At 65.4% G+C, this 225,084-nt stretch carries 212 protein-coding genes, 5 tRNA genes and 1 pseudogene; 153 read left to right on the top strand and 65 right to left on the bottom strand.

Going from position 1 to position 225,084, the window contains the following annotated elements; translation table 11 throughout:
- Nucleotides 1-135 precede the first annotated feature (135 nt).
- Together TZ00_RS14570 and TZ00_RS14575 are read left to right on the top strand one after the other, a co-directional pair.
- Complete coding sequence (locus TZ00_RS14570) at nucleotides 136-441, top strand: hypothetical protein (RefSeq protein ID WP_044442810.1); 306 nt, start codon at nucleotides 136-138, stop codon at nucleotides 439-441.
- Nucleotides 442-452: 11 nt separating this feature from the next.
- Nucleotides 453-1,163: an alpha/beta hydrolase gene (locus TZ00_RS14575; protein ID WP_044443055.1), complete on the top strand. Its 711-nt coding sequence runs from the start codon at nucleotides 453-455 to the stop codon at nucleotides 1,161-1,163.
- A 7-nt stretch (nucleotides 1,164-1,170) separates the two neighbouring features.
- Here TZ00_RS14575 and TZ00_RS14580 read toward each other — a convergent pair whose 3' ends face one another.
- Nucleotides 1,171-2,223 (bottom strand): AI-2E family transporter, encoded by a 1,053-nt coding sequence (locus TZ00_RS14580; RefSeq protein ID WP_044442813.1) that lies wholly within the window; start codon nucleotides 2,221-2,223, stop codon nucleotides 1,171-1,173.
- 148 nt (nucleotides 2,224-2,371) lie between these two features.
- Here TZ00_RS14580 and TZ00_RS14585 point away from each other — a divergent pair, with 148 nt between their 5' ends.
- The 3 genes from TZ00_RS14585 to TZ00_RS14595 all read left to right on the top strand — a co-directional run bounded on the left by TZ00_RS14585 (nucleotide 2,372) and on the right by TZ00_RS14595 (nucleotide 7,228).
- Entirely contained in the window at nucleotides 2,372-4,336 is a 1,965-nt protein-coding gene (locus TZ00_RS14585) for an ArnT family glycosyltransferase (protein WP_044442815.1), read from the top strand.
- A gap of 88 nt (nucleotides 4,337-4,424) precedes the next feature.
- The gene (locus TZ00_RS14590; RefSeq protein ID WP_044442817.1) at nucleotides 4,425-6,269 is read left to right on the top strand and encodes a DUF8094 domain-containing protein; all 1,845 of its coding nucleotides are present in this window, start codon (nucleotides 4,425-4,427) and stop codon (nucleotides 6,267-6,269) included.
- Nucleotides 6,266-7,228, top strand: a complete 963-nt coding sequence (locus tag TZ00_RS14595) for a tetratricopeptide repeat protein (RefSeq protein WP_044442819.1) — start codon at nucleotides 6,266-6,268, stop codon at nucleotides 7,226-7,228. The genes TZ00_RS14590 and TZ00_RS14595 overlap by 4 nt, the downstream gene beginning before the upstream one ends.
- Nucleotides 7,229-7,284: 56 nt before the next feature.
- On the opposite strand, the gene glgB is transcribed toward TZ00_RS14595, so the two are convergent.
- Nucleotides 7,285-9,498 carry a 1,4-alpha-glucan branching protein GlgB gene (glgB, locus tag TZ00_RS14600; protein ID WP_044442821.1) on the bottom strand — a complete coding sequence of 738 codons (2,214 nt, stop codon included), beginning with the start codon at nucleotides 9,496-9,498 and terminating at the stop codon, nucleotides 7,285-7,287.
- Nucleotides 9,498-11,579 (bottom strand): maltotransferase domain-containing protein, encoded by a 2,082-nt coding sequence (locus TZ00_RS14605; RefSeq protein WP_084606170.1) that lies wholly within the window; start codon nucleotides 11,577-11,579, stop codon nucleotides 9,498-9,500. The genes glgB and TZ00_RS14605 overlap by 1 nt, the downstream gene beginning before the upstream one ends.
- Before the next feature lie 171 nt (nucleotides 11,580-11,750).
- Between TZ00_RS14605 and glgP the strand changes: the two genes are divergently transcribed.
- From glgP to TZ00_RS14620, 3 genes are all read left to right on the top strand, one after another.
- Complete coding sequence (gene glgP, locus TZ00_RS14610; protein WP_044442823.1) at nucleotides 11,751-14,318, top strand: alpha-glucan family phosphorylase; 2,568 nt, start codon at nucleotides 11,751-11,753, stop codon at nucleotides 14,316-14,318.
- A gap of 61 nt (nucleotides 14,319-14,379) precedes the next feature.
- Nucleotides 14,380-14,655: a type II toxin-antitoxin system TacA family antitoxin gene (locus tag TZ00_RS14615; RefSeq protein ID WP_044442825.1), complete on the top strand. Its 276-nt coding sequence runs from the start codon at nucleotides 14,380-14,382 to the stop codon at nucleotides 14,653-14,655.
- A gap of 83 nt (nucleotides 14,656-14,738) precedes the next feature.
- Nucleotides 14,739-15,167 (top strand): GNAT family N-acetyltransferase, encoded by a 429-nt coding sequence (locus TZ00_RS14620; RefSeq protein ID WP_338010795.1) that lies wholly within the window; start codon nucleotides 14,739-14,741, stop codon nucleotides 15,165-15,167.
- Nucleotides 15,168-15,183: 16 nt separating this feature from the next.
- On the opposite strand, the gene glgX (TZ00_RS14625) is transcribed toward TZ00_RS14620, so the two are convergent.
- The gene (gene glgX / locus TZ00_RS14625) at nucleotides 15,184-17,232 is read right to left on the bottom strand and encodes a glycogen debranching protein GlgX (protein ID WP_044442828.1); all 2,049 of its coding nucleotides are present in this window, start codon (nucleotides 17,230-17,232) and stop codon (nucleotides 15,184-15,186) included.
- A gap of 53 nt (nucleotides 17,233-17,285) precedes the next feature.
- Between glgX (TZ00_RS14625) and TZ00_RS14630 the strand changes: the two genes are divergently transcribed.
- Complete coding sequence (locus TZ00_RS14630) at nucleotides 17,286-18,482, top strand: cysteine desulfurase family protein (RefSeq protein ID WP_084606172.1); 1,197 nt, start codon at nucleotides 17,286-17,288, stop codon at nucleotides 18,480-18,482.
- Between the two features lie 7 nt (nucleotides 18,483-18,489).
- On the opposite strand, the gene TZ00_RS14635 is transcribed toward TZ00_RS14630, so the two are convergent.
- Nucleotides 18,490-19,467, bottom strand: coding sequence for an endonuclease/exonuclease/phosphatase family protein (locus TZ00_RS14635; protein ID WP_052521616.1), 978 nt, complete (start codon nucleotides 19,465-19,467; stop codon nucleotides 18,490-18,492).
- Nucleotides 19,468-19,594: 127 nt separating this feature from the next.
- On the opposite strand from TZ00_RS14635, the gene TZ00_RS14640 reads away from it, so the two are divergent.
- The 9 genes from TZ00_RS14640 (at nucleotide 19,595) to gatB (ending at nucleotide 29,572) form a co-directional block, all read left to right on the top strand.
- On the top strand, nucleotides 19,595-20,029 hold the full coding sequence (locus TZ00_RS14640) for a Fur family transcriptional regulator (RefSeq protein ID WP_044442830.1): 435 nt from the start codon (nucleotides 19,595-19,597) through the stop codon (nucleotides 20,027-20,029).
- 53 nt (nucleotides 20,030-20,082) lie between these two features.
- Nucleotides 20,083-21,582, top strand: a complete 1,500-nt coding sequence (locus TZ00_RS14645; protein ID WP_044442832.1) for a catalase — start codon at nucleotides 20,083-20,085, stop codon at nucleotides 21,580-21,582.
- Nucleotides 21,583-21,714: 132 nt separating this feature from the next.
- Nucleotides 21,715-22,095: a thioredoxin gene (gene trxA, locus TZ00_RS14650; RefSeq protein ID WP_044442833.1), complete on the top strand. Its 381-nt coding sequence runs from the start codon at nucleotides 21,715-21,717 to the stop codon at nucleotides 22,093-22,095.
- 21 nt (nucleotides 22,096-22,116) lie between these two features.
- Nucleotides 22,117-22,536 carry a hypothetical protein gene (locus TZ00_RS14655; protein ID WP_052521617.1) on the top strand — a complete coding sequence of 140 codons (420 nt, stop codon included), beginning with the start codon at nucleotides 22,117-22,119 and terminating at the stop codon, nucleotides 22,534-22,536.
- Nucleotides 22,537-22,630: 94 nt separating this feature from the next.
- Nucleotides 22,631-23,800 (top strand): tRNA 2-thiouridine(34) synthase MnmA, encoded by a 1,170-nt coding sequence (mnmA, locus tag TZ00_RS14660; protein WP_044442835.1) that lies wholly within the window; start codon nucleotides 22,631-22,633, stop codon nucleotides 23,798-23,800.
- A complete protein-coding gene (ligA, locus tag TZ00_RS14665; RefSeq protein ID WP_084606174.1) occupies nucleotides 23,800-26,160 on the top strand; it encodes an NAD-dependent DNA ligase LigA in 2,361 nt (786 codons plus the stop codon). The genes mnmA and ligA overlap by 1 nt, the downstream gene beginning before the upstream one ends.
- A gap of 60 nt (nucleotides 26,161-26,220) precedes the next feature.
- Nucleotides 26,221-26,520 (top strand): Asp-tRNA(Asn)/Glu-tRNA(Gln) amidotransferase subunit GatC, encoded by a 300-nt coding sequence (gene gatC, locus TZ00_RS14670; protein WP_044442836.1) that lies wholly within the window; start codon nucleotides 26,221-26,223, stop codon nucleotides 26,518-26,520.
- A complete protein-coding gene (gatA, locus tag TZ00_RS14675) occupies nucleotides 26,520-28,055 on the top strand; it encodes an Asp-tRNA(Asn)/Glu-tRNA(Gln) amidotransferase subunit GatA (protein WP_044442838.1) in 1,536 nt (511 codons plus the stop codon). Before gatC ends, gatA begins: the two co-directional genes overlap by 1 nt.
- On the top strand, nucleotides 28,055-29,572 hold the full coding sequence (gene gatB / locus TZ00_RS14680; protein ID WP_044442839.1) for an Asp-tRNA(Asn)/Glu-tRNA(Gln) amidotransferase subunit GatB: 1,518 nt from the start codon (nucleotides 28,055-28,057) through the stop codon (nucleotides 29,570-29,572). Before gatA ends, gatB begins: the two co-directional genes overlap by 1 nt.
- A gap of 18 nt (nucleotides 29,573-29,590) precedes the next feature.
- Here the strand turns inward: gatB and TZ00_RS14685 are convergent, their stop codons facing one another.
- Nucleotides 29,591-30,520, bottom strand: a complete 930-nt coding sequence (locus tag TZ00_RS14685; RefSeq protein ID WP_044442840.1) for an SDR family oxidoreductase — start codon at nucleotides 30,518-30,520, stop codon at nucleotides 29,591-29,593.
- Nucleotides 30,521-30,607: 87 nt separating this feature from the next.
- Nucleotides 30,608-31,180, bottom strand: coding sequence for a TIGR03086 family metal-binding protein (locus tag TZ00_RS14690; protein ID WP_238579707.1), 573 nt, complete (start codon nucleotides 31,178-31,180; stop codon nucleotides 30,608-30,610).
- 96 nt (nucleotides 31,181-31,276) lie between these two features.
- Between TZ00_RS14690 and TZ00_RS14695 the strand changes: the two genes are divergently transcribed.
- On the top strand, nucleotides 31,277-31,807 hold the full coding sequence (locus tag TZ00_RS14695) for a GNAT family N-acetyltransferase (protein WP_044442848.1): 531 nt from the start codon (nucleotides 31,277-31,279) through the stop codon (nucleotides 31,805-31,807).
- Nucleotides 31,808-31,816: 9 nt separating this feature from the next.
- Here TZ00_RS14695 and TZ00_RS14700 read toward each other — a convergent pair whose 3' ends face one another.
- On the bottom strand, nucleotides 31,817-33,508 hold the full coding sequence (locus TZ00_RS14700; RefSeq protein ID WP_044442850.1) for a long-chain-fatty-acid--CoA ligase: 1,692 nt from the start codon (nucleotides 33,506-33,508) through the stop codon (nucleotides 31,817-31,819).
- A gap of 98 nt (nucleotides 33,509-33,606) precedes the next feature.
- Between TZ00_RS14700 and TZ00_RS14705 the strand changes: the two genes are divergently transcribed.
- The 6 genes from TZ00_RS14705 to TZ00_RS14730 all read left to right on the top strand — a co-directional run bounded on the left by TZ00_RS14705 (nucleotide 33,607) and on the right by TZ00_RS14730 (nucleotide 38,180).
- Entirely contained in the window at nucleotides 33,607-34,686 is a 1,080-nt protein-coding gene (locus tag TZ00_RS14705) for a type III polyketide synthase (protein ID WP_044442851.1), read from the top strand.
- Nucleotides 34,683-35,231 (top strand): isoprenylcysteine carboxyl methyltransferase family protein, encoded by a 549-nt coding sequence (locus tag TZ00_RS14710; protein WP_044442852.1) that lies wholly within the window; start codon nucleotides 34,683-34,685, stop codon nucleotides 35,229-35,231. Before TZ00_RS14705 ends, TZ00_RS14710 begins: the two co-directional genes overlap by 4 nt.
- Nucleotides 35,228-36,274 carry an NAD(P)/FAD-dependent oxidoreductase gene (locus tag TZ00_RS14715; protein ID WP_044442854.1) on the top strand — a complete coding sequence of 349 codons (1,047 nt, stop codon included), beginning with the start codon at nucleotides 35,228-35,230 and terminating at the stop codon, nucleotides 36,272-36,274. Before TZ00_RS14710 ends, TZ00_RS14715 begins: the two co-directional genes overlap by 4 nt.
- A gap of 46 nt (nucleotides 36,275-36,320) precedes the next feature.
- Entirely contained in the window at nucleotides 36,321-36,776 is a 456-nt protein-coding gene (locus TZ00_RS14720; protein ID WP_044442856.1) for a helix-turn-helix transcriptional regulator, read from the top strand.
- A gap of 10 nt (nucleotides 36,777-36,786) precedes the next feature.
- Nucleotides 36,787-37,188, top strand: a complete 402-nt coding sequence (locus TZ00_RS14725; protein ID WP_044443068.1) for a VOC family protein — start codon at nucleotides 36,787-36,789, stop codon at nucleotides 37,186-37,188.
- Between the two features lie 62 nt (nucleotides 37,189-37,250).
- Nucleotides 37,251-38,180 carry an oxygenase MpaB family protein gene (locus tag TZ00_RS14730; RefSeq protein WP_052521618.1) on the top strand — a complete coding sequence of 310 codons (930 nt, stop codon included), beginning with the start codon at nucleotides 37,251-37,253 and terminating at the stop codon, nucleotides 38,178-38,180.
- Nucleotides 38,181-38,204: 24 nt separating this feature from the next.
- Here the strand turns inward: TZ00_RS14730 and TZ00_RS14735 are convergent, their stop codons facing one another.
- Nucleotides 38,205-39,209 (bottom strand): aldo/keto reductase family protein, encoded by a 1,005-nt coding sequence (locus tag TZ00_RS14735; protein ID WP_044442857.1) that lies wholly within the window; start codon nucleotides 39,207-39,209, stop codon nucleotides 38,205-38,207.
- 73 nt (nucleotides 39,210-39,282) lie between these two features.
- Here TZ00_RS14735 and TZ00_RS14740 point away from each other — a divergent pair, with 73 nt between their 5' ends.
- The 4 genes from TZ00_RS14740 (at nucleotide 39,283) to dinB (ending at nucleotide 42,207) form a co-directional block, all read left to right on the top strand.
- On the top strand, nucleotides 39,283-39,579 hold the full coding sequence (locus TZ00_RS14740) for a DUF6412 domain-containing protein (RefSeq protein WP_044442858.1): 297 nt from the start codon (nucleotides 39,283-39,285) through the stop codon (nucleotides 39,577-39,579).
- 66 nt (nucleotides 39,580-39,645) lie between these two features.
- A complete protein-coding gene (locus tag TZ00_RS14745; protein ID WP_044442860.1) occupies nucleotides 39,646-40,410 on the top strand; it encodes a YidC/Oxa1 family membrane protein insertase in 765 nt (254 codons plus the stop codon).
- A gap of 19 nt (nucleotides 40,411-40,429) precedes the next feature.
- On the top strand, nucleotides 40,430-40,981 hold the full coding sequence (locus TZ00_RS14750) for a DUF1697 domain-containing protein (RefSeq protein ID WP_044442862.1): 552 nt from the start codon (nucleotides 40,430-40,432) through the stop codon (nucleotides 40,979-40,981).
- The gene (gene dinB, locus TZ00_RS14755; RefSeq protein WP_044442864.1) at nucleotides 40,978-42,207 is read left to right on the top strand and encodes a DNA polymerase IV; all 1,230 of its coding nucleotides are present in this window, start codon (nucleotides 40,978-40,980) and stop codon (nucleotides 42,205-42,207) included. Before TZ00_RS14750 ends, dinB begins: the two co-directional genes overlap by 4 nt.
- Nucleotides 42,208-42,316: 109 nt before the next feature.
- On the opposite strand, the gene treZ is transcribed toward dinB, so the two are convergent.
- The 4 genes from treZ to TZ00_RS14775 are packed head-to-tail and all read right to left on the bottom strand — an operon-like array spanning nucleotide 42,317 to nucleotide 49,624.
- Nucleotides 42,317-44,080 carry a malto-oligosyltrehalose trehalohydrolase gene (gene treZ / locus TZ00_RS14760; protein ID WP_044442865.1) on the bottom strand — a complete coding sequence of 588 codons (1,764 nt, stop codon included), beginning with the start codon at nucleotides 44,078-44,080 and terminating at the stop codon, nucleotides 42,317-42,319.
- Nucleotides 44,077-46,425 carry a malto-oligosyltrehalose synthase gene (gene treY / locus TZ00_RS14765; RefSeq protein ID WP_044442866.1) on the bottom strand — a complete coding sequence of 783 codons (2,349 nt, stop codon included), beginning with the start codon at nucleotides 46,423-46,425 and terminating at the stop codon, nucleotides 44,077-44,079. Before treY ends, treZ begins: the two co-directional genes overlap by 4 nt.
- 9 nt (nucleotides 46,426-46,434) lie before the next feature.
- Nucleotides 46,435-48,636 carry a glycogen debranching protein GlgX gene (glgX, locus tag TZ00_RS14770; protein WP_044442867.1) on the bottom strand — a complete coding sequence of 734 codons (2,202 nt, stop codon included), beginning with the start codon at nucleotides 48,634-48,636 and terminating at the stop codon, nucleotides 46,435-46,437.
- A 58-nt stretch (nucleotides 48,637-48,694) separates the two neighbouring features.
- Nucleotides 48,695-49,624: an LLM class F420-dependent oxidoreductase gene (locus TZ00_RS14775; RefSeq protein WP_044442870.1), complete on the bottom strand. Its 930-nt coding sequence runs from the start codon at nucleotides 49,622-49,624 to the stop codon at nucleotides 48,695-48,697.
- Between the two features lie 65 nt (nucleotides 49,625-49,689).
- Between TZ00_RS14775 and TZ00_RS14780 the strand changes: the two genes are divergently transcribed.
- The 6 genes from TZ00_RS14780 to TZ00_RS14805 all read left to right on the top strand — a co-directional run bounded on the left by TZ00_RS14780 (nucleotide 49,690) and on the right by TZ00_RS14805 (nucleotide 53,903).
- The gene (locus tag TZ00_RS14780) at nucleotides 49,690-50,022 is read left to right on the top strand and encodes a hypothetical protein (RefSeq protein ID WP_044442872.1); all 333 of its coding nucleotides are present in this window, start codon (nucleotides 49,690-49,692) and stop codon (nucleotides 50,020-50,022) included.
- 194 nt (nucleotides 50,023-50,216) lie between these two features.
- Nucleotides 50,217-50,858 carry an ECF transporter S component gene (locus TZ00_RS14785; RefSeq protein ID WP_139368786.1) on the top strand — a complete coding sequence of 214 codons (642 nt, stop codon included), beginning with the start codon at nucleotides 50,217-50,219 and terminating at the stop codon, nucleotides 50,856-50,858.
- Between the two features lie 20 nt (nucleotides 50,859-50,878).
- Complete coding sequence (locus tag TZ00_RS14790) at nucleotides 50,879-52,333, top strand: ABC transporter ATP-binding protein (protein WP_084606176.1); 1,455 nt, start codon at nucleotides 50,879-50,881, stop codon at nucleotides 52,331-52,333.
- Complete coding sequence (locus TZ00_RS14795) at nucleotides 52,330-53,112, top strand: energy-coupling factor transporter transmembrane component T family protein (RefSeq protein ID WP_044442874.1); 783 nt, start codon at nucleotides 52,330-52,332, stop codon at nucleotides 53,110-53,112. Before TZ00_RS14790 ends, TZ00_RS14795 begins: the two co-directional genes overlap by 4 nt.
- Nucleotides 53,109-53,609, top strand: coding sequence for a nucleoside/nucleotide kinase family protein (locus tag TZ00_RS14800; protein ID WP_044442875.1), 501 nt, complete (start codon nucleotides 53,109-53,111; stop codon nucleotides 53,607-53,609). The genes TZ00_RS14795 and TZ00_RS14800 overlap by 4 nt, the downstream gene beginning before the upstream one ends.
- Before the next feature lie 39 nt (nucleotides 53,610-53,648).
- Nucleotides 53,649-53,903, top strand: a complete 255-nt coding sequence (locus TZ00_RS14805; protein WP_044442876.1) for a hypothetical protein — start codon at nucleotides 53,649-53,651, stop codon at nucleotides 53,901-53,903.
- A 9-nt stretch (nucleotides 53,904-53,912) separates the two neighbouring features.
- On the opposite strand, the gene TZ00_RS14810 is transcribed toward TZ00_RS14805, so the two are convergent.
- The 4 genes from TZ00_RS14810 to orn form a co-directional block, all read right to left on the bottom strand.
- Nucleotides 53,913-55,163: a D-alanyl-D-alanine carboxypeptidase family protein gene (locus TZ00_RS14810; protein ID WP_052521619.1), complete on the bottom strand. Its 1,251-nt coding sequence runs from the start codon at nucleotides 55,161-55,163 to the stop codon at nucleotides 53,913-53,915.
- A gap of 35 nt (nucleotides 55,164-55,198) precedes the next feature.
- Nucleotides 55,199-55,549 carry a metallopeptidase family protein gene (locus tag TZ00_RS14815; RefSeq protein ID WP_044442882.1) on the bottom strand — a complete coding sequence of 117 codons (351 nt, stop codon included), beginning with the start codon at nucleotides 55,547-55,549 and terminating at the stop codon, nucleotides 55,199-55,201.
- 76 nt (nucleotides 55,550-55,625) lie between these two features.
- Nucleotides 55,626-55,701: transfer RNA gene (locus TZ00_RS14820), tRNA-His, on the bottom strand.
- Nucleotides 55,702-55,749: 48 nt separating this feature from the next.
- Nucleotides 55,750-56,370 carry an oligoribonuclease gene (orn, locus tag TZ00_RS14825; protein WP_044442885.1) on the bottom strand — a complete coding sequence of 207 codons (621 nt, stop codon included), beginning with the start codon at nucleotides 56,368-56,370 and terminating at the stop codon, nucleotides 55,750-55,752.
- Nucleotides 56,371-56,413: 43 nt separating this feature from the next.
- On the opposite strand from orn, the gene TZ00_RS14830 reads away from it, so the two are divergent.
- The 5 genes from TZ00_RS14830 to TZ00_RS14850 all read left to right on the top strand — a co-directional run bounded on the left by TZ00_RS14830 (nucleotide 56,414) and on the right by TZ00_RS14850 (nucleotide 59,737).
- Nucleotides 56,414-56,632: an SCO4848 family membrane protein gene (locus TZ00_RS14830; RefSeq protein ID WP_044443077.1), complete on the top strand. Its 219-nt coding sequence runs from the start codon at nucleotides 56,414-56,416 to the stop codon at nucleotides 56,630-56,632.
- A gap of 40 nt (nucleotides 56,633-56,672) precedes the next feature.
- A tRNA-Arg gene (locus TZ00_RS14835) sits at nucleotides 56,673-56,745 on the top strand.
- Between the two features lie 166 nt (nucleotides 56,746-56,911).
- Nucleotides 56,912-57,385, top strand: a complete 474-nt coding sequence (locus TZ00_RS14840) for an FMN-binding protein (protein WP_044442887.1) — start codon at nucleotides 56,912-56,914, stop codon at nucleotides 57,383-57,385.
- A complete protein-coding gene (locus TZ00_RS14845; RefSeq protein WP_044442889.1) occupies nucleotides 57,372-58,232 on the top strand; it encodes an FAD:protein FMN transferase in 861 nt (286 codons plus the stop codon). The genes TZ00_RS14840 and TZ00_RS14845 overlap by 14 nt, the downstream gene beginning before the upstream one ends.
- The gene (locus TZ00_RS14850) at nucleotides 58,232-59,737 is read left to right on the top strand and encodes an FAD-dependent oxidoreductase (protein WP_044442891.1); all 1,506 of its coding nucleotides are present in this window, start codon (nucleotides 58,232-58,234) and stop codon (nucleotides 59,735-59,737) included. Before TZ00_RS14845 ends, TZ00_RS14850 begins: the two co-directional genes overlap by 1 nt.
- Here TZ00_RS14850 and TZ00_RS14855 read toward each other — a convergent pair whose 3' ends face one another.
- The 3 genes from TZ00_RS14855 to mgrA all read right to left on the bottom strand — a co-directional run bounded on the left by TZ00_RS14855 (nucleotide 59,738) and on the right by mgrA (nucleotide 61,909).
- Nucleotides 59,738-60,526 carry a hypothetical protein gene (locus TZ00_RS14855; protein ID WP_044442892.1) on the bottom strand — a complete coding sequence of 263 codons (789 nt, stop codon included), beginning with the start codon at nucleotides 60,524-60,526 and terminating at the stop codon, nucleotides 59,738-59,740.
- Between the two features lie 76 nt (nucleotides 60,527-60,602).
- Entirely contained in the window at nucleotides 60,603-60,824 is a 222-nt protein-coding gene (locus TZ00_RS14860) for a hypothetical protein (protein ID WP_044442893.1), read from the bottom strand.
- Nucleotides 60,825-60,901: 77 nt separating this feature from the next.
- The gene (mgrA, locus tag TZ00_RS14865) at nucleotides 60,902-61,909 is read right to left on the bottom strand and encodes an L-glyceraldehyde 3-phosphate reductase (RefSeq protein ID WP_044443080.1); all 1,008 of its coding nucleotides are present in this window, start codon (nucleotides 61,907-61,909) and stop codon (nucleotides 60,902-60,904) included.
- A gap of 206 nt (nucleotides 61,910-62,115) precedes the next feature.
- Between mgrA and TZ00_RS19055 the strand changes: the two genes are divergently transcribed.
- The 4 genes from TZ00_RS19055 (at nucleotide 62,116) to TZ00_RS14885 (ending at nucleotide 65,506) form a co-directional block, all read left to right on the top strand.
- A complete protein-coding gene (locus tag TZ00_RS19055) occupies nucleotides 62,116-62,670 on the top strand; it encodes a single-stranded DNA-binding protein (protein ID WP_161793785.1) in 555 nt (184 codons plus the stop codon).
- A gap of 104 nt (nucleotides 62,671-62,774) precedes the next feature.
- Entirely contained in the window at nucleotides 62,775-63,287 is a 513-nt protein-coding gene (locus tag TZ00_RS14875) for a DUF6993 domain-containing protein (protein WP_238579708.1), read from the top strand.
- Between the two features lie 39 nt (nucleotides 63,288-63,326).
- Nucleotides 63,327-65,009, top strand: coding sequence for an energy-dependent translational throttle protein EttA (gene ettA / locus TZ00_RS14880; protein WP_044442898.1), 1,683 nt, complete (start codon nucleotides 63,327-63,329; stop codon nucleotides 65,007-65,009).
- A gap of 11 nt (nucleotides 65,010-65,020) precedes the next feature.
- The gene (locus tag TZ00_RS14885; RefSeq protein ID WP_044442899.1) at nucleotides 65,021-65,506 is read left to right on the top strand and encodes an acyl-CoA thioesterase; all 486 of its coding nucleotides are present in this window, start codon (nucleotides 65,021-65,023) and stop codon (nucleotides 65,504-65,506) included.
- On the opposite strand, the gene TZ00_RS14890 is transcribed toward TZ00_RS14885, so the two are convergent.
- The gene (locus TZ00_RS14890; RefSeq protein ID WP_044443084.1) at nucleotides 65,487-66,383 is read right to left on the bottom strand and encodes an acyl-CoA thioesterase; all 897 of its coding nucleotides are present in this window, start codon (nucleotides 66,381-66,383) and stop codon (nucleotides 65,487-65,489) included. The two genes, TZ00_RS14885 and TZ00_RS14890, sit on opposite strands and share 20 nt — an antisense overlap.
- Before the next feature lie 47 nt (nucleotides 66,384-66,430).
- Here TZ00_RS14890 and TZ00_RS14895 point away from each other — a divergent pair, with 47 nt between their 5' ends.
- Nucleotides 66,431-67,087: a DUF8185 domain-containing protein gene (locus TZ00_RS14895; RefSeq protein ID WP_044442900.1), complete on the top strand. Its 657-nt coding sequence runs from the start codon at nucleotides 66,431-66,433 to the stop codon at nucleotides 67,085-67,087.
- A gap of 25 nt (nucleotides 67,088-67,112) precedes the next feature.
- On the opposite strand, the gene TZ00_RS14900 is transcribed toward TZ00_RS14895, so the two are convergent.
- Genes TZ00_RS14900 through pepN form a run of 4 tightly spaced genes read right to left on the bottom strand, consistent with a single transcriptional unit; the run spans nucleotide 67,113 to nucleotide 72,905 of the window.
- Complete coding sequence (locus TZ00_RS14900) at nucleotides 67,113-68,768, bottom strand: FAD-binding dehydrogenase (protein ID WP_044442901.1); 1,656 nt, start codon at nucleotides 68,766-68,768, stop codon at nucleotides 67,113-67,115.
- Nucleotides 68,769-68,816: 48 nt separating this feature from the next.
- Complete coding sequence (locus tag TZ00_RS14905; protein WP_078715253.1) at nucleotides 68,817-69,260, bottom strand: globin; 444 nt, start codon at nucleotides 69,258-69,260, stop codon at nucleotides 68,817-68,819.
- Nucleotide 69,261: 1 nt separating this feature from the next.
- The gene (locus TZ00_RS14910; RefSeq protein ID WP_152631229.1) at nucleotides 69,262-70,299 is read right to left on the bottom strand and encodes a mechanosensitive ion channel family protein; all 1,038 of its coding nucleotides are present in this window, start codon (nucleotides 70,297-70,299) and stop codon (nucleotides 69,262-69,264) included.
- 56 nt (nucleotides 70,300-70,355) lie between these two features.
- Nucleotides 70,356-72,905, bottom strand: coding sequence for an aminopeptidase N (pepN, locus tag TZ00_RS14915; protein WP_044442902.1), 2,550 nt, complete (start codon nucleotides 72,903-72,905; stop codon nucleotides 70,356-70,358).
- A gap of 111 nt (nucleotides 72,906-73,016) precedes the next feature.
- Here pepN and TZ00_RS14920 point away from each other — a divergent pair, with 111 nt between their 5' ends.
- The 4 genes from TZ00_RS14920 to TZ00_RS14935 are packed head-to-tail and all read left to right on the top strand — an operon-like array spanning nucleotide 73,017 to nucleotide 76,629.
- A complete protein-coding gene (locus tag TZ00_RS14920; RefSeq protein ID WP_044442904.1) occupies nucleotides 73,017-73,508 on the top strand; it encodes a ribose-5-phosphate isomerase in 492 nt (163 codons plus the stop codon).
- A 3-nt stretch (nucleotides 73,509-73,511) separates the two neighbouring features.
- Nucleotides 73,512-74,498, top strand: coding sequence for an Fpg/Nei family DNA glycosylase (locus tag TZ00_RS14925; protein ID WP_044442905.1), 987 nt, complete (start codon nucleotides 73,512-73,514; stop codon nucleotides 74,496-74,498).
- 17 nt (nucleotides 74,499-74,515) lie between these two features.
- On the top strand, nucleotides 74,516-75,142 hold the full coding sequence (locus tag TZ00_RS14930; RefSeq protein ID WP_044442906.1) for an FMN-binding negative transcriptional regulator: 627 nt from the start codon (nucleotides 74,516-74,518) through the stop codon (nucleotides 75,140-75,142).
- Nucleotides 75,139-76,629 carry an amidohydrolase gene (locus TZ00_RS14935; protein WP_044442907.1) on the top strand — a complete coding sequence of 497 codons (1,491 nt, stop codon included), beginning with the start codon at nucleotides 75,139-75,141 and terminating at the stop codon, nucleotides 76,627-76,629. The genes TZ00_RS14930 and TZ00_RS14935 overlap by 4 nt, the downstream gene beginning before the upstream one ends.
- A 248-nt stretch (nucleotides 76,630-76,877) precedes the next feature.
- Here the strand turns inward: TZ00_RS14935 and TZ00_RS19060 are convergent, their stop codons facing one another.
- The 4 genes from TZ00_RS19060 to TZ00_RS14955 all read right to left on the bottom strand — a co-directional run bounded on the left by TZ00_RS19060 (nucleotide 76,878) and on the right by TZ00_RS14955 (nucleotide 80,247).
- Entirely contained in the window at nucleotides 76,878-78,194 is a 1,317-nt protein-coding gene (locus tag TZ00_RS19060; protein WP_052521621.1) for an HNH endonuclease signature motif containing protein, read from the bottom strand.
- A 229-nt stretch (nucleotides 78,195-78,423) separates the two neighbouring features.
- Nucleotides 78,424-78,705, bottom strand: a complete 282-nt coding sequence (locus TZ00_RS14945; RefSeq protein WP_044442908.1) for a hypothetical protein — start codon at nucleotides 78,703-78,705, stop codon at nucleotides 78,424-78,426.
- A gap of 9 nt (nucleotides 78,706-78,714) precedes the next feature.
- Entirely contained in the window at nucleotides 78,715-79,638 is a 924-nt protein-coding gene (gene ppk2, locus TZ00_RS14950; protein WP_044442910.1) for a polyphosphate kinase 2, read from the bottom strand.
- Between the two features lie 120 nt (nucleotides 79,639-79,758).
- Nucleotides 79,759-80,247, bottom strand: a complete 489-nt coding sequence (locus TZ00_RS14955) for a Dps family protein (RefSeq protein WP_044442912.1) — start codon at nucleotides 80,245-80,247, stop codon at nucleotides 79,759-79,761.
- Between the two features lie 198 nt (nucleotides 80,248-80,445).
- Between TZ00_RS14955 and TZ00_RS14960 the strand changes: the two genes are divergently transcribed.
- Both TZ00_RS14960 and TZ00_RS14965 read left to right on the top strand, forming a co-directional pair.
- Nucleotides 80,446-81,831: a sensor histidine kinase gene (locus TZ00_RS14960; protein ID WP_238579709.1), complete on the top strand. Its 1,386-nt coding sequence runs from the start codon at nucleotides 80,446-80,448 to the stop codon at nucleotides 81,829-81,831.
- Between the two features lie 4 nt (nucleotides 81,832-81,835).
- The gene (locus TZ00_RS14965; RefSeq protein ID WP_238579710.1) at nucleotides 81,836-82,516 is read left to right on the top strand and encodes a response regulator transcription factor; all 681 of its coding nucleotides are present in this window, start codon (nucleotides 81,836-81,838) and stop codon (nucleotides 82,514-82,516) included.
- A 26-nt stretch (nucleotides 82,517-82,542) separates the two neighbouring features.
- Here the strand turns inward: TZ00_RS14965 and TZ00_RS14970 are convergent, their stop codons facing one another.
- Together TZ00_RS14970 and TZ00_RS14975 are read right to left on the bottom strand one after the other, a co-directional pair.
- Nucleotides 82,543-86,343, bottom strand: coding sequence for an SCO7613 C-terminal domain-containing membrane protein (locus TZ00_RS14970; RefSeq protein ID WP_152631230.1), 3,801 nt, complete (start codon nucleotides 86,341-86,343; stop codon nucleotides 82,543-82,545).
- A 101-nt stretch (nucleotides 86,344-86,444) separates the two neighbouring features.
- Nucleotides 86,445-86,515, bottom strand: a tRNA-Gly gene (locus TZ00_RS14975).
- 203 nt (nucleotides 86,516-86,718) lie between these two features.
- Between TZ00_RS14975 and TZ00_RS14980 the strand changes: the two genes are divergently transcribed.
- From TZ00_RS14980 to TZ00_RS14990, 3 genes are all read left to right on the top strand, one after another.
- Nucleotides 86,719-86,796: transfer RNA gene (locus TZ00_RS14980), tRNA-Pro, on the top strand.
- A 76-nt stretch (nucleotides 86,797-86,872) separates the two neighbouring features.
- Nucleotides 86,873-88,219, top strand: a complete 1,347-nt coding sequence (gene tig / locus TZ00_RS14985; RefSeq protein ID WP_044442914.1) for a trigger factor — start codon at nucleotides 86,873-86,875, stop codon at nucleotides 88,217-88,219.
- A 69-nt stretch (nucleotides 88,220-88,288) separates the two neighbouring features.
- Nucleotides 88,289-89,044: an aminoglycoside 3'-phosphotransferase gene (locus TZ00_RS14990; RefSeq protein WP_044442916.1), complete on the top strand. Its 756-nt coding sequence runs from the start codon at nucleotides 88,289-88,291 to the stop codon at nucleotides 89,042-89,044.
- Nucleotides 89,045-89,209: 165 nt separating this feature from the next.
- Here TZ00_RS14990 and TZ00_RS20005 read toward each other — a convergent pair whose 3' ends face one another.
- Nucleotides 89,210-89,554, bottom strand: coding sequence for a hypothetical protein (locus TZ00_RS20005; RefSeq protein WP_161793786.1), 345 nt, complete (start codon nucleotides 89,552-89,554; stop codon nucleotides 89,210-89,212).
- Between the two features lie 9 nt (nucleotides 89,555-89,563).
- Here TZ00_RS20005 and TZ00_RS14995 point away from each other — a divergent pair, with 9 nt between their 5' ends.
- On the top strand, nucleotides 89,564-90,208 hold the full coding sequence (locus tag TZ00_RS14995; protein ID WP_161793787.1) for a hypothetical protein: 645 nt from the start codon (nucleotides 89,564-89,566) through the stop codon (nucleotides 90,206-90,208).
- Between the two features lie 57 nt (nucleotides 90,209-90,265).
- Here TZ00_RS14995 and TZ00_RS15000 read toward each other — a convergent pair whose 3' ends face one another.
- Nucleotides 90,266-91,558, bottom strand: a complete 1,293-nt coding sequence (locus tag TZ00_RS15000) for a DUF445 domain-containing protein (RefSeq protein ID WP_052521623.1) — start codon at nucleotides 91,556-91,558, stop codon at nucleotides 90,266-90,268.
- 161 nt (nucleotides 91,559-91,719) lie between these two features.
- On the opposite strand from TZ00_RS15000, the gene TZ00_RS15005 reads away from it, so the two are divergent.
- The 4 genes from TZ00_RS15005 to TZ00_RS15020 all read left to right on the top strand — a co-directional run bounded on the left by TZ00_RS15005 (nucleotide 91,720) and on the right by TZ00_RS15020 (nucleotide 95,698).
- On the top strand, nucleotides 91,720-92,331 hold the full coding sequence (locus TZ00_RS15005) for an ATP-dependent Clp protease proteolytic subunit (protein WP_044442921.1): 612 nt from the start codon (nucleotides 91,720-91,722) through the stop codon (nucleotides 92,329-92,331).
- A 33-nt stretch (nucleotides 92,332-92,364) separates the two neighbouring features.
- On the top strand, nucleotides 92,365-93,045 hold the full coding sequence (locus TZ00_RS15010; protein WP_044442923.1) for an ATP-dependent Clp protease proteolytic subunit: 681 nt from the start codon (nucleotides 92,365-92,367) through the stop codon (nucleotides 93,043-93,045).
- A gap of 168 nt (nucleotides 93,046-93,213) precedes the next feature.
- Nucleotides 93,214-94,491: an ATP-dependent Clp protease ATP-binding subunit ClpX gene (gene clpX, locus TZ00_RS15015; protein ID WP_044442926.1), complete on the top strand. Its 1,278-nt coding sequence runs from the start codon at nucleotides 93,214-93,216 to the stop codon at nucleotides 94,489-94,491.
- The gene (locus TZ00_RS15020; protein WP_044442928.1) at nucleotides 94,472-95,698 is read left to right on the top strand and encodes a benzoate/H(+) symporter BenE family transporter; all 1,227 of its coding nucleotides are present in this window, start codon (nucleotides 94,472-94,474) and stop codon (nucleotides 95,696-95,698) included. Before clpX ends, TZ00_RS15020 begins: the two co-directional genes overlap by 20 nt.
- Here TZ00_RS15020 and TZ00_RS15025 read toward each other — a convergent pair.
- From TZ00_RS15025 to TZ00_RS15050, 6 genes are all read right to left on the bottom strand, one after another.
- On the bottom strand, nucleotides 95,661-96,596 hold the full coding sequence (locus TZ00_RS15025; protein ID WP_084606180.1) for a siderophore-interacting protein: 936 nt from the start codon (nucleotides 96,594-96,596) through the stop codon (nucleotides 95,661-95,663). The genes TZ00_RS15020 and TZ00_RS15025 overlap by 38 nt on opposite strands.
- Entirely contained in the window at nucleotides 96,593-96,841 is a 249-nt protein-coding gene (locus tag TZ00_RS15030; protein WP_238579711.1) for a hypothetical protein, read from the bottom strand. The genes TZ00_RS15025 and TZ00_RS15030 overlap by 4 nt, the downstream gene beginning before the upstream one ends.
- Nucleotides 96,838-97,446: a hypothetical protein gene (locus TZ00_RS15035; RefSeq protein WP_044442930.1), complete on the bottom strand. Its 609-nt coding sequence runs from the start codon at nucleotides 97,444-97,446 to the stop codon at nucleotides 96,838-96,840. Before TZ00_RS15035 ends, TZ00_RS15030 begins: the two co-directional genes overlap by 4 nt.
- A 28-nt stretch (nucleotides 97,447-97,474) precedes the next feature.
- Nucleotides 97,475-97,924, bottom strand: coding sequence for a GNAT family N-acetyltransferase (locus TZ00_RS15040; RefSeq protein ID WP_044442931.1), 450 nt, complete (start codon nucleotides 97,922-97,924; stop codon nucleotides 97,475-97,477).
- A 31-nt stretch (nucleotides 97,925-97,955) separates the two neighbouring features.
- Nucleotides 97,956-100,568: a valine--tRNA ligase gene (valS, locus tag TZ00_RS15045; RefSeq protein ID WP_044442932.1), complete on the bottom strand. Its 2,613-nt coding sequence runs from the start codon at nucleotides 100,566-100,568 to the stop codon at nucleotides 97,956-97,958.
- A gap of 88 nt (nucleotides 100,569-100,656) precedes the next feature.
- Complete coding sequence (locus tag TZ00_RS15050; RefSeq protein WP_044442933.1) at nucleotides 100,657-102,498, bottom strand: phosphoenolpyruvate carboxykinase (GTP); 1,842 nt, start codon at nucleotides 102,496-102,498, stop codon at nucleotides 100,657-100,659.
- A gap of 142 nt (nucleotides 102,499-102,640) precedes the next feature.
- Here TZ00_RS15050 and TZ00_RS15055 point away from each other — a divergent pair, with 142 nt between their 5' ends.
- A complete protein-coding gene (locus TZ00_RS15055; protein ID WP_044442934.1) occupies nucleotides 102,641-104,080 on the top strand; it encodes a helix-turn-helix domain-containing protein in 1,440 nt (479 codons plus the stop codon).
- A gap of 8 nt (nucleotides 104,081-104,088) precedes the next feature.
- Here TZ00_RS15055 and TZ00_RS15060 read toward each other — a convergent pair whose 3' ends face one another.
- Nucleotides 104,089-104,688 (bottom strand): TetR/AcrR family transcriptional regulator, encoded by a 600-nt coding sequence (locus tag TZ00_RS15060; RefSeq protein WP_044442935.1) that lies wholly within the window; start codon nucleotides 104,686-104,688, stop codon nucleotides 104,089-104,091.
- A gap of 107 nt (nucleotides 104,689-104,795) precedes the next feature.
- On the opposite strand from TZ00_RS15060, the gene TZ00_RS15065 reads away from it, so the two are divergent.
- The 6 genes from TZ00_RS15065 (at nucleotide 104,796) to TZ00_RS15090 (ending at nucleotide 111,010) form a co-directional block, all read left to right on the top strand.
- Nucleotides 104,796-106,427, top strand: a complete 1,632-nt coding sequence (locus TZ00_RS15065; protein WP_044442936.1) for an ABC transporter substrate-binding protein — start codon at nucleotides 104,796-104,798, stop codon at nucleotides 106,425-106,427.
- Nucleotides 106,428-106,453: 26 nt separating this feature from the next.
- On the top strand, nucleotides 106,454-107,398 hold the full coding sequence (locus TZ00_RS15070; protein ID WP_044442937.1) for an ABC transporter permease: 945 nt from the start codon (nucleotides 106,454-106,456) through the stop codon (nucleotides 107,396-107,398).
- On the top strand, nucleotides 107,395-108,213 hold the full coding sequence (locus tag TZ00_RS15075) for an ABC transporter permease (protein ID WP_044442938.1): 819 nt from the start codon (nucleotides 107,395-107,397) through the stop codon (nucleotides 108,211-108,213). Before TZ00_RS15070 ends, TZ00_RS15075 begins: the two co-directional genes overlap by 4 nt.
- On the top strand, nucleotides 108,210-109,859 hold the full coding sequence (locus TZ00_RS15080; protein ID WP_202965866.1) for a dipeptide ABC transporter ATP-binding protein: 1,650 nt from the start codon (nucleotides 108,210-108,212) through the stop codon (nucleotides 109,857-109,859). Before TZ00_RS15075 ends, TZ00_RS15080 begins: the two co-directional genes overlap by 4 nt.
- A 63-nt stretch (nucleotides 109,860-109,922) precedes the next feature.
- Nucleotides 109,923-110,261, top strand: a complete 339-nt coding sequence (locus tag TZ00_RS15085; protein WP_044442939.1) for a metalloregulator ArsR/SmtB family transcription factor — start codon at nucleotides 109,923-109,925, stop codon at nucleotides 110,259-110,261.
- On the top strand, nucleotides 110,258-111,010 hold the full coding sequence (locus tag TZ00_RS15090; protein WP_078715267.1) for a DUF2071 domain-containing protein: 753 nt from the start codon (nucleotides 110,258-110,260) through the stop codon (nucleotides 111,008-111,010). The genes TZ00_RS15085 and TZ00_RS15090 overlap by 4 nt, the downstream gene beginning before the upstream one ends.
- Here TZ00_RS15090 and TZ00_RS15095 read toward each other — a convergent pair.
- Nucleotides 110,967-112,712: a BCCT family transporter gene (locus tag TZ00_RS15095; protein WP_078715268.1), complete on the bottom strand. Its 1,746-nt coding sequence runs from the start codon at nucleotides 112,710-112,712 to the stop codon at nucleotides 110,967-110,969. The two genes, TZ00_RS15090 and TZ00_RS15095, sit on opposite strands and share 44 nt — an antisense overlap.
- 283 nt (nucleotides 112,713-112,995) lie before the next feature.
- Between TZ00_RS15095 and ileS the strand changes: the two genes are divergently transcribed.
- The 4 genes from ileS (at nucleotide 112,996) to ndk (ending at nucleotide 118,674) form a co-directional block, all read left to right on the top strand.
- The gene (ileS, locus tag TZ00_RS15100; protein WP_084606184.1) at nucleotides 112,996-116,382 is read left to right on the top strand and encodes an isoleucine--tRNA ligase; all 3,387 of its coding nucleotides are present in this window, start codon (nucleotides 112,996-112,998) and stop codon (nucleotides 116,380-116,382) included.
- Entirely contained in the window at nucleotides 116,375-117,790 is a 1,416-nt protein-coding gene (locus tag TZ00_RS15105; protein WP_084606186.1) for a bifunctional folylpolyglutamate synthase/dihydrofolate synthase, read from the top strand. The genes ileS and TZ00_RS15105 overlap by 8 nt, the downstream gene beginning before the upstream one ends.
- A complete protein-coding gene (locus tag TZ00_RS15110; RefSeq protein ID WP_238579712.1) occupies nucleotides 117,787-118,188 on the top strand; it encodes a DUF4233 domain-containing protein in 402 nt (133 codons plus the stop codon). The genes TZ00_RS15105 and TZ00_RS15110 overlap by 4 nt, the downstream gene beginning before the upstream one ends.
- Before the next feature lie 69 nt (nucleotides 118,189-118,257).
- Nucleotides 118,258-118,674 carry a nucleoside-diphosphate kinase gene (gene ndk, locus TZ00_RS15115; RefSeq protein WP_044443109.1) on the top strand — a complete coding sequence of 139 codons (417 nt, stop codon included), beginning with the start codon at nucleotides 118,258-118,260 and terminating at the stop codon, nucleotides 118,672-118,674.
- A 1-nt stretch (nucleotide 118,675) separates the two neighbouring features.
- Here ndk and TZ00_RS15120 read toward each other — a convergent pair whose 3' ends face one another.
- Nucleotides 118,676-119,290 carry a vitamin K epoxide reductase family protein gene (locus TZ00_RS15120; RefSeq protein WP_338010798.1) on the bottom strand — a complete coding sequence of 205 codons (615 nt, stop codon included), beginning with the start codon at nucleotides 119,288-119,290 and terminating at the stop codon, nucleotides 118,676-118,678.
- A 314-nt stretch (nucleotides 119,291-119,604) separates the two neighbouring features.
- On the opposite strand from TZ00_RS15120, the gene TZ00_RS15125 reads away from it, so the two are divergent.
- Nucleotides 119,605-122,202 (top strand): Rne/Rng family ribonuclease, encoded by a 2,598-nt coding sequence (locus tag TZ00_RS15125; RefSeq protein ID WP_044442943.1) that lies wholly within the window; start codon nucleotides 119,605-119,607, stop codon nucleotides 122,200-122,202.
- A 30-nt stretch (nucleotides 122,203-122,232) separates the two neighbouring features.
- Here the strand turns inward: TZ00_RS15125 and TZ00_RS15130 are convergent, their stop codons facing one another.
- Nucleotides 122,233-122,511, bottom strand: coding sequence for a DUF4031 domain-containing protein (locus tag TZ00_RS15130; RefSeq protein WP_044442945.1), 279 nt, complete (start codon nucleotides 122,509-122,511; stop codon nucleotides 122,233-122,235).
- Nucleotides 122,512-122,779: 268 nt separating this feature from the next.
- Here TZ00_RS15130 and rplU point away from each other — a divergent pair, with 268 nt between their 5' ends.
- The 14 genes and pseudogenes from rplU to TZ00_RS15200 all read left to right on the top strand — a co-directional run bounded on the left by rplU (nucleotide 122,780) and on the right by TZ00_RS15200 (nucleotide 133,831).
- The gene (gene rplU / locus TZ00_RS15135) at nucleotides 122,780-123,088 is read left to right on the top strand and encodes a 50S ribosomal protein L21 (protein ID WP_044442947.1); all 309 of its coding nucleotides are present in this window, start codon (nucleotides 122,780-122,782) and stop codon (nucleotides 123,086-123,088) included.
- 14 nt (nucleotides 123,089-123,102) lie between these two features.
- Nucleotides 123,103-123,357: a 50S ribosomal protein L27 gene (gene rpmA / locus TZ00_RS15140; protein ID WP_044442950.1), complete on the top strand. Its 255-nt coding sequence runs from the start codon at nucleotides 123,103-123,105 to the stop codon at nucleotides 123,355-123,357.
- A gap of 92 nt (nucleotides 123,358-123,449) precedes the next feature.
- Nucleotides 123,450-124,964 carry a GTPase ObgE gene (obgE, locus tag TZ00_RS15145; RefSeq protein ID WP_044442952.1) on the top strand — a complete coding sequence of 505 codons (1,515 nt, stop codon included), beginning with the start codon at nucleotides 123,450-123,452 and terminating at the stop codon, nucleotides 124,962-124,964.
- Between the two features lie 11 nt (nucleotides 124,965-124,975).
- Nucleotides 124,976-125,749, top strand: coding sequence for a glutamate 5-kinase (proB, locus tag TZ00_RS15150; protein ID WP_174436083.1), 774 nt, complete (start codon nucleotides 124,976-124,978; stop codon nucleotides 125,747-125,749).
- A 16-nt stretch (nucleotides 125,750-125,765) separates the two neighbouring features.
- Nucleotides 125,766-127,034 (top strand): glutamate-5-semialdehyde dehydrogenase, encoded by a 1,269-nt coding sequence (locus tag TZ00_RS15155; RefSeq protein WP_044442956.1) that lies wholly within the window; start codon nucleotides 125,766-125,768, stop codon nucleotides 127,032-127,034.
- Nucleotides 127,035-127,091: 57 nt separating this feature from the next.
- A complete protein-coding gene (locus TZ00_RS15160) occupies nucleotides 127,092-127,313 on the top strand; it encodes a hypothetical protein (protein WP_044442958.1) in 222 nt (73 codons plus the stop codon).
- 12 nt (nucleotides 127,314-127,325) lie between these two features.
- Nucleotides 127,326-127,928 carry a nicotinate-nucleotide adenylyltransferase gene (gene nadD / locus TZ00_RS15165; RefSeq protein ID WP_078715275.1) on the top strand — a complete coding sequence of 201 codons (603 nt, stop codon included), beginning with the start codon at nucleotides 127,326-127,328 and terminating at the stop codon, nucleotides 127,926-127,928.
- On the top strand, nucleotides 127,925-128,923 hold the full coding sequence (locus TZ00_RS15170; protein WP_044442961.1) for a hypothetical protein: 999 nt from the start codon (nucleotides 127,925-127,927) through the stop codon (nucleotides 128,921-128,923). The genes nadD and TZ00_RS15170 overlap by 4 nt, the downstream gene beginning before the upstream one ends.
- A gap of 6 nt (nucleotides 128,924-128,929) precedes the next feature.
- Nucleotides 128,930-129,307 carry a ribosome silencing factor gene (gene rsfS / locus TZ00_RS15175; RefSeq protein WP_044442963.1) on the top strand — a complete coding sequence of 126 codons (378 nt, stop codon included), beginning with the start codon at nucleotides 128,930-128,932 and terminating at the stop codon, nucleotides 129,305-129,307.
- Nucleotides 129,308-129,415: 108 nt separating this feature from the next.
- Nucleotides 129,416-129,491, top strand: a tRNA-Ala gene (locus TZ00_RS15180).
- A 292-nt stretch (nucleotides 129,492-129,783) separates the two neighbouring features.
- A complete protein-coding gene (locus tag TZ00_RS15185; RefSeq protein WP_238579713.1) occupies nucleotides 129,784-131,181 on the top strand; it encodes a glycosyltransferase family 39 protein in 1,398 nt (465 codons plus the stop codon).
- Nucleotides 131,182-131,312: 131 nt separating this feature from the next.
- Nucleotides 131,313-131,399 (top strand): annotated as a pseudogene (locus TZ00_RS20645) (hypothetical protein); the annotation flags it as partial.
- Between the two features lie 138 nt (nucleotides 131,400-131,537).
- Nucleotides 131,538-132,170 carry a TetR/AcrR family transcriptional regulator gene (locus TZ00_RS15195; RefSeq protein WP_044442966.1) on the top strand — a complete coding sequence of 211 codons (633 nt, stop codon included), beginning with the start codon at nucleotides 131,538-131,540 and terminating at the stop codon, nucleotides 132,168-132,170.
- Between the two features lie 26 nt (nucleotides 132,171-132,196).
- A complete protein-coding gene (locus TZ00_RS15200; RefSeq protein ID WP_044442967.1) occupies nucleotides 132,197-133,831 on the top strand; it encodes an MDR family MFS transporter in 1,635 nt (544 codons plus the stop codon).
- Here the strand turns inward: TZ00_RS15200 and TZ00_RS15205 are convergent.
- Nucleotides 133,808-134,848: an FUSC family protein gene (locus TZ00_RS15205; protein ID WP_044442968.1), complete on the bottom strand. Its 1,041-nt coding sequence runs from the start codon at nucleotides 134,846-134,848 to the stop codon at nucleotides 133,808-133,810. The genes TZ00_RS15200 and TZ00_RS15205 overlap by 24 nt on opposite strands.
- Nucleotides 134,849-134,888: 40 nt before the next feature.
- Between TZ00_RS15205 and TZ00_RS15210 the strand changes: the two genes are divergently transcribed.
- Together TZ00_RS15210 and TZ00_RS15215 are read left to right on the top strand one after the other, a co-directional pair.
- Nucleotides 134,889-135,404: a MarR family winged helix-turn-helix transcriptional regulator gene (locus TZ00_RS15210; protein WP_044442969.1), complete on the top strand. Its 516-nt coding sequence runs from the start codon at nucleotides 134,889-134,891 to the stop codon at nucleotides 135,402-135,404.
- Nucleotides 135,405-135,450: 46 nt separating this feature from the next.
- Nucleotides 135,451-136,275, top strand: a complete 825-nt coding sequence (locus TZ00_RS15215; protein ID WP_238579714.1) for a UbiA family prenyltransferase — start codon at nucleotides 135,451-135,453, stop codon at nucleotides 136,273-136,275.
- 14 nt (nucleotides 136,276-136,289) lie between these two features.
- Here TZ00_RS15215 and TZ00_RS15220 read toward each other — a convergent pair whose 3' ends face one another.
- Both TZ00_RS15220 and TZ00_RS15225 read right to left on the bottom strand, forming a co-directional pair.
- Complete coding sequence (locus TZ00_RS15220; protein ID WP_052521625.1) at nucleotides 136,290-137,471, bottom strand: coiled-coil domain-containing protein; 1,182 nt, start codon at nucleotides 137,469-137,471, stop codon at nucleotides 136,290-136,292.
- 49 nt (nucleotides 137,472-137,520) lie between these two features.
- A complete protein-coding gene (locus TZ00_RS15225; RefSeq protein ID WP_044442971.1) occupies nucleotides 137,521-138,150 on the bottom strand; it encodes a mycothiol-dependent nitroreductase Rv2466c family protein in 630 nt (209 codons plus the stop codon).
- 164 nt (nucleotides 138,151-138,314) lie between these two features.
- Here TZ00_RS15225 and TZ00_RS15230 point away from each other — a divergent pair, with 164 nt between their 5' ends.
- Entirely contained in the window at nucleotides 138,315-138,869 is a 555-nt protein-coding gene (locus tag TZ00_RS15230; RefSeq protein WP_044442972.1) for a YceI family protein, read from the top strand.
- A 45-nt stretch (nucleotides 138,870-138,914) separates the two neighbouring features.
- Here the strand turns inward: TZ00_RS15230 and TZ00_RS15235 are convergent, their stop codons facing one another.
- The 5 genes from TZ00_RS15235 to TZ00_RS15255 form a co-directional block, all read right to left on the bottom strand.
- Complete coding sequence (locus TZ00_RS15235) at nucleotides 138,915-139,898, bottom strand: alpha/beta fold hydrolase (protein ID WP_044443114.1); 984 nt, start codon at nucleotides 139,896-139,898, stop codon at nucleotides 138,915-138,917.
- 49 nt (nucleotides 139,899-139,947) lie between these two features.
- Entirely contained in the window at nucleotides 139,948-141,045 is a 1,098-nt protein-coding gene (locus TZ00_RS15240) for a winged helix DNA-binding domain-containing protein (protein ID WP_152631235.1), read from the bottom strand.
- A 41-nt stretch (nucleotides 141,046-141,086) separates the two neighbouring features.
- On the bottom strand, nucleotides 141,087-143,990 hold the full coding sequence (locus tag TZ00_RS15245) for a PHP domain-containing protein (RefSeq protein ID WP_044442973.1): 2,904 nt from the start codon (nucleotides 143,988-143,990) through the stop codon (nucleotides 141,087-141,089).
- A gap of 172 nt (nucleotides 143,991-144,162) precedes the next feature.
- On the bottom strand, nucleotides 144,163-145,230 hold the full coding sequence (locus TZ00_RS15250) for an App1 family protein (protein ID WP_044442974.1): 1,068 nt from the start codon (nucleotides 145,228-145,230) through the stop codon (nucleotides 144,163-144,165).
- 35 nt (nucleotides 145,231-145,265) lie between these two features.
- Complete coding sequence (locus TZ00_RS15255; RefSeq protein ID WP_044442975.1) at nucleotides 145,266-146,003, bottom strand: SOS response-associated peptidase; 738 nt, start codon at nucleotides 146,001-146,003, stop codon at nucleotides 145,266-145,268.
- A 67-nt stretch (nucleotides 146,004-146,070) separates the two neighbouring features.
- On the opposite strand from TZ00_RS15255, the gene TZ00_RS15260 reads away from it, so the two are divergent.
- The 5 genes from TZ00_RS15260 (at nucleotide 146,071) to TZ00_RS15280 (ending at nucleotide 150,061) form a co-directional block, all read left to right on the top strand.
- Complete coding sequence (locus TZ00_RS15260) at nucleotides 146,071-146,733, top strand: TetR/AcrR family transcriptional regulator (protein ID WP_044442976.1); 663 nt, start codon at nucleotides 146,071-146,073, stop codon at nucleotides 146,731-146,733.
- A gap of 136 nt (nucleotides 146,734-146,869) precedes the next feature.
- Complete coding sequence (locus TZ00_RS15265) at nucleotides 146,870-147,715, top strand: ABC transporter ATP-binding protein (protein WP_044442977.1); 846 nt, start codon at nucleotides 146,870-146,872, stop codon at nucleotides 147,713-147,715.
- Nucleotides 147,712-148,398: an ABC transporter permease gene (locus tag TZ00_RS15270; protein WP_044442978.1), complete on the top strand. Its 687-nt coding sequence runs from the start codon at nucleotides 147,712-147,714 to the stop codon at nucleotides 148,396-148,398. The genes TZ00_RS15265 and TZ00_RS15270 overlap by 4 nt, the downstream gene beginning before the upstream one ends.
- A complete protein-coding gene (locus TZ00_RS15275) occupies nucleotides 148,395-149,132 on the top strand; it encodes an ABC transporter permease (RefSeq protein ID WP_044442979.1) in 738 nt (245 codons plus the stop codon). The genes TZ00_RS15270 and TZ00_RS15275 overlap by 4 nt, the downstream gene beginning before the upstream one ends.
- Nucleotides 149,133-149,134: 2 nt before the next feature.
- Nucleotides 149,135-150,061, top strand: coding sequence for a glycine betaine ABC transporter substrate-binding protein (locus TZ00_RS15280; RefSeq protein WP_044442980.1), 927 nt, complete (start codon nucleotides 149,135-149,137; stop codon nucleotides 150,059-150,061).
- A gap of 90 nt (nucleotides 150,062-150,151) precedes the next feature.
- On the opposite strand, the gene TZ00_RS15285 is transcribed toward TZ00_RS15280, so the two are convergent.
- Genes TZ00_RS15285 through TZ00_RS15295 form a run of 3 tightly spaced genes read right to left on the bottom strand, consistent with a single transcriptional unit; the run spans nucleotide 150,152 to nucleotide 152,212 of the window.
- Nucleotides 150,152-150,835 (bottom strand): DedA family protein, encoded by a 684-nt coding sequence (locus TZ00_RS15285; RefSeq protein ID WP_044442982.1) that lies wholly within the window; start codon nucleotides 150,833-150,835, stop codon nucleotides 150,152-150,154.
- 49 nt (nucleotides 150,836-150,884) lie between these two features.
- On the bottom strand, nucleotides 150,885-151,829 hold the full coding sequence (locus TZ00_RS15290; RefSeq protein WP_044442984.1) for a M56 family metallopeptidase: 945 nt from the start codon (nucleotides 151,827-151,829) through the stop codon (nucleotides 150,885-150,887).
- 2 nt (nucleotides 151,830-151,831) lie between these two features.
- Nucleotides 151,832-152,212, bottom strand: a complete 381-nt coding sequence (locus TZ00_RS15295) for a BlaI/MecI/CopY family transcriptional regulator (RefSeq protein WP_044442985.1) — start codon at nucleotides 152,210-152,212, stop codon at nucleotides 151,832-151,834.
- A gap of 96 nt (nucleotides 152,213-152,308) precedes the next feature.
- Between TZ00_RS15295 and TZ00_RS15300 the strand changes: the two genes are divergently transcribed.
- Genes TZ00_RS15300 through cydC form a run of 4 tightly spaced genes read left to right on the top strand, consistent with a single transcriptional unit; the run spans nucleotide 152,309 to nucleotide 158,088 of the window.
- Nucleotides 152,309-153,745 (top strand): cytochrome ubiquinol oxidase subunit I, encoded by a 1,437-nt coding sequence (locus TZ00_RS15300; RefSeq protein WP_044442987.1) that lies wholly within the window; start codon nucleotides 152,309-152,311, stop codon nucleotides 153,743-153,745.
- Nucleotides 153,746-153,747: 2 nt separating this feature from the next.
- Complete coding sequence (cydB, locus tag TZ00_RS15305) at nucleotides 153,748-154,758, top strand: cytochrome d ubiquinol oxidase subunit II (protein ID WP_044442988.1); 1,011 nt, start codon at nucleotides 153,748-153,750, stop codon at nucleotides 154,756-154,758.
- Between the two features lie 4 nt (nucleotides 154,759-154,762).
- The gene (cydD, locus tag TZ00_RS15310) at nucleotides 154,763-156,433 is read left to right on the top strand and encodes a thiol reductant ABC exporter subunit CydD (protein ID WP_044442989.1); all 1,671 of its coding nucleotides are present in this window, start codon (nucleotides 154,763-154,765) and stop codon (nucleotides 156,431-156,433) included.
- Nucleotides 156,433-158,088, top strand: a complete 1,656-nt coding sequence (cydC, locus tag TZ00_RS15315) for a thiol reductant ABC exporter subunit CydC (RefSeq protein WP_044442991.1) — start codon at nucleotides 156,433-156,435, stop codon at nucleotides 158,086-158,088. The genes cydD and cydC overlap by 1 nt, the downstream gene beginning before the upstream one ends.
- Nucleotides 158,089-158,093: 5 nt before the next feature.
- On the opposite strand, the gene TZ00_RS15320 is transcribed toward cydC, so the two are convergent.
- Nucleotides 158,094-158,879 (bottom strand): aminotransferase class IV, encoded by a 786-nt coding sequence (locus tag TZ00_RS15320; protein WP_052521629.1) that lies wholly within the window; start codon nucleotides 158,877-158,879, stop codon nucleotides 158,094-158,096.
- A gap of 18 nt (nucleotides 158,880-158,897) precedes the next feature.
- On the opposite strand from TZ00_RS15320, the gene TZ00_RS15325 reads away from it, so the two are divergent.
- Nucleotides 158,898-160,256 (top strand): anthranilate synthase component I family protein, encoded by a 1,359-nt coding sequence (locus tag TZ00_RS15325; RefSeq protein WP_044442992.1) that lies wholly within the window; start codon nucleotides 158,898-158,900, stop codon nucleotides 160,254-160,256.
- A gap of 12 nt (nucleotides 160,257-160,268) precedes the next feature.
- On the opposite strand, the gene TZ00_RS15330 is transcribed toward TZ00_RS15325, so the two are convergent.
- Nucleotides 160,269-160,868, bottom strand: coding sequence for a DNA-3-methyladenine glycosylase I (locus tag TZ00_RS15330; RefSeq protein ID WP_202965867.1), 600 nt, complete (start codon nucleotides 160,866-160,868; stop codon nucleotides 160,269-160,271).
- Between the two features lie 251 nt (nucleotides 160,869-161,119).
- Between TZ00_RS15330 and leuS the strand changes: the two genes are divergently transcribed.
- From leuS to holA, 5 genes are all read left to right on the top strand, one after another.
- Entirely contained in the window at nucleotides 161,120-163,600 is a 2,481-nt protein-coding gene (gene leuS / locus TZ00_RS15335; protein ID WP_420796238.1) for a leucine--tRNA ligase, read from the top strand.
- A gap of 14 nt (nucleotides 163,601-163,614) precedes the next feature.
- Complete coding sequence (locus TZ00_RS15340; protein ID WP_044442995.1) at nucleotides 163,615-163,815, top strand: hypothetical protein; 201 nt, start codon at nucleotides 163,615-163,617, stop codon at nucleotides 163,813-163,815.
- A 99-nt stretch (nucleotides 163,816-163,914) separates the two neighbouring features.
- Nucleotides 163,915-164,571, top strand: coding sequence for a ComEA family DNA-binding protein (locus TZ00_RS15345; protein ID WP_044442996.1), 657 nt, complete (start codon nucleotides 163,915-163,917; stop codon nucleotides 164,569-164,571).
- Nucleotides 164,568-167,177 (top strand): ComEC/Rec2 family competence protein, encoded by a 2,610-nt coding sequence (locus tag TZ00_RS19445; protein ID WP_084606196.1) that lies wholly within the window; start codon nucleotides 164,568-164,570, stop codon nucleotides 167,175-167,177. Before TZ00_RS15345 ends, TZ00_RS19445 begins: the two co-directional genes overlap by 4 nt.
- Nucleotides 167,077-168,063 carry a DNA polymerase III subunit delta gene (gene holA / locus TZ00_RS20435; protein ID WP_238579719.1) on the top strand — a complete coding sequence of 329 codons (987 nt, stop codon included), beginning with the start codon at nucleotides 167,077-167,079 and terminating at the stop codon, nucleotides 168,061-168,063. Before TZ00_RS19445 ends, holA begins: the two co-directional genes overlap by 101 nt.
- Before the next feature lie 57 nt (nucleotides 168,064-168,120).
- Here holA and rpsT read toward each other — a convergent pair whose 3' ends face one another.
- A complete protein-coding gene (gene rpsT, locus TZ00_RS15360; protein WP_044442998.1) occupies nucleotides 168,121-168,381 on the bottom strand; it encodes a 30S ribosomal protein S20 in 261 nt (86 codons plus the stop codon).
- 212 nt (nucleotides 168,382-168,593) lie between these two features.
- Here rpsT and TZ00_RS15365 point away from each other — a divergent pair, with 212 nt between their 5' ends.
- A complete protein-coding gene (locus TZ00_RS15365) occupies nucleotides 168,594-170,252 on the top strand; it encodes an aminotransferase class I/II-fold pyridoxal phosphate-dependent enzyme (RefSeq protein ID WP_161793789.1) in 1,659 nt (552 codons plus the stop codon).
- Nucleotides 170,253-170,268: 16 nt separating this feature from the next.
- Here TZ00_RS15365 and TZ00_RS15370 read toward each other — a convergent pair whose 3' ends face one another.
- Complete coding sequence (locus TZ00_RS15370; RefSeq protein WP_044443125.1) at nucleotides 170,269-171,162, bottom strand: NAD-dependent epimerase/dehydratase family protein; 894 nt, start codon at nucleotides 171,160-171,162, stop codon at nucleotides 170,269-170,271.
- Nucleotides 171,163-171,278: 116 nt separating this feature from the next.
- Between TZ00_RS15370 and lepA the strand changes: the two genes are divergently transcribed.
- From lepA to hemW, 3 genes are read left to right on the top strand one after another with little or no spacing between them, the layout of a single operon-like run.
- On the top strand, nucleotides 171,279-173,132 hold the full coding sequence (gene lepA, locus TZ00_RS15375) for a translation elongation factor 4 (protein WP_044442999.1): 1,854 nt from the start codon (nucleotides 171,279-171,281) through the stop codon (nucleotides 173,130-173,132).
- 4 nt (nucleotides 173,133-173,136) lie between these two features.
- A complete protein-coding gene (locus tag TZ00_RS15380; RefSeq protein WP_238579716.1) occupies nucleotides 173,137-173,790 on the top strand; it encodes a DUF1990 family protein in 654 nt (217 codons plus the stop codon).
- Between the two features lie 28 nt (nucleotides 173,791-173,818).
- Nucleotides 173,819-175,042, top strand: a complete 1,224-nt coding sequence (hemW, locus tag TZ00_RS15385) for a radical SAM family heme chaperone HemW (RefSeq protein ID WP_044443000.1) — start codon at nucleotides 173,819-173,821, stop codon at nucleotides 175,040-175,042.
- 6 nt (nucleotides 175,043-175,048) lie between these two features.
- Here the strand turns inward: hemW and TZ00_RS15390 are convergent, their stop codons facing one another.
- Nucleotides 175,049-175,429 carry a DUF4870 domain-containing protein gene (locus TZ00_RS15390; RefSeq protein WP_044443129.1) on the bottom strand — a complete coding sequence of 127 codons (381 nt, stop codon included), beginning with the start codon at nucleotides 175,427-175,429 and terminating at the stop codon, nucleotides 175,049-175,051.
- A gap of 67 nt (nucleotides 175,430-175,496) precedes the next feature.
- On the bottom strand, nucleotides 175,497-176,051 hold the full coding sequence (locus TZ00_RS15395; RefSeq protein WP_044443001.1) for a DUF4870 domain-containing protein: 555 nt from the start codon (nucleotides 176,049-176,051) through the stop codon (nucleotides 175,497-175,499).
- Nucleotides 176,052-176,233: 182 nt separating this feature from the next.
- On the opposite strand from TZ00_RS15395, the gene hrcA reads away from it, so the two are divergent.
- From hrcA to dapF, 20 genes are all read left to right on the top strand, one after another.
- Complete coding sequence (gene hrcA / locus TZ00_RS15400; protein ID WP_044443002.1) at nucleotides 176,234-177,256, top strand: heat-inducible transcriptional repressor HrcA; 1,023 nt, start codon at nucleotides 176,234-176,236, stop codon at nucleotides 177,254-177,256.
- Nucleotides 177,257-177,352: 96 nt separating this feature from the next.
- Nucleotides 177,353-178,459: a molecular chaperone DnaJ gene (gene dnaJ, locus TZ00_RS15405; RefSeq protein WP_044443003.1), complete on the top strand. Its 1,107-nt coding sequence runs from the start codon at nucleotides 177,353-177,355 to the stop codon at nucleotides 178,457-178,459.
- A gap of 2 nt (nucleotides 178,460-178,461) precedes the next feature.
- Entirely contained in the window at nucleotides 178,462-179,202 is a 741-nt protein-coding gene (locus TZ00_RS15410) for a 16S rRNA (uracil(1498)-N(3))-methyltransferase (protein WP_044443004.1), read from the top strand.
- Between the two features lie 85 nt (nucleotides 179,203-179,287).
- Complete coding sequence (locus TZ00_RS15415; RefSeq protein ID WP_044443005.1) at nucleotides 179,288-179,650, top strand: histidine triad nucleotide-binding protein; 363 nt, start codon at nucleotides 179,288-179,290, stop codon at nucleotides 179,648-179,650.
- 46 nt (nucleotides 179,651-179,696) lie between these two features.
- Nucleotides 179,697-180,677 carry a PhoH family protein gene (locus TZ00_RS15420; RefSeq protein ID WP_238579721.1) on the top strand — a complete coding sequence of 327 codons (981 nt, stop codon included), beginning with the start codon at nucleotides 179,697-179,699 and terminating at the stop codon, nucleotides 180,675-180,677.
- Complete coding sequence (gene ybeY / locus TZ00_RS15425) at nucleotides 180,674-181,141, top strand: rRNA maturation RNase YbeY (protein ID WP_044443007.1); 468 nt, start codon at nucleotides 180,674-180,676, stop codon at nucleotides 181,139-181,141. The genes TZ00_RS15420 and ybeY overlap by 4 nt, the downstream gene beginning before the upstream one ends.
- Nucleotides 181,138-182,427 (top strand): hemolysin family protein, encoded by a 1,290-nt coding sequence (locus TZ00_RS15430; protein WP_044443008.1) that lies wholly within the window; start codon nucleotides 181,138-181,140, stop codon nucleotides 182,425-182,427. The genes ybeY and TZ00_RS15430 overlap by 4 nt, the downstream gene beginning before the upstream one ends.
- Nucleotides 182,424-183,338 carry a GTPase Era gene (era, locus tag TZ00_RS15435; RefSeq protein ID WP_044443009.1) on the top strand — a complete coding sequence of 305 codons (915 nt, stop codon included), beginning with the start codon at nucleotides 182,424-182,426 and terminating at the stop codon, nucleotides 183,336-183,338. Before TZ00_RS15430 ends, era begins: the two co-directional genes overlap by 4 nt.
- Before the next feature lie 48 nt (nucleotides 183,339-183,386).
- Entirely contained in the window at nucleotides 183,387-184,364 is a 978-nt protein-coding gene (gene dapA / locus TZ00_RS15440) for a 4-hydroxy-tetrahydrodipicolinate synthase (protein WP_044443010.1), read from the top strand.
- Nucleotides 184,365-184,404: 40 nt separating this feature from the next.
- On the top strand, nucleotides 184,405-186,081 hold the full coding sequence (locus TZ00_RS15445; RefSeq protein ID WP_044443011.1) for a ribonuclease J: 1,677 nt from the start codon (nucleotides 184,405-184,407) through the stop codon (nucleotides 186,079-186,081).
- A 138-nt stretch (nucleotides 186,082-186,219) separates the two neighbouring features.
- Entirely contained in the window at nucleotides 186,220-189,081 is a 2,862-nt protein-coding gene (locus TZ00_RS15450) for an FtsK/SpoIIIE family DNA translocase (protein WP_044443012.1), read from the top strand.
- 6 nt (nucleotides 189,082-189,087) lie between these two features.
- Nucleotides 189,088-189,678: a CDP-diacylglycerol--glycerol-3-phosphate 3-phosphatidyltransferase gene (gene pgsA / locus TZ00_RS15455; RefSeq protein WP_044443013.1), complete on the top strand. Its 591-nt coding sequence runs from the start codon at nucleotides 189,088-189,090 to the stop codon at nucleotides 189,676-189,678.
- A complete protein-coding gene (locus TZ00_RS15460; RefSeq protein WP_052521630.1) occupies nucleotides 189,675-190,178 on the top strand; it encodes a CinA family protein in 504 nt (167 codons plus the stop codon). The genes pgsA and TZ00_RS15460 overlap by 4 nt, the downstream gene beginning before the upstream one ends.
- A 244-nt stretch (nucleotides 190,179-190,422) precedes the next feature.
- Nucleotides 190,423-190,731, top strand: a complete 309-nt coding sequence (locus tag TZ00_RS15465; RefSeq protein WP_044443014.1) for a helix-turn-helix domain-containing protein — start codon at nucleotides 190,423-190,425, stop codon at nucleotides 190,729-190,731.
- A 102-nt stretch (nucleotides 190,732-190,833) separates the two neighbouring features.
- The gene (locus TZ00_RS19450; RefSeq protein WP_084606198.1) at nucleotides 190,834-191,058 is read left to right on the top strand and encodes a DUF3046 domain-containing protein; all 225 of its coding nucleotides are present in this window, start codon (nucleotides 190,834-190,836) and stop codon (nucleotides 191,056-191,058) included.
- A 260-nt stretch (nucleotides 191,059-191,318) separates the two neighbouring features.
- On the top strand, nucleotides 191,319-192,386 hold the full coding sequence (recA, locus tag TZ00_RS15470; RefSeq protein WP_044443015.1) for a recombinase RecA: 1,068 nt from the start codon (nucleotides 191,319-191,321) through the stop codon (nucleotides 192,384-192,386).
- Between the two features lie 38 nt (nucleotides 192,387-192,424).
- The gene (locus TZ00_RS19065; protein WP_052521631.1) at nucleotides 192,425-193,105 is read left to right on the top strand and encodes a regulatory protein RecX; all 681 of its coding nucleotides are present in this window, start codon (nucleotides 192,425-192,427) and stop codon (nucleotides 193,103-193,105) included.
- A 47-nt stretch (nucleotides 193,106-193,152) separates the two neighbouring features.
- Nucleotides 193,153-194,697 carry a tRNA (N6-isopentenyl adenosine(37)-C2)-methylthiotransferase MiaB gene (gene miaB / locus TZ00_RS15480; protein ID WP_044443016.1) on the top strand — a complete coding sequence of 515 codons (1,545 nt, stop codon included), beginning with the start codon at nucleotides 193,153-193,155 and terminating at the stop codon, nucleotides 194,695-194,697.
- On the top strand, nucleotides 194,687-195,652 hold the full coding sequence (gene miaA, locus TZ00_RS15485; RefSeq protein WP_044443017.1) for a tRNA (adenosine(37)-N6)-dimethylallyltransferase MiaA: 966 nt from the start codon (nucleotides 194,687-194,689) through the stop codon (nucleotides 195,650-195,652). Before miaB ends, miaA begins: the two co-directional genes overlap by 11 nt.
- A complete protein-coding gene (gene dapF / locus TZ00_RS15490; RefSeq protein WP_044443018.1) occupies nucleotides 195,642-196,523 on the top strand; it encodes a diaminopimelate epimerase in 882 nt (293 codons plus the stop codon). Before miaA ends, dapF begins: the two co-directional genes overlap by 11 nt.
- A 12-nt stretch (nucleotides 196,524-196,535) precedes the next feature.
- On the opposite strand, the gene TZ00_RS15495 is transcribed toward dapF, so the two are convergent.
- Entirely contained in the window at nucleotides 196,536-197,147 is a 612-nt protein-coding gene (locus TZ00_RS15495) for a class I SAM-dependent methyltransferase (protein ID WP_044443019.1), read from the bottom strand.
- Between the two features lie 42 nt (nucleotides 197,148-197,189).
- On the opposite strand from TZ00_RS15495, the gene hflX reads away from it, so the two are divergent.
- The gene (gene hflX, locus TZ00_RS15500; RefSeq protein ID WP_044443020.1) at nucleotides 197,190-198,722 is read left to right on the top strand and encodes a GTPase HflX; all 1,533 of its coding nucleotides are present in this window, start codon (nucleotides 197,190-197,192) and stop codon (nucleotides 198,720-198,722) included.
- Nucleotides 198,723-198,855: 133 nt separating this feature from the next.
- Here the strand turns inward: hflX and lexA are convergent, their stop codons facing one another.
- Entirely contained in the window at nucleotides 198,856-199,536 is a 681-nt protein-coding gene (gene lexA / locus TZ00_RS15505) for a transcriptional repressor LexA (protein ID WP_044443021.1), read from the bottom strand.
- 282 nt (nucleotides 199,537-199,818) lie between these two features.
- Between lexA and TZ00_RS15510 the strand changes: the two genes are divergently transcribed.
- From TZ00_RS15510 to TZ00_RS15535, 6 genes are all read left to right on the top strand, one after another.
- Nucleotides 199,819-200,166, top strand: a complete 348-nt coding sequence (locus tag TZ00_RS15510) for a LysM peptidoglycan-binding domain-containing protein (RefSeq protein ID WP_044443022.1) — start codon at nucleotides 199,819-199,821, stop codon at nucleotides 200,164-200,166.
- A gap of 40 nt (nucleotides 200,167-200,206) precedes the next feature.
- On the top strand, nucleotides 200,207-201,280 hold the full coding sequence (locus tag TZ00_RS15515) for a histidinol-phosphate transaminase (RefSeq protein WP_044443023.1): 1,074 nt from the start codon (nucleotides 200,207-200,209) through the stop codon (nucleotides 201,278-201,280).
- A gap of 62 nt (nucleotides 201,281-201,342) precedes the next feature.
- Nucleotides 201,343-201,951, top strand: a complete 609-nt coding sequence (gene hisB / locus TZ00_RS15520; RefSeq protein ID WP_044443024.1) for an imidazoleglycerol-phosphate dehydratase HisB — start codon at nucleotides 201,343-201,345, stop codon at nucleotides 201,949-201,951.
- A complete protein-coding gene (hisH, locus tag TZ00_RS15525) occupies nucleotides 201,948-202,580 on the top strand; it encodes an imidazole glycerol phosphate synthase subunit HisH (protein WP_044443025.1) in 633 nt (210 codons plus the stop codon). The genes hisB and hisH overlap by 4 nt, the downstream gene beginning before the upstream one ends.
- A gap of 88 nt (nucleotides 202,581-202,668) precedes the next feature.
- The gene (priA, locus tag TZ00_RS15530) at nucleotides 202,669-203,418 is read left to right on the top strand and encodes a bifunctional 1-(5-phosphoribosyl)-5-((5-phosphoribosylamino)methylideneamino)imidazole-4-carboxamide isomerase/phosphoribosylanthranilate isomerase PriA (RefSeq protein WP_044443026.1); all 750 of its coding nucleotides are present in this window, start codon (nucleotides 202,669-202,671) and stop codon (nucleotides 203,416-203,418) included.
- A complete protein-coding gene (locus tag TZ00_RS15535; RefSeq protein WP_338010799.1) occupies nucleotides 203,318-204,202 on the top strand; it encodes an SseB family protein in 885 nt (294 codons plus the stop codon). Before priA ends, TZ00_RS15535 begins: the two co-directional genes overlap by 101 nt.
- A 9-nt stretch (nucleotides 204,203-204,211) precedes the next feature.
- Here TZ00_RS15535 and TZ00_RS15540 read toward each other — a convergent pair whose 3' ends face one another.
- A complete protein-coding gene (locus tag TZ00_RS15540; RefSeq protein WP_044443027.1) occupies nucleotides 204,212-204,559 on the bottom strand; it encodes a DUF1844 domain-containing protein in 348 nt (115 codons plus the stop codon).
- Nucleotides 204,560-204,952: 393 nt separating this feature from the next.
- On the opposite strand from TZ00_RS15540, the gene infC reads away from it, so the two are divergent.
- From infC to TZ00_RS15625, 18 genes are all read left to right on the top strand, one after another.
- A complete protein-coding gene (gene infC / locus TZ00_RS15545; RefSeq protein WP_420796236.1) occupies nucleotides 204,953-205,555 on the top strand; it encodes a translation initiation factor IF-3 in 603 nt (200 codons plus the stop codon).
- A gap of 36 nt (nucleotides 205,556-205,591) precedes the next feature.
- On the top strand, nucleotides 205,592-205,786 hold the full coding sequence (rpmI, locus tag TZ00_RS15550; protein ID WP_044443028.1) for a 50S ribosomal protein L35: 195 nt from the start codon (nucleotides 205,592-205,594) through the stop codon (nucleotides 205,784-205,786).
- A gap of 32 nt (nucleotides 205,787-205,818) precedes the next feature.
- Entirely contained in the window at nucleotides 205,819-206,205 is a 387-nt protein-coding gene (rplT, locus tag TZ00_RS15555; protein ID WP_044443029.1) for a 50S ribosomal protein L20, read from the top strand.
- A 46-nt stretch (nucleotides 206,206-206,251) separates the two neighbouring features.
- Nucleotides 206,252-207,061, top strand: a complete 810-nt coding sequence (locus tag TZ00_RS15560; protein ID WP_044443030.1) for a TrmH family RNA methyltransferase — start codon at nucleotides 206,252-206,254, stop codon at nucleotides 207,059-207,061.
- Between the two features lie 99 nt (nucleotides 207,062-207,160).
- On the top strand, nucleotides 207,161-207,976 hold the full coding sequence (locus TZ00_RS15565; RefSeq protein ID WP_078715323.1) for an amino acid ABC transporter ATP-binding protein: 816 nt from the start codon (nucleotides 207,161-207,163) through the stop codon (nucleotides 207,974-207,976).
- A gap of 78 nt (nucleotides 207,977-208,054) precedes the next feature.
- A complete protein-coding gene (locus tag TZ00_RS15570) occupies nucleotides 208,055-208,891 on the top strand; it encodes a glutamate ABC transporter substrate-binding protein (RefSeq protein ID WP_420796237.1) in 837 nt (278 codons plus the stop codon).
- A gap of 99 nt (nucleotides 208,892-208,990) precedes the next feature.
- Nucleotides 208,991-209,638, top strand: a complete 648-nt coding sequence (locus tag TZ00_RS15575; protein ID WP_044443033.1) for an amino acid ABC transporter permease — start codon at nucleotides 208,991-208,993, stop codon at nucleotides 209,636-209,638.
- A complete protein-coding gene (locus TZ00_RS15580) occupies nucleotides 209,635-210,543 on the top strand; it encodes an amino acid ABC transporter permease (protein ID WP_084606201.1) in 909 nt (302 codons plus the stop codon). Before TZ00_RS15575 ends, TZ00_RS15580 begins: the two co-directional genes overlap by 4 nt.
- A gap of 29 nt (nucleotides 210,544-210,572) precedes the next feature.
- Nucleotides 210,573-211,616 (top strand): phenylalanine--tRNA ligase subunit alpha, encoded by a 1,044-nt coding sequence (gene pheS / locus TZ00_RS15585; RefSeq protein WP_044443136.1) that lies wholly within the window; start codon nucleotides 210,573-210,575, stop codon nucleotides 211,614-211,616.
- Nucleotides 211,617-211,619: 3 nt separating this feature from the next.
- Nucleotides 211,620-214,151, top strand: a complete 2,532-nt coding sequence (gene pheT, locus TZ00_RS15590) for a phenylalanine--tRNA ligase subunit beta (protein ID WP_044443035.1) — start codon at nucleotides 211,620-211,622, stop codon at nucleotides 214,149-214,151.
- Nucleotides 214,152-214,173: 22 nt separating this feature from the next.
- A complete protein-coding gene (gene argC / locus TZ00_RS15595) occupies nucleotides 214,174-215,220 on the top strand; it encodes an N-acetyl-gamma-glutamyl-phosphate reductase (RefSeq protein ID WP_044443037.1) in 1,047 nt (348 codons plus the stop codon).
- Nucleotides 215,217-216,377 carry a bifunctional glutamate N-acetyltransferase/amino-acid acetyltransferase ArgJ gene (gene argJ / locus TZ00_RS15600; RefSeq protein ID WP_044443039.1) on the top strand — a complete coding sequence of 387 codons (1,161 nt, stop codon included), beginning with the start codon at nucleotides 215,217-215,219 and terminating at the stop codon, nucleotides 216,375-216,377. The genes argC and argJ overlap by 4 nt, the downstream gene beginning before the upstream one ends.
- The gene (argB, locus tag TZ00_RS15605) at nucleotides 216,377-217,279 is read left to right on the top strand and encodes an acetylglutamate kinase (RefSeq protein ID WP_044443041.1); all 903 of its coding nucleotides are present in this window, start codon (nucleotides 216,377-216,379) and stop codon (nucleotides 217,277-217,279) included. Before argJ ends, argB begins: the two co-directional genes overlap by 1 nt.
- Complete coding sequence (locus TZ00_RS15610) at nucleotides 217,276-218,472, top strand: acetylornithine transaminase (protein ID WP_084606203.1); 1,197 nt, start codon at nucleotides 217,276-217,278, stop codon at nucleotides 218,470-218,472. Before argB ends, TZ00_RS15610 begins: the two co-directional genes overlap by 4 nt.
- A 57-nt stretch (nucleotides 218,473-218,529) precedes the next feature.
- Nucleotides 218,530-219,471, top strand: coding sequence for an ornithine carbamoyltransferase (gene argF, locus TZ00_RS15615; RefSeq protein WP_044443043.1), 942 nt, complete (start codon nucleotides 218,530-218,532; stop codon nucleotides 219,469-219,471).
- Nucleotides 219,472-219,476: 5 nt separating this feature from the next.
- Nucleotides 219,477-220,928 carry an argininosuccinate lyase gene (gene argH, locus TZ00_RS15620; RefSeq protein ID WP_044443045.1) on the top strand — a complete coding sequence of 484 codons (1,452 nt, stop codon included), beginning with the start codon at nucleotides 219,477-219,479 and terminating at the stop codon, nucleotides 220,926-220,928.
- Nucleotides 220,925-221,071 carry a hypothetical protein gene (locus TZ00_RS20010; protein ID WP_161793790.1) on the top strand — a complete coding sequence of 49 codons (147 nt, stop codon included), beginning with the start codon at nucleotides 220,925-220,927 and terminating at the stop codon, nucleotides 221,069-221,071. Before argH ends, TZ00_RS20010 begins: the two co-directional genes overlap by 4 nt.
- Nucleotides 221,072-221,075: 4 nt before the next feature.
- A complete protein-coding gene (locus TZ00_RS15625; RefSeq protein ID WP_044443047.1) occupies nucleotides 221,076-221,699 on the top strand; it encodes a DNA-3-methyladenine glycosylase in 624 nt (207 codons plus the stop codon).
- A gap of 31 nt (nucleotides 221,700-221,730) precedes the next feature.
- Here the strand turns inward: TZ00_RS15625 and TZ00_RS20445 are convergent, their stop codons facing one another.
- Together TZ00_RS20445 and TZ00_RS15635 are read right to left on the bottom strand one after the other, a co-directional pair.
- Complete coding sequence (locus TZ00_RS20445) at nucleotides 221,731-222,462, bottom strand: hypothetical protein (RefSeq protein ID WP_084606205.1); 732 nt, start codon at nucleotides 222,460-222,462, stop codon at nucleotides 221,731-221,733.
- Entirely contained in the window at nucleotides 222,459-223,085 is a 627-nt protein-coding gene (locus TZ00_RS15635; RefSeq protein ID WP_044443049.1) for a hypothetical protein, read from the bottom strand. The genes TZ00_RS20445 and TZ00_RS15635 overlap by 4 nt, the downstream gene beginning before the upstream one ends.
- Nucleotides 223,086-223,220: 135 nt before the next feature.
- Between TZ00_RS15635 and tyrS the strand changes: the two genes are divergently transcribed.
- The gene (gene tyrS / locus TZ00_RS15640) at nucleotides 223,221-224,528 is read left to right on the top strand and encodes a tyrosine--tRNA ligase (protein WP_044443052.1); all 1,308 of its coding nucleotides are present in this window, start codon (nucleotides 223,221-223,223) and stop codon (nucleotides 224,526-224,528) included.
- Nucleotides 224,529-225,084 lie beyond the last annotated feature (556 nt).

Here is a 225,084-nt window from a genome sequence, read left to right on the forward strand (position 1 = left end):
ATCGAGATGGACGTAAAGTGTGGTCAGGAGGGTGTTGAGGTCTGTTTTCACACACTGGGCTTAACACCCTCCGCCTGCGATTAACAGCATCCACGCCGCCCGAACCAATCGGACTCACTCATCTAGGATTGAGACATGCCCCGCAGCAACCGACCTCGTCGACGCGGGGCCGGCGACGACGACGACGACACCGAGCTCGACCTCAGCCGCATCCTCACTGGTGGTCGCCGTATCGAACATCGCCGCAGTGGTTCCTGGAACGTGCAGTCCGTGTCGCCCGCTCAGGCGGTCAAAGAGTATGTGTGCCCCGGATGCTCATTGCCGGTTCTTGCGGGAACGGCCCACATCGTCGCGTGGCGCGCTGATGGCCTGATGGGCGAGGCGAGCGACCTCGCCGGCCGCCGCCACTGGCACAGCCACTGCTGGAAGATCGGAAACTGACCGTGAGCACCATAGACATCCGCAGCACGACCGTGCTTCCTGCCATTCGCGAAGACATCGTGCTGCACACCGACGACGGGTTCGGTCTCGTCGGAGAACTGGCTCTCCCCGAATCGGCAGATCCGGTCGCCACTCTCGTGACGCTTCATCCACTGCCTACGGGTGGTGGATTCATGGACTCGCACATTTTGCGCAAGGCCGCCAACCGGCTCCCCGCCCTCGCAGACCTTGCGGTGTTGCGCTTCAACACCCGCGGTACGTCGTCGCCTCGGGGCACAAGCGAGGGCGCCTTCGACCATGGCGTGGCGGAGCGCTGGGATGTGAAGGCCGCGATGGCCTTCGTCGCCGAGCGCTCGCTCCCTCATCCGTGGCTTGTCGGGTGGTCGTTCGGAACTGAACTGGCACTCAAGTACGGCATCGAGCACACCGTCGACGGAGTCATCCTGCTGTCGCCGCCACTGCACCGCACCTCCGAAGAGGAGTTGGCGGCGTGGAACGACGTCGACGTGCCGGTCGTCGCGCTCATCCCCGAGCTCGACGACTACCTGCGCCCTCCCGAGGCGACGGCCCGGTTCGCGGCGGCGCCGAACATCGAGCTGGTTGCTGTGGAGGGCGGCAAGCATCTCTGGGTCGGCGAATCGCAGACGCGCAGAGTTCTCAGCGAGATCGTGGCCCGGGTGAACCCGGCCGTGCTTCCGCTGCCCGACACATACGAGGTCTGAGCGGCGGTTACCGTTCGTTTTGAATGGGAATGACCACCTGTTTGATGATCAGGAGCAGTGAAGCTGCGACCGGGATTGCGACGAGTGCACCCAGAATGCCGAGCAGAGTGCCGCCGGCCAGGGCCGCAATCACCACGACCGCGCCGGGAACGGAGACGGCGCGGTTCATGATGTTCGGGCTCAGCAGGTAGGCCTCCACCTGCATGTAGATCAGATAGTAGATGGCGGCCGCGATGAAGGTCGGCAGCGACCCGAGCCCGGGGATAAGGCAGACCAGCGCAATGATTATCGAGCCCGAGAGCGTTCCGACGAGCGGGATCAACGACAGCATGCCGGCCAGGAACGCCAAAACCGCGGGGAACGGCGCCTGGATGATCGACAGGTACACATAGCTGAGCACGAAGTTGATGGCGCCGAGCGAGAGCTGGCCGACAACGTAGCGACCCACGGCGTCGGTGATCTGCTCGCTGAGATCGGCGAAGCGTTCGCGTCGGGAGGCCGGGACGAGTCGGTACAGCGCACGCTTGATCGAGTTGAGTGATGCCGTGAAATACAGGGTGAGAATCAGCACGACGATGGTGCCGAACACGCCGTTCGCAATGCTGGCGCCGACCGCCAGGGCGCCGCTCGCGATGATCGAGTAGTTGCCGACGTCGGTGAGGTACTTGGTCGCCTGATCGATCACGGCCTGTACATCGAAGCCGCCGAGCTGATTCGATAGATCCGATACCCACGTACCCTGTTGTGCTCTGCCGACCAGCACGGGCACGATATCGAACAGCTGGCCGAGCTGGTCGACGATGATGGGCACGACGGCGAAGACGAGTCCGGCGATGATGCCCGCGACCGCGACGAAGACCACGATGATGGCCAGCCAGCGGGGCAGCTTCTTCTTCTCGAGCCACGAGATCACCGGATCGAGGCCGAGGGCGATGAAGATGGCCGCGCCGATGTAGGTCAGGATCGTGGCGAGCGACTCGATCGACGTGAGAATCAGGATGCCGACACCGACGCCGAGCGTGCCGACGAGTCCCAGGGTGAATGCGTTGTGGATCTTCACGAAACCTGCCTGCTCAAAGCTGTCGGATGTCGCCGGTGGAGTGTCCCGAATTCTATCGAGTGAGACGTGCTCGGGGCTGGCACCTCGCTCAGCCGCGCCACAGCCAGTCTCGAGCCTGCGCTCATGGGCCGGCCCCACCCTATAGCTCGTGCGCTCCTCAAATACTGACAGCCTGCCTCGATGGTGGGGCCAGCCGTGGCGGTTCCGAACCGGACTCGTCGTCGTCCTGGTCGTATCTGCTTCTCTTATGGTGTGGAACCTGGCGAAGGGCGGAGACGCATCGTTCTACGAGGCGTCGGCGCGCTCGATGTCCGAGTCGTGGCACGCGATGCTCTTCGGTGCTTTCGACCCCGCGAGCACCGTCACCCTCGACAAGCTCAGCGGTTTCGCGGTGCCGCAAGCGTTGAGCATCCGGCTGTTCGGGATGTCGACCTCGGCGCTCGCTTTGCCGCAGGTGCTCGAGGGGCTGGTTACCGTGTGGTGCTGCTCTGTGATCGGCCTCAGGTGGGCGGGTCCCGGCGCGGGGCTCATAGCCGCAGCCGCTGCGGCAACCACACCGATCTTCGTGTCGATGTTCGCTCATCCGATGGAAGACGGCCTCGTCACCATGGCTCTCACGGTGGCGCTGTTGTTCTTTCAGCGTGCACTGTTGACCGCGCGATGGTGGCCGCTACTCGTCGCCGCGCTGTTCGTCGGCGTAGGGTTTCAAGCCAAGATGATGCAGGCTTGGTTCATCCTGCCTGCTTTCGTCATCGGCTGCCTGCTGTGGATGCAGGGTGGTTGGCTGCGTCGCCTCTGGCGGTCCGCGGTCGTATCGGCGACAGCCGTGGCCGCGTCGCTCGTGTGGGTGATCGTACTTCAACTCACGCCCGCCGACGACCGCCCCTATATCGACGGCTCCACGAACAACAACGCCTTCGCCATGGTCTTCGGCTACAACGGTGTCGACCGGCTACTGCCGCACGCCGTGCCGGGGGCCGTAGGCGGTTCCGGCGCACACGCGCTGGCAGCCCCCGTTCTCTTCGCGTCGCCCTCGGACCTCTCTGCGGCGGGAGCCTCTCTGACGAAGCTGATCGATCCGCTGTACGTCACGCAGGTGGGTTGGCTGTACCCCATAGCGATTGCCGCGATCGTGTTCGGGCTGATCTATTGGTGGCCGAGACGCGCCGCCACGCCGTCGGCTTCGTTCGCCATGCTCGGCGTCGTGGCCGTCTGGCTGATCACCGCCACGGCTGTTCTCTCGGTGGCCCATACCCCGCACACGGCCTATGTCGCAGCCATCGGCACTCAGCTCGCGATGCTGGCTGCCGTGGGATGGAAACAGGCCGTTCGACTACTACGCGCACCCAGCCGTCGAACGCGCCTCGCGGTCTGCGCCGTTCTGCTCGTGCAAGGCGTCTGGTCGGTGTTCCTCGCGATCGAGGGCGCGCTGCCTCCGGTCCTCGCCGTGCCCATGGCGGCTGTCTGCGGCGCGTGTTGTGTCGCGCTCGCGGCAACCGGATGGCGCAGTCGTTCGCGCCCCTCCATCGCGGCGCCGCGTCACGAACGCGTCAGGGCGACGGCTGTTCCTCTTCTCGCCGCTGCGCTGATTCTGAGCGGGCCGACAGCATTCTCGTTGCAGGTCGTCGATCCGGCCCGAAGCGGCAGTGGGGGCGACGCGTACGTGGGCATCAAACCGACCGGCACCGAAACGAATCCGCCTTCGTTCCGCCCATCCTTGCCCCAACTGTGGGGAGGCTCGGCCACCCTCTCGCCGCAGGTGGCCGATCTCGTCAAGGCAGCGCGCGAGGCGGGTGGAGGGGTGAACGGTGCACCGGATTTTGTCACAGACTCGTGGGCGCTTGCCGCGCAGGTGATCGATGCGACTGGCGACAGTGTGCTGACCGATGGTGGCTACTCGGGAACCGTCCCCGTGTTCACAGAGCCGCAGCTCGAGCAGATGATCGCCTCGGGTGCCGCTCACGTCTTGGCGGTGAAGCAGCATGCGCCGACCACCGACCCGGTCGAAGAGATCGTCCAGAATTCCACATGCACCCGGCTCGGTACTTTTACGACCGGCATCGCCGTGGCCGGGCCGAAATCTGGCTCTGTCGTGCTCTGGGACTGCGGCTGAAAGCGAGGTCGAGCGTGCACTGGGCGTACCCTGAGTGCAGCGCCAGGGTTGATCGGCTATCTTTTAATGTCTTTGTCTGGAGTAATCTGTGCGCTTTGTATTCGCGATCATCGCCTTCGTCGTTGCGACGGCCCTCATCGGTGTAGGTGTTGCCCAACGCACCTTCCTCCTGCCTCCGGGAAGTGTGAGCGTGGCGACCGCGGGTGCGACCGACCAGCCCTATGTGCTGCTCGACTCCGACACGCTTCGGGCGAATCCCGGTTCTCAGACCGTTTCGCTCAGTGGTGACTCCACCGTCTTCGTCGCCTACGGCCGCGACGCCGACGTCAAGGCCTGGCTGAGCGGCTCGAGCTACTCCCAGCTCGCCGTGGATGACGAATCCAAGAAGCTGACCGAGGCGGTCGTTCCGGCCGATCCGGCCGGCGCAAAAAACGTTGCCAGCGGGTCCGCCGATCCGGCCGGCAGCGACCTCTGGCTTGAGCAGTACACGGGCGACAAGTCGCTCACGCGCACCATCAATGTGCCCGCCGGCTACTCGGCGATCATCGCGTCGAACGGCACCGATCCGGCGCCCGCCGACATCACCGTCGCATGGCCGATCGACAATTCGACCCCCTGGGCCGTGCCGCTTCTGCTGGCGGGCGCCTCCGTGCTCCTTGTCGGCCTGGCCCTTCTGCTCTGGGGTCTGTGGCACATGAGACGTCAGCAGGGGCCTCGACGCAAGCCGCCCACAGGAACACCTCGACGCCGGTTCTCGCCGGCCCGAACCAACGCGATCGAATCGGGAATGTCGAAACGACGCAAGGCCATCACCCGCTCGATGACCGCGGTGCTGCCCACGCTGCTTATTGCAGCGCTGGGCGCGGGGGCACCTCTCGCCGCATCGGCGAGCACGGTCACACCGACACCGCGACCCAGCTCCACCGTCGGATCGGATACGGGCTCGACGAGCGAACCGTCGAACACGCAGACCGACACCCCCACGCCTACTCCGACTCCCACGAGCACGGCTCCCGCGGCGGAGACCGTCCTCCCAGCCGTCACGGAGCAGCAGGCACAGACGATCATCGAGCGCGTCATCGCGGTCGAGAGCGCGGCCAACGCAACATTCGACAGCAACGCTCTCGACGCCCGATTCACCGGTCCGGCGCTCGAACTTCGCAAGGCCGCGTACGCCATTCACGCGGCGCTCCCGGACTATGCGCTGCCCGCCGCCGTTCCGTCGGGAACCGCCGAGGTCGTCCTTCCTCAGGCGACCACAGTGTGGCCGAAGACGGTCTTTACGATCATCGAGAACGAAGACAAAACCGTCGCCCCGCTCGCCGTCACGCTGGTGCAGGAGTCGGCGCGCGCCAACTACAAGGTCGAGTACGCGATCTCGCTCGAACCCGACACCACGCTCCCGCCGGTCTCTGCAGCAAGCGTCGGTGCGTCGCGCCTCGCTCCAGACTCGAAGCTCCTGTCGATGACACCCGACGCCGTCGAGGCGGCCTACGCCGACATCCTCGCTCAAGGCTCCGCAAGCCCGTCGTTCGGCCAGATCGACACTGACGGAGACACACTTCTCACGAGCGTCGGCTCCGATTACAAGGCCACCAAGAAGGCGAAGATCGAGGAGACCGGTACGGCCACGATCGAGTTCGCGAAGGTTCCGGCCATCTCCGATGGAATCGCGCTCGCGACGAACGACTCGGGTGCGATCCTGTCGTTCAACCTTCGTGAGTCCGAGGTGGTCAAGCCCACCCAGACGGGAGCGACCATCACGCCGGAGGGTGCCGTCAAGGCGCTGTCGGGGCTCTCGGCCACAGGCAAGGGCGTCGAGTCGACCTACGACTACCAGCTGCTGTTCTACATCCCGTCCGCGGGTGATGCGGGCAAACCGACGCTGCTCGGATTCACCCAGGGCCTCGTACAAGCCAAGGAGCTTCCATGAGTTCGGTTCCCCCTTCCGCTGCCAGCCTTCGGGGTGCTGTCGATCTGTCGTCGCTGGTCAACCGACCCGCGCCCGGAGCCGCGGCCGCTCAGGCCGGTGCTGCTCCAACAGCAGCGGGTGCACCCGTGCCGCTGCCCAGCCTCGTGATCGAGGGAACCGACGCGGCCTTCAGTGCCTTCATCGAACTGTCGAACACGGTTCCCGTCGTGGTCGTGGTCGGTGCGTCATACAACGAGCCGAGCGGCCAGCTCGACACCATCCTGCGCGGCCTGACCGCGGAGTATGCGGGTCGCTTCGTTCTCGTCACGGTCGAGGCCGATGCCAATCCGCAGTTGGCTCAGGCTTTCCAGGCCCAGACGCTTCCCACGGTCGCCGCTGTCGTCGGCGGTCGGCCCATCGGGCTCTTCGCCGGTGTCCACCCGGTCGAGCAGGTGCGCGACGTGATCGAGCAGGTGCTCGAGCTCGCCGCGCAGCAGGGCGTCACAGGAACCGCGGTCGTCGACGGTGCGCCTGAAGGCGAGCAGTCGGAGCCCGTGGAGGCACCGCTGCCCCCTCACCACGCCGAGGCTTACGATGCGATCGCACGCGGAGACTTCGACGAGGCCATTCGCGAATACGAGCTGGCCATCAAGCAAGACCCCCGCGACAGCCTCGCGGTCGCAGGCCTCGCCCAGGTGAGCCTGCTGGCGCGGCTGAAAGACAAGACACAGGCCGAGATTCGCAACAACGCCGCAGCGCGGCCGACAGAGCTTGAGCCCCAGCTGCTGGTCGCCGACCTCGATCTGTCGGGCGGACACGTCGAAGACGCTTTCGACCGGCTGTTGACGCTCTTCCCGACGCTCGACCAAGACGGCAAGAACACTGTTCGGGCGCGTCTGATCGAGCTCTTCGAGGTCGCCGGAATCGACGACCCTCGCGTAGTCAAGGCCCGCGCCCGCCTCACGGGGCTTCTCTACTAGATCGTTCCCTGGGCCTGTCGAAGGGCTTCTTCGACAGGCCTAGGGAACGACGCGTTCTACTTACGCGGCTTGAGGTACAGCGCCGCCAGGGGAGGCAGGGTCAGCTCGACCGACGCCTGCCGTCCCGACCACGGCACGTCCTCGGCCTCGACGGAGCCGAAGTTGCCCACTCCCGATCCGCCGTACTCCACGGCGTCGGTGTTGATCAGCTCATCCCAGGTGCCTGCGGAGGGCAGACCGACCCGGTAGGGCCCCACGGGCGCGCCCGAGAAGTTCATCAGCACGGCGATCGGGTTGCCATCGTTATCCCAGCGCAGGAACGACACGAGGTTCTGATTCGACGATCCTCCGTCGATGAACTCGAAGCCCGAGGAGTCGTGATCGCGCTGCCAGAGCGCAGGGTTGTCGGCGTAGACCCGGTTGAGCTGAGCCACCAGCCCCAGCAGAGCCCGGTGAACGGGCTGGTCGAGAATCCACCAGTCGAGTCCACGTTCCTCAGACCATTCCGACGGCTGCCCGAATTCCTGGCCCATGAAGAGCAGCTGCTTGCCGGGGTGGGCCCACATAAACGCGAGGTAGGCGCGCAGGTTCGCGAGCTTCTGCCAATGGTCGCCGGGCATCTTGTGCAGTAGCGATCCCTTGCCGTGCACGACCTCGTCGTGGCTTATAGGGAGGATGAAGTTCTCGCTGAACGCGTAGACGAACGAGAACGTGATCTCGCCGTGGTGGTACGAGCGGTAAAGGGGATCGGTCTCCATGTACTGCAGTGAGTCATGCATCCAGCCCATGTTCCATTTGAGCCCGAAACCGAGCCCGCCCTGGTTCGTGGCGTGTGTGACTCCGGGCCAGCTGGTCGACTCCTCGGCGATCATGATGACGCCGGGGTAGAGCTTGTAGGCCGTCGCCGTCGCCTCCTGCAGGAAGCTGATGGCTTCGAGGTTCTCGCGCCCGCCGTACTGGTTGGGCAGCCACTCGCCCTCCTTGCGGGAGTAGTCGAGATAGAGCATGCTCGCCACGGCGTCGACCCTCAGGCCATCGACGTGGAACTGCTCGAGCCAGTAGAGCGCATTCGCAACGAGAAAGTTGCGCACCTGCGAGTCGCCGAAGTTGAACACGAGCGTGCCCCAGTCGGGCTGCTCGCCCCGGCGCGGGTCGGGGTGCTCGTACAGGGGCTGGCCGTCGAAGTTGGCCAGCGCGAACTCGTCTTTGGGGAAGTGCCCGGGAACCCAGTCGACGAGCACGCCGATGCCGGCCTGGTGCAGGCGGTCGATGAGGTAGCGCAGGTCGTCAGGATGCCCGAATCGCGACGTCGGTGCGTAGTACGACGTGACCTGGTATCCCCAGGACCCGCCGAACGGGTGCTCGGCGAGCGGCATGAACTCCACATGCGTGAAGCCGAGCTCCTTCATGTAGTCGATCAGCTGGTCGGCGAGCTCGCGATAGGAGAGTCCGGGGCGCCAGGATCCGATATGCATTTCGTAGACGCTCATGGGGCCGGAATGCGGATCGGTCGACGCGCGCCGTGACATCCATTCGTCGTCGCCCCAGGCGTGGGCCGACTGGCCGATGACCGACGCGGTGAGCGGCGGAATCTCGGTGTAGCGGGCCATCGGGTCTGCGCGCCTGACCCAGTGGCCGGACTGCGAGAGGATCTCGAACTTGTAGTTGCTGCCCGGCTCGAGGCCGGGCACGAACAGCTCCCAGACCCCCGAACTGCCGAGGCTGCGCAGCGAGTGCTTCAGGCCGTCCCACGAGTTGAAGTCGCCGATGACGCGCACCGCCTGGGCGTGCGGTGCCCAGACCGCGAACGAGGTGCCCGCGACCTCTTCGTCGACGCCGTGCCATGAACGGTAGTGGGCGCCCAGCACATCCCACAGGCGCTCGTGCCGACCTTCGCCGATGAGGTGGATATCGACATCGCCGAGGGTGGGGGAGAAGCGGTAGGAGTCGTCGCTGGCCCACACGGTGCCGTCGTCGTAGCGTGCCTCGATCGTGTAGTCGCTGAGGCCGGTGAGCGTGTAGCCCTGCCAGATGCCACCGTGCAGATGCGTGAGCTCGGTGCGCGCGCCGGATGCCAGCACCGCGACCACGGATTTGGCCAGGGGCCGCAGGGTGCGGATAACGGTGACCCCGTCTGCGCCCGCGCCCTCGATGGGGTGCTGGCCGAGCACTCCGTGGGGGTTGTAGTAGGAGCCCGCCGCGACCTTGTCGAGCACGTCGCTGGGAACGTCGGGAATGGAGAGCACGGATGCTCCGTCGAGAGTGGACATCAGTGAGCCGCCTTGTCTGCACCGTTCGGGTGCGTTTCGGGCCAGGTCCCATCGACCGGCTCCACGTGAAGAATGTGCACGGGCTCGGTGAATGCGTCGAGCCGCACGAAGTTGTGGCTCACACCCCAGATCCACGATGCCCCGGTGATGAGGTCGGTGACCCGGAACTGCTCGACGCCGGGCAGGCCAAACTTCGACACATCGAAGTGCACGCTGGTCTCGCGCACGGAGTGCGGATCGACATTGGCCACGATGAGAATGGCGTCGGGCGTGCCCGTGCTGCTGAATTCGGCGGCGATGTACTTCGAATACACGAGGATCGCGTCGTCATCGCTCCAGTGCAGTTCGAGGTTGCGCAGTTGCCGCAGCGCGGGGTGCTCACGCCGGATCTCGTTGAGCCTCGTGATGTACGGCGCGATCGACTGGCCGGTCTGCTCTGCCAGGGCGAAGTCGCGGGGGCGGTACTCGTACTTCTCGTTGTCGAGGTTCTCCTCCGCACCGGGGCGGGCGACGTTCTCGATCAGCTCGTAGCCCGAGTACATGGCCCACGTGGGCGCGGCTGTCGCGGCGATCGCGGCCCGGATCTTGTAGGCCGCCCGCCCGCCGAACTGCAGGTACTGCGTGAGGATGTCGGGGGTGTTGACCCAGAGGTTCGGCCGGAAGAATGCGTCGGTCTCGTGCGACAAGCCGGTGAGGAACTCCTCGAGCTCCTCTTTCGTGTTGCGCCAGGTGAAGTAGGTGTACGACTGCTGGTAGCCGACCTTCGCCAGGCCCTGCATGATCGCGGGGCGTGTGAAGGCTTCGGCCAGGAACACGACCTCGGGGAACTCCGCGTTGATCGTGTGGATCACGTACTCCCAGAAGTCGAGCGGCTTGGTGTGCGGGTTGTCGACACGGAAGATGCGCACCCCGAGCTTGATCCAGTAACGCAGCAGTCGCAGCGTCTCACGCCGGATGCCCTTCGGGTCGTTGTCGAAGTTGATCGGATAGATGTCTTGATATTTCTTCGGCGGGTTCTCCGCGTAGGCGATCGATCCGTCGGGCAGCGTGGTGAACCACTCGGGATGCTCGGTGACCCACGGGTGGTCGGGCGAGGCCTGGAGGGCGAAGTCGAGCGCGACCTCGAGTCCGGCCTTCGCCGCCTGCTTCAAGAAATAGGTGAAATCGGCGACCGTTCCGAGGTCGGGGTGGATGGCGTCGTGTCCGCCTGCCGCACCGCCGATGGCCCAGGGCGACCCGGGGTCGTGCGGGCCGGCATCCAGCGAGTTGTTGGGGCCCTTGCGGAACGACCGGCCGATCGGGTGGATGGGCGGCATGTAGAGCACGTCGAACCCCATGGCCGCAACCGCGGGCAGGCGCTTGGCGGCGGTGCGGAACGTGCCGCTCGTCCAGCTTCCGTCTGCGTTCTTCTTTGCTCCGATAGAACGGGGGAAGAACTCGTACCAGGACCCCGATCCGGCGCGCTCGCGCTCGACAGTGATCTCGCGCCACTCGGAGAAGGTCGTGAGACTCTCGAACGGGCGGTCGGCGAGGGCGTCGAGCACGGCGGCGCTCGTCGCCACGGCCAGACGCTCGACCGGGTCGATCGACGAGTCGCCCAATGTATTGGCCACCTTGCCGAAGAGCACACGCTGCGCATCGGGGCGCGTCGCATCCACCCTGCCTGCCTCGAACAGCTCGCGGCCGATGGCCAGGGTCACATCGACGTCGAGGCCCGCGGGCAGCTTGATCGACGCCGTGTGCTGCCAGGTCGCGAAGTCGTCGGAGTAGGCGCGGATGCGGAACCGCCACAGGCCCTCCTCGCCGAGCTGCTCCAGTGCGCCGTAGCGGTCGGTGCCCGGTTCGAGAGGAAAGAGCAGTCTTTCGCTGCGCTGACCCGACGGACCGGCCACCTCGACCCGTGCTCCGACGGCGTCGTGGCCCTCGCGGAACACCACGGCGCCGAACGGCACAACCTCGCCGGCGAAGGCCTTGGGAAGCCATCGTTGGCCGGGAACGCTGGGAAAGATGTCGAGGATCGGGATGCGCCCGAGTCCGGAGTCGGAGAGGGTCGGCTGCTTGGGTGCTTGCGTCTTTGCCACGGTTCGACCGTACCAAGAAAGGTCAAACGTTCGCGGGGGATTATGGAAACGGTTCCCGGTCGTTTATGCGCGCAAAGCGGCGCTGTCCTAGGCTGGGCGAAGCCTGGCCCACGGCGTCCGCCGCGGTGCGCGAGATGAGTGGCGGTGGCGCGCCGATGTGGAGAATTTTTCGTGAAGGCGATCAGGAGATTCACCGTTCGATCCGTGCTGCCGGAACGTCTGGGAGCGGTCGGTGAACTGGCATCCAATCTTCGTTGGTCGTGGCATGAGCCCACCCGCCAGTTGTTCTCCCGTATCTCGCCCGACGACTGGCAGCAGACCGGATGCGACCCGATCGCGCTCCTCGGAGCCGTCAGCCCCGAGCGACTCGAGGAGCTCTCGCACGACGAAGGTTTTGTCGCCTGGGCGAACAGCCTGCGCGACGACTTGAACCGTTATCTCGCCGAGCCCCGCTGGTACCAGCAGCTCGAGGGCGAGAAGCCGAACAGCATCGCCTATTTCTCGGCCGAGTTCGGCATCGCGGCCGCTCTCCCGCAATACTCCGGCGGACTCGGAATCCTTGCCGGAGACCACCTGAAGGCCGCGAGCGACCTGGGCGTGCCCCTGACGGGCGTCGGACTCTTCTATCGCGCCGGATACTTCAGCCAGGCCATCTCGCGTGACGGCTGGCAGCAGGAGAGCTACCCCGTGCTCGACCCCGACGGCCTGCCCCTCACCGTGCTCAGGCTCGCCGACGGGTCGGCGGCCCACATCGCTCTCGCCCTTCCCGACGGTCGCGCCCTCTTTGCCCGCATCTGGCAGGCCCAGGTAGGTCGCGTGCGCCTGCTGCTGCTCGACACCGACATTCCCGAGAACGCCGAAGACCTGCGCGGCATCACCGATCGCCTCTACGGCGGCGGCGGCGAGCACCGCCTGCTGCAGGAGCTGCTGCTCGGCATCGGGGGAGTGCGGGCGCTCAAGCTGGCAGCCGAGCTTCGGGATGTGCCGGAGCCCGAGGTCTTCCACGCCAACGAGGGGCATGCCGGCTTCCAGGGGCTCGAGCGCATCTCGCGCCTCATCGGAGACGGACTCACCTTCGACGCCGCATTGCAGGTCGTGCGCGCCGGCACGGTCTTTACAACGCATACCCCCGTTCCCGCGGGCATCGACAGGTTCGAGCGCACGCTCATCGAGCGGTACTTCGGAGGAGACCTTCTGCCCGGCCTCACTGTCGACGACATCCTGCACCTGGGAGCCGAGGACTACGACGGCGGATCGCCCGACGTCTTCAACATGGCCGTTATGGGCCTGCGCCTCGCGCAGCGGGCGAACGGGGTCTCCGAGTTGCACGGCGCGGTGAGCCGCGGCATGTTCCAGGGGCTCTGGAAGGGCTTCGACGTCGACGACGTTCCGATCACCTCCGTGACGAACGGCGTGCATGCCGCGACCTGGACCGATCCGCTGCTGCAGGAGCTGGCGAGTTCGAAGCTCGGCACCTCCGACACCACCCACGCCGACTGGAACAGCGCCGACGTCAGCGACAGCGACCTCTGGGCCGTGCGCGGCGACATGCGTCGCCAGCTCGTGCACGACGCGCGTCGCCGCGTGACCGAGGCGTTCGAGCAGCAGAACCCGGGCTCGATCGCGCCGGCCTGGTACCAGACCCTGCTCGATCCCGCCGTGCTCACCATTGGATTCGCGAGGCGGGTGCCCACCTACAAGCGCCTCACGCTGATGCTGCACGACCCCGCGCGGCTCAAGTCGATCCTGCTCAACCCGCAGCGCCCCATCCAGCTGGTCATCGCGGGCAAGTCGCATCCGGCCGACGAAGAGGGCAAGCGGCTCATCCAGAGGCTCGTGCAGTTCGCTTCGGACCCCGAGGTGCGTCACCGCATCGTCTTCCTGCCGAACTACGACATCGGCATGGCGCAGCTGCTCTACCCGGGCACCGACGTGTGGCTGAACAACCCGCTGCGCCCGCTCGAGGCGTGCGGAACATCCGGAATGAAGGCCGCGCTCAACGGCGGACTCAATCTGTCGATTCTCGACGGATGGTGGAACGAGTACTACGACGGCGAGAACGGCTGGGCGATTCCCACTGCCGACGGTGCGAGCACGCCGGAGGAACGCGACGCCATTGAGGCCGGCGCCCTCTATGACCTGATGGAGCACCAGGTCGCGACCCGTTTCTACGACCGCAACGCCGACGGCATCCCCGAGCGGTGGATGGCCTCGGTGCGGCACACGCTGTCGACCCTGTCACCCAGCCTGTCGGCCGAGCGGATGGTGCGCGAATACACCGAGCGCCTCTACACGAAGGCCGCGGCTGCCGAGAGGACCATGTCGGCGAGGGACCACGAGGCGGCGCGCGAGCTGTCGGCGTTCAAAGAGCGGATGACCGCGCACTGGCCAAAGGTACAGGTCGTGCATGTGGAATCGGGTGGGCTCGACGACACCCCGCAGGTCGGCGACTCACTGCACCTGCGCGCGCAGGTGCAGCTAGACGGGATCAGCGCCGACGACGTGGCCGTCGAGGTCGTATACGGCCAGGCGGGAACGAGCGATGAGCTGCGTGACGTTGCCACGTTCGCGCTGTCGCCGTCGACCGCGTCAGGGGCGGATGCGACGGGCGTGGTTCTCTTCGAGGGAACCCTGGCTCTGTCGAGAGCCGGCGCGTTCGGCTATACCGTGCGTGTGGTGCCGAAGCACGCCCACCTGGCCTCACCGGCCGAACTGGGCCTCATCGCGACGGCCCACTGACGCTGCTTCCGGCGCCAATTCCACCCTAGAAATGTACGGAATATTGCCGTACATTGATCCAATGGCTACTACTACCAAAAGCGAACGTCTTGAGCTGCGCCTCACCGCTGACCAGAAGCAAAACATCGAGCAGGCTGCGGCAATTTCTGGCCGTTCCGTGACGGAATTTTCCGTGCCACTTCTGGTCGAGGAGGCCGGGGAAGTCATCCGTCAGGAGAGGCAACTGCGGATGTCCAAGCAGGCTTGGGACTCTTTCAACGCAATATTGGATGAGCCCGCCAAATCTGTGGCCGGACTCGCTGACCTTCTCCGCCGTCCAGCCGTCTTCAGCGAGTGACTTCACTCTTACGGCCTCGGCCTATTAGCGCAGGGGACGACTGCTCATCATTCACATGTGGAGAAAATCCGCTGGATGAGTGGGTGCGGTCGCGGGCGCTCAAGAATGACCTGACGGGCGCATCCCGCACTTTTGTGAGCGTGGACTCCGATACTGGACTGGTCGCGGGCTATTACTGCCTGTCTGCCAGTTCGCTCGCCCGGGAGGAGGCGACGTCGAATCTGCGTCGCAACATGCCAGACCCGATTCCGGTGATCCTCATAGGGCGGCTGGCTGTCGACGAGCGGTTCCAGGGGCTTGGCCTGGGGTTCTCCCTGCTACAGGAGGCGCTGCGCAAAGGGTACGAGGTTTCGCGCGTGATCGGTGCCAGAGCGTTTGTGGTGCATGCGATCAGTGAAAGCGCAGAAAAGTTCTATCTCAAGTTCGGATTTACCCTCGTGCCCGAAAGTGCGCGCGTGATGTACATCACCATGGCCGACGCCGAGGCGACGATCTCCGAACTCGCCTCGTAGAACAGACTGACGGCAGTCAGTTCGCTCTGAAGAGGCGAAGTGACGAGGGTGACATCTCTATCTCGGTGCCGGGTTCGTAGGTGGGTCCCTCCTCGGGATTCGGGGCGTCGTCGCCCGAATTCCAGAGTTCGGTGTACGAGACCACACCCAGATGCACGGGCAGGGTCACGGTGACGGGCGCCTCGACGCCGTGGATCACGAGCAGGATGCGGTTGAACTCCTCGTGCTCGGGCGTCGACGCCGCCATGTACTGCAGGGTACGGTTCTCCGCCGAGTTCCAGTCGTAGACCGACATCGACCTGCCGTCCGCGTCGTACCAGTCCATCTGGCTGGCGCTCGGGGTCGTCTCGCCGAAGATCCCGAATCTGACAGGGCGCAGTGCCGGGTTCTCGCGCCTCAGCTTCAACAGGTGCTGGGTCGTCTTCCAATGATCCTTCTGCCAACGGCGCCTGTCCCAGCTCAGCCACGTCAGTTCGCTGTCGTGGCAGTACGCGTTGTTGTTGCCCTTTTGGCTGCGACCGAACTCGTCGCCGGCCGTGATGAGGGGGACTCCGGCCGATAACAGGAGAGTGCCCATGAGATTGCGCATCGCCTGGCGGCGCGAGGCCTCGATCGGTCGTGACGACGTGGGCCCCTCTATGCCGTGGTTGAACGACATGTTGTTGTCGGTGCCGTCGCGGTTCGACTCGCCATTGCCCACGTTGTGCTTCGAGTCGTACGCGGTGAGATCCGCCATCGTGAAACCGTCGTGCGCGGTGATGAAGTTGATCGACGCCAGCGGACCGCGGTGCTGCGCGAACGTGTTCGACGATCCCGCAAGGCGGGTTGCGAGCATTCCCACCCCGTCGCCCGGGTTGCCGTGCTCGCGGATCGAGCGGATGTCGCGCAACCAGAACTTGCGCATCCGGTCGCGATAACGGTCGTTCCACTCCGACCAGCCGTCGGGAAAGTTGCCGGTCTGCCATCCGCCCATACCGACATCCCACGGCTCGGCGATCATCTTCACGTTCTGCAACAGAGGATCGGAGACGATCTGGGTGAGCAGCGGATGCTGCGGGTCGTAATAGTGGTCGGCGTTGCGGCCCAGGGTTGCGGCGAGATCGAAGCGGAACCCGTCGACCTGAACCTCGTTTGCCCAGAACCGCAGGGAGTCGAGGATCATGCGCGAGACGGCCGGGGTGGCGGTGTTGATGCTGTTGCCGCATCCGGTGACGTCGATGTAGGTGCCGGCGGATGTCTGCCGGTAGTAGCCGGCGTTGTCTATGCCTCGGAAGCTTGTGGTCGGACCTTCGGGCCCCTCCTCTGCCGTGTGGTTGTACACGACATCCATCAGCACCTCGATGCCGGCCTCGTGCAGAAGCTTGACCATGCCCTTGAACTCGCGCAGGTTCGCACTCGGTCCCTGTGCCTGTGCCGCTTTCGAGGCGTACAGCGCGTGCGGGCTGAAGAATCCGAGGGTGTTGTACCCCCAGTAGTTGCGCAGGCCTTGCTTGATGAGCCGCTGTTCCGAGACGAAGGACTGCACGGGAAGAAGTTGCACGGCCGTGACACCGAGATTCTTCAGGTAGCCGATGGTTGTCTCGTGGGCGAGGCCGGCGTAGGTTCCGCGCAGCTCCTCGGGAATGCGCGGGTTGAGTTCGGACAGACCCTTGAGGTGCGCCTCGTAGATGACCGAGTGGTCGAGCGGTGTATTCGGCTTCGTGACGCCGGCCCAGTCGAACGACTCGTCGACAACAACGGAGCGCTGCGACCCCGAGCTGAGCCGCTGGATGCCCTTGCCGTACGGATCGAGCAGGAGTCTCGTGGGGTCGAAGCGGTGGGTCGGCCCCTGGGGGCCCGCGACGCGCAGGTTGTAGCGGCGACCGGGAACGAGTTCCCGGGTGCGGCCGAACCACACCCCGTGCCGGTCGCGGGTGAGGTCGACGGTTTTGTAGATCCAGTTCGCGTCCTTGTCGTCGAAGAGGCACAGTTCGACCTTCTCGGCATGCTCCGACCAGACGCGGATCTCGCCTCCGTGGGCGGTGAGGCGAACGCCCATGTTGGCGAGGGGATCAGCGGCAGTCATGCGTCTTAGAGTAGTGATTCAAACGTTTCGAACAGATCACGGAAGGGTTCGTCGTGCCTGTCTACCTCGACCATGCGGCCACCACACCGATGCTCCCCGATGCGCGAGACGCGTACATCGAGGCGCTCAGCGTCGTCGGCAACCCCGCGTCGATCCACAGTCAGGGGCAACAAGCCAGGCGGATGCTCGAGGAAGCCCGCGAGAATGTCGCCGCCAGCGTGTCGGCCGACCCGGTCGAGGTCGTCTTCACCTCGGGCGGCACGGAGTCGGTGAACCTTGGAATCAAGGGCCTGTTCTGGAAGCGCCAGGAGGAGACGCCGCGACGTCGCATCCTGGTTCCCGGAGGCGAGCACCACGCGACGATCGACGCCGTCGAGTGGCTCGCCGCGCACGACGGCGCCGAGATCGAGTGGCTGCCGATCGACTCGCTCGGCCGGCTGCATCCGCACACCCTGCGCGAGGCGATCGAGCGCGATCCTGAGTCTGTCGCCCTGCTCTCCGTTCTCTGGGCCAACAACGAGGTCGGCACGATTCAACCCGTGGCGCAGCTTGTGGCAGTTGCCGCGGAGTTCGACATTCCGACGCACGTCGACGCCATCTCGGCGTTCGGATATCTGTCGCTCGACTTCCACGCCGCGGGCGCCGCCGCCATGAGTATCTCGGCGCACAAGATCGGCGGGCCGGTCGGCGTGGGCGCGCTCCTTCTCTCACGCTCCGCCGAGGTCGTTCCTCTCTTCCACGGCGGCAGCCAGCAGCGAGGACGCAGCGGAACGCAGGATGTCGCCGGCGCCGTATCGTTCGGCGTCGCCGCGCGCCGCGCCTCCGCCGAGGTCGTCGCACACGCCACTGAGCTTCGCGTTCTTCGAGACCGGCTCGTCGAGAACCTGCGGCTGGCCGTGCCCGAGGCCGTGCTGCAAGGTGATCCGGATGCCGCGGGCCGGCTCCCCGGCAACGCCCACTTCACCTTCCCCGGCTGCGAGGGCGACTCGCTTCTCTTCCTGCTCGATGTGGCGGGGCTGTCGGTCTCCACGGGATCCGCGTGCCAGGCCGGCGTTCCCGAGGCGTCGCACGTGCTCACCGCGATGGGTCTGAGCGAGGCCGATGCGCGCGGGGCGCTGCGCATGACGCTGGGACACGGAACGACCGAGGCTGACGTCGACGCGCTCGTGGAGGCGTTGCCCACGGCTTTCGCGCAGGCATCGAAGGCAGGCCTCAGTGACCGTGTCGTTCCGCTGGGTCACGCACGCTGATCGTTCTCTACAGGTTGACGGTGGCCACGATTGCGAGGTGATCACTGCCACCGGCGGGAATGACCGTGTTCGAGATCACATCGAGCCCGCGTTGCAGAAAATGATCGAGTCGCGTGACAGGGAACGGCGATGCCGGCCAGGTGAACCCGAACAGGCCGTCGCTCTGATTGGGTTCGGAGAGCTGGGACAGGATCGGCTTGAACGCTCGGTCTGTGGAGGCCGCGTTGAAGTCGCCGACCGCGATCACGCGATCGTTCTCGTCGTTCGGCAGAACGTTGGCGAGGTTCTTCAGCATCTCGTCGCGATCTGCGTGGTCGCCGATGCGAGCCGACGCGGCATGGATGACGTAGATGCTGACGAGTCCCTCGGGCGTCTCTAGGTCGGCGGCGAGCGCGCGCTGCCATCCGAGTCCGAGATCCCAGGGCTGCGCGTTCAGAATGGGGTAGCTGCTCCACAGGCCGACCGTTCCCACCTGATAGGAGTATTCGTAGGTGGCGTCGAGAACCGACGAGATCTCTGTGCGCGACGCGGCATCCATCTCCTGGATCGCGACCACCTGGGCGCCCGTCGCGACCAGGTCGGCGGCCGACGCGGCCCCCGTGCCCGAACTCGCCTCGACGTTCTGACTCGCGACGGTGAGCGTGGTCGCGCTCGCGGGAGGCGCAGTCCACTTCAATGGAATGATCGAGGCGCCGAACATCAGCACCCAGGCCACGAGCGGCACCAACGCGGCGACCCACGGGCGGCCGCGGCGGGCGAAGGCGGCCAGCACGAGCAGAACCGGGATGCCGAGACCCAGCCAGGGCGCGGCCGAGTCGATCACAAGGCCGAGACCGCCCACGTCGGGCACGAGGTTGTGCAACACGATGACGACGGCGAGCACGAGCGACGCGGCCACGACGACAGCGTTGAGCGCGCGTCGACCGGCGGATGATCGACGCTTCGCGGAGGTGGACGCACGGGGCGTCTCAGACAGGAGAGACATCGTGACCCAGTCTGCCGCAGCAGACTGGGGGGGAAGCCTCAGGTCGATTCGAAGTCGAGCGCGGCACCCGGTTAGTCGCACTTTTCCTCATGTTTTGAGTCATTCAAAATAAGGCTATGGTTGGTGCATGACGACAGACGTGACGGATGCCGCGGCCCTGGCCGATAGCATCCGTGCGGCCGGATTGAAGGTGACCGAACCGCGTGTGGCGGTGCTTGCGGCGATCGAACGCGAACCTCACATCGACGCGGGACGCATCTTTCGGTCAATACGGAGTTCGTTGCCCGGAACCAGCGTGCAGGCCGTGCACGGAGTTCTGGCGGCGTTTTCTCAGGCCGGCCTCCTTCGGCGCATCGAACCCGCTCATTCGCCCGCCCTCTACGAGCGGCGCGTCGACGACAACCATCACCACATCGTCTGCTCCGCCTGCGGGGCTGTCGAAGATGTCGACTGCGCGGTCGGGCACAGCCCATGCCTCGTCCCGTCGTCGGCGTCTGGTTTTCAGGTGCAGAGCGCCGAAGTGAACTTCTGGGGTCTCTGTCCTAATTGCCAGACTGCCTAGCAGTGCCAGACCGTATCCTCGTCCTGTCGACCGATCCTCTACAAAGGAGAACCATGTCCACTGATGCTTTCACCACTACCAACTCGGGTGCCCCCGTCGCGAGCGACGAGCACTCGCAGACCGTCGGAGCCGACGGTCCCATCACGCTGCACGACCACTACCTGGTCGAGAAGCTGGCGCAGTTCAACCGCGAGAAGGTTCCGGAGCGCATCGTGCACGCCAAGGGCGGCGGCGCGTTTGGAACGTTTGTCACCACCCACGACGTCTCCGCCTACACACGCGCCAGCCTCTTCCAGCCCGGCGCATCCGTCGACATGCTTGCTCGTTTCTCGACCGTCGCGGGGGAGCAGGGCAGCCCCGACACATGGCGCGACCCGCGCGGCTTCGCCCTGAAGTTCTACACCGATGAGGGCAACTACGACCTCGTCGGCAACAACACCCCCGTCTTCTTCATTCGCGACGGCATCAAGTTCCCCGACTTCATCCACTCGCAGAAGCGTCTGCCGGGCACACACCTGCGCGACCACGACATGCAGTGGGACTTCTGGACCCTCTCGCCCGAGACGGCTCACCAGGTGACGTGGCTCATGGGTGACCGAGGTCTGCCGGCTTCATGGCGACACATGGACGGCTTCGGCTCGCACACCTACCAGTGGATCAACGCCGAGGGCGAGCGCTTCTGGGTCAAGTACCACTTCAAGACCCACCAGGGCATCGAGATCCTCAGCCAGACCGACGCAGACCGCATCGCCGGAGAAGACGCCGATTTCCACATCCGCGATCTCTCCGAGGCGATCAAGCGCGGCGACTACCCGAGCTGGACTCTGAGCGTGCAGATCATGCCCTACGCCGATGCGGCGACCTATCGCTTCAACCCGTTCGACCTCACCAAGGTCTGGCCACACGCCGACTACCCGCTGCACGAGGTCGGAACCATGACGCTGACCCGCAACCCCGAGAACTACTTCGCGCAGATCGAGCAGGCCACGTTCGCGCCGTCGAACTTCGTTCCCGGCATCGCGGCCAGCCCCGACAAGATGCTGCTCGCCCGCATCTTCAGCTACGCCGACGCGCACCGCTACCGCGTGGGCACGAACCACGCGCAGCTGCCCGTGAACGCCGCTGTCTCACCCGTCAACTCCTACTCGAAGGATGGCGCGATGCGCCACGGCTTCAACTCTGAGGAGACCCCGGTCTACGCGCCGAACTCGCACGGAGGCCCGCACGCCGATCCGGCACGCTTCGGCAACGACGCGGGCTGGGAGAGCGACGGCGAGCTCGTGCGCGCCGCGGCGACGCTTCACGCCGACGACGACGACTTCGGCCAGGCCGGCACGCTGGTTCGCGAGGTTCTGGATGACGCGGCGCGCGACCGGCTCGTCGCGAACATCGCGGGTCACGTCTCGAAGGTGACCGACGCCGCGCTCCGCCAGCGCGTGTACCAGTACTGGACGAGCGTGGACGCGACGCTCGGCGCTCGCGTGGCCGCAGCCGTCGAGCCGAGCGCACCTGGCTCGAACGAGCAGCCGGAGGCCGTGGGCATCGGGGAATAGTGCACGTTCCCTGGCCTGCCCCTCGGCGGGCCAGGGAATGAAGCGCAACCCCGTTTCGTTGTAGGGGTCGTGCGGGTAGCGTTTCGCGAACCGCACGACCATCAACCGACATGCTTCACGAGGAGGCCCGTTTTGCCTACCGTTACCGTCACTGCCGAATCCCTCGACAAGACCATCACCGACAACGAGATCGTTCTTCTCGATTTCTGGGCCGATTGGTGCGGGCCGTGTAAGCAGTTCGCGCCCGTCTTCGAAAAATCGAGCGACGACAACACCGACGTGGTCTACGGAAAGATCGACACCGAAGACCAGCAGCAGCTCGCAGCCGCCGCCCAGATCACGTCGATCCCCACGCTGATGGCGTTCAAGAACGGCGTGCCCGTGTTCCGCCAGGCCGGATCACTTCCTGCACCCGCCCTCGCCGACCTCGTTGCGCAGCTCAAGGCGCTCGACGTCGAGGCCGCGATGAAGGCGCAGGCCGAGGCAGACGCCGCAGAGAGTCCCGCCGAATAGCCGCGTCGGTATCATGAGCGGATGATCACTCTGACCGCATCAGCACGAGCGCTCAGAGTGGTCCACGTCCTGTGGGTAATCGGCTTCCTCGTTGGAACAACCACTCACACGGCGGACCTGATCTTGGGCGGAGTGAACGCGTACGGCGGCTTCCCTCTCGGCGTCCGACTGTTCTGGGTGACACTAACGATCCTGGATCCGGCGGCCGCTGCGCTGATCATCTTTCGACGGCGCCCCGGCATCGTTCTCGGCAGCACCGTGATGATCGCCGACATCGCAGTGAACTGGACCGTCTTCGCAACGGTCGGCGGACTCTCGTTCTTCGGCGTCATCAGCCAAAGCCTGTTCGCGGTGCTCATCCTCGTCACGGCTCGCCCTCTGTGGATATGGTTCGGGCCATCTTCCAAACGAGAACAGGCCAACCAGAACAGAAAGGCCTGACGCTGCCGAAGCCAGACAGTCGTGGGCGAGAATACAGATAGGGCACGGTGTCGTAGGCCTCGCGTAAGCTCGTTGCGTGAAGGTTTTAGCGGCAATGAGTGGCGGGGTCGACTCCGCGGTGGCTGCCGCGCGCGCGGTCGAGGCGGGGCACGACGTGGTCGGGGTTCATCTAGCGCTCTCGCGCATGCCGGGCACCCTGCGAACCGGTGCTCGCGGCTGCTGCACTATCGAAGATTCGATGGACGCGCAGCGCGTCGCCAACAAGATCGGCATCCCGTACTACGTGTGGGATTTCTCCGAGAGATTTAAGGCTGACGTGGTCGATGACTTCGTGGCCGAATACACGGCGGGGCGCACGCCGAATCCGTGCATGCGTTGCAACGAGCGCATCAAGTTCGCCGCCCTGCTTGAGAAGGCCGTCGACCTCGGCTTCGACGCCGTGGCCACGGGTCACTACGCCAACATTGTCACCGACGCCGAGGGCAATCGCGAGCTGCACCGGGCGGCGACCTGGGCCAAAGACCAGAGCTACGTGCTCGGGGTTCTCACCAGCGAGCAGCTCGCCCACAGCATGTTCCCCCTGGGTGCCACGCCGTCCAAGGCCGAGGTTCGCGCAGAGGCCGCCGAACGCGGCTTCTCTGTGGCGAAGAAGCCCGACAGCCACGACATCTGCTTCATCCCCGACGGAGATACTAAGGGCTGGCTCGCCGAGCGGGTCGGCGCCGAGACGGGCGAGGTGCTCGAGAGAGACGGCAGCGTTGTCGGCACCCATGAGGGCGCGCATTCGTTCACCGTGGGCCAGCGTCGGGGCCTCCATCTCGGTATGCCCGCCGCCGACGGCAAGCCGCGCTTTGTGCTCGAGGTTCGTCCCATCACCAACCAGGTTGTCGTCGGCCCGAAAGAGGCGCTCGATATCTCCGAAATCGCCGGTGCGCGTTTCACCTGGGCTGGTCTTGCACCCGAGCACCCCGAGGTCGCCTTCGAGTGCGAGGTTCAGATCCGCGCCCACGCCGACCCTGTGGCCGCGACCGCGGTCGTCAGGCCGCTCGACGTTCCTGTTCCCGTCGAGGGCCAGCGGCCCGCATCCGACCACGAGCTCGTCATCACACCGCACACCCCGCTCAACGGCGTGGCGCCAGGACAGACGGCCGTCGTCTACATCGGCACCCGCGTGCTCGGCCAGTGCACCATCGATCGCACGGTCAGTGTTGTTCCGGTCAGTGCTGTTTCGGTCAGTGCTGTTCCGATCGAGGCCGCAGTCTGATGGCTGGGCGCAAGCCGGCAACGACGCCGAGCCACGGCACCGAGGCCGATTCGCTCGAGGTTCTGCCGAGTGAGGTCACACCCGATCTTGCCCAGGCCAAGGTCGAGGCCGAGGAGCTGACCACCCGCATCCTCGAGCTGCGCGATCAGTACTACGAGAAGAACGCATCGACCGTTTCCGACTCCGAGTACGACACCCTCGTGCGACGGCTCGACGCACTCGAGCGGGCTCATCCCGAACTCCAGAGCGCCGACAGCCCCACCCAGACGGTGGGCGGTCGCGCCGAGACAACGATGTTCACCCCGGTCACGCACGCTGAGCGCATGCTCAGCCTCGACAACGTCTTCAGCGAAGAAGAACTGCGCGAGTGGGCTGCCAAGATCGAGCGCGACGCAGGCCGCAGTGCCGTGCGGTACCTTTCCGAGCTCAAGATCGACGGTCTGGCCATCAACCTGCGCTATGAGAACGGCGTGCTCGTCACGGCTGCCACGCGGGGCGACGGAGTTGTGGGTGAAGACGTCACCGACAACGTGCTGCAGATCAAGCAGATCCCCGCGCGATTGAAGGGCACTGGGCATCCGCCCCTGGTCGAGGTGCGCGGCGAGATCTTCTTTCCTGTCGCGTCGTTCGACGAGCTGAACGCCTTGCAGGAGGCCGCGGGGGAGCGCGTCTTCGCCAACCCGCGCAACGCGGCGGCCGGCTCCCTTCGTCAGAAGACCGAGGGCAAGAACGCCAAGCAATTGGCGCTCGTCGAGAATCGTCTGTCGCGCCTGCGCATGCTCGTGCACGGCATCGGCGCATGGCCGAACCCTCCCGTCGCCGCGCAGAGCGAGGTCTACGGTCTGCTCGAGCAGTGGGGCCTTCCCATCTCGACACACTTCAGGGTCTTCGACCTGGTCGACGACGTCGTCGAGTTCATCCGCTACAACGGCATCCATCGCGCGAGCGTCGAGCACCAGATCGACGGCATCGTCATCAAGGTCGACGACCTCGCCCTGCACGCCGAGCTCGGGGCCACGAGCCGTGCGCCGCGTTGGGCGACGGCCTACAAATACCCTCCCGAAGAGGTCAACACCCGACTGCTCGACATCGTCGTGAGCGTCGGGCGCACCGGTCGAGCCACGCCGTTCGCCGTTATGGAGAAGGTCGAGGTGGCCGGCTCCGAAGTGCGCCAGGCCACACTGCACAACCAAGACGTGGTCAAGGCCAAGGGCGTGCTCATCGGCGATATCGTCGTTCTGCGCAAGGCGGGCGATGTCATTCCCGAGGTGCTCGGCCCTGTCGTCGAACTGCGCACCGGTGACGAGCGCGCTTTCGTGATGCCCGAGAACTGCCCCGAGTGCGGCACGAAGCTCGCTCCTGCCAAAGAGGGCGACATCGATCTGCGCTGCCCGAACGCCCGCAGCTGCCCGGCGCAGGTTCGTGGTCGCGTCGAGCACGTGGGCTCCCGAGGCGGGCTCGACATCGAGGTGCTGGGAGAAGTCTCTGCCGCGGCGCTCACTCAGCCGCTCGAACCGGCAGAGCCCCCGCTCGAGACCGAGGCGGGGCTCTTCGCCCTGCGCATGCAAGACATCTTCCCGATCACTGTGGTCGTGCGTGACAACGAGACGGGCATGGTCAAGCTCACCGATGATGGCGAGCCGAAGCGAGTCATGCCGTTCCAGCGCAAGCGCCAGAAGCGCGATGGGGCATTTGACCCCGAGTCCGCCGAGTTCGCGGGCGACGAGTTCTCCGTTCCCTCGACGAACGCGGTGAAGCTGCTCGCCGAGATCGAGAAGGCCAAGACCAAGCCGCTGTGGCGCATCCTCGTGTCGCTGTCGATTCGCCATGTAGGTCCCGTCGCGGCGCGCGCCCTTGCCGACTACTTCGGCTCGCTCGATGCCATCCGCGCGGCGAGCCGCGACGAACTCGCTGCGGTCGACGGCGTCGGCCCCATCATCGCCGACGCCCTCATCGACTGGTTCGCCGTCGACTGGCACGTCGACATCGTCGAGGCCTGGGCCGCGGCCGGCGTGCGGTTCGCGACCCCGGGGCATCCGGGGCCCGGCGCAGCCGTGGTCGAGGGCGGCGTGCTCTCGGGCGTCACCGTGGTCGCCACCGGCTCGCTCGAGGGATTCACCCGCGAGGGCGCCCTCGAGGCGATCATCAACGCGGGCGGCAAGGCCGCGTCGAGCGTGAGCAAGAAGACCGACTTCGTGGCCGCGGGCCCGGGTGCTGGCTCCAAGCTCACGAAGGCCGAGGCCCTCGGTCTGCGCATCATCGACGCCGAGCAGTTTGCGATCCTCGTCACCGAGGGCCCGGATGCGTTGGGCCCGGCCCCCGAGGCGGAGAGCGCACCCGAGGCAGAGAACGGCGAGTAGCTCCTCCGGTAGAATCGGTGGGTTCGTCCGAACTCCCCCCGAATGAAGACACGGAGCAGCATGTCCGAAATCACGCAGGAGCAGGTCACCCACCTCGCCAACCTCGCCCGCATCGCGTTGACGCCCGAAGAGATCGTGTCGCTCACCAGCGAACTCGGGTCGATCATGGATCACGTGGCCACCGTCACCGAGGTCGCGACGCCCGATGTGCCGGCCACGAGCCACCCGATTCCGCTGCAGAACGTGTTCCGCGACGACGTGGTGGGCCAGACCCTCACCGCCGAAGAAGCGCTGGCCGGTGCGCCCGACCACGACGGCTCGCGGTTCCGCGTCACGGCGATCCTGGGGGAGGAGCAGTAATGACGACCGATCTCACTCGGCTCACCGCCGACGCCCTCGCCACCAAGCTCAGCTCCGGCGAGGTCAGCTCCGTCGAGGCCACCCAGGCGCACCTCGACCGCATCGCCGCGGTCGACGGGGCCGTTCACGCCTTCTTGCACGTCGCATCCGACAGTGCCCTCGCCGAGGCGGCTGACATCGACCGTCGCCGCGCCGCGGGCGAAGAGATGCACCCGCTTGCCGGCGTGCCCATCGCCATCAAAGACGTCATCGTCACCAAGGGCATGCCCACCACCAGTGGTTCCAAGATCCTCGAGGGTTGGGTTCCGCCCTACGACGCCACGGTCATGACGAAGCTGCGCGCCGCAGGGCTCGTCTCCATCGGCAAGACCAACATGGATGAGTTCGCCATGGGCTCGTCGACCGAGCACTCCGCATACGGTCCGACGCACAACCCATGGGATCTCGAGCGCATCCCCGGAGGCTCCGGCGGAGGCTCCGCCGCCGCTGTCGCCGCCTTCGAAGCCCCCTTCGCCCTGGGCAGCGACACTGGCGGATCGATCCGCCAGCCCGCACACGTCACCGGCACGGTCGGGCTCAAGCCCACCTACGGCGGAGTCAGCCGCTACGGCGCCATCGCCCTTGCCTCCAGCCTCGACCAGATCGGCCCGGTGTCGCGCACGGTCCTCGACTCCGCGCTGCTGCACGACGTGATCGGCGGGCACGACCCGCGCGACTCCACGTCTCTCACCGACGCATGGCCCTCGTTCGCCGAGGCCGTGCGCAACGCCGACGTTGCGGGTCTGCGCATCGGCGTCATCAAAGAACTCCAGGGCGATGGCTTCCAGCCCGGTGTTATGGAACGTTTCCGCGAAGCACTGGCTCTTCTCGAGGGTGCGGGCGCAATCATCACCGAGGTCGAGCTTCCCAGCGTCGAGCACGCGATCGCCGCCTACTACCTGATCATGCCCGCCGAGGCCTCCAGCAACCTGGCCAAGTTCGACTCTGTGCGCTTCGGTCTGCGGGTCAACCCGAAGGGTGGCGGCACCGTCGAAGACGTGATGAGCGCCACCCGCGAGCAGGGCTTCGGCGCCGAGGCGAAGCGTCGCATCATCCTCGGAACCTACGCGCTCTCGGCCGGCTACTACGACGCCTACTACGGCAGCGCACAGAAGGTGCGCACGCTGGTGCAGCGCGACTTCGCCGCAGCCTTCGCGAACGCTGACGTGCTGGTGTCGCCCACAGCGCCGACCACCGCCTTCAAACTCGGCGAGAAGACGGGAGACCCGCTGTCGATGTATCTCAACGACATCGCGACGATCCCGGCGAACCTCGCCGGCATCCCGGGAATCTCGGTGCCCGCGGGACTGGCCGCCGAAGACGGGCTGCCCGTCGGCATCCAGTTCTTGGCGCCGGCGCGCGAAGACGCCCGTCTCTATGGGGTGGCCGCCGCGCTCGAGGCGCTCCTCGAGCAGAAGTGGGGCCACACGCTCCTGAGCCAGGCGCCCGACCTGTCTCCCAGTGAAATGAACGCGACCGACGAGGGAGCCGTCTGATGGCGAAACTGATGGACTACGACCGCGCGCTCGAGCTCTTCGAACCGGTGCTCGGCTTCGAGGTGCACATCGAGCTCAGCACCAAGACCAAGATGTTCTCCGACGCTCCGAACTACTTCGGCGGCGAGCCCAACACGAACATCACGCCTGTCGACCTCGGTCTGCCGGGTTCGCTTCCTGTGGTCAACGGCCAGGCGGTGCGCTACGCGATCAGCCTGGGCCTCGCGCTCGGCTGCTCGATCGCGCCCACGAGCCGCTTCGCCCGCAAGAACTACTTCTACCCCGACCTGGCCAAGAACTACCAGATCTCGCAGAGCGACGAGCCCATCGCCTTCGCGGGCTCCGTCGAGGTCGAGCTGCCGAACGGCCGCATGTTCACGGTGCCGATCGAGCGCGCGCACATGGAGGAGGACGCCGGCAAGCTCACCCACGTGGGCGGCGCGACCGGTCGCATCCAGGGCGCGGAGTACTCGCTCGTCGACTACAATCGGGCGGGCGTTCCCCTGGTCGAGATCGTCACCGACATCATCTATGGCGCCGAGGCCGATGCCCCGGAACTCGCCAAGGCCTATGTCTCCACCATCCGCGACATCGTCGTGGGACTCGGCATCTCCGAGGCGCGCATGGAGCGCGGAAACCTGCGCTGCGACGCCAACATCTCGCTGCGTCGACGCACCCCCGAGGGTGAACCGCCCGCTCCTCTCGGAACGCGCACCGAGACGAAGAACGTCAACTCGCTGCGCAGCGTCGAACGCGCGATCCGCTACGAGATCCAGCGCCAGGCCGCCATCCTCGACGACGGCGGAACGATCACGCAGGAGACCCGCCACTGGCACGAAGACACGGGCCAGACCTCGGCCGGTCGACCCAAGTCCGACGCCGACGACTACCGCTACTTCCCGGAGCCCGATCTGCTGCCGGTCGTTCCGTCGGCCGAGCTCATTGAAGAACTGCGCGCGGCTCTTCCCGAGGCCCCGGCGATCCGTCGCCGCCGTCTCAAGGCCGAGTGGAACTTCACCGACCTCGAGTTCCAAGATCTCACGAACTCCGGTCTCGTGAACGAGGTCATCGAGACCGTCGCGGCGGGTGCCGCCCCCGCGGCGGCCCGCAAGTGGTGGACGGGCGAGATCGCCCGCACCGCCAACGCGCAGGGCGTCGACGCGACAACGCTCGTCACTCCGCTGCAGGTCGCACAGCTCGTGGCACTCGTCGACGCCGGCACGCTCACCGACCGCCTCGCGAGGCAGGTTCTCGAGGGCGTCATCGCCGGCGAGGGCACGCCCCAGCAGGTCGTGGATGCGCGCGGCCTGGCCGTCGTGTCAGACGACGGCGCGTTGATCGCCGCCATCGACGAGGCGCTGCAGAGCCAGCCTGATGTGCTGGCGAAGATCCGTGACGGCAAGGTTCAGGCTGCCGGCGCTGTCATCGGTGCTGTCATGAAGGCGATGAAGGGCCAGGCCGACGCCGCACGAGTTCGCGAACTCGTGCTCGAGAGGGCCACGGCGCTTCCCGAGTAGTCGCAGAGCGTGGAGGGGCTAGAAGTCGATCCCCGTCAGATCCTCTGACGCGGTCCACAGCCGCATGGCAACCCTCTGATCGAGGGCTCGTCGGCTCTGCTTCGCGCGCCCCGGAGGGCCCGTGAGCCCGAACGCCCCGGTGGGCCCGACGTAGTCTCCGCCAGAGATGCTCGCCCAGGTCGCCGCGAAAAGCTCGGGTTCTGCGCCCTGCTCGGCGTCCTGTGACGTTCCGGGCGACTGCATGAATCTCTCGACGAGCGCGTTGGCCGGTTTATCGCGACCGAGCTGAGGGCCGGCGCTCTGCAGATTCGTGCGGCTCGAACCGGGATGCGCCGCCGCACTCAGCAGGCCCCACCCGGCGGCATCGCTGCGGCGCTGCAACTCGTGGGCGAAGAGCAGATTCGCCAGCTTCGACTGCCCATAGGCGAGCCACGCGTTGTACTTCTTCTCGGCGTTGAGATCGCCGAATCGGATGCGACCGATCCAGTGCATCACGCTCGACAGGGTGACGACCCGGGGCGCTTCTGCGGCTGTCAGCGTCGGGAGCAAACGTGCGGTGAGCGCGAAATGACCGAGATGGTTCGTGCCGAACTGCAGCTCGAACCCGTCTTCGGTCGTGTGCCTCGTGGGCACCGCCATTACCCCGGCGTTGTTGATCAGGATGTCTGTGGGCACCTTCTCTGCGGCCATACGATCCGCGAACGCCTGCACACTTGCCAGAGATGCGAGGTCGAGGCTTTCGAGTTGCAACGAAGCGTTCGGCGCGGTCTTCCGAATCGTCTCCGCGGCGTGCGCGTTCTTCTCCGCCGTTCGAGCGGCCATCACCACGTGGGCGCCGGCGGCAGAGAGACGGCGCGCGGCCTCGAGGCCGAGCCCGCTGTTGGCCCCGGTAATGATCACGCGCTTGCCGTGCTGGTCGGGAATGGACAGCGGGGGTGCGGTCGACATGAAGCTCCTCGTGGCGAGGCGGGGACTTGGGTTCGCCGCCTATGCCTTCAGGCTATTGCGCATTCATGACAATGCATACATTCATCGCTACGCGGAAAGCGGAAGCCTGTCGTCGCGCCCGGTCAGAGCGAGGAGCTTCGACTGCAGCGGCGCGTGCTCGGGAACGGGCACCGGGGAGCTGAACAGGCCCGACGCCTCGAGCGTCTCCTTCTGCGGTTCGAAGACTGTCCAGACCGCCGCGATCAGCTGTTCGTCGATGACCTCAGCCGAACTCGTCGCACGGGCGAGGTCCCAGGTGTGGATCGTGACGTCGGAGACCTGCTCGCGCAGGTAGTCGGAGACCGTCACGGTGTCGTACGAGAGCTGCACCTGCGCATCCGGCGCTGCAGATCGCCAGGCGTCGGTGGCCGCCTTCGAATACCGAGCCCACTCTGCTGTGAGATCGCTCGACAGCGGTCGCTTGAGCGATCGCGCCTCGCGCAGGCTGCGGCCCTCGAGCAGCAGGGGCACCCACTGCTGCTCTTCGATGACATGGGTGACGAGCTGGCGAGTGTTCCAGTCGGTGTCGGGCGTCGGCGCGTTCCAATCGGTCACCGCGGCGAGGCGAGCGGTGAACTCGGCGTGCGCGGTGTTCTGCAGTGTCAGCCAGTCGATGGTCACGATGGGGCTCCTGTCGGCAGTGCTCGTCATAGTTCTCGGTATAAGTCCATCATGGCCGCGCGCATTCCGCCGAGCCTGTGCGGATAGGCTCTCGGAGTGACCTTGACGACCAGAGATATCGACCCCACCGATCTGACTCCGCTCCTGGCGATGAACAACGGTGCGATACCGGCGGTCAATCTACTCGACGAGGCGGAACTTCTCGATCTCGTGTCGATGGCGCACTCCGCCGTCATCGTCGTCGACGACGCATCGCCCCGAAAGCCGCTGGGCCTCGTGATCACGCTGACCGCCGGCAACGACTATGACAGCGAGAACTATCGCTGGTTCGAAGAGCGTGGCGGCGACTTTCTCTACGTCGACCGCATCGTCGTGCATCAGGCCATGCGGGGTCGGGGCCTCGGGCAGATCCTCTACGAGCGGGTCTTCGCCGAGGCCGAGCTCGCGGGTCTTACCGAGGTGACCTGCGAGGTCAACCTCGATCCGCCCAACCCCGGATCGCTCGCCTTCCACGACCGGCTCGGCTTCGTGCAGCTGGGGGAGCAGGTCACGAAGGGTGGGTCAGTGAAGGTCGCGCTGCTTTCCGCGCCCGTCTTTCCCGCTTCGTCTTTGCCCGAGCCCGCCTAGCTTCTCGGCTCAGGCGCGGTCGGCCAGCAGCTGCTCTCTGACCGCCCTGCGCAGAACCTTGCCGATGAGGGACTTCGGAAGCTCGTCGATGACCACGATTCTCTTCGGTACCTTGTATGCGGTCAGCTGGCTGCGGCACCAATCGCGAAGCTTCTTCTCGTCGAAGTCGGCCTTCGAAGAAAGCACCACCGCCGCGACGACGTCCTCTCCGCCGCCCCCGCTCGGCATGCCGACCACGGCCACGTCGGCGACTCCGGGATGCTGACGCAGCGCGTCTTCGACCTCGGAGGGCGCCACATTGAATCCGCCCGTGATGATGAGCTCCTTGATGCGGTCGACGATCGTGACGAAACCATCGGCATCCTGCGTGCAGATGTCGCCCGTGCGGAACCAGCCATCCTTGAGCAGCACGGCATCGGTCTCGTCGGGCTTCTGCCAGTAGCCCTGGAACACCTGAGGTCCCCGGATCAGCAGTTCGCCTTCTTCTCCCGTCGCACGATCGACGGAGGTGTCCTCCGGATCGACCACCCGGATCTCGGTGCTGGGAAAAGGCACACCAACGGTGCCGGGTCTGCGGCTCGGGCCGATGGGGTTGCCCAGCGCCACGGGGGAGGTCTCGGTGAGTCCGTAGCCCTCGACCAGGTAGCCGCCCGTCGCCTTCTCCCAGAGTTCGACCGTGGAGATCGGCAGGTTCATGGCGCCCGAGATCGCGAAGCGGATGCCCGTGAGATCGACCTTGCGCTTCTGGGCCCCCAGCGCGAGTCGCTCATAGATCGGCGGCACAGCGGGAAGGAAGGTGGGTGGATGCGACTTGGCGGCGTCGAGCACGAGGTCGACGTCGAACTTGGGCAGGAGAACGAGCCGCGCTCCACTGTTCATTGCAAAGGTGAGACAGAGCGTGAGGCCGTACGCGTGGAACATGGGCAGCACGGCATAGATGACCTCTTTGCCGGCCACCATGCCTGGTACCCAGGCCCGGCCCTGCAGCGCGTTGGCGTGCAGGTTGAGGTGGGTGAGCTTCGCACCCTTCGGTGTTCCGGTCGTGCCACTGGTGTACTGAATCACGGCGAGATCGTCGACCGATGGTCGTGGAACGGAGCGCCGAATCGGCCGGTGATTGAGGAGCTTCTCCCATGGCGTGCTGTGCTTCGAATCGGCCGTGAGCGCCTTGCGCGCCTCGCGCGCTTTCGGCACGGGCAGGCGCAGGGCGACCCGCTTGGAGAACGGCATAGCGCGTGTCACATCGACGGCGATGACCGTGTCGAACGCGACATCGGCGGGCATCGAATGGATGCGTTCGCCCACCTTGTCCCACACGATCGCGACTTTCGCGCCGTGGTCTTCGAACTGGTGGCGCATCTCGCGATCGGTGTACAGCGGATTGTGTTCCACGACGATCGCGCCCAGCCTCAGCACCGCGTAGAACGCGATGACATGCTGTGGGCAGTTCGGCAGCACGAGCGCCACCCGGTCGCCGTGGCCGACGCCCGCTCGCCGCAGCCCCTCCGCTGCGCGCGCGACGAGCATGCCCAGTTCCGCATATGTCGTTGTCGATCCAAAGAAGTCGAGGGCGACATTGGAGCGAAACGTCTTCACCGACGCATCGAGCATGTCGACAAGAGACCCGGCGGGGAGTTCGATCGTGGCGGGCACGCCGTCTGCGTACTGAGTAATCCAGGGCCGGTCGGTCTCGATGGTCATTCGTTGCCCTTCGCGTCGTCGTGCAGTCATTATCGCGCAGCCGCATCGACATTCCATGGGCATCGATGGCGGTGCGCCCGCCGTGCTAGCGTGCGAGCGTGTCGAGAATCGTCGGGGTATCCGCCGCACTTCCCCCGAACTCGTATGCCCAGACGGAGATCACGGCGGCCATCGCCCCGATGATCACGCAGGATGCCTCGAAGCAGGCCCTCCTGCGGCGTCTGCACGAGGGAAGCCGGGTGGAGCGACGTCATCTGGTGCAGCCCATCGAGCGCTACCTCGAGGGCCAGAGCTTCACGACCACGAACGGCATCTTCATCGAAGCCGCGACCGACCTCGCAGAAGAAGCGCTGACGGCGGCTCTGATGCAGGCCGGGATTGCAGCGGATGAGGTGGACTTCGTGCTCTTCACCTCTGTCACCGGTGTATCAGCTCCCTCCATCGACGCGCTGCTGGTTCCCCGAATCGGGCTCCGGCCCGACGTGAAGCGTGTACCGATGTTCGGGTTGGGATGCGTCGCGGGCGCCGCCGGCATCGCTAGAGTCGACGACTACCTGGCAGGCCATCCGATGGGGGTCGCCGTTCTGATCTCGGTCGAGCTCTGTTCGCTCACCGTGCAGCGTGGCGACGATTCGATGGCCAACCTTGTTGCGTCGGGACTCTTCGGCGATGGGGCCGCGGCCGTGGTCATGGTGGGGTCGGAGCGTGCAGCCCAGCGACCGGATGACGGGTTCGACATCATCGCTGCCCGCAGCGCTCTCTATCCGGACACTCGTCACGTGCTCGGATTCAACCCCGGAGAGACGGGGTTCCGGATCGTGCTGACCGCGGGAGTCGCCGACGTGGTCGACGAGCACTTCGGCACGGATATGACTCAATTTCTCGCCGACAACGGAACGACGGTCGGTGGCATCTGGCGGTGGGTCGCGCATCCGGGCGGCCCTCGGGTGCTCGACGCCTTCAGCGACGCCCTGCGCCTGCCGTCCGACGCCCTCGACGCCAGCTGGGACTCGCTTGCCCGGGTCGGCAACCTGTCGTCGGCATCGGTTCTGCACGTGCTGGCCGACAGCATCCGCGATCACCCGCCGGTCGCCGACGAACTGTGCGCCCTCTTCGCGCTCGGCCCCGGAGTCTGTGCCGAACTTGTTCTGATGCGATGGTCTGGGGATTCGAAATGACTCTGTCGGTTCTGCTTTACGTGATCCTCATCCTGCTGACCGGTGGCGAGCGCATCGCCGAGCTCGTCGTGTCGACCCGCAACGCGGCGTGGGCTTTCGCGCGCGGCGGAATGGAGTTCGGCAGACGTCACTTCGGGCCGATGGTCGCGCTTCATACGGGCCTGCTTTTGGCGTGTCTCGTCGAAACGCTGCTCGCTGACCGGCCGTTCATTCCGTGGCTGGGCTGGCCAATGCTGGTGATTGCTCTCGCGAGCCAGGTGCTGCGCTGGTGGTGCATCGCATCGCTCGGCCACCGCTGGAACACGCGGGTCATCGTGGTTCCCGGTCTGCCGCTCGTGCTGCGCGGACCGTACCGGTGGCTTCGTCACCCCAATTACATCGTCGTCATCGCCGAGGGCATTGCTCTTCCCCTGGTGCACAGCAACTGGGTGACCGCCCTCGTCTTCACCGTGCTCAACGCGGTACTGCTGTTCCGGTTCCGCATTCCGGTCGAGGAACGAGCGCTCGAGGCGGCGCTCGGCGAGAAGCCCGTCACACCCCGATGACCACGGTCGATGTCGACGTCGCCGTGGTGGGCGCGGGTCCCATCGGTCTCGCCGCCGCGATCGAGGCGAGGCTCGCCGGGCTGTCGGTCGTCGTCATCGAGCCGCGGTCTTTTCCCATCGACAAGGCGTGCGGCGAAGGCCTGATGCCCGGCGCCGTCGCAGCCCTCGCGCGACTGGGTGTTCATCCTGAGGGAGCCGCGATCGCGGGCTTCCGCTACGTCGATGCGACGAGATCTGCTGAGCACCGCTTCGCCCGAGCATCCGGTCTCGGCGTGCGCCGCACGGCCCTGCACGACGCGCTCGCGGCGCGCGGCGACGAGCTCGGCATTGAGCGAATCGATGCCCGGGTCACCGAGCTGGTGCAGCACGCCGAGGGCGTGACGGTCGGCGACGTGCGGGCATCGTGGCTGTTCGCCTGCGATGGCCTGCACTCCACGGTGCGACGGATGGTCGGCCTCGAGCGGTCGGCCTCGGGCAGAGTCGACCGGCGCCGCTTCGGGCTGCGCAGGCATTACGCGATCGAGCCGTGGACCGATCTCGTCGAGGTGCACTGGGTCGCGGATGCCGAGGCCTACGTCACGCCGCTGGCCGAAGGCCTCGTGGGGGTCGCCGTGCTCGGGCGCCCGCGCACCGACTTCGACGAGGTGCTGTCGCAGCTGCCGGAGCTCTCCGACCGGCTCCGAGGATCGCACCCGGTCGACAGCCTGCGCGGGGCGGGGCCCCTCCGGCAGCGCAGCACGGCCCGCAGTGCCGGGCGGGTGCTGCTGCTGGGCGATGCCTCGGGGTACGTCGACGCGCTCACGGGGGAGGGCATCCGGGTAGGACTGGCCCATGCGCGGGCCGCCGTTGGGGCGATCGGCGGTGAGGGCGCGCGGCAGGCAGCCGCATATGACCGTGAGTGGTCCCGCGTCAGTCGGGACTTCCGCGTGATCACCTCGGTATTGCTCGCCGCGGCGCAGTCACCTCTGCGGCCGCTCATCGTGCCGGCGGCCCGGGCGATGCCCGCACTCTTCGGCGCGGCGGTGGAGCGCCTCGCCCGCTAGGCCTACGGGGCGTGACCTCGCGGGGACGCGCTGCTACGGTCGAGACATGTCTCCGGAACGACTCGCCGCGCTGGTGCAGCTGCGTCGCGCGCGCGACCTGATCGACAGGGAGTTCGCCCGGCCGCTCGACGTGCCGACGATGGCGAGGCACGCGCTGATGTCGCCGGCGCACTTCTCCAGACAGTTCCGCGACGCGTACGGCGAGACGCCATACGGCTATCTCATGACCCGGCGCATCGAGCGCGCCATGGCACTGCTTCGGTCAGGAGTCTCGGTCACCGACGCCTGCATGGCGGTCGGCTGCACCTCGCTGGGCTCCTTCAGTTCTCGGTTCAGCCTGCTGGTCGGCGAGACACCCAGCCAGTACCGCAGACGGGAGCACGAAGCCGTGCAGCTGATGCCGTCGTGCGTGGCGAGCGGGTACACGCGGCCGCGCACCGCCGACTCGGCGACCGCCGAATCGAGCAGGATTCGAGAAGCCGTGATGTCGCTGTCGGCCTAGCGTGGCATCCATGACCATCTCACTTCAGTACGCAGGCATCACCGTCACCGACGTCGACGAGGCACTCGGCTTCTACCGAGACGCCCTCGGCTTCGAGGTGCAGAACGACGTCGCCAATGGAGGCTTCCGCTGGGTGACGCTCGGCAGCCCCGGCCAGCCCGACCTGTCGATCGTGCTCTCGGAGCCCCACGCCGGCCGGTCCCAGGCCGACGGCGACGCGCTCGAGGAACTGCTCGTCAAGGGCGTGCTGCAGACGCTCGTGTTCCGTAGCGACGACCTCGACGCGAGCTTCGAGAAGGTTCGCTCATCCGGGGCCGAGGTGCTGCAGGAGCCGATCAAGCAGCCGTGGGGACCACGCGACTGCGCGTTCCGCGACCCCTCGGGCAACACGGTGCGCATCTCCCAGGCGTAGGCGGGGCGACCCGCATCGTCAATGCCGGGCGGCGCACAGGATGTCGCGCGCAGACTGGGGGAGTGAATCTCGTTCCCGCAGCCCTCCGCGATCGCATCCGCCTCACCCTCAGTGGATCGAGCAACGAGCCGCCTGAGTGGTCGGTGCGTTTAGACGAGGGCGACGACGGCGGCTTCTTCGCGCCGGGCTCGGCGACGTGGGGCGTGCATGGCGGCATGTCGACGATCGTCGCGGGTATCCGCGCACTGCTGATCCAGGCGCTGCACCCGGGGGCGATGGCCGGAGTGCACGACCACTCCCGGTACAAGGAGGATCCCCTCGGCCGCTTGGCCGGCACGATCCGTTGGATCTTCACCGTGAGCTACGGCGATACTCGAACGGCGATCGGCACCTCGAATTGGGTGCTGAAGATGCACGAGCGCGTCGTCGGCAGCTATGTGGATGCGCGAGGCGTCTCCCGCCCCTACGCAGCCAACGACCCGGAGCTGCTGCGCTGGGTGCACCTCGCGTTCACCGACTCGTTTCTCGCCACGGCCAAGCTCTATGGCAAGCCGATCCCGGGCGGCCCCGACGCCTACGTTCGCGAATGGGCGAAGGCGGGCGAGTTGATGGGAGTGCGAAACCCTCCGCGATCGGAGGCGGAGCTCTCGGCGCAGCTGCGTCAGTACCTCGATGCGGGCGAGCTGGTGTACAACGACCGCGTCGCCGAGGCTGTGTCGTTCATCCGCCGTCCGCCCTTGGGCCGGTCGCTGATGCCCGGATACGCCCTTCTGTTCGCGGGGGCCGTCGCATCCATCCCCGAGCCCTATCGGGGCATGCTCCGGCTGCGCGTGCCGTCACTCGGGCCCATCCGGATGCCCGTGGCGGCCGTGACCCGGCTAACACTCCGGGTGATCGCGGGAACGTTGGAGAAAGACCCGCCGAGCGAGCTCGCGGCACGCCGCAGGCTCGCCCGGCTGGGCATCGACGCCCCGGCGATCACGCGTAGGTAGCGCGAATCGGGCGGGGCCTGTCGATCAGACGGGGCGCGTCTCCGGAGAGACCGTGTGCTTGGCGTCGCGCACAACGACCGAACCCAGAGCCTCGTCGATGCGGGTGAGGACGCCCTCGTCGAGAGTGACGCCGGCAGCCTTGACGTTCGACTCCACCTGGTCGGGCCGCGATGCGCCCATAAGGGCGGATGCGACGTTCGGGTTCTGCAGGACCCAGGCGATCGCGAGCTGGGCCATCGTGAGGCCGAGGTCGTGGGCGATGGGCTGCAGCAGCTGCACGCGGGTCAGCACGTCGTCGTTGAGGAAGCGCTTGACCATGTCTGCGCCGCCCTTCTCGTCTGTTGCCCGGCTGCCCGGGGGAAGCTCTGCGCCGGGCTTGTACTTGCCGGTGAGCACGCCCTGCGCCACGGGAGACCACACGATCTGAGACAGGCCGAGCTCCTCGGAGACGGGCACGACCTGGTCTTCGATCACTCGCCACAGCATCGAGTACTGGGGCTGGTTCGAGATGAGCTGGAAGCCGAGTTCCTTCGAGAGTGCGTGGCCGGCACGGATCTGCTCCGCGTTCCACTCGCTGACTCCGATGTACAGGGCCTTGCCCTGGCGAACGATGTCGGCGAACGCCTGCATCGTTTCCTCGAGCGGCGTCTCCACGTCGTAGCGGTGTGCCTGATAGAGATCGACATAGTCGGTCTTCAGACGGCGTAGCGAGCCGTCGATCGATTCCATGATGTGCTTGCGCGATAGGCCCACGTCGTTGGGACCCTTGGGCCCGGTCGGCCAGTAGACCTTCGTGAAGATCTCGAGCGATTCGCGGCGCTGGTGCTTCAGCGCCTTGCCGAGCACCTTCTCCGCCGCGGTGTTCGCGTAGGCGTCTGCAGTGTCGAAGGTCGTGATGCCGGCGGTCAAGGCGGCTTCCACGCACTGCGCGGCGATGTCGTTCTCGACCTGCGATCCGTGGGTCAGCCAGTTGCCGTATGTGATTTCCGAGACTTTGAGCCCGGACTTGCCGAGGTACCTGAATTCCATGCTCATCACGCTACTCCTCGCGCTGCACGTCGGCTGGGGGTAGCGTGGGAGGCCTCCGATACGACAGGACCTCATGACCGCCATGCTCGAGATGATGAATCATCTGCTCGGCCTGGCTTTCGCGCTGTCGTTCGGCACAGGCGCGCTCGACACAGCCGCCGTCGTCGGCGTCGTCGCTCTCGGCGCCCTCGCCGTGGCGCTGTGCACGCGATACCTGGTGAGCCTGATCGGCCGTTCCGGCGTCTCGCTCATCGAGCAGACGGGCTTCGACCTCGCCGCCCTGCGCGTGCTGGTCGTGCAGAGCGATCCGAACGCGGCGGGCCGGCCGCGCACTAGGGCCCCGGCGCGCTCCATCCCGGTCGCCGCCTAGCCCCTCGGCTCGGCCAGCAACCACACGTCATCCATCTTCCGCCCATGACGTTGGGATCTCTCTGCCATGAATCCGTACACCCTCGGCCCGGTCGCGGCCATCCTCGATGCCGCCTATGCGGTTGTCCAGCACCTCGCATCACTGCTTGAACCCCTCTTTCCCGTGGCCGCCGCCGGCGCCGCCATCGTCGTCATCACCTTGCTCGTCCGCAGCGCGCTCATCCCGGTGGGAGTCTCCCAGGCGCGGGCCGAGGTCGACCGGCGTCGGCTCGCGCCGCTCATCTCCCAGCTCCGCCAGAAGCACGCGAAGAATCCCGAACGCATGCAGCGCGAGCTGATGGCCCTGTACGCGGCCGAGAAGACGTCGCCGTTCGCGGGATTCCTGCCCCTGCTCATCCAGGTACCGATCGTGTCGCTCGTCTACGGGCTTTTCACCCAGCTGCACGTGAATGGCCACTCGAACGGCCTGCTCGAGCAGACCGTCTTCGGCGTTCCACTCGGCACGAGCCTCATGTCGGTGTTCGGCTCGGGAGCCGGCCTGCAGCAGATGATCGTCTTCGGTGTGCTGCTGGCGTCGATCGCGGCCGTGGCGACCCTCTCGCGGCGCTTCCTCACCCCACTGCCACCGGTGGCCCTGCCGGGCACCCCGGCGGCGCCCGCCGCCGCGACCGTGCCGGGTGCCGAGTCGCTCACGCGCATCCTGAGTTACCTGCCGTATCTCACCGTGCTCTTCGCGGCCTTCGTGCCGCTCGCGGCCACGATCTACCTCGCACTGACCACGCTCTGGAGCTTCGTGGAGCGGCTGATTCTGCGGCGTCGGATGGCAGGATGAGAGGAACAAGGAGGTCGCCATGACGACATACGTGGCGCTCGTGCGCGGCATCAACGTGGGCACGAGCACCCTGGTGCCGATGCCCGACTTCCAGCGGGTTCTCGAGCAGGCGGGCTTCACGAACGTGAAGACACTGCTGCGCAGCGGCAACGCCGTCTTCGACTCGGCGACGTCGCTCTCGGCGGGCGACATCGTCGACCTCGAGAAGCGCTTCGCAGAGGTCACCGGAGTGTCCGCCCGCTTCGTCGTGCTCGAGGGGAGTGAGTTCGTGGGCGTCGTGCAGGAGAACCCGCTCGTCGATGTCTCCGACGATCCCTCGCGACTGCTGATCTCGTTCCTGCCCGATGCGGCGCCGCCCGCATCGACGCTCGTCTTTCCCGATGCCGACGGCCTGCTGCCCGAGATCATCAGCCTCGGCAGTAGGGCCGTCTACGCGTGGTGCCCCCACGGAGTGTCGAAGTCGGCGATCCCACTGGCCTTCTGGAAGCAGTTCGGTTTGGCGGCGACGACGCGTAATGCGAACACCGCGAACAAGCTGGTGTCGCTGGTGCTGCCTAGACTCGAAGGATGATCGTGCAGGGCGGAGCAGACGACTCGACCGCCACCATGCTGCACATCGACATGGACGCGTTCTTCGCCTCGGTCGAGCTGCTCGACCACCCCGAACTGCGCGGCCAGCCGGTCATCATCGGTCATGCAGGCGGCCGCGGCGTCGTCACCAGCGCCACCTACGAGGCGCGGCGGCTCGGCGTCCACTCCGCGATGCCGGTCTCGGTGGCCATGCGGCTGGCGCCGAAGGCGCACATCCTGCCCCCGCATCGCAAGCTGTACGAGCACTATTCGGCAGAGGTGATGCGCATTTTCCGAGACGTCACCCCGCTGGTCGAGCCGCTCAGCATCGACGAGGCCTTTCTCGACGTGTCGGGCGCCAGACGACTGCTCGGCAGTCCAAGCGCAATTGGCGCGCAGGTTCGAGCTCGGGTGTTCGCCGAGACCGGCCTCACCTGCTCTGTCGGAGCCTCGTCGACCAAGTTCGTCGCCAAGATGGCATCGCAGCGCGCCAAACCCGACGGCATGCTTGTCGTTCCCGAGTCCGAGATCCTCACCTTTCTGCACCCTCTGCCCATCAAGGCGCTCTGGGGTGTGGGTGCGAGCACTGAGGCCGCGCTGGCGCGCATCGGCATCAAGACGGTGCGAGAGCTGGCCGAGACGCCGTTGCCGGCGCTCACCAGAGCGGTTGGCGAGGCGGCAGGCCAGAAGCTCCACGCTCTGGCGCTCGGCATCGATCCTCGGGGCATCGTTCTCGAGCGGCAAGAGAAGAGCATCGGGCACGAGAACACATTCGAATTCGATGTCTCGGATCGGCGGGTTCTTCATCGAGAGCTGCTCAAACAGGCGAATCAGGTGGCCGTGAGGCTGCGCAGGGCGGGCCTTGAGGGTCGCACTGTCGCACTCAAACTCAGGTTCAGTGACTTCACCACCATCACACGATCGCGCACGCTCGCCGAGCCCAGCGACCTCGGCAAGCAGATCTACGACGAGGCCAAGGCCATCTTCGATGCGCTCGACCTGCGCGACGATCAGCGGGTGCGCCTCATCGGCGTGCGGGTCGAGCAGCTCGCCGAATCGGGCTCGGTGGTGCATCAGCCGTCTCTCTGGGCCGACGAGGCTGAGTCCCAGACCGATGGATGGCGCGACGCCGAGCGCACCATCGACAAACTGGCTGCACGCTTCGGCTCAGGCGCCGTCGGCCCCGCGTCGCTCATGCGCACGAAGAACCCGCCTACTCCCGAATAGAGGGTCCTCGCCGGTCGAGTAGGCCGCCTGCGGCCGTATCGACCATCAACGGGGGTGATCTCGATACGCCGTCTCGTTCCTCGCGCGGCTACTCGATCAGCGCGGGTCGTCAGATGCTGGGGCGGTAGACCGTCACCGAGTGGCCGGCGACGCGAGGGTTCTCGCCCCGCGGGTTCCACTCGAGGAGCACGTCGGTCGATGAGAGCAGGCCGTGAGGGGCATCCATCGGATCGGCCGAGAAGTTCACCAGCACCGTCACGTCGCCTCGGGTCAGCTGTAGCCACCGCTCGTCCTCCGAGAACTCCACCGAGAGGTGGGGCCAGCGTGGGTCGGTGAACGCAGGCACGGTGCGGCGCAGTGTTGTGAGCGCTGTGTAGAACTCCAGCAGGCGAGCGTGGGTCGAGCCCTCGGATGAAGGTTCGCTCCAGTCGAGTTTCGAGTCGGTGAAGGTCGACAGATCCTGCGGATTGGGAACGACCGACTCGTCCCACCCCATGCGCTCGAACTCCGCGATGCGGCCCTCTGCGGTCGCCTTGCCCAGCTCGGGCTCGGGGTGCGACGTGAAGAACTGGAACGGCGTCGACGCGCCCCACTCCTCGCCCATGAACAGCATCGGGGTGTACGGGCCGAGAAGAGTCAGCGCAGCCGCGATGGCGAGCTGGCCCTCGTCGAGCGATGCGGTGAGCCGATCTCCGATCGCCCTGTTTCCGATCTGATCGTGGTTCTGATTGGCCACGACCAGGCGCCAGGTCAGCACATTGGCGGTGTCGATGCGCTTGCCGTGGTGACGGCCTCGGAAGCTCGACCAGGTTCCGTCGTGGAAGAAGCCCGACGTCAGTGCTTTGGCCAATGCGCTCAGCGGTTCGAAGTCGGCGTAGTAGCCAGACGTCTCGCGCGTGAGTGCCACGTGCACTGAATGGTGGAAGTCGTCGCTCCACTGACCGGCGAGGCCGTAGCCGTTGTGGTCGCGGGCCGTGAACATGACCGGGTCGTTGAGGTCGGATTCGGCGATGAGACTGAGCGGCCGGCCGACGAACGCCGACCACGCGTCCGTCTCCGCGCCGAGTTCGCTCAACAGGTGACGCGAACTCTCGTCATGCAGCGCGTGTACCGCGTCGAGGCGTAGACCGTCGACGTGATACTTCTCGAACCACATCCGGGCGTTGTCGAGAATGAAGCGACGCACCTCGGTCGATCCGTGGCCGTCGAGATTGATCGCCCTGCCCCAGGTGGTTCCGGCGGCCTCGTGCTCGTAGGGTCCGTAGACCCCGAGATAGTTGCCGCTGGGGCCCAGATGGTTGTAGACCACGTCTTGAATGACCGCGAGGCCGCGAAGGTGACACGCGTCGACGAACCGGCGGTAGGCATCCGGACCGCCGTAGGTCTCTTGAACGGCGAACCAGAGCACGCCGTCGTAACCCCAGTTGTGTGTGCCGTTGAAGGCGTTGACCGGCATGACCTCGACGAAGTCGATGCCGAGAGACACGAGGTGATCGAGGCGATCGATCGCCGAGTCGAGCGTGCCCTCGGGCGTGAACGTGCCGATATGCAACTCGTATATTGCGCTGCCGGCGAGCTGTCGTCCGGCCCAGTCGTCGTCGTTCCAGACATACGAGGCGTCGTCGACGGTGCGAGAGAGCCCATGCACCCCGTCGGGCTGACGCCGCGAACGAGGATCCGGAATGGGCCCGACTGTGTTTCCGTCGGCATCGTCGACGATATAGCCGTAGTCGACCTCGCCCTCGGGCGCCGATGAGCCGGCGGTCCACCAATCGCCGCCTTCTCGGGTCATTTCTATCGTCTGCCCCGATGCAACGAGGCGCATGCGGCGGGCGTGAGGCGCCCAGACATCGAAACGCAGGCGTTCGGTCATTCGGAGAGATCCTCTCGGACGGCGGCAAGGAGGGCGACCGGAAGGTCGGCGAGCAGTTCCGACAGCGACACCGGGCCGGCGTCGACCTGGCGCCCGGTGAGCACGTCGACGCTGTCGCGCTCGATGGTGATCTGAGTCGAGCCCCAGCCATCGGCCTGGGCGAGCGACCAGGGCAGGCGAGTGGCGATCGTGATCGCGCCGCCCCTGTCGAAGGCGATGACGTGACTGGCGGCGTCGCCGTGGGCCTCGACGGGCGCGTACCCCGTGAAGAATTCCGGATGCTCGTGCCGCAGCCGAAGCGCTCGCGAGGTGACGAGCAGCTTGGCTGCGCCGGTCTCGTCGACGGTCGGCAGCTCTCCCGTGTCGAGGATCTCGAGCAGGCGGCGTCTCTCGTCGAAGTCGATGGGGCGGCGGTTGTCGGGGTCGACCAGCGAGTTGTCCCAGAGCTCTGTGCCCTGGTAGACGTCGGGCACCCCCACCATGGTGAGCTGCAGGAGCTTCGCCGCAAGCGAGTTCGACCAGCCTGCGGGCCGGATGCGCGCGGCGAGCGTATCGACGAGCTCTCGGGCGCGCGGGTCGTCGTAGGCGGCGTCGACCGCCGCGTGCAGCGCCTTCTCGAACTCTTCGTCGGGAGCGTTCCAGGTGGTAGACGCGCCGGCCTCCCGGGACGCCTTCTCCGCGTAGGCGTGCAGACGTTCGCGCTCGATCGGCCACGCGCCGATCGCGGTCTGCCAGAGGAGCGAATCGAACGTCTCATCGCCGATGGGCGCGGATTCGCGCAGCCCGGCGAGGGTCTCGAGCCAGGTGTGCGGGGCCTCGCTCAGCACGTCGATGCGAGCACGCACGTCTTCGCCTCGCTTGGTGTCATGGGTCGAGATCGTCGTCATGGTGCGGGGGAACGACGCCATACGTTGCCACTGGCGCGCGTGGAACTCCGCGGGCTCGATCGCGAACTCGGCAGGCTCGCCGCCCACCTCGTTGAGCGAGACGAGCCTGTTCCAGCGGTAGAACGCCGTGTCTTCCACGCCCTTCGCCATGACCATGCCCGACGTCTGCTGGAAGCGAATCGCCGCCGCGTTGCTCGGATGCGACAGCGCCGCGGCCACCGCCTCGAGCTCGGCGGCCAGGTCAGGGCGGGCCCCGAGCGCGTCGCGGTGGGCTTCGTGAAGCTTCTCGACACCCGAGGGAAGGTAGGAGCGGTAGACGGGGAAGCAGGTGAGCAGTTCGGCGATGGCATCGGCAATGGCCGGGGAGCCCCGCCACGTCGAGTCCTTGAGCGCGTCCTCGCGGTCGAGGTCGCGCTGGATGCGGAGGACCTCGGAGTGCAGGATGCCGTCCGCGATCGCGCGTTTCGTGTCGTGGATCAGGGCGCTCCAGTTGTGGTGGGCGCTCTCGTCGTCGCCCAGGACCAACGCGACGTTCAGGAACTCCTCGCCCGAGGCATCCACCAGAACCCGGTCGATGTCGCCGAGTGCGTCGTACCCGGTCGTGCCGGCCGTCTTCCAGGTGCCGGGCAGCCGCTCGCCGCCCTCGAGGATCTTCTCGACGAGCACGTACGCGCCGCCAGTGATTTCGGCGAGATGCTCGAGGTAGTCCTCGGGATCGGCGAGCCCGTCGGGGTGGTCGACCCGTAGGCCGTCGGCGAGCCCGTCATCGAACCAACGCCTGATCTCGGCGTGCGACTCCTGAAACACCCACGGAACCTCGACCTTGACACCGGCAAGCGTGGTCACGGCGAAGAACCGTCGGTAGTTCAGCTCGGAATCGGCGCGCCGCCAGTTCATGAGCTCGTAGTGCTGACGCGAGTGCACGGTGATCGCATCGGCACCGTCGGCGGCCGTTCCCGGAGCAACCGGGAATCGGTTGTCGTAGTAGTGCAGTTCCTTCGTTCCGTCGGGCCCCGTGGCGAGCTCGAGCGCGTCGAGCGAATCGTCGCCCAGCACAGGCAGGCGCACTTTGCCGTGGCCGAACTCCCAGTCCACATCGAAGGCCTCGGCATAGCGCGAGTCGCGACCGTGCGTCAGCAGATCCCACCACCACACGCTCAGGGGAGGGGTAGCCACCCCCACGTGATTCGGCACGATGTCGACGAGCACGCCGATGCCGCGGGAGTGCGCGGCCTTGGCGAGCCGCTCCAGCCCGTCGAGTCCACCCCTCTCCGGATCGATCTTCGAGTGGTCGGTCACGTCGTAGCCGTGGTTGCTTCCCGGCTCGGCCTCGAGGATCGGCGACAGGTAGACCCAGTCGGCGCCGAGGTCTGCGAGGTAGTCGATCAGCTCTGCCGCCGCGTCGAGGGTGAACGACGACGAGATCTGGAGTCGGTAGGTGGAGAGGGGTTCGCGCATGTGTCCTCGCTAGCCGTTGGACGGCTTGGTCAGGGGGATGGTCTCGATGGTGCCGGTCATGGCAGTGAGGGATGCGGCCACCGAGTGGTCGGCCTCCGTCACCGCTTCTTGGTGGGCGCGGAGCACAACGAGCGACTTGGCCAGAACTCTGACCTTCTCGTTCGCACTGCGAAGCGGCCCGTCAGCAGCCTGGCCGGCCGAGTCGATGACCACGTCCCACGACTGCGAGTATTCGCCCGGAGGAAGAACGAAGTCAACGTCTTGCGGTTCGGCATTGAAATAGACAAGGAAGTTCACGTCGGTGATGCGCTGACCGCGCTGATCGCGTCCGCGAATGCCCTGGCCGTTCAAGAAGACGCCCACCGAGCGGCTGAGCGGAGCGTCCCATTCCTCGGGTTCCATCTCACGGGCATCCGAGTTGAGCCAGACGATGTCGGGCAGGGGCTCGCCCTTGCCGCGCCTGACCGGGCGACCGTCGAAGAACCGGCTGCGGCGGAAGGTGGGGTGCTCCTTGCGAAGCCGTGAAACCGCGGCGGTGAACTCGTTCAGAGGCACGTCGGCGTGGTCCCAGTGGATCCAGCTGATCTCCGAGTCCTGCGCATAAGTGTTGTTGTTGCCCTGCTGCGTGCGGCCGATCTCGTCGCCGTGCAGCAGCATGGGCACGCCCTGCGACAGCAGAAGCGTGGCCAGGAAGTTGCGCTGCTGGCGCGCGCGCAGCTCGAGGATCGCCGGGTCTTTCGTCGGGCCCTCGACACCGGAGTTCCACGAGCGGTTGTGCGATTCCCCGTCGTTGTTGTTCTCGCCGTTGGCCTCGTTGTGCTTCTCGTTGTACGACACGAGGTCGCGAATGGTGAAGCCGTCGTGCGCCGTGACGAAGTTGATGGATGCGACGGGTCGGCGACCCGAGTGCTCGTACAGGTCTGCAGACCCTGTGAAGCGCGAGGCGAACTCGCCGAGGCTCGCGGGCTCGCCGCGCCAGAAGTCGCGCACGGTGTCACGGTACTTTCCGTTCCACTCGGTCCACTGGGCCGGGAAGTTGCCGACCTGGTATCCGCCGGGGCCGACATCCCAGGGCTCGGCGATGAGCTTGACCTGCGAGATCACCGGGTCCTGCTGCACGAGCTCGAAGAACGTCGAGAGCTTGTCGACGTCGTAGAACTCGCGGGCCAGCGCCGAAGCGAGGTCGAAGCGGAAGCCGTCGACGTGCATCTCGGTGGCCCAATAGCGCAGCGAGTCCATGATCAGCTGCAGCGAGTGCGGGTGGCGCACGTTCAGCGTGTTGCCCGTGCCCGTGTAGTCCATGTAGTACCGCTTGTCATCGTCCATGAGCCGGTAGTAGGCGGCGTTGTCGATGCCTCGGAACGAGATGGTCGGACCGAGGTGGTTGCCCTCCGCCGTGTGGTTGTAGACCACGTCGAGGATCACTTCGATGCCGGCCGCGTGCAGCGACTTGACCATGCCCTTGAACTCCTGCACCTGCTGGCCGCGCTCGCCGGCGGAGGAGTAGCTCGACTGCGGTGCGAAGAAGCCGATCGTGTTGTAGCCCCAGTAGTTCGACAGGCCCTTCTCGAGCAGCGTGCTGTCTTGAACGAACTGGTGCACCGGCATCAGCTCGATGGCCGTGACGCCGAGCTTCTTGAGGTGCTCGATGACGGCCGGATGCGCGACGCCCGCGTATGTTCCGCGCTGCTCGCGGGGCACGTCGGGATTCAGCTGGGTGAGCCCCTTCACGTGGGCTTCGTAGATGACGGTCTCGTTGTAAGGGATGTCGAGAACGCGGTCGCCGGACCAGTCGAAGAAGGGGTTGATGACGACGCCCGTCATCATGTGCTTGGCCGAGTCGTCGTCGTTGCGGGAGTCCGGGTCGCCGAAGTTGTAGGAGAAGAGCGACTGATCCCAGTCGATCGTTCCGCTGGTCGCCTTGGCGTAGGGGTCGAGCAGCAGCTTGTTCGGGTTGAATCGGCAGCCGTTCTCGGGGTCATAGGGCCCGTAGACACGGTAGCCGTAGCGCTGTCCCGGCTGAACCTGGGGCAGATAGCAGTGCCACACGTAGGCGTCGACCTCGGTGAGTTCGATGCGGGTCTCCGCGCCCTTCTCACCGAAGAGGCAGAGCACGACGCGCTCAGCAGCCTCGCTGAAGATCGCGAAGTTCGTGCCGCTGCCGTCGAAGGTCGCGCCGAGCGGGTAGGCCGATCCGGGCCAGCTTTCCATAAAAGTCTCCTGTGAAATCGTGATTCGGGTCGAGCAGAAGTGTCTGGGCGGGTAAGGCTCAGTCGAGCTGGGACATGACCTCGGCTGCGATGAGTTCGAGGTGATCGAGGTCGTGGATGTCGAGAATCTGCAGATAGAGGCGTTCCACGCCGTCTTCGCGCAGGGCGCCGATGCGGTCGACGACCTCGGCGGGGGAGCCGGCGAGACCGTGCTCGCGGAGCTCGGCGGGCTCGCGACCGATGGCCGTCGCTCTGCGCTCGAAGTCAGACGCGTTCGATCCGACGGCGGCGACGAGAGCGGCCGAGTAGACCAGCTCCGACGGCTCACGCCCGATGGTCTCGCATGCTTCGCGCACCGCGCGGAAGCGCACGGGGATGTCGGCGAACTCGGCGAACGGCACGTTGAATTCCGTCGCAAACCTCGCGGCGATCCTCGGGGTGCGGGTGGGCCCCGACCCTCCGACGATCACGGGAAAGGGATGTTGCACGGGCTTCGGCAGGGCGGGCGAGTCGATCAGCGTGTAGTGCTCGCCTTCGAATGAGTAGCTCTCGCCGAGCGGCGTTCCCCAGAGGCCGGTGATGATCTCGAGCTGCTCTTCGAGCATGCCGAAGCGCTTCGCGGGAAACGGGATGCCGTAGGCGAGGTGCTCTTTCTCGAACCACCCCGTGCCGAGCCCGAGCTCGACCCGACCTCCCGACATGGCGTCGACCTGCGCGACCTGAATGGCCAGGATGCCGGGGTGGCGGTAGGTGACGCTCGAGACGAGGGTTCCTAGCTTGATGCGCGAGGTCTCCCGGGCGAGTCCGGCCAGCGTTGTCCACGCATCCGTCGGCCCGGGCAGTCCCTCGAACGGGTCGTCGCCCATACGGAGGTAATGGTCGGAGCGGAAGAAGGCGTCGAAGCCGAGCCTCTCGGTGGCTGTTGCGATGGTCAGCAGGTCGTCGTAGCTTGCGCCCTGCTGCGGTTCTGTGAAGATACGTAGGTCCACACCCCCAGAGTGTCACACCCCGACTGACCCTGGCGGCACAGATGTGCGCCGGGTAGCGTGACCCCATGACAAACATCGCCGTGAAGCTCGCAGAGACCGTTCGATCGTTCGGAGTGGGGGCCGTCTACGGCGATCCCGTCGAGATCGAGGGTCAGACTTTGGTCCCCGTCGCCATCAGCTGGTTCGGCTTCGGAGGGAGCGGATCGGATGAGACGACATCCGGCATCGCGGGCGGTGGCGGGGGAGGCGCTGCCATTCCGGTAGGCGCCTACGTCACGCAGGAAAACGGCCGTGTTGCGTTCGAGCCGAACCTTATTTCTCTGCTCGCGGTGTCCATCCCTGCGGTGTGGGTCAGTGGCAAGGCGCTCGCTCGCATCATCCGCGCGCTGAAGAAGTAGCGACCGCCCTATACTTGGTCGCAACACGGGAGTCCGGTGAGCCGGGCTGAGAGGAAGGTTCTCCAACCTTCGACCGTCGAACCTGATCTGGATCATGCCAGCGCAGGGAGGACATCTCACGGTGTCGTCCGCAGTCTTTCTGCGGCGGCTCCACCCGTGCCCTGACATTCGCTTACGACGAAAGGGCACGTTCAGTGCGCACTTCAACCACCTCATCAGAATCAGACACCATCACCGTCGGCGCGGGCCGCAGCAACCGCTTTCGTTGGAGGGTCGTCGACATCGTCGTCGCCAGCGTGATCGGCGTCGCCGCTGGACTCGTCTTCTGGCTGTGGGGGCAGGCATACAATCCGCTCTCCGCGCCGCTCGAAGCGGCCCTTCCCGGACTCCAGGCTCTTCTCGGCGGGGGATGGCTGTTCGCGGGAGTGCTCGGCGGCCTCATCATCCGCAAGCCCGGTGCGGCCCTCTTCACCGAGGTTGTCGCCGCCGTGGTCTCCGCGATCGTCGGAACGCAGTGGGCCGCGCTCACCCTCGTCTCGGGACTCGTCCAGGGCCTCGGCGCCGAGATCGTGCTCGCACTCTTCCTCTATGCGAACTGGCGTGCTTACGTCGCGGTGCTCTCGGGAATGGGCGCCGGTCTGGCACTTGCGATCAACGACCTCATTCTCTGGTACCCGGGCGCCAAGGTCGAGTTCGCAGTGATCTACACCGTCTGCTCGCTGATCTCCGGTGCGGTGCTCGCCGGCCTCCTGTCGTGGCTTGCCGCGCGCGGACTCGCGCGAACGGGCGCTCTCAGCCGATTCGCCTCGGGACGAGAGGTGTCGGCGCGAGTCTGACGGGCATCCGAATTTACGACATGACGCACGACCGCCAGCCCCCCGCCGCCGTTTCGGCGCGCGGCTGGGGCTGGCGGCACGCGTCACGCAAGGCCTGGGCGGTCGATGGCCTCGACCTCGACATCGAGCCGGGGGAGCGCGTGCTGCTTCTCGGTGCATCCGGCGCGGGCAAGAGCACGCTGATGCACGCTCTCGCCGGGGTGATCGGCGGCGACGACGAGGGCGAGCAGCGAGGCGAACTTCGCGTGGCAGGACGAGACGCCACGAGCGCCCGCGGTATTGCCGGCCTCGTGCTGCAAGATCCGGACTCACAGGTCATCCTCGCCCGAGTCGGCGACGACGTGGCCTTCGGCTGCGAAAACCTGGGCGTGCCCCGAGACGAGATCTGGCGTCGTGTCGCGGAGTCTCTCGACGCCGTCGGCATCGACCTGCCGCTCGACCATCCGACCTCGGCGCTCTCCGGTGGCCAGAAACAGCGGCTCGCGCTCGCCGGAGTGCTGGCGATGCAGCCCGGGCTCATTCTTCTCGACGAGCCCACGGCCAATCTCGATCCTGAGGGGGTTGCGGAGGTTCGCGACGCCGTGGCCAGGGTGGCCCGCACGACCGGGGCCACGCTGATCGTCATCGAGCACAGAGTCGAGGTGTGGCGCGACATCGTCGATCGTGTTGTGGTGCTCGCGCCCGGGGGAGGAGTGCTTGCAGACGGAGAACCCGATGCCGTGCTGCGCGCCCGGGGCGCGGAGCTCAGCGCATCCGGCGTGTGGATCCCCGAGTTCCCGCCTCTCGTGACCGAACGGCGGGTCTCGTGGGCGGGCGAACGGCTCATGGATGCCACGGGGCTCGGAATCGGGCGCGTGCGCGGCACGCGCATCGCCGGCGGCATCGATATCGCACTCGACGAGGGCAAGGCCACCGCGATCGTCGGACCCAACGGTGCAGGCAAGTCGACGCTTGCGCTGACCCTGGCCGGACTCCTTCGCCCCGCGGAGGGCGCCGTGTCTGCCACGCAGGCTCTCGCCGGGCAGCTGAAGTCGACCTCGCCGATCACCTGGCGATCGAAGGATCTGCTCACGCGCATCGGGACGGTATTCCAAGACCCCGAGCACCAGTTTCTGGCATCGACGGTGCGCGACGAACTGGCGGTGGGCCCTCGAGCCCTCGAGCTGAGCGACGGAGACATCGATGCGCGCGTCGATGCGCTGCTCGAGCGGTTGAGGCTCGACCATCTGTCGCTTGCAAACCCGTTCACGCTGTCGGGCGGAGAGAAGCGCAGACTCTCCGTAGCGACGGTTCTGGCCACCCGACCGAAGATGCTTGTGCTCGACGAACCGACCTTCGGACAGGACTCGCGAACGTGGAGCGAGCTCGTCTCGTTGCTCGCCGGTCTGCTCGACGAGGGCCAGTCGATTCTGGCGGTCACCCACGACGCGGACTTCGTGGCCGCCCTCGCCGACGACGAGATCAGGCTGTCATGAGCATCCTCACACCAACCAAGGGCGCCCAGACGATCTATCGGATCAACCCCGTGGCCAAGCTCGCCACAGCGTTTCTTCTGAGCCTTGCGCTCATTCTCACGATCGACTGGCTCTCCGCTGCCACTGCGCTGGTGCTGGAGAGCGTTCTGCTGGCGTGGGCCGGCCTGTCCGTTCGCCAGTTCTTCTTCCGCACGATTCCCGTCTGGATCGCTGCGCCAACGGCCGGCCTCACCACGCTGCTGTACGGGCAGGCATCCGGGCAGAGCCACTTCGAGTTCGGCCTCATCCATGTGACCGACGGATCGATCTCGTTGGCCGTCGCCACAGCGCTTCGTGTGCTTGCCATCGGGCTGCCCGCCATTGTCTTGTTCGTGACGATCGACCCCACAGATCTCGCCGATGGTCTGGCTCAGGTGTGGCATCTGCCCAGCCGTTTTGTGCTCGGCGCGCTCGCGGGCCTGCGCCTGGTGGGGCTCTTCCTCGATGACTGGCGCTCGCTCGAACTCGCCCGACGAGCGCGGGGAGTGGGTGACCGGGGGCGTATCCGGCGGATTCTCTCGCAGGCCTTTGCGCTTCTGGTCCTCTCCATCAGGCGCGGCAGCAAGCTCGCAACAGCGATGGAGGCTCGCGGCTTCGGCGGAGACACGGAGCGCACCTGGGCGCGCGAGTCGCTCTTCGGATGGCGCGAGTTGGTGCTTATCGGAATCGGCGCCGTGATCGCCGCGGCCGCGATCGCCGCCGCAGTGCTGTTCGGAACCTGGAACTTCATCGTCGGATGAGCACTCGGAACATCATTTTGCTCGACGGGCCGAGTGGCGCGGGAAAGAGCACGCTCGCAGATCGAATCGTCGACGGCTGGCCCGGGACGGTCGTGCCGCAGCTCGTGCGTCTCGACGACATCTATCCGGGATGGGGCGGCCTGCGGGCGGCGGGCGAGCACGTGCACCGCTTCGTTCTCGAGCCGATCGCAGCGGGCGCGCCGGCACGGTGGCAGCGGTTCGACTGGAACGCCGATGCGCCGGCCGAATGGCACGACATCGACCCGGAGCGCCCTCTGCTCATCGAGGGCTGCGGGGTGCTCACCCGAGCGAATGCGGCGCGCGCCGACGTGCGCATGTGGCTCGACGCTCCCGACGACATCCGCAAGCATCGAGCACTGGAACGGGATGGTGAGACGTACGCTCCTCACTGGGACGAGTGGCAGCGTCAATGGGAGTCGTTCGTCGAAGGCGAGAATCCTGCCTCCCTCGCCGACCTCAGGCTCGATGGGTCCTAACTGACAGCTGAATGCAGGCTGACGGCTTACGGTGGAGCAATGACTGAGAAAACCTACACAGCCCTGTATCTCGACGGCCCTCTCGCAGGCCAGACCGAAGACCGTGCGTTCATCGACGGACAGTTCGACAGCCGCTTTCCGGCACTCGGCGCCGTCGGAGGCCTCGAGTCGACGTTCTGGTATGAGGCGGGCGACACCGAGGAGGTCGACGGCCACCTCACGGTCAAGTACTCCTTCGACGCCGCTGACTCCGACCCGACCGTTCGCACGGGCGGCGTCGGCGACGACCACTAGGCGGAATGCCTACTGATCGGTTCGAGACTTGATGAAGGCGTCGATCACGGGAGCCGGATGCGTCATGCGCCATACCGGCCCCGGATCGGCGATTCGCCTGTCGAGCTCGAGCAGCACGGTGACATCTCCCGTGGGTGTCTTGAATGTCACCTGACCGACTCGCGTGCCCTTTGCGCCGGTCGTCACAGGCTCGACGGTGACCGTCTTGGTGACGGGCGCCGTCAACCAGATCAGCTGCGATTTTGTCGCCACCGCAACGCCGTGAGCCTCGTCGCCCCACGGCGTCGTGTAGGTCACCACTCGGTCGCCCTGCGACACGAGCACCGTCTTGGTGAGTGTCGCGGCCGCGGTCGAGATGAGTGTTGAGAGGTCGCCATCCAGAGTCTCGTAGTCGGGCTCGCGCAGGTACGCGCCGTAGAGCGGAACAGCGTCGACGCCCGTGCCCACGGTGAGGCGGAAGAGGAAGCACAGGCCCGCGGAGTCGGTGAAGCTGCGTGACAGGCCCGTAATGCCCTCGTCGGCCCGGTAGGCAGCGACGTTGTCGACCTTGCGATTGCCCGCGACCACGACGCTGTCGTGGCTCATGATGTCGGCGAGCACGGGGTCGGCGAAGGCGCGGGCGGCCAGGGCCGCGAGTTCGGATGCCGTGCCCTGCGATCCCTCGGCCAGTCCGGTCGCGTCGACCACGGTCGTGCCCGCGTATCCGTTCTTTGCCAGCCACGCGTTGGCCGCGACGACATAGGCGTCGACCGAGCCGAATGCCCATCGTGCGAGTGCATCGGCATGGGTGTTGCTCGACCCGAGGAGCATCGACTGCAGGTATTGCTGCTCGCTCCAGGTCTCACCCGCGATCAATGAGATCGAGCGCGCCGACTCGGAGATGTACTTCACGTAGCCCGCGTAGTCCTCTGCGGTGACGACGATCGATGGGCCGGGCTTGCCTGGCTCGATCGGCTTCGCGTCGAGCACGACGAGTGCGGTGATGACCTTCGTGACGCCTCCCAGAGGAACGGGCGCTGTGTCGCCGCCGGATGCGAGGATCGTGCCATCGGCGGTGGCGATCGCGCTCGCGCCGTTCTGCGAGACGGTCGGAGCGCCGAGCGTCGGAACGATGTCCGAGGCGTCGTCGATAACGGCCTTGGTGCTGGGGAGGGGACCCACCAGAGTGGCTGGTCCATAGAGGCCGATGGCGAGAATCAGAACGGCTCCGAGCGTGATGCCCAGTGCCCGGTTGATGCGTGATGCGGTTGACTTGGCCATTGGCCAAGGCTAACCGCGTCGGGCGGCGTTGCCGGTCAGCCCCAGCCGAGTTCGTGAAGTCTCGTGTCGTCGATACCGTAGAAATGAGCGATCTCGTGCACCAGCGTCACGTGGATCTGATCTTTCAGCTCGTCGAGGTCGTCGACGAGTTCGAGCAGCGGCTCGCGGTAGAGCACGATGCGGTCGGGCATCTCTCCGAATCCATACTGACCGCGCTCCGTGAGAGCCACGCCGTCGTAGAGTCCCAGCAGGTCGAGGGAGCCGTCCTCAGGTCTGTCTTCGACGACGAAGACCACGTTGTCGAGACCGTCGATCATGTCGTCGGGCAGAAGGTCGAGTTCGGCCACGACGAGCGCCTCGAACTGCTCGGCATCGATGTCGTGCACGGAGGACTCTCCTTCGGACTCATACGCGCGGGATACGACAAAGGCCCGGATCGTGATCGACCCGGGCCTTTCTCTCTGGGGTGAATAACGGGGCTCGAACCCGCGACATCCGGCTCCACAAGCCAGCGCTCTACCAACTGAGCTATATCCACCATGTGCCACTCGATGAGAACTCATCGAAGCGACAGAAGAAGACTCTACTACAGACCGGCGGCGAACTCGCGCACAATCGTGGATGAGAGTTCTTTCAGATCGTCTGTAGCCGGTCCGGGCTCCGCAACAAAAGCGCCCTTGCGGTAGTAACCGAGTTCTCTGATCGACTCGAGGATGTCGGCGAGAGCGCGGTGGCCACCGTCTTTCTTGGGTGCGTTGTAGTACACCCGGGGGAACCAGCGGTGCACGAGTTCTTTGATGCTCGACACGTCGACGCTGCGGTAATGCAGGTGGCTGTCGACGCGGGGCATGTACTTGGCCAGGAACGCGCGGTCGGTGCCGATGGTGTTTCCGGCGAGGGGCGCCTGCTGGCCGGTGGGCACGAATTTCAGAATGTACTCGAGTACCTGGAACTCGGCCTCGGCCAGGCTTACGCCGAGAGGGATCTCCTTGTCGAGTCCGCTCGAGGCGTGCATGTTGCGCACGAAGTCGTTCATGTTCTGCATGGCCGAGTCGTCGGGCTTGATGACGACGGCGAAGCCCGGATCGAGGATGTTGAGGTCGAAGTCGGTGATGACGACCGCAACCTCGACGAGTTCGTCGACGCTGAGATCGAGTCCCGTCATTTCGCAGTCGATCCAGACGAGACGATCCGTGAGTGAAGCCATGCACGCAATCCTATCCGTGCGCATGAATCGTAGAATGGACTCGATGATCATCACCCTCGCTATCCTGCTTCTGGTCAATGCGCTCTGGAACGCACTGGTCTGGCCACGTTTCTACAAGCGCATCAGCAAAGACCCGCGGGCGCGCGACGCGTCGGGTAGGGCCACGACGTTCCTCATCGTGCATGCCGTGCTCATCGGAGTCTCTCTGCTTCTCGCTGCAGTGTCTCTCGTTGTCGCGATCATCGCGCTCGCCTCTGCGTGACGCGCTATCGTAGAAGCGCCTCGCGGTAAGCGAGGCACACGCCTCCGTAGCTCAGTGGATAGAGCAAGAGCCTTCTAATCTCTTGGTCGTAGGTTCGATTCCTACCGGGGGCACTTCACTACGAGTCGTGTCGAATGACTATGAGCAGCCCTCATTAGTTGTTGCTTCAACTATTCTCAGTGTTTCCACAGTTCCTCCCAAGTACTTGCAGCGGGGGGCGCCCCTATGGTCGTAGGCGTACTAACTTGCCAGTACGCATCCCGACTGATGGAGAGAACCATGATCACCCGCCACCAGAAAACCGCCGTCACAGCCCTCGCCGGGCTCTCGCTTCTCGGTGTCGTCACCGGCTGCTCCACCGGAGCAGACGCGCCTGACGCCGCCAGCACGCCGGCTGGCACGCTCAAGAGCACCAGCGACGCCGCCCCCTCCACATCGGCACCCGCTGGATCGTCCGCATACAAAGATGGCGAGTACAAGGCAGAGGGCGAGTACACCTCTCCCGGAGGCAAAGAGATGGTCGGCGTGTCGCTGACCCTGGCCGGCGGCAAGATCACGGCCGTCACCGTCACGCCCGAATCGACCAACCCGAACGGCAAGAAGTACCAGGGCGAGTTCGCCGACGGCATCGCCGCCGAGGTCGTAGGCAAGAGTCTCGATGACCTCAAGGTCTCGAAGGTCGCCGGTTCGTCGCTGACGAGCGGCGGCTTCAACGATGCCGTCGACAAGATCAAGGCTGATGCCGGCGTCTAGTCTCCGATTCACCGGAATCGGCACGTCCTGGCAGATCGATACCGATGACGACCTTCCCGAGGTCGTCGCCGATCGAGTGCGAGGCCGCGTCGAGGAGTTCGATCGCACGTACTCCCGATTCCGATCCGATTCTCTGGTGGCATCGCTCGCCGCAGAGTCGGGATCGGTCGACTTTCCGCCCGATGCGATTGATCTCTTCGATCTCTACGACAGACTCGACGAGATCAGCGGGGGAGCGGTGACACCACTGGTGGGCCGCTCCCTCGAGCACCTCGGTTACGACAGCCAGTACAGCCTCACCGCGCAGGCGGGCCGAGTCGTACCGACAAAATGGACAGAGGTGGTGAGTCGCAGCGGCTCGACCGTTACGACGACTGCACCGACCGTCATCGATGTGGGCGCCGCGGGAAAGGGCTACCTGGTCGACTTAGTGGCCGAGGTTCTCGTGGATTCAGGGATCACCGGCTTCGTCATCGATGCCAGCGGCGATCTGGTGAACAGGGGAGAGCCCCTGCGAGTCGGCCTCGAGCATCCGTTCGACCCGAGCAAGGCGATCGGGGTCGTGACGATCGAGAATGAGTCGCTCTGCGCATCCGGATCGAATCGCCGGGTGTGGGGAGCGGGTCTGCATCACATTCTCGACGGACGCACGGGGGCGCCGACGTCGGACATTATCGCGACCTGGGCGATCGCGGCCAACGGCCTTCTTGCCGACGGACTCGCCACTGCCCTGTTCTTCGTGCAGCCCGCGCGGCTCGCCGAGCATTTCGAATTCGATTGGGTGCGCATGCACTCCTCCGGCATAGCCGAACGATCCCGCACGCTGCGGGGAGAGGTCTTCTCCTGATGGCTCGACTGGATGCCCTGCTGGGCAAGCTTCAGATGTACCGGCTCGTCAGCCTCGTACTGGCGGCGATCGCTGTCGTGGCGATTGTCGAGAGCCTTGTCGGCGTGCTCGGGTTCCCGCCTCTCGCGCTGCTCGCGACACTGGCCACCGTGCTGGTCTCCTGCGTCGTGGCCAATCGGGTCATGGCATTGCTCTTCCGGGTGAGGCCGCACACGGAGTCGTCGATCATCACCGCGCTCCTGCTGTTCTTCCTGTTCTTTCCGACTACCGACGGGCAGGATCTGCTGTCGGTCGCGCTCGTGGCAGCCATCGCCGTGGCCTCGAAGTATGTGCTCGCCTGGAGGCGGCGCCACATCTTCAACCCGGCCGCGGTCGGGGCCGTGATCATCACGCTCACCGGGCTCAACGCATCCGTATGGTGGGTGGGAACGCCGGTGCTTCTGCCCGCCGTCGCCATTGGCGCACTGCTCGTGCTTTACCGCACCCGTCAGTTGCCCATGGGGCTCACGTTCATCGCGCTCGCCACGGTCGTCGTGGTCATCGTGCAGTCGTCGTTCGGTCTCACGGTGCCCGATGCTCTGGTCTATGCGATCGGATCGACACCGCTGATCTTCCTTGCCGGCTTTATGCTGAGCGAGCCGCTCACCCTGCCTCCGCGCTTGTGGCAGAGAATCGCGCTCGCCGCAGTCGTGGCTCTGCTCTTCTCGATCCCCTTCTCGGCGGGCCCTCTGCATGGCAGCCCCGAACTCGCTCTTGTCGTGGGCAATCTCCTGGCATTCCTGGTGGGTCAACGCCGCGGACTCTCGCTCTCGTTCGAGCGCTCGGTCGAGCTGACACCGTCGATGACCGAGTTCGTCTTCTCGACGAAGCGCCCGGTCTCGTTCCGCGCCGGTCAATACATGGAACTCTCGATCCCCCACTCCGGAGCCGACTCGTCGGGAACCCGTCGCGTGTTCAGCATCGCGTCGGCACCGAGCAACCCGCACGAGGTGCGGTTCGGGGTGCGCATGGGCGAGTCGACCTCGAGCTTCAAGCGAGCCCTGGCCTCGTTGAAGCCATCGCAATCGGTGAGGGCGAACCTCGTGGCGGGCGACTTCCTGTTGCCCTCAGATCCGAAACGGCCGGTGCTGCTGGTGGCGGGCGGGGTCGGAATCACGCCGTTCATCAGCCAACTCCAGCACGACGCGGTAGAGGGCGCAGAACGCGATCTGGTTCTCGTCTACGCCATTCGCGGACATGAAGAGTTCGCTTATGCCGAGGAGTTGAAGCGCCTGGGAATCCGCATCGTTCTCGTTGCGCCTTCTGAGCCCGATGTTCTGCCCGAGGGGTGGAGCTACGCGGGATCCGGTCGTCTGACCAGCGAGCTGATCGAGCAGTATGTGCCGGACGTTCGGCAGAGAGCGGCCTTCGTATCGGGGCCGCCGCGCCTGGTGGGCGCTGTGCGCTCAGAGCTGCGTCGCTTGCGTGTGCGTCGCGTCGTCACCGACGCCTTCTCGGGCTATTGATCAGTCGTTGTCGGAGGCCCGACGCGGCGGGAATGCGTTGATCGGGGGCGGGGTTTCGCTGTCGTCACGGGACTCGCGGCGACGCTCTACGGCGTTCACATTGTCGAGCACGCGCTGCGTCTCCTCGCGGGCCGCCCGTTGCTCAGGTGTTGCTGTGGGCGACTCGATGGGCGAGGGCGCTGCGGCCGGTGTGATGACCGTCGTCGCCTCGACCTCGGGCCTGCTGTGCTGCTCGTGGTGCTGCTGCGCGACCCATGCCTCTTGCTGGCGTGCGAGGTGCTTCTCGGCATCTTCGTCTTCGACGCTCCAGCGGTCAAGATCTGATTGGAAGGCCTTTCGGCTGCGCCCCGGTCGTTCCTGCCACTCGATCAGGCGGTCGCGGAATTCGATGACCGCGGGCTCGACCTGGTAGCCGAAAGTGGCCGAGTTGCGGCGCATGTCGGCGAGCGAGTGAGCAGCCCAGTCGGCCGCGACAGCGGAGCCCTTGATAGGAAGCAGACGGATCTGGATATCTGCCTGACCGACGGCGCGATCAGACATGATCTGCTCCTGCGGCGTCAACGAGTTCCACACGGACGCCTGCTGCGCGGCGTCGATCAGGGATGCGATCGCGGCAACCTTGAGCTCGCGATCGTGTTTGGCGAGAAGCCGCTTGATCGAGCCGCTCGCGATCCAGGCACCGATGATCGCGGCCACAATGATCGCCACTGCCGGCAGCACGATGCCGGACACGACGAAGCGTCCGTTGCTCGAGAAGAACCAGTCTGCGATGTTGTTCCACCATTCCATGAGCCGAAGACTACGTCGTCGGTCGGCGGGATCGCGGTGCGACGAGCCGAGGAGAGATCGATTCGTGATGCTCGGATTATGCGAAGCAGGCTCGTGCGCTGTCGAACGACCAGAAGTCGCCGACGTCGACGAGTCGTGTTGTGTTCGACACGAGGCGGCGTGCGGTGAATTGATGGGCACCGGCCGCCCGCGCCTCTTCGATGTAGCCCAGCACATGCCCGGCTGGATGAACCACCCGCCAGAAGCCCGGACGCAGAGCAATGAAAGATGCGGCGGATCTCGTGGACGTGGTGGTCATGGCTGCTCCTGTCTTGACGATGGCTAAGACTTCTCTCGTTACAAGAAAAGGCTAGGAGCAGCCACCGACAGTGCGAGTCAGAGCCCGGTGCCGTGCACCGCGTGGTGCTCGATGAGAGCGAGCTCCGCCTCGGAGAGGGGCTCTGCACGCAGCGCGTCGAGATTCTGATCGAGCTGTTCGACGCTGGATGCGCCGATGATCGCGCTGGTCACCTGCGGCTGGCGAAGCACCCATGTGAGTGCGAGCTGGGCCAGAGTCTGACCTCGGTCCTGAGCGATCGAGTGGAGAGCGCGTGCCCGGGCCAGGTAGTCGTCGTCGATGCGTGACTCGGACAGGAATCTGCTGGTTGCGGCCCGCGATCCGTCGGGAACGGTGCCGGTGAGATAGCGGTCGGTCAGCAGGCCTTGCGCCAGCGGTGAGAAGACGATGCCGCCCACGCCGAGTTCGTCGAGCACGGGAAGAAGGCCTTCGTCTTCGATGTGCCTGTCGAACATCGAATAGCGCGGCTGGTGAATCAGGAGGGGGACACGATGTTCGGCGAGTGCGGCGTGCATGCGTCGAGTGTCGTCGGGGCTGTAATTGGACACGCCGACGTATAAGGCTTTCCCTTGCGCGACAGCGGCCGCTAGGGCCGCGGCGGTTTCTTCGATCGGCGTCTCGGGGTCGGGGCGGTGATGGTAGAAGATGTCGACGTAGTCGAGTCCCAGTCGCCCGAGACTCTGGTCGAGGGACGCGAGCAGGTACTTGCGTGAGCCGAAGTCGCCATACGGCCCGGGCCACATGTCATAGCCGGCCTTCGATGAGATGACCAGTTCGTCGCGGTAGGCGCCGAAGTCGTCGGCGAGAATGCGTCCGAAGTTGGTTTCGGCCGAGCCGTAGGGTGGTCCGTAGTTGTTGGCGAGATCGAAATGGGTGACCCCGCGGTCGAAGGCTCGGCGCACGATGTCGCGTTGCGTCTCTCGCGGCTTCGTATCTCCGAAGTTGTGCCAAAGGCCCAACGAGAGAGCGGGGAGCTTGAGGCCGCTCCGCCCCGTTCGGTTGTATTTCATCGACTCGTATCGGCTGTCCTCGGCGCTGTAGGTCACTCGACAACCGTAGAGCACGAGCGCCACTGGAGCGATGCGACCTCTCCTCCTCCGATCGCCGTCGTCCCGAGCTGTGCACAGATCACCGATCCCTGCCCCACGCAGCATGTCCGACGACGAGTCTTGTGCAACCGGCGCGAGTCCGGAATCAACTGGCACGAGTGCCGGTCTCGCGCCGGCCAATCGACCGACTGAAGGAGAATGACGTGACAGACATCGTGACGCTGGCAGGCGTCGTAGCAACCAAACCCGAGAACGTTCGAACCAGCACGGGCCTCACGGTCACCAACTTTCGTCTCGCATCGAGCCAGCGGCGATTCGATCGTGCGACGTCGACGTGGATCGAGGGGGACACCAACTGGTACACCGTCAACGCCTACCGGTGGATGGCGAACAACGTGGCCAATTCCCTCGAGATCGGCAACCATGTTGTGCTCACGGGGCGTCTGCGGGTGCGCAACTGGACGAGCGGTGACAAACGCGGAACAGCGATCGAGGTCGATGTCGATTCCATCGGCCACGACCTTGCGTTCGGGGTATCCCATTTCACTCGGCTCAAGGCCGCCGTGCCTGTCGACCAGCAGGGCGCTCCCTCGGCCGACGACGCTCCTGAACCTGATCCTCTGGCCTCCGAGCCGCAGAGCCCGGCGAGCGATATCTGGTCGTCACCGGTCGTCGGCGACGACCTGTCACGTGACACGCAGAATTCGGTGCCCGCAGCGAGTGACGACGTCTCGGATACAGAGAAGGTGCCCTTCTGACCGATGCGGCGAACCGGTGAATCGGCCGTGCCGTTGCCGCGTACCCGAGGCCCTCACCTAGAATCGGTGAGGGCACACGGGGGACACTGCGAGAAGAGGGCATAGTGACGCGCACGGCGGCTGACAGCAACGGCACACGACGACATCGAGCGACCGTGGTCGCCGCAGTGCTTGCACTTGTCCTCACTGGATGCGTCGCAGAGTCCGATCCAGGTCAGACGTCCGCCGCCCCGACCGTGACCGAGACGCCTGCATCGACCCCAACGCCGTCCGACGCGCCGCCGCCCACCCTCGTTCCCAACGGCACCGCGGCCGAGAACAAGCCGTTCTTCGACTACCTGAACAATCAGGCCATCACGGCAGCGGGTGGTCAGCCTGACGGCCCGGCGTTCATCAACTCCCTCCGCGCCGGTGGTTTCGCGGTTGAAGCCATGGAGCTGACGCCCGACATCACGACCGTGGGCGTCAAGGCCGACTCGGTGCAATTCTCGGTGCACGCTGCCGATGCCTGTCTGATCGGGCAGTGGGGCACGGTCGGCGGCTACACGAGCATCATCGCTGCGCCGCTCGCGACCGGCAAGTGCTTCGTCGGTCAGACGCGCCCCATCGACTTCTGAGCCGAGGAAGTCGGGTCGAAGAGACCATAGACTGGTCGAATGGCCGAATATATCTACTCGATGGTCCGCGCCCGCAAGGCCGTGGGAGACAAGCTCATCCTCGACGACGTCACGATGGCGTTCCTGCCGGGGGCGAAGATCGGTGTCGTCGGCCCTAACGGTGCAGGCAAGTCGACAATCCTCAAGATCATGGCCGGACTCGACACGCCGTCAAACGGCGAAGCCCGGCTGACTCCCGGTTTCAGCGTCGGAATCCTCATGCAGGAGCCGGAGCTCGATGAGTCGAAGACCGTGCTCGAGAACGTGCAGGAGGGTGTCGGCCCGATCAAGCAGAAGGTCGATCGCTTCAACGAGATCGGTCTCGCGATGGCGGAGCCCGACGCCGACTTCGATGCGCTCCTCGCCGAGATGGGAACGCTGCAGGAGGAGATCGACGCCGCCGACGCCTGGGACCTCGATTCCCAGCTCGAGCAGGCGATGGATGCGCTCCGCACCCCGCCCGGCGACTACAGCGTTTCTAACCTGTCCGGTGGTGAGAAGCGTCGCGTGGCCCTTACCAAGCTGCTCCTGCAGAAGCCCGACCTCCTCCTTCTCGACGAGCCCACCAACCACCTCGACGCCGAGAGCGTTCTCTGGCTCGAGCAGCACCTCGCCAAGTACCCCGGCGCCGTTCTCGCCGTGACTCACGACCGGTACTTCCTCGACCATGTGGCCGAGTGGATCGCCGAGGTCGACCGCGGCAAGCTCTACCCCTACGAGGGCAACTACTCGACCTACCTCGAGAAGAAGCAGGAGCGCCTGCAGGTTCAGGGCAAGAAAGACGCCAAGCTGGCCAAGAGGCTCTCCAGCGAGCTCGAGTGGGTTCGCTCGAACGCGAAGGGACGCCAGGTCAAGTCGAAGGCCCGTCTCGCACGCTACGAGGAGATGGCGGCGGAGGCCGAGAAGACCCGCAAACTCGACTTCGAAGAGCTGGTCATCCCCGTCGGTCCGCGACTGGGCTCGCAGGTCATCGACGCGAAAGACCTCAAGAAGGGCTTCGGCGATCGCGTGCTGATCGACGGCCTCAGCTTCACCCTTCCTCGCAACGGCATCGTCGGCGTCATCGGCCCGAACGGCGTCGGCAAGTCCACGCTCTTCAAGACGATCACCGGAATCGAGCCTCTCGACTCGGGCAACCTGAAGATCGGTGAGACGGTCGATATCTCGTACGTCGACCAGGACCGCGGCGGCATCGACCCGCAGAAGACCCTCTGGGAGGTCGTGTCCGACGGACAGGACTACATCCAGGTCGGCAAGACCGAGATCCCGTCGCGCGGCTACGTTTCGCAGTTCGGATTCAAGGGTCCCGACCAGCAGAAGAAGGCCGGCGTGCTCTCGGGTGGAGAGCGCAACCGCCTGAACCTCGCTCTCACCCTCAAGCAGGGCGGCAACCTGTTGCTGCTCGACGAACCGACAAACGACCTCGATGTCGAGACGCTCTCCAGCCTCGAGAACGCTCTCCTCGAGTTCCCCGGATGCGCCGTGGTCATCACACACGACCGGTGGTTCCTCGACCGTATCGCCACCCACATCCTCGCGTACGAGGGCACAGAAGAGGCGCCGTCGAACTGGCACTGGTTCGAGGGCAACTTCGAGTCCTACGAGCAGAACAAGATCGAGCGCCTGGGCCCAGACGCGGCGAAGCCGAACCGCTCGGCGTACCGCAAGCTCACCCGCGACTAAGCGACGTCGCGATGCGCCTGCACGTACCCATCCGCCTGCGCTGGTCCGACCTCGACGCATACGGTCACGTCAACAACGCCGAGATGCTGCGCCTCCTGGAGGAGGCGCGCATCGAGGCGTTCTGGAGCCCCGACCCGGGATCCGCGCAACCAGCAGTGGGGGCATCCACGGCCGTTCTCGACGGGCGTCCCGGATCGGACACGCTCACGCTGATCGCGCGCCAGGAGATCGAATACCTCGCTCCGGTGCCATATCTGAGGCAGCCGGTCGACATCCAGTTGTGGCTCGGTCGGCTCGGGGGAGCGAGCCTCGAGGTCTGTTACGAGGTGTGCAGCCCGGTCGGTGTCGAACCACACGTGCTGTTCACCCGGGCAACGACCACGATCGTGCTGGTCGATGCGGCGACGCAGAGGCCGCGCCGCATCAACGACGTCGAGCGAACGGCGTGGGAGCCCTACCTCGATGCGCCGGTGGAGTTCACGAAGCGCGCCCGCTAGACGGAACGCGCACCATGCCCTCCTGAGCGACGCTCGCGAGCAGCACCCCGTCGCGCGAGTAGATACGTCCCAGAGACAGACCGCGGCCTCCGTGAGCGCTCGGCGATTCCTGCACGTAGAGCATCCATTCGTCGACCCGGCCGAAGCGGTGCCACCACATGGCGTGGTCGAGGCTCGCCGTTTTCAGCCCTGGCGTCACCCACGCGATGCCGTGCCGACGATAGATCGGTTCGAGGATCGTGTAGTCGCTCGCGTAGGCCAGCGCCGCACGATGCAGATTCGGGTCGTCGGGCAGGGTGCCCAAGGTCTTCATCCATACGGCCTGGTGGCCCACAGGCCTGCCCTCGACGGAGAGATAGATCGGCGAGTCGACGTGGCGCATGTCGAAGGGCCGCTCGGTCGCCCAGAAGCGGGCAACGGGGTGATCGATTCCCTCCAGCCGCTCGGCCGTGCTCGGGATGTCCTCGGGCTGGGGGATCGAGGCAGGCATGTCGATCTGGTGGTCGAGGCCGTCGTCCTCCGTCTGGAACGAGGCGATGAGCGACAGGATCGGTGTTCCGTCTTGATACGCCTGGGTTCGGCGCGTCGCGAACGAACGACCGTCGTGGATACGATCCACGGCGAAGGTGATGGGCTTGTCGATGTTTCCCGGCCTCAAGAAGTACCCGTGCATCGAGTGCACGATCCGGTCTTCATCGACGGTGCGCATCGCGGCGGTGATCGACTGCGCGAGCACTTGACCGCCGAAAACGCGACCCTGCGGCATCCACTGCGAGGGCCCAGTGAAGATGTCCTCGTTCGTGCGCGCCCCGGTGTCGGTGAGGTCCAGCGCCGTAAGCAGTCCATCCAACGGCTTAGCACGGATCTTCTCGGTCATGCTGCCTCCCATATTGGCGTTCCCAGTGAAGTAGTTTAGACAGCGAGATGGTTCAGTCATTCGCTCTTGTCGATTCGCCCTCGCTCGGCGACCTCAAAGTGTTCCTCGGTCGTTCTGCTCGGCTCGACCAGGGAGGCGTGCGACTCATCGGAGGATCCGGCGTGCTGGCTGTGTACGCGCCCGTGTTGCACCCGCGAGGCCTCCTCGACGACGCGCCCACCGTGCTCGGGCTCCGCACCTTTGCGTTGGCCGAGAGCGCCTCGTTCGATGTCGTCGTCTCGGCCCGCCAGATGCTCGATCGTCTGGCCCTGCTCTCAGTCACAGTCAACCTCGATGACGGCCCCATCGCAGTGCTCATTCCGCCGCCCGAGTCCTCGCCCGCATGGGTGGGCATCTCGCCGCCCCGCGGCGGATGGTCGGCGGCGGGCGAGGTCGCTGCGCCCGTGCTCGAAGCCGCCGCACGCAGCGGCGTCGCCGAGGTCGCCGCGGCTCTGCCGAACGACGCGGGCGAGCAGCTCGTACACAAGATCCGCGCCGAGGTCTGGGGTCGTCCGATTCCAGATGTTGTGCCGCCGATTCCCGCGGGTGTCGGTCTCGCCGCCGACAGCCTGGGCTTCCTGCGCACCGACGAACCCGCACGCATCCTCGTGTCGGGCGCCTGGACCCGCGTATCGACCAGACGCGGCCACGTCCTCACGCGCTGAGCGATCTGTCTTACGCGCGGAGCCGTCAGAGCTGCGCCGCGACCGCACGGCCGGCCGCTCGACCCGAGAACAGGCATCCACCGAGAAACGTTCCCTCGAGCGACCTGTAGCCGTGCATGCCCCCGCCGCCGAACCCGCTCGCCTCGCCCGCCGCGTAGAGGCCGGGAATCACCCGGCCCTGCGCATCCATGGCCGCACCGAGCAGATTCGTCTCGATGCCGCCCAGGCTCTTTCGGGTGAGGACGTGCAGCTTCACGGCGATGAGCGGCCCCGCCTTCGCATCGAGTAGGCGATGCGGGCTGGCGACGCGGATGAGCTTGTCGCCGCGGTAGCGTCGGGCTCCGCGGATGGCTGTGAGCTGGGCGTCCTTCGTGAAATCGTTCGCCACCTCGCGGTCGCGAGCTAACACCTCGCTCTCGACTCGGTCAGCATCGAGAACACCATGCGGTGAGAGCGCCTGCATCGACTCGATCAGCTCGGCAAGCGTCGAAGCAACCGCGAAGTCGACGCCCTTCTGCTTGAAGGCCTCGACGGGTCCCGGAGCCCCGGGCGCGACCCGCTTCGCCAGCAGCCGGAGGTTCTTGTCGGTGAGGTCGGGGTTCTGCTCGCTTCCCGATAGAGCGAACTCCTTCTCGATGATTTTCTGCGTGAGCACGAACCAGCTGTGGTCGTATCCGGTCGTGCGCAGATGCTCGAGCGTGCCGAGCGTATCGAATCCAGGAAAGAGAGGCACGGGGAGACGGCGCCCGGTCGCGTCGAGCCAGAGAGACGACGGCCCGGGCAGAATCCGGATGCCGTGCGACGGCCAGACCGGATCCCAGTTCGTGATTCCCTCGGTGTAATGCCACATGCGATCGCCGTTGATGAGGTGAGCGCCCGCGGATTCCGAGATCGCGAGCATCCTGCCGTCGACGTGAGCGGGCACTCCGGAGAGCATTGTCGCCGGGGGAGTGCCGAGGCGTTCCGGCCAGTTCTTGCGCACGAGGTCGTGGTTGCCGCCGATGCCACCGCTTGTCACGATCACGGCCTGCGCCTCGAGGCTGAAGTCGCCAACGACCTCCCGCGAGCTGGAAGCGCCGCGTGCCGCGCCGTCGTCGGCCAGCACTGAGCCGCGCACGCCGACGACCGCGCCGTCTCGTGTGAGGAGCTCGTCGACGCGGTGCCGGTGCAGCATCGTCACCAGGCCCCGCTCGATTCCCTCCTCGAGAGTGCGCAGAAAGGGCGCCAGGACCCCGGGCCCTGTGCCCCAGACAATGTGAAAGCGCGGCACGCTGTTGCCGTGCCCATTTGCCGTGTAGCCCCCTCGCTCCGCCCAGCCCACCACGGGAAAGAACCGCACGCCCAGGCCGTGCAGCCAGGCGCGCTTCTCTCCGCCGGCGAAGTCGAGGTACGCCTCGGCCCAGCGTCTCGGCCAGGCGTCTTCGTCTCTGTCGAAGCCGGCGCTGCCGAACCAGTCCTGGTGCGCCAGCTCGGCCGAGTCGTGCACGCCGAGTCGGCGCTGCTCCGGGGAGTCGACGAGGAACAGTCCGCCGAACGACCACCAGGCCTGTCCGCCGAGGGATGCCGCGGGCTCCTGCTCGACGATCGTCACATGGCGGCCTGCGCGAATGAGTTCGGACGCGGCCACAAGACCGGCGAGGCCGGCGCCGACGACGATTGCTCCGGTGCTGTTCGATGACATCAAGACTCCTTCGTCTTTCGTGCTCACGGCCGTAAGCGGCCGCCCCGGTTACTCCTCGAAGGTGTTCACCATGGCGTGCGCTGCCCTGTCGAGGTATCCCCAGAGCGTAGCGTCCTGCAGAGGAGAAAGCTCGAGGGTGTCGACCGCCGCGCGCATGTGGGCGAGCCAGCGATCTCGAGCGTCAGGGTTGACCTTGAACGGCATGTGCCGCATGCGCAGTCTCGGGTGACCGCGTTCCTCGCTGTAGGTGCCCGGCCCTCCCCAGTACTGCTCCAGAAATCCTGTGAGGCGCTGAATCGCGCCTTCGTGGTCTTCTTCCGGATACATCTCGACGAGCACGGGGTCGGTGGCGACGCCGTCGTAGAAGGCACGCACGAGCTTTTCGAACGTGGCTCGGCCCCCGACCTCGTCGTAGAACGATCGGGCGAGCGCTGAGTCGCCGTTCTGCGAGACGCGCAGCGTTATGGGCGACGGCTCCGAGGGAATCGACATGTCAGCTCTCTGTTTTTCTGGGTGCGCGCGCAGACTTCGTGCCCGGCTCCCCGGACTTGGTGGTGTTCTCGTCGACGCTGGTTGTGAGGGGAACAGGCTTGGTCTTCGGGGTGCGGGCACCGGCCACGCTCGCCGCCCCCTCGAAGCCCGAGAGCACGATGCTGTTGAGGGCGGGCAGCCGCACATCCATCTCGTCGAGCGCTTTCTTCAGGCGCATCCGCAATTCTCGGGCGACCGTGTCTTTCGCCGACGTGCGGGTCTTGACAACGAGCCTGACCACGAGGGCCTCCGCGGAGATGGACTCCAGACCCCAGATCTCGGGCTTCTCCATGATGAGACTGCGGTACTTGGGATTGGCGGCCAGGGCGATCGCGGTCTCGAGCATCTTCTGCTGCACAGCGTCGACGTCGGTGTCGTAGGGAACGGCGAGGTCGATGATCACGCGCGCCCACCCCTGCGACATGTTGCCCACGCGCAGAATCTCTCCGTTGCGCACGAACCAGAGGGTTCCGTTCACGTCGCGCACCTGGGTGACTCGGATGCCCACGGCCTCGACGACGCCGGTGGCGGGCCCGAGGTCGACGACGTCACCGACGCCGAGCTGGTCCTCCATCACCATGAACAGACCGTTCAGCACGTCTTTGACGATGTTCTGCGCGCCGAAACCGAGGCCGGCACCGAGGGCGGCCGTAAGGATCGCGAGTGAGCCGATGATGTTCGAATCGATCGTGGTGACGATGAGGATCAGCGTCACCACGACGACCGTGACGTTCACGATGTTGGTGAGCACGGTACCGAGGGTGCGCGTTCGCTGTACCACCCGCACCGCGGCTAGGGGCGAGGCGATCAGCGCCTGCGTATCTTGTACGTTCTGCTTCTTCTTGACGCCAGAGACGACCTGCTGCACGACGCGCTTGATCACGAAGATCAGCACCAGCCGGATCACGAAGGCGAGCGCGACGATGATCACGACGTTGATGGGTGTGCCCCATACGCGCATGAACTCGTTGAAGCCGGTCCAGAATGCGTTCCAATCCATATTCACGTCACTCTATCGATCGAGGTTCAGCGCTGCCTGTGCGCCTACTCTCCGGACTAGTCGGCGTCGCGTGCCTGCGCCGCGATCGCGCGATCCACGCCGGCCAGGTTCTCGACCACGAGACGGCGAAGTGCCGGCGGCTGCTCGGTGTTCGCGTCGAGCCAGGCCTGGGTCGCGTCGCGAAGCTGCTGGTTCGCCAGCGCCGCCGGGTACAGACCAGTGATCAGCGACGAGGAGATTCCGTAGCTCCGGGTCTCCCAGACCGTGACGAGGGAGTCGAAGTACTTGGCGACGAACGGCTCGAGAAGGGCCGTGTCGTGCGCGCGTTGGAACCCGAGGGCAGTGGCGCGCACGATGGCGTTGGGGGCCTCATCGGTGTCGATGAGCGACGACCAGGCGGCGTTCTTGCCCTCCGCGGTGGGGATCGCGGCCGATGCGTGGGCGGCCGACTGGGCACCGGATGCCGTGTTGTCGTTCTCGAGAGCCTGATCGATCTCGGGCTGGCCGGCTTTGCCTCCGGCGACGAGGGCGATCAGCAGCTCCCAGCGCAGGTCGGTGTCGATCTCGAGGCCGTCGAGGCGGGTGTGTCCGTCGAGGATCGACTTCACGACGTCGAGCTGGGCGTCGGTCGACGCCAGTGCGGCGAAGAACTTCACGAACTGGAACTGCGCGTCGCTTCCTGCCTCGGCGGCCTGAGCGAGCGACCACAGCTCGTCGGCCGCGACCTCGATGACCTCGCCCCGGGCATCCGGAGCGATGTAGCTCGTGCTGGTGAGCACGAGCTGGTTCAGCGCGGTGCGCAGCGTGGTGCTCTCGGTCTCGGTGGCCACGTTTCCCAGAACCAGGCGCACGAAGTCGCGCCCGCGCGTCTCGGCGTCGCGGGTCGAGTCCCAAGCCGACCCCCACAGGATGGCGCGGGCGAGGGGACTCGTGACGGCAGCGAGGCTCTCGACGGCCACGGCGAGCGATGCGTCGTCGAGGCGCACCTTGGCGTAGGCCAGGTCGTCGTCGTTCAGCAGAACGAGGTCGGGGCGGCGCTCGCCGACCAGCTCGGAGACCTCGGTGCGCGCGCCGTCGACATCGAGTTCCACCCGCTTCGTTCGCACGAGAGCGTCACCATCGAAGGAGTAGAAGCCGATCGCGAGACGGTGCGGGCGAATGGTCGGGTATTCGGCGATGGCGGTCTGCAGAACCTCGAACGAGGTGATCACCCCGTCGTCGTCGGTCGTGATCTCGGGTCGCAGTGTGTTGACCCCGGCGGTCTCGAGCCACAGCTTCGACCACTCGCCGAGGTCGCGGCCGCTTGTGGTCTCGAGCTCGGTCAGCAGGTCGACGAGTTCGGTGTTGCCGAACGCGTGCGCGTCGAAGTACCGGGCGACACCGGCCATGAACTCGGTCTGGCCGACCCAGGCCACGAGCTGCTTGAGTACCGAGGCGCCCTTGGCGTAGGTGATGCCGTCGAAGTTGACCTGCACGTCTTCGAGATCGTTGATCGTCGCCACGATGGGATGCGTCGAGGGCAGCTGATCCTGGCGGTACGCCCAGCTCTTCTCCGTCGAGGCGAAGGTGGCCCAGGCCTCGGTCCACTCGGTCGCGTCGGCGGTGGCCAGCGTCGACATGTACTCGGCGAACGATTCGTTCAGCCACAGGTCGTTCCACCAGCGCATCGTGACCAGGTCGCCGAACCACATGTGGGCGAGCTCGTGCAGCACGGTGACGACACGGCGCTCGCGCACCGCGTCGGTGACCTTCGAGCGGAAGACGTAGGTCTCGGTGAAGGTGACTGCTCCGGCGTTCTCCATGGCACCCGCGTTGAACTCGGGCACAAAGAGCTGGTCGTACTTGTCGAAGGGGTAGGGATAGGCGAACTGCGTCTCGTAGAACTCGAAGCCCTCGCGGGTCTTGTCGAAGATGTAGTCGGCGTCCATGTACTGCGAAAGCGATGCCCGGGAGAAGACGCCGAGGGGGATCACACGGCCGTCGCTCGAGGTGAGTTCGCTGCGCTCGACCACGTAGGGGCCGGCGATGAGGGCCGTGATGTACGACGAGATACGGGGCGTCGGCTCAAAGGTCCAGGTTGCGAAGTCGGTTCCTTCGACGGCGATGGGCTCTGGCGTCGGCTGGTTGGAGACCATCTGCCAGTAGGCGGGCGCCGTGACGGTGAACGCGAACGTCGCCTTCAGATCGGGCTGCTCGAATACCGCGAACATACGACGCGAGTCCGGCACCTCGAACTGGCTGTAGAGGTAGACCTCGCCGTCGACGGGGTCGACGAAGCGGTGCAGGCCCTCGCCCGTGTTGGTGTACTCGGCGTCGGCGTCGACGATGAGCACGTTCTCGTCGGCCAGATCGTCAAGCTGGATGCGCACACCGTCGTTCACGGCTGACACGTCGAGCGGCCGGTCGTTCAGCGTGACCGAGTGCACGGAGCGAGTGATGGCGTCGATGAAGGTCGACGCGCCAGCGGTGGCGCTGAAACGAACGGTCGTCGTCGACCGGAACGTCTCCGCCCCCTGGGTGAGGTCGAGGACCACGTCGTAGCTCGAGACGCTGACGATGGCGGCGCGCTCCTGCGCTTCGACGCGGGTGAGGTTTTCTCCAGGCACAGGTGACTTCTTTCGTACTCGTATGAGTTCTGGGCGCGCAGGCTCGTGGCCCGCTGCGCGTGACCGTAACAGCCTATCTGCGCGACCGGCCGGCCTCAGTAAACTCATCCCATGCGCATCCATATCGCCACGGATCATGCCGGGCTCGATTTCTCCCAGACCATCCAGGAGCACCTCGCATCCCTCGGCCACGACGTGATCGACCACGGACCGACGAGCTATGACCCCATCGACGACTACCCGTCGTTCTGCATCAACGCTGCGCAGGCCGTGGTGCGTGACCAGCAGGCCGGCATCGAAGCCCTCGGCGTGGTCTTCGGCGGTTCGGGCAATGGCGAGCAGATCGCGGCGAACAAGGTGACCGGCGCTCGTGCCGCCCTCGTCTGGAACCACTCGACCGCCGTGCTCGCACGTCAGCACAACGACGCCAACGTCATCTCGATCGGTGCACGTCAGCACACCGTCGAGGAGGCCATGGCCCTGATCGACGCCTTCGTGGCCGAGCCTTTCTCTCTTGAAGAGAGGCACATGCGGCGCATCGCGCAGCTCGCCGAGTACGAGGCCACGGGAGCCATCGCGGGCCATGTAGTCGACCCGGCCTGAGTCATGCCCGAGGGACACTCCGTACATCGCATCACCCGTCAGTTCGGCCGCAACTTCGTAGGTCACCGCATCGAGTCGTGGTCTCCGCAGGGTCGTTTCGCCGAGGGCGCCGCTATCCTCGACGGTCGCACCATGACCGACGCGAAGGCCGTCGGCAAGCAGATGTTCCTTGAGTTCGACGGCGAGGTCTGGCTGCGTGTGCACCTCGGCATCTACGGAGCCTGGGATTTCGCGGGCGACATCACGCGCGACGAGACCATCGCCTCGGCGAACGGCCGCATGGGCCAGACGAATCAGCGCGGAACCATCATCGACGCCGATGGAGAGGACTCCATCTCGAGCATCGGTGCGCCCAGGCGGGCACGACTGCGCATGTCGGAGCAAGAGCAGCTGGGTGACGAGATCACCGAATGGCCGCCGGCTCCGGTGGGAGCCGTACGCGTGCGCCTTCTGACCGACACGGCAGTCGCCGATCTGCGCGGCCCGACCGCGTGCGAGATTCTGGATGCGGCGCAGGTCGCCGCCGTGATTGCGAAGGCCGGGCCGGATCCGCTTCTCGAGACCACACCGAAGGCCCGCCGCGCCGCCGAAGACCGCTTCACGGAGGCTGTGCGCAAGAAGCAGACCGCCATCGGTCTGCTGCTCATGGATCAGTCGATCGTCAGTGGCATCGGCAATGTCTACCGCGCCGAGCTGCTGTTTCGCGCCAGACTCAACCCGCATACCCCAGGAAAGCTCGTGCCGGAGGATACGGTTCGCGAGCTCTGGAAAGACTGGACGAAGCTCCTCACCATCGGCGTCGAGACCGGCCAGATGATGACGATGGACAAACTCTCGAAGGTCGACTACGAGAAGGCGCTCGCGAAGCGCGACGACCGGCACTGGGTCTACAAACGAGATGGACTGCCGTGCCGCGTGTGCGGCACGAACATCGTGCTCGAGATCATGGGTGGCAGAAAACTGTACTGGTGCCCGAAGGATCAGGCCTGACATGAGAAAGGCGTGACATGAGAAAGGCGCCCGTATTCGCGCTCAGCGACGAGGCAGAGCTGCGACGACTCATCGAGCTGAACCCGTGGATCACCTTGGTCAGCCACACGTCGAAGGGCCTGGTCGCGTCGCACTACGCCGTGCTGCTCGATGACAGCCGTGACGAGCTCGCCATTGTCGGCCATCTCGGGCGACCCGACGAACGAATCCACGAGCTCGGGCAGCACGAGGTGATGGTTATCGTGCAGGGCCCGCACGGATACATCTCACCATCGTGGTACGACGCCGAACCGGCCGTTCCCACCTGGAACTTCACGTCTGCACACCTGTCCGGTGTTCCCGAGATCCTCGACGCAGACGAGAACCTGCGCGTTCTCGATCGGCTCGTCGAGCACTTCGAGCAGCACGTCGACGCGGCGAGGCTGATGCGAGGCACCGCCGAGGACTCGGCATACGCCGACGCGATCAGCGCCGGCACCGTGGGATTCCGCCTTGTGCCGACGCGCATCGAGGCGAAGACCAAGCTGAGCCAGAACAAGCCGGAGGCGACGGTCGATCGCATCATCTCCGAGCTCGAGGGTGACGGGCCCTATGCGAGCAAAGCGCTCGCGGCCGAAATGCAACGCGTACGAGGAGAGAAATGACCGAATCGGTGCTGTTGACAGGAGCCCGGCTGCCCGGTGGAGCGCGGGTCGATGTGAATCTTGTCGACGGGCGCATCGAGTCGGTCCTCGAAGCTGGTGACACCTCGATCGGTGTATCGCACGATGCGTCGACGCAGGTCGTCGATCTCGATGGGCGCTACGTCATTCCCGGCCTGTGGGACAAGCACGTGCACGCCACTCAGTGGGCGCTCGTTTCGCGCCGGCTCGATCTTTCGGCCGCAGTGTCGGCGGCGGATGCCGTGGGCATCGTCGCAGAACGGCTCCGGCACGGCGATGCGGATGCCGGGCCGTTGGTCGGCTACGGGTTCCGCGACGGGCTCTGGCCCGACGCTCCGCACCGAGGGCTGCTCGATGCCGTGACGGGCACGCGGCCCGTGATCCTCGTGAGTGCAGACCTGCACTGCTGCTGGCTCAATTCGGCCGCTCTGGCGCAGCACGGTCGGGGCGAGCATCCCACGGGGCTGCTCCGCGAAGACGACTGCTTCGCTGTGACCCGCACCCTCGGCGACGTCGAAACCGACACGCTCGATAGCTGGGTGCGTGACACTGCACGCGCCGCTGCTGCCCGCGGCATCGTCGGTGTCGTCGATCTCGAGATGTCGTGGAACGTCGACGACTGGACCCGTCGCATCCGATCGGGTGCGACCGAGCTGCGCGTGCGGTTCGGAATCTACCCGCAGCACCTCGACCGGGCCATCGACGCGGGTCTCGCCACAGGGGCGCTGATCGCGGGCACGCACGGTCTGCTCCAGGTCGGGCCGTTCAAGGTGATCACCGACGGCTCGCTCAACACCCGCACGGCGTATTGCTTCGACGAGTATCCCGGCCTCGAGGGGCTGGCCCATTCGCGCGGGCTGCTCACCGTTGCGTATGACGAGCTCGTTCCGATGCTTCGCCGAGCCACCCAGGCCGGCCTCGTTCCCGCCGTTCACGCCATAGGCGACCAGGCGAACAAGCTCGCTCTCGACGCGTTCGAACGGCTTGGTGTGGGCGGAAGCATCGAGCACGCCCAGCTCGTCGCCGAGGTCGACTTCGAGCGATTCGCCCGTCTCGGCGTCACCGCGGGGGTGCAACCTGAGCACGCCATGGACGATCGCGACGTCGCCGACAAGTATTGGCCCGGGCGCACTGGTCGGGCGTTCGCGCTCGCGTCGTTGCTCAATGCCGGAGCCGAACTCGCTCTGGGATCGGACGCGCCGGTCGCTCCACTCGACCCCTGGGTCACCATCGCGGCCGCCGTGGCCCGCACTGGCGATGAACGTGCGGCGTGGCATCCTGAGCAGGCCATTTCGGTCGAAGATGCACTGTTCGCCTCGTCCGACGGGCGTCGTGCCCTCGAGTCGGGAGGCCCCGCCGACATCGCTGTGCTCGAGCTCGACCCGCTTGCGGCCAGCACTGACGAACTGCGTCGGATGCCCGTGGCCGCGACACTGCTCGGAGGGCGCTTCACGCACAACGCGCTCTGATTCGGCTCGATCGATCGTGGGTCGGAGTTTCGTAGCTGTCCCACGACAGTCCGGGCGCGCCGAAGTGCCTCGGTTGACTGCTGACCTGCATGAGGTCGGTTTGTCGTGCGAAGCAGTCGGCTGTGTAGGCAGCTCCGGGGTGATCTCGATACGCGGTGCTCGTTCCTCGCGCCGCTACTCGATCGGCGCAGATTCCTGCGCCGGTCGAGGAGGCCGCCCGCGGCCGTATCGAGGCTCGGGGGTGGTGGTTAGAAGGGGCAGTCGTAGAGGTTGTCCTCTTCCGTGGTCGTCGCGGCTGATGCTGCTGCGGCTGCTGCTGCGGCTTTGATGAGTTGCCGTGGTGCGGGTTTCATCCGGCCTTCGGGCCGGATCGTGTAGGCGTGTCCGGCGGGTGAGGTTGCGGTGAGGGTGTCGTCTCCGTTCTGAACGAACTGCCATCTCGTGTGGTGCTTCACCCGATGATGTCCCGCACTCAGCGGTGCGAGATTCTCTGGGATGGTGTCTCCGCCGAAGGCGTGGTCCTCGGTGTGGTCCATGTCTGCCTGCTCCGCCGGAACGGTGCAGCCGGGGAACACGCATTCCGGGTGCACCAGCCTTGCGTGGTCGATCATCGCTGCCGTGGGGCGGTAGTCCCGAGGGTCGGTGTTGAGGATGCGTCCCGTGATGGGGTCGGTGAGGATGCGCCGCCACGATGTGGCGTCGGCGGTGAGTTGGGCGGCGGTGGCGGGGTCGATGGGGCCGTAGCCGCGGAGGATCGCCGCCTCCTCACCCACACCCAACAGTGTCATCGCAGGAACCATCACATGAACCCTGCCGCGGACGCCTCTGGTCGCTCCAGGAATCGACGTTTCGCCGTTGAGCATGAGGTCGGTGAGGACATCGGCTTTCAGGTGTCCCATGCTCCGCGGGTCACCGCCAGCCTTCAACCCGGCGGCCAGTCGGACGGCACGGTCTGCGATGGCGTGGATCTCAGGGGCCGGGGCGAACAGGGTGAGGGACGCCATGCCATCCGCTGCCGGATCGACATAGATGCGCCGGGTGGCTGCTGCTTTCTCTGCCCGCTCTACCGCGGTGGATGGTTGGGCGAGCTCCACCTCGTGGCGGGCCTTCTTCTCGAGCTGCCGAGGATTCACCTCCGTTGCGAGCGCCGCCAGGCGAGCGTCGTAGGTATGCAGTGCGTCGCCCTCTAATCCGTCGGCGTGTTTCGCGATGACTTCGGCGTGCTCCCACGACATGTGCCCTGCTGACAGGGCGTGAAGGGTGAGGGGAAGAGAGCTGCCCAGGGCGATGCTGGTATCGACCAAGGTGGCGGTGCGGTGTTCGGTGCGGCGAGTCAGGAGAGCGAGTTCGGTGACGAGCTCGATCCTCTCGACCCGGGCCGATGACCACACGGGCCCGGCGGTGGACATGTCGACCGGGGCTTGCCGGTGGAGCTGGCGGGCAGCCTCGGTGACGCGTCTGGCCCTGACCGCAGACAGCCGGGCTATCTGCGTGTCGAGAGCGGCGACCTCATCAAGCGCGACCACGTATGGATCGCGCGAGAGGAGTGGGGATTCGAATGTCATGAGAGAAGTCAAACAGTGACCACCGACATCGGGTGGCTAGAGCCAAACACACGTTGATCAGGGGAAAGGGCTGTGGATAAATGCGAGAGTTGCGGTCCTGGGGAGGAGTGGAGATGGCCTGACCGGGGGCCCTTCGACAGGCTCAGGGAACTGGGTCTCGATGCGACCGCTGGCGGCCTACCCAACCAGCGCGGCGGTGGCGGTGGAGGTCTACTCGACCGGCCTGGAATCAGCGGCGGGTTACGAGTGACCAGGCGGCGCGGCGGAGCTCGGGATAGTCGAACGCGATCGATCGCAGGATCTCGAAGTTCGACAACCGTGGCTCAGACGGGTCGCGCTGCTCTACGTGAGCCGTGCGCAAGCCGATGACGACGCACTGATCGACGGTGGGCAGATCAGGCAGAAACTCCCACGGATCTTCACCCTCGCGGCAGCGCGCCTCGATGCCCGCATCGAGAACGTCGCGGGCCTCCTGCCGCAGCTGTGACAGAGCGAGTAGATCCTTTTCCACCCGACAAGGCTACGCGACGATACCCGCGTTCTCGCCGCGCTCGTAGATGCGAGCCGCCGAGCCGACGATGTTTCCGTCGGGCTCCCCGACGATCTCGTGGTCTTTGTTGTCGTACTCGAACAGGCTCAGCACGTGTCGCATGGCCTCGAGGCGAGCGCGCTTCTTGTCGTTGCTCTTCACCACGGTCCAGGGAGCGTTCTCCGTGTCGGTGTGGGCGAACATGGCCTCTTTCGCCGCCGTGTAGTCGCCCCACTTGTCGAGTGATGCGATGTCCATGGGCGAGAGCTTCCACTGCCTCACGGGGTCGACCTGGCGAATAGCGAAGCGCGTGCGCTGCTCGTCGGCGGAGACAGAGAACCAGAACTTGACCAGATCGATGCCGTCGCCCACGAGCATCTCTTCGAACCTCGGTGTCTGGCGCATGAACTCGTCGTACTGGTCAGGGGTGCAGAATCCCATGACGCGTTCGACGCCGGCGCGGTTGTACCAGGATCGATCGAAGAGCACGATCTCGCCCGAGGCGGGAAGGTGCTTCACATAGCGCTGGAAGTACCACTGGCTGCTCTCTCGCTCGGACGGCTTCTCGAGAGCAACAGTTCGGGCCCCGCGCGGATTGAGGTGCTCGGTGAACCGCTTGATCGTTCCACCCTTGCCAGCGGCGTCGCGGCCTTCGAAGACCACGACCAGACGGCGATCGGACGCCTTGATCCAGTTCTGCAGTTTCAGCAACTCGATCTGCAGCAGCCGCTTGTGCAACTCGTACTCGTCGCGGCTCATGCGCTCGGCATACGGATATCCCTCGCGCCAGGTGTCGACGTGAGTGCCGTCTCGCGAGATGAGCACGGGGTCATCGTCGTCTTCATCGAGCACCGTGTAGCCCGAGACGTCTTCGAGATCGGGCGGAAGTGCATAGTGGCTCACGAGCTGCGTCATGAAGCCTGACGCTATCCGTCGGAGGCATCCACTCGGTGTCCGCCGGGTGGACTGCGGGTTAACCACGACAGCCCTCCAGCGGATAGCGGATCCACTGAAGGGCTGTCGTTCGAGCTGTCTTTACTCTGCGATGTGCGCGGCGAGGAACCAGCGCGACTTCTCGAGGCCACGGGCAATCTCGAGGACGACGTCCTGGCTGGTGAGGTCGATGTCGTTGAGCTCGGTGATGGCCTTGCGAACGCCCACCAGCGTCGCGTCGATCTGAGCGACCATCGCGGCGATCATGTACTCGGAGCGCTGGAAGCCGGGCTCCATGGTGGGGATGACGGTTTTGGCCGCGACGGTGTCGATGCGGGCGTCGAGCGGAAGGCCGAGGGCTACGACGCGCTCGGCAGCGAGGTCGGCCCAGTCCTGGGCGTGGCTCACGACGTTGTCGAACAGCTCGTGCACGCCGATGAAGTTGGCGCCGCGAACGTGCCAGTGCGCCTGCTTGCCGTTGATCGCGAGGGCCTGGAGGTCGACGACGATCGGGGCGAGGAACTGGGCCGTGGCGGCAGCGACGTCGGGGCTCGTCGAGCTGGTGGGAACGGTGACGGTTGTGTTGGTCATTGTGTGACTCCTATCGTGTCTGACTCGTATAACCGTACTCAGCACAGATTGTTCCGCAAGCAAGCTGAGGCTGGGCTAACCATGGTTTGACCGGGGGTTAACCCCCGGTCGATTCCGGATGCCGGTCGCATGTCGGCGGGGCGACGTGACGGCCAGGGTTGAGGCATGACAACAGGCATAGCAACACAGACACTCGACATGACACACCAGCTGGACTCTGCCACGCTGGACACGATGATCGACTCCGACGGCGCGGCACCGGTGCAGAGCCGGTTCCGCCGACGCTGGGCCAGGGTGCCTCGAGAACTCGGCTTTCTGCTCGCCACGCTGCCCGTGGTCACGCTGGCGTTCAGCGTGCTCGTCACTCTGTTCTCGCTTGGCGCTTCGACCTTCGTATTTCTCGGCGGCGTCTTCGTGATGGCCGCAGCCGTCGTCTCGGCTCGATGGTTCGGGGCGGTCGAGCTGGGGCGTCTCGAGGCGGCCGGTATGCCGCCGATCGCCCGTCCAATATGGAGTGTCGAGCGGCGCAGCGGAGCCATCGGATGGCTCAAGCACTATCTGGGCGATGGGCACTACTGGCTCTACCTTCTGCACGGCGGAGTCGTGAACTTCGCTGTGGGTGTCGCGACCTGGTGCGTCGCGATCACGTGGCTCGTGGGAGGCCTCGGCGGGCTGAGCTACGGCATCTGGTCACGGTTCGTGCCCCAGCACGGGTCGGGAAACCTCTGGCTCAACAAGGTGATCCTCGATTTCGTCGTTCCCGGCCTGCAGCTAGGCAATGATCCCGGCGTTCTTCAGCGGAACGAGACGATCCTCTACACGCTGCTCGGCCTCGCGATGCTGGCGACGCTGCCGTTTGTCACTCACGGCCTCGTGAGAATCCACCAGGGGATCGCCCACGGCATGCTCGGCCGATTCGCATCCGACGACCTCAAGCGCGAGGTCGCCGCTCTGGGCGCATCCCGCGACGCGGCCGTCTCCGCCGAGGACCACAGTCTCCGCCGACTCGAGCGAGACATCCACGATGGCCCGCAGCAGCGCCTCGTGCGCCTGCAGTTCGATCTGGCCAGCGCCGAGCGGGCGCTCGACTCCGATCCGGCCGCTGCTCGAGCCTTGCTCGAAGGGGCCAGGGAGCAATCGCGTGAGACGCTCGAGGAGCTCCGGGGGCTGTCTCGAGGCTTTGCTCCGCCCCTGTTGCAAGACCGTGGCTTGGCGGCCGCGCTCGAATCGCTCGCCGCTCGCAGCACCGTGCCCACGAGCATCCGACTGTCGTTGGGGGAGTCGGAGATCGCACCCGAGGTGGAGCGCAGCGTCTACTTCATCGCCGCCGAGCTTCTGTCGAACGTCGCGAAGCATGCGGCCGCGACCACGGCCACGGTATCGGCATCGACCCGTGAATCGGATGCCGGTGAGCACGTTCTCGAACTGACCGTGTTCGATGACGGCGTCGGGGGAGCCGCTGAGGCTGCCGGCCACGGGCTGGCAGGGCTCGCCGAGCGGGTGAGCGGATTGCGAGGCGAGTTCTCGATCACCTCGCCCGCGGGCGGCCCCACCATGGTCGCGACGCGCATCCCCTTATCCTGAGGGTGTGAGTGATCGAGACGACAAGCCACCGTCGGCTGGCAGGATCCGTCTTGTTCTCGCAGAGGACTCGCTGCTGCTGCGCGAGGGTCTCGTGCGGCTCTTCGCCGAGGCTGGGTTCGAGACGGCGGCCGCCTACGGCGATGCCGAAGCGTTGCTGGCAGATGTCGCTGAGGTGCGCCCCGACGTGGCTATTCTCGACGTTCGGATGCCGCCGACGTTCCGCGACGAGGGTGTGCGTGCGGCGCTCGATCTGCGCCGGCGGCATCCGGAAATCGGCATCCTGCTGCTGAGCCAATATGTCGAGGAGACCTACGCGGTAGAGCTTCTGGCGGCCGGTGAGAACGGCGTGGGGTATCTGTTGAAAGACCGCTTGGCGTCGCTCGACGAGCTGAGGGATGCGGTGACGCGTATCGCATCTGGGGGCACGGTGCTCGACGAACAGGTTGTGCGGCATCTGCTCGGGCGGCGCCGAGACCCGCTGTCAACACTCACCGCGCGGGAGCGAGACGTGATCGCCCTGATGGCCGAGGGGCGAACGAATGCCGGCATCGCCTCCCAGCTCGTTGTGGGAACGGGAGCGGTCGAGAAGCACGTCTCGAGCATCTTCTCGAAGCTTGGCCTCGACGACTCCGGTACTGATCATCGCCGCGTCTTGGCCGTGCTCGCCTGGCTGCGCGCATCCTGAACTCGTCGCGGCGAGGGGGCTGTACGTCAGCGCAAGGAGGAGATAGTGCCGACGAAGGTCTTGAGATTGCGCACCCGATGCTCATATCTCGCGGCCACGGCGATGAGAACTACGCCGCCGATTCCCAGCCAGATCCACCACGGTACGGCCGAATAGAGCCCCTGGATCCAAGGCCAGGATTGGGCGAGCGCGTGTATGAGCAGAACGCTCCCGCTGACGATGAGTGGCGCCTGCCAACGCAGCGCGATGGCAACGACGACGACCGCCACCGACACGACGCCGAGCGCGATGACGCGCCAGAGGTCTGTGCTGCCGAAGTCGGCGAGGAGCGACGGAACGAGAAGCACGGCGAGTCCCGGGCCGAGATGCGGCCACGTGCGAGCGGCGGCGTCGCGGCTCAGAGCGGCGAGGCCTGACGCGATCAGCGCGAGGGCGACAGGTGCCGTTGCCAGTTCGAAAGGATCCGCCGCGCCGGTCACGAGGCCGGTGATGCCGACGGCGACCAGGAGGCAGAGCGCGGTGTAGTACGAGACGTGGTCGAGCGGCACTCGACGATGCACCGCCGCGCCGACCGCGGCACCGACGAATGCCGTGTTCACGATAACGAGACGTGCCGACGCAGACGTCTCCGGCAACGTGACCAGGCATACGATCGTGCTCAGACCGACGAGTGCGATGGCCAAGGGAATGCCGAGTTGGGCGACGCGGAATGGCATGGCGCGTCGCCTCGTCCAGACGATCGAGGTCACGATCAGAGCGATCGCGGCAGGAAGCACCCAGAGTTCGGGGAACGGCGCGCCGTCTGCGGGCAGGACGGCGTCGCGGATGGTGCGCGCGAGTCCCACCGCGATGAGAACACTGATGCCCGAATACAGTGCGCTGTCTCGCACGAGGATGCCGCGGATCACGCGGGGTGCGACGAGTGCCGCAGCGGTCAGAGCGGCGGCGATAGAGAGCACGGCGACTCCGCGAGTCGGCCCTTCCGTGATCGAGGCCAGTGCGGAGGGCGCGAGCGCGATCACGAGAGCCGCGGCGAACAGAGTCGAGCGGCCGGATGCCACGGCCGATATCGGCTGCCTGAAAACGGCGATGGTGGCGGCGAGACACAGCAGCAAGCCGGCCACGGGCAGTGTGTACGGTTCGATGTCGGCGACGCCTCGGAATGCGAGGAATTGCCAGAGCGCTGCACTGGCGAGGATGCACGACAACGTGCCGACGAAACGTCGCGGCGACTGGCTCGTGAACGGATTGCCGTCGGTGAACGCGACGATGAGCGGCGTCACCGCGAGCAGAAGGAGAATCAGCCACGTGTTCTCGCCGGGGCTGATCAGGCAGCGGGCGATGCTCACGATGACGATGAGGGCGATCGCGCATTCCCACGCGATGCGAGCGCCGCCGCGTATGCCGGACGCGGTTCGTGCGAACAGCGCCGCTCCGAGAGCGGCCGACAGAATCGCCGCGGCCGGTGCCGCGAGCTCACCGAGCAGGGTCGCTGATGACACGGCGGCGTCGGAGACTGCGGAGAGAGCTGCCGCGAGCCAGAGCGGTGCCAGGCCTGCCAGCACGACGCGTTCGACGGTGTTCGCCACGGAGCCGCGACTCTGCCATGTAACAGCCGCGACGGTGAGGCCGAGCGCGATCGCGATGCGGGCGACGTGATCGATGGTCGAGGTGGCGCCCGCAGCGAAGAGTACGAGCGAACTGACGGCCGCTGCGGGCAGGGCGACGATCGCTGTGGCTCGCAGATCCAGTGCGCCGCGTGGCGCGTGGGCTAAGCGGCTGCGCAGAACCAGCGGCACCAGGCAGAGGAGGAGCGCAGCGGCGGCGCCGGGAAGAGCGGTGAAGTCTGTCGGACCAGGAAGCGAGGGACTCGCGAGGAACACGCGCCAGCCGGAGATCCAAGGAACCAGCAATGTCACCTCGGCGAACCCGATAGCCACGGCCAGAGCGGTGAGCAGAGCCCGCACGACCGACGCTGCGCGGGTGCCTGGTGTGACGGCGAAGCGTGATGCGACGATGAGTGCGGTTGCAGTGAGGATGCCCGGCAGCCACAGCGCTGAGCTCGCGTGAGCGAGCACGACGACAGCGAAGGTCGCCACGCCGAGAACGATCGCAGCGACAACTCGCACCGCTGGGACACGTCGCCCACGCGTCGCTAGAAGAACGGAGAGCCCGGTGGCGGCGACGAACGTATAGGCGAGGAGCGCGAGCAGAACGCTGCCTCCATGGCTGGCCGCGGCGAGCAGCGCCAGGCCGGCGAGGCCGGCCACGGTGGCGGTGGCGGCCGCAGGCATCCGAACGAGACGGATGGCCACAGCACCGAGGACGGCTGCGACGGTCGGGGCGAGTACGGCGGCCCAGGCGCCGAGGTTGGGGGCGATGCCGACCGCGTCGCCCAGAGACGCCTGCCACAGGAGGTGGCGTGGAATCACGGAGCCGAGGACATGAACCGGGGCGAGTCCGATGCCCGGCGCCAGGAGGGCCACGGCGACGACGAGGGCAGGAATTCGTGCTCCGGCGAACGTGAATGACGCGAGCTGATTCGTCGAGGTGCGCGCGCCGACGACGAAGAAGGCGATGGCGATGACGCCGGCTGCGGCTCCTGGTGCCCAGAGATTCCATTCCGTCGGCGCCTCGCGAAGGATCGCCACCGCCGGCGCCAGCGATGCCGACAGGCCCAGCAGAACCGATGCCGTGCGGCTCCAGCCGCGGCCTCCGTGCTCGGATCGTAGCCGAATGACGTATGCGCCCCACGCCAGAGCTGACACCGAGTAGGACACAGCGGACGATCCGGGGGCGTCTGGTAGGAGCAGTGCGGCAGGCACGAGCGCCGCGGCCATCGCTGCGAAGACGATGGACCGCGCAAGGGCGCTCTCGCTTGACCGTTCGGCGATCTGCGGCAGAAGGAGTCCGGAGGCACCGGCGGCCACCAGGCCTGCCCACCAGGCGAGGCCCGAGTCGACAGGATGAAGCGCGCCGACCACGGTGAGAGCGATACCGGCCGGGGCAAGAAGCAAGCCGCCGAGCCGCGCGAAGCGGAGCCTGGAGAGTCGATGAAGCACCTCGAGCAGCGCGGCCAGAGCGAGAAGACCGACGCCGGAGAACACGGCCGGGGCGATCGACGCGGAACCGAACAGTTCTGCGCCCCGAATGAACTCGAGCACACCGATCAGGATGACCGCACCCGTCACTCCGACGCCCTCGGCGGTGGCCGGTAGGCGGCGGTGCTTGAGGAGCCAGGCAACGCCGAACACAGCAAAGCCCGCTAATGCTGTGACGACAACACGTACCTCGACGGTGGCGAAGAGATAGGCGACGGTCACGAAGAACAGCGCGAAGACGGAGAGTAGAACGATGCCCGTCACGAGCAGAAAGACCTGCACACCAGAACGTCGAGGGCGTGTGTCGGGGGCTTCGGGCGGGCGCAAGGCGCTCGCCGACGGCGCGGCAGCCGGGAACGGGGGAGCGGTGACCGTCGCGGCGGCCGCGCTCGCGGCATCCGGCATATTTATGGGCGTGCGTTGGGGTGGCGTCTGCTGAATGTCGGCGGCAGGCTGAACCTGAGCGATCGTCTGTTCGGTGAGTTGTTCGTTCCACATGCGCTCGATCAGTTCGCGTCGGTGGCGTTCGGCATCGACGAGCGTGTTCGAGGCGGCGATCAGCTCTGCGGCCAAGGGAACAGCCAATTCGAGGCCGCAGGAGTGGCAACGGCTGCTGCGGAGAGTCGCGAAGCAACGAGGGCAGAGGGTGGTGTCAGCGAAGGCCTGAGGTGTCGCGGGCCAGGCGGCTCTCGAAGCGGGAATGGCGGCAGGCACGGGGTCTGTCATGTGCACAGCGTGTCAGACATCGTGGATCTTACGCAGCAGGTGCGTGCGATCTGTGGATGAAAAAAGCCCCCGAGAACAATTCGGGGGCTTTTTCTACGACGAGGGGCTGACGAGAATCGAACTCGCATCATCTGTTTGGAAGACAGAGGCTTTACCACTAAGCTACAGCCCCGAAACGGGAGTGTGCGCCGCAAGCGGCACTGGAACATCGTAGTACACAGTTTCCCCCTGCGCGTAACCGGCGCCGCGAAAATGCACAGCGGCCCTCCAGACTGTGCAGTAGACTTGCCGAGGCCAATTCGCCCGGCACTACCCTCGTGCCACACGCCCTGTGCGTTACCCGGTGACTGGCCTCACGGGACTTGTGACGAGAACCGGGGCGTAGCTCAGCTTGGCTAGAGCGCCCGTTTTGGGGGCGGGAGGTCGCAGGTTCGAATCCTGTCGCCCCGACCACAGCGCGAGTTCCCCAGTACCACTTTGATCCAGCCAAACGGTGCAGCACAGTACTAACCCTCAGGAGAAGCCAAACGTGAAGACCACGGTCGAACAGCTCAGCCCGACACGCGTGAAGATCGCCATCTCGGTCACCCCCGACGAGCTGAAGCCCAGCATTGATCACGCATACGGCCACATCGCCGAGTCGATCAACATCCCCGGCTTCCGCAAGGGCAAAGTTCCGCCGCCCCTGATCGACCAGCGCGTCGGCAAGGAAGCCGTGCTCGAGCATGCCGTCAACGACGGACTCGACGGCTTCTACCGCCAGGCGATCACCGAGAACGAGCTTCGCCCGCTCGGCAAGCCGTCTGCAGACATCGTCGAGTGGCCCAGCAAGAAGGACTTCTCCGGAGACCTCGAGCTCGCCATCGAGGTCGATGTGCGCCCCGAGATCACCCTCCCCGACTACAACGACCTCGAGGTCACCGTCGATGCCGTCGAGGTGTCCGACGACGACATCGAGACCGAGCTTCAGAACCTGCGCAGCCGGTTCGGAACGCTCGTCACGGTCGACCGTCCGGCCAAGACGGGCGACTTCGCTCAGCTCGACCTGGTCGCCACGATCGATGGCGCCGAGGTGGACAAGGCCACGGGAATCTCCTACGAGGTCGGATCGGGCGAACTGCTCGAGGGCATCGACGAGGCGCTCGACTCCCTCTCGGCCGGCGAGTCCACCACGTTCGAGGCGCCGCTGCTTGGCGGAGACCACGCTGGATCCGACGCGCTCGTGTCGGTGTCGTTGCTCGCGGTCAAGGAGCGCGAGCTTCCCGAGGCCGACGACGACTTCGCTCAGATCGCTAGCGAATTCGACACGCTCGACGAACTGAAGGCCGACCTCAAGAACACGGTCGCCAAGCAGAAGGCGTTCGGCCAGGCATCCGCCGCTCGCACCAAGCTGGTCGAGACCCTCCTCGAGAAGGTCGATGTCGCCGTTCCGCCCGCACTCATCGAAGACGAGGTGCACCGTCACCTCGAGGGCGAGAACCGCCTCGAAGACGACGAGCACCGCGCCGAGGTGACCGCCTCGAGCGAGAGCACCTTCCGCACCCAGATTCTTCTCGACGCCGTCGCAGAGAAGGAGCAGGTCAAGGTCGGCCAGGACGAGCTGACGCAGTACCTCGTGCAGAGTGCCGCGCAGTACGGCATGGAGCCGAACGAGTTCGTTCAGGCGCTCGACCAGAGCGGCCAGATTCCCGCCATGGTCGGCGAGGTCGCCCGCAACAAGGCGCTCGCGATTCTGCTCGGCAAGGCCAAGGTCGTCGACACCGACGGCAAGGCCGTCGACCTCAAGGAGTTCGCTGCGGTCGTCTCGGAGCCCGATGACGCCATCGACGAGCACGAGGGTCACGACCACGACGACCACGCGGGCCACTCGCACTAGTCGTTTCGACCGAAGGGCCCTGCATGCGTGTGCATGCCGGGCCCTTCGTCGTTAAGCGAGACTGAGGGCATGGTGATCGCCGCGAAGCCCGACGGTCCGGTCGAGGTGCCGTCGGTCGTCGCGGAGCTCTCCAGCGGAGATACACCGGTGCCCGTATGGCGCAACACTCTAGGCGGGCTGACATTCCGGCTCGGAGAAGGCGGCGCAGCACGCTTCATCAAGTGGATGCCCCGGGGCGAGCCTTCCTTCGAACACGAGGTCGCGCGACTGCGCTGGGCGGCCCCATTCATCGAAGTTCCTCGTGTGCTCGCGTCGGGCTCTGGCGACGACGGCTCGTGGATGCTGATGGCCGGCATCCCGGGCCACAGCGCGGTCGACGCGCGCTTCACGTCAGACGGCCGGGCGGCACGCGTGGCGGCCCGCGCCATTGGGGCCGGACTCCGCCGCATGCACGATGCGCGGCCCGTGGACTCGTGCCCCTATTCGTGGTCTATATCGCAGCGCATCGCACGAGCTCAAGCTGAGGGCCTTGCGGTAGACGGGGCGCTCGAGGCCCCGCCATCCATCGACCGGCTCGTCGTCTGCCATGGCGACGCGTGCGCGCCCAACACTCTTCTCGATGACGACGGATCATTCGTCGGTCACGTGGACCTCGGGTCGCTGGGAGTTGCCGACCGCTGGGCCGACCTGGCAGTGGCCACGTGGAGCCTGGAGTGGAACTACGCCGGGGGAGCGCTTCTGGAGTCGGAGCTGCTCGACGCCTATGGTGTTGCCCGCGACGCGCCTCGCATGCGGTACTACCGCGCTCTTTGGGCAGCCACCTGAGGGTCAGGAGTTCTCCTCCTCCCCAGCCCGACGCATCCACTCGCCCGGGACGCGCCCAAGCAGCGCCCGTTCGGTGCATCTGCGCCGGATCGACGCGCGCGGGCTGCGCGACTCGGCGCGGAGGCGCACAAAAGGTGCGTTTTCGGTGCATCCGGGGTGAGTCGATTAGCTCGCGCGGTCTGTGGAGAGGCTCACCGCGATCGCGGTGACATCGGCATCATGGCTGCCATGCCCCGCCGCGTCGCCCTCCCTCCCGAGCTTCGAGACCGATCGTTCTCTGTAGCTGATGGGCGCCGCGCCGGACTGGGGCGACACCGGATGCGCGGACGCGATCTCGAGCGACCGTTTTATGGCGTGCGGGTTCGCCGAGGTCGGCTGCGAGGCCTCTACAGCCTGTGTCTTGCCTACATGGTGCGGATGCGCCCAGACGAGTTCTTCTGCGGCGTGACGGCTGCGCGAATGTGGCGCGTGCCTCTGCCCGAGGCATTCAGCGCGGCGGAAGGCGTGCACGTGGGCAGAATGACTCCGAATAGGGCGAGCCGCGCGCGAGGGGTGCGCGGCCGGGAGTTCTCCGACGACCGGATCAGCGTCGAACGACGCTATGGATTTCCCGTAACAGACGCCGCGTCGACCTGGTGTCATTTGGCCGGTGTGCTGTCGCATGACGATCTCGTGGCGGCTGCAGATCACCTCATTCTTGTGCCGAAGAGGGCCTCGCCCGGCGAGGTTCGCCCCTATGCGACGCTTGCACAGCTCACGGACCGTGCCTACGGGTATACCGGTCGACACGCTCGGGCGCTCCGGCGCGCACTCGCCGATGTGCGACAAGGAGCGGAGTCTCGGCCGGAGACCATCCTTCGCCTCCACATGGTGCGGGCAGGCCTGCCCGAGCCTGAACTCAACGTCGATATCTTCAGCGCGTCAGGCACGTTCCTCGGCCGAGCCGACAGTCTTTTTCGAGACTTTCGTGTCATCGCCGAGTATGACGGCGAGCAGCATCGCACCGACTCCATTCAGTACAACAAGGACATGCTCCGGATCGAGGGCTTCATTCGCGACAAGTGGACGCCCATCCGTGTGCGCAAGGGGCAGCTCTTCGGCGACCCGGAGGCCGCGGTCGCTCGGGTCGAAGGCGCCTTGCGGGACGCCGGCTGGCACCCGTGAACGCTCGCACGGGCATCCACTCGGCGCAGACGCACCGACGACGCTCCTGGGCGCGCGTCAGCTGGAGAAGATCGCGTGGGCGACGGTGAAGATCGCGAGGCCTGCGAGCGAGCCGACGACAGTGCCGTTGATGCGGATGAACTGCAGATCGCGTCCAACCTCGACCTCGATCTTTCGTCCGGTGTCCTCGGCGTTCCAGCCGCGCACGGTGTCGGAGATGATTGCTGCGAGGTCGTGGCGGTAGGTCTCGACGAGGTATCCGGCCGCTTCCTCGACCCAGCGGTCGACCTTCTCGCCGAGCACCGCGTCTTCGAGAAGAGCGTGCCCGAACTGCGTGACAGCCTGGGTCAGGCGCGTGCGTAACTCGCTGTCGGCGTCCTCCAGAGACGACATGAGTGCAGTGCGTGCAGCGTTCCACGCCTGTCCGGCCAGATCGCGCACCTGCGGGCTGTCGAACACCTGGCCCTTGAGCTCTTCGACCTTGGTCATCGTGGCCTCGTCGTGCTGCAGGTCGTCGCTGAGCTTGCGCAGGTACTCGTCGATAGCGATCCGCAGCTGGTGGTTCGGGTCCTTTCGCACGGCCGAGATGAACTTCAGGGCCTCTCGGTGCGCGCGGTCGTCGACGACACGATCGACGAACGAGGGCATCCAGCTGGGCAGGCGTTCACTCACGGCCTGACCGAACGCATCCGGGTTGCGTTCGAGCCACTCGTGCAGACGCTCGACGAGCAGATCGACGACCTGGCCCTGATGCCCGCCCTCGACGAAGGTCGAGGTCATGCGACCGAGAGGAGGCCCCCAGGCCGGATCGATCAACTGCCGGCGCCCGATCTCCTCGATCACCTCTCGCATCGTGTCGTCGTCGGCGAGAGAGAGGAAGCCACGAGCTGCATTCGCAGCCTCGGAGGTGAGCCGGTTGGCATGGGCCGGATCGATGAGCCAGGTTCCGACAGCGCGCGAGACGCCCAGAGAGCGCAGCTTCGTCGTGATGACCTCACGCGACAGAAAGTTCGTCTCGACGAACTCGCCGAGCGTCACGCCGATGCGGTCTTTCTCGGTCGGAATGATCGCCGTGTGTGGGATACGCAGCCCGAGCGGGTGCCGGAACAGTGCCGTGACGGCGAACCAGTCGGCGATGGCGCCGACCATGCCGCCCTCGGCTGCGGCACGTACGTACTGCAGCCACTCGTACTTCTCTTGAAGCGCGAACGCGACCACGAAGATCACCGCCATGATCACGAGCAGTCCGGTCGCCAGACGCTTCATGCCGCGTAGCGCGGCGAGCTTTTCGAGGTCGCGCGGCGAGAGAAGAGTTGTGGATGCGACGGGCGCGTCGAGCGGGGTGGCCATGGGTTCATCGTAAGGCGGGTTCACCGCCTTTCTTTTCCTACGGCGGCCGCGCAATCTTTTCCTACGGCGGCCGTGCTTTCTTTGCCTACGGCGAACACGGGCACCTGCCGAGGCGGCCTCCAGTAGATTCGAGATCACGCAAGTAATAGAGGAGCAATCACATGGCCGAACCGGCTCTGGTATCCAGTGTTTTTGACCGACTACTCAAGGACCGCATCATCTGGTTGGGCAGTGCCGTCCGTGACGACAATGCGAACGAGATCTGCGCGAAGATTCTTCTGCTCGCAGCCGAAGACCCCGAGCGCGACATCTACCTCTACATCAACTCTCCCGGTGGATCGATCACCGCAGGAATGGCCATCTACGACACGATGAAGTTCGTCTCCAACGACATCGTCACCGTCGGAATCGGCATGGCCGCGTCGATGGGCCAGTTCCTGCTCTCGTCGGGCACCAAGGGCAAGCGCTACATCACGCCCAACGCTCGTGTACTACTCCACCAGCCCTCCGGTGGCTTCGGCGGCACGAGCGCCGACATTCAGACTCAGGCCAAGCTGATCCTCGACATGAAGCGCCGCATGGCGGAGCTCACCAGCGAGCAGACCGGCAAGAGCGTGGAGCAGGTCATCAAAGACGGCGACCGCGACAACTGGTTCACCGCCCAAGAGGCCCTCGAGTACGGCTTTGTCGACCACGTTCGCGAGTTCGCGTCCGATGTCGCCGGCGGTGGCGGCACCGAAGAGGCCGACGCCGTGCCCAGTGAGTCCAACTAAGTTCCGCCGAGACCAGACGAACAGAGAAGAAGAATGAATACTCCCGCATTCGGCGCCGCTTACAGCTCGCCCTACGGAAACGGCACCTCGCCGTCGAACCGCTACATCCTGCCCACGTTCGAAGAGCGCACGGCCTACGGCTACAAGCGTCAAGACCCGTACGCGAAGCTCTTCGAAGACCGCATCATCTTTCTCGGTGTGCAGGTCGACGATGCCTCGGCCGACGACATCATGGCCCAGCTCCTCGTCCTCGAGAGCCAGGATCCCGACCGTGACATCGAGATGTACATCAACTCTCCCGGTGGATCGTTCACCGCGATGACGGCGATCTACGACACGATGCAGTACATCCGCCCTCAGATTCAGACCGTCTGCCTCGGCCAGGCCGCCTCGGCCGCCGCGGTTCTGCTTGCGGCAGGCTCGCCCGGCAAGCGCCTCGCGTTGCCGAACGCTCGCATCCTCATTCACCAGCCCTCGGCCGGTGGCGGAGAGGGCGGAGGCCAGGCATCCGACATCGAGATTCAGGCCGCTGAGATCCTGCGTATGCGAACCTGGCTCGAGGAGACCCTTGCTCACCACTCCGGCAAGACCGCGGAACAGGTGAACAAGGACATCGACCGCGACAACATCATGAGCGCCGCCGACGCGCTCGAGTACGGACTGATCGACCAGGTTCTGACCTCACGCAAGAACCTTCCCGCGCTCGTCAAGTAGTTCTGCATCGCTCAGGCCCTTCGATGGGCTCAGGGAACGGGAAATCCGTTCCCCGAGCCTGTCGAAGGGCCCTTTTATTACGACATGATCGACTTCGCGTTGTGCCCTGCCCCGGATGTCGGTGGCACGGGTTAGGCTCGAATCAATCGTCATCGACAGGAGGCTGGCATGGCTCGCATCGGAGAAAGCGCCGACCTGCTCAAGTGTTCGTTCTGCGGAAAGAGCCAGAAGCAGGTGCAGCAACTCATCGCCGGCCCCGGGGTCTACATCTGCGACGAGTGCGTCGAGTTGTGCAACGAGATCATCGAGGAGCGCCTGTCCGAGGCGGGCGACGAGGCCAGCGGTGAGTTCGAACTGCCGAAGCCCAAAGAGATCTTCAACTTCCTCGAAGAGTATGTGATCGGCCAGGAGGCCGCGAAGAAGGCGCTCTCGGTCGCCGTCTACAACCACTACAAGCGCACGAAGGCGCGCACCACCATCGGCCCGGCAGAGACGCAGGGCGACCAGATCGAACTGGCCAAGAGCAACATTCTTCTCATCGGCCCCACGGGCTGCGGCAAGACCTACCTCGCGCAGACGCTGGCGAAACGGCTCAACGTGCCGTTCGCCGTGGCTGACGCGACCGCTCTCACCGAGGCCGGTTACGTGGGTGAAGACGTCGAGAACATCCTACTGAAGCTCATCCAAGCCGCAGACTACGACGTCAAGCGTGCCGAGACAGGCATCATCTACATCGACGAGGTCGACAAGATCGCTCGCAAGGCCGAGAACCCGTCGATTACGCGCGACGTCTCAGGCGAGGGCGTTCAGCAGGCACTGCTCAAGATTCTCGAGGGCACCGTCGCCTCAGTGCCGCCGCAGGGTGGGCGCAAGCACCCACATCAAGAGTTCATTCAGATCGACACGACGAACGTGCTCTTCATCGTGGCCGGCGCGTTCGCGGGCCTCGAAGAGATCATCGCCGAGCGGGCGGGCAAGCGAGGCATCGGCTTCAACGCGCCCCTGCACTCCAAGCGCGAAGACGTGAACTTCTTCTCCGACGTTCTGCCCGAAGACCTGCACAAGTTCGGTCTGATTCCCGAGTTCATCGGTCGCCTCCCCGTAGTCACCACGGTGACGCCGCTCGATCAGACCGCGCTGATGCAGATTCTCACCGAGCCGCGCAACGCCATCGTCAAGCAGTACCAGCGCATGTTCGAGCTCGACGGCGTCGAGCTCGAGTTCGATCGCGAGGCTCTCGAAGCCATCGCCGATCTAGCGGTTCTTCGCAAGACCGGCGCACGTGGGCTTCGTTCCATTATGGAAGAGGTGCTCGGGCCGATCATGTTCGAGGTGCCCTCCACCGATGAGGTGGCGCGTGTTGTGGTCACTCGCGAATCCGTGAACAACAACGCCGCACCGACGATCGTTCCGCGCAAGCCCGTTCGTGCCGAAAAGTCGGCGTAGCGACACCGACGCCGTTGGGCTGATCCAGCCCGTTTCGGCGGGTGTCGTTTCGGCGATCACCGGGTTCGCGAGCTCATTTGTGCTCGTGGTAGCGGGCCTTCGTGCTGTGGGGGCGAGCGAGGCCCAGGCCTCGTCAGGCCTGCTGGCCGTGTGCGTCTTGAGCGGACTCTGCTGCATCGTGCTCGCCTGGCGCTTCAGAATGCCCATCTCGTTTGCGTGGTCGACACCGGGCGCGGCCCTGCTGGTGGCCGCGGCGGGAGTCACGGACGACTTCGGAGCCGCGGTCGGGGCCTTTCTCGTCTGCGGTGCGCTGATTGTTCTGTGCGGCCTGTGGCCTGCTCTGGGGCGGGCCATCACCAGCATCCCGCGCCCGATCGCCAGCGCCATGCTGGCCGGAATCCTCTTTCCTATCTGTCTCGCTCCGATCACGGCGGCGGTCGAGCTGCCCTGGCTCGCGCTTCCCGTGATCATCACCTGGCTCGTACTTTTCAGGCTCGCGCCGCGGTGGGCGGTGCCCGCCGCCATGCTCGTGGCGGCCGTCGGCATCGCCGTGACGGCCGGCGGCTCCATGCTCGAGGGCGCCTCGCTCGCCCCGACGCTGCAGTTCGTCGTTCCGTCGTTCGATCCCGCGGTGATCGTGAGTCTCGGCCTACCCCTGTTCATCGTCACGATGGCGGGCCAGAACGTTCCCGGATTCGCCGTGATGTCGACGTTCGGCTACACGGTTCCGCCGCGACCGGCTCTCGTCGCATCCGGTGCGGGCTCGATGCTCGGAGCCCTCTTCGGCGGTCACGCCATCAACCTGGCCGCGATCACGGCGGCCATCATGGCCGGCCCGGACGCGCATCCGGATTCACGCAAGCGCTGGCCGGCGTCCGTCACCGCAGGCGTCCTCTATGTGCTCTTCGGCCTCGCGGCCGGGGTGGCGACGACGCTCATCTCGGCCGCGCCGCCCATCCTGATCACCGCTGTCGCCGGTCTCGCGCTGCTCGGAGCCCTCGTCACGAGCGTCGTGAGCGCGCTCGACGCTGTCGACCGGCGGATTCCCGCCATCGCAACGTTTCTCGTCACGGCCTCCGGGGTGTCGATCATCGGCATCGGCTCGGCTTTCTGGGGACTGCTGGTCGGCGCTGTCGTAATGATCGTGACCACGGTCGGCCGACCTCGGGTCAGCCCTCAGCTCGACCGAGACGCCAGTACCCCATAAAAGCGACGCTCTTGCGATCGATGCCCAACTCGCTCACGAGGTGACGCCGAAGGGTCTTGATCACCCCGGCCTCGCCGGCAAGCCAGGCATAGAGCGGGGCGGCCTGCTGGGCGGGTCCTCCGTGGTCATCTGAAGGCACCTCCCACAGCATGTCGACATCGACGTCGACGTCACCCAGCTCGGTCTGTCCTGTCGATCCAGCGCGCCCCGAGCGAAGCAGTCCGGGCGCCGCCGCCTGCACCGACGGCACGAGCAGCTCGCCCTGCGGAAGGCCGTGCCGCGCCAGCACCTCCACCGTGAAACCGGGATGAGAAGGCACACAGACGGCGTCGTCGGCGTGAGGAACTTCGACGATGGCGTGCCCGGATGCCGTGGCCGGGAGACGCTCGAGGATCGCGGCGATCGCAGGCAGAGCTGTCTCGTCGCCGGCGAGCAGGATGCGCTCGGCGTGGGGAGGCGGCAGAAAATCCACGCCACCGTGTACGCCCTCGTGGAGGGCGTTCGGCCCGAGCACGATGAGCTCGTCACCGATGGCGGCGGTCTCCGCCCAGATCGACGCGGGTCCATCGACGGGATGCACGACCACGTCGACGTCGATCTCGCGCAACTCGGCGCGCACGTCACGCACGGTGTATGTGCGGATCGGATTGCGATGCTGGTCCGGCAATTCACGCCAGAGGGCATACCAGTCGTCGGTCATGGGCATCGTGCTGAGCCCGTGCTCCTCGAGCGGCAGAATCAGCTTGATGCGTTGATCGAAGCCGTTGTCGGCGAACGAGTCGAGTCGATCGCCCGTCAGAGTGAATCGCCGAAAGCTGGGCGAGAGATCATCGATTCGATCGATCCGAACCGTGTGCAGATGAAACGCAGAGGTCGGGGACTGGGCGAACAGGATCAGTCCTCGTCGTCGTAGGGCGTCACGATCGCCTCGTCGGAGTCGGGGTCGTATTCGACAAGCGTTCCGTCATCGAGTTCGCAGACCGGCTTGCCTTCGAGCCAGGTGAGCGTCCAATTCCAGCCCGACGTGTCGGTGGCTCCTTCTGCAAGGGCGGCCTCGACCTCCTCGATGGCGTCAGAGACGACCTGCGGCAGTCGCGACGGAGTCTCGTCGCCGACGGCCCAACGGGTTCCGAGCTGGATCATATGGTCTCCTTTGCTGGGGCTTCGGGCACGCCGAGGCCGATGTCAGTGGTGGTCACGCCGCTCGACGTCTCAGCGAAGGAGACGACAGGCGTGAGTGTCAAGCCGGCGAAGGCGGCCTTCGCCTCGTCGGTGGGAAAGCCGCACGGGCCGACCGGTGCGTAGACCGGGTAGCTGCGTTCGCCCGGGTAGGTCAGCCAGACCAGCAGAGGATCCTCGAGCTGCAGCGTGCATACGACCGACGCATCGACCGGTGCGTTGGGCACGGCATAGGCGGTGAGAAGCTCGTCTAGTCCGCCGCTCACGGCGCTGACGGTGGTGGTCGCGAAACCGTCGTCGCCCACCGAGGTGGAGCAGACGGCTGCGCTCGACACGGTGACCTCCAGCTGATGCAGGTGCACGGCCTCGACGTCAAGTGGGCACCAGGCCGCGAGGTCGTCGGAGTCGGGGAACGCGGTGAGCGGAACCTTCGTGGTGGGCTGCGTGCCGCCCTGAATATCGCCCGACGGGGTCGGCGGCGACGTGGGCGTGTCGCTGCCCGCGGAGCACGCCGTCAGCGCAAGCGCCACGGAGAAGGCAGCCATTGCGAGCAGAACTGTCTTCTTCACGGGCGTCGGTCCTCCATGATCGGTGCGCTTACGCTTTCAGATCGTATGTGACCCATTTGGTCTTCTCGGCGACTCGGTCGTAGAGACGCCGGGCCGTCTCGTTGTTCTTCGCGGTGATCCAGCGCACGACGAAGGCGTGGCGTTCGACGCCGATCTCGCGCAGTCGCTCTATCAAAGCCGACCCTACTCCCTGGCCCCGCGCATCCGGACGCACGTAGAGGTCGTCGAGGTAGAGGCCGGTGCCGCCGGCGAGGGCATCGACGAACTCGCGGAAGTGCGCGAGCCCCAGCAGCTGGCCTGTCTCGTCGTCTACGGCGACCATGGCTTCGGCCAGGAGCGGCTCCGAAGTGAACCACGACCATGCACGCACGGCCTTCTCATCGTTCAGCGGCGTCTCGTAGAAGTCGCAGTATCCCTCGAACAACTCGTGCCAGGCGAAGAAATCACGGTCTATGACGGGTCTGATGGTGAATGCCACTGTTGCTCCTAGGGTGTGCGACAACGCTGTCTCAGCCGAGACTATCGGGCGCGAAGACGATCTCCTCGACGACAAGCTCAGTGCCGACACGGAAGGTAAGATCCTCGATCTTTCCCACGGCGCGCAGATCGTCGGTCGCCCTCTCGAGGATCTCGACGATCTCGGCGGGGGCGGCGATCGTGGCGGATGAGACGGGGGCCTTCTGCGAGGCTTTGGCGTCGGTCTTCGCGCGGCGGATGCCGATCAGCGCCTGCCCTGCGAGGTGCAGCAGGTTCTCGTTCGAGGGGATGCCGTCGGCCGGCACGCCAGGAGCGTCGCGTGTGGTCGTGGGCCAGGATGCGACGTGCACAGAGCCGTCGTGAGTCCACGACCAGACCTCTTCGGTGGCGAACGGCAGGAACGGCGCGAACAGCCGCAGCATCACGTCGGTGGCTGCGCGCAGGGCGAGAACGGCCGAAGCGCGGGCAGCGGGTTCGGTCGCCTCGCTGTAGGCGCGCTCCTTGACGAGTTCGAGGTAGTCGTCGCAGAACGTCCAGAAGAACGACTCGGTGGTCTCGAGCGCCCGGGCGTGGTCGTAGTTGGCGAACGCCTCGGTTGCCGTGGTGATGACCGCGTCGAGCGAGGTCAGCATCGACAGGTCGATGGGGTGTGTGACCTGGTGCTCGCCGGCCGGCAGTTCGAACCCGTAGACGAACTTGGCCGCGTTCAAGATCTTGATGGCGAGGCGGCGACCGATCTTGATCTGAGTCGGGTTCTGCGGGTCGAATGCCGCGTCGGTTCCGAGGCGGCTCGAGGCCGCCCAGTACCTTACGGCGTCGGAGCCGTGCTGCTTCAGCACGTCGGCCGGGGTGACGACGTTGCCCTTCGACTTCGACATCTTCTTGCGGTCGGGGTCGACGATGAATCCGCTGACCGCCGCGTGCTTCCAGGGCTTCTCGTTGTCTTCGAGGGTGGCGCGCAGCAGGGTGGAGAACAGCCAGGTGCGGATGATGTCCTGGCCCTGAGGGCGCAGGTCGAAGGGGTAGACGCGCTCGAAGAGGTCTTCGTCGCGCTTCCATCCGCCGGCCAGCTGGGGGGTCAGCGACGACGTTGCCCACGTGTCCATCACGTCGACCTCACCCTGGAACCCGCCGGCGACGCCGCGCTGGCTCTCGTCATAGCCGGGAGCCGCATCCGACGACGGATCGACGGGCAGTGACGAGGCGTCAGGGAAGATGGGTTCATCGAATACGGGGTTGCCATCGGCGTCGAGGGGGTACCAGACGGGCAGTGGCACGCCGAAGAAGCGCTGGCGTGAGATCAGCCAGTCGCCGGTGAGGCCTCCGACCCAGTTGTCGAAGCGCACCTTCATGAACTCGGGGTGCCACGAGATCTCTTTGCCGAGCTCGAGCAGCCGCGAACGCAGCTCTTCGTTGCGCGCGCCATTCGTGATGTACCACTGGCGGGTCGACACGATCTCGAGGGGCTTGTCGCCCTTCTCGAAGAACTTCACGGGGTGCATGATGGGCCGGGGCTCGCCGATCATCTCGCCTGACTCGCGGAGCAGCTCGACGATCGTCTGCTTGGCCGAGAAAACCGTCTTGCCGGCGAGCTGCGCGTAGGCCGCCTTGCCTGCCTCCGATGTGATCGCCAACGGCGCATCCGAGACGATGCGGCCGTCGAAGCCGATGACCGCGCGGATGGGCAGGTCGAGGTCGCGCCACCAGATCACGTCGGTCAGGTCGCCGAAGGTGCAGATCATGGCGATGCCTGAGCCCTTGTCCTGCTGGGCGAGGTGGTGGGCCACCACGGGAAGCTCGACATCGAAGAGGGGCGAGCGCACCGTGGTTCCGATGAGGTCGGCGTAACGCGGGTCATCCGGATGCGCGACGAGCGCCACGCAGGCCGGCAGCAGTTCAGGGCGGGTCGTCTCGATGAAGATGTCGCCGGCGGGGCCGTGGAATGCGAGCCGGTGATACGCGCTCGGCTGTTCTTTGTCTTCGAGCTCGGCCTGAGCGACCGCGGTGCGGAAGGTCACGTCCCACAGCGTCGGTGCCATGGCCTGGTATGCCTCGCCGCGCTCGACGTTGCCGAGAAAGGCGAGCTGGCTGGCCCGCAGGGACTCGTCGCCGATCGTGCGGTAGGTCTGGGTCCAGTCGACCGACAGGCCCAGTTCGCGCCACAGCGCCTCGAACTGCTTCTCGTCTTCGACGGTCAGCCGTTCGCAGAGTTCGATGAAGTTGCGGCGAGAGACGGGCTTCTGATCGGCCGCCTTAGAGCTCTTGTTGTCGCCGCCCTCGAACGGCGGGGTGAAGTCGGCCTCGTAGGGCAGCGACGGGTCGCAGCGAACGCCGTAGTAGTTCTGAACCCGGCGTTCGGTGGGAAGACCGTTGTCGTCCCACCCGATGGGGTAGAACACGCTCTTGCCGCGCATGCGCTGGAATCGCGCGATGACGTCGGTGTGGGTGTACGAGAAGACATGCCCGATGTGCAGCGAGCCGGAGGCGGTGGGCGGGGGAGTATCGATGGAGTACACGCCCTCGCGGGTGGCCGCATCGCGGTCGAAGAGATACGTGCCCTGGGCCTCCCAGGTCTCTCCCCACTTGCTCTCGAGGCCTTCGAGCACGGGCTTCGCAGGAATGGAAGAGGGCACGGAGTCAGTCACGGCGGGGAGTCCTTTGGTATGGGCGGCACCGTGTCGATGATGAGGTGCCTGAATGTCAGTCCCTAAGGATACTCTCCCCGCCGCCGCCTCAGCTCGGTGTCACCTCAGGGCCGAGCTCGCGTGTCAGACGCTCGAGCTCTCGTCGCAGTTCGATCGGAAACCGCGTCTCGTCGAAGGTTCCGAAGTAGTCGGCGATTTCCGCCGCTTCTCGTCGCCACGCCGTCTTGTCTAGATCGATGATTCCGCGTATCTCGTCGACATCGAGCGAGAGCCCGTCGAGGTTCAGCTCGTGCGCCAGCGGAAGGCCTCCGATGGGAGTGGCTCGAGCGGCCAGGTCGCCCTCGAGTCGCCCAACGATCCACTCGATGACCCGGGCATTCTCCGAGAATCCCGGCCAGATGAATCGGCCGTCGGCGTCCGTGCGGAACCAGTTCACCGAGAAGATTGCCGGCGCGTTCTCGCCCAGCCGCTCGCCCATCGCGATCCAGTGCGCGAAGTAGTCGGCCATGTTGTAGCCGGTGAACGGCAGCATGGCGAAGGGATCGTGGCGCAAGACGCCCACCTCGCCGGTGGCTGCCGCGGTCGTCTCCGACGCCATCGTCGCGCCCATAAACACGCCCTGCTGCCACGTTCTCGCCTGCGAGACGAGCGGCACGGTGCTCGGGCGGCGCCCTCCGAAGAGGATCGCGTCGATGACAACTCCGTCGGGCGAATTCCAGTCATCGGCGATCGTGGGGCACTGATCGGCGGCGACCGTGAATCGGCCGTTCGGGTGCGCGGCGCGGGTTCCGGATGCGGGGGTCCAGTCGTTTCCCGCCCAGTCGGTCGCGTGGGCGGGCGGCGTGTCTGTCAGGCCCTCCCACCACACATCTCCGTCGTCGCGCAGGGCGACATTCGTGAAGATCGTGTTGCCCCAGATCGTCTTCGTGGCGACGGGATTGGTCGAGAGTCCCGTTCCCGGTGCCACGCCGAAGAAGCCGCGCTCGGGATTGATCGCACGGAGCCTCCCGTCCGGGCCGGGGCGCATCCACGCGATATCGTCGCCGATGGTCTCGACCTTCCACCCCGGAATCGTGGGTGCCAGCATGGCCAGATTGGTCTTGCCGCAGGCCGAAGGAAAAGCGGCGGCCAGGTGGAACACTCTGTTCTCGGGTGAGGTGACCCGCACGATCAGCATGTGCTCGGCCATCCAGCCCTCGTCGCGGGCCATCACGCTGGCGATGCGCAGCGCGAAGCACTTCTTTCCGAGCAGAGCATTCCCGCCGTATCCCGAGCCGAACGACCAGATCTCGCGGCTTTCAGGAAAGTGGCAGATGTACTTGTTCTCGTTGTTCGGCCAAGCGGAGTCGTCGTGGCGCACTCCGTCGTCGTCGACCAGCGGAGCGCCGACGCTGTGCAGAGCGGGCACCCACGGGGTTCCGGGTGTGATCGCCTCGAGCGCCGCGTCGCCCATGCGCGTCATCAGCGCCATGCTCGCGACGACGTATGGCGAGTCCGTGATCTGCACGCCGAACTGCGACAGAGCGCCGCCGATCGGCCCCATCGAGAAGGGGATGACGTACATCGTGCGGCCGCGCATGCTGTGTGAGAAGAGTTCAGAGAGCTCGAGGCGCATGATCGACGGATCGCGCCAGTTGTTGGTCGGGCCGGCATCGTCGGGGTCGACCGAGCAGATGAAGGTGCGGTCCTCGACCCGGGCCACGTCGGCCGGATCGCTGCGCGCGAGAAAACTGTTCGGCCGCCATTCCGGGTTCAGACGGATCAGTGTTCCCTGGGCGACCATCTCCTTGGTCAGGCGGTCCCATTCCGCGGTCGATCCGTCGACCCAGACGACCTCGTCGGGTGTGGTGAGGCGAGCGATATCGTCGACCCAGTCGGCGATCTCCGGGTTGCGATGGTTGAGGGGCGGCGTGGTCCTCGTTGCGAGCATTGTCATGATTCTCCTGTGAATGAATGCGTCGATCTGGAATGCGAGGAGGAAAAATCCTTCGTGATCTCCACGATGAGCCCATTCGGGCGTAGATTTGGAGAAATCGCTAGAAAAGAATTGGCGATCTTGACAGGAGGGCAATGTGGCCGCCGAAACCGATCTGATCACGCTGGGCAGGCGCATCCGGCACCATCGCAAACAATCGGGCCTCACGCTCGATCAGTTGGGGGCACGGGTGGGGGTCGTCGGGAGCCAGCTCTCTCTCGTCGAGAATGGCCGAAGAGAGCCCCGGCTCGTGTTGCTGCAGAACATCGCAAGCGAGCTCGGCGTTCCTCTCGCCGATCTGCTCTCGGGTGATGCTCCGGATGCCCGGACCGCCCTGGAGATCGAGCTGTCTCGAGCTCAGCGCGGGCCGCTCTACGCGTCGCTCGGCCTTCCCGTCGTGCCCGCATCGCGCAGTCTGCCCACGGAGACGCTCGAGTCGCTGGTGGGCCTGCACCGCGAACTCATGCGCCGAGCGAATCGCGCAGTCGCGACGCCGGAGGAGGCGCGCAGGGCGAACACCGAACTTCGGCTCCGGATGCGCGAGCGCAACAACTACCTGCCCGATATCGAGAAGATCGCCACGGAGGCGCTCGCGAAGGTCGGCCATGTCGGGGGCGCGCTCACTCACCGCAGCGTGAGCCTGCTGGCCGAGAGCCTCGGGTTCAGCCTCATCCATGTCGACGACCTGCCGCACTCAGCGCGGTCGGTGATCGACCTCGAGAACGGGCGGATCTATCTGCCACCGGCCTCGATTCCCGGCGGGCACGGATTGCGCTCGATGGCACTGCAGGCGATGGCGCACAGGCTTCTCGGGCACCAGCCTCCCGAGAGCTACGCCGAGTTCCTGCAGCAACGGCTCGAGATCAACTATTTCGCCGCCGCCTGCCTGATGCCGCACGACGCCTCGGTGCGTTTCTTACGCGCCGCGAAGGAGCGTCGCGATCTGTCGGTCGAGGACTTCCGTGATGCTTTCGGAGTGACGCACGAGGCCGCGGCACTGCGCCTCACGAATCTGAGCACGGAGCAACTCGGCCTGTCGATGCACTTTCTGCGCGTCGCAGACGACGGCGCTATTCAGAAGGCGTACGAGAATGACGGCCTCGCGCTGCCGATGGATGTGACGGGCGCGATTGAAGGTCAGCTCGTGTGCCGCTTCTGGGCATCTCGCGCGGCGCTGCATCGAACGAACCGCACCACGGAGTTCTACCAATACACCGATACTCCGGGCGGAACGTTCTGGTGCGCGACGCAGACGGGAAAGACCGATGCCGGTGAGTTCTCGATCAGCGTAGGAGTGCCGTTCGCCGAGGCGAAGTGGTTCCGGGGCAGAGACACGACCGTGCGGGCGCAGTCCCGCTGCCCCGACGAGTCATGCTGCCGCAGGCCTGACGACGATCTCGCGGCGCGCTGGAGAGACAGGGCTTGGCCCAGTGCGCGGCTGCACGCCCATATTCTGTCGCCGCTTCCGCAGGGTGAGTTCCCTGGCGTCGACACCCTCGAGGTCTACGAGTTCCTGGAGTCGCACTCCGCGAAGTGATCGCGCGTCTACAGGGCGGCGAATCCGGCCAGAACGGGCGACAGTGCCCGTTCCAGGTGCGACGCGAGCGATCCTCGTCCGGGGCCGGCCTCGGCCCAGCTCGTCATGGCTGCGACGACGGCTCCTAGGCAGGCGAACGACAGGCTGCGCGAGAGCGCGGCCGGGGCAGAGTCGCCGAGGCACCGCTCGATGACGTTCGACAGGCGCGTGGCCCGACCGATGACTGATGCCAGCACCTCGTGTGTGCTGCCGATGAGCTCGAAGTGGGTGAGCACCCAGGGCACGTCGGAGGGACCGAGGCGGCCCGCGGCGTCGAGGAGTGCATCGTGGAGCAGCGCGATCCGCCGGGAGGCCGCACCCGCGCTCGCGGCCTCGAGAGAGGTTGCGACGCGGTCGATGCTCGCGTCGAGCCCGACCCAGAAGACGTCGCTCTTGGCGGCAAAGTAGTTGAAGAACGTGTTGCGGCTCACCCCTGCGCGGGTGCTGATCTGCTCGACGGTGGTGCCGGCATAGCCGTTCTCGAGAAAGAGTTCGAACGCGGCCTCTTCGAGAAGCGACGGCGACCCGACGCGGGGACGCCCTCTCATGGCGCGCGGCGCATCCGTCATGGGCGCATCCTCTCATTGTCGCTTTGTTGGGCTGAGTCTATTTAAAACCGCCTAGGGTAGAACGTGCGTCTCGCGATCGAGGCATCCCCACCCGAGAGAAGTTCATCATGTTTTCGCGCCCCGGATCGTTCCGCATCGCAGGTTCCCTCGCACTCGTCGTCAGCGCCGCACTCGTGCTGGCGGGTTGCTCGGCGTCGTCGGGCGCTGGCGAGAAAGTCGAGGGCGGCACGATCACTTTCGGCGTCGATGTCGACCCCGTGGGGCACCTCGACGTGCATTCCTCGCAGCTCGATATCAACGCCATCCTTCAGCGACCCGTGTTCGACTCCCTGGTCTCGCAGACGCCCGACGGCACCATCGTTCCGTGGCTGGCGACGAAGTGGCAGGTGTCCGACGACCAGCTCCAGTACACCTTCACACTGCGCGATGACGTGACGTTCTCCGACGGAGAGAAGTTCGATGCGGCCGCGGTCAAGGCCAACTTCGACCACCTCGTCGACCCGGCCACCGAGTCGGCCCAGGCATCCAGTCTCATCGGCGGCGCCTACTATGCCGGCACCGAGGTGATCGACCCCACAACCGTTCGCGTCAGCTTCACGCAGCCGTATGCGCCGTTCCTCGCGAATGCCGCATCGGTGGAACTCGGCTTCTATTCGCCGAAGGTGCTCGCCGAGCACGCCAACGAGTTGAAGGCGGGCGGCCCCGGCATCTCCGTCGGTTCCGGACCGTTCATCCTGTCGAAGTACACTCCCGGCAGCGAACTCGTATACACGAAGAACCCCAACTACAACTGGGCGCCGGAGGGTGCCACGGCGCAGGGGCCGGCGAACATCGACGAGCTCGACGTGAAGATTCTGCCGGAGAGCTCAGTGCGTACCAGTGCGCTCACGTCGGGCCAGGTCGACGTGATCGGCGACACCGCGCCCTCAAGCCTTCCGCAGATCGGCGACGGCTTCACCGTCACGCCGACAGAGTCTCCCGGCGTGCCGTACTCGCTCTATCTCAATGTCACGCGTCCAGTCTTCTCCGATGTCGCCGTGCGCAAGGCCTTCGCCGGAGGCTTCGACCTCGATGCGGCCGTGAAGGCGGTGTTCAACGACAGCTATCAGCGGGCGTACTCCATTCTCGGGCCGACGACGCCCGATTCCTACGACGCGGCCCTCGAGAAGAGCGCGTCGTTCGATGCCGACGCGGCGAACGACGCCTTGGATGCCGCGGGCTGGTCCGAGCGCGACTCCGACGGGTACCGAACGAAGAACGGCGAGCGCCTGAGCGCGCGGTGGATCTCGTACACGCCGGTCAACGAAGACAACGCCAACCTCGCCAACCTGATTCAAGATGGACTGAAGAAGATCGGCTTCGAGGTGGTGCACGATCAGCTCGAGCCCGGTGCATACCTCGACGCGTACCTGGCCGGAGACTATGACCTCACTGACTGGGGCTTCCTGTCGGCCGACGCCGATGTGCTGCGCAGCCACCTCGGAACGGGCGGCTATCAGAATGCATCGCACCTGAGCGATCCCGAGATCGATGCGACCCTCGCCTCGGCGGTCGCCACGACCGATACCTCGAAGCGTGCAGAGCTGTACACGAAGCTGCAGCAGTGGAACGCGGAGAACGCCGTGATCGTGCCGCTGTACGTGCCCGAGTACATCCTCGCCTCGAGCAAGAAGGTCGGCGGCATCGAGGTCGACATCCACGGCTGGCCGCTGTTCTCCGGGGCCTACGTCACGAAGTAGGCGGGCGCTGACATAGAGTTCGGGGCATGATCTTTCGGCGCATTCTCGCGCGGGTCGCGGGAATGCTCGTGGTCGTATGGGGCGCGGCGACCGCGGCGTTTCTCGTTCTGAAGTTGGTTCCCGGCGATCCCGTCGATGTGATGCTCGGCGTCTCTGCGCAGGCGTCGCCCGAACTCAAACAGTCGATCCGTGCAGAGCTCGGCCTCGATCAGCCGCTGCTCGTGCAGTACGTGTCGTACCTGTCACGACTCGTTCGCGGCGACTTCGGCACCAGCTACCAGCTGAGGCTGCCGGTGACCGACGTTATCGGCCAGCAGCTCGGTTATACGCTTCAGCTGGCCGCGGCGTCGCTGGCCCTGGCACTCGTCATCGCTCTCGCGGGCGCGGTTCTGGTGCACGGGCGGGCCGCACGCGGAGTGTTCTCGGTGCTCGAACTGCTGGCCATCAGCTCACCGCCGTTCTGGATCGGCCTCGTGCTTCTGAGCGTCTTCGCTTTCGGGCTGGGCTGGTTTCCGGTGGCCGGCGCAGACGGCATCCAGAGTCTTGTTCTACCCGCCATGACCATCGCTCTGCCGGTCGCCGGAATTCTCGGGCAGGTGCTGCGAACAGGGCTCGAAGACGCGGAGGAGCAGCCCTTTGCCACCACCGCCAGGGCGCGCGGAGCCGGTCCCGCGCGGCTTGTGCTGCGGCACACGCTGCGCCACGCGGCGATTCCGGCGCTCACTCTGGCCGGCTACATCGTGGGCTCCCTCCTCGGCGGAGCCGTCATCGTCGAGTCGGTCTTCGCGCGGCCCGGCCTGGGGCGGGTGGCGCTCGCGGCGATCACGAACCGCGACCTGCCCGTGGTGATGGGAATCATCGTCTTCACGGCGATCGTCTTCGTGCTCGTCAATCTCCTGGTCGACCTCGCCTACCGGGCGATCGATCCGCGCATCGCCCCGCCCACCACGGCCATCCGGGGTGCACGATGAGGGCCAGGTTGCGCGGGCGACTCGGCCTGATTTCGGCGGCGCTCTTTCTCGTCGTCGTGATCGTGATGGCCATCGCTCCGTGGATCTTCACCCCCATCGATCCGCTGACGACCGACACCTCTCAGATTCTGCAGTCACCGGGGTGGGGTCATCCGTTCGGCACCGACCAGACCGGCCGAGATGTGTTCACCCGTGTTGTCTACGGGGCCTCATACTCCCTGGGGGTGGGCGCCGGTGCGACCGCGGCCGCGCTCATCGTCGGAGTCGTCGTGGGCACGCTGGTGGGGCTTGCTCCCCGTGTCGTCGATGGTGTGGCCATGCGTGGAGTCGAGATCCTTCTCGCCTTCCCCGAGTTTCTCATCGCCCTCTTCGCCATCGCCGTGCTTGGGCCGGGGCCCATCAATGTGGCCGTAGCTGTCGGAGTCGCGGCCCTTCCCGCGTACATCAGGGTGGCGCGCGCCGAGACGCTCGTCGTTCGCCGCTCCGGCTATGTCGAGGCCGCGAAGGGCATGGGCATGCACCCCCTGCGCGTTGCCGTCTCGCATGTCGTGCCGAACACACTGCGCCCGCTGGGCGTCATCGCCACCATCGGAATCGGAACGACGATCGTGGCGGCGGCCGGTCTCAGTTTTCTCGGCCTCGGCCCGCAGGACCCGACGCCGGAGTGGGGACTCCTTCTTTCGGGGGGCCGCAACTTGCTCGGCCAGGCGTGGTGGGTCGCGTTCTTCCCCGGCGCGATGATCACGTTGACCGTCGTCTCGGCGACCGTCGTGGGCCGGCGCCTGCGTCGTGCGCGCGAGGGGCGGCGATCGTGACGAGTAGTCGTGAGGTCGTGCGAGTATCAGGGCTGTCGGTGCGCTTCGGGCAAGCGGTCGTCGTCGACTCGGTGTCGCTCTCGGTGTCTGCCGGGGAGTGCCTGGCGATCGTGGGGGAGTCCGGCTCAGGTAAGACTCTGACGGCAAAGGCGCTCCTCGGACTGCTTCCCGACGGCGCCTCGGTTGTCGTCGACGAGCTCGTGATCGATGGTGTGGACGCTCGGCGCAACTCGGAGCGAGACTGGCGGCGCATCCGAGGCTCCCGCGTGGGGCTGGTCAGTCAAGATGCCCTTGTCTCTCTCGACCCGCTGCGCCGTGTCGGCGCCGAGGTCGCCGAGGTACTCGAGGTTCATGGCGCGCCGGGCTCGGGCGAACGGATGCTGCGGGCCGCGATCGTCGATGCGGTCACCGGTCTGCTGGGCCGGGTCGCCGTGCCCGAACCGGCGGAGCGTGCTCGCCAGTACCCGCACGAACTGTCTGGCGGACTTCGGCAGCGGGCATTGATCGCGTCGGCGCTCGCGGGGGAGCCCGGAATCCTGATCGCCGACGAACCGACGACCGCACTTGACGTCACCGTGCAAGCCCAGGTGCTCGATCTCCTCTCCCGATTGCGTGCCGACGGCCTGGGCATCGTCGTGATCAGTCACGATCTCGCGGTCGTCGCAGGGATAGCCGATCGCGTCGCCGTGATGAAAGACGGACGCATCGTCGAAGAGGGTGCGACGACCGAGGTGCTGTCGAACCCGCAGCACCCGTACACGAGGATGCTGCTCGCCGCGGCCCCGCGCCTGCCCGAACCCTCGTTCCCTGAGCTTGTTGAAGGGAGCGTCGCCGGTGGTTTCCCTTCGACAGGCTCAGGGGGAGGGGATGGCGTCGCTCCGGTGCTGCGAGCCACGGGCCTCGGGCGCGATTTTCGTCGCGCTGATGGGGGCATCCGCTCGGCTGTCGATGATGTGTCGTTCACGGTACGTGCCGGTGCGGCGATCGGCGTCGTGGGGGAGTCGGGCTCGGGCAAGACCACCCTCGCGCGTCTCCTGCTCGCCTTCGACGAGCCGGATCGAGGTTCTGTGGCTCTCGAGGGTCACGAATGGAGCGGCATCCCGGAACGGCGTCGCCGATCCCGGCGCGGAGGCATCCAGTACATCAGCCAGGATCCGCTCGGCTCGTTCGACCCTCGGTACACCGTGGCGCGCATCGTGGCGGAGGGGCTGCGCGGCGACGCTCGCGGCACGTCTCCCGGCGGGCGGGCCGAGCGCATCCGGCATCTGCTCGACAGCGTCGGTCTCGACGCGTCGCTCGAGGGCAGACGACCGCACGAGCTGTCGGGCGGGCAGCGGCAGCGGGTCGCTATCGCACGCGCTCTCGCGTCGGAGCCGCGCATCCTGGTGTGCGATGAGCCGGTGTCGGCTCTCGACGTATCGATCCAGGCGACGATCATCGACCTTCTCGCCGGGCTGCGACGCGACCTCGGGGTGGCGCTCGTCTTCGTCTCGCACGACCTCGCTGTGGTCGCCCAGCTGTGCGACGAGGTTCTGGTGATGAAGGAGGGGCGTGTCGTTGAGCGGGGCTCGACGCGCGACGTCTTCGAGAACCCCAGGCATCCGTTCACCCGTGCCCTGGTCGCCGCCGTGCCTCGGATGCCATGAGCCCGGCACGGTGATGACGAATCGAGTTCTGTAGCTAATTAGCATTAGTGCTATATTGCGAATATGCGAAATGACGATTCGACCTCGGACGTCTTCACGGCGCTGAGTTCTCCCATCCGTCGGCAGATCCTTCAGGAGCTGCGAGACGGCGAGCTCGCGGCCGGCGACATCGCTGGTCGTTTTCCCGTTTCCGGGCCGACGATCTCCCGGCACCTCTCGGTGCTGAAGGGAGCCGGTCTGGTGACGGAACGACGCGACGCGAACCGCATCCTCTATTCGCTCGTCGGAGACAGGCTCGCACTGTCGGTCGGCGATTTCCTCTCGGCCGTCTGCCCCGAGCAGATCGTTCTACGAGGCATCCAGAAGGCCACACCGACGCACACGATCGAGGCGCGCGCATGAGCTACTTTCTTCCGTCGTTGACGGCCACGATCGAACGTCGCCTGCTCATCAACTATGCGCTCGATCCTTCGGTCGCCGCAGACATGCTGCCGCCCGGTCTCCGTCTGCAGCTCGTCGACGGTTCGGCTGTGGCCGGCGTGTGCCTGATCAGGCTCGGCGACATGCGAGTGCCATGGATGCCGCGGGCGCTCGGGTGGGGAGCCGAGAACGCGGCCCACCGCATCGCCGTCGAGTGGGATGACGATGAAGGCACACAGCAGGGTGTCTATATTCCCGTGCGGCACAGCGCTTCCTGGCTTCCTGTTGCGGTCGGGGGACGTCTGTTTCCCGGGGTCCACCGGCACGCGCGCTTCACCGGCTCCGAGACGGCCAACCGCATTCGTGTCGAGCTTTCCGCTTCAGACCTGAGGGTCTCGGCCGATGTCGCCGTGGTCTCAGAATGGAGGAGCCGCCTCTTTGCAACGGTCGATGACGCCTCGGCATTCTTTCGCGCGGGGTCGACTGGCTGGTCACCGCGGCGCGGCTCGGTCGAGCTCGACGGGCTCACTCTCGAGACCGAGCAGTGGAAGGTCGAGCCCGGTCGGCTGCTGAATGTCGAGTCGTCGTTCTTCGACGCACTGCCCGACGGCAGTGCCCGGCTCGACAGCGTACTTGTAATGCGCGACGTTCCCATCGCGTGGAGTGTGCCGCCCCGTAGCCGTCAGATCACTCGGGAGATGCCGGCGAGGTCGGCGTCGATTTCTCGCTGACCGCCTCGCCGGGCGTGTGCACTGCCGTGTCGGCGGGGGACTCGACCGGTGCGGCCGCGCGGGCGCCGCTTCGTCGGAAGAGTGAACGCCACCCGCGTTCGTGTTCTCGCTCGGTCGGTTCGTCGACCTCCAGCCCATAGAAGTCGCCGATGTGCTCCACGAAGGCCGCGCGCTGTGCTCTGTCGTACGCCCGTCTCTCCCTGGAGAAGGCGACGACGGTCGACCAGCAGATCAGCAGCATGACGATGGAGAAGGGCAGGGCGATGATGATCGCCGCCGTCTTCAGGGCCTCCAGACCACCCGAGAGGAGGAGAGCGATGGCGAGGAGCGAGGTGACGCAGGCGAAGAAGACCCGAATCCACTTGCGCGGCTCCACTTGGCCACCCGAGGCGATCATGCCCATAACAAGCGAGCCCGAGTCGGCCGAGGTGATGAAGAACACGGCGATGAGCACGATCGCGCCGATGGTGAGCACCGAACCGCCGGGCAGATTGCCGAGCATCGAGAACAGGGCCCCCTGCACATCGACGACACCATCCGTGCCGATGAGGTCGGCCTGGCCTGACAGCTGCATGTACAAGGCGGTTCCTCCGAGCACCGAGAACCAGAGGAAGGTGATGAGGGTGGGAACGAGGATGACGCCGATCACGAACTGTCGCACCGTTCGGCCCCGCGAGATCCGGGCGATGAAGATGCCGACGAACGGCGCCCACGAGATCCACCATCCCCAGTAGAACGTCGTCCAGCTCGCCTGCCACGCCTCCCCGGCTTTGCCAGTGAAGGCGTTCACGGTGAACGACATGCCCACGAAGTTTTGAACGTAGTTTCCGAGCGACTGCACGAAGTCGCGGAGAAGAAACTGTGTGGGGCCGACGATGAGGATGAAGATCACGAGCAGTGCCGCGAGCACGAGATTGATGTTCGACAGCCACTTCATGCCCCGTCCTACGCCGGACAGCACGGAGAACAGCACGAAGCCGGTGATCACGACGATGATGATGACGTTGACCAGCGTGGTGGAGTCGAGCAGCCCGGCCGACTCGAGCCCTGCGCCGATCTGCAGAACCCCCAGACCCAGCGACGTCGCCACGCCGAAGAGCGTGCCCACGAGCGCGACGACGTCGATGGCGTTGCCCCATCCTCCACGCACGCGCCGACCGAGAAGAGGTTCGAGCGTCCACCGGATGGAGACGGGCCGATTGCGGCGATGGATCGCGTATGCCAGGGCAAGGCCGATGACGACGTAGATCGACCAGGCATGCACGCCCCAATGGAGGTAGGTCTGGGAGATCGCCTGCTGAGCGAGCTCGATGTCCGTTCCCGTGACGCCGGGGCGTGGATTCGCGAAGTGGCTGAGGGGTTCGCTCACCCCGTAGAAGACGAGGCCGATGCCCATACCGGCGGCGAAGAGCAGCGACAGCCACGAACCGATCGAGAATTCGGGTTCGTCGTCGTCTTTGCCGAGCTTGATGTCGCCGTAGCGGCTGAAGCCCAGATACAGGCAGAAGACCACGAAGAATGCTGCGATGAGCACGTAGTACCAGTTGAAATTCGTGACAATGCTCGACTGCACGGCCGCGAATGCGGCCTCGGCGGCATCGGGCACGATCATGGCGCAGGCGGCGAATACGACGACGATGACAGCCGCGGGCCAGAAGACCCATCGGTTGACGGAGGCGGGGGTCTCTTTAGATCCGGGCATCAGACAAGGGTACGGGTGCAATGGCGTCGGGTCGTGCCGGCGTCGGATAATATGGTTGCTACATGACAGTGATCCGGCAATCACCGGTGAGTCTTCGGAAGAAAGGCACGCGCGAGCGGGCCGAGTAGAGCCGAACGGGTCTGGCCCGTCATAGCCAACGAACAAGCGGTCGATTAGGGCGAAGAGTCGTGGTCGGCAAGCGAGGTGGTACCACGCGGGTCGGAGCGTTTCCGACCAGGCGTCCTCGTGGAACAGGCAACGAGAAGGCCCGTCCAGGAGAAGCATGTCGTACCCCAAGAACTCTGATGAGACCCCCGGCGAGCAGCACCGCCACGCGGCCCCTGCCGTCACCCCGAGCCCGAACTTTCCGGCGATCGAAGAAGAGGTGCTCGGCTTCTGGAAGGCCGACGACACCTTCCGTGCGTCGATCGAGAACCGAGCGGATGCCGACGAGTGGGTGTTCTACGACGGCCCGCCTTTCGCGAACGGTCTGCCGCACTACGGCCACCTGCTCACCGGCTACGCCAAAGACCTGTTCCCGCGGTTCCAGACCATGCGCGGCAAGAAGGTAGAGCGCCGCTTCGGCTGGGACACGCACGGTCTGCCCGCCGAGCTCGAGGCGATGCGTCAGCTCGGAATCACCGAGAAGAGCCAGATCGAGGAGATGGGCATCGGCGTCTTCAACCAGGCGTCGCGCGACTCCGTGCTGCGCTACACCGGAGAGTGGCAGGAGTACGTGACCCGCCAGGCCCGCTGGGTTGACTTCGAGAACGACTACAAGACCCTCGACATCACGTTTATGGAGAGCGTCATCTGGGCGTTCAAGCAGCTGCACACGAAGGGGCTCGCCTACGAGGGCTTCCGGGTTCTGCCGTATTGCTGGCACGACGAGACGCCTCTCTCGAATCATGAGCTGCGTATGGACGACGACGTCTACAAGATGCGCCAGGACCAGACGGTCACCGTCACGTTCCCGCTCACCGGCGCCAAGGCGGAGGCGCTCGGCCTCACGGCCGTGCGCGCCCTGGCCTGGACCACGACGCCCTGGACCCTGCCGACGAACCTGGCGCTCGCGGTCGGCCCCAGCATCCAGTACGCGGTCGTGCCGGGCGGGCCGAACGGCGCCGCCGATGTGCACGAAGACAGGCTCGAAGGGGAATCCCACGAGTACCTCATCGCGAGCGATCTCGTGGGCAACTACGCGAAAGACCTGGGCTACGAGACCGCCGACGACGCCATCGCGGCGATCTCGCGCACCCACCTGGGGGCCGAGCTCGAGGGCGTGACGTACGACCGTCTCTGGGACTACTACGCCGACACCGAGACGTGGGGAACGCAGAACGCGTGGCGCATCCTCGTTGCCGACTACGTGTCGACCACCGACGGAACCGGCATCGTGCACCAGGCGCCCGCATACGGTGAGGAAGACCAGAAGATCTGCGAGGCCGCCGGAATCCCGGTGGTGATCTCGGTCGACGAGGGTGCGCGCTTTTTGCCCAGCGTCACCGACGTGGTCGGCCTGCAGGTCTTCGAGGCGAACAAGCCGCTCACCCAGCTGCTGCGTGCGAACGGCCGTCTGCTGCGCCAGGCCAGCTACGAGCACTCGTACCCGCACTGCTGGCGCTGCCGCAACCCGCTGATCTACAAGGCCGTGTCGAGCTGGTTCGTGCGCGTCACGGAGTTCCGCGACCGCATGGAGACGCTCAACCAGGAGATCAACTGGATCCCCGAGAACGTGAAGGACGGCCAGTTCGGCAAGTGGGTGTCGAACGCCCGCGACTGGTCCATCTCGCGCAACCGCTACTGGGGGTCTCCCATCCCGGTGTGGAAGAGCGACAACCCCGAGTACCCGAGGGTCGACGTCTACGGATCGCTCGACGAACTCGAGGCCGACTTCGGCGTGCGCCCCACCGACCTGCACCGGCCCTACATCGACGAGCTCACCCGGCCGAACCCCGACGACCCCACCGGTCAGTCGACCATGCGCCGCATCGAAGACGTGCTCGACGTGTGGTTCGATTCGGGCTCGATGCCCTTCGCCCAGGTGCACTACCCGTTCGAGAACCAGGACTGGTTCGACAGCCACAACCCGGCCGACTTCATCGTCGAGTACATCGGGCAGACCCGCGGCTGGTTCTACACGCTGCACACGCTCTCGACCGCGCTGTTCGATCGCCCGGCATTCCGCAATGTGGTCAGCCACGGCATCGTGCTCGGCAGCGACGGGCAGAAGATGTCGAAGAGTCTGCGCAACTACCCCGACGTCTCAGAGGTGCTCGACCGCGACGGGTCGGATGCGATGCGCTGGTTCCTGATGAGTTCGCCCGTTCTGCGCGGCGGAAACCTGGTCGTCACCGAGGAGTCGATCCGCGAGGCGACCAGGCAGGTTCTGTTGCCGCTGTGGAGCACGTACTACTTCTTCACGCTGTACGCCAACACCGCGGGCGAGTCAGGCTACGACGCGCAGCTGCGCACCGATTCGACCGATGTGCTCGACCGGTACCTCCTGGCTAAGACGCGCGAGCTGATCCACGACGTGGCGGCAGACCTCGACGCCTACGATTCGACGCTGGCGACCGCCAAGCTGCGGGACTTCGCCGACGTTCTCACCAACTGGTACGTGCGCCGCAGTCGTGACCGCTTCTGGTCGGGAACCGACACCGCCGCTTTCGACACCCTCTTCACGGTGCTCGAGGCCGTCACCCGGGTCGCCGCCCCCATGCTGCCCCTCGTCTCCGAGCGCATCTGGAAGGGACTCACGGGGGGCCGAAGCGTTCACCTCACCGACTGGCCCGATGAGAATCGGTTCCCGGCAGACCCGGCCCTCGTGCACGCCATGGATCAGGTGAGGGAGATCTCCTCCACCGTGCTGTCGCTGCGCAAGCAGAACGGTCTCCGTGTGCGTCTTCCCCTCGCGAACCTCACCATCGTGAGCTCGAATGTCGAAGCCCTGCGACCCTTCGAGGGCATCCTCGCCGACGAGCTCAACGTGAAGAGCGTCACGCTGGTCGAGCAGCAGTCGAACAGCGCCGTGGAGTTCGGCATCACGTCGAAGCTCACGGTGAACGCCCGCGCCGCAGGTCCGCGCCTCGGCAAGCAGGTGCAGGAGGTCATCAAGGCTGCACGTGGGGGTGACTGGTCAGAGAGCAACGGCGTGGTGACCGCGGGAGGCATCGACCTCGGCGACGGCGAATACGAGCTCGTGCTCGAAACGCAGGATGCCGGCGACGGCGCCCACACGGCCCTCGCTCTGCTCGCGGGTGGCGGATTCGCTCTGCTTGACACCGCGACGACCCCGGAACTCGAGGCGGAGGGTCTCGCCCGCGACATGATCCGTGCCGTGCAGGACGCTCGCAAGTCGGCGGGCTTCGAGGTGAGCGACAGGATCGTGCTCGACCTCGTCTTCTTCGACGACGCAGACGCGGACGCGCTGCGTCGGGCCTCGACCGTCGACGTGGCGGGGGAGACCCTTGCCACAGACTTCACCATCTCGGGCCCCCGTGACACCCCGGGTCTCGACGGGTACCGTGGAGATCTGGTCGCCGAGTGGATCGGCAACGTGGTCAACACCGCACCCGAGCGCGTCGTTCGCATCGGCGGCGCCAAGTACGCGAACATCGACGACGTCATCGTCGCGGTGAGCCGACAGTCAGGAATCCGCAATGTCTGATCACGAGTCCTCCGATCCAGAGAAGTCGGGCTACATCGGTCCGCTCGACGATACCGATCCCGACGAGTTCGTCGCCGCGGGTGACGCGGTTTATACGGCGCTTCTCGAGAGGATCGGCGAAGCCGCGCCCCAGCCCAGGCTCTCCGCCACTCGTCGCGTCGTCGAGTTGCTCGGCGATCCGCAGCGGGCATACCCCGTGATCCACATCACGGGCACGAACGGAAAGACGAGCACCAGTCGCATCACCGAGAGCATTCTGCGGGCGTATGGTCTGCGTACGGGACTCTTCACGAGCCCTCACCTCGAGCGACTCAACGAGCGGATCGTCATCGACGGCGAACCGATCAGCAACGAGGCACTTGCGGCGAACTGGGCAGACATCGAGCCGTTCCTGCAGATCGTCGACGGAGAGCTCGAGACGGCGGGGGAGCCCCGCATCACCTTCTTCGAGGCGCTGTCGATTCTTGCTTTCGCGTCGTTTGCCGACGCTCCGGTCGACGTCGCCGTGATCGAGGTGGGCATGGGCGGTGAGTGGGACTCCACGAACGTGGCCGACGGCCAGGTCGCAGTCATCACGCCGATCTCGCTCGATCACACGAACCGGCTGGGCAATACCGTCGAGGAGATCGCGCGTACCAAGTCAGGCATCATCAAACCGGTGTCGCACGTGGTCACGGCCGTTCAGCCCGGCGGTGCTCTGGCCGAACTGCAGCGCGCGGCCGAGCTCACCGAGTCCACCCTGGCTGCGCAGGGGGAGCAGTTCGGCCTGATCTCCAGCGCCGTCGGTGTTGGGGGCCAGGTCGTCTCCATCAAGGGGCTCGCTGGAACGTATTCCGATCTGTTCCTGCCGCTTTACGGTGCCCACCAGGCGCAGAACGCTGCAGTCGCCGTGGCCGCAGTCGAGTCGTTCCTCGGTGGGGGAACGCACGAACTCGCATCCGATGTCGTGAACGAGGGCTTCGCTACCGCCACGTCGCCGGGGCGCCTGCAACTGGTGGGCATCGAGCCCACCGTGCTCGTCGACGCCGCGCACAACCCCGGCGGGGCCGAGGTGCTGGCCGTGGCCATCACCGAATACTTCACGTTCGACAAGGTGGTCGCCGTTCTCGGCGTTCTCGGCGATAAAGACGTCGAGGGTATTGTTCGGGCGCTCGAGCCCGTCGTCACCGAGTTCGTCGTCACGGATGCGCCCAGCGACCGCGCGATCGATGCGGATTCGCTGGCGGCGATCGTCGTCGGCATCGTCGGTCGTGACCGTGTGACGGTCGAGCCAGAGCTTGAGCGCGCCATGGAGGTCGCTCGTGACAGCGCCGAGGAGGCCGAACGCGGCGCCGTGCTGGTGACGGGCTCGATCACGCTCGTCGGCGAGGCCATCACCCTGGCCGAGGCCGAGAAATGGAAGCCGTGACAGACATCCAGCCCCCGGCAGCTGAGGCCGGGCCGGCACGGCCCGCAAGGCCGGCCTCGGTGCGCCGGTCCCTCGGCTCTATAGTTCTGGGCTTCGAGAGCGTCGTGATGTTTCTCGCCGCACTCGTCGCGTTCGGGCTCAAGGCGCTGCCCGCCCTGCCCGCCCTCGGCGGCGGTGCTCTGCTGTGCGTCGGGCTGGTTGCCGGCGCCGGACTCCTGCGCTTTCGTTGGGGCTACGCCTTCGGATGGGTGCTGCAGGCCGCCATCATCGCGTCGGCCTTTCTCGTGCCGGTGATGTGGATCGTTGGCGCGCTCTTCGTGGGGCTGTGGACCTACTGCATGGTTGTCGGCGCCCGCATCGACCGTGAGAAAGCCGCTGCCGCCGCCGTTCAGCCCTGATCGGTCAGCGACCCTCGCTACAGTGAAACGGTACGTTTTCCCATTGTCTGGAAGGACATCTCTGTGACCATCACGAGCGAAGAATCCCTCGTTCTCATCAAGCCCGACGGCGTCGCCCGCAATCTCACGGGGGAGATCCTCTCCCGCATCGAGGCCAAGGGCTACCAGCTCGTCGATATCAAGCTGATCGAGCCGGAGCGCAGCCTGCTCGCGGCTCACTACGCCGAGCACGAGGGCAAGCCCTTCTACGAGCCGCTCCTCGAGTTCATGGAGTCGGGTCCGATCGTCGCGATCCGCATCGCCGGCAACCGTGTCATCGAGGGCTTCCGCTCACTCGCCGGTACGACCGACCCGACCACGGCGGCGCCCGGCACGATCCGCGGCGACCTGGGCCGTGACTGGGGACTGAAGGTTCAGCAGAACCTCGTGCACGGCAGCGACTCGCCCGAGTCCGCACAGCGCGAACTCGCCATCTGGTTCGGCTAGATCAGCTGTACAGAATGATCGTCGTGATGGCGTCGAGCCTCAACTGCGCCATCACGACGATAGCGAGGTAGCCGAGAAGCACGAGAATCCAGGTGAACGGGTAGAGGCGGGCGAAGATCTGTCGCGACGCGCCCGAGTTGCCGAAGTGGCCCTCTTTGAGATTGAAGACGGTCACGTAGAAGAACATCGGGATCATCACGCTCCACACCACCATGCAGTAGGGGCAGAGTGTTCCCAGAACGAAGATGCTCTGCGAGATCAGCCAGGCGACGAAGACGATCCCGGCCAGAACGCCCGCGTTGAACGTGATCCAGAACCACGCCGCGAATCGTGCGCCCGCGAGAATGGCGACGCCCACGATGATCGGGGCCATGAATGCGGCCACGCCGATGATCGGGTTCGGAAAGCCGAAGACCGATCCCTGAGCGCTCGACATGTTCACACCGCACTGCACGAGGGGCGAGATGTCACAGCTCGGACTGTAGGAGGGATCGATGAGAGTGTCGATCTTCTCCAGCGTGAGGTCGAACGCGGCAATCCACCCGATCACCCCGGCCACGACCAGGAAGATCGCGAAAATGAAGGGCCGTCTCGTCTTGATCGTCGTATCCACCACGGTCGGATTATGACACAGGGCAAAACACGCATTCTGAGAATGCGTGCGATAATTGGCGTCAGTCCTCCTGGCCGCGTCCGGGAAGACGCCAAAGAAGGCTTGTCGGAACGAAAGCAGGCGCAACCTCATCGGTCGCCCGCCTCATCCGAATACAGATGTACAGTCACAAAAGAAGTACACGTAAAGGCAGCCAGAGCCTATGTCGCCGGCTGTCCGTGTAAAGGATTGGCGAGGTCGTCGCTCAGGCGACGGGCTCGCTCTGGAGAGTACCGACGGGTGGCGCGGCCACCGGTTCGGCAAGGAGTGCACCAGCAATGGTGGAAGACAACAACAACCAAAGTTCATCGAACGCAGAATCAGCACCGCGCAAACGCCTCTTCGGAGGTCGCAAGTCGGCGAAGAAGGCCGTTGAGGCGCCTGCAGCAGCGGCCCCTCCCGTGCCCCCCACGGTAACCGACGCTCCGGCCCAGGCGCCTGCCGCCTCGAAAGAGATTGCGCCGGCCTTCGACGAGGAGCACCCCGGACTCGCTCCTCTCGAGCCGACCGTGCAGACGGACGCGCCCGTTCAGGCTCCAGTGCGGCGGCCGACCACCTCGCTGATCTTCCAAGCGCCCGATATCCAGCCGTTGCCCCCGCGTGACGACGACGAGCGTAACGACGACGATCGTCCCGACACCTCGGTGCGGCGCCGCTCCCGTCGTCGTTCTGGCGAAGACAACAGGCCGGGAGACAACGACCCGGCCAACACCGTCGTCAAGGTGCGCGCACCGCGCCCTGAGCCGGAACTCATCACCGAGCCCCAGCGCATCAAGGGCTCGACCCGCCTCGAGGCCAAGAAGCAGCGTCGCCGTGACGGTCGGGATGCGGGTCGCCGTCGTCCTGTCGTGACCGAGGCCGAGTTCCTTGCCCGCCGCGAGTCGGTCGATCGGGTAATGGTCGTGCGGGCCAAAGACAACAAGATTCAGATCGGCGTGCTCGAAGACGGCGTGCTCGTCGAGCACTACGTCGCCAAGGCGCAGGACGCGTCGCTGATCGGCAACGTCTATCTCGGCAAGGTGCAGAACGTGCTTCCCAGCATGGAGGCTGCCTTCGTCGACATCGGACGCGGCCGCAACGCCGTGCTGTACTCGGGTGAGGTCGACTGGGACGCCGCAGCCGCGGAGAACCCCAACGGCGGAAACCAGGCGCGCAAGATCGAACTCGCCCTCAAGCCGGGTGCAACCGTTCTGGTGCAGGTCACAAAAGATCCGGTCGGCCACAAGGGCGCCCGCCTGACCAGCCAGATCTCGCTTCCTGGTCGCTACCTCGTGTACGTGCCCAATGGATCGATGAATGGCATCTCTCGCAAGCTTCCCGATGTCGAGCGTTCGCGCCTCAAGAAGATCCTCAAAGAGGTGCTGCCCGATAACGTCGGCGTGATCGTGCGCACCGCCTCGGAGGGTGCGACTGAAGAACAGCTGACCCTCGATGTGAGCCGCCTCACCAAGCAGTGGGCCGAGATCTCGACCGCGGTGCAGAAGCAGCAGTCGCCCGCCCTTCTTCATTCCGAGCCCGATCTGCTGATCAAGATCGTGCGCGACGTGTTCAACGAGGACTTCCAGCGTCTCGTCATCTCGGGTGACGATGCTCGCTCGACGATCGAGACGTACCTGGGCCAGGTCGCTCCCGATCTGCTCGACCGGGTCGAGCGCTACGAGGGCGATCGCGACGCGTTCGACGAGTTCCGCATCTCGGAGCAGATCGAGAAGGCACTCGACCGCAAGGTATGGCTGCCGTCGGGCGGATCGCTCGTGATCGACCGAACCGAGGCCATGACCGTCGTCGACGTCAACACCGGCAAGTTCGTAGGTTCCGGCGGAAACCTCGAGGAGACCGTCACCAAGAACAACCTCGAAGCCGCTGAAGAGATCGTGCGCCAGCTGCGACTGCGCGACATCGGCGGCATCATCGTCGTCGACTTCATCGACATGGTTCTCGAGACGAATCGCGATCTGGTGCTGCGACGCATGGTCGAATGCCTCAGTCGCGACCGCACCAAGCACCAGGTGGCCGAGGTTACCTCGCTCGGTCTCGTGCAGATGACGCGCAAGAAGCTCGGTCTCGGACTACTCGAGTCGTTCAGCGAGGCCTGCGAGGTCTGCGCCGGGCGCGGGGTCATCGTGCATCACGATCCCGTCGTGAAACACCGGGGGACCGGCAGCGCACCCGCCTCGTCAGGAGCGCCCCAGCAGGAGCGTCGTCGCTCGGGTCGTGGCAACGGCGGCAACGGCAATGGCAATGGCTCAAACGGTTCGTCCGGCAACGGTTCGTCGAGCAGTTCGTCGTCGCACAGCGTTCCCGCTACCAAGCCCCACGGCATCACCGACGACGCCAAGAACGCGCTCGCCAAGATCGCCGCGTCGACCATCGCCACACACACGGGCGCGGTGAACATCATCACCCAGGAGCAGTCCGAGGCGGCCAAGGCCGCGTCGGCGCCGTCGGTCGAGGCTCCCGTCGAGGCCGCTCCGGTGTCTGAAAGCGTTCAGGCAGCACCGGATGCGTCGGCCTCGGATGCGCTGACCTCGTCGCGTCGCAAGGGCAACCGCCGCGCGCGCCAGTCGAAGCCCGTGGTCGATGTCGAGAGCGCCGAGTCGTCTTCGGCTGCCGAGGCTCCGCAGGCGCCCGTGGCCACGGATGCCGCCGCAGCTCCGGCCGCCGCAGAGCTTCCGGCCATCGAGATCCTGGACATCCCCGTAGCGAAGGCACCGGCAGCTCAGCGCCGCATCTCGAACCGAGACGCCGAAGTGCTTCTCGATTCGGTGCTCGGCGCTCTTCCCGAGCCCAAGCAGCCCGGTCAGGGACGCTCGCGCAGCCGGCGCGTGAGCACGGCAGCTCTCTCGGCTCCGACGCCCGAGGAGCAGCAGCAGTAGCAATCAGGCCGCAGCACTCGTCAGAGGCCGCTATCGCCCCGCATCGGGACGATCGCGGCCTTTGACGCGTAACCCGCTGCGCTCGAGTCGCCGCACGAGATCTCGGTAGCTCACCGGCAGGGCCCCGGCCGCGACGAGTTCGTCGTGGCGCGCGATGGGCACGTCGTAGTGATCGAGGTCGAAGCTGCGCGCGGGCAGACCGGCAGCGCGCGCGAACTCGTGAAGCTCATCGAGCGACGAGTCGCTGACGAGGTGGCCCCAGATGGTGCCGTGAGCGGGCCAGATGGGCCAGTCGATGAGCACGGTCATGATCTTCTCGAGTGTACGGCTGTGCGACGCTTCTGAGCTTCGGGGTCGGGCCGTCGCGCTACCTGGCTCCGGCCGTGACCAGAGGCTGTTATGCTGTCGAGAGCGCAAAGACCTCGACCGAACCCTCGGGGGAAGGCGCTCATCAACGTGCTCCGGGTTTGACCGGAGCGCGAGTGTGACGTAAAGTTGTCCGTTGGCGCGCGCTTGGCTCAGCCCGCGTGTCAATCGAGTTTTGTGGGCATTCGCTCTCTAGAGAATAGGTACTGAAGTGGTTTACGCAGTTGTGCGCGCCGGTGGTCGGCAAGAAAAGGTAGAGGTCGGCACGATCGTCACCCTCGACCGCATCAAGGCCGACAAAGACGGCAACATCGAGTTGGCCGCCGTGCTGCTCGTCGACGGTGACAAGATCACCTTCGACGCCGCATCGCTCGCCAAGGTCACCGTCACAGCCGAGGTTCTCGAAGACCTCCGTGGCCCGAAGATCGTCATCCAGAAGTTCAAGAACAAGACCGGGTACAAGAAGCGCCAGGGTCACCGTCAAGACCTGACCCGCGTCAAGGTCACCGGAATCAAGTAGGGCAGGAAGAGCTAATGGCACATAAAAAGGGCGCGAGTTCCACTCGCAACGGTCGTGACTCCAACGCACAGCGTCTGGGCGTCAAGCGCTTCGGTGGCCAGGTCGTTGGAGCGGGCGAGATCATCGTTCGCCAGCGCGGCACCCACTTCCACCCCGGCGTGAACGTCGGCCGTGGCGGCGACGACACCCTGTTCGCACTGGCCGCTGGTTCGGTCGAGTTCGGACACAAGGGTGGCCGCAAGGTCATCAACATCGTGGCAGGCGAGTAGCACCACCTCGCAGGCACAGATGGCAGGGGCGGGCTTCGGCCCGCTCCTGCCATTCTTCGTTTTTCACAGAAACATCAACGTTAGGAGAGCAGATGGCAACGTTTGTTGACCATGTGACACTCCACCTCCGCGCAGGCAATGGCGGCAATGGCTGCGTGTCGGTGAAGCGCGAGAAGTTCAAGCCGCTCGCGGGCCCCGACGGCGGAACCGGCGGCAACGGCGGCGACATCGTGCTCGTAGCCGACCCCGGCGTCACCACCCTTCTCGGATTCCACCGCTCGCCGCATCGTCGCAGCGAGAATGGCGGCCCCGGCATGGGCGACCACCGCAGCGGTACGAACGCCGACGAACTCGTGCTGAGCGTGCCTATCGGAACGCTCGTGAAAGACGCAGACGGCACTGAGATCGCCGATATGACAGACGCAGGCATGCGCGTCGTCGTTGCAGAGGCGGGCCAGGGCGGGCTCGGCAACGCCGCGCTGGCGAACACAAAGCGAAAGGCTCCGGGCTTCGCTCTGCTCGGAACGCTTGGCTTCGAGGGCGACGTTCGACTCGAACTGAAGGTCGTCGCAGACGTCGCCCTCGTGGGCTACCCGTCCGCTGGCAAGTCGAGTCTCGTCGCCGCGCTCTCTGCCGCGAAGCCCAAGATCGCCGACTACCCGTTCACGACTCTTCACCCCAACCTGGGCGTCGTTCAGGCGGGGGAGACCCGCTACACGATCGCCGATGTTCCCGGCCTCATCGAGGGTGCGAGCGAGGGCAAGGGGCTGGGCCTCGAATTCCTTCGCCATGTGGAGCGCTGCACCGCGCTGCTGCACGTGCTCGACTGCGCCACGCTCGAGCCGGGTCGCGATCCGATCTCCGATCTCGACATCATTCTCGCCGAACTCGCCGCGTACCCGGTTCCCGACGGGCAGATCCCGCTGCTCGAACGTCCGCAGCTCATCGCTCTGAACAAGATCGACGTGCCGGAGGGGCGTGAGCTCGCCGACTTCGTCACGCCCGAGCTCGAAGCGCGGGGATACCGCGTGTTCGAGATCTCCACGGTGAGTCACGAGGGTCTGAAGCCTCTGTCATTCGCTCTTGCCCAGCTCGTCGAAGAGGGTAGGCAGGCGCTCATCGATGCTCCGCCGAAGCCTCGCCTCGTTATGCGTCCCCGTGCCGTCGACGAAGCCGGGTTCACCGTGCGCGTCGAGGGCGGTTCGGGCGGAAACATCTATCGCGTTCTCGGCACGAAGCCCGAGCGCTGGGTGCAGCAGACCGACTTCACGAACGAAGAGGCGATTGGCTTCCTCGCCGACCGTCTGGCCAAGCTCGGCGTCGAAGACCAGCTCTTCAAGAAGGGCGCGCAGGCAGGCTCGACGGTCATCATCGGCCTCGACAACGGCGTGGTATTCGACTGGGAGCCCACGATGACCTCGACGGCCGAGCTCGTCACCGCGCCTCGCGGTCTCGACCCTCGACTGCTCAAAGACGGCCGACGCACCAGCAACCAGCGCCGCGAAGAGTACTTCGAGCGCATGGACGCCAAGGCCGAGGCCCGCGCAGAACTCGTGCGCGAGAAAGAGGCGGGACTCTGGCGCGAAGACAGCACGGACGAGGAGTGACCCGCGTTCGGTTGGCCGATCGCAGCGACATCGAGCGCGCGAGACGCATCGTCGTAAAGGTGGGCTCGTCGTCGATCTCCGGCGACAACGCCGGCCAGATCGCGCCACTCGTCGATGCTCTGGCCGAGGCGCACGGTCGCGGCGTCGAGATCATGCTCGTCTCCTCGGGCGCGATCGCGACCGGCATGCCCTATCTGCAGCTCGACTCCCGCCCCACCGATCTCGCTACCCAGCAGGCGGCGGCGGCTGTGGGGCAGAACGTGCTCATCTACCGCTATCAAGACAGCCTCGACCGCTTCGACATCGTGGCGGGCCAGGTGCTGCTCACGGCCGGTGACCTCGAGAACCCCACGCCGCGCTCGAACGCGCAGCGCGCAATGGAGCGCCTGCTCGGCCTGCGCATCCTGCCCATCGTGAACGAGAACGACACGGTGGCCACCCATGAGATCCGCTTCGGCGACAACGACCGGCTTGCCTCGCTCGTGGCCGAGCTCGTGCAGGCCGACCTGCTCGTGCTGCTCTCCGACGTCGACGCCCTTTACACGCGCCCGCCCCTCGAGCCGGGCGCCATCCTGATCTCGCACGTGCCTTACGGCGATGAGCTCGACGGTGTCGTCGTAGGCGACGTGGGAACGGGTCTCGGCACGGGTGGCGCGACGACCAAGGTGTCGGCCGCCCGTTATGCGGCCAGCAACGGAACGGCGGTCATTTTGACTTCGACGCCGCAGGCCGCGCAGGCCCTCGCAGGTGAGCCCGTCGGAACCTGGTTCGACGCGGCCCCCTAGCCGTAAACTGGGCGTTATGCCCCTTTCGACACTGGCCTCCAGCACGTTCACCGAGAAACTGGATGCCGCGCGCATTTCTGCGCTGAGCCTCGCCCAGGCGACGACCGACGTGAAGAATGCCGCGCTCTCGGCCGTCGCGGAACAGCTGCGGGCGAACGTGCCGCGTATCGTCGAGGCCAACGATCTCGACCTCGCCAACGGGCGCGAGAACGGGCTCGCCGCCGGGCTTCTCGATAGGCTCACTCTGAACGACGCACGCATCGAGGCACTCGCGTCGGCAACTCTCGATCTCGTCGGCCTGGTCGACCCGGTGGGGGAGACCGTGCGTGGCCGTTCGCTTCCGAACGGCGTACGCATCGAGCAGGTGCGCGTGCCCTTCGGCGTCGTCGGAGCGATCTACGAGGCTCGACCCAACGTCACGATCGACATCGCCGCGCTCGCCATCAAGAGCGGCAACGCTGTCGTTCTGCGAGGCGGCTCCGCGGCTGAGAACACCAATAGGGTGCTCGTCGATCTCCTTCAGACAGCACTCGATTCGGTCGGCCTGCCGCGAGAGGCGGCTCAGACCATCGACGAATTCGGCCGTGAGGGTGCGACCGCGCTTATGACGGCCCGGGGATACATCGACGTGCTGATTCCCCGGGGCAGCGCGGCCCTCATCAATACCGTCGTCACGGAGTCGACGGTTCCGGTCATCGAGACCGGTGCCGGCATCGTGCACATCTTCCTTGACTCCAGCGCAGACCTCGAGATGGCCACCGCCATCGTGCACAACTCCAAGGTGCAGCGTCCGAGTGTGTGCAACGCGCTCGAGACACTGCTGGTGCACGAGGGCGCTGCGGACCGACTACTCCCCGGCGTGCTCGGTGCGCTGCGGGCATCCGGTGTCACTATCCATGGCGATGCCCGCACGCTCTCGCTGTTTCCCGATGCGGTAGAGGCCACCGACGAGGATTGGGCGACCGAGTACATGACACTCGACCTCGCTGTGCGGGTCGTTGCCGGCCTCGACGAGGCGATGGATCACATCCGCCAGTACTCGACGCACCACACTGAGTCGATCATCACCAACGACCTGTCCAACTCCGAGCGCTTCCTGCGCGAGGTCGACTCCGCGGCTGTGATGGTGAACGCCTCGACTCGCTTCACAGACGGGGGCGAGTTCGGCTTCGGAGCAGAGGTTGGCATCTCCACCCAGAAGCTGCACGCCCGCGGCCCGATGGGGCTTCCCGAGCTCACGAGCACGAAGTGGCTGGTGCGGGGAACGGGGCAGGTGCGCTCGTAGCGGTATCCTTTATCGACCGCGTTATTTTCTGCGCGCCGCCGACGACGAAAGAGAACCATGTCAGTTGTGACCAGCCTGTTGGCCGAAGCTGAGGCCCACGTCGAATTGCCGTTCCCGGCCATCGTCTTCGGACTCATCGCCTTCGTCATCTTCACCGCACTGGCCGCTGTGATGTGGAGCTACCGCGATGTCGCCAACCGCCACCCGCGCAAGTCCGCAGCATATGCGGCCAGCCACGATCCTCACGGACACGCAGACCGCACCGGCGCAGACCACTAGGCACCGAACAACGTGAGCTCCACGAGCGGCCGGCGCGCCCGGATCGGTGTGATGGGTGGCACCTTTGACCCCATTCACCACGGGCACCTCGTGGCCGCCAGCGAGGTGGCCCAGTCGTTCGACCTCGATGAGGTTGTCTTCGTGCCCACTGGTCAGCCGTGGCAGAAGAAGGTCGTTACACCGGCCGAGCACCGTTACCTGATGACGGTCATCGCCACCGCGTCGAACCCGCGCTTCACCGTGAGCCGCGTCGACATCGACCGCGTCGGCGACACATACACGATCGACACCCTGCGCGATCTGCACGAGCAGCGCCCTGATGCCGACCTGTTCTTCATCTCCGGCGCCGACGCCATTGCCCAGATCCTGGGATGGAAAAACGCCGAAGAGCTCTGGTCGCTGGCTCACTTCGTAGCCGTCTCGCGGCCAGGGCATCCGTTGTCCATTTCCGCTTTGCCGCATGAAGACGTAAGCTATTTGGAAGTTCCGGCTCTAGCGATATCGTCCACTGACATACGCGGCCGGGTGGGCCGGGGTTTTCCGGTGTGGTACTTGGTACCCGACGGTGTCGTACAGTACATCACCAAGCACCATCTATATCGGAGTTTTGAATGACGTTGTCTCCCGACGAGCAGCCGCTGACACGGCGCCAGCTGCGCGAACTTGAGCGCACCATGCCCAAGAAAGACCGGCAGGACGCCGCCAAGGTGCAGGAAGAGGCCGCGCGACGTGCAGCCGAGGCCGACGCCGCCTCGCAGCCCGCTGCTGAGCAGGCGCCCGAGATTCCTTCCGAGCAGCCCGCGACCTCCGAGGCCGAGGCGAGCCAGGCATCCGATGTCACCGAGGTCGTCGAAGACGCCGTCGTCGTCGAAGAACCGACTCAGGCGATTCCGACGTTCGAACGCGAGGCGCCGCAGCAGATGCCGTCTCCGGTCGGCGCGCGCGGCGCATCCGACCCGATCTCGAGCTTCGCGCCCGAGGCCTCCGAGCCGAAGCCCATTGTCGAAGAGCTCGTCATTGACGACGTGCCGATCGATGACGACCCTGACGACGGTGACTCCGTCACCGAGATCACCGTAGAGTCGCTCTCGAGCGGCCCGATTCTCGCGCCCATCTTCCAGCCGCCGGCCGTCGTCCCCGACGTCGAGGCGCCGGCCAAGGTCGACGACTCCGACGCTTCGTTCGACGACCTGATCTCGTCGCGCACTGTCGGATCGACCAACTCATCGCAGACCAGCGCGCTCGTTCTTCCTGCTGTTCCCAGCAGCATGGACATGGGCACGGCTCTCGATGAGACCGGCGAGGTCATCATCACCGGATCGATCGATCTGCCCTCGAGCATGGGCGCCAGTGGCGCTCCCGCCGCGGGAATCGAGTCGAAAGACCTGGACGCGCTTCTCGAAATCGGCGAGACCGAGCAGAGCGGCGACGACGTCGCACCGGTCAGTGCCAGTCGAGCGGTCAGCACCGGGGCGTCGAACAACGCCCTCGTCACTCCTCCCAAGCGGGGCAGGGCCAATGTGCCCGTCGTCCTCGCGATCACCGCGGGTGTTCTCGCGATCGGCGTCGTGGGTCTTCTGCTCGCCGCCTTTGTCTTCAGGATCTTCTAAATTCAATTGACAGCCTCAGTACGCTCCATCGAGCTCACCCAGATCGCGGCCTCGGCTGCTGATTCGAAGCAGGCATCCGATCTCGTCGCTCTCGACGTGTCCGGCCCGCTTCCCCTTGCCGACGTCTTCTTCCTCGCCTCAGGCCGCAACGAGCGCAATGTCGTCGCTATCGGCGAGGAGATCATCGATCGCTTCGCAGAGCAGGGCGTCAAGATTCTGCGCCGTGAAGGTCTCTCAGAGGGCCGCTGGGCCCTTCTCGACTTCGGCGATGTGGTCGTGCACGTCTTTCACGAGGAAGACCGCATGTACTACTCTCTCGAGCGTCTCTGGAAGGACTGCCCGGTCGTTCCGATCGAGGTCGCCTCGTCGGAGGCCAGCGCCTGACGCTGACAGCAACCGGATCGCGTCTCGATTTTTCTTCGGCGGGATCCATGTTGTAAGCTAGGTAAGTTGTTTCGGCCCGGTGCGAAAGCGCAGGGAGGGAACATGAACGGGGCTGTGGCGCAGTTGGTAGCGCACCTGCATGGCATGCAGGGGGTCAGGGGTTCGAATCCCCTCAGCTCCACCATATGGTTACTACGAGAACCCATGACATGAAGTAGTGCTCCGGATCGAGAATTGACAAGACCGCCCTCTGGGGCGGTTTTGTCGTTTCTGGCTATGTCGAGTGGCACGTTGATCTCTGCTTCCGGCAGAACCGGTAACGGCGTTCTGGACAATCTCGTGGTCAAGTAGGCTCGGATGCACTCTCAGGGGGCTTGATGTTCGGCAGCGCTACGCACAGTCAGGCCGAGAAGCGAACCATAAATGCGGCTACGACCCGAGTGCCCGGGCCAACGGGCGCGGCGATCTTCGTCGGGGTGTTTGCCGCAGTCGTCTCGGTGCTCGGGTCATGGGTGCCCTCCTACTGGAGTGACGAGGTCGCGTCTCTTCGTGCGGCACGGCTCACATGGCAGGAACTTTTCGAATTTACGGGCCACATAGACGGTGTTCATGTCGCCTACTACTGCGTACTGAAGGTCTGGACCGGAGTCTTTGGCGAATCGGAACTTGCCACGCGCTCTCTGTCTGCCGCGTGCATCGGTCTCGCGGCCGCAGGCCTCGTTCGCCTCGTCTTTTTACTATCAACGACCTCAACTGCCGTCATGGCCGGAGTCATCTTTGCCGTGCTTCCGCGCATCACATTCCTCGGTATCGAGTCGCGCTCGTTTGCGCTTAACATCGCCCTGGTGATCTGGATGACGATCGCACTGGTGCAGGCAACGGAGCTCAGACGGCGACGTTGGTGGGTCCTGTACTCCGTTCTCTTGACTGTGGCGATCTATGTTTTTCTCTACGCGGCGTTGCTCGTGGGGGCTCATCTCATATACACCCTTGCGCGTGGGGGTCGCCGTGTTCTGGGCAGCTGGTTCCTTTCGGTTCTCGCTGCCGTCGTGCTCTCGACGCCGATATTTCTCGCAGCGGTTCATCAGCGAGACCAAATTTCATGGTTGTCAGAGCAATCTGCCGTGAACCCATGGGCCATCTTTGGTGCGCCGGTTTTCGAAACCTCCTGGCTCGTCGCGTTACTCGCCTGGGCAGGACTCCTCTTGCTTGTGCTGAGAGCTCGTGTGATCCTGGCAAGCGAGGAGCGCTGGTTGTGCCTCCTTGCTTGCGTCTGGTTCATCGTGCCGACAACGACGCTGTTGATGGCCGACGCTGTCGTCGGTCCTCTCTACACAGGCAGGTATCTTGCGGTCACCGCTCCAGCCATGGCCATTCTGTTGGCGATCGCCATCAAGCTTTGGGCGAAACCACTTCTTGGCTGGACCTTTGTCGCTGTGATCGTCGTCGCTACCCTCCCCACCTATGTGGGGCAGCGCGAACCGCTCGCCAAGAACGGGGGCAGCGATCTCGCGCAAATCTCCGACTATGTCGCCGAGCATTCCGAGCTTGGGGACGCCATTTATCTTGAAAAGGGAAGTGGCCCCAGTCGTCCTCGACAGGCTCTATACGCCTATCCGAGATCGTTCGCTGGGCTGGTCGACATCGGCTTCGAGCAGTCGTTTGTGGCTACGGGAACGTTCTCCGATCGAACAGCATCGCTCAACGAGCTCCCGTTATTGCTGACGGGAGTGGACAGGATATGGGTTGTGACTGCTGGTGGCTCGGATGCGACTGCGAACGTATCGGCACACGAGATCCTCGCGGCTTCGGGCTACAGCGTCAGGGAACGGTCCGCAACGAACCGCTCTCTAGTCACGTTGTACGAGCGGTAGCCCCATTGGCGATCTGAGCTCACCTCTCTGGTCGGCGCAGATACTGCTCGATGCGCCGGATGAGATTCGACGGGCTCACCGCGAGTTCTTCGCCGCTGGGGCGCGGGTGGCATCGGCGGCGACTGCGAGCCATGGCCACGGCGAAACCCGATTTGTTTGCCGTCGAGAAGATTCCGTTGTGCGCCGAGGTCGACGCGATCTCGACGGAAATCGCCGGACTCGGCATCCCGACGTGGATCAGTGTCACCATCGCCGACGGTCGTCTCCGCTCCGGGGAATGGTGCTCGCGGGGGCATGATCTCCCGTTCTCCGTCTCAAGATTGCACCATGGGCTACAAAGTGCAATACTGCACTCTGTGAATGAAAGTGCAACGGTCGATCGGCGTGAGCAGCGCCGGGTTGAGACGGCCTCGCGTCTGACCTCGGTCTCTCGACGGCTCACCGCGCAGAAGGGTCTCGCCGGTTTCACGATCGAGGAGCTCTGCGACGAGGTCGGCGTCTCTCGGCGCACGTTCTTCAACTACTTCCGAACCAAAGAAGACGCGGTCATCGGCGCCGATCCTGAGGCCGATTCTCAGGTGTTCGCAGGCCAGTTCATGGCCCGCGAATCGCGCGGCTGGCCCGTCGTGATCGACGACCTGCTCGAGCTGGTCATCCAACACTTCGGCGCGCTAGAGGGCACGGTCCACGAGCACGCCGACTTCTTCGCTGCTCTCGACCGCGAGCCGCGACTGCTCCAGCGTTTTATCGGCATGAGCAAAGAGCGCGAGCGGCAGATGACAGCCCTCGTCGCCGAACGCGAGAGTGTTCCGGCTGATGATCCGCGGGCCCAGGCCGTCGTGCACATTCTGTTTGGCCTGCTGCGCAGCGCGGGCGACCGCGTGCACACTCTCGCCGGGCCCCACGACTTCGCTTCCATCCTCACCGACTCTCTGTCAGCCGCACGCCTCGTGATGGCCGACCCCACTCCTCGAAAGGCCCACCCGTGACCACTGCTTCCACCGCCGAGAGGCCTATGCTCCTCACGAAGAGGCGCATCTGGATCATCTTCGGCGCACTCATCGCCGGCATGCTCCTGTCGAGCCTCGACCAGACGATCGTCTCCACCGCCATGCCCACCATCGTCGGGCAGCTCGGCGGCGTCGAGCACCAGGTCTGGCTGACCACGGCCTACCTGCTCGCCACCACTATCGTGATGCCCGTCTACGGAAAGTTCGGCGACGTTCTCGGCCGCCGCAACCTCTTTCTGATCGCCATTGCGCTCTTCACGATCGCGTCGGTCGGCTGTGCGTTCGCGGGCGACTTCACCCAGCTCATCGTCTTCCGCGCCATTCAGGGCCTGGGCGGCGGCGGCCTGATGATCCTGTCTCAGGCCATCATCGCCGACATCGTTCCCGCCTCCGAGCGCGGAAAGTACCTCGGACCGCTGGGTGCGATCTTCGGCCTCTCTGCCGTCGGTGGCCCTCTGCTCGGGGGCTTCTTCGTCGACCACCTCACGTGGCAGTGGGCGTTCTATATCAACATCCCCGTGGGCGTCGCCGCCTTCGCGATCGCCTGGTTCGCACTCCGCCTGCCGAGCAAGAAGGCCACGCAGCCGATCGACATCCTCGGCGTGATCCTGCTGTCGGCCTTCACGACCTGCCTCATCTTCTTCACTGATTTCGGGGGAGACAAGACCGATCACGGATGGGCCGCGCCCGAGACATGGATGTTCGGGGCTGGCATGATCGTCGCCGCCATCCTGTTCGTCATCGTCGAGGCGCGGGCGAAAGACCCGGTGATCCCGCTTGCTCTCTTCAAGAACCGCACCTTCGTCAACGCGACCCTGATCGGGCTTACGCTGGGTCTCGGTATGTTCTCCGCGATCGGCTTCATCCCGACGTTCCTGCAGATGTCGTCGGGTACGTCGGCCGCTGCATCCGGTCTGCTGATGTTGCCCATGATGGCCGGCCTTATCGGCACCTCGATCGTCTCGGGAATAGCGATCACGCGCACCGGCCGCTACAAGCTCTTCCCGATCGTGGGAACGCTTCTGACGGCCGCGGCGATGGTCGCCATGACCACGTTGGCCGCCGATACTCCCATCTGGCTTATCTGCGTCTACCTGTTCGTCTTCGGGGCCGGCCTTGGCCTCATCATGCAGGTCGTCGTTCTGGTGGCGCAGAACTCGGTGAACCCGTCGATGGTGGGCACCGCGACGAGCACGAACAACTACTTCCGTGAGGTCGGCGCCTCGTTGGGTGTGGCCGTGTTCGGCACGATCTTCACCACCCGCCTCTCCGAGAACCTCACGACGGTCTTCACCAACGCAGGCGCCAGTGCATCGGATGCCGCGGCCTCCACCTCGACGCTCGACCCGCAGACGCTCTCGCAGCTGCCTGACAGTGTTCGCGATGGGATCGTCAGTGCCTACGCCGACGCCCTGGCTCCTGTCTTCTGGTATCTGCTGCCCTTCATTGGGCTGGCATTCCTGCTCTCGCTGTTCCTCAAGCAGATCCCTTTGTCAGATGTGGCCGGGCTCGTCGCCCGCGGCGAAGCTATCGGGGGAGACGAAGCGGAGCGACTCGAGGCCGCCGAGCGGTCGGGAGCCAGCGCGCCTTCGTCCGCCGTCGAGGGCGCCGATCGTTCACGGGTGGACGATCGCCGATGAGCGTGGCCGCCACAGCAACGTGAGCACGATGCCGACGACGGCGCCGAAGACCGTCTCGATCAGGCGGTCGGTGATGAGCGCGCCGCCGTCGACCGTGTGGGCCAGTTCGATCATGCAGAGAGCGAGCGGGGTGACGAACACCATGGTCAGGCCGTAGTTGCGGCCGATGAACAGCTCGGCCGTCATCTGCAGCACGACCACCACGGCGATGGTCGCGGGTGCCGGAAGATCGGCGGCGAAGAGAAGCGCAGCGAGGCCGAGGCCAATGATCGTGCCGAGGATTCGGTGACCGGCGCGCACGAGGCGCGCCGTCGCATCCGGCCCCGATAGGGCTGCGACGACCGCCACCATCGCCCAGTACGGATGCCCGACGCCCACGATGGTGGGTATGGCTCCGGCGATGAGGATCCCGATCACGAGTCTGGCGATGGTCGACACGTTCTCGGGGCGTTCCATCGCGTCGCGGAACGAGACGGAAAAGGTTGAGCGCGGTCTTAGCCGCGCCGACGGGTGCACGAAGCCGATGACGCCCACGGCCAGAGAGATCGCGGCGCTGGCGGATGCGACGGTCAATGCCAGGCCGATCGATGCGGGCGTGCTCGGAACGGATGCACATGCAGCGACCGCGAAGGTCGCGAACAGCGCGCCGGGCGGATGCAGGTCGGCGGCGTTCGAGAAAATCGTCACGAGAGCGGCGACAACGGCCACGACCGGCACGACGATCCACTCGCGCGCGCCGAACACGCCGACGGTCGTTCCGATGACGACGGCTGAGACCATCATCGCTGCGGCGAGCGACTGCATGCGGAGGCGGGGGAGGTGGCTGTGGTTGCGGCCGTAGAGGGCGGTGAATGCCCCGAACGCCGCATAGAGCGACAGGTCGAGGTGGTCGGTGAGCCACAGCGCGATCAGCGGCACGGCCATCGAGATGCCCGCGCGCACGGCTACTGTGTGAGCGCCTCCGTGCGGGCCGAACGCCACGAGCTGGCGGGGATGGGGCAGGGTGGGTGAGCTCATTGGATATAGTTTACTAGTAAATTATTTTTGTGGAGGCTCCATGAGCTACGTACGTGGTGATGAGAGTCCTGCGGGGGACGCGATCGACACCATTCAGGCTGAGTGGCGCCGTCTCAGGCCGGACCTCGATCTCGCTGCCATCGGCGTGGTGGGGCGGGTGCTGCGAAGCGCCGCCCGAATCGTGCATCACAGCGACGAGGTGCTGGCCGCCCATGGGCTCACTCGGGGCGAGTTCGACATTCTGGCCGTGCTGAGGCGCTCTGCGGGGCCGAGGTCGCCGGGGGAGCTGCGCACGATCTCTTTGGCGACGGCTCCCTCGACCACCAAGAGACTGAAGTCCCTTGAGCGACGCGGCCTGGTGGATCGTTCGACGAATCCTGCTGACGGCCGTGGAGCGCTGATCGCGTTGACGGCGGTGGGTCGTGACCTCGTCGATGAGGTGTTCCCGCTTCAGCTCGCGGCGGAGAATTCTCTGCTCGCGGGAGTGAAGAGTGAAGAGCGTGTTGCGCTCGAGAGATCGCTCACGCTGCTCCTGGCCAGCATCGAACGATCCTGATGCTCGTGCACGACCTGTCTCTATACTTCGACATATGCTCCGGGGGATGATCGCCGCGTCTCATCCGGGGCCAGCGGTGGCCGTCACTCTGGTGACCGTCATCCTCGCAGTGGGAATCGGTGTAGATCCGGCGCGGATCGTGCTGGTAGGAGCCGCGATGCTGGCTGGTCAGCTGTCGATCGGGTGGAGCAACGACTGGATCGATGCCGATCGCGATTCGGCCGTTGCGCGCCCGGACAAGCCGATCGCATCCGGTCTTGTGAGTCGCTCGACGGTTCGTGGTGCGGCCATCGCCGCCGCGGTCGTCGCCGTGCCGGTGTCTCTGCTCCTGGGGCCGCTCGCCGCGCTGGTCAACATCATCGGAATCGCCTCGGGCTGGAGCTACAACGCGTGGCTCAAGCGCACTCCGGCATCGGGCGTGCCCTATCTGATCACGTTTGGAACGCTTCCTCTGTTCGTCACGCTGTCTTTGGCCGAGCCTCGGCCCGCGGTGTGGTGGGCGATCGTTGTCGGAGCGCTTCTGGGCTTCGGGGCGCATTTCGCCAACGTTCTGCCTGACCTCGACGACGATGCGCGCACGGGGGTGCGCGGCCTGCCTCACATTCTCGGTCGCCGGCCGTCTGCGGTTGTCGCCTTCGTGTCGCTCGCGATCGCCTCGCTCATCGCATCCGTCGGTATCGCGACATCGGAACCCGGGCTGATCGTCGTTGCGGTGATCGGACTCGTCGTGGGCGTCGCGATCGCGATCGCGGGGACAACCTTGGCGCTTACCCGGCCGCCGACGCGGCTGCTGTTTCAGCTGATCATCGCCAGCGCAGTGGTCGACGTGATTCTGCTGACAACGGCCGGATCGAGTCTCGTCGGGCGTTGACCAGAATCAGCTGATCAGTACCAGTGAGGCGACCTGGACAGCCACTTGTTCCAGGCGGAGCACGGGGTGCCGTACGCGTCGCGGATGTAGTTCAAACCCCAGATGATCTGCGTCTGGGCATTCGTGGGCCAGTCATCGGCGACCGAAGACATTTTGTTGGCCGGCCACGACTGCGGAATTCCGTAGGCACCGCTGTCGGGGTTGTAAGCATTGACACGCCAGCCAGACTCGCCCGTCCAGAGCTGCACGAGACAGCTCTGCTGATCGCCGCCCCAGCCGTACGAGCCCAGAAGGTTGAACGCGATCTGCTTCGCCTCGTCGGGTGACGCGACAGAGCCGGAGTCGGGAACCCAGGCGCTGCCATTTCCGCCACTGTCACTGCCGCCGTCTGCTGCCGCGGCCGCTGCCGCTGCGTCGGCCGCGGCTTTGCGCGCGGCCTCTTCGGCGGCCTTCGCCACGCCTTCTCGGTAGCCCTGCTCGGCCGCTGCGCTGGTGTTCTTCAGTGCAGCGAGCTGCTCGTAGAGAGTGGCACTGTGCGCCTTCTCCTCGATGACCTGCGCATCGACCGCGGCCTGTGCGTCTTTCGCCGCGCCGAGCGCTGTTTCGGCCGCCGTCGAGAGCCGGTCGCGCTCGGCCAGCGCAGCATCGGCCTGGGCTCTCAGGGAAGACGCGTTGTTTGCGGCGATCTCAGCGGCGTCGCGCAGACCGACCGTCTGGGCCGTGAGCTGACTCATAGTGCCGAGCTTGTAGAGCAGCTCTGTCGACTTGTCGCCGTTCAACAGCAGGTTCACCGTGCCGTTGTCGCCACCGGACTTGTAGAGCTGGGCGGCGATCTGACCGACCTGCCGCCTCGAAGCGTCCGCCTTCGCGGCGGCATCTGTTGCTCTGGTCTCGAGATCGTCGGCTGAGGTCTGCGCCGCATCTCGGTTGTACGTCGCGACGAGATATTCCTGGCCTCGCTTCAACGCCTCGTTGGTGAGGGTTGTGGCCGTGGCCTCGAGCTCGTCGAGCTTGGCGGTGATTCTGTCGACTTCAGTCTGTGCGGCCGCCTCGTTCTGCTTGGCCGCCTGTACCTCGTCCCACGTCGGGTAGTCGTCCGTGCGGAGGGGGCCGGCGGCGGCACTCGCAAACGGCGCCGCGACGAGTGCTGTGACCGTCGCGAGCACGCCGAAGAATCTCAGAACGGAGTGTGCCATGGTCTCCAGAGTATGCGAAGCATTTTCGAATCCCGGGATTACCGGGATTTTAGGAGAAGATCGGGTCGCGGGTTCGGCTGCGCTTGAGTTCGAAGAACCCGTCATACGACGCCACGGCGACGACGCCGTCCCACAGGGCGAGTGCCTCGTCGCCACGCGGGGCGGGAGAGATGACGGGGCCGAAGAACGCGACACCGTTCACCGCGATAATCGGGGTTCCGACGTCGTCGCCGACCAGGTCGATGCCGCTGCGGTGGGACGCGCGCAATTCGGCCTCGAACTCGAACCGGCCATCGGCATCCGGAAGCGCGCGATCGGCGAGCGACGCGTCGAGGCCTGCCTCGGCGAGAGATTCGGCGACCACGGCCTCGACGTCGGTCGCCCGCTCGTCGAGATGGATGCGCCGGCCGAGCGCGTCGTACAGCGGCTTGAGCGTCGCCTCGCCGTGCACGGCCTCGGCGGTCGCCACGACGCGCGCATAGCGCAGAGCGCGGGGGAAGAACGCCCGGTACGACTCGGACACGTCGTTGTTCTCGTTGAGGATCGCGAGACTCATGATGTGCCAGTGCACATCGAGGTCGCGGTGGGCGGATACCTCGTCGACCCAGCGGCTTGCCATCCATGCCCAGGGGCAGGAGGGGTCGAACCAGAAATCCACGCGTGTGTTGTCATTCGTCATTCTGCAATCCTCTCAACTGTCGCTGGACTGTGTCGCCGCGTGACGACATTCACCGGCTATTCAGCATCTCGTTTGACCGAAGTGGAATAATCGCGGTGGTACATGCATTTGTATCGAAGTGGGTTCTGTCCCACTCCCTTCTGTCTCAGACGAAAAGAGAAATCATGACCGACACGATCACCATCCCCGGTTACAAGGCCGGCACCTGGACAATCGACCCCTCGCACTCCGAGGTCTCGTTCAGCGTTCGCCACCTGCTCATCAGCAAGGTCAAGGGCAAGTTCGAGAAGTTCGACGCCACCTTCGTCACGGCGGAGAACCCCCTCGACTCGACCGTGACCGCCAAGGTCGAGGTCGCCTCGATCAACACGAACGACGAGAACCGCGACGGTCACCTGCGCACCAACGACTTCTTCGACGCTCCCTCGCACCCCGAGCTGACCTTCGTGTCGACGGGCATCCGCTACGAAGGCGGCGACTTCCTCGTCGACGGAGACCTCACGATCAAGGGCGTCACCAAGCCGGTCACGTTCGACCTCGAGTTCGGCGGATTCCAGGACGACCTGTACGGCAACTACAAGGCCGGACTGACCGCGACCACCAAGATCAACCGCAACGACTTCGGCGTCAGCTGGAACGCGCCCCTCGAGGCCGGCGGAGTCCTCGTCGGCGACGAGGTCACCATCACGATCGACCTTCAGGCTTCGCTCCAGAAGTAGTCACCTCTCAGCGGATCATCCGTTTGTCGAAGCCGTCGCCCGGGATCACCTGGCGGCGGCTTCGTTTTTTGTACCCAGTGGTCGTCGCGATGTTGCGAGGCCGAGGGCTTCCAACGTTTCCCGGGGCCGCTCGACATGAGCGAAATGACCGCAGTCGCCGATCTCCGTCAGCGTTGCCAGAGGGATCGTGCGGAGCAGACCGGTGAGGTCGCGCGACGGCACGAACGAGTCGGCGTCGCCTCGCACGGCCCAGACGGCGCACCGGATGCTCGTCCAGCGTCGTTGCGGATCGTAGCCCCGGGTCGCCTCGGCTGCCCGCACGAAGCTGTCGGGGCGCACCTCGTCTGCCAACGCGTTGACCACCGATCGTGGCACGCGCAGGGTATGCCGAAAGAGCGGGCTCACGGCAACGCGCAGCAGCCCGGCCTTCCTCACGGCGCGCACCAGCCGCACGCCGCGATCTCCGCCCGTCCGAAGCAGACGGAATACGCCGAGCAGCAGAGTGAACCCCGGAACGGCGCTGAACGACCGCACCGGATGCTCGATACTCGCCAGCACACTGAAGGTCGTCGCTGAGACGAGGCGCACGGCGGTGACGTGCGCCGGTCTGATCGCCGCGAGATGCAGGGCGATGAAGGCGCCCAACGAGTGGCCGGTGATATCGGCGCGGGTGTATCCGAGTTGAGTGACGGCTCGCCACACCACGTCGGCCAGCGAGTCGAGAGTGAGACGCGACCGGATGCGGGGGCCGGGCGAGTCGCCCCAGCCCGGCAGGTCGATGGCCACAACGTCGGCGAGAGGTTCTCCAGCTGCGCGGGCCGCCGCGAGCAGCGGCGTCCACGTCGTCCAGCTTCCTGCGGCGCCGTGAAGCAGAAGGGTGGCGGTCGAACCTGTTCGTGTCGCCGATCGATGAACGCGTATCGGTCCGAGCTCGGTGTCGACGGTGACGGGCACAAGGCCCGACGATGCGGGGTCTGCATCGAGGCCGAACGGAGCATAGGGCCGTGTCGCGGCGTCGGTGTCAGTCATGTCGAGGGTAGTTCGTTCGTGGAGGCCCATGCGGATTGCCGCGGCGCGCTCAGGAGTCGACGATCGTTGCCTCTCCGGGGTTCAGGCCGAGGTATCGAGCGTAGGACTCGACTGCTTTTGTGTAGCGCGCGGTGCTCGTCGCAGTCAGTGGAGCGAAGGTTGTCGCCGCGGTGTCGACCGTTGCGCGCCGAATCGTTCGTTGCCAGGTGCCGACCACCTGACCGTTCGATACGACCATCGGAAGGAAGATGCCGTTCGAGCCCGGCACGACTCTGGCGCTGTGTTCCGGAGGCAGTACCGCGTCGCGGTCGCCGTAGCCCAGAAGGTATTCGTCGAAGCCGGGCAGGAGTATGAGGCCCGGGGCGACGGGCTTGTCGGGCTGGTCGGCGCCCAGATAGTAGACGGTGTCGTCGATGACGATCTGGCGAAGCCTGTCGCCGGCGCCCTCGATCGCCCTTCGCGCCTCCGGCACCAGGATCTTGCTCCACCACAGAAGGTCACGCAGCGTCGCCGGGCCATGCGAGGTGAAATAGCGCACGGCGAGCTCAGCCAGGGCTTCGTCGGGCGAGAGTCGGCGGGCCTCGGGAATCCACTCGTCGGTCAGTACAACCGCCTGCCCCGACGCCTCCATCGGTCCGAAGCAGATGAGGCCGGTATGGGCCAGGTACCAGATGATGTGGCCGCCGCGCTGGTGGCCGGTGGCGATGCCGGATGCGTCGAGCTCGGCGAAGAGGGCCGCTCGCGACAGCCGCCCGCCTCCGCGAAGTGCGCCGCGGACCACGTCGGCGGCGCGCGAGAAGACCTGCTCGTCGAGGCCGAGGCCGGCGTGCCTCGTTGTCGCGCCGCGCAGGATTCTGTCGCGAGTGAGGGCGAGCATCCAGCCGAGGTCGGCCGCGGGCGTCACGTGCAGCGTTCCCCGAAAAGGCCACGATCGCACGATCGAGCCCTCGTTGAATGCCTTGTCGACGTCGGCGATCGTGGATCCCGGGCTGCGAACGGCCAGCGCCCACTGCGCCGATGAGAGGTCTTGCGCCTGTGTCGCGAGCATCGAGGAGGCGGCCTCGGCGGGCGAGGTGAGAGTGCTAGCGACCAGGTTGTGGGCGACCAGCCTGAGATTCGCGATCCGGGCCCGGTCTGTACGTCGCATCCGCCTATTCTGCGCCGAAGTGGCCCCCGATGCCTCGGAGCTCACGAAGCCTGCCGCCTGTGGCTCGGCTGCGTCTGCTGCGATTGCGCCCACAGAGCCTTCAGATCCCAGACATTGCTCGCCTCGATCACGACCCCGTTATCCTCCGTGCGTCTCGTCTTTCCCTGGATCACCATCAGCTTCGTGCCGAAGAGAGCCGGCCCCGCGCGGTCTTTCGCCTGTTCTACGAAGATCGAGTCGACGCATCCTGAGCCGTCGTCGAGGCTGACGCAGACGCCGCGTTCGCCGCCCTCCACCGGAAGAGTCCGTGTGGCGACCCGGATTCCCGACACAAGCACGGTGGCGCCGTCGCTGCAGTGGGCCAGCTCACCCGTGTGCAGCGCTCCGAGTTCATCGAGCAACGGGCGGTAGCTCTCGATCACCTGACCGCCGATGTTCAGCTGCTGTATGCCGGGCTCGGTCGCCGGCGGCGCGACCACGCTTCGTTCGGCAGCAACCTCGGTGGGCTGGTGCCCCTCGTCGATGAGAATCGGCAGGGTGGGCTGGATGTGCCGGGTGGCAGGGCGCTTGCGTCGAAGCGTCAGCTCGCGCACTCGAGCCATCACATCTCCGCGTGTCACCTGCGGGCCACGCAGCGACGCGTCGGTTGCAGACACGGAGTCGAGCGCGCCGAGAAGGCCGAGCCTGGTGAGCAGGTCGGGCGACGGTGCGGCGCGGTGGTAGAAGTCATCGATGCCGACGTAGGGCCGGTTCGCCAGGATGCGGTCAAGCTCCGTCGCGGTGATGCCGTGCACATCGCCAAGCGATAGCCGGATGCCGAGGATCACGTCGTCGGGATCGGCCAGCACTCCGTGCGATCGGGGCGGTTCTATGCGTTCGGCGCGGTAGACCTCTGCTGACGAGCTGACGTCGATCGGCAGAATCGGCACGCGCATGCGCCGTGCTTCGGCGAGCAGCAGATCGCGCCGGTGCGTTCCGGGGTCGTGGGTGAGAAGCGCAGCCAGAAATTCGGCAGGGTAGTGGGTCTTGAGCCAGGCGCTCTGAAATGTCGAGAGCGCGAGTGCCGCGCCGTGCGCCTCGTGGGAGCAGCCCGAGTTCTTGGCGTCGAGGAGCGGCGATACTGAGCTTGCTGTCACGGGGTCGGACATTGAGAGCACGATGCCGGCGATGAGATCGCTGAACTGGGCTGGTCGCATCTCGCCGATCATCTCGCGCTCGCTCTGGCTCTCGATCTGGAACATGCCGACGGTACGGGTGGTGCGGATCGCTTCAAAGGTCGCTTCGTCGTCGAGGGGGATCTCGTCGAGGTCGATGGTGCCGTTGGCGTTGACATAGTGAGCGTCGCTCGGCAGACCACCGGCGTGGGCTGCGCGATAGCCGTGGATGCGATGGATTTCGGACACCGCGTAGGCGAGCGTGCTCTGCGTGGGTGTGCCGAGCACATCGAGTGTCATCAGGCCCACGTCGTCTATGTCGGTCTTGCCGTACTGGCTCATGGGCAGGCCGATGTCGCTGGGTTGAACGGGCGTTATGCCGAGCAGGTCGGCATTGCCGAGGATCACGCCGCGCGGTTGTGCGCTGAGGTCGTGGGACACGAGGGCTACCCGGTGCTCGCCGAAGCGTTCGACGATTGCCCGGTAGACCTCGTTTCGTCTGGCCGATTCGACGTCGACGGCAATAACGGGCGATCGGGATGACGTGCTGTCTAGAACGCGTTCGAAGGGCAGATCCTGCTGCACAGGGTCGACGCTGGAGATGCGCAGAAGATAGTTCACCAGACTTCCTGTGCCCGATCCGCGTGCCTGGTTGTGCACATTCATGGAGCGCATTAGGGACGACACCTCGGCGACAGTGAGAAAGTAGCTCGCGAGACCGAATCGCCCGATCGTGTCGATCTCATCGTCGAGTCGTGTCTTCAGCGACTCGAGATCGTTCGGCCGTGCATCCGCATAGCGATCGAGAAGGCCGGAGTCGCTGCGTCGACGCAGCTCGACGACCGCGTCGCCCTCGATGCCGAGTGCTGTGTTGGACGGGGCCTTGGCCTTGCGCCACGCGAGGTCGGTCGGCGGGTCGAGTCTGCACATGTCAGCAAGCTGCTCGGTGGCTGACAGCAACCGCTCCGCCGCCGATCGTGGCAGAGACGAGTGGTCGACGATGAGCGAGGCGAGTCGCCTCATGAAGTCGGCAGGTTTGAGCCACGCCTGCGTGTCGGGTCGAGGCTGGAATGCGCCGAGCACGTCGCTGCTGACCGCGTCGTCGGGCCGCAGATATCGCACAGCGTTGCTGAGCACGGCGGGCACGCCGACGGCGTCGGCCAGTTCGAGCATGCGGGCAGCGTGGCGGATGCTGGCGATATCGCCCGGTTCGGTGAGGTGGCACACGACCTCGACCGCGATCGCGCCGGGCAGCAGACGCTTCCATTCCGCCAGGGTCGATGCGGCCAGTGCGAGGTCGGCTGTGGCGACGGCGCGTGCCACGTCGGAGTCGGGCCCGAGCAGCACCGTCGCCACCGGGCCGGAATCGGCGACGATGAGTTCTTGCGCGCGAGAGCGCTGAATACCGACGTCGTTCGGATTCCTCGGCTTGCCGTCTGCCGCAGAGGAGTGGGCCGCGCTGATCAGCCGGCACAATGCGGCCCACCCCTTGCCGGAGTTCTGGCCATGCGCCACGACAGTGACGCGTGCCGGCGACGATGCTTCGGGCGGCACCGGACCCGGACCCGTTCGCTCGGGCAGCAGTGCAAGATCGACACCCACCACCGGGTCGATGCCCGCCGCAAGGCAGGCTCGCACGTGCCGGATGGCGCCGTAGAGACCATCGCGGTCGGTGATGGCCGCGACGTCGGCGCCGTCGTTGACCGCGGAAGCGACGAGCGCTTCTGGTTGCGATGCTCCGGAGTGCGCGGAGAAGGTCGATGCGACGTGCAGATGGGTGAACCGGGCCATGGCGTTAGGGGAGAGGTTTGCCGACGGCCAGTTCGATGGTGATGGACTCTTCGACTTTCATGGCCGCGCTCCGATCGGGAGACATTCGAATATATCTTCTATATTCGAAGTGTACGAAGCGGAGCCAACATATGCCAGTCGCTACGGCGTGGCGTCAAGCATAAGAAGACGGTTAGAGCACGCCCGCGTCGGCGAGCTGTGTCGCCAGGCCGGCGCCGTCGGGCGCGTAGACCCAGTTCGCGCCGGTGCGCTCGGTGTGCACCTCGTCTTTCGAGCGACCGCCGGCCAGCACGGCTTCGCTGTTCGACAGCTGCCGGATGGCGACTGCCGCGACGCTCTGCGGAAAGTCGATCGCGAAGTCGGCGTAGATCTCTTCGTCGTGCTGCCCGTCGTCGCCGATGAGCAGCCAGCGCACGTCGGGGAACTCGCGGGCGAGTCGGCGCAGATTCTCACGTTTGTGCTCACGCCCGCTGCGGAACCAACGGTCGTGCGTCGGCCCCCAGTCGGTGAGAAGCAAGGGGCCGGCCGGGTAGAGGTTGCGCGAAAGGAACCGCGTGAGGGTGGGTGCCACGTTCCACGCCCCTGTCGACAGGTAGATCACGGGAGAACCGGCGTTCTCGGTTGTCAGTCGTTCGAGCAGCACCGCCATTCCCGGGGTGGGAACGCGGGCGTGCTCATCGAGTACGAAGGTGTTCCAGGCTGCCAGAAGCGGCCGAGGCAGCGCGGTGACCATCACGGTGTCGTCGATATCGCTCACCACGCCGAAGCTGGTCTTCGGCTCGAGCACGAAGATCGGTGCCTCGACGGTGTCGCCACCCTCGATCGTGAAGCCGACCGTCTGCCAACCGGGCTCGAGAGAGACCTCGATGACCGCATCCACCACGCCGCCGCGGTCGGCGGCCACCACGTGTGAGTGCCCTCCGGCATGTACGGTGACGGCGGCTTTGCCGAAGGGAACGCTCGTGAAGCTGCGCCATCCTCGAACGCTCTCATGGGGTTTGCGGGCGCGACGAGCCTCGCGCGAGCCTGGCCGAGACGGAGTCGTGAGCAGCACGCGGGCGAGAACCCGTATCCAGCTGGTCGAACCGTAGCCCGTGTAGGGGATGACCGTGGGAACCCTGCCCCTGGCCTGCGCGCGTTTCTGGCGGAACTCGTGAACCGCGTCTTCGATGCGGGCCGCGCGATGAATGATGACTTCGGCGCCCTGCTTGGCCGCGAGGGGCTTATCCGGTTTCCGCACACTCCAGTGTGACACGCATCCGATTTGGGCCGGGGTCAGTCGACCGGCAGCACCAGCTCGGGCGAGTTGTTGCCGACTGTGCCGACGGCCGTCGAGACCGTGTGGAACACCATGTCGTCGGCGAGCTCTTCTGCCGCCAGCGAGATCTCGGAGAGCAGTCCGGCGTCTCCTGTAGTGCGTGGATCGAGCCAGTCCTCCATGAGGCCCGGCTCGAGGAACACGGGCATCCGCTCGTGCAGTGATGCCAGCGGTCCCGCTCCGGGTCGGGTCAGGATGGTCGTCGAGAGCAGCCAGCGCGCCGGATCGTCGGCCGCAGCGGCCGGATTGCGCCACCACTCGTACAGTCCGGCGAAGAGGATCGGCTCGTCGTCGCCGGCTGAGATGAACTGCGGCCTCTTGCTGCCGTCAGGCGCCACCAGCCACTCGTAGTACCCCGACGCAGGTATGGCCGCACGACGCGAGGCGACGGCCTCGCGGAACGCCGGCTTCTCGGCCGCCGTCTCGATGCGGGCGTTGAACAGAGGCGCGGATGCCGTGGGCTCGGTCGCGAATCCCGGCACGAGCCCCCAGCGGGCCGACTCCAGCCGCCTCAGCACGGCCGGCGCGTCGTCGTCGGTCGCGGAAGCACGATTGACCGCGTCGATGATCACCGGAATCCGATGCGTCGGGGCCACATTCCACGATGGCTCGGGCAGATCGGCCCCCTCGACGTCGACGTCGAAGAGGGCGACAAGGTCGCCGGCTGCACTGGAAACAACGAAACGACCGCACATGTGCTCTATTCTGCCGCCCTCGCGCAACTAGGATGGTCAGCACATCCCCGATGAAAGGATCGGCGCCGTGCCTGTGAACAACGTCACCGAGGAAATCCGCCCCGACGCCGTGCAGGTGCGCAACGAACCCATCCAGGCTCGCAGCTCCGATCGCATCGCCGCTCTTCTCGACGCAGCGGCGGCCGTGGTCGCCGAAGTGGGAATCGAACGGCTCACGACGGCCCTCGTCGCAGACCGCGCCGAAGCCTCCATCGGCACCGTGTACCGATACTTTCCCGACCGCATCGCGGTTCTGACGGCACTCGGAACGCGCAGCGTCGAGCGCTTCCTGCGGCAGTTCGAAGCCGACATCGTCGAGAAGAAGCCCGAGAGCTGGATCGACGCGGTCGTTGTGTCGATCGGCTCGTCGGTCGCCATGCACCGGGGCGAGGTCGGCTTCACCTCGATCAGGCTCGGCGACCTGGTGTCGTCACCCGAGACAGACGTCTCGCGCATCAAGACCTATCGCATCGCCCAGAATCTCCACGATGTGCTGATCGAGAACTACGGTCTTCCGCAGGATCCCGCCTTCCTGACGCGCCTCGAAGTCGCCGTCACGATGATCGATGCTCTGCTGGTGCGCGCATTTATGCTCGGCGGCGCGGGCGATGAGACCATCATCGACGAGTGCGAGCAGGTTGTTCGCAACTACCTCGCTCGGCAGAACGAGAGTGATGCCCTGCCCGCCTGAGTCGCGGTCGGCTGCACTCTAGCCTGCCGGACACAGTTCGTCATGCCCGGCTCGCATGCTTTGCCTATTGAGGCGCATCATGTTTGGCTGATGTCACACGCGCGCGTTCGAGCGCGCCCGACGAACGGCCCATGACATGATCGAATTCCGTCAGGTCTCGAAGCGTTTTCCCGACGGGACTCTGGCCGTCGAGGACTTCAGCCTCGTGATCCCGTCGCGAAAGACCACGGTCTTCGTGGGATCCTCTGGCTGCGGCAAGACCACGATCCTACGCATGATCAATCGCATGATCGACCGGAGTTCGGGTTCGATAGAGATCGACGGCGAAGACATCGTTGCTCTCGACAAGGTGAAGCTCCGTCGTCGCATCGGATACGTGATGCAGAACTCCGGGCTCCTGCCTCATCGGAAGGTGGTCGACAACGTCGCCACCGTGCCGCTTCTGAACGGGGTGCCGAAGAAAGAGGCTCATACCCGGGCCCTCGAGCTCCTCGACACGGTCGGCCTCGACCGCTCGCTCGCGAACCGCTACCCGAGCCAGCTTTCGGGCGGACAGCAGCAGCGTGTGGGAGTCGCGCGCGGTCTCGCGGCCGACCCCAACATCCTGTTGATGGACGAGCCGTTCGGCGCAGTCGACCCTCTCGTACGCGCCGAGCTGCAGCAAGAACTCATCCGCCTGCAGCGCGAGCTCGACAAGACCGTTGTCTTCGTCACGCACGACATCGATGAGGCCTTCCTGTTGGGCGATCAGGTGGTCATTCTGCAGAAGGGCGGCGTCATCGTACAGAAGGGTTCGCCCACCGAGATCCTCACCGCCCCGGCGAACGATTTCGTGGCCGACTTCATCGGAGCGACCAAGGGCAAGAGGGCGCTGCACATCGACCGTCGCGACGGTCGCGATGTCGTGCTCGACAGCGAGGGGCGTGCTGCCGGTGTGCTCGTCGACGGCTCGACCGGCACCGGCGAAGAAGTCCCGACATGAACTGGGTCATCGAGAATCTGCCCCTGATCGGGCAGCGAACCCTCGAACACCTGGCGCTCAGCATCCCGCCCATCGTTCTGAGTTTCGTCCTTTCGGTTCCGATCGGCTGGCTTGCCAACCGCTACCGCTGGAGTCGCGGTGTGCTGCTGACTGTTCTTGGGCTGCTCTACGCGATCCCGTCGCTGCCGCTCTTCGTCGTACTTCCCATCATCCTGGGCACCGGTCTTCGCGACTCGGTGAACGTCATCGTCGCGCTCACCCTCTACGGCATCGCTCTCATGGTGCGCACGACGGCGGATGCGTTGGGCTCGGTGTCGTCGGATGTCACCCAGTCGGCGACGGCCATGGGGTTCTCGCCCTGGACGCGGTTCTGGAGGGTCGATCTTCCCTTGGCGGGTCCCGTACTGCTCGCAGGAATCCGTGTGGTCGCGGTGAGCACTGTCAGTCTCGTGACGGTGGGGGCGGTGCTGGGCATCAAGAGCCTCGGCCTTCTCTTCACCGATGGTCTTCAACGCAACATCGTTGCCGAGGTGGCCACCGGAATGGTCGCCACGATCGCTCTCGCACTCGTGATCGACTTCGCGCTGGTTCTCGCAGGTCGGATGCTGATGCCGTGGACGCGGACGGTATCGCCCAAGCGCGAACGACGAGCGCTTCCCGTGGATGAGGCGGTGACAGCGTGAATCTCCTCGTCGACGCCTTTGCGTGGATCTTCGACCCAGCCCATCAGGCCGGTGCCAACGGCATCCCGACCCGACTTGTTCAACACCTCGGAATCAGCCTGCTGGTACTGCTGGTGGCGAGCGCGATAGCCATCCCCGTGGGATACCTCATCGGGCATACGGGCAAGGGGCGCACGCTGGCCGTGAGCCTCACAGGAGGCTTCCGTTCGCTCCCGACGCTCGGGCTGCTGATCATTCTCGCGCTCTGGCTGGGCGTCGGTCTGGAGGCGCCGCTCATCGCGCTTATCGTCCTCGCTGTACCGCCCATTCTGGCCGGCGCCTATTCGGGATTCGAAGCCGTCGACCGGCGCACCATCGATGCCGCTCGAGCCGTGGGCATGACCGAGTGGCAGATCGTCTCGAAGGTTGAGGTTCCGCTCGGCCTTCCGCTTCTCATCGGAGGCTTGCGTTCGGGAACGCTGCAGATCATCGCGACCGCGACGCTGGCCGACTACGTGGGTGCCGGCGGCCTCGGCCACTTCATCTTTGTGGGCCAGAAGTCGAACGACTACCCCCAGATGCTGGCCGGATCGCTGCTGGTGATCGCGCTCGCGCTGCTGAGCGAGGGAATCTTCGCGCTGCTGCAGAAGTTGGTCGTACCACGCGGCGTTGTCGCAAACCAGAGCACAGATGTCCGCAGGCCGTCATCCCGACGCGTCGCGGTGGTGGGGTTCCCCACCGAAGAGAGGAAATAACGATGTTCACAGCAAACATTAAGAAGGGCCGGATCGCCGCAGGCGTTATCGCGGTCGGTGCCGTGGTGGCACTGGCAGGGTGCGCAACGAGCGATCCGCTGGACGCCGGATCCAGTGATTCTGCCAGCACCGACTCCATCGTCATCGGCTCGCAGGACTACTACTCGAGCGAGATCATCGCCGAGATCTATGCTCAGGCGCTCGAGGCCAACGATTACACCGTCGACCGCCAGTTCCGCATCGGCCAGCGAGAGGTCTACCTTCCCGAGATCAAGGAAGGCAAGATCGACCTGTTCCCGGAGTACACGGGGAGCCTGCTGCAGGCGCTCAAGCCCGATACCAAGGCGACGACGAGTGACGAGGTCTACACCGAGCTCGAGTCCGCGCTGCCCGAGGGCCTTCGAGTGCTCGATAAATCGCAAGCGTCCGACCAGAACTCCTACACGGTGACAGAGGCCTACGCCACCGAGAACAAGCTCACTGACATCGCTTCGCTGAAGAACGTCAAGACCCCGATCGTCGTTGGCGGCAACGCCGAACTCGAGACGCGTCCATACGGTCCGGCGGCGCTCAAGGAGAAGTACGGAATCGACACGACTTTCCAGTCGATCGAGGACTCGGGCGGACCGCTGACGGTCAAGGCTCTCGTCGACAACACGATCCAGCTGGGCAATATCTACACGGCTGACCCCAACATCAAGTCGAACAACCTCGTGGCGCTCGCCGACCCCGACGGCCTGTTCGTAGCCGATAACGTCGTTCCCGTCGCCTCGACGAAGGTCGACGACAAGGCGGCTGAGATCATCAACAAAGTCAGCGCTGCGCTGACCGAAGACGATCTCGTCGAGTTGAACTCGCAGAGCGTCAACGACCAGAAATCGGCTCCGGTCATCGCCAAGGCGTGGCTCGACGACAAGAAGCTCTTCTAGTAGCTCGTCGCAATAAGCGGGTTCGTCGACTGCGGTCGACGGGCCCGCTTTCTTGTGAGGCGGGCGATCGACGAGTAGTCGTCGGATGCGTCAGCGGGGGAGCGTGCCTCGTTCGGAGGCATCGGGGGAGTCGGGTGCGTCATTCATGTGCCTCTCCTCACCGCGCGCGATGAGTTTCTTCACGATGACCACCACGATAACGAAGACCACAATGGCCGCGACGAAGATGTACCCGGCGAAATGCAGCCTGTCGGCCAGCTCGCGGTAGCCGCCTGCGGCAACGGAGCCCGCCGTGACGTAGGCGAACGACCACAGAATGCATGCGGGCAGCGTCCACGTGATGAATCGACGGTAGGTCATCGTGCTCATGCCTACGGTGACCGGGATGAGGGAGTGCAGTACGGGGAGGAAGCGTGACAGGAATACGGCGATACCGCCACGGCGATCGAGATAGCGCTCTGCCCGCTGCCAGTGACGCTCGCCGATGCGCCGACCGAGGCGTGAGTGCCGGATGCGCGGACCGAAGTAGCGTCCGAGCATAAAACCGATGCTCTCGCCGCCAAGGGCGCCGACGATCGAGGCGAGTGCGAGCGCGATGTACTGAACGGGTCCCTGCACACCGGTGGCGGTGACGAGCAGAACCGTGTCTCCAGGAACGATGAGGCCGAGCAGGATGCTCGTCTCGAGCAGCATCGCGACGCCGGCGATGAGAGTTCGCCACACGGGATCGACGCTGGACACCGTGTCCAGGATCCAACTGAGAATCTCGTTCACGATCCGAGCCTATGACCTGTCGGCGCCGACGACCTGAGCATGCGCCCGATCACAGCAGGGTGACGAGTACAGCGACCGGTGCGGTGACAAGTGCCACCCCGACTGCGAGTACGAGTGCACGAGCAGCGCGGGACAGGGGTGCCGGCGGAGCGATCAGACGCGATACCCGGGCCCCGAGCGTCTCCGGGTCTGCTTCGGGCACGATCTCATCGGAAGCGATGCGCGCGGAAGCGGGGTCGTTATCGCGCCAGGGCGAGCCGACGATCGCGATCGCCGTAGCGAGCGAGGTGTCGTCGACCTCGCGACGGGCGTCGTCGTCGGCGAGCATCTCGACGAGAAGAGCCACGGCCTTCTCGGCGCGGTTCGCGATGGGAAACCACGGCAGGGCGATGTTCCACGCCTTGAAGGCGAGAAGAACGAGGTGGTGATACTGGCGGAGGTGCGCCCGCTCGTGGGCCAGAACCGCTCGAAGCTGTGCGGCATCCAGAACCCGAACCAGGCCTTCGGTCAGCACTGTGATCGAGCGCACGCCGGGAAGACAGTAGGCCACGGGGGCTGGAAAATCGAGCATCCGCGTGCCGGGGCTTCCGTGCATAGGTGAACTGAGGAGTTCGACCAGGGCTCGGTGGCGATGGCGTTCGCGGGCTGTGTTGGCTGCTGTCGTCGCGAGGCTCAGCACAAGGTGCACGCTGAGAACGACAGCGCCTGCGAGTGAGACGATCTGCAACGCGCCTGCCTGAGCAGGAATGGGCCCGTCGAGGATGTGGCCTGAGAGGAGAGTCGATGCGAGCCCGAGGTCGTTTTCGAAGGGCGTGAGCCCGAACGTCAGCAGCGCTCCGATCATCGAGAGGCCACCCGAGAGAGCCACTGCCTGCCACAGGGCCAGGGCCGTGCCCGGGGCGCGGGCGGGCCACTCTGCTTTCGACAGCGCGATGGGAACGGGCCACGCCAGGGCTAGGGCGAGAACCGCGAGCCCTATCCAGGCTCCGGTCACCGTCAGTTACCGGTGCCGCGGGATGCGAGCAGCCGGCGAAGCGTCTCTGCCTCGGTCGGCGAGACGCTTCCGACGAATCGGGCCAGCGCGTCGTCTCGATCGGGTGCAAGCTGCAGCACCTCATGCATGAGCTCGGCCGTGTGTTCAGACCGCGAGTTGACCGCGTGGTAGCGGTGGGGCCTCGTGGCGCGGCTGCGCGAGACGAAGCCCTTGCTCTCGAGGCGAGAGAGCACGGTGAGAAGGGTGGTGGTCGCGAGTTCGCGACGCTTCGCGGGAGCCTCTGCGGCCACCAGTCGTTCGCCGAGTTCGGGGGCGGAGAGGCCGTCGGGCGATTCCCAGAGTGCGTTCATGACGGAACGCTCGAGGACGCCGAGAGTGATCATGGATCCAGACTACCTTTTCGTTCGAGTTTGTTCTACGCTCTGTAGAAGAAGGATTTCTACGTTGTGTAGAAGTCTACTTCCGAAGGGGAACCCTCCATGAACGAGTGGCTCGATCCACTGCTCCTGTCACGCTGGCAGTTCGGCCTCACCACCGTCTACCACTTTCTCTTCGTGCCTATCACGATCGGTATGGCGCTCACGGTTGCGCTGTTCCAGACCGCATGGGTGCGCACGAACAAAGAGAAGTACCTGCAGCTCACCAAGTTCTTCGGAAAGCTCTTTCTCATCAACTTCGCCATGGGCGTCGTCACGGGAATCGTGCAGGAATTCCAGTTCGGCATGAACTGGTCGGACTACTCGCGGTTCGTGGGCGACGTGTTCGGCGCACCTCTCGCCATGGAGGGACTGCTCGCGTTCTTCTTCGAGGCGACGTTCATCGGTTTGTGGATCTTTGGCTGGGACAAGCTGCCGCGCGGTCTGCACCTGGCCACGATCTGGGCGACCGCGGTCGGCACGATCCTCTCGGCCTACTTCATCATCGCCGCCAACGCCTTTATGCAGAACCCCGTCGGGTATGACATCAACGAGGCGAAGGGGCGCGCCGAACTAACCGATATCTGGGCGCTTCTCACCAACAAGGTGGCGCTCGCGGCCTTCCCGCACACGATCTTCGCCTGCTTCATGGTGGCTGCCGGTCTCATTGTCACCGTGGCGGCCTGGCACCTCTCGCGCAATCAGCACCTCGACACCATGCGGCCTGCGCTCAAGTTCGGCCTCTGGATGATGATGATCGCCGGTGCACTCACCGTGTTCACCGGCGACTCGCTCGGCCTTGCCATGGTGCAGACCCAGCCCATGAAGATGGCGGCGGCGGAGGCGATGTACACCACGGCCACGGGCGCGGATGCGTCGTTCTCGGTGTTCACGCTCGGCACCCCCGACGGCGTCAGTGAGCTGTTCTCGATCCGCATTCCCTATCTGCTGTCGTTCCTGTCGACCCACACGTTCGACGGAACTGTCGAGGGCATCAACGATCTGCAGGCGCAGTACGTGCAGCTCTACGGCCCTGGCGACTACACGCCCACGATCTGGGTCACCTACTGGGCGTTCCGCTGGATGATCGGCCTCGGCCTGCTGCACATCGTCGTGGCCTTCGTCGGCCTCATCCTCACGCGGCGAAAGAGCGCCCTCGGCGCGCGCCTGCTCGCCGGTCGTTGGAGCCGATGGATCTGGAAGGCGGCCATCTGGAGTTTCCCGCTCTCGCTCGGAGCCATGATCATGGGCTGGATCTTCACCGAGATGGGTCGGCAGCCGTGGCTGGTGTTCGGCCTGCTCAAGACCGCCGACGGCGTCTCGCCGAACGTCAGCGGCCTCGAGGTACTCATCTCCCTGATCGCCTTCACTCTCATCTACGGCACGCTCGCCGTAGTCGAGTTCAAGCTCATCAAGAAGGCCGCCCAGAAGGGGCCGGACGACCTGCCCGAACCCCATCCCGAGACCGGCGTCCGACGCCAGGAAACCACGGTGTACTGATCATGGACCTCACGATTCTCTGGTTCGGAATCATTGCATTCCTTTTCATCGGCTACTTCGTGCTCGATGGCTTCGACTTCGGCGTGGGCATGTCTCTTCCGTTCCTCGGAAAAGATGACACCGACCGCCGCGTCATCATCAACACCATCGGCCCGATCTGGGATCTGAACGAGACCTGGTTGATCGTTGCCGGCGCCTCGCTGTTTGCCGCGTTCCCCGAGTGGTACGCGACTCTGTTCTCGGGTTTCTACCTGGCGCTGCTTGTCATCCTGCTGTCGCTCATTCTGAGAGGCGTGTCGTTCGAGTACCGGCATCAACGTCCCGAGGCCGCCTGGAAGCGTCGCTTCGACGCCATGATCGTGATCGGCTCCGCGGTTCCCGCGCTGCTGTGGGGCGTCGCTTTCGGCAACATCGTTCGGGGCGTTCCGCTCGACGAGGGATTCAACTACACGGGATCGTTCTTCGACCTGCTGAACCCCTACGCGCTCCTCGCCGGGGTCACCACGCTTCTGCTCTTCTTCACCCACGGCACGCTGTTCGTCTCGTTGAAGACCGACGGAGATCTGCAGCAGAGGGCGCGCCGGCTGGCCACCCGCTCGGGAATCCTCACGATCGTCGTCGCCGCGTCCTTCCTTCTCTGGACGACCTTGGCCTACGGCACCTTCTGGTCGGCCGTTCTCTCGGCGGTTGCGGCGGTCACGCTGATCGTCGCGGTGCTCGCCAATGCCCGAGGGCGTGAGGGCTGGGCCTTCGGCGCTATGGCGGCGACCGTCGCGTTCGCCGTGCTCAGCCTGTTCCTGTCGCTGTTCCCCGATGTGATGCCCGCATCGAACGACCCGGCCAACAGTCTCACCATCGCGAACGCGTCGTCGTCGGCCTACACGCTCCAGGTCATGACCTGGGTGGCCCTCGTCTCGCTCCCGCTGATCCTCGCGTATCAGGGCTGGACCTACTGGGTGTTCCGCAAGCGGGTCACCCGTGCGCACATCGAGGGCGCCGAGGCGGCACACTAGACGAGTGAAACCTCTCGATCCTCGGCTGCTCGGCTACGCCCGGGCAGCCCGGGTGTTTCTGGCGGCAGGTGCAGTGATCGGGCTGGCGCAGACCGCCTGCATCGTCGGATTCGCCTGGTTTCTCAGCCAGGTGATCGTGCGGGCGATCCACGGGCAGAGCCTTGATGAGCTGGCACCCATGATCGCGGCACTCGCCGGCGTCGTGATCGCACGCGCTCTGCTTCTCTGGATCGCCGAGGTCACGAGCACGCGGGGAGCCGCCCGGGTCAAGAGCCAACTGCGTTCACGCGTGCTCACAGCCGTGACCGAACTGGGCCCGGGGTGGATGGCCGCGCGCAACGCGACGTCCGTCGCTACCGTCACCGGTCCTGGCCTCGATGCGCTCGACACCTACTTCTCCCGCTATCTTCCCCAGCTCATCCTCACGGCCATCGCCACGCCGGTCGTCGTTCTGGTCATCTTTCTCCAGGATTGGCCGAGCGCTCTGGGCGTGGTGCTGACCCTGCCGATCATCCCCGTCTTTATGATCCTCATCGGCTGGGCGACGCAGACCGTTCAGAAGAAGCAGTGGCGCCTGCTCAACAGCCTCTCAACGAGCTTTCTCGACGTCGTGGGGGGTCTCGCCACGCTGACGCTGTTCGGACGCGCCGCCCGCCAAGCGGAGCGCATCCGCAGTGTCACAGAGCAGTACCGGGTGCAGACCATGAAGGTGTTGCGGGTCTCCTTTCTCAGCGGCTTCGTGCTCGAACTCGTCTCGAGCCTCGCGGTCGCCGTGGTCGCTGTCTCTGTTGGGCTCCGCCTGATCGACGGGTCGCTGGGCCTTTCGGTGGGGCTCTTCGTATTGCTGCTCGCGCCCGAGGCTTTCCTGCCGCTGCGACAGGTGGGCACGCAATTCCATGCGGCGGCAGACGGTGTGGCCGCGGCCGACGATGTCTTCGAGATCCTCGATGCGGCGTCGGCTGGCGCCTCCGCAACACGGTCGAACGCGGGTGCCGACATCGCCATCGTGCGGATGTCCGATGGGCCGTCGGCTGGTGCGCTCCGGCTGTCGGGCTTCGCTGCGGGGTACGACGACCGGCCGGTGATCGGGCCGATCGATGCGGAATTCCCGGCGGGTAGCTTCACCGCCATCACGGGGCCGTCCGGCGTGGGCAAGTCGACGCTCGTCGCCGCGCTGCTCGGCTTCGTCGCTCACACGGGCGCCGTCACGCTCGACGGGCATGCGATCGAGGCCGGCGCGACGGGCCTCGACTGGATCTCGTGGTGCGGTCAGCGCCCTGGGCTGTTCGCGGGTTCGGTGTTCGAGAACGTGGCCCTCGCAAGCCGAGCGCCCGATCGTGCGATGGCCGCGCGCGCCCTTGCCATCGCTGCAGCCGACGAGATCGACCTCGACCGGATGCTCGGGGTCGCCGGCGCGGGCCTGTCGGGCGGGCAGGCGCAACGGGTCTCGATCGCCCGCGCGGTCTATCGCGCACTGGAGCGGCACTCGGCGGTTCTCGTGCTCGACGAGCCGAGCTCGGCGCTCGATGAACTCTCCGAGGCGAGGCTCGTCGATGGGCTCCGCACTCTCACGGAATCGGCGACCATCACGCTCATCGTGGTGACGCACCGCGAGGCGCTCGCCCGGGCCGCCGACAGCATCCTTTCACTTGAGCCGGCTGCGATGGCCGCCTGATGCGCACGACCGAGATTCTGCGGCTCGCCCAGCCGCGCGCGAGGCGATTCGCCCCCGGGGTTCTGCTCGGCCTGCTGAGCGCGCTGTGCGCGGTCGGCCTGCTCGCGACCTCGGCATATTTGATCACCCGGGCGGCCGAGATGCCGCCGATCCTCTACCTGAACATGGCGATCGTGGGCGTGCGGGCATTCGCTCTCGGCCGCGCGGGCTTCCGCTATGCAGAGCGCCTCGCGAGTCACGACGCGGCGTTCCGAACCCTCGCGACGCTGCGGGTCGGCATCTATGAGCGGCTTGTGCCGATTGCGCCCGACGGCCTCGCCGGCACGCGGCGCGGCGATCTGCTGACCAGGCTGACGGCCGACGTCGACGAGTTGCAGAACCTTCCTCTGCGCGTCGTTCAGCCGCTCGTGATCTCGGGCGCCGTGGCCGCCACCAGCGTGGTCACCGTCTGGATACTGCTTCCGCAGGCGGGAATCGCTCTTCTGGTCGCGCTCGTGCTCGCCGCCCTCGTGGGAACAGCAGCGAACAGCCTCATCGCGGCACGCTCCGAGCAGTCCATCGCCCCGCTGCGGGGCGCTTTCGCCGATGAGGTGCTCGACACCGTCGTGAATCTCGACGTGCTGACCGCGTTCGACGCGACCGACGCCCGTCTGGCCGCGGTCGAGCGCGCAGACGCTCGGCTGACCCGCGCCGTGCTCTCGAGCGCGGCGGGCACAGGAGTCGCCACGGGCATCCTGTCGTTGTTAGCGGGAGCGGCGAGCATCGCGGCGCTCCTCGCGGGCATTCCCTCGCTCGGCACCCCCGGGTTCGACGGGCCCGTGCTCGCGATCATCGCCCTCGTGCCGATCGCGGTCTTCGAGGTGATCTCGAGCGTGCCGCTCGCTCTCTCTGCCCTGCGTCAGGTGCGTTCGAGCGCACAGCGCATCGGATCCGCCGTGCCCGACGTCGTGCCGCCGGAGATTCCGGTCGAGAGGGCCGCGGTTGCACACACCGCAATCGATCCGTCGAACGCGGTGATCGAGCTCCGCGGGGTGTCAGCGTCATGGCCGCAGGAATCATCGCCGGCCATTCGGGGAATCGACCTCACCGTGTCACCGGGGGATCGCATTCTGGTGACCGGCGCAAGCGGATCGGGAAAGACCACGCTGGCGCATGTTCTCGTGCGCTTCCTCGAGTTCGAGGGCTCGTACAGCCTCGGCGGTGTCGACGTGCGAGACCTGCCGCTCGCGGAAGTGCGGCGCACGATCGGCCTCAGCGAGCAGCTCCCGTATCTGTTCGACGAATCGATCCGCCAGAACCTGCTGTTCGCGAAGGATGACGCCTCCGACGCCCAGCTGATCGCGGTGCTCGATCGGGTCGGCCTGTCGGAGTGGGTCAGGCAGCGCGGCGGCCTGGATGCCCGGGTCGGCGAACGTGGATCGCTTGTCTCGGGAGGACAGGCGCAGCGAATCGCTCTGGCCAGAGCGCTGCTCGCCGACTTCCCGGTGCTCGTTCTCGACGAGCCGACGGCGAACGTCGACCCGGGTCGCGCCGACGCGCTGCTCCGTGATCTGCTGTCCGCATCCGCCGACCCTGCCGGCCGGCGCGCCGTCGTGATCATCAGCCACCTGCCCGTGCCGGCTGATCTGATCACGGGCCGTCTGCGGTTGGGCTGAGCTGACTAGGGAAGCGGCCGCACGAGAGCGTCGAGGCGGCGCTGCCACGCGGCTGCTCGGCCGTGGGTGCGCCCGAGCGTGGGGCCGTTGCTCCATGACGTGACGACGCGGATGCCGTGCAGAGCGTTGACCACCCAGACCTCGCAGCCCGCGAGATCGGCCGGGGTAGCGAACTCCTCGCCGGTGTCCGTTCCCGTTGCCGAGGCCAGGAGCCGGATGGACTTCGCGGTGACGCTGTCGACGCGGCGCAGCGACGCCGAGGGAGCGAACAGCCGGTCGCCGCGCCACCACAGCACGGCGCTCGTGGCTCCGTCGACGACGTGCCCCGCGGCAGAGACGATGATCGGTTCGTCGACGTCGTTCTGCGCAGCCTCGCTCTTCAACGCACCGAGCCGCTCGATGTCGGGGCCTTTCACCGTTGTGACGACCCTCGGGTCACCATCATCGAGAGAGGCGACTCGCACGGAGGCGCCGAGAGTCGGAGCGGGCCGCAGGCGAAGGGCGAGCGTCGTCTCGCCGCCCGTCTGCAGCGCGTCGACACGGGGAAACCACTCGCCGGTGCGGGGAAGCTCGTCGACCGCCGCCTGCCAGAAGCTCTCGGCGGTGAAGGAGTCGATCGTCGTCTGCGACGCGACACCGCGAAGGAACCTGTCGCGATGCAGCTGCAGGGCCCGCACTCCGCCGTCGGCGACCAGCCAGCTGTCGGCCACGAGCACGCCCTCGTGCGCTGGGACATCCGGAGTCTCGACCAGTTCTTGTCCTGTCCAGACGAAGAAGCGGGGCGTGATCACACGGCCTACGCTATTACAGTGTCCCGTCGCGTCGTCACCAGAGCACTGCAGCACTGGGTCGATCCGGAACGGGTGTTCATCGAGGTCTACGGTCGAGCGCCGAACGCCTTCTGGCTCGATTCCGGGCGCGATTCCGCCTCGGGAACGAGCTATCTCGGGGCGGGCGACCCGATCGACTCGCCGGCAGACCTGCCTTCGTTGATCGACGAGCTTCGAGAGCGCCGACGTGCGGTCGATGCAGCCGTGGGTGCCTCCGAGGGATTCGATCTCGGCTGGGTGGGCTGGCTGTCGTACGAGTTCGGCGCGGCCGAGCACGGGGTCGACACGGCGATGACGTCTCTCCCCGGCGCCGCTCTACTGTGGGTGACCCGCGCCATCGCTTTCGATCACGGTGCGGGCGTGGTCACGCTCCTCGCGCTCGAGGGCGAACCGGATGCCGAGGGCTGGCTCGAGCGCACGGCGCACCGCCTCGACGCTCTCCGCGTCGGGCATCCGCCGGTGCTCGCGCCGTTTCCCCTTGCGGGACCAGGCCGCATCCGGCAGTCGCTCGCGGCACCAAGAGCGCAATGGAGGCACGACGCCGCCGACTACGCGCGGCTGGTGAGCGAGTGCCAGGAGTCGATTCGGCGGGGAGACGCCTACCAGCTGTGCCTCACGAACGAGATCACGGCCGATGTGCATCCCGACCCTCTCGGTCTCTACCTCGCGGTGCGCGCTTCGAACCCGAGCCACCACGGCGGATATCTGCGCATCGGCGGAGTCGCCCTCGTGAGTGCCAGTCCCGAGCGCTTTCTGCGGATCGATGCCGCCGGGGCCATCGAGACGAAGCCGATCAAGGGAACGCGGCCGCGGGGCGCGACCCCTGTCGATGACGAGAGGCTGAAGGAGGAACTGCTCGCCAGCGACAAGGAGCGCGCCGAGAACCTCATGATCGTCGACCTGATGCGCAATGATCTCTCGCGGGTCGCGCTGCTCGGATCGGTCGAGGTGACCAGCCTCCTCGCGATCGAGAGCTACAGCTCTGTGCACCAGCTCGTCAGCACGGTCACAGCCCGGCTTGCCTCCGGCGCCGACTCGCTCGATGCCGTCGCCGCGCTGTTTCCCGCAGGATCGATGACGGGCGCGCCGAAGATCAGTGCCATGCGCATTCTGAACAGGCTGGAGGGCGGGGCTCGCGGCATCTACGCCGGCGTCTTCGGTTACTTCGGTCTCGACGGGGCGCTCGACCTGGCAATGGTCATCCGCAGCGTCGTGCTTACGTCGGGCGGCGCATCCATCGGCACGGGCGGGGGAATCACGGCGCTGTCTATCGTCGACGAGGAGGTCGAGGAGACGCGGATCAAGGCTCGACCGTTGCTGGATGCGCTCGGCCTGTAGAGCCGCGCGCGCCTAGAACGCGCCCGGTTCGCCGACGGCCAGATGGCATCCGGCGGCGTGATCGTTCACGAGACCGGCGTATTGCATCAGCGCGTACATCGTCGTGGGCCCGACGAAGCGGTAGCCGAGCTTCTTCAAGGCGGCGCTCGCGGCCGTCGAAAACGGGGTGGAGGGAGGGATGGAGGCGTAGGACTCCGGCGCGACCGTGCGCCGCGGGGGAGCGAAGCTCCAGAGGAGGGCATCCAGCACGCCCGGCTGCGCGTCGACGAGGGTCTTCGTCGCCCGGGCATTCGCAATGGAGGCCGCGATCTTCGCGCGGTTGCGCACGATGCGGGCGTCGGCCAGGAGGCGCTCGACGTCGCTGTCGTCGAACGCGGCGACGCGGTCGATGTCGAACGAGGCGAACGCGGCACGGAAGGCCTCGCGCTTGCGCAGGATGGTGATCCACGAGAGCCCGGACTGGAAGGCTTCGAGGCAGAGCTTCTCGAACAAGGGCTGGTCACCGTGCAGCGGCCTGCCCCACTCCTCGTCGTGGTACGGCAGCATCTCCGGTGCAGAGTGCGCCCATCCGCAGCGGGTGATGCCGTCGGCACTGGTGATGGTCGCGTCCACGCGCTCAACGATACGGTGCGGGCAGGTTTAGTACGATGGATTGCTGCCGCGCCCCCATGCCACGCTTATGTCGTGCATTCATGGGTGTGTATCGCGGTGATCTTGGCCCCAGCAGCCGAACCCAAGCAGGAATTGAGAGTCGCGTGACCATCGAAACGACGAGCGCCGAGCAGTACGACCCCCGCAATGACCCGGCCCTCCAGTACGACTTCGCCGCCATTCAAGAGAAGTGGCTGCCTCGTTGGGACGAGATGCAGCCTTTCAAGACCGACCTCGACGGCGACAATCGCCCGCGCAAGTACGTGCTCGACATGTTCCCGTACCCCTCGGGTGACCTGCACATGGGCCACGCCGAGGCGTACGCGCTCGGAGACGTGATCGCCAGGTACTGGCGCCAGCAGGGCTTCAACGTTCTGCACCCCATCGGCTGGGACTCCTTTGGGCTGCCCGCCGAGAACGCTGCGATCAAGCGCGGCCTCGATCCGCGCCAGTGGACCTACGACAACATCGAGCAGCAGAAGCGCAGCATGCGCCGATACGCCGCGTCGTTCGACTGGGATCGCGTGCTGCACACCAGCGACCCCGAGTACTACAAGTGGAACCAGTGGCTGTTCCTGCAGATGTACAAGAAGGGCCTCGCCTACCGCAAGGCCAGCTGGGTCAACTGGGATCCGGTAGACCAGACTGTGCTCGCCAACGAGCAGGTTCTGCCCGACGGCACCTCGGAGCGCAGCGGCGCGGTCGTCGTCAAGAAGAAGCTCACCCAGTGGTACTTCAAGATCACCGACTATGCCGACCGCCTGCTCGACGACCTGAACCAGCTCGAGGGCAGTTGGCCCTCGAAGGTGCTCAGCATGCAGCGCAACTGGATCGGCCGCTCGATCGGTGCCGACGTCGACTTCGCCGTCGAGGGCCGCGACGAGCCCGTCACCGTGTTCACCACACGCCCCGACACGCTCTTCGGCGCGACCTTTATGGTCGTCGCCCCAGACTCCGACCTCGGCATCGAGCTGGCGGCCGGGTCAACGCCCGAGGTGCAGGCCGCCTTCAAGCAGTACCTGACCGACGTGCAGAAGAGCACCGAGACCGAGCGCCAGGCCACCGACCGCCCGAAGACGGGTGTGTTCCTCGAGCGCTACGCGATCAACCCGGTCAACGGAGAGCGCATGCCCATCTGGGCCGCCGACTACGTGCTGGCCGACTACGGAACCGGCGCCGTCATGGCCGTTCCCGCGCACGACCAGCGCGACCTCGACTTCGCCCGCGCCTTCGACCTGCCGATCCGCATGGTCGTCGACGTGACCGCTCCGGCGACCGGTGCCATCCCGATCATCACCGACGAGATGTTGGATGACCCGAACTTCGGCAGCTATGACCCCGCTGTCACGGGCATCGCGCTCGCGGGTGACGGGCGTCTCATGAACTCAGGCCCGCTGAACGGTCTGTCGAAGGTCAACGCCATCAAGAAGGCCATCGAGATTCTGCAGCAGCAGGGCGCCGGTCGTCCGGCCAAGAACTACCGGCTGCGCGACTGGCTGATCTCGCGCCAACGCTACTGGGGCACGCCCATCCCGATCATTCACGGCGAGAACGGCGAGGAGATTCCCGTTCCCGAAGACCAGCTGCCCGTGCTGCTGCCGCCGAGCGACGGTCTCGACCTGAAGCCGCGCGGCAGCTCGCCGCTCGGCGCCGCAGAGGACTGGGTCAACGTGACCAACCCCATCGACGGAACGCCTGCGCTGCGCGACGCCGACACGATGGACACGTTCGTCGACAGCTCGTGGTACTTCCTGCGCTTCTTGAACCCGCACGACAGCGAGAAGGCGTTCGATCCGAAAGACGTCGACAAATGGGCGCCCGTGGACCAATACGTGGGCGGTGTCACGCATGCGATCCTGCACCTGCTCTACGCGCGCTTCATCACCAAGGTGCTGTTCGACCTGGGTCTTGTGTCGTTCACCGAGCCCTTCAGCGCGCTGCTGAACCAGGGCATGGTGCTTATGGACGGCTCGGCCATGTCGAAGTCCAAGGGCAACATCGTGCAGCTGAGCGACCAGCTCGACGAACACGGTGTCGACGCGGTGCGCCTCACCATGGCCTTCGCCGGCCCGCCCGAAGACGACATCGACTGGGCAGACGTATCGCCTGCCGGATCCTCCAAGTTCCTCGCTCGCGCGTGGAGGCTGGCCGGAGACGTGACCAGCAAGCCCGAGGTCAACTGGCGTGATGGCGACATCGCCCTGCGTCGGGTCACCCACCGCTTCCTGGCCGAGGCCCCAGGCCTCATCGAAGCATTCAAGTTCAACGTCGTCGTCGCCCGCATCATGGAGCTCGTCAACGTGACCCGCAAGGCCGTCGACTCGGGCCCTGGCGGCGCCGACCCGGCGGTGCGCGAGGCTGTCGAGACGGTGGCCCTGGGGCTCAGCCTGTTCGCGCCCTACACGGCGGAGGACATGTGGGAGCGCCTCGGCTACCCCGCATCCATCTCGGCATACGGCTGGCGCGGAGCCGATCCGGCCCTGCTCACCGAGGAATCTGTGACCGCCGTCGTGCAGGTCGATGGCAAGGTGCGCGACCGTCTCGAGGTGCCGCCCACGATCGCCGGCAGCGACCTCGAGGCGATGGCTCGGGCATCCGCCGCCGTTCAGCGTGCCATCGGCGATCGCGAGATCGTCAACGTGGTCGTGCGAGAGCCGCGCGTCGTGAGCATCGCGACGAAGCCGCTGGCGTAGCGCGGGTCCGCCGAATGAACGCCTTTCGCAACACCGCTCTTGTGCTGCTGACGGGGTTCGGCGTGTATTTCGCCGTGCTCGTTCCCGCGCTCACGCTGAGCTGGATCATGATTCCGGTCGGAGTCATCCTGCTGGTCGCTGCGGTGGTGCTGGCCATCGACACCCGTCGTGATCGGCGCCGTTCGTCTCAGACACAGGCCGACAAGAAGCCGTAACAGCCTCACCACTCCTCACCAGTCGCCCTGGCGTGCGTGCTGTTCACAGTGCGGCGCCGGGGCGATTGTCGTCACCGGTCGCGCGCTTACCGTGATGACATGGATGCCGAATCGCCGCCACCGGCGCGGGCTCGGCTCGGCATCGGGGTCGGCGCGGGCATCGTGATTGTGCTCGCCGTGCTCGTGGTCGCGGTGCTGGTCTCGGCCCTTGCGCCGCGCGGCAGCAGCGAGGTCCTCGTGACGAATCCGGGCGCGGGGCAGAGCAGCTCCCCGCTCGATGGTGTGGGGGAGTCTGGCGGCGGAGCCGATTCGGCCGAGGCGCCTGCGATCTATGTGCACGTGCTCGGGTCGGTTGCGCGACCGGGGCTGTACGAGCTGCGTGAGGGAGCCCGCGTCGTCGATGCCATCGCCGCCGCGGGCGGATACACCGACGTGGCCGACCCGGCGCAGCTCAACCTGGCGCGCGTCGTCACCGACGGGGAGCAGGTGTACGCGCCGGCGGTCGGCGAGCTCCCTCCAATGTCTGCGAGCGGAGGAGCGGCGGCTCCGGGCGAGTCGGCATCCGGCGCCGTCAATCTGAACACCGCAGACTCCGCGACCCTCGAGACTCTGCCGCGCATAGGCCCGGAGACCGCGAAGAAGATCATCGCCTACCGAGACGAGCACGGCCCGTTTACATCGATCGACCAACTGCTCGAGGTTCCTGGCATCGGGCAGAAAACGCTCGACGGACTCCGTGACGCGGCATCCGTGTGACCGAGTCGCGGCGGAAAGCACGGCATCCGGCCTTCACGCGGTGGGCCGATCATCGACTGACCGTCCCCGCTGTTTTCGCCTGGGGCGCGGCATTCGTTCTGGTCGCGCAGCCCGGTGTTGCTGCATCGGTTCTGCTCGTCATGGTCGGGTGCCTTTCGGTCTCGCTGGCGTTGTGGCGAGCGTTGGCGTCGGCCGAAGCGGGATCTCGGCGGGGGAGGGTTCTTCGGCGCGTGCGTGGTGGCCTTCCGACGCTTGCCGTCTGCGCGGGCATCGGCGCGTGCATCGCGACCGCGGTGCTCGTCCTTCAGCCACTGCGAGAGCCGCCGCTGCTTGTCGACTCGGCGCAGCAAACGCTGTCGGCCGAACTCGAGGTCTTGGGAACGCCGTCGGAGACGGCGCACTCGGGCTTTGGCGGCGAATCGGTGTCGGGGGTGCGATTCGAGGCGACACTGCAGCGCGTTCAGGATTCCGCTGGCAGCAGTGATCTCACCTCGACGAGGGTGCTGCTCTTCGTCGACAACCTCGCCACGGTCGACGCTCCTGTCGTCGGATCGACGATCCGAGTCGATGCACGATTCCGCCCCACCGACGACGGATCCCAGACCGCCTGGCTCGCGTTCGCAGAGGGGCGCCCACAGACGATCCAGCCTCCCGGGTGGCAGCTTGCCTGGGCGGCCGATCTGCGCGCCCGGTTCGCCGACGCCGCCCGAGGCCTTCCCGGTGACGGCGCCGAGCTGGTGCCGGGGCTCGCTCTGGGCGACGACTCCCTCGTCGACGCGTCGCTCGACGAGGCGATGAAAGACAGCGGCCTCAGCCACCTCACAGCCGTATCCGGTGCCAACTGCGCCATCGTCATCGCGGGCGCGTTTCTGCTCGCGGGCTTCGCCGGTCTTCGTCGCGGCGCACGACTCGGCGCCGCGGGCGCCGTGCTGGTGCTCTTCGTCATCCTCGTCACGCCGCAGCCGAGCGTCATTCGAGCGGCGGCCATGGCCGCGATCGTTCTTGTGTCGATCGGGGCGTCCCGCTCTGCTCGAGGCATGCCCGTGCTCTGCCTGGCGGTCGTCAGTCTCATCGTAACCGATCCGTGGCTCTCGCACAGCTTCGGCTTCGCCCTGTCGTCTCTCGCGACGGCCGGGCTCCTGCTGTTCACCCGGCCCCTCACATCCGCGTTGTCTCGGTGGATGCCGACCTGGCTAGCAGCCGTCATCGCTGTGCCGCTCGCCGCCCAGCTCGCCTGCCAGCCTGTGCTGGTACTCCTCACGCCCACGATCGCCCCGTACAGCATCCCGGCGAATCTGCTCGCTGCGCCCGCCGCCCCGATCGCCACGGTGGTCGGCTTGCTCGCGTGCCTGGTGGGTGCCCTCATTCCGCCGCTGGCCGTGCAGACCGTGTGGCTGTGCTGGTTGCCGGCGGCGTGGATCGGCGCCGTCGCACGCTTCTTCGCCGGAGCCCCGGGTGCTCGCTTGCCCTGGGTGCCCGGCCTCGTCGGCGCACTGCTCGTACTGGTGTTGACCGCGTTGGCGCTCTGGGTCGTGCTTGCCTCCGGCACTCCTCGCCTTCGTCGTATCACGGCGGTGTTTCTGGTTGCCGCGGTCGTCGGCGTCTACGGCGGGGTGCTGGTCGGTGGAACCATCGCGCTGCGTCTGTCAGTGCCGCAGAACTGGCGTATCGCGGCGTGCGACGTCGGGCAGGGCGACGCCGTGCTTGTGAGGAGCGGAGATGCGATCGCCCTCATCGATACAGGGCCAGAGCCGGATGCGTTGCGCGCCTGTCTCGATCGAATGCAGATCGGTCGCATTGACCTTCTCGTGCTCACGCACTTCGACCTCGACCACATCGGCGGCATCGGCACTGCCCTTGGCCGAGCAGACGCAGTGCTGGTCGGTCCGACCGACGGCGGGGCAGACGAGCGTGTTGTGCGCCGCGTCGTCGAGTCCGGAGCCACCGTGCGACAGGCGGCACGAGGCGACAGGGGAGAACTCGGAGCCCTTCGTTGGGATGTGCTCTGGCCTGTGGTCGACACCACGCTTCGGGGCAACGGCGCGAGCGTCACCCTCAGGTTCTCGGGTGATATCGACGCTCTCTTCCTCGGAGACCTCGGCGAGAGTGACCAGGCTCAGCTGATGGCGGAAGGCAGGATCGGCCCGGTCGACGTGGTGAAGGTGGCGCATCACGGATCCGGTGACCAGAGCGCCGAACTCTACAATCGCATCCACGCCCCGGCCGGCATCATCTCCGTGGGCGCCGACAACGACTACGGGCATCCCAACGACCGCATCCTCGAGATCCTTGCTGATGCTTCCACTCGCGTCTTCCGTACCGATCAGCTCGGTCTGATCGTGGTGTCGATTGAGGGCGACGACACCGTGGTGTGGAGCGAGAGGAAGGCGGCGGCCGGCGCCGCGTCCGCCGTGTCGGCGCCGCCGAGTAGGCTCGATAAAAGAACCGACAGAGTGAGGACACGTGGCTACTGCACGCGGCGCAAAACAAACGGCGAAGGCCTCGATCCCGCAACTCTCGTGGGAGCAGGTTCGCCCTGCGCCCGTTGTGCTGGTATCGGGCACGGAGTCGTTTCTCGCCGAGCGCAGCATCCGGCAGCTCCGTGATCTGTTGAAGCTCGAAGACCCGAGCCTTGAGGTCTCCGATATCGATGCGTCGTCGTACGCGCCGGGTGAGCTGCTCACCATGGCGAGTCCATCGCTGTTCGCCGAGCCACGCATGATCCGGGTGTCTTCGGTCGAGAAGTGCACAGACGATTTTCTGCTCGAGACGATCTCCTACCTCGAGAACCCGGCAGACGACACGTACCTCGTGCTTCGGCACGGCGGCGGGGTCCGCGGCAAGAAACTGCTCGACGCCATTCGCTCCGGTTCGGGCGGGGGCATCGAGATCGTCTGCGCCGAGCTCAAGAAAGACGCAGAGCGCTACGAGTTCGCCTCCGCCGAGTTCCGCGCGGCCGGGCGTCGCGTCTCATCGGGTGCGCTTCGCGCGCTGGTCGCCGCGTTCTCCGACGACCTCGCCGAGCTCTCCAGCGCCTGCCAGCAGCTCGTCGCCGACGCATCGGCTGAGATCACGGAGGCCACGGTCGACCGCTACTACGGAGGCCGGGTCGAGGCCAGCGCATTCGCCGTCGCCGATATGGCTATCGCCGGCAGACACGGCGAGGCGCTCGCTCTTGCACGGCACGCGCTCGCCTCGGGCGCCGACCCGGTGCCGATGGTCGCCGCGTTCGCTATGAAGCTCCGCACGATGGCAAAGGTGCTCGGCACCCGCGGCGGATCAGGCCAGCTCGCAGGCCAGCTGGGCCTCGCGCCCTGGCAGATCGATCGGGCCCGTCGCGACCTGGCCGGCTGGTCGGGCGCGGGTCTCGGCCGAAGCATCCAGATGCTCGCCGAAACCGACGAGAACATCAAAGGCGGCAGCCGCGACGCCGTCTACTCGCTCGAGCGCATGATCGGCGTCATCGCCGAACGAGGCGAGCTGCCCCGCTGAGCCGCAGGCACGAAAAAAGCCCCGCGGTCGCGGGGCTTCTTTCGTGCGCCTGTCTCGTTAGAGAGCGGCGACGGTCTTCGCGATGGCCGACTTGCGGTTCGCGGCCTGGTTCTTGTGGATGACGCCCTTCGAGGCGGCCTTGTCGAGCTTCTTGCCGGCGACCGTGAGAGCGGCGGCGGCCTTGGCCTTGTCGCCCGACAGGACGGCGGCCTTGGTGGCGCGGATAGCGGTCTTCAGCTCGCTCTTGACGGCCTTGTTGCGCTCCTGGGCCTTCTTGTTGGTGCCGATGCGCTTGATCTGCGACTTGATGTTTGCCACGAAATTACCTCTTGTATGTGTTCGGATGAATGCAATGCGACCGACCGGCGACCGCGAGTTCGCTCCGCATAGTAAGACGGAAGCGTAAGCCAACAGGCAACGTTACCAGACGGTCGCCGTCTCGACAATATCGAGGCGACCCAGGGGCTCGCTGCCAGCGCGGACTGCGGCGTTTCACCGTACCCCGACCGAGGCGTAGCGTTAATGCTCTCATGCCACAGCTCGCATCCCACATCGATTCCGTTCCCCCGTCGGGAATCCGCCGCATCTTCGAGATGGCGCTGGCGCTCGACGACGTCGTGATGCTCGCGGTGGGGGAGCCCGACGTCGGGGTCGAGCCCGAGATTCTCCGAGCTGGTTCGGATGCCTGGCTCGCCGACGAGACCGACTACGGGCCGAACGGTGGCCTTCCCGCTCTCCGCGAGGCCTTGGTTCGCAAGCTGGCGCGCGACAACGGCGTCATCGTCGACACGGAGCAGGTCTGGGTGACCTGCGGCGGCATGCAGGCTCTCTACCTCGCGATGAGCCTCACTCTCGGTCCCGGAGACGAGGTTCTCATCCCGGATCCGGGCTACTCGACCTTCGCGATGAACGCGGCGATGATCTCCGCGGTCTCCGTCCCGTATCCGCTGCGTCGCGACAACGCATTTCTGCCAGATCTCGACGAGTTGACGAGGCTGGTCACGCCCCGCACCCGCATGATCGTCATCAACTCGCCGTCGAACCCGCTCGGTGCGATCTTTCCCGAGGAGACGCTGCGGGCCCTCGTGGAGTTCGCGCGGCAGAACGATCTCTGGATCCTCAGCGACGAGGTGTACGAGGCCTTCAGCTACGAGACACCGCACGTCTCGGTCGCGAGCCTCGACGCCGATGACCGCGTCTTCTCGGTGTTCTCACTGTCGAAGACCTACGCGCTCACGGGCGCGCGGGTCGGCTACCTGGTCACGCCTCCCGGGCTCGCGACGACGATGCGCACGGCGCAGGAGGCGATGATCAGCTGCGTCAACACACCCGCGCAGTTCGCCGCCCTCGCGGCGGTCGAGGGAGACCAGACGCATGTCGCGGCTGCCGGTGCGCACTACCGTCAGAATCTCGATGCGGCCACGCGACTGCTGCAGCAGCGCGGCATCGAGTATCTCCAGCCGTCGGGCGCTTTCTATCTGTGGGTGAACGTCGGATACGCGACCGGCGGCGACGTGGCCGGGTGGGCCGAGCGGTTCCTGCTCGAGAAACGGGTCGCCGTGGCGCCGGGCAGCGCTTTCGGCCGTGGGGGAGAGGGCTGGATCCGCATCTGTGTCGCGGCCGGCCTCGACGACCTGCTCGAGGGCATCCGTCGCCTGCCCGACCCGGCCCGCCATCAGGTGGATGCGCAGACGCCGGCGCGTGGGGGCATTTCCGTGCGCCCCGCCCGCCCCGATGAACACGACGAGATCGCACACCAGCGCCTCGAGGCGTATCGACTCGACTTCACCATCGGCGACGACTACGCCGTGCAGATCCTCGATGTGCCGCGCCACGCGGCCATCGGCGAGGTCTGGGTGGCCGTCGACGACGAGACCGGTCGCATCCTGGGTTCGGTCACGACGCCCCGACCGGGCGAATTGCTGACGCCCCTAGGTCGGCCGGGCGAATTCGACTTCCGCCTCCTCGCCGTCGACCCGGCGTCGCGTGGGCGTCGCGTGGGCAGCATCCTCACCGACTTCGTCATCGAGCTCGCCCGTGCGCGCGGAGCCGAGCGCGTCGTGATGAACAGCGGAACCGAGATGACGACGGCGCACGGACTCTACGAGCGGCGTGGGTTCTCGCGCATGCCTGATCGCGAGAACCCTCCCGGCATCGAGCCGTCGCGCGCCTACGGCCTCGACCTCTGACGCTCGAGCTGCCTCGCTAGTTCTTCGCGGCGTACGAGCCGGTGCGCAGCTCGTCGAGGATGCTCGGACCGTTCGGCTCCCAGCCCAGGTCGATGCGGGCGGCGCTTCCCCTGGCCTGCTGGTCGAGCAGCAACGCGTCGGCGAACTGCTCACCGAGGCGAGCGCGCGTCTCTTCCACGGTCTGCGCCTCGACACGGGAATCGAGGCCCTGGCCGGCGGCTGCGGCCTCGCCGATCTCGCGCACCGTCGGATTCTCTCCGCTGGCCCCGATGTAGGTGGAGCCCGACTCGCCGAGATCGAAGGCCAGGATGTAGAGCTCGGCCAGGTCGTCGACGTGCACGGTCGTCCAGTGCTGAGAGCCGTCTCCCACGAGTCTGACGGCGGGCGCGATGCCGCTGCCGTATTCGCCATCGATAAAGAGCGCCGGGATGCCCGCGCCATGCCCGAAGACGACGGCCGGGGCGATCAGGGTGGTCGAGACGCCCTGAGCCTCGAGCACGCGCTTCTCGATCTCCCAGCGCCAGGCCGTGATAGGCGGAGCGTTGCGGGGCGAGTCCTCAGTGATGTCGGGGTTGCTGCCCCAGACCCAGATTCCACTCGTGTGCACGTAGCGCTTGTCACTTCCCTCGAGGCCGGCGAAGACGGCTGTTACGAAGGCGTCGTCGACATCGCGGCTGGAGGCATCGCCCGGAGAGGCGAGGTGGATCACGCCATCGCTCGCGATCGCCTGCTCCGTCACCAGCTCCGTGTCGGTGATGTCGCCAATCACCGCGGTGGCTCCGAGAGCCTCGATCTTGGCAGCCTTATCGGGCGACCGTACGCGGGCGGTCACGTCGCGCCCCTGCAGTCGGAGCTGGCGGAGGACTGCGGATCCGATGAAGCCGGTGGCACCGGTAAGAAAAATACTCATGACCATATTCAACCGCGCCCGAGAGTCGGCTGCCTCATCTTGAGTGACCAAAAGCGTCGGCCTCGAACAACGTGAGAGAATGGGCGCTTACCCGCCGTACGACACAAGAGGAACGCGTGAGCCCGCTAGCTAAGAAGGCCCTGGAGCCGGCATCCACCGACCCCGCGTTCATTCGCAATTTCTGCATCATCGCCCACATCGATCACGGCAAGTCCACGCTGGCCGATCGCATGCTGCAGATCACGGGAGTGGTGAGCGACCGCGATATGCGGGCTCAGTACCTCGACCGCATGGACATCGAGCGCGAGCGCGGCATCACGATCAAGAGCCAGGCCGTGCGCATGCCGTGGTCGCTCGACGAGCAGACCTACGCGCTGAACATGATCGACACTCCTGGCCACGTCGACTTCACCTACGAGGTGTCCCGATCGCTCGCGGCGTGCGAGGGTGCGCTTCTGCTTGTCGACGCCGCTCAGGGCATCGAGGCCCAGACTCTGGCGAACCTCTATCTGGCGCTCGACAACGACCTCACGATCATCCCCGTGCTCAACAAGATCGATCTGCCGGCAGCAGACCCCGACAAGTACGCGCAGGAGCTGGCCAGCCTCATCGGCGGCAAGCCCGAAGACGTGCTTCGGGTCTCGGGCAAGACAGGCGCGGGCGTTCCCGAGCTCCTCGACCGTCTCACGGCCCTCGTTCCTGCGCCCCAGGGCGATCCGGATGCCGCGGCTCGTGCCATGATCTTCGACTCGGTCTACGATTCCTACCGGGGCGTTGTCACCTACGTGCGTATGATCGACGGTCAGCTCTCGCCACGCGAGAAGATCCAGATGATGTCGACCCGCGCCACTCACGAGATCCTCGAGATCGGTGTGTCATCGCCCGAGCCGACCCCCAGCAAGGGGCTCGGCGTCGGCGAGGTGGGCTACCTCATCACGGGCGTGAAAGACGTGCGTCAGTCCAAGGTCGGCGACACGGTCACCACCCACTCGAAGCCGGCCACCGAGGCCCTTCCTGGCTATACGGAGCCGCTGCCGATGGTGTTCTCGGGTCTCTACCCGATCGACGGCACCGACTATCCCGCGCTTCGAGATGCCCTCGACAAGCTCAAGCTCAGCGATGCGTCGCTTGTGTACGAGCCTGAGACCTCTGTTGCCCTCGGCTTCGGCTTTCGCTGCGGATTCCTCGGACTGCTGCACCTCGAGATCATCAACGAGCGTCTCGAGCGCGAGTTCGGTCTCGACCTCATCGCCACGGCGCCAAGCGTCATCTACGAGGTGACCACCGAAGACAAGAAGACCGTCACGGTCACGAACCCCAGCGAATTTCCGTCGGGCAAGATCACCAGCGTTCACGAGCCGGTGGTCAAGGCCGCGATCCTGGCGCCGAAAGACTACGTCGGCGTCATCATGGAGCTGTGCCAGAGCCGTCGGGGAACCCTGCTCGGCATGGAGTTCCTCGGTGAGGACCGCGTCGAGATCCGCTACAACATGCCGCTGGCCGAGATCGTCTTCGACTTCTTCGACAGCCTCAAGTCGAAGACCGCGGGCTACGCCTCGCTCGACTACGAGCCCATCGGAGATCAGGAGGCCGACCTCGTGAAGGTCGACATCCTGCTTCAGGGCGAACAGGTCGACGCCTTCAGCGCGATCGTTCACCGTGACAAGGCTCAGGCCTACGGCGCCCTCATGACCGAGCGTCTGCGCAAGCTCATCCCTCGTCAGCAGTTCGAGGTGCCGATCCAGGCTGCCATCGGCGCGCGCATCATCGCCCGTGAGTCGATCCGCGCGATGCGCAAAGACGTGCTCGCCAAGTGTTACGGCGGCGACATCAGCCGCAAGCGCAAGCTGCTCGAGAAGCAGAAAGAGGGCAAGAAGCGCATGAAGATGGTCGGCCGGGTCGAGGTGCCCCAGGGCGCGTTCATCGCGGCGTTGTCTGGCGATACGGAGACGAAGAAAGAGAAGAAGTAACCCCATGCTGCAGCGATCCACGCACACGGGGCAATCTCTGACCTACGCGGCCGTCGGCGCCTCACAGGCCGCCGACCTCATGTTCTACCCGCCCAAGGGGTACAGGCCGGCCGAGGACAGCATCCGCATCGGCTCCGGTCGTGATCGGTTCGAGGCCGCCGCGGCGACCCTGCTCGCGTGGGGCGTGCAGAAGAACAGCGGCATCGAGGTCTCGAATATCGAGTTGCCCACACCGAGCGACACTGACTACGCCGGGCTCGTCTACGACGCCGACGGCACGCCACTGGCCGCCCGCGACGTCAATCCCGAACTCACCTACTCCGAAGACGGCACCCCGCAGATCTCGGCCGGCGTCACGGCTGACCTGCGCATCCGGGCCTATGGCCGTGTCGTCACGGCTCCCGTGCGGGTCGTTCTCGTCATCGACGAGCCGAACGAGGCCGGCTTCGCCTATGGAACCCTTCCCGGGCATCCGGAGGAGGGCGAAGAGAGCTTCGTCGTCACACACGAGCCCGACGACTCCGTCTGGTTCACGGTGCGCTCCTTCTCGCGCGGCAGCACATCGTTCTACCGGATGGTCGCGCCGCTGCTTCGTCGCCAGCAGCGCCAGATGACGAGACGCTACCTGCGCGCGCTTCTTCCCGGTCGCGCCGCGTGAGCATTCTTCGCTCGGCGGGCCGTCGCTGATGGCGTCTGCGCTTCCTCTCGGTGATCCCGCGCCGCTCGACGGTCTTCTGCCCGCCGACTCCGCCCGCGACGCTGCGTCGCGCAACTTCGGCGTCTACCTGCACGTTCCGTTCTGCCGCGTGCGCTGCGGCTACTGCGACTTCAACACCTACACCGCCACCGAGCTGCGGGGGGCGAAGCAGTCGGACTACGCGTCTCAGGCCGTGGCCGAGGTCGATCTCGCCCGCCGTGTGCTCGAGCAGTCGGGCGTGCCGTCACGAGAGGTCTCGACGGTATTCTTCGGTGGCGGAACCCCGACGCTGCTGCCGGCCGAGAACCTGGTGCGTATGCTCGCGGCGGTTCGTGACGCATGGGGCCTGCAACAGAGCGCCGAAGTCACGACCGAGGCGAACCCCGACAGCGTCGACGCCGACTACCTGAAGATCCTTGCCGACGCTGGATTCACCCGGATGAGCTTCGGCATGCAGTCCGCGGTGCCGCACGTGCTGCGCACCCTCGACCGTACTCATGACCCCGAGCGCGTTCCCCTCGTGGTCGAGTGGGCCCGCGAAGCCGGGCTGCAAGTGAGCCTCGACCTCATCTACGGAACGCCGGGGGAGTCGGTCGAGAACTGGCGCACCTCACTCGAAAGTGCCCTGGCCTCGCAGCCCGATCACCTCTCGGCCTACGCGCTGATCGTCGAACAGGGAACGAAACTGGCGCGCCAGATCAAGTCGGGCGAGGTTTCCGAGCCCGACGACGACCTCGAGGCCGATATGTACGAACTGGCCGACGAGATGCTCTCGGACGCCGGGTACTCCTGGTACGAGGTGAGCAACTGGGCGGCGAACGACGCATTCGTGTCGCGGCACAACCTGGCCTATTGGCAGGGTCACGACTGGTGGGGCGTCGGCCCGGGCGCCCACAGTTACGTCGGAGACACCCGGTGGTGGAACGTCAAGCACCCGGCCGCCTACGCCGAGCGTATCGCCGCAGGCCATTCGCCGGCCGCGGGCCGCGAGATTCTGGATGCGACGACGCGCGAGACAGAGCGGGTTCTGCTTCTCACGCGCATCCGGGAGGGCCTGCGCATCGACTCGCTCGCGGCGGAGCCGAGGCGTGAGGTCGCGGGCTTGATCGCCGACGGCCTCATCGACGGGCGGTCGGCCATTCAGGGCACCGTGGTACTCACGCTGCGCGGGCGGCTGCTTGCCGACGCCGTCGTGCGACGCCTGACCAGCTAGTCGCCGCTACTTCACGAGGCGGAAGATCAACGGATAGCGGTAGAAGTCGCCAGCGTTCGCCTTAACCGCGGCGATGATCATGAAGATCACCGCAGCCGGGCCCAGGATGATCAGCAGCAGGGATGCGATTCCGAGTGTCGGGATGCTGAGGATCAAGATGGCCACGGCGTAGATCGTGTACGAGATCTGAAAGTTCAGTTCCTCGAGCGTGTGCTGGCGAATGAAGTCTCCGCGGTCCTTCAGCACGAGATAGCCGACGAGCGCGGGAATGAATCCGAACAGGATTCCACCGAGGTGGATCAGCGTTGCCCAGAGGCGCTGGTCTTGCGGCGCCATCGGGGGCTGGGGCTGGTACGTGGCATCGGACGGAGGCGGGGCTGAAGTCATGCCGACCATTAAAGCAAAGAAGCGCCGATCGACACGAGGTGTCGATCGGCGCTTCGTGCGGAAGCGACTACTTGATGAGTCGGATGGCGAACGGGTAGCGGTAGGTTCCGCCTCCGTTGACCTTCACGCCACCGATGATCGGGAAGATGATCTGCGCCGCCCAGATCGCCAGCACGATGATAAGAGCAATGATCGGACCGAGGATGGGAATGAGCGACAGGATCGCTCCGACGATGATGTTGGCCACCCACGCGATCGCGATGGTGATCTGATAGTTGAGGGACTCCTTGCCCTCCTGGTTGACCAGGGGGCCGCGGTCCTTGAAGATGAGCCAGATGATCAGCGGCGGGATGAAGCTGAGAACGCCACCGAAGTGAGCGAGCGACGCCCAGAGTTTGTCGTCGGACTGGCTGAGCGGCGCGCCAGGGGTCGCGGCGGGCTGAGGCGTGTATCCCGGCGGCGGCACCTGGCCTCCGGCTGGGGCGCCGTACTGCGGGGGAACGGACGCACCGGCAGGCGAGCCGAAGTCTGGGGGAACCTGACCGGCGGGCGGCGTGTAGGGAGGGGGCGTCGGCTCGCCCGCACCCGATGTGTTCTCGGGAGTTGCGTGGGGATCGGACATGAGTCGGGCCTTTCGTCGCTGGATGAGGGGCTTCCAGCACAAGATACTGCGGAACTCCTCTATCGGGCAATGATCCTTAGGCGCCTTAGGCAAGATATAATTGGCACTCAGGATCTCCGAGTGCCAATCGTTCGCGAGACGGTGCAGACGAAAGAGCGCAGACGAGAGGGAGGTGTCGCGACATGGTGTCAGACCGCAGCCTCGAGGTGCTCCGGGTCATTGTTCAAGATTATGTGGCGTCCCGAGAGCCCGTCGGCTCCAAGTCGATCGTCGATCGACACTCGTTCGGCGTCTCTGCGGCCACCATTCGAAACGACATGGCACTGCTCGAAGAAGAAGAACTGATCACGGCCCCGCACACGTCGTCGGGTCGCATCCCGACCGACAAGGGGTACCGCCTCTTCGTCGACCATCTGGCCGACCTCAAGCCGTTGACCCCGGCTCAGCGTCAGGCGATCGAGACGTTCCTCGGCGAGTCAGCCGACCTTGACGACGTTCTCGCACGAACTGTTCGGCTGCTCTCGCAGCTCACCAGGCAGGTTGCGATGGTGCAGTATCCGTCGTTGCAGCAGGCGCGATTCCGTCATCTCGAGGTGGTCGCTCTCGCTCCGCAGAAGCTCCTCCTCGTTGTCATCACAGACTCCGGGCATGTCGACCAGCGCGTCGTCGACGTTCCCAGCGAGGTCGACATCGATTTCATCGGTGAGATCCGCGCCAAGCTCAACACCGCTCTCTCGGGCGTCGGGGTCGTTGAGGCGGCTGCTCGTCTCGGGGAGATCCCGGGCATGTTCGCAGCATCCCGGATGCCGGTGGTGCGGGTTCTCGTCGCGGCCATCGGTGATCACGTTGCGGCCACGCGCCACGACAAGCTCGTGATCGCCGGAGCATCCAATCTCGTGCGTACCGAAGACGACTTCCGAGGCAGCATCCTGCCCGTACTCGAAGCGGTCGAGGAGCAGGTCGTTCTTCTGCGGCTGTTCAGCGAGCTCGAGGCCGACCAGCGTGGAGTCTCGGTGAGCATCGGTCGGGAGAATGCTCCGTTCGGTCTGGGCGAGACCTCCATTCTTGCGAGTGGGTACAGCGCGCAGGGCGGTTCTCTCGCCCATCTCGGTGTGCTCGGCCCCACGCGCATGGACTACTCGAGCAACATCGCCGCCGTGCGCGCGGTAGCCCGCTACCTCTCTCGTGTTCTCGGAGAGAGTTGACCCCGTTCCTCCGCGCGTCGTCCCGGCGCCGCCCCCATCTGACAGCAAGCTGCCGCCCTGCGGTCAGCGCACACCGACTTATAAGGAGACGCCCGCGTGGCTGACCATTACGACGTGCTCGGCGTAGACAAGAGTGCTACACCCGAAGAGATCAAGAAGGCCTATCGCCGGCTGGCGCGCGAGCTGCACCCCGATGTGAACTCCGCGCCAGACGCAGAAGAGAAGTTCAAGGCGGTGACCCACGCCTATGACGTGCTGAGCGATCCCGGCCAGCGCCGTGACTACGATCGGGGTCCCCAGCAGGGCTTCCCGGGCGGTCAGGGTGGCTTCGGAGGATTCGGCGACATTTTCGAGACCTTCTTTGGTGCGCAGGGGGGCTCGCGAGGGCCGAAGTCGCGTGAGGAGCGCGGGCAGGACGCCCTGCTGCGGGTCGAGATCGACCTCGGCGAGGTCATCTTCGGAACGCACCGCGATCTCGAGGTCGATACGGCCGTGGTCTGCGAGACGTGCAACGGCTCGTGCTGCCAGCCCGGCACATCCCCGGTCACCTGCGACATCTGCGGCGGAAGCGGTCAGATTCAGCGGGCCGTGCGGTCACTTCTCGGCAATGTGATGACGAGTGCCCCGTGCGGCACGTGCCGCGGTTACGGCACCGTCATCCCCGCGCCCTGCGTCACCTGCCAGGGCCAGGGCCGCGTGCGCGCTCGGCGGTCGATTCCCGTCGACATCCCGGCCGGCGTTGACACGGGGCTGCGACTGCAGCTCCTCGGCCAGGGCGAGGTCGGCCCGGCCGGCGGACCGAACGGCGACCTGTACCTCGAGATGAAGGTGCGGCATCACGATGTCTTCAGTCGAAACGGCGACGACATCCTGTGCACGCTCGAGGTCTTTATGTGGGATGCCGTGCTCGGCACGACCTCGTCCGTCACGGCCCTCGACGGCGACATCGAGGTGGAGATCAAGCCCGGAACGCAGAGCGCGGAGATCATCACGGTGAAGGGTCGTGGAATCACCCATCTGCGCGGACAGGGCCGAGGCGACCTCAAGATCGGAGTGCAGGTCACCACGCCGACGAAGCTCGACCACAAGCAGAAAGAGCTGGTGAAGCAGCTGGCGAAGGCGCACAAGTACCCTGCCCCGACGCTCGGCCACTTCCAGCAGGGTCTGTTCGCCAAGCTGCGCGACCGCTTCCTCAACGTCTGATCATGAGCTCCCTGTTTCTCCGCTCCGACCTCGCCGGCGTGCCGCACGCCGTCGGTGACGGAATGGCGCTGGCCGGGCCTGAGGCGCGCCACGCGGTGACCGTCAATCGGCTCCGGGTGGGCGAGGTCATCTCCATCGGAGACGGCGCAGGACTCGTGGTTCGCGGGCCGATCGTCACAGTCGAACCGGCTGCGCTCGAGATCCGGGTCGAGTCGTCGACCGTCGATGCGGCTCCGGTGCCCGAAGTCTGGTTGGCTCAGGCGCTCGCCAAGGGCGACCGCGACGAACTCGCGGTGCAGGCGGCGACCGAGCTCGGCGCATCCGGCGTCATTCCGTGGGCGGCCGAGCGATCGGTGTCGAAGTGGACGGGCGCGAAGATCACGAAGGGCATGGAGCGCTGGGGCGCGATCGTGCGCGAGGCGGCGAAGCAGTCGATCCGCTCGTGGGTGCCATCGGTCGAGCAGCACATGAACACCAAGCAACTCGCCCGGCTCGCAGAAGACGCCACCGTGCTCGTTCTCGACCCGACGGCCGAGACTCGCCTCTCTCAGGTCGACCTGCAGGCGGATGCGCGCATCCTGATCCTCGTGGTCGGCCCCGAGGGCGGCATCGCACCGCACGAACTCGAGCTCTTCGAGAGCCGAGGCGCACTCAGGGTGAGGCTCGGCGACGAGATCCTGCGCACGTCGACGGCCGGCCCATCCGCTCTCGCCGTGTTGAACGCCCGCCTCGGACGCTGGTAGAAGCCCGAGCACGCTCCGCTCATGCCCGCAGCGAACGTCGGCCAGCCCGACCCCGACGGTGTGCCGTCGCGCTTAAGATGGATGCATGTCCAGTACCGGTGAAACGTCCTCGATCTTCTCGCGCATCGTGGCGCGAGAGATTCCTGCCACGATCGTTGCAGAGACCGACACGGTCATCGCGTTCGAAGACATCGCTCCGAAGGCGCCCGTGCACGTTCTCGTCGTGCCCAAGACAGAGAAGTACCGCAACGTCGTCGAGCTCGCTGCGGGCGATCCTGAGCTGCTCGCCGAGATCGTCGCACTCGCGTCCCGCATCGCTGAGGAACGCGCGGGCGGCGAGTTCAGGCTCGTGTTCAACACCGGTGAGGCCGCAGGGCAGACGGTGTTCCACGTGCATGCGCACGTTCTCGCCGGAAGCCTTGGAGAGGATTCCCTTGCCGACGGCTGAGGGTGCGGCGCAGGGTGAAGCGCGAATTCACATTGACGGCATCGCCATGGTGCGCCTGCTCGGGCCGCAGGATCGACTTCTCACGACGATCGAGAAGCAGTATCCGGGCGTCGATGTGCACGTCAGGGGCAACGAGGTCACCCTCACAGGAGACGACGCCGAGGTCGACGCGGCCAGGCGGCTCGTCGAAGAACTTCTTCTTATGATCAAGAACGGACAGGATTTGACCTCCACAGAAGTCACCTCGAGTGCTGCGATCCTCGACGCAGACAAGACGGCCAGTCCGATCGACCTGCTCGGGCAGGCGATTCTCTCGACCAGGGGCAAGAGCATCCGGCCGAAGACAGCCGGGCAGAAAGCCTATGTCGACGCGATCGACGAGAACACCATCGTGTTCGGCATCGGGCCAGCCGGAACGGGCAAGACCTATCTGGCGATGGCCAAGGCCGTCCAGGCGTTGCAGCGCAAAGAGGTCAACCGCATCATCCTCACGCGCCCTGCGGTCGAAGCAGGAGAGCGTCTCGGCTACCTTCCGGGCACCCTCACCGACAAGATCGATCCGTACCTTCGCCCCCTTTACGACGCGCTCAACGAGATGCTCGACCCCGAGGTCGTTCCGAAGCTTCTGGCGGCGGGCACGATCGAGGTGGCTCCTCTCGCCTATATGCGCGGTCGCACCCTCAACGACTCGTTCATCGTGCTCGACGAGGCGCAGAACACCACGCCCGAGCAGATGAAGATGTTCCTCACCCGTCTGGGCTTCGGCTCGCGCATGGTGATTACGGGCGACATCACACAGGTCGATCTGCCCATGGGCACGAGCGGCCTGCAGTTGGTGACGCGAGTGCTCGGCGACATCGACGACATCCACTTCGCGACGATGACGAGCGCCGACGTGGTGCGGCACACGCTTGTGGGTCAGATCGTCGATGCCTACACGAAGTACGACCAGATTCAGATGGCCAAGAAGGCCGGCGATACGATCGGCGCCTCCGAGCGAGACCAAAGGTACAAGAAGACGCGATGAGCATCGAGATCAACAACGAGTCCGCGATTCCGGTCGACGAAACCGCCATTCTGCGGCTCGCGACCTATGCGCTCGATCAGCTCCATGTGCATCCGGATGCCGAGCTGGCCATCGTCTTGGTCGACGAGGCAGCCATGGAGCAGCTCCACGTGCAGTGGATGGACGAGCCCGGGCCGACCGACGTTCTGAGCTTTCCCATGGACGAATTGCGCCCCGGCACCGAAGATGCACCGACCCCTCCTGGCCTGCTCGGCGACATCGTGCTGTGTCCGCAGGTGGCCGAGGTTCAGGCCGTCGGCGCGGGTCACACAACTCTCGAGGAGTTGCAGCTGCTGACGGCCCATGGCGTTCTTCACCTTCTCGGGTTCGACCACGCTGAACCCGACGAGGAGAAAGAGATGTTCGGTCTGCAGCGCGACATCCTCACCGGCTTTGCAGCCACCGAGCGTCGCCGCCGTACATGATCACCGCACTCTTCCTGGTCGCCGCATTCCTGCTCGTGGCGCTGGGCGGGCTGTTCGCAGCGACGGATGCGGCCCTCGTCGTGCTCTCGCGGGCCGACATCGCCGAGCTCGCCGAGAAATATCGGGCGAAGAGATCGCTGCGCGCGATCGCATCAGACCCGAGCCCCCATATGAACGCGGTGAACTTCGCTCGCGTCGTCTCGGAAACGACCGCAGCGGTTCTCGTGACGATTGTTCTGTCGGTGTGGATCGACGGACCATGGCTTGTTCTGCTGTTCGCGGCGCTGATCATGACGACCGTGTCATTCGTTCTCGTCGGGTCGAGCCCGCGCAGCGTGGGTCGGGCACATCCGGAGGCCGTGATCGGTCTGACGGCGTTCCTGGTTCACGCAATCCGAGTGGTGCTCGGCCCTGTGGCCGGGGCGCTCGTCGCGTTCGGCAACAGAGTGACGCCAGGGCGTCCGCGATCTGCGGCCTTCACATCGGAGCAGCAGCTTCTGAGCATGGTCGACGAGGCGACGGAGCTCGACGTTCTCGAAGAAGAAGACCGCGAACTCATTCACTCCATCATCGACTTCTCTGACACCGTCGTGCGCGAGGTCATGATTCCGCGCACCGACATGGTGACAGTTGACGACACGGCCACGGTCGGCCAGGGCATGGGACTGTTCCTCAGCACGGGAGTGTCGCGCATGCCGGTGGTGGCAGACGACGTCGACGAGATCGTCGGCATCCTGTATCTGCGCGACGTCGCGCGACTCAGCTACGAGAAGCCGGCGGCCATCGACAAGCAGACCGTGCGGAAGCTCGCCCGTCCTGCCCTCTTTGTTCCCGAGTCGAAGAAAGTTGACGACACGCTACGGCAGATGCAGCTCGACTCCAATCACCTGGCCATGGTTGTGGATGAGTACGGTGGAATCGCCGGCCTCGTGACCCTCGAAGACCTGATCGAGGAGTTGGTCGGAGACATCTCCGATGAATACGACCGAGAAACGGTGGAGGTGGAGAACGTGTCGGATGGCGTCTATCGAGTCAGCGCACGGCTTCCCGTCGACGAGCTCGGCGAACTCTTCGATCTTGAACTCGATGACGACGACGTCGACTCCGTTGGCGGTCTCCTGTCGAAAGAGCTCGGTCGCCTGCCATCGAGCGGGTCCCAGGTCACGACGTCTGGCCTCGTACTCACGGCCGAACGCACTGAGGGCCGCCGCAAGAGAATCAGCACCGTTCTGGTGCAACGAGACACGTCGGCGACGCCGGCCGTCTCAGAGAAAGGATCCGAGTGACCGACTCCGGCACCCAAGAACCGAACGACTTCCGAGCGGGATTCGTCTCGTTCGTCGGGCGTCCCAATGTCGGGAAATCGACTCTGACGAACGCTCTCGTGGGCGAGAAGGTGGCGATCACCTCCTCGAAGCCTCAGACGACCAGGCGAGCGATCCGCGGCATCGTGCACCGCAAAGACGGGCAGTTAATCCTCGTCGACACTCCGGGCATGCACCGGCCGCGCACCCTTCTGGGTGAGCGTCTCAATGCGATCGTTCAGACCACCCTCGGCGACGTCGATGTGATCGGTTTCTGTATTCCGGCGAATGAGAAGCTCGGCCCGGGCGACCGTTTCATCAACGAGCAACTCGAGAGCTTCCCCAAGGCGAAGAAAGTCGCGATCGTCACGAAGATCGACGCGGCGTCGCGGCCGGCGGTCGCCGAACAGCTCCTTGCCGTGTCTGAACTGCGCGACTGGGCGGCGGTGGTTCCGGTGTCTGCCCAGAGCAGCATCCAGCTCGACATTCTGTCGGCCGAGCTCATTCGTCTTCTTCCCGTCTCTCCGCAGCTGTACCCGACCGAGCAGACCACCGACGAAGGACTCGAGGCGCGTATCTCGGAGTTCATTCGCGAGGCCGCGCTCGAGGGCGTGCATGACGAGCTGCCCCATTCACTCGCCGTGACCATCGATGACATCATCGAGCGTGACGATCGTGAACTCGTCGAGATCTATGCGAACGTGTTCGTCGAGCGCGACAGTCAGAAGGCCATCATCATCGGAAAAGGCGGGTCGAGGCTGGGCGCCGTCGGTGCTACGGCTCGTGAGCAGATCGAGCCCCTCATCGGCAAGCAGGTGTTCCTCAGCCTGCGAGTAAAGGTGGCGAAAGACTGGCAGCGCGATCCGAAGCAGCTCGGTCGGCTGGGATTCTGAGCCAACCGTGTCAGTTTTCCGGCTGGTGCGACCGGTAACCTGTAACCCGTGATCACGAAAGAGAATCCGTTCGGCCAGGTACTCGTGGCCCTCGTCACCCCGTTCACAGCTGACGGCGAGGTCGACTGGCCCAGCGTAGAGAAGCACATCGACAACGTCATCAACCACGGAGCCGATGGCATCGTTGTTTCGGGAACGACGGGGGAGACCTCGACGCTGACCGATGCAGAGAAGCTGCAGCTCGTGCAGGTCGCCAAGTCGGTTTCAGCCGGGCGCGCGAAGGTGCTGACCGGAGGCGGATCGAATGAGACGGCTCACGCCATGCAGCTCGCCCGCCAGAGCGAGAAGGCGGGGGCCGACGGCAACCTCGTCGTCACCCCGTACTACAACAAGCCGACGCAGGCCGGTCTGCTTACGCACTTCCGCATGATCGCCGATTCGACCGATCTGCCCGTCATTCTCTACGACATCCCAGGACGCACGGGTGTGCCCATCAAATACGAGACGATTCTCCGTCTGGCCAAGCACCCCAACATCCTTGCCATCAAAGACGCCAAGGGCGATTTCAGCGAGGTCAGCCGGGTCATCAACCAGACCGACCTCATGTACTTCTCGGGCGACGACGCCAACGTTCTGCCGCATCTGTCCATCGGCGCGACCGGGCTCATCGGGGTCACGAACAACATCGCCTCGGGTCCGTACCGCACGATGGTGGATGCCGTCAACGCGGGAGATCTCGCCACGGCCACGGCGGCGCACAAGTCGCTCGAGCCTCTTGTTCGCGCGGTCATGACCCACGTTCCCGGCACCGTCGCCGCCAAGTACATTCTTCACGGCCTCGGCCGTATCGGCAGCCCTCGAGTTCGGTTGCCACTCGTTGGCCCCGAAGAGTGGGAAGCCGCGCAGATCGAGAACGAGATCGACCTGGTCAAGGGAATCCCCTCGATCGACTTCACTAACTTCCGCCCCGACCGCAACGCCGCCGCCGGTGGCGCTCTGCCGAAGGTCGCGGGGACGACACGCTAGCCCGTCACCACGGGCTGGAATTCACCAGCTAGGAGGGCACATGCCCATTACCGCATACGAACCACGAGCCCTCGCCAAAGACACCCTCCGGGTCATCCCCGTCGGTGGACTCGGCGAGATCGGCCGCAACATGACCGTCTTCGAGATCAACGGCAAGCTGCTGATCGTCGATTGCGGCGTGCTCTTCCCCGAAGAGCACCAGCCAGGGGTCGACCTGATCCTGCCCGACTTCTCGATTGTGCGCGATCGCCTCGATGACGTTCTCGGAATCGTCTTGACGCACGGGCACGAAGACCACATCGGCGCCGTTCCTTACCTGCTGCGCCTGAAGCGCGACATTCCCCTCATCGGTTCGGGCCTCACGCTCGCGCTCATCGAGGCCAAGCTCAAAGAGCACCGCATCAAGCCCTACACCCTCACTGTGGCCGAGGGGCAGACCGAACAGTTCGGGCCGTTCGAGCTCGAGTTCGTCGCCGTCAACCACTCCATTCCCGACGCGCTTGCCGTCGCGATCAAGACCGTTGCGGGCAACGTGCTGCACACGGGTGACTTCAAGATGGATCAGCTTCCCCTCGACAATCGCCTCACCGATCTTCGTGCATTCGCGCGTCTCGGCGAAGAGGGAATCGACCTCTTCCTGGTCGACTCGACGAACGCCGATGTTCCCGGCTTCACCGCCCTCGAGCGTTCGATCGGTCCGGTGCTCGACGATGTCATCCGCCGTGCGCCGCGCCGGGTCGTCGTCGCCAGCTTCTCCAGCCACGTGCACCGCGTGCAGCAGGTTCTGGATGCCGCGCACAACAATGGTCGCCGGGTCGCCCTCCTGGGCCGCTCGATGGTGCGCAACATGCAGATCGCCGCAGAGCTCGGATACCTCAAGGTTCCCGAGAACGTGCTCATCGACTTCAAGAAGGCGGGCGACATTCCCGACGACAAGATCGTCTACATGTCCACCGGTTCTCAGGGAGAGCCGATGGCTGTGCTCAGCCGTATGGCCAACGGGGAGCACCAGGTGGAGATCGGCGAGAACGACACCGTCATCCTCGCGTCAAGCCTTATTCCAGGCAACGAGAACGCGGTCTACCGCATCATCAACGGCCTCATGAAGCTCGGTGCCAACGTCGTGCACAAGGGCAACGCCAAGGTGCACGTCTCCGGACACGCCGCCGCCGGTGAGCTTCTCTACTGTTACAACATCCTCAAACCGAAGAACGTTCTGCCCGTGCACGGCGAGCAGCGCCACCTCGTGGCGAACGCCAAACTCGCTCAGCAGACCGGCATCCCAGAAGAGAACACGATCATCGCCGAAGACGGTACGGTCATCGACCTGAAAGACGGTGTCGCCTCGGTCGTCGGCCAGTACGACCTCGGATTCGTCTACGTCGACGGATCCAGCGTCGGTGAGATCACGGATGCCGACCTCAAGGATCGTCGCATCCTCGGCGAGGAGGGCTTCATCTCGATCATTGTTGTGATCGAAGCCCAGACCGGTCGCGTCGTCGTAGGACCCGAGATCCACGCCAAGGGCTTCGCCGAAGACGAATCGGTCTTCGACGATGTGAAGCCGAAGATCGTCGCTGCCCTGGCCGAGGCATCCAAGAACGGGATGCACGACCAGCACGCCATGCAGCAGGTCGTGCGCCGCACTGTCGGGCGCTGGGTCAACACGTCCTACCGTCGTCGACCGATGATCGTTCCGCTCGTCATCGAGGCATAGCCACTGAGATCAGAGGGCCGGCGACTGTCGCCGGCCCTTCGTCGTAGTCGGCGAGACGACCTGGCACGAGGACGCCGGAATTCAGACACCCGGCCCGCGCAACCGGCGATCGTCGGTGCTCCCGGGTAGCGTGAGCGCATGGCTACGAGTACCAAGTCGACCTCTCGCGCACGCGGAGCGTCCTCAGGTCGTTCGGGTGCGTCCACAGGCGCCCGGAAGACACCCACGCGTGCGGCCGCGACCCAGAAGACCGTGCGGCTGAACCCCGCCGCGAAAGAAGATCGGGGTCCAGGCGTCGGCAGCCGCGCGTGGCTCGCGATGGCTCACGTCGTCGGCGGTGCCTTCAGAGCGTTCTCGCCAGCCGATTTCGACAAGGCCGAGCGACGCGACGGCGTGCCGTTCCTGCTCGTTCTTATGGCCATCGCCGGTGCGGTCGTCGAGTGGTTCCTCGTCTCGAATGCCGTCGCCGTCACGATCGAAGCGTGGACTTTCGGCCTTCTCTTCGGACGGGTGGCATACGCCCTTCCCGTCGTTCTGCTCCTTCTGGCAGCGTGGCTTTTCCGGCATCCGAGTTCGGTGCACAACAACGGTCGCATCGGCATCGGGCTCGGCCTCATGCTCATCACGGTGTCGTCGTTGTGCCACATATACGGGGGTCAGCCGAATCCCTCGGGAGGCCAGCTCGCAACGGGCGGCGGCATCCTCGGTTGGGTGCTCGCCGCGCCGTTGGTCGCACTCATCACGCCGATCGGTGCCACCGTTGTGGTCTCGGCCCTACTGCTGCTGAGCGTCTTCATCCTCACCAAGACACCACCCAACCGCATCGGATCGCGCCTTCGCGAGCTCTATGCCTACCTGTTCGGTGCCGCATTCCCCGACGAGGCCGAGCACCGCGAGGCGAAGAAGGCCGCCAAGGCCGAGAAAGCGGCGAAAGCGGCCGAGGCCGACGTGCTGACGACCGAACAGATCGATCTCGCTGCCCGGGAGGTCAGCTCGGAGGGTCTGCCGTGGTGGCGGCGCAACTCGTCCCAGCGTGAAGAAGACCCCGAGTTCGACGCTCCTGCCATGGCGCCGCGCGTCGAAGACCGCACCCCTGCCTCCGACGAACCGTTCGCCAACGCCGCGAGCGTGGCAGATCCCGACGACGACGCTGCGGCGCAGGCGGGCCTTCTCAACGACATGAAGGCAGCCGAGCGCGCGGTCCGGCGCTTCACCGGCGAGATCAGACCGGGCGCTGCCCCGCAGACCAGCCTCCTCGACGACGCGGCCACAGAGTCTTCCTCGGCGTACCCGCCGCCGCCCGTGCGTGTCGTTCAGCCGGAGCTGGAACTCGACGACGAATCCGTTGGCTCCGGCATGGAGATCGATGCCCCTGCCGCCGACTACAGACTTCCTGCCGCAGCCAGTCTCAAGGTGGGCGGTCCGTCGCTCGCGCGTTCAGCCGCGAACGACGAGATCGTCGCCTCGATCACCGAGGTGCTGAAGCAGTTCTCGGTCGACGCGACCGTCACCGGGTTCTCGCGCGGCCCCACTGTCACCCGGTACGAGATCGAACTGGGCCCGGGCGTCAAGGTCGAACGCGTGACGGCGCTGTCGAAGAACCTGTCGTACGCGGTTGCAAGCAACGAGGTGCGCATCCTGTCGCCCATCCCGGGCAAGAGCGCCATCGGCGTCGAAATTCCGAACACCGACCGCGAGATCGTGTCTCTAGGAGATGTGCTGCGTTCGTCGAAGGCGGCATCTGACAACCACCCCATGACCATCGGCGTCGGAAAGGACGTCGAAGGAAAGTTCGTCATGGCGAACCTGGCCAAGATGCCCCACCTCCTCGTCGCAGGCTCGACCGGTTCGGGAAAATCGAGCTTCGTGAACTCGATGGTCACGTCGATTCTGATGCGCGCGAAGCCCAGCGAGGTGCGCATGGTTCTCATCGACCCGAAGCGCGTCGAGCTCACCGCCTATCAGGGCGTGCCCCACCTCATCACACCCATCATCACGAACCCCAAGAAGGCGGCCGAAGCGCTGGCCTGGGTCGTCAAAGAGATGGACATGAGGTATGACGACCTCGAGAGCTTCGGATTTCGGCATATCGATGATTTCAACAAGGCCGTCGTCAACAACGAGATCATCCTTCCGGTGGGAAGCCATCGGCAGCTGAAGCCCTACCCCTACCTGCTCATCGTCGTCGATGAGCTGGCCGACCTCATGATGGTGGCGCCACGCGATGTCGAAGACTCCATCGTGCGAATCACTCAGTTGGCCCGTGCTTCGGGCATCCATCTTGTTCTCGCCACGCAGCGTCCGAGCGTCGACGTCGTTACCGGCCTGATCAAGGCGAATGTGCCCAGCAGGTTGGCGTTCGCCGTGACGAGCGTCACCGATTCCCGGGTCATCCTCGACCAGCCGGGTGCCGACAAGCTGATCGGCCAGGGCGACGGCCTCTTCCTGCCCATGGGCTCCTCGAAGGCCATCCGAGTGCAGGGGGCGTGGGTGAGCGAGGCCGAGATCGCGACGGTCGTGCAGCACGTCACTCATCAGGCCCGACCGGAGTATCGGGACGACGTGGCGGTCGAGGCGGTCAAGAAGAACATCGACGCAGATATCGGCGACGATCTCGAGATTCTCCTCGCCGCGGCAGAGCTCGTGGTCAACACGCAGTTCGGATCGACGTCGATGCTGCAGCGCAAACTCAAGGTCGGATTCGCGAAGGCCGGGCGCCTTATGGATCTGATGGAGTCGCGTGACATCGTCGGACCGTCCGAAGGATCGAAAGCTCGCGATGTGCTCGTCACTGCGGAACAGCTTCCCGAGGTGCTCGCCATGCTTCGAGGTGCGCCCACCTCCGCGGCCTCGGCAGCATCAGCGCCACCCGCGCCCATGAATCAAGAGGTTGCCAGCGACCCATATGCCGATGACCCGGTGGCTCGAGGTCTCGAGCGGTACCCTGAAGAAGAGGGCGATTCAGATGAAGATGCCTGGGGCCTGACCGGCAGAGAGTAGAGCACCGTGACCGAAGCCGCCGCGCGCGTCAGCAACTGGAACCTTCCGAACATCATCACCGTCGTGCGCATCCTGCTGGCGCCGTTGTTCTTCTGGATGCTCCTGGCCGACGACGGTGCGGACACTCCGCTCCGCTACGCAGCAGCGGCGCTGTTCATCGTGGCGATCGCCACGGACGGCATCGACGGCCACATCGCACGTTCACGAAATCAGGTCACCGACCTCGGCAAGCTGCTCGATCCCATTGCCGACAAGGTGCTCACGGGTGCCGCGCTCGTTGGGCTGTCCATTTTGACGGAACTGCCCTGGTGGGTCACGGCGATCATCCTGGTGAGGGAGGTCGGAATCACCGTGTTCCGCTTCGCCGTACTGAGCGACCGTGTGATTCCGGCGTCCCGAGGGGGAAAGCTCAAGACGCTCGCCCAGTCCATCGCGATCTCGCTCGCCCTCGTTCCCTTCCCCGCGCTTGTGGGCAGCTGGTTCGACTGGGTCAACATTGTGACGATGTCCATTGCTTTCATCCTCACCGTCATCACGGGAATCGACTACCTCGTGCAGGCGCGGCGTCTCAGCCGAGCGGGTAAGACGACAGCATGACCCGGGCGGTCGCGGCCGATGAGACTCGTGCGCTGATCGAGGAGATGACCCGACTCGGGCTCACCGTCGCCGTCGCAGAGTCCTTGACGGGTGGCCTTCTCGTGGCTGAGCTCATCCGCATTCCGGGTGCGTCTCAGGTGGTGCGTGGGGGAGTGGTGGCGTACGCGACGGACCTCAAGAGCTCACTGCTCGGAGTCGACTCGGCGATTCTTTCCGAGAGGGGCCCCGTCGATCCCGAGGTCGCTATTCAGATGGCACAGGGCGCACGGCGTCGCCTGGGCAAAGAGCCGGATGCCGCCAGCTGGGGTGTTTCCACAACGGGCGTGGCCGGCCCGGGCCCGCAAGATGGGCACGCTGCGGGGACGGTCTTCGTCGGCTTCGCGACCGACAATGGTGCGTTCTCACGAAGGCTCCAGCTGCAGGGTGGCCGTGACACCGTGCGACAGCAGACGGTGGCGGCGGCCATCCAATTGATGCTCGAGACCCTGCAGCAGCACTGACTCGATCGAGGGTATGCGGGCGGTGGCGATCCAATCCACGTGCGCTCTCGCTACGAATCATCGATGAGAACTCGTGATCGACATTCGCCAGACGAGGGAATGAACGGCATTTCCATCTCGTTACAACTAATGTCATTCACAGAAAAGACGGTTCAGTGTCGTTTAGAGTTTCACACAGCACCGAACGGGTTTCGCCCGGTCGGCCAGGTTCGATTGACGCAAGGCAAACAGCAAGGAGGGTCCAGTGATTCTAGTTCGCCAGGAGATCGGCGACGTGCTGCGAGACTTTCGTCTCCAGAAGGGTCGCACCCTTCGGCAGGTTGCCAGCAAGGCAAGCGTCGCCCTCGGTTATCTCAGCGAGGTCGAGCGCGGTCAGAAAGAGGCATCGAGCGAGATTCTCGCGTCGGTAGCCGAGGCTCTCGATACGCCTATCTCGGTCATCATGCGCGAAGTCGGAGATCGGCTCGCTGTCATCGAGGGAATCGACACGATTCCCGACACGGTGCCCGACGAGTTCGTTGCGGGCTACGATTCCAAACTTCTCACTCGGTAGTCCAACTCCGAGTACGAGATCGATCACGTGGGGGCTCTGTCACGAGTGATGTGACAGGGCCCTTCACCGTTTCCGCAGATAGCTGCGGCGCTGAGGGGCGGCATGAGACAGAGCGAGTTCCGCAGAGCGGTGTCGGATGAATTCGGACCGGCCTACGGTCGCGTCCTGACCGGAGACCTCGTCATCGCCGAGCTTTCCGATAGAACCGCTGACGATGCCCTTCGGCAAGGGGTCCCGGTGCGAGATGTGTGGCTGGCACTCTGTCGCGCCAGCGGGGTGCCCGAATCGCGATGGCATGGAGTCGGTCTGCCATCTCCACGGTCGTGAATTCCTATGATTCGGCCCGACACGCCATCGACGGATCGAATATATGTTCTAGAACTGTGTAGTCTCCTTCACAGCAGAACTGTTCGTCGTGTTGTCCACTGATCGATTCCGCCCCGCCTCCGTGTCGGTGGTCGTGTCTACAGTCGGATTACACGCACAACACGATGCGAACGCCTTGTCGACACCCGGTTCGCCGGAGCGACAGCCTATAGGCGAAAAACTCACGCGACGGATTCCGCGCACGACAGAAGGAGACAGCAATGCCATCAGATGCCACACGAGAAAAGGCACTCGAAACAGCGCTTGCGCAGATCGACCGACAGTTCGGCAAGGGTTCCGTCATGCGCCTCGGCAGCGATGACCGTGCTCCGGTCGAAGTCATCCCGACAGGCTCCATCGCCCTCGACGTCGCCCTCGGTGTCGGAGGTCTTCCTCGGGGTCGCATCGTCGAGATCTACGGCCCTGAGTCGTCCGGAAAGACGACCCTCACGCTCCACGCGATCGCCAATGCACAGAAAGCCGGCGGTATCGCCGCGTTCATCGATGCGGAGCACGCCCTCGACCCGGCCTATGCCCAGAAGCTCGGCGTCGACATCGACGCGCTTCTCGTTTCCCAGCCCGACACCGGCGAGCAGGCGCTCGAGATCGCCGACATGCTCGTGCGAAGCGGCTCGATCGATCTCATCGTGATCGACTCGGTGGCGGCTCTTGTGCCTCGAGCCGAGATCGAGGGTGAAATGGGCGACTCGCACGTCGGACTTCAGGCCCGGCTCATGTCGCAGGCTCTCCGCAAGCTCACCGGCGGCCTCAGCACCACGAACACCACCATGATCTTCATCAACCAGCTGCGAGAGAAGATCGGTGTGTTCTTCGGCAGCCCCGAAACCACAGCTGGTGGAAAGGCGCTCAAGTTCTATGCTTCCGTGCGTCTCGACATCCGACGCATCGAAACCCTGAAAGAGGGCACCGACGCTGTCGGCAACCGCACCAGGGTGAAGGTGGTCAAGAACAAGATGGCGCCGCCCTTCAAGCAGGCGGAGTTCGACATTCTCTACGGCATCGGCATCTCCCGAGAAGGAAGTCTTATCGACTTCGGTGTCGAACACGAGATCGTCCGCAAGTCGGGTGCCTGGTACACCTACGAAGGCGAACAGCTGGGTCAGGGCAAAGAGAACTCCCGTCGATTCCTCAACGAGAACCCTGAGATCGCGTTAGAGATCGAGACGAAGATTCTCACCAAGCTGGGCATCGGAGGCGAGAAGGCCGCTGCCGCGCCGGCTGCGCCGGTCGCCCTGGCGACGAAGGCTCCCGCGCGTAAGGGTGCCTAGGCTTCGACACTCACCGCATCAACAGAAAGGCCACGACCATGGTCAGATTCACCGAGTCGCCCGACACAGACGGCAACGATGTGACCGAGGCGTCAGACACGGCGATCGCGCCTGTGGCCTTTCTGTTCGGTGCGCCAAACGAACAAGAGCGGCCTGATCGTCACTACGCGGGTCCGGTCGCTGTTCCGACTCTAGACACGTCGGGCCTCACTCCAGAGCAGGTCGAAGAACAAGAGTTGCAGCTTGCCGATCTCGAGAATCTCGTCGTGCGAGCCCTCGCTCGAAAAGATCTGTCCGAGTGGCAGGTCACTGAGATCCTCGCGGCGAACGGGGTCGAGTCGTCGGCTTTCGAAGGGTTCCTTACGATCTATCGGGCCAAGGGTTACGTCGATGATTACGCCTTTGCCGAACGCGAGATAGAGCGTCTGCATCGGCGCAAGGGGTTCGGCCGCAGCCAGATCCAGCGCGAGCTCGGTGCCAAGCGCATCAGTCAAGAGATTGTCTCCGATCTGCTTACGGCGCTCGACGACGACGATGAGCTGGCTCGGGCTCTCGAGCTGGCCGAGAAGAAGGCTCCCAGTCTGCTGCGCCTTGATCGGGCCACGGCAGAAAGGCGACTGAGCAGTTTTCTGCAGCGCAAGGGATATCCGTCGCAGGTGGTCCGCGATGCGGTCGCGAAGACGCTTGTCACAGGTACCAGCACCGTTCGGTTCCGCTGAACGGGCGGTGGCACGGGCTTGTCTCTCGTCGAACGTAAACTTGAGCTATGAGCAGCGTGACCGCACCACCCCGCATTCGCACCTACGAGGTCCGCACTTTCGGTTGTCAAATGAACGTCCACGACTCCGAGCGACTCTCTGGCTCGCTCGAAGCCGCGGGTTATGTGAAGGCCGAACCCGGCACCGAGGCCGACACTGTTGTGATCAATACGTGCGCGGTGCGAGAGAACGCAGACAACAAGCTCTACGGCAATCTCGGTTATCTGGCGAGCGTCAAGCGCAGGCACGATGGTATGCAGATCGCCGTGGGCGGCTGCCTTGCCCAGAAAGACAAGAACACGATCCTCACGAAGGCTCCGTGGGTCGATGTGGTCTTCGGCACCCACAACATGGGGTCCCTGCCCAGCCTGCTCGAGAGAGCCCGCCACAACGGCGAAGCTCAGATAGAGATCCTCGACTCGCTCGAGACTTTCCCATCGACGCTTCCGACGAAACGCGATTCGACCTACAGCGGATGGGTATCGATCTCGGTCGGCTGCAACAACACCTGCACCTTCTGCATCGTGCCTGCCCTTCGAGGCAAAGAGAAAGACAGGCGCCCGGGCGATGTGCTGGCCGAGATCCAGGCGCTGGTCGACGACGGCGCGATCGAGGTCACGCTTCTGGGGCAGAACGTCAACTCCTACGGTGTGGAGTTCGGCGATCGATTCGCATTCTCCAAACTCCTGAGGGCCGCGGGTGCCATTCCTGGCCTGGAGCGCATTCGCTTCACCAGCCCTCACCCGGCCGCATTCACCGACGATGTGATCGACGCGATGGCAGAGACGCCTGCGGTGATGCCTCAACTTCACATGCCGCTGCAGTCGGGGTCAGACAGGGTGCTCAAGGCCATGAGACGCTCTTACCGTTCCACGAAGTTCCTGGGAATCCTCGATCGTGTGAGGCAGCAGATCCCGCACGCGGCGATCAGCACCGACATCATCGTGGGATTCCCCGGCGAGACCGAGGAAGACTTCGCGGAGACTCTGAGGGTGGTCGAAGAGGCGCGCTTCGCCACGGCCTTCACTTTCCAGTATTCGATCCGCCCTGGAACACCGGCGGCCACCATGCCCGATCAGGTGCCCAAAGCGGTAGTGCAGGAACGCTACGAGAGACTGGCTGCTCTCCAAGACCGCATCTCTTGGGAGGAGAACCAGCGTGTGATCGGTCGTGAGGTCAACGTACTGGTCGCCAACGGTGAAGGGCGCAAAGATTCCGACACACACCGTCTGAGCGGCAGGGCAGAAGATTCGCGGCTTGTGCACTTCGAAGTGTCACCCACATCGTCCGTTCCGCGTCCTGGAGATATCGTCACCGTCGTCGTCACCGAGGCCGCGCCGTTCCACCTGATCGCCGACTCCGATGGCAAGCCTCTTCGGGTTCGCCGCACCAGAGCGGGCGATGCATGGGATCGTGCCGCTGCCGAATCCTGCGGTGTGCCGACACCGGCAGCCGGAGGGCCATCCGATGGTCCGCGTCCGGTTTCTCTCGGCCTTCCCACGCTACGAGTCGGCACTGTTCCCATCTACGACCTCGCCGACGGTGAGCGGTAGCGGTCCGAGCGGCGACTCCACCGTCGCAGACGTTGTCGTGGTCGTTGGGGCCACCGGAACAGGAAAGTCCGGCCTCGCCCTCGACCTGGCCGAAGGCCTCTCGCAGCGCGGTCGTCGCGCCGAAGTGGTGAACGCCGATGCGATGCAGCTGTATCGCGGCATGGACATCGGCACTGCCAAGCTGCCACCCGATGAGCGCCGTGGTATTCCCCATCACCTCCTCGATGTGCTCGACGTCACTCAGGAGAATTCTGTCGCCGACTTTCAGGCGTCGGCTCGTGCCGAGATCGATGCGATCCTCGAACGTGGCAACGTTCCAATCCTCGTCGGGGGATCGGGCCTCTACGTGTCGAGCGTGATCTTCGACTTCGACTTCCCCGGCACAGACGCGGCCATACGAGCGCGTCTCGAAGCCGAACTGATCGCAGACGGCCCCGGGTCGCTATACAGGCGGCTCAAGGAGCGTGATGAGGCTGCGGCTGCGGCTATCGGATCGCAGAACGGCCGCAGGCTGGTGCGCGCGCTCGAGGTCTTCGAGATGACCGGGCGAACGCTGACGGGAACCCTGCCGGGTGCGCCGGTCGAGTGGCGAAGCTCGACCATCATCGCCCTTGAGATGCCCCGCCCGGATCTCGTGGCACGTCTCGACGAACGTGTGGTGGGGATGTGGCGAGACGGAATCGTCGAGGAAGCGGCGGCACTCCGATCTGAAGGTCTAAGCCCTCTTACAACCGCCGGCAAGGCGATCGGATATGCGCAGGCGCTCGCACAATTGGCCGGTGGGATCGGCGTAGATGAGGCGATCGAGTCGACCCAGGCGCTGACCCGACGCTATGCCCGAAGGCAGGTTGGCTGGTTCAAACGCTATGCCTCATCGGTCACCGTGGATGCTCGCGATCCGGATGCGCCGGCCAGGGCGCTCTCGCAGACCCTAGGCTTGCATGATGGCGACTGAACTTCACTTCACCAAAGGGCACGGCACGGGCAACGATTTTGTGCTGTACACCGATGCTGAGGGCAACAACGACCTGACACCGGCCCAGGTCGCGGCCATCTGCGATCGGCATTTCGGAGTCGGTGCCGACGGAGTGATCCGCGCGGTCAGGTCCGACAGCCTGCCTGATGGAGCGGCTGCTCTGGCCGAAGATCCGGCTGCCGAGTGGTTCATGGACTATCGGAACGCAGACGGATCGATTGCCGAGATGTGCGGCAACGGCATCCGGGTCTACACGCGCTACCTCATCGACAACGGACTGGTCGAGTTGGGCCCCGGCGACACTCTCGCCATCGGTACGAGAGCGGGCGTGCGCGACGTTCAGCGCAGCACGACCGGCTTCCAGGTCGACCTCGGGCGATGGCGTCTCGAACCGGGCGAGCCTGTTGTGCGCGCACGAAACCTTGCGGTCGCTCGCCCGGGCCAGGGCATCAATGTGGGCAATCCGCACGTCGTCGTGGCCCTCGCAGACGCCGACGAACTCGCGTCTGCCGACCTGGCCTATATCCCGCAGATCGACCCCGAGCCCGCAGACGGGGCGAACGTCGAGTTCGTGGTGCCGCATGAGCCTCTCGTCGCAGACGGCGTCGGACGTATCACGATGAGGGTTCATGAGCGGGGCAGCGGAGAGACCCTTTCATGCGGCACAGGTATTGCTGCGGCCGCGTTGGCCACACGTCACTGGGCGGGCCGCGGAGCTCCGAACATCTGGAGGGTCGATGTGCCGGGCGGCACGGTCGGAGTTCGTATGTTCGCGGCAGAGGACGGCGAGCATGTCTCGTTGTCTGGCCCGGCAGAACTCGTGTTCGAGGGAGACCTCTCGCTCGGGTAGCGGGAGAGTCGTTTAGGAGATCGAACGGGCGCGCAGCACTCTGTAGCCCTTGTTGGTCGCAGCTCGAACGATCTGAATCTCCGAGGAGAACTCGGCCTGAATCCAGCGCTGCAGTGAGTCGGACCCGAGGTTGCGTTGCACGACGAGCCAGGCATCCGAGCCCTTCTCCAGTCGCGGCAGCCAGGTCTTCATGATCGTGTGTAGCTCTGCCTTACCGACTCTGATCGGCGGATTCGACCAGATGGTCATGAACGAGATGTCTGCGGGGACATCCGACGCCAGAACGGCGTTGACGTTCGTGAGGCCGAGGCGCTCGGCGTTGGCGCGAACGAGATCGAGTGCCCGCTCGTTGACGTCGACTGCCCAGACCTGGGCCCGCGGAGAGAGAAGCGCGAGCGTCAGAGCGATCGGCCCCCAGCCGCATCCGAGGTCGAGCAGATTGCCGCCGGGTGGGGGCGCCGGCGTGTTGGCGAGGAGTACCTGTGTGCCCACGTCGACGTGATCGGGGCTGAAGACGCCGCCGGCTGTCACGAGGGTGTGGTCTGCGTCGGCGAGACGCACCGAGATCTCTCGAGGAATGAGGGGACTCGCCGGTGTGGCGGAGAAATAGTGCTCATTCGTCATAGAGGGACAGTAGCAAACGTGAGGGGGATATCCTTGTCTCAGATGACCGAAAAAACTGAAGCAACAACAGAGAACCACGACAGCGACGACGTGGTCGCGAGAGTGCTGGCCAGAGCGGAGACGCGGGCAGCGGGATACTCGCTTTTCACAAACTCGGCGGCTCAGGCTCTGCAACTTGACACGACGGGCCGCGAATCCGGATTCGACGGGGACCAGAGCGAACGAGAAGACCGGCAGGCCCTGCGCCGTGTCGTAGGTCTCTCGACCGAACTCGAAGACGTCACAGAGGTCGAGTACCGACAGCTGCGCATCGAGAATGTCATTCTCATCGGGGTGTACACGCAGGGCAGCTTGACCGACGCGGAGAACTCCATGCACGAACTGGCTGCGCTGGCCGAAACCGCGGGTGCCGTTGTGCTCGAGGGTTTGCTGCAGCGCAGGCCAACGCCGGACCCCAGCACCTACTTCGGCAAGGGCAAGGCCCAAGAGCTGCGCGATCTCGTGCAGTCTCTCGGCGCGGATACGGTGATCGCCGACAACGAGCTGGCGCCGAGCCAACGACGCGCGCTCGAAGACGTCGTCAAGGTCAAGGTGATCGACCGCACGGCAGTGATCCTCGACATCTTCAGCCAGCACGCCAAGAGCCGCGAGGGCAAGGCTCAGGTCGAGCTCGCCCAGCTCGAGTACTTGCTGCCGAGGCTCCGAGGCTGGGGTGACTCGATGTCGCGTCAGGCCGGTGGTCAGGTTGGTGGTGCCGGAGCCGGAATGGGATCGCGTGGCCCTGGTGAGACGAAGATCGAGCTCGATCGCCGCCGCATCCACACTCGTATGGCGCGGCTACGCAAGCAGATCGTGGAGATGAAGCCGGCGCGCGACGCCAAGCGTGCGAATCGCAAACGCAACGCCGTTCCGTCGGTCGCGATCGCCGGTTACACGAACGCCGGCAAGTCGTCGCTGCTCAACCGAGTGACGCGCGCAGGGGTTCTCGTGGAGAACGCATTGTTCGCGACGCTCGATTCGACGGTTCGAAAATCCACCGCCGCAGACGGACGCCAGTACACGTTCGCCGACACCGTCGGCTTCGTGCGCAACCTTCCCCATCAGCTGGTCGAGGCCTTCCGCTCGACGTTGGAAGAGGTGGCCGACGCCGATGTGATTATCCACGTCGTCGACGGCGCGCATCCAGACCCAGCGAGCCAGCTCGCCACGGTCAGGGATGTGATCGGTGAGGTAGGTGCTCGAGGAATCCCCGAGATCGTGGCCTTCAACAAGAGCGACCTGATCTCCGAGAGCGATCGCATCGTCTTGAGGGGTCTCGAGCCTCGCTCGGTCTTCGTCTCGGCGCGAACCGGCGAAGGCATAGCGGAACTGCTCGAGATGGTCGAACAGGCGCTACCCAAACCGACGATCACCGTCGACGTGCTGCTTCCGTACGAGCGAGGCGATCTGGTGGCCCTGCTGCACGACCACAACACCGTGCTGAGCACCGACTACGAAGAGGCAGGAACCCGAGTCCGCGCGCTGGTCAACCCAGAGTACGAGCAGACCCTCGAGGAGTTCGCGGTTTCCCGCTGACGTCTCCTTGATTCGCGACGACCCTGAGGCCGTTCGCTTGCCTTCAGAGGGTCGTTGGTGGCCGATTGTGTGGGAGGCCCCGGACGATGATTCGTCCGGGGCCTCCTGGTTTGCTGTCGTGCCGTGCCGCTCGTCAGCGCACGGAGCGCAGGACGGATACGACCTTGCCAAGCACCTGCGCGTGGTCGCCCATGATCGGCTCGAAATTCGAGTTGCGGGGGAGCAGCCAGGTGTGTCCGTCGCGCTGTCGGAACACCTTCACGGTGGCCTCGCCGTCGAGCATCGCGGCGACGATGTCTCCATTCTCGGCAGTCTGCTGCGATCGGACCACAACGAAGTCGCCGTCGCAGATCGCGGCATCGATCATCGACTCTCCGACGACCTTCAGCATAAAAAGGTCTCCGCTGCCGACCAGCTGGCGGGGAAGAGGGAAGACCTCTTCGACCTGCTGCTCGGCTGTGATCGGAATACCCGCGGCGATTCGACCCACCAGTGGCACGAGAGCCGCGTCACCCATCGGTGCAGACGAGTCGGATGATTCGACGGACTCAGCCGACAACTCGGACGTCGGAATGTCGATCAGGACTTCCATGGCGCGAGGGCGATTCGGGTCGCGACGAAGGTAGCCACTCAGCTCGAGTTGATTGAGCTGGTGCGTCACACTCGACAGCGAGGCCAGGCCGACGGCGTCACCGATTTCTCGCATGCTCGGCGGATAGCCGCGCTGGCTCACCGATCGTTGAACGAACCCGAGGATCGCCAACTGCTTCTCCGAGAGACTCTTGCGTCGTCTCGTTCCACGTTCCGTGGTCATGGGTCCCGCTTTCCGTCGGCGTCGTATTGGAGTGTGCTGCCGGCCCGAACGACTGATGTCGGTGGCTGGTGATGCACTGTCGGTGGCTGGTGATGCAATTCGTACCGACAGTCGAAACTGTATCCAACTCAGGGTGCAAACAAAACACATGTTCGAGTGTGTCGTCATATTTGTCGACTTTCGAGCTTGATCTATCGAACATTCGAAGCTATATTCGGAACACAGCTTCGTATCCGGTGCTCCCGGCCGAGCACCGGATACGAATTTCTCCTGGAGGTTGCCATGACCGCACTACCCGCCACCGCGTCGCACACCGTTCGCCTGCGCATCACTCGCCGTGGCCGTGTCGTCCTTGCGGCCTTGGCCTCAATTCCGCTTATTGCGGGCATGGTGGCGCTCGCGCTGTTCGGTGCGAACAGTGCGGTTGCAGACGGCGCCGAATCTTCTGCAGCGTCTCAGACCTTCGACTACGTCACCATTCAGGCGGGCGAGACTCTGTGGGCGCTTGCCGAAGAAATTGCACCCTCTGCCGACCCGCGCGATGTCATCGCCGACATCGTGAGCCTCAATCAGCTTCCGTCCGCTGAGGTCCAGCCGGGGCAGAAGCTTGCTGTTCCCAACGAATACTGAGTCGCGTAATGCAGTGGGCATGGCACACTAAAATCGTCACGTGACCTCACTCGACGACCTTCCTATTCGTGACGACCTCAGGGGCAAGTCTCCCTACGGAGCTCCCCAGAAGCATGTTCGCATCGAACTGAATGTCAACGAGAACACGCACCCGATTCCCGAACCGGTCGCCCGAGACATCATCGAATCTCTTGCGAGGGCCATTCTGACGATCAATCGCTACCCCGATCGGGAGTTTTCGCAGCTCCGCGACAGCCTTGCCGGGTATCTCGGTCACGGATTAACGCGAGACAACATCTGGGCCGCAAACGGGTCTAACGAGATTCTGCAGCAGATCATGCAGGCGTTCGGTGGCCCGGGCAGATCGATTCTGGGGTTCCCGCCCACCTACTCGATGCACTCCATCATTGCTTCGGGCACGGGAACTCGATGGGTCTCTGCTGAGCGTGACACCGACTTTCAGATCACTCCACGCACGGCGGTCGCTGCGATTCGTGAACACCAGCCCGACATTGTGATCTTCTGTTCCCCGAACAATCCCACGGGAACCCCTCTATCTCTCGAGACCATCGAGGCCGCCTACGACGCAACCGACAAGATTGTCATCGTCGATGAGGCGTACGCGGAGTTCGCCCCGTCGGGCGCTCCGTCGGCGCTCGCCCTTCTGCCCGGTCGTCCGCGGCTCATCGTCTCGCGCACCATGAGCAAGGCCTTTGCGTTCGCCGGGGCGCGGCTGGGATACCTGGCGGCTGATCCATCGGTGGCCGACGCTCTTCGACTCGTTCGGCTTCCGTACCACCTGTCGTCTCTGACCCAGGCCGCGGCCGTGGCGGCGCTTCATCACTCGGACGAGATGCTCGCCATGGTCGATGACATCGCACGTCAGCGTGACCGAATCGTCGAGCGGCTCACCGAACTGGGGTATCACCCATGGCCGACCTGGTCGAACTTCGTTCTCTTCGGCGGGGTCGAGAACCCGTCGGAGGTCTTCGAAACCCTTCTCGAGCAGGGCATCATCATTCGCGACCTGGGCATCCCGGGTCATCTGCGGGTGAGTGCGGGCACCGAAGCCGAAACCAGCGCGTTCCTCGACGCGTTGGCCGCCCTCTCCTGAGTTGTCCCGCGTTCGTGCGGGTGCGCCGTACGGTGCGGTAGCGCGGCCGGTAAACTGAAGGCATGGCCACACCTTCCCGTACCGCCCGCCTGCAGCGTGCGACCAGCGAATCCAGCATCGAACTCTCGCTCGACCTCGACGGAACGGGTGAGAGTTCCATCTCGACGGGTGTGCCGTTCTTCGACCACATGCTCACCGCTTTCGCAAAGCACTCGCTGACGGATCTCACCGTGAAGGCGACGGGCGATGTCGATATCGATGTTCACCACACCGTTGAAGACGTGGGAATCGTGCTGGGCACGGCGATCAAGCAGGCACTCGGCGACAAGTCCGGCATCTCTCGATTCGGCGACGCGCTCGTTCCTCTCGACGAAGCGCTCGTGCAGGCCGTTGTCGACATCTCCGGACGCCCCTTCCTTGTTCACGGAGGTGAGCCGGCCGGCTTCGAGTTCCACCTCATCGGCGGCCACTTCACCGGGTCAATGGTGCGGCACGTCTTCGAGGCGATCACGTTCCACTCGGCAATGACCGTTCACGTCACTGTGATCGGTGGCCGCGACCCGCACCACATCGCCGAGGCCGAGTTCAAGGCGTTCGCCCGGGCCTTCCGCCAGGCGAAGTCGCTCGACCCTCTCGTTTCGGGTGTCCCTTCGACCAAGGGCGCCCTGTGACGGCGAAGACCGTCGTCGTTCTCGATTACGGAAGCGGAAACATCCACTCGGCCGCCAAGGCGCTGGAGCGAGCGGGGGCACGCGTGGAGCTCTCTCGAGACCGAACGCGGGTCATGGAGGCCGACGGGCTGTTCGTGCCCGGGGTCGGCGCCTTTTCTGCTGTGATGGAACAGTTGCGCGGTGTGCGGGGCGATGAGCTCATCGACAGACGCCTGGCCGGAGGTCGACCTGTTCTTGGGATCTGCGTGGGAATGCAGGTTATGTTCGACCGCGGTGTCGAACGCGGCATCGACACCGAAGGGCTCGGCGAATGGCCGGGCGCGGTCGAGCAGCTGCCGGCGGAGATTCTGCCCCACATGGGGTGGAACGTCGTCGATGCACCGAGTGACTCCGTGCTGTTCGATGGAATTCGCGATGAGCGCTTCTACTTCGTGCACTCCAATGCGGCTCAGCAGTGGTTGCTTCCGCCTCAGTCGCCGCTGCCCGCGCCGCGTGTGACCTGGGCTGACCACGATGGCCCCTTCATCGCGGCCGTCGAGAACGGTCCGCTGTCTGCGACGCAGTTCCACCCGGAGAAGTCGGGTGAGGCGGGCCTGCGACTGCTGCGCAACTGGATCGCGTCGCTCTGACCACGGGCCGATTTCGTCGGCCTCGGAGGAATCGTTAAGATCGCACGGGGTGTCCGCACGTGCGCCTGACAGAAACAAGAAGGACGCCATGAGCGAGTTCAGTATCAAGACCCCCGCACTCACCCTGCTGCCTGCCGTCGACATCGCCGATGGCAAGGCCGTGCGCCTTACGCAGGGCAAGGCCGGCACGGAGACGAACCACGGCGACCCCGTTGACGCTGCGGCGGACTGGATCGGCCAGGGAGCCGAATGGATTCATCTGGTCGACCTCGACGCGGCATTCGGACGAGGTGACAACCTTCACATCATCAAACGTGTCATCCACGCGGCGAAGGGTGTCAACATCGAACTGTCCGGAGGTATCCGCGACGACCGCAGTCTCGAGACGGCTCTCGAAAGCGGCGCGAAGCGCGTCAACCTCGGCACCGCGGCGCTCGAGAATCCGGAGTGGGCGGCCAGCGTCATCGCGAGCTATGGCGAGGCGATCGCCGTCGGGCTCGACGTGCGCGGCACGACCCTTGCCGCTCGGGGCTGGACGGAGGACGGGGGAGACCTCTGGGAGGTGCTCACCCGACTCGAGGAGGCGGGCTGCGCGCGGTACGTTGTGACCGATGTCACCAAAGACGGCACCCTCAAAGGACCGAATGTCGCGCTGCTGAAGCAGGTCATGGAGCGAACGGAGCGGCCGGTCGTCGCGTCGGGCGGTATTTCGAGCCTCGACGACATCGCGGAGCTGCGTGCGCTTGTGTCGCTCGGACTCGAAGGCGCGATCGTCGGACGAGCACTGTATTCCGGGGCATTCACGCTCGCCGAGGCATTGGACGTGGCGTCTGACTGAGCATCCGGGCGGCCATCCGCCCCACGATCGCCACGCGACAGATTCCGCCGGTCAGCCGTGGGCCGGCCGATCGTTCGACGCGAATTTCTTCGCGGGCGACTCCGGCGACGCACCCGAACGACTCATCGAAGCCCTCCGACGGTTCCGCACGGCGGAACTCGCGCAGGAGGACGTGCTCGATGCCGTGCGTGATGTTCGTCTTCTTGTGCCTCTCGTCGCTCACGCGGGTGAGACAGGTGTGGATGCGCATGGTCGCCGATTCGACAAGACCCAGGAGCTGTCGTTGGTCACCGTGAGCGCGCCGGATGGACGCCGCGTGCTTCCGGTCTTCACCTCCACCGAGGCCATGGCCGCCTGGAATCCGGCGGCCCGGCCCATACCGGCATCGGCCCGTCGCGCCGCCCTCGCCGCAGCGGGCGAGGACACCCCACTGATCGTGCTCGACCCCACGAGCGATACGGAGTTCGTCTTCCGCCGACCAATGCTCAGGGCCATCGCCGAGGGAACACCCTGGGTTCATCCGATCGCCGACGCCGGCATCGTCGCAGAATTCGAGCGAACGGTCGTTGGATTGCCGGCCGTGCGTGCCGTGCGGCTTGTCGACGGTGATCCGGATGCTCGGCTGTTGGGCCCACAGGTCGTCGTCGAGCTGGGGCTGGTGCCCGGCCTGACACGCCCGGAGCTCGACGAGGTGCTCGCGGCTCTTCAGCAGCGCTGGCAGCGCAGTGAATCCATCGCGGCAGGAGTGGACTCGCTCGGCATCAGGCTCGCCGAAGCCCGTTGAACCTGTCCGTCAGTTGACGGGGCCGGTGAGCTTCTCTCCGGGACCCTGGCCGACGGCATCCGGAATCGCCGATGCCTCGCGGAACGCAAGCTGCAAGGAACGCAGTCCGTCACGAAGGCTGCGGGCGTGCTGGTCGCCGATCTCGGGGGAGGCGCTCGTGACCAGGCCGGCCAAGGCGATGATGAGCTTGCGCGCCTCATCGAGGTCGATCTGATTCTCCGGATCGTCGGCGAGTCCCGTCTTGATCGCCGCGGCGCTCATGAGGTGCACGGCCGTCGTGGTGATCAGTTCGACCGCGGGCACCTCCGAGATATCGCGCGTGGCAGAGGAGGCCGAGTCGTCATATGCAAAGCTCATGAGGCGAGTCTAGGTTGCCAATCGCGGTGGGCTATGCCGTGACCGAAACCTCTGCTAGTATCTTCAAGGCTCTGGGGAACATGTTTGCCCCCAGTACGAAAAGTGGAGAATCTCCCACCCGCACACCGCTTCAACAGGTTACCGGGTAGATTGCACTCCGCTTCGGGTCAGAATGTCGATCCGAAGTAGACAGGGTGTGGTGCGCAGAACGGCTATCGCCGAAGTTCGCGCGCAGATTGTTCAAGGTTCGTGGCTGCGTGCTCACCTACGATCGCGCTGCCGAGCCCGGTGCCCAGACATCCATGTCTGTGAGCGCCGCACCAGCGATTGAAGGAGTAACGCATCAGCGATCCCCGTACCAACGACCGTATCCGGGTTTCCGAGGTTCGCCTCGTGGGACCTGCGGGTGAGCAGGTCGGCGTCGTCAGTATCGACGTCGCTCTCAAGCTTGCCCAGGAGGCAGACCTCGATCTGGTTGAGGTGGCCCCCAATAGCAAGCCGCCCGTTGCCAAGATCATGGATTACGGCAAGTTCAAGTACGAAGCTGCGCAGAAAGCTAAGGAAGCCCGTCGCAACCAGGCGAACACGATCCTCAAAGAGGTTCGTTTCCGCCTGAAGATCGACGTGCACGACTATGAGACGAAGCGCAAGCGTGCCGAGGGATTCCTCAAGGCCGGCGACAAGGTAAAGGCCATGATTCTGTTCCGAGGCCGCGAGCAGTCGCGTCCCGAGCAGGGAGTCCGTCTTCTCCAGCGCTTCGCGGAAGACGTATCCGAGTTCGGAGCCGTCGAATCGACGCCGACGATCGATGGCCGCAACATGGTCATGGTGATCGGGCCGTTGAAGAACAAGTCCGAGGCGAAGGCCGAGGCCAATGCCCAGCGGGCCGCATCGAAGACACGTCCCGGTGCAGACGAGACAGCAGCTGCAGCCCCCGAGGCCGCAGCGCCTGCTGCAACAGACACCGTCACGGCAGACTCTGCCGAGACGAAGTAGCACCCCACAAACCGAGCACGTCCCAAGGAGATATCAATGCCCAAGATGAAGACCCACTCCGGGTCCAAGAAGCGTTTCAAGGTCACTGGCACCGGCAAGCTCATGAAGCAGCAGGCCGGAATGCGTCACAACCTCGAGGTCAAGTCGGCGAAGCGCAAGGCTCGCCTGAACCAGGACCAGGTGTTGGCTCCCGCCGACTCGAAGGTCATCAAGAAGCTTCTCGGCCTGTAGTCGCCGACTCCAACGGAATAAGGAATTAGGAAATGGCAAGAGTAAAGAGGGCCGTCAACGCCCACAAGAAGCGTCGGGTCATCCTCGAGCGCGCCAGCGGATACCGCGGACAGCGTTCGCGTCTGTACCGCAAGGCCAAGGAGCAGGTCACCCACTCGCTCGTCTACTCGTACCGCGACCGTCGTGCCCGCAAGGGTGACTTCCGTCGCCTGTGGATCCAGCGCATCAACGCTGCGTCCCGCGCGAACGGCCTCACGTACAACCGTCTGATCCAGGGTCTCGGCCTTGCGGGCATCGAGGTCGACCGTCGCATCCTGGCCGATCTCGCCGTTCACGAGCCCGCCACGTTCGCGGCGCTCGTCGAGAGTGCTCGTGCCGCCCTCCCCGCCGACACGTCGGCGCCGAGGACCGCAGCCTAATAAGCTGTAGGGAACATCCATGTTCCTTTGACCCGAAAGAGGTCGCATGTCCCTCCTGGATAACCCGCGTTCGCCGCGGGTCCGGGCAGTGGCAAAGCTTTCCAAGAAAGGAGCCCGGTCTGAGACCGGGCTCTTTCTCTTGGAGGGGCCACAAGCCGTTTCCGAGGCGCTGACCTTCGCGCCCGACCTCGTCATCGACCTGTTCGCGACACCGTTCGCTCTCGACCGCTACGCCGACATCGCCGTCGCCGCTGAGAAGGCAGGTGTCGAGGCCGAGTTCGTGACCGAGACCGTGCTTCAAGCCATGGCCGACACCGTCACCCCTCAGGGGTTCGTCGCCGTCTGTCGGCAGTTCCCCACCGCGCTGAAGGACATCTTCAGCGCATCGCCCCGCCTGATCGCGATCCTCGAAGAGGTGCGCGATCCCGGAAACGCGGGAACGATCATCCGGGCCGCTGATTCTGCCGGTGCCGACGCGGTGATCCTCACCGGTCGTAGTGTCGACCTGTACAACCCGAAGGTCGTGCGTTCGACCACAGGGTCGCTGTTCCACCTGCCCGTCGCGGTCGAGGCGAGCCTCGCCGACGTGAGGGCGCGCGCAAGCGAGGCAGGCATCCAGATTCTTGCCGCCGACATCAAGGGCGACGACATGCTGACCGCCCGAAACTCCGGAGTGCTTGACGCGCCGACGGCGTGGCTGTTCGGCAACGAGGCACGCGGTCTGACCGACGAAGACCTCGCCCTTGCAGACCATGCCATCTCGGTGCCGATCTACGGGCAGGCCGAGTCGATGAACCTGGCGACTGCCGCATCCGTCTGTCTCTACGAAAGCGCGTTCGCTCAGCGAAGCAAGTGATTCCCGCGTCGTACGCTGCGCGAACAGGGCGATCACGGTTAGATAACCGTCGAGGTTCTGACACACGCCGGTAACACGATGTCCCCTACGGTGGGGGGCATGGAGTCCACCAACGCCGATGCCCCTGTCAACGATGCGGTGGCAGGTCCGGCCACGTCGAACATCTCTGTTCGCCGGGGCGAGCCTCTCGTTGTGCTGAGTGACGTGAACAAGCACTACGGCGAGCTTCACGTCTTGAACGACATCAACACCGTCGTGAATCGGGGCGAGGTCGTTGTTGTCATCGGGCCGAGTGGCTCGGGCAAATCGACTTTCTGCAGAGCGATCAACCGGCTTGAGACGATCGATTCGGGAAGCATCACGATCGACGGCCATGCCCTACCCGAAGAGGGCAAGGCTCTCGCCGAGCTACGTGCCGATGTGGGCATGGTCTTCCAGTCGTTCAACCTCTTCGCCCACAAGACCATTCTCGAGAACGTCACTCTGGCGCCGATCAAGGTGCGCAAGCTCTCGAAGAAGGCGGCCGAGGAGCGTGGCATGGCGATGCTCGAGCGGGTCGGAATCGCCAACCAGGCCAACAAGATGCCGGCGCAGCTGTCTGGCGGTCAGCAGCAGCGCGTCGCCATCGCTCGCTCGCTCACGATGCAGCCCAAATTGATCCTGATGGATGAGCCGACGAGCGCGCTCGACCCCGAGATGATCAACGAGGTGCTCGACGTGATGGTCGGACTCGCCAAAGACGGCATGACCATGATCGTCGTCACCCACGAGATGGGTTTTGCCCGCAAGGCCGCCGATCGCGTGATCTTCATGGCTGACGGTCGCATCGAAGAAGAGACGACCCCCGAGCAGTTCTTCACGAACCCCCAGTCGCACAGGGCGCAGGACTTCCTGTCGAAAATACTCGACCACTGACATGAGTGGTCGGGCACGCAGCATACGGAGAGAGGTACGAAACCGATGAGAATATCGAAAAAACTGAGCATTGCCGCTATGGCCGCAGCGACCATGATCGTGATGGCCGGATGCGCCGGGTCACTCGACGAGGCCGAGACAACAACGACGCCGGAACCGGCCCCCACGTTCGCCGCTGGATCGACGATGGAACGTCTCGCTGAGTCGGGCACGATCACCATCGGCACGAAGTTCGACCAGCCGCTGTTCGGCCTGACGGACATCGACGGAACACCCAAGGGCTTCGACGTCGAGATCGGCAAGCTGATCGCCGCGAAGCTCGGCATCGCAGAAGACAAGATCGTCTGGAAAGAGGCCGTCTCCGCCAACCGCGAGCCCTTCATTCAGAACGGCGAGGTCGACATCGTGGTGGCCACCTACACGATCAATGACAAGCGCAAAGAGGTCATCTCCTTCGCGGGCCCGTACTACGAGGCCGGCCAGTCGATCCTCGTGAAGGCCGACAACGACGACATCAAGTCGGAGAAGGACCTCGTCGGCAAGCCGGTCTGTTCCGTCACAGGGTCAACTCCCGCCGCAAAACTGGCCGAGATCGGCGCCGAGCCGCTGCTTACTGACACCTACACGAACTGCCTCGAGCCGCTTCGCGGTGGACAGGCCGTCGCGGTCTCGACTGACAACGTGATTCTCGCGGGTCTGGCAGACCAGAGCTCTGGTGAGTTCAAGGTCGTCGGCAAGCCGTTCACCAAGGAGCCTTACGGAATCGGACTGGCGAAAGACGACACCGAGTTCCGCAACTTCATCAACGACACCCTCGAGGAGTCGTACAAGGATGGCAGCTACAAGGCAGCCTGGGAGGCCACAGCCGGCAAGGTGCTCGAGTACGTCGAGCCCCCGGCAGTCGACCGGTACTAGCACGTAGCCCGATGGGAGGGCCGGCCGCGATACGACCCGCAACCGACCCTCCCATCGGGTGAACAGACCGACTGTCCCTCCGCACGAGATGAGTCCATAGTGAACGCCGTCATCGAGAACCTGCCCCGGTTCATCGAAGCCTTCGGGATGACCCTCTGGCTGCTCGTGCTCTCGGGAGCATGCGCCCTGATCATCGGCACGGTGATAGCGGCGATGCGAATCTCGCCGGTGCCGTCGCTCAATGTCTTCGCGAGCGTCTACACCGAGCTGCTGCGCAATACGCCGCTGACGCTCGTGTTGTTCTTCTGTGCCTTCGTGTTGCCCCAGTTGGGCTCTCGGCTGCCCTACGAGTGGGCGGCGTTCCTCGGTCTCACCCTCTACACCTCGCCCTTCGTCGCGGAAGCTCTGCGATCGGGGATCAACGGTGTCGCGGTCGGACAGGCCGAAGCGGCCCGCAGTCTTGGTCTCGGCTTTATGCAGTCGACCACGCTGATCATCTTTCCGCAGGCGTTTCGCATGGTGATTCCGCCGCTGATCAACGTTTTGATCGCCCTCACCAAGAACACCTCGGTAGCCGGTGGATTCTTCGTCTTCGAACTCTTCTCGGCCGCCAAAGAGCTGACCAATGCCAACGGCAACGCAGTGATCGCCATCCTGCTCGCCGTTGCGGCGTTCTACCTCGCAGTCACCATTCCGCTCGGCATTCTGTCGGCGCGCCTAGAGAAGAAGCTGGCGGTACAGCGATGAGCGCCTCCGTTCTGTTCGACACCCCGGGGCCCCGCACCCGCCGCCGCTCGCGCATAGCCTCGGTGATCGTGGTGCTGCTGATCGCCGCGGGCCTCGCCTGGATCATCTACACGCTCGCCCAGCCCCGGGACTCCTCCGGAATCACCCTTCCCGGCTATTTCGACTGGTCGCGCTGGGACATCGTCGTTTTGGCCGACTTCTGGGTGCGCGTCTGGGGAGGCCTTCGTGCGACCCTTTTGGCGGCCGCAGCCGGTGCCGTGATGGCCCTCGTCGTCGGTGTGCTGTTCGCCATGCTGCGAACGTCTGTGTTCGCGGCCGTGCGTATCCCCACCACGATCGTGCTTGAGTTCTTCCGCGGCATGCCCGTGCTGCTGATGATGCTCTTCATCCTTCTTGTGGCATCGACCGGCGCATTCTGGGCCGTCGTACTGGCGCTCGGCGTGTACAACGGGGCCATCATCGGGGAGTCCCTGAGGGCAGGTCTCGCGGCTCTGCCGCGGGGCCAGCGCGAGGCGGGGCTGAGCCTCGGACTGACGGGTTTCCAGTCGAAGGTGTTCATCGAGTTCCCTCAGGCCTTCCGCCAGATGCTGCCGGTAATCATTGCGCAGTTGGTCGTGCTGCTGAAAGACACGAGCCTCGGCTACATCGTCGGGTACAACGAGCTCATCCGCACGACGATGAACAATCTTGGCAGCAGTGTTGGCAACCGCTATCTGTTCTCCTTGTTCCTCGTCACGCTGGTGATCTACCTTGCGGTCAACCTCTCTCTTTCCGCAGTGGCCCGTCGAGTTGCGCGCCGACGCAACCCGGGCAAGGTCCTCCCCAAAGACCAGATCACCCCGACGGCTTCGATCTCCGCGGTCGGCATGTCGAATGTGAACCCCGAGGACCAGACGACGGAGTAGCTCTCGTTCGGTCGCTAAACTTGGGAACCGTGTCTGACCCCATAGTGATATCCGACGAATCCGTTGCGGCGGCTGTCGATGCGGCCTTGGCTGCCATCTCAGAAGCCGACGACTCGACCGCCCTCAAGGCCGCGCGCAGCGCGCACGTGGGGGAGGCGTCGGTGCTGTCGCGCCTCAACGCCACGCTCCGCGACGTGCCCAAAGAGCAGAAGGCCGCAGCCGGCAAGCTCATGGGGCAGGCCCGCGCCCGCGTCGCCGAGGCTCTCGCCGAGCGTGAGGCGCACATCGTGGTCCGCGAAGAGCAGGCCCGGCTCGAGAGCGAATTCGTCGACGTGACGGCCCTGCCGAGCCGCGCCCGCGTGGGCGCCCGCCATCCGCTGTCGCTCCTGCAGGAACGCATCGCCGACATCTTCGTCGGCATGGGGTGGGAGGTCGCCGAGGGACCCGAACTCGAGAGCGAGTGGTTCAACTTCGATGCCCTCAACTTCGCTCCGGATCATCCCGCTCGGGCCATGCAGGACACCTTCTTCATCGAGCCCGTCGACGCACACCTGCTGCTTCGCACTCACACGTCGCCCGTGCAGATCCGTTCGCTGCTGTCACGAGAGCTTCCCGTCTATGTCATCGCGCCCGGTCGGGTGTACCGCACCGACGAACTCGACGCCACGCACACACCTGTGTTCATGCAGGTTGAGGGCATTGCGATCGACAAGGGGCTGACCATGGCGCACCTGCGCGGCACGCTCGAGCATTTCGCCCGTGCGATGTTCGGCGAGGGTGCAAAGATCCGTCTGCGCCCCAACTACTTCCCCTTCACCGAGCCGAGTGCCGAGATGGACGTGTGGCAGCCGAACGCGAAGGGCGGTGCGCGCTGGGTCGAGTGGGGTGGATGCGGAATGGTCAATCCCAACGTGCTGCTGTCGGCCGGCATCGATCCCGAGGAGTACCAGGGTTTCGCCTTCGGTATGGGCATCGAGCGAACACTTCAGTTCCGCAACGATGATCTCAATGACATGCGCGACATGGTCGAGGGCGATATCCGCTTCAGCCAGCAGTTCGGAATGGTGGTCTAGTCCATGCGTATCCCACTCGGATGGTTGGCAGAATTCGTCGACGTCACTCCCGGCTCTACCGTGGCCGATGTTCACGCGGCACTCGTCAAGGTCGGGCTTGAAGAAGAGGGCTCCCACGATTTCGACCTCACGGGGCCCATCGTGGTCGGCGAGGTGCTCGAATTCGTCGAGGAGCCGCAGTCGAACGGCAAGACGATCCGCTGGTGCAGCGTGCGCGTCGCGCCCGACGGCGAAAAGGCTCTGGATGGCGGTGCCGACGTGCGCGGCATCGTCTGCGGCGCGCACAACTTCGTGCCGGGAGACAAGGTCGTCGTGACCCTGCCCGGAGCGGTTCTGCCGGGAGGCTTCGCGATCGCGGCGCGCAAGACATATGGTCACGTCTCCGATGGCATGATCGCGTCGTCTCGTGAGCTGGGTCTTGGTGACGAGCACGATGGAATCCTCCGTCTGGCGACGCTCGGTCTCGACCCGGTGGTGGGCTCGGACGCGCTCTCGCTGCTGGGGCTCGACGATCAAGCCGTCGAGGTCAACGTCACGCCCGACCGTGGATACGCCTTCTCGATCCGAGGAATCGCGCGCGAATACGCCCACGCCACCGGGGCCGCCTTCCGCGATCCCGCGCTGGCGCCGGCAGTCGAGGATGCCTCCGGATTCGAGGTCGTGATCGACGACGAGGCTCCTATTCGCGGGCGCGTCGGTGCGACGGTCTTCGTGACCCGGCTGGTGCGCGATGTCGACCCGACAAAGCCGACGCCGCCGTGGATGGCGACCAGACTGAGTCTCGCCGGCATCCGCTCGATCTCGCTGATCGTCGACATCACCAATTACGTGATGCTCGAGCTCGGCCAGCCGATCCACGCCTACGACTTCGACAAGCTGACCGGAGGCATCCGGGTTCGCCGTGCCCGCCAGGGCGAGAAGCTCGTAACTCTCGACGATCAGACGCGTGCTCTCGATTCGGAAGACCTCGTGATCGCCGACGAATCCGGAGCCATCGGCCTCGCCGGAGTCATGGGCGGCGCATCGACCGAAATCGGCGATTCTTCGCGCACCGTGCTGGTCGAGGCGGCGAACTTCGATCCGGTTTCGATCGCCCGCACGGCCCGCCGGCACAAGCTGCCGAGCGAGGCGTCGCGTCGTTTCGAGCGCGGAGTCGACCCGGCAGTTGCCCCGGTGGCGGCGGCACGAGTCGTGCAACTGCTCGTAGACCTGGCCGGTGGCACGGCGGATCCGCTGGGCTCGTCGTACTCGCAGCATGTGCAGCCCGCACCCGTGGAACTGCCCGACGGATACATCTCGGGTCTCATCGGCGCCGACTTCACGGCAGAGGAGATCCGATCCGCGCTCGCCGAGATCGGTGGCCGCATCGTGGAGATCGAGGGCGGTCTGCTGGTGACGCCGCCGACCTGGCGCTCGGACATCACTCATAAGTCGGCGCTGGCCGAAGAGGTGGCCCGCATCGTGGGTTACGAGCGGATTCCGAGCGTGCTTCCCGTGGCCCCTCCGGGCCGGGGCCTCACCCGTGAGCAGTCTCTCCGCAGGCAGGCCTCGCAGACCCTGGCGTCGAGCGGGCTCGTCGAGGTCATGGCCTACCCATTCGTCTCGGAGGCCGCGGTACAGCTGTTCGGATCACAGACGGGCGATGCGGTCACCGCGGTTCGTGTGGCAAACCCGCTCGATGCCGAGGCACCGTATCTGCGCACGTCTCTGCTGCCTGGACTGCTCGACATCGTGCGCCGCAACCTCTCGCGCGGACTGCTCGACCTCGCCCTCTTCGAGACAGGTCTCGTCTTCCTGCCGGAACCCGGCGTCGAGTACGGCCGAGCGGAGCTGCCGCGCGGCGGCGCCCGTCCTACCGACGAGGTGCTCGCAGATCTCGACGCCGGCCTGCCGGCACAGCCGAGACACGTCGCTGTCGTTCTCGCCGGGAACGCCTGGGATAAGCAGCCCGGGCTTGACGCGCACCCGGTCGGCCTTGCCGATGCACTGGATTCCGTGCGTCAGCTCGGACTCGCCCTCGGACTCGAGATCCGCGCCGTACAGGGTTCGCACTCCGCACTGCACCCCGGCCGCACCGCGTCGCTCGTTGTGAGCACGACGCAGGGCGAGAGGGTCGTCGGTGTCGCGGGGGAGCTGCTGCCCCGCATCGCAGAGGATGCTCATCTGCCGCGCGTCGTCGCGGTGGCCGAGCTCTATCTCGATGCGCTGATCGACTTGTCGCCGCGAGAGGTCGCGGTGCAGCCGATCTTCGGATACCCCGCAGCGACGCAGGATCTGTCGTTGGTCGTTCGTCGGGGCACGCCTGCGGGCGAGGTCTCCGATGCGGTTGTGCGCGGTGCGGGCCCTCTGCTCGAGGACATCCGATTGGTCGACGACTACCGGGGTTCTGGTGTCGACGAGAATCAGAAGTCGCTGACGTTCGCGCTTCGCTTCCGCGCGGCCGACCGCACCCTCACCGCGAGCGAGGCGTCCGACGCCAAGCTCGCGGGCCTCGCCGTCGCCGCCGCGGAGTTCGGGGCGTCACTGCGCGAGTGAACAGAGCGACTAGATTTAAAGCATGACTTATTCGGTTGCTGTTGCCGGTGCGAGCGGATACGCCGGTGGCGAGGTGCTCCGCCTGCTCGCCGACCATCCCGACTTCGAGGTGGCCACCGTCACGGCTCACGCCAATGCCGGACAGCGACTGATCGACGTGCATCCGCATCTGCGCTCGCTCGCTCATCTCGAACTCGTCGACACGACCGCCGAGAACCTCGATGGCCACGACGTTGTCTTCCTCGGATTGCCGCACGGCAAGTCAGGTGAGTTGACCGAGCACCTCGATGCAGCGACGCTGGTCGTCGATTGCGGCGCCGATCACCGCCTCGTAGACGAAGCGGACTGGGCCGAATTCTACGGCGGCGAGTTCTACGGCTCATGGCCGTACGGCCTGCCGGAACTCATTCGGCACGACGGGTCGAGGCAGCGCGACGCGCTGGCCGGCGTAAAACGCATCGCCGTTCCTGGTTGCAACGTCACGGCGATCTCGCTCGGACTGGCGCCAGGCCTCGCGGCTCACGTCATCGAGGGCGACGACATCGTCGCCGTTCTCGCGGTCGGTCCTTCCGGCGCAGGAAAGGCGCTCCGCACCGATCTGCTGGCATCCGAGATCATGGGGTCCGCCAGCGCCTACGGTGTCGGAGGCCGACACCGTCACGTACCGGAGATCATCCAGAACCTGCGCGGGGCATCCGGTGCACGCATCTCGGTGTCGTTCACCCCGGTGCTCGTTCCCATGTCGCGGGGCATTCTCGCCACCTCGACTGCTCGGCTTGCGCCGGGTGCGACGGCATCCGATGTGCGCAGCGCGTGGGAGCTCGCGTATGCGGACGAACCCTTTGTGCATCTCCTTCCCGAGGGACGTTTCCCTCGCACCGGTGACGTCACCGGCGCGAACGTCGCGTTGGTCGGCCTCGCCGTCGATGAGGCCGCGGGCAGGGTGGTCACGGTGACCGCTCTCGACAACCTCGTCAAGGGAACGGCCGGCGCAGCCATCCAATCGGCCAATATCGCGCTCGGTCTGAGCGAAACGACCGGCCTGCCGGTGAATGGAGTCGCCCCGTGAGTGTCACCGCCGCCCAGGGATTCGTCGCCTCAGGCGTCGCAGCGGGCCTCAAAGGGTCGGGCGCACTCGACCTCGCCCTGGTCCAGAACCTCGGCCCGCGGCGTTCAGCTGCAGCGGTGTTCACCAGCAACCGTTGCACAGCCAACCCCATCATCTGGTCGCGCCAGGCGATTCTCGACGGATCGGTCGAGGCGATTGTCCTCAATTCTGGAGGAGCGAACTGCTACACCGGCGCTTTCGGATTCCAGACGACTCACCAGACAGCGGAACAGGTGGGATCCCGCCTCGGTGTCTCGTCGGGCGACGTGCTCGTCTGCTCGACGGGCCTCATCGGCACGGGAGATCAGAGCTTCCGTGACCGCCTGCTGGCCGGTGTGGACCTCGCCGCTCCGGCGCTGTCAGCCGACGGCGGGGCAGACGCCGCGCGTGCGATCATGACCACCGACTCCCATCCCAAGCAGGCCGTCGTTACCTCACCGTCGGGATGGGTCATCGGCGGCATGGCCAAGGGCGCTGGCATGCTGGCTCCGGGGCTTGCCACGATGCTCGTCGTCATCACGACCGATGCAGACGTGTCGAGCCCGCAGCTCGATGCCGCCCTTCGCGCCGCCACGAGGGTCACCTTCGACCGACTCGACTCCGACGGCTGCATGTCGACGAACGATCAGGTCACCATCATGGCGTCCGGCGCATCCGGAATCGTGCCGGACCCCGCCGAATTCGAGGCGGCCGTCACCTCGATCTGTGCCGACCTCGCGAAGCAGCTGCAGGGCGACGCTGAGGGCGCGAGCCACGACATCACGATCGAGACGATCCGTGCGGCCACCGAAGACGAAGCAGTCGTCGTGGGGCGTGCAGTGTCGCGTAGCAATCTGTTCAAGGCCGCAGTCTTCGGAAACGACCCGAACTGGGGGCGCGTGCTCGCCGCCGTTGGAACGACCGAGGCCCAGTTCGATCCGTTCGACATCGACGTGACCATCAACGGTGTGCGTGTGTGCTCTGCCGGACAGCCGGATCAGCCGAGCGATTCCGTCGACCTGACACCGCGCGCGGTGCACGTGCTCATCGACTTGAAGGTCGGCACATCCACCGCGACGATCCTCACGAACGACCTCACTCACGACTACGTCCACGAGAACAGCGCATACGCCACCTGATGACAGATAATCCGAACCCCCTTCCCTCTGCCGACGCGAAGGTCGCGACACTGATCGAGTCTCTCTCGTGGCTCAAGAGGTTCCACGGCCAGATCATGGTCATCAAATTCGGCGGCAACGCCATGGTCGACGAGGCTTTGCAGAAATCGTTCGCCGAGGACATGGTCTTTTTGCGCTACGCGGGCATCCGCCCGGTCGTGGTGCACGGGGGCGGGCCTCAGATTTCGGCGATGCTCGACCGTCTCGGCATTCAGAGCGAATTCCGAGGCGGATACCGCGTCACCAGCCCCGAGGCGATGGATGTCGTGCGCATGGTGCTCGCAGGCCAGATCAGCCGAGAGATCGTCGGACACATCAACGAGCACGGCCCCCTGGCCGTGGCGTTCTCCGGCGATGATGCCGGACTCTTCGCCGGTCGCAAGCGCACCATCGAGATCGACGGCGAGCAGGTCGACATCGGCCAGGTGGGTGACATCGTCACGGTCGATCCGGATGCCATCCGGCAGCGTCTCGAGGCCGGTTACATTCCCGTCGTCTCGTCGATCGCTCCCGATATTGACAGCCCCGGTCAGTCGCTGAACGTGAACGCAGATGCGGCTGCCGCCGCGCTGGCCGTGGCACTCGGGGCGGTCAAGTTGGTCATCCTCACCGATGTGGCGGGGCTCTACAGCGACTGGCCCAACCGGGATTCTCTGGTGTCGAGCATCGACGCCGACTCGCTGCGCGAGCTGCTGCCCGGCTTGGAGTCCGGAATGATTCCGAAGATGGCCGCCTGCCTCGAAGCCGTCGACGGGGGAGTCGCGAAGGCCGCGATCATCGATGGACGCACACCCCACTCGATCCTGCTCGAGGTCTTCACCCAGAGCGGCATCGGCACCGAGGTCAGCCGGGAGGCACTGTGAGCACCGAGACAGTATGGTCGGAGCGTTTCGGCGACTCCCTGATGAAGTCGATGGGCTCGCCCTTCGCGCTGCTGACCCGAGGGGAGGGCTGCTATGTGTGGGACGAATCGGGAAAGCACTATCTCGATTTTCTTGCCGGTATCGCCGTGAACTCGCTCGGCCACGCGCATCCGGTATTCGTCGACGCGGTCTCGCGCCAGGCGGCGACCCTCGCGCACGTGTCGAACTACTTCACCACGGCGCCGCAGCTCGAACTCGCCGAGCGATTGAAGAGAATCACCGGCGCCGGCTCGGAGGGCCGCGTGTACTTCGGCAACTCCGGGGCCGAGGCGAACGAGGCCGCCTTCAAACTTGCCCGTCTCAACAAGACCGGAAGCAACCGACATCGAGTGCTGGCGGTGCACGATTCGTTCCATGGCCGCACGATGGGCGCGCTCGCGATGACCGGCAAGCCGAGTCTGCGCGACGCGTTCGAGCCGATGCCGTCTGGAGTCGAGCACATCGACTCGACGATCGAGGCGCTCGAGAAGTCGATCGACAGCTCTGTCTCCGCGCTCATTCTCGAACCCATCAAGGGCGAGGCCGGCGTCGTCGAACTGCCGGAGGGCTACCTTGTTCGTGCCCGCGAGCTGACCGAGCAGCACGGGGTGCTGCTGATTCTCGACGAGATTCAGACCGGCGCCGGGCGTACCGGATCGTGGTTCGCCTACGAGCAGTTCGGGATCCGTCCCGACGCCGTGACGATGGCCAAGGGCATGGGTGGCGGGTTCCCGATCGGAGCCCTCGTGACCTTCGGGTGGGCATCCGAGCTCTTCCAAAAAGGCATGCACGGTTCGACCTTCGGTGGCAACCCCCTGGCGACGGCGACGGCGAACGCCGTGCTCGCGGAGATCGAGTCGGCGGGGCTCATACAGAACGCGGCTGTCAGAGGCGAAGAGATCGCGCGGATCATCCGCGACATCGATTCTCCTCACGTCTCGGAGGTGCGCGGTCGTGGACTCTTGATCGGAGTCGGGCTCGCCAATCCGATTGCGGCCGCGGTCTCGTCGGCCGCCCTCGACGCGGGCCTCATCGTGAACGCGGCGAACGACTCGAGTATTCGCATCGCTCCTCCGCTCATCGTGGGCGACGAGGAGGTCCGACTCTTCGCCGAGCGGTTCAGTGCGGCGCTCGACGCCGTTCCCTTCGACTGAACCGCATCGCCGCGCCCGCTAGTCTTTCCCTTTCCGACATTTATCGAAAGTTCTCCCGTGACCAGACATTTCCTGCGCGACGACGACCTCTCACCTGCTGAGCAGGCTGAGATCCTCGACCTGGCATTGGAGCTCAAGCGAGACCGATTCCAGGTGCAGCCGTTGGCCGGTCCACAGACGGTCGCCGTGATCTTCGACAAGTCCTCTACACGCACCCGAGTCTCGTTCGCCGTCGGTATCGCAGACCTTGGCGGCAGCCCTCTCATCATCAGCATGGCGTCGAGTCAGCTGGGCGGCAAAGAAACGGCATCCGACACCGCGCGAGTGCTGGAACGGCAAGTGGCCGCGATCGTGTGGCGCACCTACGCGCAGACCGGCCTTGAGGAGATGGCCAAGGGAACCACGGTTCCCGTGGTGAACGCCCTGTCCGACGAGTTCCATCCCTGTCAGCTGCTTGCAGACCTGTTGACCATCCGTGAACATCGCGGTGTGCTCGCAGGCCAGACCGTCGCGTTCCTCGGAGACGGGGCGAGCAACATGGCCCAGTCCTACCTGCTCGCGTGTGCGACGGCGGGAATGCATGTGCGCATAGGTGCGCCTGCAGAGTTCGCCCCCAGCCCTGCGGTCGTGTCCGATGCGGAGGCCCGTGCAGCCCAGACGGGCGGCTCGGTGGCCGTCTATGTCGATCCCGCGCAGGCGGTCAGCGGTGCGGACATCGTGGTGACGGACACCTGGGTGTCGATGGGCAAAGAAGATGAGAAGGCCGAACGAGTGGCCATTTTCGGGGGATACCAGGTCGATCAGGCTCTTCTCGACCAGGCCAAGGAGAATGCCCTGTTCCTGCACTGCCTCCCGGCGGATCGCGGGTACGAGGTGAGTGCCGATGTCATCGACGGCCCGCAGAGTGTGATCTGGGACGAGGCCGAGAACCGTCTGCACGCACAGAAGGCGCTCCTTGTCTGGCTTCTTCGCCAACAGTCGACGGCGAAGGGAAACTGAGACAGATGAGTGACGACACCGTATCGAACCGCGCCGGCGAGGCCGGTGCCCTCTGGGGTGGCCGTTTCGCGGGGGGCCCAGCACCGGAGCTCGTCGAGCTGAGCAGATCGACCCACTTCGACTGGCAGCTCGCGGCATACGACATCGCAGGTTCTCGTGCGCACGCTCGGGCCTTGGCCCAGGCCGGATACCTGACGGACGATGAACTCGCGGGCATGATCAACGCCCTCGATATCCTCGATTCCGATGTAGCCGACGGCACATTCCGTCCGCTGGCATCCGACGAAGACGTGCACTCGGCGTTGGAACGTGGGCTCATCGATCGTGCTGGCGTCGAGCTGGGAGGCAAGCTTCGCGCGGGCCGCAGCCGCAACGACCAGATCGCCACGCTCGTGCGCATGCTTCTCCGAGACCATGCCTCGCGCATCCGGCACCTCGTCACCGATCTGATCGATGCGATCGCCGCCCAGGCCGACAGGCACTTCGGCGCGATTCTGCCGGGGCGCACGCATCTGCAGCACGCGCAGCCCGTGCTGCTGTCGCATCACCTGCTCGCTCATTGCTGGCCGCTGGTGCGCGATCTCGAGCGACTCGTCGATTGGGATCGCCGCGCCAACTGGTCTCCGTATGGTTCGGGTGCCCTGGCCGGAAACACGCTCGGTCTCGATGCCCAGGCCGTCGCCGTCGAGCTCGGCTTCGATCGGAGTTCCTGGAACTCCATCGACGGAACGGCGAGTCGCGATGTCGTCGCCGAGTTCGCATTCATCACTGCTCAGATCGGCATCGACCTCTCGCGTTTCGCAGAAGAGATCATCCTGTGGAACACCAAGGAGTTCGGCTTCGTCACGCTGTCGGATTCGTACTCCACGGGCTCGTCGATCATGCCCCAGAAGAAAAACCCCGACATCGCCGAACTCGCGCGGGGAAAATCCGGTCGGTTGATCGGCAACCTCACCGGCCTTCTCACCACACTCAAGGGTCTTCCGCTCGCCTACAACCGCGATCTGCAGGAAGACAAGGAGCCGGTCTTCGACTCCATCACCACACTCGAGGTGCTGCTGCCCGCGTTCACCGGCATGGTCGCGACAATGACGTTCCACACCGACCGGATGGCGGAATTGGCGCCGCAGGGCTTCTCATTGGCCACCGACGTCGCCGAGTGGCTGGTCAAGCAGCACGTATCCTTCCGTGATGCCCATGAGATCACAGGTGCGCTCGTTCGTTTCGCCGAAGAGAATGAGCTCGAGCTCGATGAGCTCAGCGATGAGCAGTACGCATCGCTGTCACCGCACCTGGTGCCGGCCGTGCGTTCGGTTCTCACGATCGAGGGTTCCGTCTCGAGTCGTGATGGACGCGGCGGCACTGCTCCTGATCGGGTGAGAGAGCAGCTTGCCGCACTCACCGAGAGTGTCCGTGCTCTTCAGGCTTCCACCGCACCCGAGATCGGAATCCGATGACTCTGCGCAATGAGAACAATAAGAAGAAGCGTTCGCGCCCGCCGATGTCGAAGCGCACGACCTGGATCGTCGTCGGAATCTCTATCGCGATACTCGTGTTCGTGGTGATCGTCTCGGTGGTGTCCGGTAAGGGCATGTTCTAGACCGATGTTCACTCCGGCGTCGAACAGTTCTGGTTTCTTCGACAGAACCAGCGTCGAGGTCGCTCCCGAGCTACTAGGGGCTCGACTGACTCGGCACTCGGCGCTGGGTCACATCACGGTGCGCATCACCGAGGTAGAGGCGTATCTGGGTGTGGGCGAGGACCCTGGATCGCACAGCTTCCGAGGTCAGACGCCCCGAAACGCGGTGATGTTCGGGCCGCCGCTTCATCTGTACACCTATTTCACCTACGGCATGCACGTGTGCGCCAACATCGTGTGTTCGCCGCAAGGCCAGTCTTCGGCGGTTCTGCTGCGCGCCGGGGAGGTCGTCGAGGGTGTGGAGCAGGCGCGGGCCAATCGTGGAGAGCACGTAGCCTTGCGCGACCTCGCGCGTGGACCCGCGAGACTGACGAAGGCGATGGCGATTCCTCTATCGGATGGGGGAGCGAGCATGGTCGGCGATGTGTACTCGCTCGAGCTCTCCGACGACGTGCAGGACGTGGGCACGAGCGTGCGCACGGGCGTCAGCGGACCCGGCGGGTCGGCGGCCTACCCGTGGCGGTTCTTCCTCGTCGGCGATCCGACGGTCTCGCCATATCGAGCGAGTGCGCCTCGCAAACGCGATTGAGAATCGTTGTTCTCTCTGCGGCCGTGTCTACTCAGCGCAGAACGAGAGCGCAGGCACAGGCCCAGACGAAGCTTGCAAGAGTGCCGATAATAAAACGTTCCTTGGCTTCGGACGCCGCGAGTTCGCTGAACCGGCCGACTCCTTTGATGGCGATGACAACGGCGATGGCCTCGGGGAAGCCGGCGATGACGGCCCCTGCAATGGCGAGACGCTCGAGAACGCCGATGGTTGTGCCTCCGCGCAGAACCTCGACAGTCGATGTGCCCAGGGCCTGTTCGGGCAGAGGTGATGAGGCCGGTTTGGGGTCGACACGGCGATTGGCAAGTAGTCGTCGCCGAAAAATACCGCTGCGAGCCGGGGTTTCGGGCGGTGGGAGCTCGGCGCTCTGCTGGCCGTTCGTGGTGATCAGGATGCCGCCGTGAACTCCGGTGCGGCTGGTGCCCCGTGTCGCAAGGCGCAGCGCAAGCACGGCGAACGGGCCTCCTCCGATCGTTGCGAAGGCGAGGGTCAGGAGCGTCGCAGCCACCCGGGCGAGGGGCGTCGCATCGATCTCGCTGCGCGGCATCAGAGCTGAGAGCGCGAGCGCGGCGACGAGGGCGCAGCACGCGACGACCGTCATGGAGTATAGAACGGCTCGACCGGGTCGCTTAGCGTGAGGCGCGTCGGCGTGCGGACTGTGGGTGCGGATGTCGAAGGCCAGGGCGATGGAGCTGGCTGCAACACCGATGCCGAGCAGGCCGAGGAGAGCGGTGATGATCGTCATGCCCGTCCTTTCGGCGAATCGTTCGATGAGTGAAGCCGAGCCAGCAGTCGACCGAGGGGCGTGTGTGCCTCGAGGTCGATTCTCACCTGGGCCACTGACATCCGGTCGCTTACTGCCTGCGGGGTGATTCCCAGCTGGCCGGCAGCGTCGCGCTGCGTTCGTCCCTGTGCCAGAAGGTCATAGACCTGCCAGCCCTGTTTCGTGCGGCGTTCTCGCACGGAGAGCAGAAGCAGCATCAGAGCCTCGAAGTCTGCCGCGTCGTCTGTGTGCGATGTGTTCTCGTGCCGACAGGCAAATCGATGGGGGGACTTTTTTGCGGATTCCACGGCGGCTCTGGCTGCGATGAAAGCGGGGCCACGAGCCTCGCGTGTGGTCGTTCCCAATGGATGTTCGACACCGCCCACGCCGAGGCCGACGCTCCAACGTCCTGTGCGGGTGAGGTCGAGAATCATCGCGATAGCCGTGTCGGCGTCGATGACGAGGGCCTGTATCTCGTCGCCGGCATTCCTATCCACTGGAAGAGCCAGTCCCGTGCCGAATTCTTCGTTTAGCCGGGCTGTCGTCAGAGATACCAGGTCGGCGGTATTCCGGCTGTCTACCTGGTCTGCGGTGATCACGAACATAAGGTCTCCTTCAATCAAGTCTTCAGACTTGATATCAACGTGATCAAGCCTACTGACCTGATTGGCTGATGATCAAGACCCTAGCCCTGTTTCTATCCGAGTGGGGCCTGCCGGCTCCGCTGATACTGTGATCAGGTGTCGACGACTCCGAATGAAATTCTCTCCAGCCAACACAACGATTCCTCGTTCGACGATGTCTGGGATGAAATCGAGTGGCGCGGTCTCGTTCATGTGTCGACCGACCGTGATGCGCTGAAGGAACTGCTCGCAGGCCCACCCATCACGTACTACTGCGGATTCGACCCGACCGCTCCTAGTCTCCACCTGGGAAACCTGGTGCAGATTCTGCTCCTGCGTCGACTTCAGCTTGCGGGGCACCGGCCTCTCGGACTGGTCGGAGGATCGACCGGGCTCATCGGGGATCCCCGGCCGACCGCCGAGCGCACTCTCAACACCAAGGACACCGTCGCCGAGTGGGTTGACTACCTTCGGGGCCAGATCGAGAAGTTCCTCAGCTTCGAAGGCGAAAACGCTGCTCGGATGGTCAACAACCTCGACTGGACACAGCCCCTCTCCGCCATCGACTTCCTCCGCGACGTGGGCAAGTACTACCGAGTCGGCACCATGCTCAAAAAAGATGCCGTGAGCGCGAGACTCAATTCCGATGCAGGGATCAGCTACACGGAGTTCAGCTACCAGATCTTGCAGGGCATGGACTTTCTTGAGCTCTACAGAAGCTTCGGCTGCGTGCTCCAGACCGGAGGCAGTGACCAGTGGGGCAATCTCACCAGTGGAACTGATCTCATTCACCGGGCTGCACAGGGTGCAGCTCATGCCATAGGCACGCCGCTGATTACGAACTCGGATGGCACCAAGTTCGGCAAGAGCGAGGGGAATGCGGTCTGGCTCGATCCCGCACTCACGAGTCCGTACGCGTTCTACCAGTTCTGGCTCAACACCCTCGATGCCGATGTCATAGCTCGACTCAAGATATTCACCTTCCTTCCACGCGTCGAGATCGAGAGAATCGCCATGCTCGTCGAGGAAGAGCCGTTCCGGCGTGAAGCGCAGAGGACGCTCGCCTACGAGGTGACGTCGCTTGTTCATGGAGTCGAGGCGACCGAATCGGCGATTGCGGCCGCGCAGGCTCTGTTCGGCCAGGGCGACCTGGGCGAACTGGACGAGGCGACGCTGGTGTCGGCGCTCCGCGAGTTGCCGAACACCACGTGCACGCCCGACACCTTGATCACTCAACTCATGGTCGACACCGGGCTGACGAAGAGCGCGAGTGAAGCGCGACGTGCTATCGCCCAGGGCGGCGTCTACGTAAACAATTCGGTGGTCGTCGACGAGTCGGCAACGATCGATGGATTGATCCTTGCCGGGGGAGTGGCTGTTCTTCGGCGGGGCAAAAAGACCCTCGCAGGAGTCTTCGTAGAGTGACGATCCGCGGAATTTCGCGGCGACACGCCCGGGCCGCACATCGGTTTTGACGGCCGCGTAAACTGCCCGTAATGTCTTCTCTTGTCACCCCACAGGTTCGGAAAGCCGAAGAGCTTCCGGCCTCAAGCGGGACCAAATCCTAAGCTGGATCAGATGCGCTCTAGAAGTGTTCTGTAGGACTGCTTTAGGATGTATAACGCCTCTTCCCAGGAACGTTCTGTCGAAGTCGAGTTGAGCGCCCGGAATCATCCGGATCAGCGCGAAACACGATTTGACAGAAACGAAACGTGGGTCTAGGTTTGAGAAGTTGCCTCGATGTGATGCTGTGCCGGTTGGTGTGGTTGATGTTGGGTGCGTCCGATCTTTGAGAACTCAACAGCGTGCACTAAGTCAAATGCCAAATACCCCGGGCACTACACCGTTTGGTGTGTGTTTGGGATTCCTTTGGAAATAGATATAAACATACAAAGCAAGTCAGTAATGATTTGTTCTGTCAGTTTCAAACTTGCAATCATTCTGCCTATTCCGGTTGTTTGGTTGTGCGTAATCATTTACG

This window comes from Agreia bicolorata, assembly GCF_000938265.1.
GTDB lineage: Bacteria > Actinomycetota > Actinomycetes > Actinomycetales > Microbacteriaceae > Agreia > Agreia bicolorata.

Coding starts and splice junctions, on each gene's coding strand:
- TZ00_RS14570 (WP_044442810.1), top strand. CDS start 136: ATGCCCCGCAGCAACCGACCTCGTCGACGCGGGGCCGGCGACGACGAC.
- TZ00_RS14595 (WP_044442819.1), top strand. CDS start 6,266: ATGAGTTCGGTTCCCCCTTCCGCTGCCAGCCTTCGGGGTGCTGTCGAT.
- glgB (WP_044442821.1), bottom strand. CDS start 9,498: ATGTCCACTCTCGACGGAGCATCCGTGCTCTCCATTCCCGACGTTCCC.
- TZ00_RS14615 (WP_044442825.1), top strand. CDS start 14,380: ATGGCTACTACTACCAAAAGCGAACGTCTTGAGCTGCGCCTCACCGCT.
- glgX (WP_044442828.1), bottom strand. CDS start 17,232: ATGACTGCCGCTGATCCCCTCGCCAACATGGGCGTTCGCCTCACCGCC.
- TZ00_RS14635 (WP_052521616.1), bottom strand. CDS start 19,467: ATGTCTCTCCTGTCTGAGACGCCCCGTGCGTCCACCTCCGCGAAGCGT.
- TZ00_RS14640 (WP_044442830.1), top strand. CDS start 19,595: ATGACGACAGACGTGACGGATGCCGCGGCCCTGGCCGATAGCATCCGT.
- TZ00_RS14645 (WP_044442832.1), top strand. CDS start 20,083: ATGTCCACTGATGCTTTCACCACTACCAACTCGGGTGCCCCCGTCGCG.
- TZ00_RS14655 (WP_052521617.1), top strand. CDS start 22,117: ATGATCACTCTGACCGCATCAGCACGAGCGCTCAGAGTGGTCCACGTC.
- mnmA (WP_044442835.1), top strand. CDS start 22,631: ATGAGTGGCGGGGTCGACTCCGCGGTGGCTGCCGCGCGCGCGGTCGAG.
- ligA (WP_084606174.1), top strand. CDS start 23,800: ATGGCTGGGCGCAAGCCGGCAACGACGCCGAGCCACGGCACCGAGGCC.
- gatC (WP_044442836.1), top strand. CDS start 26,221: ATGTCCGAAATCACGCAGGAGCAGGTCACCCACCTCGCCAACCTCGCC.
- gatA (WP_044442838.1), top strand. CDS start 26,520: ATGACGACCGATCTCACTCGGCTCACCGCCGACGCCCTCGCCACCAAG.
- gatB (WP_044442839.1), top strand. CDS start 28,055: ATGGCGAAACTGATGGACTACGACCGCGCGCTCGAGCTCTTCGAACCG.
- TZ00_RS14685 (WP_044442840.1), bottom strand. CDS start 30,520: ATGTCGACCGCACCCCCGCTGTCCATTCCCGACCAGCACGGCAAGCGC.
- TZ00_RS14700 (WP_044442850.1), bottom strand. CDS start 33,508: ATGACCATCGAGACCGACCGGCCCTGGATTACTCAGTACGCAGACGGC.
- TZ00_RS14710 (WP_044442852.1), top strand. CDS start 34,683: ATGACTCTGTCGGTTCTGCTTTACGTGATCCTCATCCTGCTGACCGGT.
- TZ00_RS14715 (WP_044442854.1), top strand. CDS start 35,228: ATGACCACGGTCGATGTCGACGTCGCCGTGGTGGGCGCGGGTCCCATC.
- TZ00_RS14720 (WP_044442856.1), top strand. CDS start 36,321: ATGTCTCCGGAACGACTCGCCGCGCTGGTGCAGCTGCGTCGCGCGCGC.
- TZ00_RS14725 (WP_044443068.1), top strand. CDS start 36,787: ATGACCATCTCACTTCAGTACGCAGGCATCACCGTCACCGACGTCGAC.
- TZ00_RS14735 (WP_044442857.1), bottom strand. CDS start 39,209: ATGGAATTCAGGTACCTCGGCAAGTCCGGGCTCAAAGTCTCGGAAATC.
- TZ00_RS14740 (WP_044442858.1), top strand. CDS start 39,283: ATGACCGCCATGCTCGAGATGATGAATCATCTGCTCGGCCTGGCTTTC.
- TZ00_RS14745 (WP_044442860.1), top strand. CDS start 39,646: ATGAATCCGTACACCCTCGGCCCGGTCGCGGCCATCCTCGATGCCGCC.
- TZ00_RS14750 (WP_044442862.1), top strand. CDS start 40,430: ATGACGACATACGTGGCGCTCGTGCGCGGCATCAACGTGGGCACGAGC.
- dinB (WP_044442864.1), top strand. CDS start 40,978: ATGATCGTGCAGGGCGGAGCAGACGACTCGACCGCCACCATGCTGCAC.
- treZ (WP_044442865.1), bottom strand. CDS start 44,080: ATGACCGAACGCCTGCGTTTCGATGTCTGGGCGCCTCACGCCCGCCGC.
- treY (WP_044442866.1), bottom strand. CDS start 46,425: ATGCGCGAACCCCTCTCCACCTACCGACTCCAGATCTCGTCGTCGTTC.
- glgX (WP_044442867.1), bottom strand. CDS start 48,636: ATGGAAAGCTGGCCCGGATCGGCCTACCCGCTCGGCGCGACCTTCGAC.
- TZ00_RS14780 (WP_044442872.1), top strand. CDS start 49,690: ATGACAAACATCGCCGTGAAGCTCGCAGAGACCGTTCGATCGTTCGGA.
- TZ00_RS14790 (WP_084606176.1), top strand. CDS start 50,879: ATGACGCACGACCGCCAGCCCCCCGCCGCCGTTTCGGCGCGCGGCTGG.
- TZ00_RS14795 (WP_044442874.1), top strand. CDS start 52,330: ATGAGCATCCTCACACCAACCAAGGGCGCCCAGACGATCTATCGGATC.
- TZ00_RS14800 (WP_044442875.1), top strand. CDS start 53,109: ATGAGCACTCGGAACATCATTTTGCTCGACGGGCCGAGTGGCGCGGGA.
- TZ00_RS14805 (WP_044442876.1), top strand. CDS start 53,649: ATGACTGAGAAAACCTACACAGCCCTGTATCTCGACGGCCCTCTCGCA.
- TZ00_RS14810 (WP_052521619.1), bottom strand. CDS start 55,163: ATGGCCAAGTCAACCGCATCACGCATCAACCGGGCACTGGGCATCACG.
- orn (WP_044442885.1), bottom strand. CDS start 56,370: ATGGCTTCACTCACGGATCGTCTCGTCTGGATCGACTGCGAAATGACG.
- TZ00_RS14830 (WP_044443077.1), top strand. CDS start 56,414: ATGATCATCACCCTCGCTATCCTGCTTCTGGTCAATGCGCTCTGGAAC.
- TZ00_RS14840 (WP_044442887.1), top strand. CDS start 56,912: ATGATCACCCGCCACCAGAAAACCGCCGTCACAGCCCTCGCCGGGCTC.
- TZ00_RS14845 (WP_044442889.1), top strand. CDS start 57,372: ATGCCGGCGTCTAGTCTCCGATTCACCGGAATCGGCACGTCCTGGCAG.
- TZ00_RS14850 (WP_044442891.1), top strand. CDS start 58,232: ATGGCTCGACTGGATGCCCTGCTGGGCAAGCTTCAGATGTACCGGCTC.
- TZ00_RS14855 (WP_044442892.1), bottom strand. CDS start 60,526: ATGGAATGGTGGAACAACATCGCAGACTGGTTCTTCTCGAGCAACGGA.
- TZ00_RS14860 (WP_044442893.1), bottom strand. CDS start 60,824: ATGACCACCACGTCCACGAGATCCGCCGCATCTTTCATTGCTCTGCGT.
- ettA (WP_044442898.1), top strand. CDS start 63,327: ATGGCCGAATATATCTACTCGATGGTCCGCGCCCGCAAGGCCGTGGGA.
- TZ00_RS14885 (WP_044442899.1), top strand. CDS start 65,021: ATGCGCCTGCACGTACCCATCCGCCTGCGCTGGTCCGACCTCGACGCA.
- TZ00_RS14890 (WP_044443084.1), bottom strand. CDS start 66,383: ATGACCGAGAAGATCCGTGCTAAGCCGTTGGATGGACTGCTTACGGCG.
- TZ00_RS14895 (WP_044442900.1), top strand. CDS start 66,431: ATGGTTCAGTCATTCGCTCTTGTCGATTCGCCCTCGCTCGGCGACCTC.
- TZ00_RS14900 (WP_044442901.1), bottom strand. CDS start 68,768: ATGTCATCGAACAGCACCGGAGCAATCGTCGTCGGCGCCGGCCTCGCC.
- TZ00_RS14905 (WP_078715253.1), bottom strand. CDS start 69,260: ATGTCGATTCCCTCGGAGCCGTCGCCCATAACGCTGCGCGTCTCGCAG.
- TZ00_RS14910 (WP_152631229.1), bottom strand. CDS start 70,299: ATGGATTGGAACGCATTCTGGACCGGCTTCAACGAGTTCATGCGCGTA.
- TZ00_RS14920 (WP_044442904.1), top strand. CDS start 73,017: ATGCGCATCCATATCGCCACGGATCATGCCGGGCTCGATTTCTCCCAG.
- TZ00_RS14925 (WP_044442905.1), top strand. CDS start 73,512: ATGCCCGAGGGACACTCCGTACATCGCATCACCCGTCAGTTCGGCCGC.
- TZ00_RS14930 (WP_044442906.1), top strand. CDS start 74,516: ATGAGAAAGGCGCCCGTATTCGCGCTCAGCGACGAGGCAGAGCTGCGA.
- TZ00_RS14935 (WP_044442907.1), top strand. CDS start 75,139: ATGACCGAATCGGTGCTGTTGACAGGAGCCCGGCTGCCCGGTGGAGCG.
- TZ00_RS19060 (WP_052521621.1), bottom strand. CDS start 78,194: ATGACATTCGAATCCCCACTCCTCTCGCGCGATCCATACGTGGTCGCG.
- ppk2 (WP_044442910.1), bottom strand. CDS start 79,638: ATGACGCAGCTCGTGAGCCACTATGCACTTCCGCCCGATCTCGAAGAC.
- TZ00_RS14955 (WP_044442912.1), bottom strand. CDS start 80,247: ATGACCAACACAACCGTCACCGTTCCCACCAGCTCGACGAGCCCCGAC.
- TZ00_RS14960 (WP_238579709.1), top strand. CDS start 80,446: ATGACACACCAGCTGGACTCTGCCACGCTGGACACGATGATCGACTCC.
- TZ00_RS14970 (WP_152631230.1), bottom strand. CDS start 86,343: ATGACAGACCCCGTGCCTGCCGCCATTCCCGCTTCGAGAGCCGCCTGG.
- TZ00_RS14990 (WP_044442916.1), top strand. CDS start 88,289: ATGGTGATCGCCGCGAAGCCCGACGGTCCGGTCGAGGTGCCGTCGGTC.
- TZ00_RS14995 (WP_161793787.1), top strand. CDS start 89,564: ATGACTCCGAATAGGGCGAGCCGCGCGCGAGGGGTGCGCGGCCGGGAG.
- TZ00_RS15000 (WP_052521623.1), bottom strand. CDS start 91,558: ATGGCCACCCCGCTCGACGCGCCCGTCGCATCCACAACTCTTCTCTCG.
- TZ00_RS15005 (WP_044442921.1), top strand. CDS start 91,720: ATGGCCGAACCGGCTCTGGTATCCAGTGTTTTTGACCGACTACTCAAG.
- TZ00_RS15010 (WP_044442923.1), top strand. CDS start 92,365: ATGAATACTCCCGCATTCGGCGCCGCTTACAGCTCGCCCTACGGAAAC.
- clpX (WP_044442926.1), top strand. CDS start 93,214: ATGGCTCGCATCGGAGAAAGCGCCGACCTGCTCAAGTGTTCGTTCTGC.
- TZ00_RS15030 (WP_238579711.1), bottom strand. CDS start 96,841: ATGATCCAGCTCGGAACCCGTTGGGCCGTCGGCGACGAGACTCCGTCG.
- TZ00_RS15050 (WP_044442933.1), bottom strand. CDS start 102,498: ATGCTCGCAACGAGGACCACGCCGCCCCTCAACCATCGCAACCCGGAG.
- TZ00_RS15060 (WP_044442935.1), bottom strand. CDS start 104,688: ATGACGGATGCGCCGCGCGCCATGAGAGGGCGTCCCCGCGTCGGGTCG.
- TZ00_RS15065 (WP_044442936.1), top strand. CDS start 104,796: ATGTTTTCGCGCCCCGGATCGTTCCGCATCGCAGGTTCCCTCGCACTC.
- TZ00_RS15070 (WP_044442937.1), top strand. CDS start 106,454: ATGATCTTTCGGCGCATTCTCGCGCGGGTCGCGGGAATGCTCGTGGTC.
- TZ00_RS15075 (WP_044442938.1), top strand. CDS start 107,395: ATGAGGGCCAGGTTGCGCGGGCGACTCGGCCTGATTTCGGCGGCGCTC.
- TZ00_RS15085 (WP_044442939.1), top strand. CDS start 109,923: ATGCGAAATGACGATTCGACCTCGGACGTCTTCACGGCGCTGAGTTCT.
- TZ00_RS15090 (WP_078715267.1), top strand. CDS start 110,258: ATGAGCTACTTTCTTCCGTCGTTGACGGCCACGATCGAACGTCGCCTG.
- TZ00_RS15095 (WP_078715268.1), bottom strand. CDS start 112,712: ATGCCCGGATCTAAAGAGACCCCCGCCTCCGTCAACCGATGGGTCTTC.
- ileS (WP_084606184.1), top strand. CDS start 112,996: ATGTCGTACCCCAAGAACTCTGATGAGACCCCCGGCGAGCAGCACCGC.
- TZ00_RS15105 (WP_084606186.1), top strand. CDS start 116,375: ATGTCTGATCACGAGTCCTCCGATCCAGAGAAGTCGGGCTACATCGGT.
- TZ00_RS15125 (WP_044442943.1), top strand. CDS start 119,605: ATGGTGGAAGACAACAACAACCAAAGTTCATCGAACGCAGAATCAGCA.
- TZ00_RS15130 (WP_044442945.1), bottom strand. CDS start 122,511: ATGACCGTGCTCATCGACTGGCCCATCTGGCCCGCTCACGGCACCATC.
- rpmA (WP_044442950.1), top strand. CDS start 123,103: ATGGCACATAAAAAGGGCGCGAGTTCCACTCGCAACGGTCGTGACTCC.
- obgE (WP_044442952.1), top strand. CDS start 123,450: ATGGCAACGTTTGTTGACCATGTGACACTCCACCTCCGCGCAGGCAAT.
- TZ00_RS15155 (WP_044442956.1), top strand. CDS start 125,766: ATGCCCCTTTCGACACTGGCCTCCAGCACGTTCACCGAGAAACTGGAT.
- TZ00_RS15160 (WP_044442958.1), top strand. CDS start 127,092: ATGTCAGTTGTGACCAGCCTGTTGGCCGAAGCTGAGGCCCACGTCGAA.
- TZ00_RS15170 (WP_044442961.1), top strand. CDS start 127,925: ATGACGTTGTCTCCCGACGAGCAGCCGCTGACACGGCGCCAGCTGCGC.
- TZ00_RS15200 (WP_044442967.1), top strand. CDS start 132,197: ATGCTCCTCACGAAGAGGCGCATCTGGATCATCTTCGGCGCACTCATC.
- TZ00_RS15205 (WP_044442968.1), bottom strand. CDS start 134,848: ATGAGCTCACCCACCCTGCCCCATCCCCGCCAGCTCGTGGCGTTCGGC.
- TZ00_RS15210 (WP_044442969.1), top strand. CDS start 134,889: ATGAGCTACGTACGTGGTGATGAGAGTCCTGCGGGGGACGCGATCGAC.
- TZ00_RS15215 (WP_238579714.1), top strand. CDS start 135,451: ATGATCGCCGCGTCTCATCCGGGGCCAGCGGTGGCCGTCACTCTGGTG.
- TZ00_RS15220 (WP_052521625.1), bottom strand. CDS start 137,471: ATGGCACACTCCGTTCTGAGATTCTTCGGCGTGCTCGCGACGGTCACA.
- TZ00_RS15225 (WP_044442971.1), bottom strand. CDS start 138,150: ATGACGAATGACAACACACGCGTGGATTTCTGGTTCGACCCCTCCTGC.
- TZ00_RS15230 (WP_044442972.1), top strand. CDS start 138,315: ATGACCGACACGATCACCATCCCCGGTTACAAGGCCGGCACCTGGACA.
- TZ00_RS15235 (WP_044443114.1), bottom strand. CDS start 139,898: ATGACTGACACCGACGCCGCGACACGGCCCTATGCTCCGTTCGGCCTC.
- TZ00_RS15240 (WP_152631235.1), bottom strand. CDS start 141,045: ATGCGACGTACAGACCGGGCCCGGATCGCGAATCTCAGGCTGGTCGCC.
- TZ00_RS15245 (WP_044442973.1), bottom strand. CDS start 143,990: ATGGCCCGGTTCACCCATCTGCACGTCGCATCGACCTTCTCCGCGCAC.
- TZ00_RS15255 (WP_044442975.1), bottom strand. CDS start 146,003: ATGTGCGGTCGTTTCGTTGTTTCCAGTGCAGCCGGCGACCTTGTCGCC.
- TZ00_RS15265 (WP_044442977.1), top strand. CDS start 146,870: ATGATCGAATTCCGTCAGGTCTCGAAGCGTTTTCCCGACGGGACTCTG.
- TZ00_RS15270 (WP_044442978.1), top strand. CDS start 147,712: ATGAACTGGGTCATCGAGAATCTGCCCCTGATCGGGCAGCGAACCCTC.
- TZ00_RS15280 (WP_044442980.1), top strand. CDS start 149,135: ATGTTCACAGCAAACATTAAGAAGGGCCGGATCGCCGCAGGCGTTATC.
- TZ00_RS15295 (WP_044442985.1), bottom strand. CDS start 152,212: ATGATCACTCTCGGCGTCCTCGAGCGTTCCGTCATGAACGCACTCTGG.
- TZ00_RS15300 (WP_044442987.1), top strand. CDS start 152,309: ATGAACGAGTGGCTCGATCCACTGCTCCTGTCACGCTGGCAGTTCGGC.
- cydB (WP_044442988.1), top strand. CDS start 153,748: ATGGACCTCACGATTCTCTGGTTCGGAATCATTGCATTCCTTTTCATC.
- cydC (WP_044442991.1), top strand. CDS start 156,433: ATGCGCACGACCGAGATTCTGCGGCTCGCCCAGCCGCGCGCGAGGCGA.
- leuS (WP_420796238.1), top strand. CDS start 161,120: ATGCAGCCTTTCAAGACCGACCTCGACGGCGACAATCGCCCGCGCAAG.
- TZ00_RS15340 (WP_044442995.1), top strand. CDS start 163,615: ATGAACGCCTTTCGCAACACCGCTCTTGTGCTGCTGACGGGGTTCGGC.
- TZ00_RS15345 (WP_044442996.1), top strand. CDS start 163,915: ATGGATGCCGAATCGCCGCCACCGGCGCGGGCTCGGCTCGGCATCGGG.
- TZ00_RS15365 (WP_161793789.1), top strand. CDS start 168,594: ATGCCACAGCTCGCATCCCACATCGATTCCGTTCCCCCGTCGGGAATC.
- TZ00_RS15370 (WP_044443125.1), bottom strand. CDS start 171,162: ATGAGTATTTTTCTTACCGGTGCCACCGGCTTCATCGGATCCGCAGTC.
- TZ00_RS15380 (WP_238579716.1), top strand. CDS start 173,137: ATGCTGCAGCGATCCACGCACACGGGGCAATCTCTGACCTACGCGGCC.
- hemW (WP_044443000.1), top strand. CDS start 173,819: ATGGCGTCTGCGCTTCCTCTCGGTGATCCCGCGCCGCTCGACGGTCTT.
- TZ00_RS15390 (WP_044443129.1), bottom strand. CDS start 175,429: ATGACTTCAGCCCCGCCTCCGTCCGATGCCACGTACCAGCCCCAGCCC.
- TZ00_RS15395 (WP_044443001.1), bottom strand. CDS start 176,051: ATGTCCGATCCCCACGCAACTCCCGAGAACACATCGGGTGCGGGCGAG.
- hrcA (WP_044443002.1), top strand. CDS start 176,234: ATGGTGTCAGACCGCAGCCTCGAGGTGCTCCGGGTCATTGTTCAAGAT.
- TZ00_RS15410 (WP_044443004.1), top strand. CDS start 178,462: ATGAGCTCCCTGTTTCTCCGCTCCGACCTCGCCGGCGTGCCGCACGCC.
- TZ00_RS15415 (WP_044443005.1), top strand. CDS start 179,288: ATGTCCAGTACCGGTGAAACGTCCTCGATCTTCTCGCGCATCGTGGCG.
- TZ00_RS15420 (WP_238579721.1), top strand. CDS start 179,697: ATGGTGCGCCTGCTCGGGCCGCAGGATCGACTTCTCACGACGATCGAG.
- ybeY (WP_044443007.1), top strand. CDS start 180,674: ATGAGCATCGAGATCAACAACGAGTCCGCGATTCCGGTCGACGAAACC.
- TZ00_RS15430 (WP_044443008.1), top strand. CDS start 181,138: ATGATCACCGCACTCTTCCTGGTCGCCGCATTCCTGCTCGTGGCGCTG.
- TZ00_RS15445 (WP_044443011.1), top strand. CDS start 184,405: ATGCCCATTACCGCATACGAACCACGAGCCCTCGCCAAAGACACCCTC.
- TZ00_RS15450 (WP_044443012.1), top strand. CDS start 186,220: ATGGCTACGAGTACCAAGTCGACCTCTCGCGCACGCGGAGCGTCCTCA.
- TZ00_RS15460 (WP_052521630.1), top strand. CDS start 189,675: ATGACCCGGGCGGTCGCGGCCGATGAGACTCGTGCGCTGATCGAGGAG.
- TZ00_RS19450 (WP_084606198.1), top strand. CDS start 190,834: ATGAGACAGAGCGAGTTCCGCAGAGCGGTGTCGGATGAATTCGGACCG.
- recA (WP_044443015.1), top strand. CDS start 191,319: ATGCCATCAGATGCCACACGAGAAAAGGCACTCGAAACAGCGCTTGCG.
- TZ00_RS19065 (WP_052521631.1), top strand. CDS start 192,425: ATGGTCAGATTCACCGAGTCGCCCGACACAGACGGCAACGATGTGACC.
- miaB (WP_044443016.1), top strand. CDS start 193,153: ATGAGCAGCGTGACCGCACCACCCCGCATTCGCACCTACGAGGTCCGC.
- dapF (WP_044443018.1), top strand. CDS start 195,642: ATGGCGACTGAACTTCACTTCACCAAAGGGCACGGCACGGGCAACGAT.
- TZ00_RS15495 (WP_044443019.1), bottom strand. CDS start 197,147: ATGACGAATGAGCACTATTTCTCCGCCACACCGGCGAGTCCCCTCATT.
- hflX (WP_044443020.1), top strand. CDS start 197,190: ATGACCGAAAAAACTGAAGCAACAACAGAGAACCACGACAGCGACGAC.
- lexA (WP_044443021.1), bottom strand. CDS start 199,536: ATGACCACGGAACGTGGAACGAGACGACGCAAGAGTCTCTCGGAGAAG.
- TZ00_RS15510 (WP_044443022.1), top strand. CDS start 199,819: ATGACCGCACTACCCGCCACCGCGTCGCACACCGTTCGCCTGCGCATC.
- hisB (WP_044443024.1), top strand. CDS start 201,343: ATGGCCACACCTTCCCGTACCGCCCGCCTGCAGCGTGCGACCAGCGAA.
- priA (WP_044443026.1), top strand. CDS start 202,669: ATGAGCGAGTTCAGTATCAAGACCCCCGCACTCACCCTGCTGCCTGCC.
- TZ00_RS15540 (WP_044443027.1), bottom strand. CDS start 204,559: ATGAGCTTTGCATATGACGACTCGGCCTCCTCTGCCACGCGCGATATC.
- rpmI (WP_044443028.1), top strand. CDS start 205,592: ATGCCCAAGATGAAGACCCACTCCGGGTCCAAGAAGCGTTTCAAGGTC.
- rplT (WP_044443029.1), top strand. CDS start 205,819: ATGGCAAGAGTAAAGAGGGCCGTCAACGCCCACAAGAAGCGTCGGGTC.
- TZ00_RS15560 (WP_044443030.1), top strand. CDS start 206,252: ATGTCCCTCCTGGATAACCCGCGTTCGCCGCGGGTCCGGGCAGTGGCA.
- TZ00_RS15565 (WP_078715323.1), top strand. CDS start 207,161: ATGGAGTCCACCAACGCCGATGCCCCTGTCAACGATGCGGTGGCAGGT.
- TZ00_RS15570 (WP_420796237.1), top strand. CDS start 208,055: ATGGCCGCAGCGACCATGATCGTGATGGCCGGATGCGCCGGGTCACTC.
- TZ00_RS15580 (WP_084606201.1), top strand. CDS start 209,635: ATGAGCGCCTCCGTTCTGTTCGACACCCCGGGGCCCCGCACCCGCCGC.
- pheT (WP_044443035.1), top strand. CDS start 211,620: ATGCGTATCCCACTCGGATGGTTGGCAGAATTCGTCGACGTCACTCCC.
- argC (WP_044443037.1), top strand. CDS start 214,174: ATGACTTATTCGGTTGCTGTTGCCGGTGCGAGCGGATACGCCGGTGGC.
- argB (WP_044443041.1), top strand. CDS start 216,377: ATGACAGATAATCCGAACCCCCTTCCCTCTGCCGACGCGAAGGTCGCG.
- argH (WP_044443045.1), top strand. CDS start 219,477: ATGAGTGACGACACCGTATCGAACCGCGCCGGCGAGGCCGGTGCCCTC.
- TZ00_RS20010 (WP_161793790.1), top strand. CDS start 220,925: ATGACTCTGCGCAATGAGAACAATAAGAAGAAGCGTTCGCGCCCGCCG.
- TZ00_RS15625 (WP_044443047.1), top strand. CDS start 221,076: ATGTTCACTCCGGCGTCGAACAGTTCTGGTTTCTTCGACAGAACCAGC.
- TZ00_RS20445 (WP_084606205.1), bottom strand. CDS start 222,462: ATGACGATCATCACCGCTCTCCTCGGCCTGCTCGGCATCGGTGTTGCA.
- TZ00_RS15635 (WP_044443049.1), bottom strand. CDS start 223,085: ATGTTCGTGATCACCGCAGACCAGGTAGACAGCCGGAATACCGCCGAC.